This window comes from Marinitoga sp. 1137, assembly GCF_001941525.1.
GTDB classification, from domain to species: Bacteria; Thermotogota; Thermotogae; order Petrotogales; family Petrotogaceae; genus Marinitoga; species Marinitoga piezophila.
The window spans coordinates 1,325,056-1,555,741 of sequence record NZ_CP009471.1 but is presented as its reverse complement, the minus strand read 5'-3'; the positions used below and the strand labels follow the sequence as shown (position 1 = coordinate 1,555,741).

The following is a 230,686-nucleotide window of genomic DNA, read 5'->3' as shown; positions in this document are numbered from 1 at the left end:
TAATGCTGAAAAGTAATAATCCATTGTAACTCCCAATTCAAGACCTGGAATCCATTGCAATCCAAAAATCTTAAATCCCAAAATAGGTGTTCCAAAAAATGCAGATGTTTTTCCGGTTAATAAGAAGGATCCATATGTTTCATCCTCTAATCCCAGAACACTTGCATCAAATTCTGCATAATTTAATCCGCCACCAACATATACACTTGCATCTAAGACTTCTGAATTTTCTTTTCCCAAAATAGGTTTTAAATCATAGATCTTTGAGGTATCAAAATCATATCTTACTCCACCATATACCCCATATCCACTAAAACCAATAAAAATATCCGTCCATCCATAAGCCCCTACAATTGTTGTAGGTGAAGAAAATACAACCATGCTTAAAACTAACACACTAATAAATAACAATGCTTTTTTCATACTCTCCCCCCTCTTCCGGAATAATTTATCTAATAGTAATTATAACATATTTTTATTCTAAATTCAAAATAATATTAAAAATATAAATATTATAATAATTAGATGATATAATTAAAATACCAAACAAATTTAAAGGCGAAAGGAGAATTTCATGCAAACAAAAATTTTAGAAATAGATCCTTTAAATTTCCAGCTTGAAAAAATAAAAGAAGCAGCTGAATATATAAAAGCTGGAAAATTAGTGGTTTTCCCTACAGAAACCGTTTATGGGTTAGGCGCAAATGCTCTTGACGAAACTGCAGTAAAAAATATCTTTATAGCTAAAGGAAGACCTTCAGATAATCCTTTAATTGCTCATTTTAGTGATATAAAAGATATATTGGATTTTGTGGAAATAGATAAAAATTTATTTGAAAAAATAAAAATACTCACTCCAGGTCCAATAACCTTTGTTTTGAAAAAAAAGAAAAATATACCGGATATTGTAACAGCTGGGCGGGATACAGTTGCTGTAAGAATTCCTGCACATCCAATAGCTCGCGCTTTAATTAAAGAATCAAACACACCAATAGCCGCTCCAAGCGCTAATCTTTCAGGGAAACCCAGCCCTACCGATCCACAACATGTTATCGAGGACTTAAATGGCAGAGTAGATTTAATAATAAATGGAGGAAAGGTTGATTTTGGTCTTGAATCAACAGTTATAGATTTAACAGAGAAGATTCCAACATTATTAAGACCTGGACCAATTACTCCGGAAAAATTACGTGAAATATTTGGAAAAATAGAAATTCCTGAATTTATATATGGAAAAGCAAAAGTTGATGTTGCCAGAGCCCCTGGAATGAAATACCGACATTATGCTCCAGACAAAAAAACTATCCTCATAGAATATTCAGAGAATAGAATAGAAAAAATACATCAACTTGCTAAAAATTATAAAAATCCTTTAATTATTGCTTTTAAAGAAGATGAAAAATATTTTTCTGAGATAGATACATTAATTTCTGGAAGCATAGAAAATTACTTTGAAATAGCAACAAATCTATTTGCTTTTTTAAGAGAAGCTGATAAAACCAACAATGATGTTATAATTATAGAAGGAGTAGAAGATAAAGGATTGGGAATATCCATAATGAACAGATTGAGAAAAGCTGCAACAGAAATATGGAGGTAAAAAATGAGACTATTATTTGATGTAGGAAACACTCATATGGTAATAGGATTATTTGAAAATGACTTTTTAAAAACCTGGCGAATTGGAACAAAATCATTTGAAACAGAAGATGAATTATATTCGCATTTATACTCACTTTTATCAAGAGAAGGCATTTCTGAAAATGAAATAGACACAGTTATAATTTCTTCTGTTGTGCCTTCTGTAAATTATATACTTGAAAAGTATGCAAGCAAATATTTTAATGTAGAAGCAATATTTGTAAATGCTGCTCAATTAAAAGGAATGGAATTAAGGGTTGATTATCCTCGTGAAGTTGGTGCTGATAGAATAGTAAATGCATTGGCTCTAAAAAAATATTACGGAAATAACGCTATCTCCATAGACTTTGGAACTGCCATAACAATAGATGTAGTATATAATGGCGATTTTATAGGTGGCGCCATTATACCAGGAATAAACACCCAGATGATGGCATTATTCTCAAAAACTGCAAAATTACCACAGGTAGAATTTAAATTCCTTGACTACACCGTTGGAAAAAATACTATTGACAATATTCAAATAGGTATAATAAAAACGGTAGTATATGGTATACAAAAATTAATCTCAGAAATAAAAAAAGAATATAATACAGATTTTAAAGTTGTACTTACCGGTGGAATTGGCAGGAGTTTAAAAGGGGTAATAAAGGAATTCGAAGTATATGATCAGTATTTAACCTTAAAAGGATTAAATGTATACTATGACCTATTAAAAGGTGATAATAAATGAAGCATTTTTTGCTAATAAACCCCTGGATATACGATACAGCAGCATATGATTTCTGGTTAAAACCATTAGGGTTGTTATATGTAGGTGGAATATTAAAAAAAGAAGGATTTCAGGTAAGTTTATTGGACTTAATGAACAGATATGATAATTACTTTGTAAAAAACGACAAAATAAAAGATAGATATTACGGCACAGGAAAATTTCATTATGAAAAGGTTGAAAACCCACCTGTATTAAAGGATATACCAAGAAGATTCAAGCGTTATGGTCTTCCAAAAGAAGAGTTAAAAAAAAGACTGGAAAATTATTCAGATATAGATGGAATAATAGTTACCTCTGTAATGACATATTGGTATTATGGCGTATATGAAACAATAAAAGAAATAAGAAAAATATTTCCGGAAAAACCTATATTTCTCGGAGGAATATACGTTAACATAATGCCAGCACATGCCAAAAAGATTTTTGAAGAATTAAATGTACATATAATAAATGGAACAGGAACATTTGCAATTAACAAAATGCTGAAATATTATAATCTTCAAATAGATAATTTCAATTGGTTTGAAGAGATTGATCCAGCTTATGAATTATATAATTCCCAATTGCCACACGTGGTTATAACTTCATCAATAGGCTGTCCATTTAGATGTACATATTGTGTAACGCCAAGAATGTGGAAATATCAAACACGTAGCGTAAAGAAAATAATTTCCGGTTTAGAAACAATCTTATCAGAAAAACCTGTTAAAGATGTAGTTTTCTTTGATGACGCATTCTTGTTACATCCACAAAAAGAAGAATTACTAAATGAATTATCCAGATTCAATGTTAGATATCATTTGCCAAATGGCATTCATGCTAAACTTGTAACCCCAAAAATAGCTCGATTATTTGCTAAAGCTAATTTTAAAATAATTAAACTCGGTTATGAAACTTCAGATGAAGAATTACAGAAAAAAACAGGTGGAAAGGTTTCCAATGAAGATTTAAAAAATGCAGCAAATTATCTATTAAATGAAGGGCTTACAGATGTTTCTGCCTATATAATGGCCAATTTACCAGAACAAAAGGTAGACGATGTAAAAAAAGCTATAGATTTTTGTCTGGAAAATAATATAATACCTTCTGTAAATGAATTTACACCTATACCCAACACACCACAATATATGGAACTTGTTGAAAAAGGCTGGATTGATATAAATACTGATCCATTACTGCTTAACAATTCCATATTGCCATATTGGTGGAAATATGGTATGAGCGTTGAAGAAATAGAAGGAATTAAAAAATATCTACAAAAAAAGAAAGAAGAATACAATCTCCTTGGGAGGCATTAATATGAAAAATAACGAAAACTTAGAAGAAATAAAACTGTTAATTGACGAACTGGAAAAGATAGAGTCGTTAATAGATAGAATGATTAAAAATGAAGATTATGAAACAATGCCTAAAATCTTAGAACAAAGAAAAAAAATACTTGAAAAGATGTTACCATTTGCAGATAATGAAAAAATAAAAGAAAAAGCTCTGTCTATTATTGAAAAAGATAAAGAAAGAATAAATCATATAAAGCCTGAAATGGAAAAAATTAAAAAACTTTTAAAAACAACAAATAAAGGTAAAATCGCCATTAAAAATGGATATATGAAGGTAAACGAAGAAATTTTACGAAGAAAATTCAATTCTAACGGATAAACGAGATGTAACAGAATTATGGTATAATATGTTGAAAAATCATTGAAAAATGGGAGGGAAAAGTATGCCTTACGTAGATACTAAAGTTATACTTGAAAATGCAGATAAAAACGGTTATGGTGTTCCAGCATTAAATATTAACAACCTTGAGTTCTTACACTATATAATTGAAGCTGGAGTAAAAATGAATTCACCTGTTATTATTGAAACAAGTCAGGGTGCTATGAAATATGCAGGAAATGGCGATTTCAGAAAAGGTGCCGAATTATTTGTTAAAATGGTTAAAACATTTGCAGATGAAGTTGATATTCCTGTAGCTTTACATCTTGATCATGGTAAAGATTTCGAATATATAGTAACAGCAATAAAAGCTGGATACTCATCAGTAATGATCGACGCTTCAGAACATCCATTTGAAGAAAACATGAAAAGAACAAAAGAAATTGTAAGAATTGCACATGCTGCAGGTGTTTCAGTTGAAGCTGAACTTGGTCAATTAGCCGGTGTTGAAGATGAAGCTGTAGCAGCTGAAAATGTTCTTGTAAATCCTGAAGAAGCAAAAATATTCGTTGAAGAAACAGGTGTTGATTTCTTAGCACCAGCAGTAGGTACTTCACACGGAGCATTTAAATTTAAAGGAGAAGCAAAAATCGATTATGACAGAATTAAAAAGGTAAAAGAATATACAAAAATACCTTTGGTACTTCATGGCGCTTCATCAGTAGTTCCAGAATTTGTTGAAATTGCCGAAAAGCACGGTGCAGACTTTGGTGGAGCCAAAGGAGTTCCAGCAGATATCTTAAGAGAAGCTGTAAAATGTGGAATTAATAAAGTAAATACAGATACAGATTTAAGAATTGCTTTTGTTGCTGGTTTAAGAGAATTCTTAAACAACAACCCAAAAGAATTTGATCCAAGAAAATACTTCAAACTTGCCAAAGAATATACAATTAAGGTTATTTCAGATAGAATGGAAGTTCTTGGTTCAGCAGGAAAAGCAGAATTATTTAAATAATACATATATCATAAAAAAGGCCTGGATTTAAAAATCCGGGCCTTTTTTATGATATAATAATAATGTATTAACAAATATGTAAACCACAGAAAAGAGGTGAAGATATGGCAAACTTAAAAATACTTGTAGCTGATGATGAAGACTCTGTGAGATATAGTCTTAAACGACTTTTAAAAAAATGGGGATATGAAATCTATGAAGCTCAGGATGGTCAGGAAGTAATAAATATGATCTTACCTTCTGAGCCTGTACAATTAATGGAAAAGAAAATACACGTGAATTTTATAATTTTAGATTTAAAAATGCCTGGAATTGATGGATTTGAAGTGTTAGAAAAAATATCAAATACCTTTATTGAACGAAAACCATACATAATAGTTCTAAGTGGTATTGAAGATAAAGATAGTATTGTTAAGGCTTTGGAATTAGGTGCTGATGACTATATGACAAAACCATTTGAAATTCATGAATTAAAGGCACGTCTTAAAGCAGCAGAAAGACATCATGCACTGGAAATAAAAGATTCATTTATTTTAATGCTATCTAAAATGACGGAATTTAAATCCTTTGAAACTGGAAAACATATAGAAAGAGTTCAAAAATTTGCGGTATTACTTGCAAAAGAATACTTTCATCTTATAGGCAAAGAACCTGATATCTCATTTCTCTATGAATTACATCATGCAGCACCTTTACACGATATTGGAAAACTACTTATTCCTGAACAGATCTTATCAAAACCCGGGCCTCTATCAGCAAATGAATTTGAAATAATGAAAATGCATACTGTCTATGGCGCACGAATGTTAAGCGAAATCTCTGAAGAAACAATGTCATTTGAATACTTTAAAACCATCCATGAAGTGGTTCTTCATCACCATGAGCGCTGGGATGGAAAAGGCTATCCTGAAGGATTAAAAGAAGAGCAAATACCGCTTTCCGCACGAATTGTATCGTTATGTGACACATATGATGCCATAACTTCAAAAAGAGTTTATAAAGATGCTCAAAGTCATGAATTTGCAGTTAATGAAATATTGGCTGGAAAAGGAACACAATTTGATCCAGAAATAGTTGAAGCTTTTGAAAATATCCAACATCTCTTTAAACAGTTACGAGAAAAATTCACCGACTAATTTATTAAATTTTAGGGGGGATTTTATGAAAAAAATATTTATCTTTATCTTTATTATTCTATTAATTTCTGTATTTTTAATAATTTCATGTTCAAAAAATCCTGTTAAGGTTGGTGTAATTACAGCCTTATCTGGCAGAGCAATGCCCTCAGGAAAATCCTTAATTGAAGCTATTAATCTTTATATCAGGGAAAACAACCTTGAAAGCAATATAACCGTTATTCCTGCTGATGATAGCTGGGATCAGGAAAAGATAGAAAAAGAGTATAATCGTTTAAAAAAAGAAGGTGTCAGATTTATAATTTTTGGCACCACTTCAAGCTCATTAAATAGAGTATATAAAAAACTAAAAACTGACAACATTTTAGGTCTTGTTATCTCTGCTACTTCTCCTAAATTTAAGGGAATAGACGACAGAATTATTAGAACAATTCCCGATACAGAAAAAGAACAAAAAGAAATAGCTAATTTTCTTAATAAGAAAAACATAAAAGATATCTTTGTCATAGTAGATTCCTCAAACCCTGTATACACTGAGGCAGCATATGAATATTTTAAAACTTATTTTAAGGGACATATTGAACATTTGAAGGTTAATTTTAAAACAGATGGATATATTGACCTTATTACAAATGCATATAAAAACCAGAATAATGTATATATTATTGCCGGTTTAATTGGAGAAGTTGGAATGGTTATTCAGGAATTAAAATTAACAAATTCAAATGTAAATATTATAACCACTCCATGGGTACGAAGCAAAGGGCTTGAAATAGCTGCTGGAGATTATCTGAAAAACGTTATTGTCCCTTCACATTATCCATATGAATACACAGGAAAATTAAAGGATTTCTATGATTATTTTATAAATGATTTAAAAGAAGAACCTTCTTTACATGCATTTTTAGGTTATGAAATTATGCAAATTTTCTGGGAATCTTACAAATCAGGAAATAATACACCAGAAAAAATGGAAAAATTTATTACAGAACATGAATTTAAAACTATTTTTGGTAATGTAAAATTCGACAAATATGGCGAAAGCTCTAAAAATATGTATTTTGGAATTTATGATGGAAATAAATGGGTAGAAATAATCAATTAAATTAAGCGGTGATAACTATGCTTAATAAAAAAAGAAATTTCATTGAATACTTTAATTATATTATCATCTTCACATTTATAATATTCGCAATTATCTCCATTATTATAATAAAAACAACCACGTCAGCATTAAAAGAAAATGAGCTTGAAAAACAGGAAAAATTAATGGATTTAACAGAGTACAACGTAAAAACCTTAATAGATCAATGGATGAATGTAATAAAAGTTGATCTATACACAACACCTGATTATATTAATATAAAGTTATTTCACCTCGAATATATAAAAGGGGCTTATTCTTTTGATGAACATTATAAAATAAAAAATATTCTAAAACAAGGTTCAGAACATCTAAAAAAAGATTTTTCAGTAAAATATTATAAAAACACATGTCAAAATATGGTTGTTGGTGAATACAGGGTTTTGCCTTTTGTATTTTCACCTTTATCCTCTTCTCCGGAAATCTCAGCAATTGTAAAATACGATAATAATCTGTATTATATCTTTATCTTTGATAATGAATTTATAAAATCAGAAATATTAAAATTCGTTCCTGAAAAAACATACATTATATTCACAATGAATAAAAATGTTGTTTTCTTAAATAATTCTCCGTATGAAATTAGAATAATAAACAACAAAGAAGAGCTTAAACAAATTTTTGGTGCAAACGCCGTAATCTCTTCAAAAAAACTCGATTTTTTTAGCGGTAATATTTATTTTATAACTCCATTTGAAAAATTTTCAAATAGCCTTTTCTATTTAAAACTATCTTTTCTAATAATTTTATTAATGCTAATAATAATCTTTATAATAATCCATACACTTGAAAGAAGTTTTATTCATGAAATGAAGCAAATTACCCAATGGGGAAGAAATTGGAATCCAGGAGATATTATTCTGCAAAAAGAGACTCATTTTAATGAAAATCATCTTATAAATAATGCATTTATAGCTCTTATGAACAATGTAAATACAACACTTAAACAACTCAAAGAAACACAGTTTGAACTTATGCAAAGCCAGAAAATGGAAACAATGGGTTTAATGGCCGGTGGATTTGCTCATGATTTCAATAATATACTCACCGTTTTAAAAACAGAAGTAGAACTTATGAAATATACAGATGATCCCGAAGAAATAAATGAATCATTGGAAAATATTGAAGAATCAATAAAAAGGGCAAGTAATATAATAAAGCAAATGCTTGTTTTTTCAAAAAAAGGAGATGTTAACTTTGAAACATTTAATTTCAATGAATTTATAAATAATACATATAAGCTACTGAGAAAAGGAATTCCATTAAATATAAAATTATCCATAAACAATAACATAGATAATAATGTTAAAATATTCGGTGATCAAAATCAGCTAACTCAGGTATTACTAAATCTAATTACAAATGCCCGTGACGCTGTAAAAAATGTTGAAAAACCTGAAATTATAATAAATATATCAACAGAAATAATAGAAAATAATAATTTCATAAAGCTACAGATAATAGATAATGGCACAGGAATTCCAGAAGAAAATATTAAAAAAATATTTGATCCATTTTATACTACAAAAGGGAAAAAAGGCACCGGACTTGGTCTTGCAATAGTTAACAAAATAATATCAGATCATAATGGAAAAATAGAAGTTTCTTCTTCTCCAAATAAAGGAAGCATTTTTTCAATCTATCTACCAACAACCACCGATAAAATTATATTTAATGAAATGGATATAATATATGAAACCACAAATCTCAAAGGAAAAAATATATTAATTGTAGACGATGAAATTGGAATAAGAAAAAATTTAAAAAAACAATTTGAAAAAATGGGAGCAACAGTTTATACTGCCCATTGTGTAAAAAATGGAATTGAATTATATGAGAAATTTAAAGATATTATAGATATTGTTATTACAGATTATATGATGCCTGAAGAAACAGGGGATAAACTTGTAGAATATATTAGAAGATATAATCCAGATGTTAAAATTGTAGTAATCACAGGATATTTATCAGATGAAGTTAGAGAGAAGCTTGAAAAATTCAATGTTTTAATTCTAAATAAACCTTTTGAGTTTGCTGAATTAATAACTGCAATAACCAGATAAAAATAAAAAGCGAGCATAATGCTCGCTTTTTTATTTTATTTCAAATTTAAGAACTCCATCTTTGCTTTCTATTACAATAGTAACTTCTTTATCAATTTTTATTGTATCAGAATATGTTTTTTCATCTTTATCTAACTTGGCTTCGAATTTATAATCACCTTTATCTAGATCTTTTATTTCTACCTTTTTTCCGCTTTCTACATTTAATGATTTAACAGGTTTACTATCCTTATATAATTTTAAATTTATAGTTGTAGAGCTTCCATCTGTATAATATACACTATTAACAACTGCTATATTTACCTTACCTGAAAACATTGAAGTAACATCAAGATCCGTACATGATGAAACTGAAATTATTAATATACTTAGAAGTAAAAATATTCCTATTTTTTTCATTTCACACACCTCACTTTGCATTTTTAATTATTTCTTCATAGATCTGTGTAAACTTTTCAACGCTCATATTTAATGAAAGCTCTCCATCACCTGTATATAATTCATCTTTATATGTATCATATATAGCTACATTTTTATTTGATCCATATTTAATATATGCAAATCTTCCATATTGATCATAAAATTCTATATCCTGAATATTATTCAAACCTGCTAATCTTGTTGAATTTAAATCCAATACATTAAATTTGTATTTCTTTGCAAAATACTTAAACTTTGCATTATAGCTCAATTTTTCGTCTTCTGTTTGATAATTTACCACAAAATCAGATTCTATACTTGATCTTAAATCTATTTTATATAGATTATTACCTGTCTTTATTATTATATAATTCTCCGGTGAAATATAAATATCTGATTCATCGTTAATAATATCCTTATACTCTTCTGATAAATAATATATATTTACTTTTTTTGTTGCTGTTTGGGTTATATTACCTTCTTCTGGAAATTCCACTACAAACAATGGAATTGTGGTCTTTGCTATTACTACATTCGTTGCCCCTCTTGTTAAGTCTTCAATAACCATTGTAGATTCAAGTGTGAAATTTTTAAATACTGCATATGCAGAATTATCTTTTGAATATACATCATAAATACCTTCAAATGTTGCTGTTGAAACAGGTGATTCTGATATATCTGCATTACTTGCTCCAACAAGTTCTATATCTGTATCTTTTACTATATCCTCAGGAAATAAATCTATGGCACTTGTAGCTGTTGAGGTTAAATTATTTATAGATACAAGTGTTGCTATCTTTGAATTTGATAATTCACCATATAATAACTTATCCGTGTTTAATAAAAATGGTCCTTTTTTATTTGATAAATCAGGTATTAATGTTTTCTCTGATACAGAAACATTTGTTGCACCTGTAGATGGATTATATCCAACAACTTTAAGAACTATTTTATCTCCACTTTTTTCTTTCCATAATAATTTATTTCCAGGTAATACTTTAAAATACAATTTACCCTTATCCAATGTAATCTGCATTGATGTTGGTTGTTTTGAAATCTTTACATTGTTATCAAACATCAATAATTCATATTTATCTGTAGTAAATCCAAAAAGTTTTCCATTTGAATCAAATTGCAAAGGAGACCATGTTTTTCCGTTAGCCTCAACTCTTTCAGTATATAATTCTTCTGTAGAAATTGAATTTGGTAAATCTTTTCCTGCAGGATAAAGTAAAACTGTTCTTTTTTCATTATCTCCAAATTCAAAAGTTCCATTTACATAAACATTTCCATTTTCTTCATCCATTAAAACTGTATTTATATTCTGGGTGCTGAATTTTGTTAAAACTTCGCTATACCATAAAACCTTATCCAGGCCTGTTAATCTTAAATAGGATAAATTATTATCCTTATCTATTGTGATTAATCCAGAAACAACCTGATTCCCATCTTTATCATAACTTACATATAATCTGTTTTCATCTAAATTTATTAAATTTACATCTGGGTTTTCAATAAACGTTGGTTCTATAAATTCAACCTTTTCTTTTGTAACACAGCCAACAAACATTAACATAATCACTAATATAAAAATATAGATTAATTTTTTCATTCTTCACACCTCACTTTGTAATCATATTTTTTACTGCTTCTCTCTTTAACGATTCAACATCAACATTATTTAAAACCCTTATTACTTCCATCTTTTCATTATTTATTTTTGTTAAATCCAATATCCCATAAATAGGTTTATTTTCAAGGTCTGTACCTTCAAAATACATATATATTCCAAAGTCATCAGCAAATTTTGAATTTATTGTTTTAAACTTATATGGAATATTATTTCTTACAGCTAAATTCTTTAATTTTTCAAAATCAAGATTTACAGGTGTCATTAATCTAACTTGCATTTTATTACCTTTTATAATGAGATTAATATCTGCAGCATCTTTAACCTGTTCTTCCTGAACCTTTTTAAATTCTATTTTATATTCTGTTGAACTTGTTAAATCAAATCTTTTAATATATGATCCATCTTCAAGAGTTTTGTGTGGATCTGCTGGAACTATAGCAAAGAAATGTTTATTTAAAATCTTTTTTACTCCGTTATTTTCATTTTGTGGTTTTTCAAATAAATAAATTACCTTTTTGGTGAATAATGGATAATTATCCCTGTTATGAGGAACAACCAACACGGCATAATAACTTGCTTCGTTTTGATCATCCAGTGGAATTTGAACCTTATAATCTAAAATTATTTGAACCTTATACTTTATTGTTAAATCTGAAAATAAAATATATGTTTTCCCATCGCTATATATAGCACTTTCAATATTGTTTATTTTTATTGCCACATCTTTATTGGTTAATTTAACGCTTCCTCCAAGTTTTACATCAGAATTCTGTTCTATATCAGTAAAGAGCTTTAATTCTGTTGGTTTTGAACTACTTGCGTTTAAATTAAGATATTTTAGCTTGGATATATTTTCGGTATTATCAAGATAAACAATATATCCGGAATTTGACATAGCAATTGGATATGAAACCTTATTTGATAAATCATATAATTCTTTAACCCCTGTAACAGTTTTTATCTTCTGTCCTTCTTCAAGAGTTGCCGTAACCCCTAATTTACCAACATAAATTTTATTTCCTGATGAATATACAATAAAATTATTTATTATCTGATAATAATCATTTGCAGAAAATTTATCCAGTGTCTTATTTTCTTTATCAACCAATCTATAATAATCACCTGTTTCATAGTCAAATGCATATAATCCTGCATTAGCTGTATTTATGAAATACAACCATCCTGTATTATCCATTTGAATTGGTTGCCATGAACCAGGGAATTTTTCATTTCTTGAAGTTAAAACATTGATTTTTAAATTTATATTTTCTGCTTCTGCATCTGGAATTCTCAAAATAGGATTTGTATTGGCATTTTTTAATAATACTATTTTCCATATCTTTCCGCTGCTTTTACCAATAGATATGGAAAAATTACCTATTAAATAATAATTTCCTGCAGAGATTCTTAAAATATAATCAATGTTGAAATCTGTAAATACAGAAGGTATTTCTATCTCTACCCTTGGATTTTCTGAAATTGATTCATCATAAATTTCCAATATCTTCTTTCCTTCTGTACCCGGTATAACAGCTGCCTTTAAAAGGTAATTGGTGGAATTATCAACAAAAATCTTTTGCTGATCCCAGAAAGCTTCTGCTCTTGATAAATTCTTTGTTTGTGAAGTAGTGGACACATTATTTTTTTTACCTCCAAAAGGATTTAAAAACGCCAATGGACCACAACTGCTTAAAATCATCATCATTCCTACCAAAAGTATCAGTAATAACTTCTTCATTAATCCAGCCCCCTTCAAAGTTATTTATTATAATAATTTTTTATAATATAGTTTTCTGGAGTATTTTCACCTTCAATTTGAAGAGCATACATATATCCATCTTTACTTGAAATATACAATATACCATCCTTTACTATTGGACTTGAAGATATCCCATATCCGCTCTTAAATATCCAATCAATCTTATAATCTTTATTCAACGCATATACTTTAGAATCAAGGCTTGCAAAATATATATATCCTTTATCATCAAATGTCGGCGTTGAAATAATTGGTCCATCTGTTTTAAATCTGGTAATAAGCTTTCCTTCTTTGTTTATAATATATAGATAATGATCTAAACTTCCAAAATAAATATTTCCATTTGAATCAATACTTGCCTTTGTCTGAATAGAACTATTTGTTTTAAATTTAAATACCAGTATTCCATCCTTTGTCAGTTTATATAGATAATTATCATCGCTTCCAATATATATATTTCCTTCATTATCTATAGACGGCGACGATTTTACAGCACCACTTGTTCTAAACTTCCAGTTTAACTCTCCCTTTTCATTAATAGAATAAACATATGAATCGGAACTTCCAAAGATTATATTTCCATCATAATAAGAAGGCATAGACGCAATATAATCTCCTGTTTTAAATGTCCATAAAATTTCACCATTTTTATCTATTGCATATAATATTCCATTAGATGTTCCTATATATATTTTACCATTTTTTACAAGAGGTGTAGAGATAATATCACCATCTAATTTCAATGTCCAGATTAACGTTCCATCTCTGGTAATTGAATATAATCTTCCAGAAACATCTCCAAAATATATTATGTTATTATCCTCTGTATTCGGAGAAGCAATAATTTCTGAATTTGCAAGGAATTTCCATTTTAAATTACCATTTGTAGTTAATGCATAGAAATATTTATCATAACTACCAAAATATATGCTATTTCCCACTATCAAAGGTGTATTTTCAACCCAGCCCAGTGTTTTAAAATTCCATTTTATCTTTCCATATGGATTTATTGTTTTAAATGACCACACTGGCCCTTCCTTTACTCCATTTCTAACATCTTTTACAACAACCTTCCAGTAATATACCGTTTTTGGAGATAATATATGTTCAGGCGTATATTCAGATACCGGTGAATTTTCCACAATCTTTTTCAATTTATCCTTTTCTGTACCAAAATATAAATCATATACTATTTTATCTCCATCCATATCATAAGCCTGCCATTTTAACTTTGTATACAGCGAAACATCCTTTTGATTATCCTCTGGATAAGGATTATCAGGTCCCAACGGCAAAGAATTTCTTACAGTTACCAGCTTACCCATATTAAAGTTATCCCTTTTAAATGCAGGCCAATGTGCAAGAGAATCCAGATTTTTATCCTGAACATTTAAAACATAAAGAAATCCTTTTACATCTGCAAAAATAAGCTTATTATTAGAAAGTATGAGATTAGTTCCTATCATATCATTCATTTCACGTTTCCACTTCAAAGATCCTTCCTCATCAAAACAGTAAATAAAATGATCGTAACCTGCCATATATATATTTCCCAAATCACCTATTACCGGCGAAGACAACAATACATACTCTGTCTTATATTTCCATTTTAAAGAACCGTCAGGATTTATTGCATAAAAATAGTTATCCCAACCTCCAATATATACCACACCATTCCTATCAATAACAGGTGAAGATTTTATATAACTTTCTGTCTTAAACTTCCATTTTAATTCCCCTTCAAAGTTTAAAACATAAAGATTTCCATCTTCACTGCCAATATAGATATTTTCTTCCCTATCAAGTGCTGCTGTCTGGGATATTCTATTTTCTGTTTTAAATTTCCATTTTAAAGTACCATCTGGATTTATCGCATACAAAAATCCATCCCAGCTACCTATATATATTGTTCCATCTCTTCCCATTACAGGACTTCCGCTAATAGAATTATTAGTCTTAAACTTCCATTTTAAAGTTCCATCCGGGTTTATCGCATACAAAAATCCATCCCAGCTTCCCACATATATTGTCCCATCTATATCTATTAAAGGAGAAGAGGTTATTATATCCTGCGTTTTAAATTTCCAGATTAATTCACCTTTGCTATTTAATACATATAAATAACCATCATTGCTTCCAAAATAAACCAGGCCATTATAATAAGTTGGACTGGACCAGATTTTATCCTCTGTTTTAAATCTCCATAATAAAATGCCTTTAGAATTTATTTTATAGAAATAACCGCTATTATCTCCAACATAAATATTCCCTTCATTATCCAATGCAGGATTACCTTCAACTTTGTCATCCATAATAAATTTCCATTGTAAAATAGGAGAAAACTTTACCTTTATAATATATACCTTACTTTCCACATAATTTCCCTTACCATCTCTAACCCCTATTTTAAACCTATAACTTTTACCAGGAGATAAATATGAAATAACTATTTCATTCTTTTTATAATCTTCAATAATCTTTTTCATTTCACCATCATCATATCCCAAATATAAATCATAGGATAAATTATCGTTATCCTCATCTTTTGACTCCCATACAAATGTTGCATCATAGGAAATTTCCTGAGAAAGGTCAGGTTCCAATATAACAGGTGTAGATGGCGGATTTGAAGTAACAAATTCAAAAACATTACTAATATTCTTATTATTATTATCATCAATAACCTCTACCCTCCAATAATACTTAAAAGAAGGCTTTAATTTCTGTTTTAAATCAAATGTATTTAATGTGAGATTAGTTGCAACAGGAGAAAGATTATCTTTATCTTCGCCAAAATACAGATTATATTTTAATCTTGTACTATCTTTATCTCTGGCTTCCCATTTTAAAACAGGATTTAAAGATATATTTTTCTCTTCATTTAAAGGTTGAACAGCTACAGGTCTTTCAGGTTTATACAAAATTCTAAAGGCATAAACATCACTATCCACAGCATTAACACTATCAAATGCTGTAATTTTAACATAATATGTTCTTTTCCCTCTTAAATTTTTTAATTCGAAAGTAGGCTTAACAAGATTTTTTGCCGCTAAACTTAAAGAATTTTTATTTGTCCCATAATATACATTATAGGTTAAACCCTCATTATTTAAATCATATGATTTCCATATTAATTTAAGGGCTTTTTCAACAACAACAGAAGTATTGTTTTTAGGATAAACCAGCATAGGCTTCTGAGGAGGTAAATTCATATATCCTCTGTTTAAATATCCATAAGATTGTGTCCAGAATAAAGCATTATAATCAACATCTAATTTTGTATAAACTACTTTATCTTTTAAAGGAATAAAGATATTCTTTCCATCAAAGTAGATATAATCCAATAAAATATTCTCGGAAAGCTTATATCTATATACCTTTTTCTCCTTTAAATCCAACACATTTAACAATTTATCCTTTGTGCCAAACAATATTTTATCCTTAGCATATATTATCTGCGTAAAGATTTTTCCAATTTCATATTTTCCTATTTCTTCAAAATCCTTATTATATACATATATATTCTCATCTGTTGCAAGATAATAATTCAAATTATCATCAACCAATACGTTTAAAAGCACTTCATCATATTCGTTAGTCCATAAAATTTCACCATTATTATCAATAACATATAAATACTTATTACTGCTTAAAACATAAATCTTTCCTGTATTATCAGTGGCAAAATTTCCAACAGCACTACCACTTATCTTTGAAACCCCTAAACGGTTACCGTTGGAATCATATATATATATATTACCATTAGCATCGCCAAAAAATATTCTATTATTATAACTAATAATCAAATTAGATGTAATAGTTGCATTTAACCTCTTACTCCATTGAACTTCTTTATCCTTTAATTTAAATAATGTGCCAACATCTGACAAAACATATATTTCATTAAATGGGGTAATGGCTATAGATTTAATGCTCTCATTAAAATCATATTCAAAAAGTTTTTTCCCTTTAAAAGAATATTTATATAAAACAGAGCCATTGGAAAAAATTAAATTATTATCATGAGAAATAATAAAATTACTAAATAATGTAGAATTAAATCTTTCACTGTATATAATTTTTTTATCCTTTAAAGAGTAAATATATAACGTATCAATATCGTGATAATAAAAAAGATTATCATAAGATAAAAAAGATCCAAACAATTTATTATCAACGTCAATTGATAATAAATCTATAATCTGAGGAGCTAAAAATTCAACTTTATTCTTTTCATCTTCAGCAACCATAGCAGAATTATCAATATTATTAACAACAGGTCTATTATCAGGTTTTGTAAAAAAAGGCAAGGATAGATTACAACTAGAAAATAAAAACAAAGAAAAAATTAAAATTAAAAAAAAGAAATACCTCCTCATACACATCCCTCCGATTTTATCATTTTATCTTCATAATACTATTATAACAAATTTTTAGTTAAAAATACATATTCGAATAATAAATCGTCTAAAAAAATATATAATTTAACATAAACAAAAACCCCCAGTCTATGAGACTGGGGGAAAAATAAAAAGAGGGGCGCTACCTACTCTCGCATGGACAAGCCATACTACCATCGGCCCGGATATGCTTAACGGTCGGGTTCGGGATGGGTCCGCGTGTTCCCATATCCGGTATCTGCACCCCTCAATCTCTCATTCACATGTGCATAGTTACTCAATAAGGTCAAGGCCTCGGGCTATTAGTACCGGTCGGCTCAATACATCACTGTACTTACACCTCCGGCCTATCTACGTCCTAGTCTCGAACTGCCCTTACCTCCATATGGAGTGGGAAACCTCATCTCGGGGCCCGTTTCCCGCTTAGATGCTTTCAGCGGTTATCGGTCAGGTACGTGGCTACTCAGCTCCTGCTCCTGGCGGAACAGCTGATTTACCAGTGGTACCCTCACACCGGTCCTCTCGTACTAGGTGTGACCCCCCTCAAGTTTCCTACGCCCGCAGCAGATAGGGACCGAACTGTCTCACGACGTTCTGAACCCAACTCACGTACCGCTTTAATGGGCGAACAGCCCAACCCTTGGGACCTACTTCAGCCCCAGGATGCGATGAGTCGACATCGAGGTGCCAATCCGCGCCGTCGATATGAACTCTTGAGCGCGATAAGCCTGTTATCCCCGGGGTAACTTTTATCCGTTGATCGACGGCCCTTCCACTCGGATCCGCCGGGTCACTAAGACCGTGTTTCCACCCTGCTCGACCTGTCAGTCTCGCAGTCAGGCAGGCTTTTGCCTTTACACTCTCCTGTGGATTTCCAACCCACATGAGCCTACCTTCGCGCACCTCCGTTACTCTTTAGGAGGCGACCGCCCCAGTCAAACTGCCCACCTAACACTGTCCCATCAGTGCTCTTCACACTCAATGGTTAGTAACCCATCATGCTGAGGGTGGTATCCCACCGGCGGCTCCACCTACCCTGGCGAGCAGGTTTCTCTGCCTCCCACCTATCCTGTACACAACATGACAAGTTACAATGTCAGGCTACAGTAAAACTCCACGGGGTCTTTCCGTCTAACTGCGGGTACTGGGCATCTTCACCCAGTCTGTAATTTCACCAGGCCCTCCGCTGAGACAGTGCCCAAATCGTTACGCCATTCATGCAGGTCGGAACTTACCCGACAAGGAATTTCGCTACCTTAGGACCGTTATAGTTACGGCCGCCGTTTACCGGGGCTTCGGTTCGTTGCTCTCACAACTCCCCTTAACCTTCCGGCACTGGGCAGGCGTCAGACCCTATACTTCCTCTTTCCGAGTTCGCAGAGTCCTGTGTTTTTGGTAAACAGTCGCCTGGGCCTTGTCACTGCGACTCCCCGGTGCAGTTGCCCACACCAAGGAGCACCCCTTCTCCCGAAGTTACGGGGCTATTTTGCCGAGTTCCTTAGCGGAGGTTAGCCTGCTCCCCTTAGCCTTCTCAGCTCACCCACCTGTGTCGGTTTTCGGAACGGGCATGTATATACTCAACGATAAGCGAGGCTTTTCTTGGCAGCCGGGCTACCACCTCGTTGGACTTATGTCCTCCCCTTCACGCTTCAGACTCCAGTAGCGGATTTACCTACTACCTTCTCTGTCCTTTGCGCTTGGATGAGCGTGCCACTTGCTCACGAGGCTTCGCCTTCTGCGTCCCCCCTCTTATCTCGTATATACATGGCACTGGATTCTTTACCAGTTTCCCATCGGTTACTCCTTTCGGATTCACCTTAGGTCCCGGCTTACCCTGGGCGGACGACCCTTCCCCAGGTACCCTTGGGCTTTCGGGGGGAGGGATTCTCACCCTCCTCTCGTTACTCATGCCCACATCCGCTCTTGTGCTTCGTCCAGTAATCCTCACGAATTACCTTCTCCCTACTGCACAATGCTCCCCTACCAATCCGCAGATTCCGCAGCTTCGGCGTACGGCTTCAGCCTCCTTACATTTTCGGCGCAGTCCGCCTCAACCGGTGAGCTGTTACGCACTCTTTTAATGATGGCTGCTTCTAAGCCAACATCCCGGCTGTCTCTGGCAGTCCACTACCTTTCACACTTAGCCGTCTCTTCGAGACCTTAGCTGGCGGTCTGGGCTGTTTCCCTCTCGACCATGGAGCTTTTCCCCCACAGTCTGTCTCCCGTACATCAACTAACGGTATTCGGAGTTTGACAAGTTTCGGAGGTTACCCCCCTACGCCTATCAGTGCTCTACCCCCGTTAGTCTTGTACGAGGCCGTGCCTACACACGTTTCGGGGAGATCCAGCTATCACCAGGTTCGGTTGGCTTTTCACCCCTATCCACAGGTCATCCGAATGCGTTTCACTGCATACCGGTTCGGGCCTCCATTGCGTTTCACCGCAACTTCACCCTGCCCATGGATAGCTCACCTGGCTTCGGGTCTGCATATACTGACTATCCGCCCTCTTCAGGCTCGCTTTCACTTCGGCTTCGCCTCTCCCGGCTTAACCTCGCCAGTACATGCAATTCGTGGGCACATTAATCAAAAGGCACGCGGTCACTCCTATGAGCTCCCACTTCTTGTAGGCTTACGGTTTCAGGTTCTCTTTCACTCCCCTCCCGGGGTCCTTTTCACCTTTCCCTCACGGTACTTCTACGCTATCGGTCGACGGGTAGTATTTAGCCTTGGATGGTGGTCCACCCTGATTCACGCAGGATTCCTCGTGTCCCACGCTACTTGGGATCATAATCCAGCCACTCACATGTATTTCGCCTACGGGGCTTTCACCCTCTCCGGCATACCTTCCCAGGTATTTCGGCTATACATGCTTCGTGACCGAGCCTCGTGCTGTCGGCTCCGATTATGTCCCGCTACCCCATACTGGCAACGGCAGCACCCTTTTACACCAGTATGGTTTGGGCTCCTCCCCTTTCGCTCGCCACTACTCAGGGAATCTCTCTTGATTTCTTTTCCTCCGGGTACTAAGATGTTTCCCTTCCCCGGGTTCGCCTCCCTTTCGGGATCTTTTGGGTTCCCCCATTCGGACATCCACGGATCTACGCTCGCTTGCAGCTCCCCGTGGCTTTTCGCAGCTTGCCACGTCCTTCTTCGCCTCCCGTCGCCTAGGCATCCGCCGTAAGCCCTTTTTACCTTGACCTTATCTTTCACTATGCACTTGTCAATGAGCTGGTGGGCCCGGGTGGACTCGAACCACCGACCTCACGCTTATCAGGCGTGCGCTCTGACCACCTGAGCTACGAGCCCAAACTCCTTCACTACTGAACAGAGACACCCATTCCTTTTTTCTCCTTAGAAAGGAGGTGATCCAGGCGCACCTTCCGGTACACCTACCTTGTTACGACTTAGCCCCCCTCGCTGACTCCACCCTCGATAGCTGGCCTCCTTTCGGTTAGCCTCACCATCTTCGGGCGTTTCCAACTCGGGTGGCTTGACGGGCGGTGTGTACAAGACCCGGGAACGTATTCACCGCAGTGTGGCTGACCTGCGATTACTAGCGATTCCGGCTTCATGCAGTCGGGTTTCAGACTGCAATCTGAACTGGGGTAGGGTTTCTGGGATTCGCTCCACCTCTCGGCCTCGCTGCCCTCTGTCCCTACCATTGTAGCGCGTGTGTCGCCCAGGACATAAGGGGCACGATTACCTGACGTCATCCCCTCCTTCCTCCGCCTCGTCGGCGGCTGTCCCGTTAGCGTTCCCACCCTAAGTGCTGGCAACTAACGGCAAGGGTTGCGCTCGTTGCGGGACTTAACCCAACACCTCACGGCACGAGCTGACGACGGCCGTGCACCACCTGTATAGGCTCCCGGTACCGAAGTACCGGGTCCCCTGCATCTCTGCAGAGTACCACCTATATGTCAAGCCCTGGTAAGGTCCTTCGCTTAGCTTCGAATTAAACCACACGCTCCACCGCTTGTGCGGGTCCCCGTCAATTCCTTTGAGTTTCATCCTTGCGGACGTACTCCCCAGGCGGCCCACTTATCGCCTTAGCTTCAGCACGAACGGTACTACCGCTCACACCTAGTGGGCATCGTTTACGGCTAGGACTACCCGGGTATCTAATCCGGTTTGCTCCCCTAGCTTTCGGGCCTCAGCGTCAGGTTTGCCCCAGGAGACCGTCTTCACCACCGGCCTTCTTACCTGTATCTACGCATTTCACCGCTACACAGGTAATTCCGTCTCCCTCTAGCAACCTCAAGTCTAACAGTTTCAGACGCATTTCCCTGGTTGAGCCAGGGCCTTTTACATCTGACTTATTAGACCGCCTACACCCCCTTTACGCCCAGTGATTCCGGGCAACGCTCGCCCCCTACGTATTACCGCGGCTGCTGGCACGTAGTTAGCCGGGGCTTTTCCTTACCTACCCTCATCAGATGGCCATTCCCTACCATCCTTATTGTTCGGTAAGTTCAGGAGTTTACGTCCCGAAGGACTTCTTCCTCCACGCGGCGTCGCTGGATCAGGGTTCCCCCCATTGTCCAATATTCCCCACTGCTGCCTCCCGTAGGAGTGGGACCCGTGTCTCAGTGCCCCTGTGGCCGGCCACGCTCTCACGCCGGCTACCCGTCGTCGGCTTGGTAGGCCTTTACCCTACCAACTACCTGATGGGTCGCAGGCAGCTCCTCCAGCCAAGCCTTAGCTCGCTTTCCCCTCTCGGGCTCATCCGGTATTAGCCACCGTTTCCAGTGGTTGTCCCGGTCTGGAGGACACCTTCCTACGCGTTACTCACCCGTTCGCCACTAGTACTACAGCCCGAAGGCTGCCTCCTCGTTCGACTTGCATGTGTTAAGCACGCCGCCAGCGTTCGCCCTGAGCCAGGATCAAACCCTCCATCCAAGATTTCGAGTTCGATCTTAACTCTTTGAATCTACTTCCGCTGGGTGTCTCTGTTCACTTGTCAAGGAGCTTCTCTTCCTCTTCTCTTTTTCTTCCAGACGCTCTCACCCGCGTCCGAGTATATATATTACCACCTTTCTTCCCATTTGTCAACTTACAAATCTGTTAATTTCGTTAAGCGTTAGTGAATTGATTTCTTTTTTTCGTTGTTTGTTTTCTATAATAAGCTTTATTCCTGCATTATAACATAATGTTTTAATTTTTCTATTTTTTCCTTATCACCAATTACAACCAACGAATCACCTTTTTTTATAACTAACTCTGATTTCGGATTAAACTGTGTTTTCCTATTATTTCTTACTGCTATAACAACTAGATCTATTTTTTTAGGAATTTCCAATTCTCTTAATTTTTTTCCTATCATCCAGCTATTATCCGGTATTTTTACTTCTTCAAAATTGAAGTTTTCTCCAAAATCCATCTGAAAACTTTCGAAGAATGATAATACATTAGGTCTTAACACCATGGATGACATTCTTTTTCCTGTTATTTCAGGTGGCAATATTACATTATCTACACCGGCATATAATAATTTTCTTAATTCTTCTGCGTCATTTGCTCTTGAAACAACATATAATGCTGGATTTAATGTTTTCGCAGTAAGTGCAATATACAGGTTATCTATATCACTTGGTAATGTAAGCAATAATCCTTTTGCATCAAATATATTTGCCTTGATTAGCACATCTTCTTCTTTGGCATCTCCTATTATGTAATTTAGATCTTTATATTCATCACGAGACAATAGTTTTTCTATCTTTTTTTCATCATCTTCTATTACTACATGCGGAACACCGTTTTTCATAAAATCATCAATTATATATTCTCCAGTTTTTCCACCACCAACAACAATATAGTGATCAGAAATATTTTCCAATCTTTTCATCATTTTCAAAACCCCCAATATTTTTTTAAAGTCTCCTTCTACAAATAACGCTGTTAGAGAGGATATTAAATATAATACTACAGATATACCTGAAAATATTAACAACGCATCAAAAACCTTTGTTACATTGGATATTTTATACGGCATTTCATATCCCACTGTGGAGAGGGTTATTGCTGTTACATAAAAAGCATCAAAGAAACTCCACTTTTCAAGTATCATAAAACCTATTATCCCTATTACAAATATTATCATTATAATTGCTATTGATACTGTTATTTGCCTGAAAAATTTCTTATATTCTTCCATTTCCTCCCCTCCATGTTCATATATACGGAACTCTTTTTTTAAAATATTTTTTTTGATCTAAAAGTATTTTTTCGCTAATATATTCTTCTAAATCTTTAATTTTCGAATATTTTTTTAGTATTTCTTCTGTAATTCCAAGACTGTTGATTTTTTCTTTTATATATTCAATATTCCCTTTTTCTTTTATATATTCATGATTTATGGCAAGGAATATAAGCTCTCTTATATATTCTTTTTCTTTTAATATTAATTGATTATTAATATTATTATACACTATTAATGGATTTGTATTCAATACCCTCGAAAGTCTTTTTATTTTTCCTTCATTATTTTTTCTATTTTTAGAAAGATAAACTTCTTCAAATTCTTTTCTTTCTATTTTTTTATTTTTATCTTTTCTTGTTTTTAAGAATCTATTTATTTCTTTTTGAAGCATAAGTATATCCTGCTCTTTTATATTGAATTCATTTAAATACTTATTTTTTAAAATTGAAATATCAAAAGATATTTCATCTTCTATATGACCAATCCATATTTCAGGAATACCTTCTTGATTTAATATTTCTTCTATTGTTTTTTTCTTTATTCCATATATTTGAAAGATTGTTTTTTCTATAAACCCTTCAAGTATTGTAATATATAATTCCAGCAAATATTTTTGCTTTGTGTATTTTATTACTTTATTTTCAAAATTTTGCATTTCCTTTATTGAATGAAGAGGTGATTCTATATAATGAAGTTCAAGAGGAGATGTTTCAATTAATTGTTTTTTTATTGCTATTATTAATTTTACAGCTTTAATGAGCATTTTTTCTTTTTTTGAATTTTTATATAATCCTGGAGCAATAGGAATATTTTTCAGATCTCCAACTTCAAGATCTACACTTCCTGCTATAAATCTATATATATAAAAAGCTAATTTGCTATTTAAAAATCCCAGTAATGCAAATTTAAAATTTTCATTATCAGTAAATATGCTACTTCCTTTACAATCGAATAAAAAATTTTCAGGTAATAATCTGAATGTTGGCCCTTTTGATGTTGTCATAGAATAGGTTATTCCTGATTTAAAATAGTATTGTCTGTTAGGTAAATGATTTCCCATTTTTTTTAAAAGTTTATAATTCTCTTCATCAAAGGCTATTACCCACCATAAATTCCCATACCATTTATTATAAGGTCCTCCTTTTGCATACGGAACCCATTTTTTACCATCTTTTTTGTGGTTAAAACTTATCTCTTCACGAGGAACTTCCCAATGATATCTTAAAAATCTTTTATTGTCACCTGTTGCAATTCCCTGCCTAACATCAGCAAAATTTATTAATTTCTCATATTCAAAGATTTTTTTTACTTCTTCATTTATCCAATATACAAATGGATAGCCCGGTATTTTTTTAAATTCGTTTTGATTTTCATAATATATATATTTTCTTTCTTTTCCTTTTTTTATTATGTTATCTAATACTTCCTTCTTTTTGTTATAATCTATATCCCTTAAATCTATAAATAAACTTTTATTTTCTTTATTCCCTTTTTCTTTTCTAAGAATATACATGGCGGTATCAACAAGTGCATCTTCAAATACGCCTCCAAGACCAAAATGAACAAGAGATTCTATATGCATATTTTTTATTATAAACTTTCTTAAATCTTCATAACTGCTAATAAACATAAAGGTTTGTGGGGTTATCATACCAAGCAATCCGCCATCTCTTAAAAAATCATAATTTCTTTTTATAAAGCACGAATACAGGTTTTTTCTAAAATCAAAGTATCTTTCTCTTATAAGTTTTCTCAATTCTGGCGTATAATCATGAGAATCTGCATAAGGAGGATTGGATATAACTATATCATAGTTTAGAGATAATATTATCAAATATTTTTTCATTTTTTCTGCATAATGTTTTTCTAAAACTGTTTTTTCTGTAAATAATGAATATTTTTCATATTTTTTTATTATCTTTTCTCTATTTTCTTTTGAAAGAGTTATTAAACTCCCTAATTCTTTATATCCAGAAATTTCATTTTTTATAGATTTTAATATCTCCTTAAACTCTATATCTTCAATATCTTCTTCTTTTACAATATCAAAGTTTGTAGAAACTATATTAAAATTTATTGGTTTAATATATCCATCTTCCAGTGCTTTTATTTTCAGAATTGTCTTTGCTATTTCAACACCTTTTTCATCTATATCTATACCATAAATATTTTTTTCCAGTATAAACTTTATATATTCTTCTTTCTTATATCCCTGTTTTTCATAAAATTCTTTTAAGCGGTTATATACTTTTATTAAAAAATGTCCGCTTCCACAAGCGGGATCTATAATTTTTATATTTTCAAGTTTTATTTCTCTTTCTTGTTTCTTATATTGTATTTTGTATTTATTAGCTATTTCAGAATCATCATAGATTTCGCAATAATATTTTGTCAATGTATTGTCAACAAGATATTCTATTATCCACTCAGGTGTATAAAATTGAGATTGTTTATGTATCTTCGGAATATTTTCATCAAGATTGTAATATTGATATGCCCATCCCAGAATATCATCTTTATCCCAATCTTCTACACTACTAAAATTATTATGTATTTTTTTTAATAATTTTTCTTCAATTTTTATATTATATAATTCATCAAATAATTCTGGTATATATCGTTTTAATTCATTGTAATCATACGCATTTTTTAATATGCCTTTTTTATATAATAATTTTGAAGATATAATCTTACTTAATATGTTGAAGGTTATTTCATTTATAAATTTTTCTTTATTATTATCCTTTGCTAAAAATTCCCTGATTATTAAATTTTCCTTTTTAAAATTTTCTATGTTTTTAATAATAAACTCCTTTAGCGTTTTTTTTGATTCTAAAACGCTGTTTTTCAGGTTTTTATACATACTATTTCACCTTTTTTCCACTAAATATATCCTCAAAATATAGTTTTTATGTTCTATATTTATAATATAATATTCTTTGAAAAGCTCTGTTTCCTTTTCGAATAGGTATTTATAATCATCTATTTTATAGATGTTTTCAATATCTTCAATTACGAAATTGGTATACTTAGAACTGATATAAATTACATTTTCTTTTAAACCATTTTTTAACTCTTCAGGTAAATCATTTTCATTTATCTTTTTATATTGCCCAAGCAGAAACTTTGTAAAAAGTTCATCATAACAATCTATCAAATCAATAGGCACTTTATAAAATTCATATATTTTATTATTATAAAAATAGATATTTTTTATTCCTCTAATATAAAAAGCCGGAAAAGATAGTAATACTCCATTTTCTATATATCTAACATTAAAATATTTAAATCCTCTTTCTTCCAATTCCAGATTTTTATATTTTATTAAAAAAGTGGTATCGCCCCTTTTTATAATTTCAATATTACCATCATTGGTTTCTATATACCCCTCATCAAAATACATTTCATCCCAATCTTTTTTAGCCAATCTTAAATGAGGTAAAATTGTAAATTCATTAATTACATATTCAAATTCATCCCAGACAAACCATATAACAAAATATACAGCAAATAAAATCCCAAATATAAATAAAAATGATTTAAAATTCTTTTTCTTTTCATTGTTTGGTAATCTCATTCTATTACCACCATACCTTATATCCATTTGTTATTGGCATTCTTCTATCCTTTCCAAATGCTCTTTGAGTTACTTTTATACCAGGCGCTCCCTGACGTCTTTTATATTCATTAATATCAACTAATTTAACAACGTACTTTACAGTTTCAACATCAAACCCATCTTCTGTTATTTCATCTATACTCATTTCATATTCAATATACCTTTCAAGAATTGCATCTAATATCTCATATGGTGGTAATTTATCCTGATCTGTTTGATCAGGTCTCAATTCAGCTGATGGCGCTTTAATAAATACATTTTCAGGTATAACCCAACTTCCCTTTATTCTATTAAAATATTCCGCTAACTTATATACTTCGGTTTTATATACATCTTTTATTGGCGATAATCCACCAGCCATATCTCCATATAATGTTGCATAACCTGTTGCAACTTCACTTTTATTTCCAGTTGCAAGGGCAATATGGCCAAATTTATTTGAAAAAGCCATAACAATAGTTCCTCTAATCCTTGCCTGAATATTTTCCTCAGCTACATTCATTGGTAATCCACTAAAAGCTGCATCTAATTCTTTTAATAAACTTTCAAATGTTCTTCTAATTGGAATTGTATGCGTTTTTATACCGAGATTTTTTGCAAGATCATATGAATCCTTTATACTTCCTCTTGAAGAATACTGTGAAGGCATTAAAATGCCAAGAACATTCTCAGCGCCCAATGCATCTGCTGCCAATGCTGCAACAAATGCTGAATCCATACCTCCACTTAATCCTAAAACCACTTTGCTAAAACCATTTTTATGAATATAATCTTTTAATCCAAGTTTTAAAGCATTGTATATCTCTTCATATCTTTCAAGTAATAATACCTTTTTGTTTCCTTTATAAACGTTGTCCTTCTTTTCTATTGTTTTATTTATTTTAATAACTTCAACATTGTGATTTTCATATATTAAATGTCTTCTTTTAGCTTCTCTTAAATTAGCTCTTGTTGAAGAAATAGGATCAATATCAATAAACTCTATTTTTTCTTCAAATAATGGTAATGAATGCACAACTTCCCCAAATGGATTTATTACCACGCTACCGCCATCAAATACTATTTCATCCTGACCTCCAACAAGGTTTACATATACTAACCATGTAGATAATTCTGCTGCTCTTGTTTTAAGCATTTCCAATCTACTTTCTGGTTTTCCTTTGGTATATGGAGATGCTGAAATATTTACTATTACATGTGCCCCCATTTCAGCAAGATCAACAGCAGGACCATTTGGTACCCATATATCTTCACAAACAGTAACCCCTATTTTTAATTTATTTTCAAGTTCTATCATTAAAGGGCTATGCCCGGGTGAAAAATATCTTTTCTCATCGAAAACAGAATAATTTGGCAAATATATTTTATGATACTTTGCTGATTCTTTTCCATTATACACAACATATGCTGAATTATATGCATCCACATCAAAATCAAGATTACCAATTACAGAAATTGTTTCTTTACCTTTAGAATATGAAATAAAATCATTTAGTGATTTTTTTGTGTCGTCTAAAAATCCTGTTTTTAAAACAAGATCTTCAGGTGGATAACCAACAAGAAATAATTCTGGAAAAACAAGTATATCAGCCTTATTTTCCTGTGCGATATCAAGAGCATTCTTAGCCTTATCAAGATTCCCTTTTAAATTTCCCACATGGGCATTTAATTGTGCCAATCCTATTCTCAACCTCATAACATACACCTCTTTTATAATTATTTAATTTATTAATTTTATTATACCATTATAATACTCATGAGTAAAGACTTAAAAATCACAACTTCCACTTTTTCACAAACCAAATAAAAAAACAAAAATTCCTTAAAAATATTTATTGTAGAAAACTTCATAAAAAGATTCACTCATGCGACTCGATTGCTAATCCTCAAAAACTGCTCATATACGCTGGGGCGCTCAGATTCCCCATCCCTGGGGAAGCTTCGCTCAAAAAAACATCCTGTTTTTTTTGTCCCTCTTCATTTGCAGTTTTTTCGGGCAATCTTCGAGCATTCGTTCATCTTTTTATTCAATTTTCTTTTATGTTTTACTTATTTTAATATAATCTAATAAAGAAAATAGAAATAATAATATGAGTGAAGACTAAGAATTTCCCGAAGCGGGGATTACAGGATAGTTGGAAAAAATAAAAGCGAGTGAAGGCTCGCAGAGTGCCTGATTGTATAATAGAAAGTAGAAAAATAATATGAACGAAGACTAAGAATTTCCCGCAGCGGGGATTACAGAATAGTTGGAAAAAATAAAAGCGAGTGAAGGCTCGCAGAGTGCCTGAGAAAATTGTGAGTGGAAGGGGTCAAAATCACACGGATGTGATTTTGAGTGAAGACGAACATGGATGTGAGTCTGCAACGACCCCTGAGAACGAACAATTTTCGAAGATCAGCACTCAAGTCGCCTGAACAAGCTTTTATTTTTTCCAACACAAAGAATTTTCAAATGGAGCGAGGATTAGAAATTCTTGCCGTTTGAATGAACATTATTTTTATTTTTTTCAATCAAACACAAAAAGAACAATCATAACCGTGAGTTTGCAACGCTCGGTAGGAATATGCTATTATAATAGTAAAAAATAGCATTAAGGAGCTGATTATATATGTTATTAAAAGAAAAAGAAGGCCTTAAATTCCTTACATTCTCTCATTTCGAAAAATTCAACAACCTCTTTCATCTATTCACAACAAGAATATACAAAAACACCAATGATTTTAATCTCAACAAAAGACTATTAGATTCAGATATACAAATAAAAAACAACTATTCAACGCTGTGCAGAATATTCAATATCCCTCCAGAAAACTTAGTCTTTTCAGATCAGGTTCATGACAATAAAATAAAAATAATAACCCAAAATAGTGATTCCATAAAAGAAATAGATGGATTAATAACCAATGAAAAAAACATCTTCTTAGTTACATATTATGCAGATTGCACTCCAATATATTTCTACGATTATAAAAAAGAAATAATCGCATTGGCTCATTCTGGCTGGAAAGGAACCCTAAAAAGAATTGCACAAAAAACTATAAACACCATGGTAACTAATTTCAATTCCAACCCTTCAGATATATTAGTTGGTATTGGTCCCTCAATAGGACCAGAATCCTTTGAAGTAAAAGACGATGTAAAATCATTATTTGAAAAGGAATTTAACTATAACGACATTATAATAAGAAAATCCGGCAAAATATACATCGATATATGGAAGACTATAAAATACCAGCTTATTGAATCTGGGATTCCAGAAAATAATATTGAATCTTCTAATCTTGATACATATAAAAGAGCAGACTTGTTTTTCTCATATAGAAAAGAAAAAACCTCCGGAAGAATGGCTGCAATAATGGGATTAATTGACAAATAAAAATTATTCTGATATAATAGTTCGTAAGACTAACTGTTTGTCTGGAGGTTTTGAAATTGTCTAAAGCTACTATTAAAAAAAATCACAGGGTTGATATATTCTCGAGATCCATATTAAGTTCTTTATTTTTATTGTCATGGCCAATGATTGTTTCCAATTTAATGCAAACACTATATAACATAGTTGATGCATATTTTCTTGGCAAGTTAGGAAAAGTAGAATTTTCAGCAACCACCATCACATGGCCTCTGGTATTTGTATTTATTTCTTTTACAATAGGATTTTCAAATGCTACTGTAACCCTTGTTTCGCAATATACCGGCGCAAAAAATAAAAAGATGTCACAAAAAACTGCGGGACAGGCTTATGTTGTATCAATAATCCTTGGATTAATCCTGTCCACAATTGGGATTCTGTTTTCAAATCAAATAATACATGCAATAACAGGTGAAAAAAGTGCTGAAGTTATTCCATATGCCATAAGATATTTTAATATAATTATGATTGGTATGCCATTTGGATTTTTATTTAATATTTCTTCTTCTATATTAAGAGGTTGGGGCGATTCAAAATTTTCAATGCACATGATGTTCTACTCTACTATTATTAATATAATACTTGACCCTATATTTATATTTGGATTCTGGTTAATACCGGAAATGGGCGTTGCTGGTGCTGCATGGGCAACAACAATTTCAAGGTTTATTACAGGTGTTGTTTCATCCTACCTTGTATTCAAGGGAGAAAGAGGATTTAAAATTAATATAGAAGATTTAAAACCTGATATTGAGATTATAAAGAAAATATTATTTATAGGTTTCCCGGGTTCTTTAAGTTATACTATCACTTCAATTGGATTTGCTGTTATTATGAAATTTGTATCTTCATTTGGACCTGTTATAGTAAGCGCTTATGGAATAGGAAACAGAATAATAAATTTAATAACCATGATCTCCTTTGGTATTGGCTCCGCTGTTACCACAATGGTTGGTCAATTTTTAGGGGCTAATGAAATAGAAAATGCTGAAAAAACTGTAAAAACTGCTTTTATAACTAACTTTTTAATAATTACAGTATTGAGTACATTTACATTTTTCTTTGGCGGTCATTTAACAAAGTTCTTTATAAATGAACCTGAGGTTATAAAAATAGGGGACATATTCTTTAAGTATGTTTCTTTTTCACTTCCGTTTTTTGCATCTATGAGTGTTTTTGTAAATACCCTTGTAGGCGCTGGAAAAACAGGGCAGTCAATGATAATAAATATTACCAGATTATGGGGAATTAGAATACCGCTCATTGCTTTAATGTCTCAAAAATGGGGGTTTTTAGGTTTATTCTATGCTATGATTATAAGCAATATACTTGCCATGATATTAGCATGGCTTTTCGTTAAATTTGGAAACTGGCGAAAAAGCATTATATAAAACAAAATGCCCGAAAAAATCGGGCATTTTTTATATTATTCTTTATTCAATTGTGCAAAGTATAAAAGTTCTGCTTCTATAAATCCGTCAAGTTCTCCATCTAAAACCGCATCTGAATTTGATGTTTCATAATTAGTTCTATGATCCTTTACCATTTTATATGGATAAAGCACATAAGATCTAATTTGATTACCCCATGAAATATCCTTAACATCTCCCATTAATTTCATCTTTTCTTCCATTTTCTTCTGCATTTCCAATTCATATAATCTTGCCTTTAAAATCTGCATGGCTGTTGCCTTATTTTGATGCTGCGATCTTTCATTTTGACATGCAACAACAATACCTGTAGGTAAATGAGTAATTCTAACTGCAGAGTCTGTCTTGTTAACGTGCTGCCCACCAGCACCTCCAGCCCTATATGTATCTATTTTCAAATCATCTGGCCTTATTTCAATATCTATTTCTTCATCTATTTCAGGTGTCACAGAAACAGAAGCAAAAGATGTATGTCTCCTATTTGCCGCATCAAATGGCGAAACTCTTACCAACCTATGAACACCAGACTCATATTTTAATTTACCATATGCAAATGGACCGCTAATTTTTACAGTTACACTTTTTATACCTGCTTCATCACCAGGTAGATAGTCTATAATTTCCAATTTGTAATTGTTTTTTTCTGCCCATCTGGTATACATTCTAAGCAACATATCAGCCCAATCCTGAGATTCTGTTCCACCTGCACCAGGATGAATTGTAAGATAAACATTGTTTGAATCGTATTTGCCAGAAAGTAGCATTGCCAATTCAAAATCCTTAACCTTTTTTTCTATCTCTCCTAATATCTCCATTGCCTGTTCTTTCATTGAAGGATCCTCTTCGCCAAATTCTATAGCAACCGCTAAATCATCAAACAATGAAGATAAATTATTGAACTCTTCCATTTCATGTTTTAAATGTTGCAATTCACGAGAAATTTTTTCTGCCTTTTTTTGATCATTCCAGAAATCAGGATCTGTCATTTTATTCTCTAATTCAGATATTCTAGCAGTTGTTTTTTCAATATTAAAAAGATTCTTTAGATTTTCAAACTTCTCCTTAAGCTCGTCTATTTTCACTTTTACTTCATAATCGAGCATCGTCGTTTCACCTCTTCACTCTAATTCTTTTGTGGGATTTTTTATTTTGCTTTCTTTTTTCTTCTCTATTAATAACGCTACCATCATTATGCACAAAGTTTAATTGATGTATCTTCTTCTTTGTTTCTTCCTCTTCTTTTGAAGTATCTACCTTTACTATTCTTAATAGATACGATACTGTATCATCATATATATTGTTTATTAATTCCTCAAACATAATATACGATTCTTTCTTAAATTCCATTGTAGGATCTTTTTGACCATAGGCTCTTAAACTTACAGCCTCTTTTAAATGTTCTATAGCTTCTAAATGTTTTCTCCATCTTTCATCAATTATTCTTAACATTATAAATTTAGCTATTTTCTTAAAGTCTTCCCCAAATTCTTCTTTCTTGGACTTGTATTTATCCCATAATATTTTAAAGATTTTATCTTTGCATTCTTCAACTGTATCAAATTCTATATTTTCAACTATTCCATATGATAATAGTTTTTTCTTTAATTCTTCTTTATCTATAGTTTCTTCATCAGTTATTGAAGATTCAATTATTCTATCCACAACATCTTCAAATATTTCCTTTAGGTGATCATCATAATCACCCTGAGATAAAATCCAATCCCTATGAGCATATATAGAAGAACGCTGATAATCCATTATAGAATCCAATTCAAATAATCTTTTTCTTATGGAAAAATGTATTCCTTCTACCCTTTTTTGAGCATCTTTTATTATTTTACTAAGCAATCCATGCTCTATAGGCTCTCCATCCTGTATCTTTAAAGCACCCATTATACTCTTTAACTTTTCACCACCAAAGAGTCTTAATAGATCATCTTCAAATGAAAGGAAGAATCTTGATTCTCCAGGATCTCCCTGCCTTCCAGACCTACCTATGAGCTGATTATCAATCCTTCTACTTTCATGCCTTTCAGTACCAATTACATATAAACCACCAAGCTCTACAACACCTTCACCGAGTTTTATATCTGTACCCCTACCTGCCATATTTGTTGCAATGGTAATCATTCCTTTTTGACCGGCTTGTGCAACTATTTCTGCTTCTTTTTCGTGATACTTCGCATTTAATACATTATGTGGTATTCCTTCTTTTTTCAACATGCTACTGAGCAATTCACTTGTTTCAATTGACGTTGTACCAACGAGTATTGGTTGCCCTTTTTTATATCGTTCTTTTATTTCAGAAACAACTGCATTCCATTTTTCCTTTTGTGTTCTAAATATTAAATCATTTTGATCCTTTCTTATAACAGGTTTATTTGTTGGAATAACCACAACATCACAGTTGTATATCTGTTTAAATTCATCTTCTTCTGTTTTTGCAGTACCTGTCATACCAGCAAGTTTTTCATACATTCTAAAATAGTTCTGGAATGTAATTGTTGCATAGGTTAATGATTCTTCTTTAACCTTTACACCTTCTTTTGCTTCAATTGCCTGATGAAGCCCTTCACTATAACGTCTTCCATGCATAAGCCTTCCTGTAAATTCATCAACAATAATAACTTCTCCATCCTGAATTATATAATCTTTATCTCTTCTAAAGTAATATAAAGCTTTTAATGCATTTAATGTATGGAATAAAAAGTGTATATTTTTTGGATCATAAAGGTTATCAATTCCCAGCATCTTTTCAAGTTTTGATATACCTTCATCGGTTAATATTACCGCTTTACCCTTTTCATCTAAGGTAAAATCTTCGTCTTTTTTCAACTTTCTTGCAATTCCTGCAAATTTTGTATATAAATGTGAAGGTGTATCAGAAGGACCTGAAATAATAAGCGGTGTTCTGGCTTCATCAATTAAAATACTATCTGCTTCGTCAACTATTGCATAATGATGTCCTCTTTGAACTTTATCTTCAAGATCATATACAAGATTATCCCTCAAATAATCAAAACCAAATTCATTTGCTGTTCCATATGTAATATCGCATTGATAAGCTTTTTTTCTATCGGCTGTCTCCATTCCTGCCTGAATAAAACCTACGCTGAGACCAAGAAATTCATATATTGGCCCCATCCATTGAGCATCCCTTTTAGCAAGATAATCATTATGCGTGGCAAGATGTACTCCTTTTCCTGTTAATGCATTTAAATAAACAGCAAGCGTGGCAACAAGAGTCTTACCTTCACCTGTTTTCATTTCTGCTATATTTCCTTCGTGTAGAGCAATACCACCCATTAATTGCACATCAAAATGCCTCATATTTAATACTCTTTTAGACGTTTCCCTTACTGTAGCAAACGCTTCAACTAATAAATCATCAAGCGTTTCTCCATTTTCCAATCTCTTTTTAAATTCTTCAGTTTTTGCCTTTAACGCTTCATCTGATAATTTCTCATATTCCGGTTCTATTTTATTTATTTTTTCCACCGTTTTTCTATATCTGTTTAATGTTCTTTTATTTTTATCAAATATTTTTGATAAAATACTCATCCTTTCACCTACCTTAATATTATTAACTCTTTAAATCTATTATCCTCTTCAGAATTTAAAATTAAAACTTCACCGGGAACTGAATCGCCTATATACTCCTCGAAAAAAGAATTTATATTTATATACCAGAAATATAATACATTATTTTCCAGATTATCAATATTTTTAAATACTCCTAAATTTGATATCTTTTTAGAACTTACTATAATATATTTCATTAAAGATGGAGAATTTGAAGATATAATTAACTGTTTTTCGTTTAAATAAAGATATACCGGATCTCCAATATTTTTATAATAAATAGTATAATAAGTATAATTCCCCAATTTTTTACTTTTGATGTTCCAATGAGAAAATTTTTCTTCCAATTTTTCGACGTTAACTTCACCTGGTATAATTATGGATATCCCATCACCCTTTCTCGAAAAATATTCGCTTATATATACTGAATCTACATTTTTTACGCTTTCAAGAATATATCTTAATACATTAAGCGAATAATCGTCATCTGGTGTAAAAATTCTCTTTGCGATATTTAAAATATTTTCTTTTTTTTCTATATTTAAATATACAACAGAATCACCAAAAATTTTATAATCTTTTTTCAGCGAGGTACTTTTTAATACTTTGAAATTTGTATCAATATTAAATATGATATTTTTATTTTCATATTGAACTGTTACTGTTCCCTCAGAAGTATCCGGATATTTTTGAATATATTTTTCCTGCAAAGGTTCAACAAAAAAATTAAATTTGTGATTTTTAAAATGGATATATACATTTGTGGTTACCTGTAATTTTAACTCGTTAAAATAATCTAAAAGCCCAAAAATTTCTGTTAAGTCTATTGCTTTTCCATTATAAAATATTATATGATCTGCTATTAATTGGAATTTTAAATTTAACTGTTTTATATTATATTTTCCATTATTATATTCTACCTCATAACTAAAAAGATTTTTTATCAAATAAATTAATTTTTCTATATCATTATAATCTGTTATTATATATCCATTAAAATTAGATATAAATTTAATACTATCCTGTATAGGAATTATCCAGAACATATTCTCCAGAGATAATGTATCATTGGTTAAAAATAAAAAATCCGAATTAATAAACTTTAAAACATCATTTTTAAGACTTTTATCTATATTTTTTTCCAGAAAAGAATATAATTGTTCCTGTCCCGCACCTTCTTTAGAATACAAATATCTAAAAAATGGTATATTCTGATATACGCTGGAATAAAATCTTCCAGGAGATTTCCAGTAAAAAGATATATCAAACCCTATTGAAAATATGGTTATATTAATAAAAATCAATATAATTATCAGGATTTTCTTCAACACAATCACCTCTAAATTTTGATAAATCAATTATATCAAAAAAATTTTTGATATAAAAGTATAAAATAAAAACAAAGCCTGACGGCTTTGTTTTTATTTTATTTTATTTTTTATTCAACTGGGGTAAGGGGCAGGTTAAAGGTATATTCTATTGATCGCTTAAGTAATAAAATATACCATTCGCTATCCCCTGCTAAATTTCCAATATAATATTCCAGAGGAGAAGTCGAAGCGATTACCCTTCCATTTCCATATCTATATTCAATATATGTTGGATATTTTTCATTTGTAGAATATTCTTTTATAAATACCACAGGGTTAATTATATCTGCCGAACTTAAATTATCAAAACCTCCGTGACTTGCATAATTACCCACTAAAGATTCTTCAGGAAAGCCTGCCAATAATGGATGTGTTCTATTTGTTATTTCATTATAACTATCATAATAATCTCTCCAGGTTACACCGCCAGGAAGAGTTCCTGTAAAATCTCCTCCATTCCAGCCATTGTCGCAGGCAATCCAGAATAACGTTCCACCATTACTTACAAAAGTATTAAATTTATCCATATTGGTTTTATATATATCATAAAAATTACCTGTCTGATCACCCTCGATAATTATAGCCCAACTTGAATCAAATGAATTTAAATTATTAATATCTTCAGAACTTTTTATTTCATATTGTTTTATACCACTACCTTCAGAGAAACCTATATTATCTAAAATATCCGTAACAGCACTTGGTTCTGACCAGGCATCTACATCTTTAAAAATAACAACATGTTTTGCCGCTTTACGTAATATCAAATCCGGTGCCACTGTATTTTTTCCGTTTTCTATAACAATTGGTGCTGCATCTGCCGAATATTCAGAGTTTTCTTCGACATCTCTTGCATACACTATATAATTACCCACAGGAACAAAATCAAATGAATAGTTTCCATTTTTGTCTGAAAATGTGTACATCCCGGGCAAAGGTTCTCCTTCTGGCGTTCTAATTTCTAACAAAATACCTGTTTGGTCTGATTTATCAATATATTTAACTTTTCCATTTAAAGTACCATAATCTCCTAACGGATATAACACCAGAGATGCTCCTAAAGTCGTTTTTTCATTATTTTTTATATCTATAAATTTTTTTGTTGGAAAATACCCATCCTTTTCGGCCTTTATTATATATTTCCCTTCTGGAATATTCTCCAATGAAAAATAACCATCTTCAATTGTTTTAGTTTTATTTAAGGTACTTATAGTATCAACTGGACTAAATCCATTTCCTGTTGCCTCTAAACCTTCTATTGATACTTTAATATTGCTATTATCCACATTATCACTTAAATTTGCATATCCATCAACATCTCCATTTTCCATTATCGGATCAACTTTTTGACATGAAAAAAACAAAAATATGGTTATTAAACCTATTATAATAATTATTTTTCTTTTCATAATTTTTCCCTCCATTAATTTTAAAATCTTAGTCCAAATTCACCATATACTCCAAATATTCCAAATGTCTGTTGAAATGACAGGTCAAAAACTGTATTAACACCACCTGTAATAACAAAAGGCCCTAAATATATTGAAATTCCTGCTTTTGTAAGATACATTGTATAGGAATAAATTGAAAATTCTCCATTGTAATATTGAATAATTGGACTTATTCCCGAAAATACCTTTATTCTTTTAGTTGGAATCTGGACTAAAAAAAAGATAGTTGGTTGCAGATATGTTATTTCACCTGTATTTATAATATCCTCCGGGGAAAAAACACCTATTTCCAATCCAAATATATCCTTATCACCAATAGTTACACTTCCACCCACAAAAGCTCTTTCATATCCAGACAATTCTTTTAAATAACTTCCTGAGATTTCAAAACCTAACATAATCCCTGAAAAAACACCTATAACCAATAACATAAATACCATTTTTTTCATAAATACACCTCATTTCCTTTATTTTATTATGCGATGCCACTATATTTAAGTTAATAATATTTGAATATTTTTTTAATGTATGTATTATGATTATACTCTTATTCTTGAATTAAAGCAAATTAAATAAAAATAATTGATTTTATGTTATAATCTGAATGAAAAAATATTATATTTAAAGGAGTAGAATATGAGAATATTAGGAATAGATCCTGGATATGGAAGGATTGGTTTTGGAGTTATTGATAAGATTGGAAACACCTTTAAACTAATAGACTTTGGAGTAATAGAAACAGATAAAAATGCAGATTTAAACAAAAGATTACTGGAAATATATGAAAAAATGAATGAGTTAATAAATAAATATAATCCTGATGAAGCTGCTGTTGAAAGTCTTTTTTTCTTTAAAAATGTAAAAACTGCCATTCAGGTTGGCGAAGCACGCGGTGTAATACTGCTAACTCTGCAACAGGCTGGATTAGTTATTGCAGAATATACACCTTATCAGGTAAAACAGGCAATAACCGGTTATGGACGTGCTGAAAAAGGACAGATACAGAGAATGTTAAAAACAATATTTAACCTAAAAAAAACACCAACCCCTGATGATGCAGCAGATGCCATTGCAATTGCCTTTTGTCACGGAAATTATAGACGTTTTTAAGAAAATATGATATAATATTAAAAACATGAATTTCGGGAGGAAATAAAATGAGAGCTAATATAGGAATAGATTTAGGAACTGCAAATACATTGGTCTATGTAAAAGGAAAGGGAATTGTTGTTAACGAACCATCTGTTATTGCTATAGAAAAGGATACAAGGGAAATCTTAACTGTTGGAAAAGAAGCAAAAAAAATGATAGGAAAAACACCTGCAAATATTATTGCCATAAGGCCTTTGAAAGATGGTGTTATTGCTGATTACAATACAGCACTTGCAATGTTAAAATATTTCATAGATGCTTCTGTTGGTTCATTTACATTTTTAAAACCCATAGTTGTTGTTGGTATTCCAACAGATGCAACAGAGGTTGAAAGAAATGCTTTACATAAGGCTACACTGGACGCTGGTGCTGGAAAAGCTTTTCTTATAGAAGAAGCTATGGCAACTGCTATTGGTGTAGGATTAAATGTTGAAGAAGCTTCCGGTAATATGGTTGTAGATATAGGCGGTGGAACAACAGAAATTGCTGTAATTTCCCTTGGAAGTATTGTTCTATCAAAATCCGTTAGAATTGCTGGAGATGAATTAGATGAAGCAATAATAAATTATGTAAAAGAAAAAAGCGGACTTCTTATCGGAGAAAGAACCGCTGAAAGAATCAAGAAAAAAATTGGAAATACCTGGCCAAATGACGAATACGATAATGAAGAAGTTGAAATTATAGGAAGGGATATTTTATCAGGATTACCAAGAAATATTGTATTAAAAGGCTATGAAATCAGGGAAGCTATAAGCAATCCTGTATCAAAAATTGTAGAACAGATAAAATTAACTGTAGAAGAAACTCCACCTGAATTATTAACAGATATTGTTATGAAAGGTATTTACCTTTCAGGTGGTGGTGCTTTATTAAAAGGACTTAAAGAACTTATTGAGCATGAAACAAAAATTAATGTTGTTGTTGCTGAAGATCCGCTTACTGCTGTTGCCAGAGGTGCGGGAATGGTGTTGGATAAGGTTAAAATACTGGATAATCTTTCAAAACTTCATAAATAATTATGAATAGAAAGTTTTTGTATTACTTAATTTCTTTAATACTTTTATCTGTTATATCAACTATATACCCTCATATAAATTTTATTATATCCAGAGTAAATTACCCTCTGGATATTGTTTTTGTTGACCTGCGAAATAATTATCTTTTAACTATAAAAAATAGAGATTATTTAAATATTTTAGAAAATAAAATAGTAGAATCCACGAAAAGCTATTCCATAAAAACTAAAGAAACTAACATATCTTTATCTTTAACCCCTGGAATATATATAAATGAAGATGAACGATATATATATATAAAAAGTTCAAAAAACGTCAGAAAAAACAGTATATGTTTTTCAAAAGAAAATATTATTTCAGGATTTGTGGAAGAAAATTTAAGGGGTGAAATTGTTGTTCAAAAGCTCGGATGGGGAAAAAGAGAATTTTTCGGAAGATATGATGGATACGATATTTTAATAAAGGAAACAGGAAATGGAAATCTTATTATTCATATTCCAGAAGGCATAAAACTTTTTGAAAATGGCAAAAATTATAAGATTTTAATTTCATATAAAAACTGGCTTCAATCAAAAGTTTATATTAAAGGGACCGCATATATAAAATCAAATACTTCTTATTTCTTTAAAAATGACATTCCACAAGCGGATATATTCCTATTTTCAGAATTAGAGGTGGAATAATGGATATTTTATATATAACACTAATGACATTAATTTCCGTTTCCTGGGATAGATGGTTTGGAGACATACTTTTCTTTACCTTTGGTATAGTTTTTTTAATTGTTCAATATACAAAACCCGAAAAGCTGATATTCTTCTCATTTTTATACTCAATAATATACTTTTCCTCCAAATATGATATTGGAGGAATGACAATTGTATTCTTTTTAATCACAATTGCTTCTGGAAAACTCTTGGAATTTTTAGAAAAAAGTTTTTTTAGAAGTATAATAAGCACACTTCCTCCTCTATTTTTTCTGGCATTATTAAACAAAAATTTCTATACACTTATAATCTCTTATATACTAATAGCCATAGCCCATTTTATTATAACCGGAAGGGTTGGAAAAAATGAAAGAATCACGCTTTAGAAGTATAATCTATGTAATATTTATCTCCTTTGCTTTTTTAATAATGAGAAGTGGATATTTGCAAATAATAAACCATAAAAAATATGCCCGTGATGTTGATGAACTAAGTACAAGAATTATCACTCTCAACGCAATTAGAGGAAATATATACGATAAAAACGGAATCTTATTGGCCTGGAATGAAAAGGAGTATGTAATTGAAAATTTCAATGAATCATTTTCTGAAGAAACATATGAAAAATTAAGAAAAGTATTCTCAGAAATCAGTGATTCTCCTGAAACATATATTGATAAACTGCTATTTCAAAAAAAGATTACTGTAAAATTAACACCTGCTGGTATTAAAACACTAAATAATCTTAAAGGTTTTAGAATATCTGAAAAATACGTAAGGAAATATAAAGACAAATCTATATATCCTATTGTTGGTTATGTAAACTCAGATGGAAAACCATTATATGGAATAGAAAAAGTTTATAATGATATTCTTGAAGGAAAACCCGGATATCAAATAGCTAAAATAACCCCAGGCGGTCGTGTAAAAAAAGTTCTCGAAGAAGTATCGCCTATAAAAGGAAAAGATATATATCTTACAATTGATTATAGACTTCAAAAGTTTATATATGATGAAATAGAAAAATATAAAAAACCCGGCGCAGTAATAATGTCAAACCCAAATAATGGGGATATTCTGGCGTTGGTAAGTTATCCTTCTGTAGAACCCAATCTATTCTCTTCAGGACTAACAATAAGGGAATGGAAGAAAATTTTATACGACACAAAGCAACCATTGGTTAACAGGGCTATTTCTACCACTTATGCTCCGGGTTCTGTTATAAAACCTTTTTTTGCGCTGGTTGGATTGGAAGAGGGAATTTCTCCGGAATCCACAATAATGTGTGATGGAAAGTTTGAACTAAAAAATTCTTCAGGAAAAATTATAGCTGAATATTATGATTGGAATATATTTGGTCATGGTATAACAAACCTTGTAAAATCCTTACGTGTATCATGTAATTTATATTATTATGAACTTGGTCTAAAACTCGGTATTGATACAATGAGTTCATACGCCAGTGCATTTAAATTATCCAAAAAAACAAATATAGATTTAACAGGAGAAGTCAATTCAATATTTCCAAGTAGAACATGGAAACAGGAAAAATTCCATCAGGACTGGTATATTGGGGAAACTGTTTTAACTTCAATAGGTCAGGGATATATGCAATTTACTCCAATAAGTATTTTGCGATTATATAATATATTAAGCACACAGGGAAAATACTATAGATTTCATGTAATGGACAAATATATAACAAATATAACAGGAAATTTTAAAAATTTTGAAAAGCATCTTGATTTTTATCATCCAATAAATGAATTTAATTATTTTAATATATTAAAGGGATTAGTTGAAGTTACAACATATCCCGGTGATAGTTCAAACGGCGGAACGGCATATCATGTTTTTAAGGACTTCAAAGAATTAGTTGCTGGTAAAACTGGAACAGCAGAAGTAATGGGAGGAAAATCGCCTCATTCATGGTTTGCCGGATTTATGCCTGCAAACTCGCCAGAAGTATCCATTGTATCCTTTATTGAAAATGGTGGCTACGGTTCCGCAGTGGCTGCTCCAATAGCACGAAAAGCTTTAGAAAAATATCTTTATTTAAAGGGGGAAAACAAAAAATGAAAAAAATTTTAATTTTATCATTGTTAATTCTGTTTGCATTTTCAGTTTTTGGAGATAAATTACTGATATTTAGAAATACTGGAATTATAAGCAAAGAATTGCCATGGACAGAAAATTTTAAGTTTTCTCTGGAAAAAGACCAATCTGTAATCTTCATAGAAAATGCCGAATATTACAGTATATCCTTCCCGGCTCCTGAGGACGTAGCTTTTAGAATAATAGGAAACAATGAAAAACTTCATGAAGCTATAAATGGCAGGGTAAAAATATTAAACCAAAATCCTCTTATAATAGAAGATACATTTAATCCGGCATTTATCTATTACTTTGATAATAATCTAAAAATGTGGTGTAAAACAGAAAAAGAAAATCTCAATAAACTCTTTAATAATAAAATTCTAACTGCAAAAAAGATTAAAGGATTAATATTAATATCCACCCCTATGAAATGGGATATAGTATATGATATGAAAGATGACGGAACATTATATGCAACATATAAAATATCCGGAAGATTAAACCAGGAATACGATACAATACTAATAAATGAAAACTTTACACAAACTGCAAAACCACAAATTAAAGAAAATTATTACTCAAAATCACTTGCAATGGAAAGACCTGTAGAAAACTATGATATACCTCAATTAATTAATGAATCCACAATAATAAACATTGGAAAAATATTGCCTTTTAATGGAGATTTCAATAAAGTAGTTTCACTTGGTAAAATAAAGAAATACGAAGACATACAGTATCTCACATTTGATTTTTATTCTGGTTCAATAAAAAATAGATACCTCGATGTTTTAAGAAGGTTCTTAAATTCAAAAGAAAACGGTTTAGGTGTTCCTCTTATTTCAGGAGATTTTAGAATATACACAAAAAATGGAAAAACAGAATTTATAAACAAAGTTTCAAAGCTTACAAAAACTTCCATAAATGACTATGCTGAAATAAATCTTGGAAAAGGCTGGAATGTAAAAGCCGATATAATACTTTTAAATGAATACAGAACAAAAGATTACATTGAAAAAACATACAGGATAAATCTAACAAACAGCTCTACTACAACTAAAAAATTCAAAATCAAAATAACCGGATATTCTGTAAACCTTGAAAATATAAAATCCAATTTAAATAATATTGAGAAAAAGGTTTTTGGGGATTATATCGAATTATTTGGAGTGATTAAAGATAAAGGATTCATAGAATTAAAATTAAAAGAAAATATAATGAGTTACTAAAATGGCGGTGAAAAAGTGAATTTTATATTTGACCTCGATGGAACATTAATCAATACAGAAAACATTGCAATACCTGCAATAAGACAATTATTAAAAGATCTTGGATATAATCCTAACATTGAAAAAGAAGAAATCTTACAATACATAGGTTATACAATAGATGACATCTTTTATGGTCTTTTAAACACAAAAGACCCCGAAATTATAGAAAAAGCCATAAAATTGCTTGATAAATACGAAATTGAAATAATAGAAAAACTTCCTAAAAATGAAATCTTTTTTGACGGCGCAATCGAAGTACTAAAAACATTAAAAAACGAAAATCACACATTATATATACTTTCCAATTGCAACAAAAAATATTTAAACGCATTGTTGGAAAAAGAATTAAATAAATACATAGATTTCCCACATTGTTCTGAAATGTATAACTGGGCAGAAAAGGATTATGTATTAAAACTAATAACCAACGGGAAGAAAGATTTTGTTATGATTGGAGATAGACATAAAGACGTAGATGCAGCAAAGAAGAATGGAATATTATCTGTGGGTTGTACATATGGCTATGCACTGGAAGAAGTAAAAGATGCAGATTTTATAATATATGACATAAAAGAACTTTTAACAATAAAAAATAAAATAATAGAAAGTGCTTATAATACAATATAAAAAAAATAAAAAGGGCGTTAAGCCCTTTTTATTTTCTTGGTTGAACAACGAACTTTATAGCTGTTCTTTCTTCTGAATCGATTTTTACATCAACAAATGCTGGAATACATACAAGATCAATCCCGCTTGGTGCTACATAACCACGTGCAATAGCAACTGCTTTTACAGCCTGATTAACAGCACCTGCTCCAATAGCCTGGATTTCAGCTTTCCCCTTTTCCCTTATAATTGCAGCTAATGCGCCAGCGATAGCAATAGGTTTTGAGTTTGCAGCAACTTTTAATACTTCTACTTCTGCCATAAATCTTACCTCCCTTTTTTTAATACTATTTCTGCGATTATTGGCGTGTAATGGCGCACCTGGAGGGATTCGAACCCCCAACCTGCGGATCCGAAGTCCGACGCTCTATCCAATTGAGCTACAGGTGCAAGACTTCCTTATATATTATACTGTAAAAATCGAATTTAATCAAGTGATAAAAAGAAAATTTTTGCATACTGTATTCTATTTTCTCATTGAACAATAGAAATTTAATAAGAAGTTTATAAAAAATCTGGTATAATAAAAGTGGGTGATATATATGAAAAAAATACTCTTAATTTCAGATATTCATATTCCAACACGCAGCACGTATTTGCAATTGGAAAAAATTGATTATTCAAAATATGATTATATTATAGCCTCAGGTGATTTTATAGAAGAAGAGGTTATTTTTTATTTTAAAGCTCAGTCACCTGAGTTTATTGGCGTATATGGAAATGCAGATTATTATGATGTAAAATATTCATTACCTGAAAAACGTATTATAAATATTGAAGGCAAAAAAATTGGAATTATACACGGACATCAGGCAGGATGGGGAGACCCTGAGCGTCTTATAAAAAGATTCAGCAATATTGATATTATGATATACGGACATACGCACAGACCTGATGACAGAATAATAAATAATATTAGATGCATAAATCCAGGCGCATTTTGTGAAAACAGTTATGCAATATTGGAAATAGGGAGTGATGAAGTATCTTTGAAATTCCAGAAAATATAGAAAAAAAGGTTGAACAGATCAAAGCAGAAATAAAGGATTTAGTAAAAGACGACATATTATACGTAGCCTTTTCTGGCGGCATGGATAGCACAGTAACAGCATTTTTAGCAAAAGAAGCTTTGGGGAAAAACCGCGTAAAATTAGTAAACGTATTATTTGGTCCATTTGCTTATTCAAAAAGTATAGAATCTGTTTTAAGAACCGCTGAGGATTTGGATCTTGAAATTATATTTACTGACAAGCACATGGCACAATACAAAATAATGAAAAAAGGACCAAACTGTAATCAATGTACTAGAAAACTTAAAATGTCAGGAGTAAAGTCTGTTGCAGGAGATAAACTTGTTGCAACAGGTGCAAATCAATCGGACTCATGGGGAAAAACAGAAATAAAAGTAATGAACAATCTCTATTCACCCATTATTGGCTTAACAAAAGAAGAATTAAGGGAAATTATTAAAATATATAACATTAAAATCAGAAAAGTTGGAGAAAATGCCCATAGAGAAGGTTGTAAATTAAAACATCTCTTAAAATTATTAATAAACATGAATTATCACGGAAGAGCTGTTTCTTTTGCAAATGAAATAATACATGACATTTTAGACAAATATAACTACAAAAGAGAAATTGCTAATGTAAAAATAATAGGTCCTTTATCAAAAAATATTGCTTTAATAAACATAAAACCATATCCACCTGAGGAAATATACAATGAAATTATAGATATCTTAAATTCAGAAAAAAGCATTGATGAAGTCTATATTGTAAACAAGCCTATAAAATTAACAATAAGCGTAAATCCTGGTATATTTAACCATAAAGAATCAAAATATTGGGTAGACAAAGGAAGATTACAACCAGAATTTGCTGCACCAATAGAAATAGAATGGAAAAAAAGTAAAAACGAAAGACTTGCAACATTCCATGTAGTAGATTTTGAATACATGAAATAATTTCAGGAGGGATATTTTGAACTATATTTTGCCTTTGATTTCAGGAATTTTAACTGGATTATCAATGCCGGGAAATTTATCTTCATTTCTCGTCTGGTTTTCTGTTGCTCCATTTATATATTCATTTGTAAACTCAAAAAAAACATTAGAAAGACTGATAAAAGTCTTTTTATATAGTTATTCGTTAATGGTAACCACATTATGGTGGGAAGTACCTGTTTTAACCAAAAACATTCCCGAGGTAATAAAAACATTCCCGGGATATATAGGCTTTTTCTCATATCTGCTTATGATTCTAATACTTACAATTCCATATTATATTATATGGATTTTAGGAGAATTATATTTCAGAAAATCGCGCGTTATAAACAAAACATCTTTAATACTATTTTCTGTATTCTCATATGCAGCAGCTGAAATTTTAAAACAATTTGGAGACCTTGCATTTACAGGTGCAAACTTATCCGATGCGCTTTACATGCACACAGGATTTCTACAAATACTCCCTTTTACAGGTAGTATTGGACTTACCATATTAATATTATTCGTTAATGCATATATTGCATTTTCACCTGAACGCGAAAGACTTAAAATCGGTATTTTTATTATAGGCATACTATATATAATAAACTTTACAATCTCAGAAAAATTACCTATGATAAACACCTCAGAAAATTCCGTTAAAATCAGTGTATTCCAGACAAATGTTCCTCAGGAAGTAAAATACTCAAATGACATGTGGAAATCATATGTTGAAATATCAAAATACATAGAAAAAAGCAAGGATAATTCTGAACTATTAATCCTGCCAGAAGCTGTATTTATAAAAGACATAAGAAACGATGAAATATTCAAAGTCATTAAAGAAGCCATTAAGTTATCAGATAAAAACTGGCTCATGGGTTTTCCCACTGTTGATTATGAAAAACGTGAATATTATAACAGCGCTATATACATAAACAAAAATGGTGAAATAGAAAATATATATAACAAAATTAGATTAATGCCTTTTGCAGAGTTTCTACCATATAAAAGCGTCTTCAGCTTATTTTCTTTCTTTAAATTAGTAAGCTTTTACACACCAGGTGATGAATACTCTATACTCAACTTAAATGGCAAAAAATTCAGTGTTCAAATCTGTTTTGAAACATATTTTCCAGAACTTTCAAGAAACTTCACAAAAAACGGTGCTCAATTCTTAGTCGCCATAAGTAATGATGGATGGTTTTCTCATAAAACAGCTCTACTACAACATTTTTCCAAATCTGTTTTACGAGCGGCAGAAAACAGAAGAACATTTATACAGGTTTCAAATACCGGTATTACCGGAATAGTAGATAAATACGGAAGAATAATAAACACATTACCAACACATACATATAAAGGTGCTCAATTTTCAGTTCCATTAAATAACGAAATTACATTCTATACAAAATATGCAAATATCATAATTGTAATTATCCTTATTTTAGCAATAATCTTTAGTCTTATATAAATAAAATAAAAAGAGGTGAAAAATTTTGCTAAAAAAAGTATTTATAACCACAATGATACTCATTATTTTCCTTTTCTCATTAACCGGATGCGTTAAACCAAAACCTCAACCCTCAGAAGAATTAACCAAAATAATTGTTTATCTAACCGATGCACCAGATGAAAGCATTTCAGAAGCAACTTTAAAGGTCGCATCAATGAAATTAACCTCTGATTCCACCAATATTGAATTATTAAGCAATTATGAAAAAAATTTTCTTACACTTGCTGGAACTCTTGAAAAGATCAAAGAATTTAATATTAACGAAAAAAACTTAAAAAACGCTAAAATTTCTGTAATTCTTTCACCAACGGCAACAATTGTAGAAGAAGATAAAACAAAGAACATATCTATTTCATCAACTGAAATGGATATTACAGTTAATATTGATTCTATAAGTGCCGGAAGAACTTATAACCTAATCATTGATTTTGATATTGGAAATTCATATAATTCATCGCTTGAAGAGTTTTCGCCAATAATACGGGCATGGACTGTTGCAGATACCGAAGCAGATTATAGAACTATAGAAGGACATGTATATGACAATTCAGACTTAGGAGAACTGGCAACCCCAAAACCTGGAAGAGTTGTTTTAATACTTCCAACAGATAATTCAACTGTATTATATTCAACAATTACCAATAAAGATGGATATTTTAAGTTTAATAAAATAAAACTTGGACCAGGAATTTATAATATCGGTGTCGCAAAAAGTAATGCTACTTTTTATTACGAGAATGATCCTGATCTGGGATATTCTTACTATCTTGCAAGATATATTGAATTAGAACCTGCCACCGTTCAAATTAATATTTCAATAGGTGATCAATAAAAACTCTTATATAAAGGGGGAATTCAGGTTGAGAACTTTAAAAGATGTTATTGAAAAAGCAAAAACAGTAAACAAAAAAAGGGTTGTAGTAGTTGGTGCAGAAGATAAAGAGGCTTTAAAGGCTGTTTCTGCCGCATACGACGAAGGTTTTGTAGAACCTGTATTAGTTGGTAACAAAGAAATTATTGAAGAAAATTTAAAGGAATTAGGAAAAGAATTCGATATAATCGACGCAAAAACAGAAGAAGAAGCCGCAGAACAGGGAGTTAGATTAGTTTCTTCAGGTGCAGCAGATATTGTAATGAAAGGTTTAATAAAAACATCAAAATTATTAAAAGCTGTATTAAATAAAGAATGGGGTCTTAGAACAGGAAGCGTATTAAGCCATGTAGCAATAGTTGAAACAGATGCACTTGATTCATTAAAATTAGTAACAGACGGTGGAATGATAATAAAACCTACATTAGATCAAAAGGTTGCTATAATCAACAACGCTGTTGAATTAGCTCATTCAATGGGAATTGAAAATCCAAAGGTTGCATTATTAGCCGCTGTTGAAGTTGTAAATCCAGATATGCCAGAGACAATGGATGCAGCAATTATCACACAAATGAACAAAAGAGGTCAAATTAAAGGCTGTACAGTTGACGGACCTTTGGCATTGGACAATGCATTGAGCGAAATGGCAGCAAAAATCAAAAAGATTAAAAGCGATGTTGCTGGTCATGCAGATATCCTTGTTGTACCAGATATTCATGCTGGTAATGTTCTTGGAAAAGCTGCTGTTTACCTGGCAAACGGTAAAATAGCTGGTCTTGTTTTAGGTGCAAAAGCTCCTATAGTTATTGTATCAAGAGCTGACACAGCCGAGTCAAAACTTGCATCACTTGCACTTGCTGTATTAAAATCAGAAAAATAATTTATAAGTTTAATAAACAAAAAGCCTGATTCATTATGAATCAGGCTTTTTATTATTCTGTTTCAATTTTACTTTATTTAAAAAACACTAATATTGACAAATTCATATAATACGATAAAAAGTAAATTACAAGATTATTTTTAAATTTTTTTGTTAATTTTCAGTTAAATTTTATTTTTATGGTTGAAACCATAGAAAAAAATGATATAATATTATATCGAGAAAAAAGAATTTATTCACATTATGAAAGGAGTGGGATTGTGAAAAAGTTTTTTGTTATTTTACTTTTAATTGGTACCGTTATTGTTTATGCAGAAGGAATTAAAGATTATATCTCTTCTTTCAAAGAAAATAACGTGGATTATCTGTTAAATGAGTTAAGCAGGGAAAAACAACTTATGGAATATGAAAATGCCAGAATCACAGCAGATAGTACTATAGCATTAATAAAAAGTGAAATAATGCATTTAGATAAAACCGGGTATTATTTAAATACACAAAAGGATTTATACAAAAGATTTTTAAATTATCTATTCAATCTTGATGTAACTGCAAGAGATTTAAATATTAAAAAATTAAACTACGAAAATGCTAAATATAACTATGAAAAATCTCAAAAATTATACAATAAAAATCTCATAAGCAAAATAGAATTATTAAATGCTGAATATCAACTAAAAAACGCTAAGTACATATATGATACGATAAATGAAAAATATAACAATATAATAGATGAATTCAAAAAGTTTTGTGGAATTTCGCAAATAAATTTAAATAATATTGTTGTAAATGAGGATAAAATAACCAAAAAACACTTTGATATTAAATCATTAATGAATAATGATATTGATTTAAAAAGGCAAATGCTAAATTATGAAATTCTGGAAGAAGAATTTAATGCCACAAAAGATATTCTAAGCGGATTTGAACTAAAAAAGAAAGAAATAGAATTTAAAAAAGGGCAATATAATCTTTTAAAAGTTAAAAATTTAAAAGAAAAACAAATAAATGACTTAATAAACAGATTTAACAGTTTGCTGAATGAAATTAGAATAAATAAACTTCAACAGGAATATATCAAATTACAATTAAAAAATGCTGAAATGAAATTAAAAAATGGACTTATTGAAAAAACACAGTATAATCAATTAAAGATTGATTATCTTTCCACATTAAATCAAATAACCTTAAAATATAATGAAGTTGTTTCAGTTTATATAGATCTTATATCCTTAGAAGGAAGCGATTTTGAGAGTTGTATTGAAGAAATCATCTCTTTAAATTAATGAGGTGTAGATTATGAAAAAAAGCTTTTTAATTTTATTCTGGACATTATTGACCCTTACAATATTTGCAAATTTCGTTGATAAAATAGTTGAAAAAATAGAAAATGATACTCAATATTTAATGGCTTTAAATTCTTATAATAATGCTTTGAATAATCTAAAAATGGAAGAATCTATCTTAAAAAATATAGGTATCAATGAAGGTGTATTTACAAGCAGATTTTACGACAACAATAATTTTAAGCAACTTGAAATTCCTTTATCTTTAAATATGAAAATTTATGGTTTTGATATTATTGGAACCCTCAAATATACGTCTGATTTTAACAACAATAATAATTCTTACTCTGTTAGCATTTCTAAAAAATTATTTTCTTTTGATGATTTAAATAATATAGATAAAAAGATTTTATTATTATCCACAAAATGGGAATTAAAAAATTTAAAAAATTCTCTATTTATAAATACTTTAAAAAACGCTTATTATTATAATTATTATAGTAATTTATTAAATCTTCAAAAAGAAGCTTTTGAAATAAGGAAACAATTGTTCTATGAGGCTAAAAAGAAGTATGTAAAAGGCATTATTGGAAAAATAGAATATCTAACTCTTCAAAAAAATTATTTAAATGAAAAGATATCTATTAATAATCTGCAGATATCTATTAATAAAATTAAAGAATATAATATCCCCGATGTTATATTAATTGAACTCTCTATACCCTCAACAATAACGGAAATTCCATTAAATAGAGAAGATATAAGAGCTGCTCTTCTTGAAGTTGAAAAAAACAAAGCAAAGCTCAAAAGAAAATTTGTTTATGATCTTCCTGATATAAATATGGGAATTTTAATGAATTATAATAAAAACGATTTAACCAATAGCTATAAAACAGATACAACAATATTTTTAAATTTTTCATACAATATATTTGATAACAACTATCGACAAAATACGAAAAAAAGCATGGATATGGATTATATTATTTCATTAAAAAAATATAAGAACAAATTAAATGCTATTTTCACCGAAATAAAAAACATCCAGGAGAAAATAAATAACGACGAATTACAGCTTAAAAGTATTGATCTTGAAAAGCAGATTTCTGAAATCAATTATGAAACTGCAAAAAAACAATACGAGAAAGGATATTTGAGTTTAAATGAATTAAAACTTGAAAAAATAAATATGTTAAAAACACATTTTGAATATGAAAGAATAAAAGCTGAACTGTTATTTGATAAACTTACATTATATAATGTCCTTGGATATGATATTATAAGTATTTTTGAGGAGGAATTAAATAGATGAAAAGAAAAATAATTGTTATCTCTATTATTTTAGCTCTTATTATGATATTAATATCCTGTAATGCAAATAAAGCTTTTTCAAATATAAATAATGAAATAGAATATGTTGTAAAAAAAGGGGATTTAACGGAATTTATTAATGTAGACGGATATGTATATCCTGAAAATTTCTATATAATATACTCAAAAATAGGCGGAGAAGTAAAGGAAATATTTACTAAAAACGGGCAGTATCTAAGAAAAGGGGATAAAATTTTGAAAGTGGACGATCTTGACTATAAGATTTCCATGTTAAATGCTCAATTAGCTTATGAAGAAGTGAAGGGTACAAATACATTGGAAGAAAAAATTAAAAAATTATCTTATGAAAAAGCTAAACTAAATTATGAAAATACGCTTATAAAAGCTCCTATCAACGGTATAATATTTGGATTAAATGTAAGAAAAGGAGATATTTTGCCTTCTCAACAAAAATTATGCATAATAGCAGATGATTCAACATTAGAATTTATTGGATATATTGACATTTTTGACTATAATAAAATTAAATTAAATCAAAAAATAAAATTAAAAATCAATGGACTTTCCGGGGAATATTTTGAGGGAGTAATTTCCTATATTTCGCCAGGAACTGTTGAAAAAGGTTCATCTGATAAAGTGAAAATAAAAGCGAAAATCATTACTAAAAATAGCGATAAACACAAAAAGATTTACTTTGGAGCAACTGCAGAAGGTGAAATTACAACGTTAAATCTTACAGATATAATAAAAATTCCATCAGATGCTGTAATTTTTGAAAATGAAAAAACCTATGTAAAAATCAAAAATGGTGTTGATGAAAATGGAAATCCAAAAATTGAAAAGAAAGAAATAAAAATAGGATTAATTACTGATGATTTTATAGAAGTAAAAGAAGGATTAAAAGATGGTGATACAATAATGATTAAAGCTGCAGATAAAAATCTTTCCATTTTTTAGAAGGTGAAATAATGGAAAAGGTGATTTTTGAAGTAAAAGATGTTAAAAAGGTCTATAAAATGGGAGAAGTTAATGTAAATGCACTTGATGGGATTAATTTTAAGATAAAAGCTGGAGAGTTTGTTATAATTATGGGACCTTCTGGCTCTGGAAAATCTACAACTCTTCATATAATAGGGTGTCTTGATACTCCAACCTCTGGAAAAGTATATGTAGACAATATGGATGTAAGTAATCTTTCAGAAAAAAAATTAGCCCGTATCAGGCGAGAAAAAATAGGCTTTGTATTTCAACAATTTAATTTATTACCAAAACTTACTGCATTGGAAAATGTTGAATTACCAATGATTTATAAAGGACTTCCATCTTCTAAAAGACGAAAAAAAGCCAAAGAATTATTGGAAATGGTTGGATTAGGTGATAGAATTCATCATAAACCCTCGCAACTTTCTGGAGGACAAATGCAAAGAGTTGCAATTGCAAGAGCACTTGCAAATGACCCACAATATATACTGGCAGATGAACCCACAGGAAATCTGGATTCAAAAAGCGGTGAAGATATTATAAATATATTAAAAGATCTCAATAAATCTGGAATGACTGTAATTATTGTTACACACGATCCTGATTTAGAAAGTCTTGGAACACATAATATTTATTTGAAAGACGGATTAATACAAAAGGAGAGTTTCAAATGATTATAGAAATGATAAAAGAAGCTTTCAGATCATTATTTGGAAATAAAATGCGATCATTTTTATCAATGCTTGGAATAATAATAGGTGTAATGGCTGTTATAGTTGTATTATCTCTTGGAAATGGAGCTACATATTCAGTAAAAAAAGATATTGAATCCATTGGATCCAATATAATTATCGCATATGCTTATTCTCCTAAAGAAAAAATTACTATAAAAGAATTAGAGACTTTCAAAAAAAATTCTCAATATATTTCCGAAATAACTCCTAATATATCAAGTTTTGCAGAAGCATCATACAGAAAAAACAAATTTCCCGGTCAAACATTTGGAACAACAAATGATTTTATAAAATTATATAAATTGGAAATATTACAAGGGCGATTAATAAATGACGCCGATAATAAAGCACGTTTAATGGTTGCTATGATAGGAGAAAATATAGCTCAAAAATTGTTTAAACATGAATTCCCAATAGGAAAATATATAAAATTAAAAATTAAAGACAGAGTTATAAAATTAAAAGTTGTAGGCGTTTTAAAGAAAAAAGACATTAACATGTTCCTCAATGTCGCTAATAGTATCTTTATACCTTATACTACATTAATTGAACGAATTTTAAAAACCAATGCTATAAATGAATTTTTTGCCAAAGCCAAAAATGGAGCAGTTATTGAACAGGCAAAAGCAGAAATTCAATTTTTTCTAAAAAACAAGATAAAAGATAAAAAATACTTTGAAATATACAGTCAAACAGAGATGCTGGGAACTGTTAATGAAATAACAAATATGTTAAATCTTGTTTTTGGTATTGTGGCTGGAATTTCATTGCTTGTTGGCGGTATAGGTATTATGAATATAATGCTCGTTTCTGTTACTGAACGAACTCGTGAAATTGGTATAAAAAAAGCTATTGGTGCTACAAACGCTAATATACTTATGCAATTTTTAACAGAATCAATCTTTTTAACAACAGTGGCTGGAATAATTGGACTTATTATAGGATTATACGTATCAAAAGGTATTGGTATATTAATAAAGATTACTCCGTTCTTTGATATTAATCAGATAATAATGACTGTTCTTATTTCTATGAGTATAGGCCTATTTTTTGGAGTGTCTCCTGCTGTAAAAGCTTCTAAACTTAACCCGGTTGATTCTTTAAGATATGAATAATAAAAAACAACAAAAGCCATATAGGCTTTTGTTGTTTTTTATTATATTTACTAATATTTTTTTAATTCTTCAAATAATAATTTTATAAATTCTTCTCTATTTACCTTCAATGCCCATTTTGAATTTGGTTTTTCAAATTGCCAGTAATCAACTACTGTTTCTCCATATGTCAATTCGCCTTTTACCTCAACCTGAGCATAATATTCTTTGAATTCAAATAACTCCGGTTTTATTAAATAAGCTATTGTACATGGATCATGTAAAGGTGCTCCTTCTATTTTAAAAACATCATAATATGTCTGGTGAAAAAATTCCAATAAAATTCCCATCTTTGATACTATCTCAGAACTGAATTTTTGCATTTCTTTTATTTCATTCATATGTATCTTTGCCTGATGTGTAACATCAAGTGGAAATACTGTAAGGTTAAAACCAGCATTAAAAACTATTTGCGCTGCTTCTGGATCCGCATATATATTAAATTCCGCACGCGGTTTCACATTTCCAAATTCTATTCCTCCACCCATTATTACCAGTTCTTCTACCTGTGAAACTAATTCCGGATAATTCAGAGCAAATTTGGCGATATTTGTTAAAGGACCCACAGCAACAAAGGTTATTTTGCCAGGATTTTCCTTTACCTTTTCAGCCATAAATTCTAAGTAATTTTTCTCTTCAACCTTTTTTGTAGGTAAAGGAAGGTTTGCTCCTTCCAGACCACTTTCTCCATGAATATCCGGTGCCACTATTTGATCTCTTATTAAAGGTTTCGCAGAACCCTGAAAGACAGGAACATTTATTTTTCCCATTTCCGTAAGTATTAATGCATTTCGTGTAGTATTTTCTACATATGAATTACCTGCAACAGACACTATTCCCAATAAATCTATTTTTTCTGAAATACCTGCAAGTAATATTGCCACTGCATCATCGTGTCCAGGATCACAGTCAAGGATTATCTTTCTTTTCACATTTTCCCCCCCAGTCAAATATATATAATAAACAATTATTCTAAATCATCTTTTAATCCTATTGTGTTTAAGATTATCGAGTCTTTTTTTCTCCATTTTTCTTTTACTTTTACATATAAATCAAGATATACCTTATCGTCTAATAAAGCTTCTATGTCCTTCCTTGCAAGCATACCTATCTTCTTTATCATACGCCCATTTTGGCCTATTATAATACCTTTTTGAGACTTTCTTTCAACATATATTTCAGCTCTAATATATACCAGATCCTCTTTATCTGTAATTTCCTCAACAACAACAGCTGTTGAATGTGGAATTTCCTCTGAAGTTAAATGGAAGATTTTCTCCCTGATTAATTCAGAAATCATAAAAGCAAGAGGTCTGTCTGTTGCCATATCTTCTGGATAATATTGTGGACCTTCTGGTAAATTTTCTATTATCTTATCCATAAGGACTTCAAGATTTTCACCTGTTAATGCTGAAATTTTTATTATTTCTATTAAATTTTTTGCATCTTCAAAAGCTTCTTTTATTCTTGTTTCTGCTTCCTGAACCTGCTCTGGTGTTGCTGCATCAATTTTATTTATTACCAATATTGTTGGGATATTTGATTCTTTTATTATTTTAGCTATATTAATATCTGATTCCCTCACCTGATCAATAGGATCAACAAGGAATAAAACCATATCCTGGCTTTTTAAGGCATTAACCGCTATCTTTACCATATATTCTCCAAATTTATGCAAGGGTTTATGAATACCCGGAGTATCTACCAATACTATTTGTGCATTTTCAGTATTTAAGATACAGTTTACCCTATTTCTTGTAGTCTGTGGTTTATCAGAAACTATTACAACCTTTTTCTTCATTAATGCATTTATTAATGTCGATTTCCCAACATTAGGCTTTCCCGCTACAGCAACAAATCCGCTTTTCATTACATCAGCTCCTTTAAGCTTTTCATTATTTTTTCAGTAGCTCTGCAATCATCTTCATTATATGTAATTATTTTATCCAGACTTTCCTTATTTCCACGCAGAAAGTTTTTATACTCAATAAATATTGCATATCCATTGAGGTCTGTTCTCCATTTAAATCCAAAGAAACGACTGATATCCTTTAAAGAGTATGAAGTTACAGGTAATGCCACATTCTTTTGAATCTTTTCATATAAATCATATGACCTGTTTTCAATTTTATCGAGATATTTATATAAATGAGAACGATTCTTGGTAATTAATTGCAATCTTTTTATATCATATACATCATAATGCACAATTATCTCTTTTGTTCCTTTTAAAAATTTCAAAAATTTTTCAAGGTTATCATCTGTATTCTGAACATTTAAAAATGGTTTATATTTTCCCTGATATAATATTCCATGAAGAAAATCAAGTTCTTTATAAGTTTCCACATCATATACTATGTATTTCTCAGGAATATCAAATTTATTTATTATTATAGGTTTATTTTCCATTAATGATTTTAAGTTATATAATGGTTTCCTGAACTGCGGAGGAACCTGCTCAATTCTATTTTTTTCAACTGTTTTTAAAGGATTAATTCCCAGATCCTTTAAAAGATTCAGGTAACTTTTTGAAATACCAGGCACTATATTTAGATTGCCTTTTTCAAGCAATTCTTTGTGACATCTGCTTTTTAATTTACAGAATTTACAATAATTGCCGGGATTTTTTTCATTTAATCGTTTAAAGGTTTCTATTTCTTTTTCAAAAGTTGGAAGCTTTTTTATAATCCATCTTTCTGAAAAATAATGCATTTTGCTTTCTAAGGTTATTTCAACTCCGCGTACTTCTTTACCCTTTTTTTTAAAGTAAAGATATACGCTAATTATATGAAATATATGACTTAGTTTTAATTTTCTTGATTCTCTCGATATCCTTATTACCTTACGTCTTTTATCATAATCATCATAATTGGCTGTAATTTTTACTCCATTTAATTCTATATCAAAGTATTTCCCCGGCCTTTTATAACTTGAAACAAAATACGGACATTTTTTTATATTTTGATAATTTAACAAATCCATTTTTTCAGCTCCAACTTTTTATTTTATTAACTGTATAACTTGGATATATCTCCAAATTCAAGGAATAGATTGGCTATATTTTTCAAAAATCCCAATCTATTCATTCTAATACTCTCATCTTTATCCATAACAAATACATTATCAAAATAATTGTCAATACTATCTTTCATGGTTAATAATTCATCTATTGCTTCTTTGTAGCTTAATCTTTCTAATTTTTCTTCTATCTTTCCTTTGGTTTCAAGGTATTTTTCAAACAATTGCTTTTCTGCTTCTTCTTTAAATAATCTTCCTTCATATTTCAATGAATTATGCTTTTTAGATATATTCTGAACCCTCTGGAATGTTTTTATAAATACCTTAAATTCTTCGGAATTTACAACTTCATTTAAAGCTTCTGCTGCAAGATATGCTCTTAATGGTTTATTCCAATTTACCAAAACTGTATTTATAACCTCTGAAGAGATTTTCTTTCTTGATAAATAAGTTTCAAACCTATTTTTAAAGAATTCGGAAATTTCATTTTCCTTATATTCAACACCTATTAATTCTGAAATTTTTCTCATTAGTTCTTCAAGATCTATATCCCAGTTGTTTTCTATTATTATTCTTAATACACCATATGCCTTTCTTCTTAAAGCAAATGGGTCTTTTGAACCTGTTGGAATTTTATTTATTCCAAAGAATCCAACTATATCATAAAGTTTATCTGCCATAGAAACTATTAAAGAATTAAGTTCCAAAGGCAAAGTATCGGTTTCTTCAACTGGTTTATAATGTTCTTCAGCAACAATATATACATCTTCAGAATAATTATGATGTTTTAAATATATCCTTCCCATTGCTCCCTGTAATTCCGGGAATTCATAAACTATATGTGAAGGTATGTCTATTTTTGAAAGTTCTGTTGCTTTTATGAGATTTTCGTTTTTATAATCCAATGATTTTGCTATTAATTCTGAAATTTTCATCATTATATTTATTTTATTTAAATATGTTCCTAGACCAGCCTGATATGTAATTTGATTTAATTTCTTTAAATACACCTCAACAGGTGTATTTAAATCTTCATCATAATAGAATTTTGCATCGTCAAGTCTTGCGTTAATAACCCTCGAATAACCGTTTACAACATTTTTTTCTTCACTTAATCCATCCTGAAATGCTATATAATTATTTGAAATCTTACCATTTTTTCTTGCAACAAAACTTCTTTGATGATGTTTAACTGTTATTTTTATTACTTCCTCTGGAAGCATTAAATATTCTTCGTTAAATGTTCCCACAACAGCTGCCGGATATTCTGTTAATTGAGCAATTTCATTTATTAATTCTTCATCCATTTCTATTTCCAATTCATTATTTACAGCAACCTTTTCTAACTCTTCTTTAATTCTTTCTTTTCTTTCTGAGTAATTAGCAATTACAAAATTTTCTCTTAATATGTCAAAGTACTCATCAGGTCTGGAAATAAATACTTCGCCTTTACTCATAAATCTATGCCCGAAAGTTCTTCTTGAAGAGTTAATTCCGAACAATTCAAAATCTATTATATCATAATCTAATAACGCCATTATCCAATGCACCGGTCTAACAAATTCATATTCACCATTTGACCATCTCATTGGTTTTTTAAATCTCAATTTTTTTATTACAGCTGGATATATTTCTGCAAGGGATTCGGAAATAGGTCTACCTGCTTTTTTTATCTTTGCAAATAAATATATATTGCCTTTTAATTCTTTCTCTTCAATTTCATACTCTGTTCCTTCAAGAGATCTTAAAAAACCCTGATATGGTTTTGTTGGATTTCCGTCTTCATCAAATGAAACCTTTTTAGCAGGTCCTTTTCTTTCCATTATCATGTCTGGTTCTTTTTCTGGTAAACCTTCAAGATAAACACCAAATCTTCTTGGGGCAATGAAAACTTCCAGCTTTGTATAAGATATATTATGTTTTTTTAATTCTTCTTCCATATTTTGATATAACTGAGTAATTATATTTTCATATTCACTTGAAGGTAATTCTTCAACGCCTATTTCAAGTAATGACTTTTTATTCATCATTCTCTCCTCCAATTGCTTCGAGGTATGTTTGTGCTGTCTTTCTTGCCATGTCTCTAATTAAAAGTATATATTTCTGTCTTTCATTTACACTTATTGCATTTCTTGCATCAAGTAAATTAAACGCATGCGCTGCTTTTACAAGATAATCATATGCAGGTAAATATAATTTATTTTCAATAAGATACTCAAATTCGTTTTTATATGTTTCAAAAAGATTATACAACACTTCTATATTTGCTTTTTCAAAATTAAAGATTGAGAACTGTCTTTCATTTTCTTTGAACATTTCTCCATATTTCACATACTTATTCCACATTGTTTCATATACATTCTCTTTTCCCTGCAAATACATAGCAAGTCTTTCTATTCCATATGTAATTTCAAGTGAAATAGGTTTTAATGAAACTCCACCCATTTGTTGGAAATATGTGAATTGCGTAATTTCCATTCCATCTAACCATACTTCCCAACCTACTCCCCAGGCACCAAGTGTAGGTGATTCCCAGTTATCTTCTACAAAACGTATATCATGTTCATCTGGATTAATTCCTATCGCCTTTAAAGATTCTATATAAATTTCCTGGGATTCCTTTGGTGACGGTTTTAATATTACCTGATATTGATGAAACCTTTGCATTCTATTTGGATTTTCACCATATCTTCCATCTGTTGGTCTTCTACTCGGTTGAACAAATGCAACATTAAATGGTTTTTCACCTAATGTTCTAAAAAATGTTGATGGGTGATAAGTTCCTGCACCCATCTCCATATCGTAAGGTTGTTCTATTACACAACCATATTCAGACCAGAATTTATCTAATTTTAATATTAAATCCTGAATATACAATGTCAGTTCCTCCTTTATTCAAGTGAAATTAACAGCGGATAATGAGGTTGTCCGCCATTGTGTATTTCAACCTCTAAATCTGAAAATTCTTCCATTAATTCATTTGCTATTAATTCTGCTGTTTTTTGTTCTATATCCTGACCATAGAATATTGTCATTATTTCAAATCCTTCAGCCAATTTTTCTCTTAATACCTTTAAAACAGCTTCATTTAAATCAAATCCATGTGCTTTTAATTCTTTTCCCACAAATACCAGATATTCATCTTTTTTAATGCTTTCTCCTGCTATTTCAGAATCTCTAACTGCATATGTTACTTGAATAGGAACAACTGCTGAGATTTCAGACTCAATTGCCTCTTTTAATTCGTCCTTTTCCATTGTATCATCAAATGCAAGCATTGCAGCTACGCCTTCCTGAATATACTTTGTTTTTACAACCAATACTTCTTTATCTTCAACCATATCTGCAACTTTTTCTGCTGTAAGTATAATATTTGGATTATTTGGCAATATTAATATCTTCTTTTGTGGCAATTTTTCTATGGCTTCCATGAAATCCTTTACACTTGGATTCATTGTTTGGCCACCAAATATTACCATATCAACACCTAAACTCTTAAATATCTGAGTCAATCCGTCTCCCGGAGAAACGGTTATTATTCCCCAATTTTCATTATTTGTTTCAAAAACTTCATTTTGTTCTTCTGTATTATCTGTAGTATTTTCGGCAGTATATGTTTCAGTTACATGTTCATGTTGTACCTTCATATTATCAACTTTTACCTTATATAGTTCTCCATATAATAAAAATTCTTCAAAAACCTTTCCAGGATGATTTGTATGTACATGTGTTTTTAAGAAATCTCCCTGATGAACCAGCACTATAGAGTCACCTAATTCTTCAAGAAATGCTCTTATTTTATCCAATTCTTCCTTTGAAATATCCGGATCATTTAATTTCAAAACACATTCTGTACAATACTGGAATTTTATTTCTTCGTATGCAATTTCTTTAATCTCTTCAGCTGAAGCACTTTCTATATTCTTTAAATCTACTTCAGTATCTCCATTTATAGCATCTCTAAAACCTTTTATTATATAGCTAAGCCCTTTTGCACCAGCATCTACAACATTAGCTTCTCTTAATTTTTTTAAGTATTTTGGAGTTTCTTCTACTATTTCTTCTGAAATTTCATATAATCTGTTTATAAACTCTTCAAAATCTTCTATATCAGATAATTCTTCTTCTGCTCTTTCTGCGAGTTTTCTAATCAATGTTAGCATTGTACCTTCAACAGGCTTAATAACCGCATGATATGCAACCTCTTTCGCTTTTTTCAAAGCTTCTATAAAATCTTTTGTAGTTACAACTTCTTTATCTTCAAGGGTTTCTGTAAAACCTCTAAAGATTTGAGATAAGATAACTCCAGAGTTTCCTCTGGCTCCCATTAACAATCCATCTCTCATATTTTTCATTATATCTTTCATTTTATTTTTATTCTTAGTCTTATCAAGCCATTCACATGCTTCAAGCATACCCGATGACATATTTGAACCTGTATCCCCGTCCGGAACAGGAAATACATTTAATGCATTTATTTCATCTTTTTTCACTATAAGGGTTTCTGCTGCTTTTTTAAATGCTATATAAAAATCCTTTGCATGTAATTCCTTCATGTTTTCACCTCTTTAAATTTTTATTCCTACTACTTTTACATTTACTGTTACGTCTACATCCCCCAGAGCTTCCTTTATACGATGATAGACATTTTCCTGGGCATTAGCAGCAACCCTTTTTAAAGGAAGACCATATTCCATATAAATATAAAGATTTACAGTTACCTTATTATCCTCTTCAATTACTTCTACACCTTTTTCCTGTGGCTTTTGTAATACAGATGCCAATTTATTTAATAAACCACCTTTTCCAATATCTACAGTACCATATGATTCAAGTGCTGCTCTATATACTATTTCATTAAATACTTCCGGTTTTATGGTCACTGTTCCGAGATCTGTTTCTATAATCATAAATAACACCTCCGTTATTTTTATTTATTCGAGTATAGCCGAAAGATATCCAACGGTTCTTTCATAATCTCCAAATATTTCTCCACTTGTTGTATGATGTAATATTCTTACATTTTCAAATCCTGTATATAATAATGTATTTATTGCTCCAAATCCACATGCTGTTATATTATATTTTTTTATATACTCATATACCTTTTCAGGCGATTTTTCTTTTAAGGCTTCTATAATAAAATTTCCCTTTTCCAGGGTTACTTCATGATTTTCATAATGATTTAAATCACTTGATGCAATTATAACCACACCATCTTTAGCAAATTTTTTTATAACTTTACTTAACTTTTTCGACATTTCTAATGTTTGAACTCCCATTATTATAGGAACTATTTTAAAATCATTTCCATATAAATATTGCAAAAACGGCAATTGCACTTCTATAGAATGCTCATATTCATGAGCTATAATATCTCCTTTGATTCTCAATTCAGATAATATAAAATTAGAAATTTCCGTATCCACATCTATGGTTCCAAACGGGGTTAACCATGAACCTTCTGGATATACCGACAAAGATGGACCTACACCTGTATGATTAGGTCCAATAATTATTGCTGTTTTTACTTTTCCTTTTTTCATCAATTCATAATATCCATATGCCGCTGTTTGTCCTGAAAAAACATAACCAGCATGCGGAACAATTAATCCCGTTAAGTCAATTGATTTTTCAGGTATTTCAATCTCTTCAAATCTTTCAAAAAAAGATGAAATTTGTTTTTTTAATTCTTCATAATCAGCAGGATAAAATGTTCCAGCCACTACAGGATATCTCATTTTATTCGCCTCCATATCCTGTTAGTTTTGGCCAAATAAACAATGTCAAATTATATTCTCGATTTCTCTCTTCTGTTGTTTTAAACAATTCGCCCAAAAAAGGGATATCTTTTAAAAACGGGACTCCGGTATTTAATTTTTCCTTTTTTAATAATTTTAATCCACCAATAACTCCAACATAACCATTTTTTATTAACATCTTTGTTTTTAATTCGCGTGATGTTTCCGCATTATATTTAGATATTGAAGATTTTTCCGGTTCACTGACTTTTAAAGATAAATCTAAATCTATTAAATCCTGATATTTATTATATCTCGGTTCTATTTCAAGAAACAATCCACTTTCTATATACTGTATAGAAGACTCATTTACTATAGGTACTCTATAAACAGATTTAAACATAGCTTTACTTCCAGATTTTACTATTATTTTGGGTTTAGATAATAGTTGCGAATTTGATTTTGAGTTAATGTTTTTTACATCAAATACCGCCTCAATAATTTCAGCATATAACTGTGGTGTAATTATTCCATTATTTAAAGATGCCACTATATCTTTAGAATTAAACCTGTTCTCTATTTTCCTTATTGTTTCTTCTAAAATCGAAGAATCGATTATAGATATTTCTATTGATATAACCTCTGGGATTTTGCTTTTTATTATCAAAATCCCTTCTTTATCTTCCAATATATAATTATATTCATTTAAAAGATATTCAATATTTTTTTTATTTGAATAATCTACATTATAATTATACACCGAAATAGCTTTTAAATCATCATTATTTATCAAACTGTAATTTTTTTCTTTTGCAAATTTTTCAATAATTTTATACAGAGAAATTGTTTCATTTTTTTCTTTATTTTTATTAATTATACCCTGTTTCAGTAATGAAATATCTGCTTTTACATCTGTCGCTTCATCTGATTCATCGGAAATCTCTTCTTCATTTTCGAATTTTTCTATATAATCTTTTATAATGCCTATATCTTCTTCTTTCCCTCTTATTATATAATTTTTTTCTATCTTTTGAATTATAGTATCTTTAAAAATTTTATTAAAAGGTAATAAATCTAATTTTGACTCTATTATTTCAATTTTAATGTTATTTTTATTATTTATATTATTACTTTTTTTATTATTATAATTAATATTAATATTTTCTATTTTTTTCAGTATTTCTTTAAGTTTTTCTATTTTTTCCCCTTTAACCAGATATAATGTTGTTGCAATTTGCGAAATTTCCACATCAAAAAAAGCTTCTAATTTTCTCAAATCATAATTGCTTTTTATTATATCAACTTTATATATTTCGTCTGATTTCTGCATTTTTGCGGAGTTTTCTCCATTTTTTTCAACTTTTTTTAAATGTATCTCTCCATTCTTTTCAGGATATATCACTTCTATTGCATGATTTATTTTTTTTATCTGTTCTGTTTTTTCGTTTGTTGCGTATATAAGATATACATTTTCATTTACTTTAATTCCTTTTATTCCCATAAACCTGATTAATCCCAAAAAATCAGGTATGTTAGATTCTATTAAGCTATAAATATACTCTTCCTTTTTGGTATTCGCATTATTTTCGCGAACAATTATTGGAAAAGCTGTTTTTTCAATATTTAACTTTGAAAAAAGTATGTTATTTTCATCTATATAAAAATACTTTAATCCGCTTTTTTGAATTAATATTCTGAAAATATCTTCTGGATAAAACTTTTTCAGTGTTAAAGAAATATACTTTTCTGGAACTGGATCTATATAATACCTATTCAACTTTACTTCATCCAATACCATTTCAAGAATATCCTTTATCAATATCTTTTTAAAATAATAATCTTTATCTCCTATTTCACCAAATCCTTTTACAATTATTTCCAAATTTTTATTATCCAGTTTATTGATTTTTATATCTCCCTTATTAACAGGAAATATCGTTTCAAATTCAATAATATTATTATATGTATGAATTTTTTTTACAGGCCCACGATAAATCTCCATAGTTTTATCCTCAAATTTTATATTATCTGAAAATATGCATTTATATATATTTTCTCTGTTAAACATCTCAAGAGATGTTAAAATATTGGTAATTTTAATAATTGTTGTATTTTCCACTTGATCAATAATTATTTTATATGAAAATAAATTTATATACATCATCAAAAAAAGAATAAATGGTATGTATAATTTTTTCATCTCAACACCTCAAATCTTTTTTTGTTATTGTCATATAACAATATACCATCTTTAAATATTTTTATAACCCGTTTATCGTTTTTTATTTCTCCATTTTTCAATTTTATTAATTGATTTCCTATATATACATATCCTATCAAATTACCTTCATTTTCTACAACACCTGCAAATTTTAATATTTCAGATTCAGGTAAAAAATTTTTTTCTTTCCAGAGTTCATCTACATCAAAATCTATCCCTTGAAAGAAATTTTTATACTTATTTTGTTTCTCTAACTGAATATTTATAACTTTAACATTTTCAGGAATTTGTCTTTCAATATATATATCATAACTATTATCAAAAATATCTTTTTTTCTCAAAAATAATTTGTCTATTATTACTCCATTTTCATTTTCCAATTTAGATATTATACTGGATATTTCAATTGAGGATAGATTTTTTTTATTATCGGGTTTTCAGAACATGCTATCTTATACTGAGGAATTTCCACACTTTTTTTCGGGATATTTACCTGTGTTTTATTCATAATAAACAAAGAAATTATAATAATTATTATTGAAAGAGCGTATCTATATATCATTTTCTCAACTCCAGTATTTTATATTGCTTGTATACCAGATCTATATCTCCCTTTTCTTCAATTTCAAATGGTGCCACTATTTCAACCGAATCTTTAATAGATACTGCTATTGTCGCTTCCAGTGTTGTATTAGCAGAATATTTCAGAGATAATATACGAACTTCAGTTTCAAGTTTCTCAAGAAATTTTAAAAAATTAAAAAATTCTTCATTAGTCTTTCTGGCTAATTCTATTCTTTTTTTGTATTCCTGAAACATCTTTTCTCTATTATCAATATAATTGAGTTTAATTTCATAAATTTTATTATTGTAGTAATATATAGAAAATCCCATAAATATTATTGAAATTGATAATATCACATAGGAAAATATATTTAAATATTTTCTCAATCGAGATTCAAACCCCCACAACATTTTTAAAATCACCTTCTAATATTATTTTTTTTATTTTTTCACAATCCAGATTTACACAATAAATATCTTCTGACACATTATTTATATATATTCCATACTCAAAAAACTCTTTTTCTCTATAATAAAGAATTTTTCTTTCCTGAATTTCAAATACTATTGTTTTATATTTTGAAAAATCATTATTAGAAAGGTGTTTCCATAATAATAAATTTATTGGTATATAGTAATCATATTTAATTGAAAATCTGTATTTAAACATAGATTTTTTCAAATATAAATAATACATATTTTCTCCTAAATCTATAACACCAACCTTTTCCTTTGAACTCTCGTAATCTCTTGCATTATTTATAATATACATGTTTAATTCATCTTTATCACTGAATTTTTTTATAATTCCGTAATTATGAACAATATTTATTCTCTTTTCTCCAAAAAAAGATTTCTCTTTTATCTTTTCTTTAAAAAGATATTTATTGTTATAATAATACTTTTTTACCACTTTATCCCTCCCCATGAAAAGGCCGAAGTTACAGGAAGTATTGAAAATCTTAAATATACATTATCGTTTATATATATAGTTCCTCCAGGCCCCTGCATCATAAAATTAAAAAATTGATATACATGAGCATAATTTTTATACTGGGTGTATGGAAGCTGAAGAAATATATTACCAATAAAATATATTTTACCTGCTACTATAACCCTTGAATTCTTCTTTTTAAAATCTATAGAATGATACTTTGCCTGCACAAAAGTATCCATCATATACACAAAATCTATTCTCTTTTTTATGTCTTCAAAAAATGTATGTTTTATAATTATAGGAGCAACTAATATTAAAATACTTTCTATTAACAGTACAACAATCACTTCAAAAAGTATAAATCCTTTTTTTGACTTCATCTATATCCCCTCAAACATATTAATAGCATTAAACATCCCATTATAAAAGGTATATACAATTTCTAAAATTATAACGGACAATATTGATATTAAAATTGGTTCAAATATCTTTTTTAATTTTTGAACATAAGTACCTATTTCCAGATTAAGATGGGTTTCCATTATCTCCAATGGCTTTTTCATATTTCCAATATCATTTGATAAAGATAGTGCATATATTAATTCACCAAAAGAGCTGTCTTTAAATGCATCGGATAAATCTTTTCCATTTTTTATTTTCAAAAGCATCTCATTTATTTCTTCCGCTACTTTTTTAGATGTTGCAATTTCCGAGCTCTTTTCAAATGCTGAATATAAAGTATCCCCACTTTCTATAAAAATTAATGTATTCTCAATAAATTCCAGCAAATAAAACTTCATATATAAATTACCTAAAAAGGGGATTTTATATATTGTTTTATCAAATTTTCTTCTATACTTTAATAGAACAGCTACGGCTATAGCAATAATTGAAAACAATAATATTATCCCCCAGGAGAAAAGAAAATTAAATTTTACATTAAATGTTTTTGAAAAAATAGGGGATATATAAAATTGAAGAAAGAAAAGAAGGGATATTATTGCAGAAAACAATAACAAAGGGTAAGCAATTATATTTTTAAATTCTTTATAATTATTAATTCTATTTTGATATATATTCTCAAGCCTTTCAAGCATTTTAATCATTTCTTTTTCATCTGAAACACCAGAAAGCGATACCCTTAATTCATAATCAAAAAAATATGCGGAACGTAAACTTTCCACATATGTATTACCAGCTATTAAATTATTTACAATAAAATCAAGTGCAACCTTTAATTGATATGTAATCCCTGTATTTTTTCTCATTAAATCTACAGCATCAAAAAATGTAATATTGGTTGCCAGTAATGCTTTTAAAGATTTTATAAAGGTAAGATGTTCTTTTTGAGATAACTTCTTAAATTTTATTCTTTTCACAAATTCGAATTTCTTTATTAAAATACTTTTATTAACCCTTTTAAGTGCATCTGTTTCATTTTTTCCAAATACATATCCTTTTATTTCTCTGGAATATTCTTCGCCTTCGAAATAAAAGAGTTTCATAGACTATACCCCCTATCCCTTTAAACAATCCGAAAAAAATTATATCATAATCATGTACAATTTAAAAAGCTTTGACATAAAAGGATAAATATGGTAGAATTATTCTGTAAAGCCCCGATTTTTTTATACGATATATATAATGGACCCTGAAAACAAAGAAGGTGATAAAGATGATTAATGGTGTATCGGGAGTTGGCTCATATCAATATACACCTCAAATCAATACCAGAAATGCTGCATCATCTGCAGCTAATCAGCAAATGGCTCAAAAAACCAGCCAGGACTTTGATAATCTATTAAACGCTATAGTTTATCAACAGGATGGTTTAACCCGAAAATTAGTAAGGATAATCGGTGATATGTATCAGGGAAAAAATCTGGATATTTTAGCTTAAATGCGGGCTTTAATGCCCGCATTAGTTATTGGAGGGAAAAAATGCTTTTAGACTTACATTCACATTCAACATATTCAGACGGAACATACAAACCAGAAGATCTAATATTATTGGCTAAAGAAAAAAATTTAGAATTATATTCTATAACAGACCACGATAATATAGATGCACAAAAAGAAGCTATTGAATTTGCAAAAAAATATGATGTAAATTATATTACTGGCGTAGAAATCAGTTGCAAATTTAAAAATATGTTTGATCTTTTGGGATATGGCATTGACATAAATAACGAAAAATTAATATCCACACTTAATAGAATTCAGGATTATAGAAAAAATAGAAATAATTTAATGATAGAACGACTCAAAGAACTTGGTTTTGAAATAACCTTAGATGAAGTTGCCGAAGAAGCTCAGGGAGATGTTATTGGTCGACCACATTTTGCACGTGTTCTGTTAAAAAAAGGATATGTCAAAGATAGAGAAGAAGCTTTTGATAAATATCTTGGAGACGGAAAACTTGCATATATTCCAAAACAAAAATTACAACCAGAAGAAGCTGTTTCTTTAATAAAACAGGCTGGGGGTTATCCTGTAATTGCTCATCCAAAGTATTTAAAATTATCTCCATCGAAACTTATAGATTTAATATACTATTTAAAACCTTTTGGATTATGGGGTATTGAAGTTTATTATTCCAAACATACAAGAAAAGAAATTGAAATTTTCAAGGATATTGCTTTAAAAACAGGATTAATGATAACAGCAGGAAGTGATTTCCACGGAGAAAACAAACCTGAAATTGACCTTGGAATGAGCGTGGAAGATGAATACCTAAAAAAATCTATAGATGTATTAAAAGGGTGATGAATTTGAATTACAAAGAAAGAGAAAGATTATCAACCATATCATCTATAGTTTCCATAATTGCAAACGCATTACTTGCAATACTCAAAATAGGTATTGGATTCTTTACCAATAGTATGGCTATATTAGCCGATGGTCTTGACACAGCAACAGATATATTAACCTCTGTTATGACATTAATCGCAGGAAAAATCTCCAATAAACCACCGGATATTGAACATCCATATGGACATGAACGTGCGGAAACAATAGCCACAAAAATTGTATCTCTTATAATAATGTATGCGGGTATAGAAGTATTTACAAATTCCATAAAACGTTTAATAAATCATGATGCAAATATAGATAATCTGCTTTTTGTAGTTATTATTTCTGCTATTTCCGTAGTGGTAAAGTACTCCCTGTACAAATATAGATTATATATAGGAAAAAAAATAAATAGCAACGCAACAATTGCAGATGCTTTAAATATGAGAAATGATGTTTTTACTTCTTCTTCTGTTTTAATAGGAATATTAGTTCTATACTTCACAGGATTATGGTGGATTGATTCCGTATTAGCTATTTTTGTATCTTTAATGATTTTAAAAACAGGATTTGAACAGTTTATGGAATCATCAAGTGAATTAATGGAAAGTTCCCCTGAACTAAAAGAATTATATGAACTCGTCGCAAACTGTTCATGCAAAACAGCCAAAGCACAAAATCCTCATAAAATAAGGGCAAGAAAATTTGGTCATAGATATTTTGTTGATATGCATATTGAATTGCCACCGGAAATGACAGTAAAAGAAGCAAATGAAATATGTGCAGAATTGGAAAAAAGAATAAAAGAAAAAAATCCTGCTATTAAAGATATAATAATTCACGTAGAACCATATGGCAATGCCGAAAAGGAATGTTTTGGATTATCAATAGATAATATAAAACACATGAAGGGGGAATAATTGTGTATCCTGTAGTTCATATTTATCCTGAAAAAATAAAGGAAAATGCTCTAAACATCAAAAAAATTTTTGAAGAAAGAGGAATTTCATTTACTGCTGTTACAAAAGTTACCGCCGGAAATATTGATGTAGCAAATGCTTTAATAGAAGCTGGCGTTAAATCAATTGGGGATTCAAGAATACAAAATATAATTGATATGAAAAATGCCGGTATTGATGCAGAATATATGCTCTTAAGAATTCCTATGAAAGACGAAATAGAACTGTTGGTTAAATATGTTGACGTTACACTTGTTTCTGAAATAGAAACAGTAAAATGGATAAATGATGCAGCTGAAAAAACTGGAAAAATACAGGATATAATCTATATGGTTGATGTTGGTGATTTAAGAGAAGGCGTATGGTATGAAAATGCCGTAGAAGAAATATCTAAAGTCAAAGATTTTAAAAATATAAAACTCAAAGGTATAGGAACAAACCTTGGATGTTTTGGTGGAGTTTTACCTTCAAAAGAAAATATGACAACATTATTGAACATAAAAAAAGAGATTGAGGAAAAATTAAACATAAAAATTGAAATAGTGTCCGGTGGAAATACTGCAGCATTACCGCTTGTAGAGAAAAATCTATTGCCTGAAGGAATTAATCATTTCAGACTTGGCGAATCTATTATATGCGGAACCGATGTAACAAATAATAGAATTGTACCAGGAAACAATGTTGATACAATGATTTTAGAAGCACAAATTATAGAATTAAAGGATAAACCTTCAGTACCTGTTGGAGAAATAGGTTTTGATGCTTTTGGAAGAAAACCAGAATTTGAAGATAAAGGAATAAGAAAAAAAGCCATTCTGGCTATAGGTGAACAGGATATTATCGCAGATGGACTTATTCCTTTAGATGAAAAATTAGAAGTATTGCACGCAAGTAGCGACCATACCATCGTAGATGTAACTGATTCTGAAAAAGAATATAAGCTTGGAGACACTATAAAATTCAGAATGAGTTATGGATGTCTTTTAAAAGTAATGACAGGTAAATATGTTGAAAAAATAATCCATAAATAATTAACCCCCCGGGTATTTAGCCGGGGGGTTAATTAAAAAGAGTAGCTATATATTTTATTATCGCTTCCGTAAATAAATGTGGTATTAGAAATCCATTTTACAAAGGTTATATGTTCATAATCAGTAATATACTTCGCTATAGTTTCATTTGTATTTATATCCTTTATTAATATAAACTTTCCATCTGTAAATATTATCCTTCCATTATATATATCCAGCGAAATAATCTTTCTAAGTGAATGAGATATTATTTTCTCCATATTGCCTGTGAAAATATTATATATATATAAATTAGATTTTGTATCTTCAACAAGAAGTTTATCGCTGGAGTATGGAATTATTGTTTTTACTGGATAACGAATTACAATTGTTCTATCATATTCTGGTTTATCGTTATAATGAATTATAATCCTGTTTGATGGCGAGGTTGTGAATCTTTTAAATTTGTCTTTTGAATAATATGAAATCATGGTTTTATTGTCAGGTGTTCTTTTGATTTCCGAAATCAATCCCCAATTTCCATAGTATTTTTCAACTATTTTTTTATTTTTATAGTCATATTTTACTATTTCTCTGTTTTTATTTCCATAATAGATATAATCACCATCAAAGTCTGCAGATAATTGCAATTTCTGGTCTTCAAATAGTTCTTTGCCATTTTTTAAGTTATATAGTCTAACTTCACCGTCATTACATGAAATAAATAAAATATCCTTTATTATTTTTAAATTTGAAAGGTAATCAAATAATTCTATATTTAAGATTTCATTTCCATCTTTTTTTATTGATACTTCACAAAATTCATTTTCTATTATTTCATAATCTCCTATTTTCCAGTAATTATTTATATTATTTTCTGTTTTAAAAAGTAATTTTTCGTTTTCGATATAATCTGGATAGTCCTTTAAGCTACGAATTTTTCTGTATAATTCTTTATTTTCAGGTATTGTATAGTCCAGAGCATAAAACCTTAAATATCCATCGATATTTTTTGCAAATAGATTTTTTGTAAGGTATCCTATTTCAGGATATGCAACCCTTCCAACATGCATAATATTAACAGTTTTAAATGTATTTAAATCTATTTTCAGTATTTTACCGGAAAGATATAATACATACAGATAATTTTTGTTATTTGAAATCTGGCTGAGATAATCATTTTCTAAAAATAGTTCTTTTACTATTTTCAAAGTGTTTTTATCTAAAATGGTTATTTTATTAAATCCGGAGGTTACTATAATATAATTTTCTGCAGGAATTATATGCTTTATAAACCAGTCTGAGATTTTAATACTTTTTGTAATTTTATTGTTTTCAAAAATAGATACCGTTCCGTCTTCATTTCCAAGGAGTAATTTATTTCCAATTCTTTTTACAACATCGGTATTTATATTATCTATTATTTTCTGTAGTTTTCCTGTATTTAAGTTGTACTTATATATTTCATATCCAGTTGAAAACACAAATATATTATCTAAAATATCTCCTTTAATAAGCGCAGGTTTATCAACTTCTAAAGGTATTTTATGAATTAAAAGACCGGTGTTTTTATTATATATATTTATAATTATATAATCTGCCAAATAATTATAGGTTATAACATAATTATTATCAATATAGGATAAAAATCTTCCGTTATAAAGAGAATACCTTTTATTAAAAAGATCATATACTGCAATAGAATTATTTATTCTTCCAACTATTTGATTATTATAATTTAAACCAATTTCCCCCTTAAGATTATATATATTTTGAAGCTGAATATTTCCTATAATATAATTTTCATAATATAAATAATAAAAATAATTTGCGGCATATATACCATTAAATGAATTTCCAGAATAATTTTTAACCCATTTAAGCCAATCGCCTATTAATTCATCAAAGTTTTTTCCAGAAATATCTTCAATATTCGTAAAGTAATTTATGTAAAGATTTTTTATTTCATCAATTGTATAATGCTGCAACATATACTCAAAAAATGAAGAACCATATGCGTATATATTATCGTTTTTTGCCATTTCTTTTAGCATTTTATCTGGATTATCAAAATCAAGTTTTTTCCCGTATTTAAAAATAAATTTTAAATACGCAGTATTATATCCTGAGGTAAAATATTGAGGAATTGACTCAACAAGTATTTCAGAATGTATTTTATCCTTTTTATATTCATTTTGGTATTTTTCATATTCAAATTGTGCTTCAACAAAATGTATTAATTCATGACGTAAAGCCCAGCTGGTAGTATAAATTGTACTACCACCGGTATTTAATCCCCCAACATCTATGATATTATTCATTTCAAAATCCTTTAATATATACACATTTGCTTTATTTTTCACATTTTTGAGTTTAAAAAAATCAAATAATTTATCAAGATTTTGTTGTTCTCTTTCGGCTATTATTCTTGAATACCTGGCAAATTCGCTGTCCTTTTCAAAATGAAATATAATGTTTTTTGTTTCGATTTTACACCAGTGTTTATCAGCGTATTCTTTAATATTTCTTAAAACAAAACGATTTTGATCAATTTTCCCGTAATTAATAGAAAAGGATACAATAGCCAGAACTATTAAAAAAAATAAAAAAAAGAATCTTTTCAATATCCCCACCTCCATTGAAAATATCCACTAAGATTATAACAAAAATTTTCGAATAAAAAAAACTGTAACATTGTAAAAATTTCTTTATTTGTGAAACATCTTTTCCTGTAATGAAAAAATTATGTTATAATTAAATTTGAGAATAATTTTAGGAGGATTTTATGAGCAAAAAAATATATATTTTAACACTTGGCTGCCCCAAAAATGAGGCAGATATGGATGTTTTAAAGGGAGAATTTATAAAACGAGAATATGAAATAATAGATAATCCGCTAAAGGCGGATATAGCAATAATAGATACATGTGGATTTATAGAACCTGCAAAAGAAGAATCTATAAATGAAATATTTAATCTTGTTGCATTAAAAGAAGAAAATCCGGATTTAAAGGTCATTCCTATTGGCTGTCTTATTGAAAGATATTATGAAGACTTAAAAAAAGAATTAAAAGAAGTAGATGGTCTTATAGGTGTTGTTCCGCCTTCGTTAATTGCTGAAAATATAGATAAAGGTAATTTTTATTTTAAATTAGAACAGCCATATGATGTATATTCATGTGATTTTAGAGTTATTCCAGATAAACCATATGCATATATAAAAATAGCAGATGGATGTAATAGAAAATGCGCTTTTTGTTCTATACCATATTTTAAGGGGAATCCTTCAAGCAGGGAAATAGAAGATATCGTAAATGAAGCAAAATTCCTCATAAGTAAAGGAATAAAAGAAATAGTACTTGTATCCCAGGATAATACATTATATGGTGTGGATTTATATAAAAAACAGGCTTTACCAGAGCTTTTAAAAGCGCTTAACGAAATAGAAGGTGATTTCTGGATTAGGGTTATGTATTTACATCCAGATTTCATCAATGATGAAATTATAAATACTATACATCAACTGGATAAAGTTGTAAATTATTTTGATATTCCTTTGCAACATGGTTCAAATAATGTTTTAAAACGCATGGGAAGAATAAGAACGGTTGAACAATTAAAAGAAATTATACAAAAAATAAGAAAAAATTCAGATAGCATAATAAGAACAACATTTATAGTGGGTTTTCCTGGTGAAACGGATGAGGATTTTGAAAAATTAATTCAATTTGTTGATGAAATGGAATTTGATAGACTTGGAGCCTTTACATATTATGATGAAGAAGGGACACCTTCATATGCCTTTGATAAAAAAGTTAATGAAAAAACAAAAGAAATAAGACTTGAAGAACTTATGGAATTGCAAAAAGAAATCTCACTGGAAAAATTAGAACAATTTGAAGGAAAGAAATTAAAAGTGTTAATAGAAGAATTAGAGGATAATGTATATGTTGGAAGAACATATATGGATGCACCTGAAATTGATGGAAATATATTTGTATCCTCAAACAGAGAAATAAAAATTGGAGATTTTGTCGAAGTTGAAATAACCAATACATTTGAATATGATATGGAGGGCTTTACAGTATGAATCTCTGGACTGTTCCAAACATATTAACCTTTATACGAATAATAGCAACAATTCCAATGTTTATGATTACATATGACAAAAATCTCTATATAATAGCTTTTTTTGTGTATATATTAGTATCTTTAACAGATTTATTAGATGGATATATTGCGAGAAAATATAATCTTGTTAGTGATTTTGGAAAATTTATGGATCAGATAGCGGATAAAATATTAATAAATGCTTTGTTTATAGCCTTTCTGGATATTCATTTAATTCCAGGTTGGTTTGTGGCTATTATTATAGTTCGCGATATTTTCATTAGTGGATTGAGAATGTTTCTGGCAAATAAAAATATTGTAGTGGCTGCAGATATGTGGGGAAAATTAAAAACCTTTTCTCAGACTATCTTAATTGGTTCATTATACTTAAGCGTTCAGTTTTCATTTTTAAATAGTATAAATACATTTTTAATATGGATTACAGCTTTCTTTTCCATCTTTTCGGGATATAATTATCTGGTAAAAAACATAGCAGGATTTAAGGGGGAGGAAAATGGACAGAAATAAAAAAATCAGAACATTTATAGCAATAGAAGTAAATCAAAGTATTCAGGATATATTGAGAGATACAATTGTAAGATTGGAAAGAATGGGGTTTAAGGGAAACTGGACAAAACCCGAAAATATTCATTTAACCCTATATTTCCTTGGAGATACTCATATCACAAAAATAGCAGAAATCGCAAAAAGAATGGAAGAAAGAATAACCGGATTTCCAACATTTGCATTTGAAGTTAATAGGGTTGGATATTTTAAAAACAGGAATTTTCCACGTGTTGTATGGCTGGGAGTAGACGGTGGAAATACTCTAAAACAGTTACACAATGAGGTTATAAAATCCTTAAAATTATCAGGTATTCATGTTTCTGAAAGTGAAGAACAATTCCATCCACATCTTACAGTCGGTAGAATAAAAAAGGCACCAGAATTCTGGGAAAAGCTCATAGCGGTATTACCTGTAGAAAGAGTTCTGGTTCCAGTAAGTTCTGTTGGTATATATTCTTCAACATTAACCAAAAAGGGACCCATATATAAGAGGTTGTACACCATCGATTTTGAGGGAGGTTTGATTATTAATGGCTAAAAAGGCATCAAATAAAAAGAGCAGTGTCAGTTCAAACAAAGGCGTAAATAAAGAAGAAATGCTCGATAAACTCGTTAAAGAGTTAGAAAAAAATTATGGTCAGGGTTCTATAATGATCCTGGGAAAAGGTCTGGAAGATGAAAGAAAGCTGGATATAGTTCCAACAGGTGTATTATCTGTTGATATTGCTTTAGGTGTTGGTGGATATCCAAGAGGAAGAATTATCGAAATATACGGTAATGAATCAAGTGGTAAAACAACCCTTGCTCTTCATTCAATTGCTGAAGTTCAGAGAAGAGGCGGTATAGCAGCATTTATTGATGCTGAACACGCTCTTGATCTTGAATATGCAAAAAAGTTAGGAGTTGATCCTAACACTTTGATTCTTTCTCAACCAGATTTTGGAGAACAGGCACTTGAAATAGTAGATAGCATTGTTCGTTCAAATATCGTTGATCTTGTTGTTATAGACTCTGTTGCTGCTTTGGTTCCAAGGGCAGAAATAGAAGGTAATATGGGAGATTCACACGTCGGGCTTCAGGCAAGATTAATGTCTCAGGCATTGAGAAAACTTGCTGGAAGCGTTAATAAGTCAAAAACTATAGTTATTTTTATTAACCAGACACGTATGAAAATTGGTGTAGCCTATGGAAATCCGGAAACAACAGCAGGTGGTGTAGCTCTTAAATTCTATTCAACAATAAGAATGGAAGTAAGAAAAGGTACCACATTAAGAGAAGGTAAAGATGCATATGGTAACGAAGTAAACATCAAAGTTGTAAAAAACAAAGTGGCTCCGCCATTTAAAGAAGCAAAGGTTGATATGATCTATGGCCAGGGGTTAGCAAAAATCAATGATATTTTCAACATTGCTGTAAATCATGATATCGTAAAAAGAAGTGGAGCATGGTTCTCCTATACAGATTTAAATGGCAATGAAATTAGTCTGGGACAGGGTAAAATAAAATCTCTTGATTATTTAAAAGAAAATTCCTATTTACTTGATGAAATTGAATATCGAATAAGAAAAGAAATGGATTTACCAATTCCAGATGATTTAAAAGAAAAAGTGGAAAATCCATCTAACACCTTAGAAGAAGCAGAAGGAGAAGAAATTACAAATAATGAAGAAAAAGAAGATTGATCCTACAGATATTATGCAGGCAGAAAAAAAGGCCATTAGCTTATTAAAGTATCGAGCAAGATCAGAATATGAATTAAGAAAAAGACTGCTCGAAACAGGTTTTTATAAAGAAACCGTTGACGAGGTAATAGAAAAGCTCAAACGCTTTGATATGATTAATGATGAGCTATTTGCATATTATTATCTATATGATAAAATCACCTTTAATTACAAAGGACCATTTTTATTGAAAATGGAATTAATTTCAAAATATCATATAGAAGAAGAGATTATATATAAAGCTTTACAAAAAGTATTGGAAGAAATAAATTTGAAAGAAATAATTCGTGAGATAGTGAAAAAACAAAAAAGATTGGGAAAAGATTCAAGAAAGATAAAAGAGTATTTGTATAAAAGAGGATTTGAAATTTATCAAATAGAAGAAGTTTTGGCAGAAGATGGAGGTGAATAATATGGTAACGTTGTTATATACGTTAATCGTTATATTGGTAATTTTGGTATTTGTAGCATATAAAACAGGTATGACAAAAGGTTTAGAAAAAGGAAATAAAGAGTTTCTTGAAAAATTAAAATCTGAAAAAGAACAGTTAAAAATGGAAATTGAAATAGCTAAGAGAGAAAAAGATGAAATAATAAGAAATGCACAAAAAGAAGCAGACAACATAGTAAAATCAGCTCTCATTGAAAGTAAAGAAGAAATTCAAAAAATGAAAGAAGAATTCAACAGAGAAATAAAATTAGAAAAAGAAGAATTAAAATCAATGGAAGAGCGTTTAATCAGAAGAGAAGAAATGATTGACAGAAAAGAGCAAAACCTTGAAGAATTAAAAAATAGATTAGACTCAGAAAAAGAAGAAATCTCAAAGCTAAAGGAAGAACTTGAAACAAAATTATATGAAATAGCGAATTTAACAATGGAAGAAGCAAGAGAAAAGGTGCTTAATGAAGCAAAAGAAAAATATGAATTAGAACTTGCTCAAACATATAAGGCAATGAAAGAAGAATATGAAGAAGATGCAAAGAAACATGCTCAGTGGGTAGTTAGCATAGCAGTTCAAAGATACGCTTCCGATGTAACATCTGAAATTACAACATCTACAGTTTCATTACCAACCGATGATATGAAAGGTAGAATTATAGGTAGAGAAGGTAGAAATATAAGGGCATTTGAAAAAATGACAGGCTGTGATTTAATTATTGATGATACACCAGAAGTAGTTGTAATATCAGGATTTAATCCATTAAGAAGAGAAATAGCAAAAAGAACGCTTGAAGCACTTGTTGTAGATGGAAGAATTCATCCAGCAAGAATTGAAGAAGTATATGAAAAAACAAAGAAAGAATTGGAAGATATAATAAAAGAAGCTGGTAAAGAAGCTGTAATGAGAGTTGGCATTAAACCATTACATCCAGAATTGGTAAAACTTTTGGGAAGATTAAAATTCAGAACAAGTTATGGTCAGGATGTTCTTGAACACTCAATTGAAGTTGCAAACTTCGCAGGATTAATGGCAGCAGAATTGGGACTTAATGTTGAATTAGCTAAAAGAGCAGCATTGTTACACGATATTGGAAAGGCAATAGACCACGAAGTTGAAGGGTCACATGCTATAGTAGGTGGCCAGATTGCAAAAAGATATAATGAAAAATTAGAAGTAGTTAATGCAATACAATATCACCACAATGAAGTTGATCCTATGACACCTGAAGCTGTAATTGTTGGTGCTGCAGACGCTGTATCAGCTGCAAGACCAGGTGCAAGAAGAGAAACACTTGAAAACTATATTAGAAGAATTGAACAACTAGAAGAAATTGCAAAAGAATTTAGACATGTGGATAAAGCTTATGCTATTCAGGCTGGTAGAGAACTAAGAGTTATTGTTCAACCTGATAAAATTGATGATGCTCTTGCAGATAAACTTGCAAGGGATATTTCAGCTAAAATCGAAGAAACAATGGAATATCCTGGAGTTATAAAAGTTACTGTTATTCGAGAAAAAAGAAGCGTATCCTACGCATCATAAATTAAATGGCGGCAATTTTTGCCGCCATTTAATAGATTAGAGGTGTTAATTTTGAAATACAAACCCCAGATAACAAATATTCTTATATATATATTATTATTACTTACATTAAACTCATGCGTTTTTTTCCAGAAAGATTCTCCGCTAACAGAAAAAGAGTATATTGCTGGATATCCTTTAAGTCTCACTTTTACAAGAAAAATAGAAAAAATCTATATTTATGATTCAAATGGAAAATTAATATACAAATATGAAGGAAATCCAATCCTTTCTTTAAAGCTTCCATATATAGTCAATAGCAATATTAAAGTGGAATTCTATGAAAGTGAATCAAATAGACATTATATCAATAATATAAATGTGATAAAACCAAAAATAGTTTTTCTCCTTTACGGTGGAGCTGATAACAATCTTGACTATATAGGCAATTCAGAAGATTACAAAGATCCGCTAACAAATAATCTCGATTATTTCTTCAATTATGATATTAATGAAATTAGAAATTCCATAAAAAAATCTACAACTCCAATTGTAACCATAATATTAGCAGACAGACAAAATATAGATGATTATTTCCTTTTCATAACCAATTTTAATGGTTACAAAGAACTGAAATTTTCAACAGAAAATTTTGGATATGAAAAAGAATTATCTTCAGCATCAGAAGATACTCTATATAAATTTATAAATGATTTTACCATAAAAGATTCTAATATAATAAAAATACTTGACATATGGGATCACGGAAATGGATGGAAAGATGAATCAAAAACATTAAAAAATGAAGCAATAAAACCAAAATTAATTGTTGATGATAATGGTTCATATCTTAAAATCAAAAACATACAAAATGTACTAAAAAAATACAAAAACACCTATAATCAAAAAATAAACATGCTTCTTTTTGATGCATGTAATATGATGAGTCTGGAAATTATGTATGAATTTAGAGATTTAACCGATTATTTCGTGGGTTCTGTATATTCTATTGCAGCATTTGGATTTTATTATAATTTTTTTCATGATTTAGATTTAAATAATCTGGAATATTCACTATTATATAATTTAATAGAAAACTACAGATATTATTATTCCTCAATATATCCATTAAAATACATATCACTGAGCGCAGTAAATCTAAATGAATTTAAAAATATATGGGACAAATTGGAATATACAAACAACATATCCGATACACAATTCTTATATAAAAACTCCGACAGTGCATATGTTTCAGAACCAACAGACATGATTGATATTATTAAACTTAAAATAGATAATGAAACTTTATCAAATTATATAAATAATGCTATTATAAATTCTATTGTAAAAATAAATGGAAATATATTGAATAATTACAGTGGAATAGGAATGATGTTTGAAGATATATTTAATAAAAGCCTTTATGATGATTATAAAGCTCTGGATTTCTACACCAACTATAAAAACTGGATAGAAACAACATGGAAAGCTATTATTCTGGAAAACGCAGATTAACAATATAACCCTTTAAATATGATATAATATCATATGTGGAAAAAGAATATAATATAAGAAAAGATAAAAATGCAGGAGGAAAAAAACATGGCAAAACATGATTTAGGAATAGACCTTGGTACAGCAACATTTATAGTATACAAAAAAAATGAAGGAGTTATAATAAATGAACCTTCAGTAGTGGCTGTTGACAAATTAACAAATACCATTACTGGTTTTGGCAGTGAAGTAAAAGCAATGGTTGGTAAAACACCATATGGTATTGAAATAATAAGACCTATGCAGGATGGAGTAATTGCATATCCATCATTAATTGAACAGTTATTAAGATATTTTATAAAACAGGCTAAAACAGGTTTTTTCCCTTCTAAACCAAACCTCGTTATAGGTATTCCAGCACGTACTACAGACGTTGAAAGAAGAGCTGTAAAAGATGCTGCAGAAAAAGTTGGAGCAAACAAAGCTTATCTTGTTTTAGAACCTATTATTGCTGCAATTGGAATTGGATTGGATATTACCAAGCCAAATGGACATTTAATAGTTGATATTGGCGGCGGAACAACCGATATAGCAGTAATCAGTCTTAGCGGTAGCGTTGTTTCGGAATCAATAAAATTCGCAGGAGAAATAATGGATCAGGAAATAATAAAATATGTAAAAAGAAAATACAAATTCTTAATTGGCGAATCCACAGCAGAATATCTAAAAAAAGAAATAGGTAAAGCACACAGAGATATTGAAACACTTGAATTAGAAGTAAGAGGACAGGATCTGGCTACAGGTATGCCATCTTCAAGAGTTATAAACTCCGATGATATATATGAAGCCATAGAAGATGTTTTAAATGATATAATTCAAAAAACAAAAAATGTCTTAGAAATTACTCCTCCAGAATTATCAGCAGATATATTAAAAAATGGAATATATTTAGCAGGTGGTGTTGCCAAATTAAGAGGTTTAGCTCAATTATTTGAAGAAAAAACAGGTGTTACCACAAATGTAGCTGAAGAACCTCAACTATGTGTTGCAAGAGGGGCAGGTATACTACTTGAAAATCCGGAATTATTATCAAAGGTTGCTGTAATTTAATGAAAATATAAGGGGTGAGGATATGTGGTTGGTAGTCTCTGATACACATGATAACATGCATAAAATGAAAGAAATAGAAAAGATAATAGAAAGAGAAAATATAACCGCTGTATTTCATTGCGGAGATTTTGTAGCACCATTTATTCTGCCATATATAATAAAAGAAAATATAGAATTTTATGGCGTTTTTGGAAATAATGACGGTGAAAAATTATTACTTTCTGAACGTTCAAATGGCAGAATATTACCTGGACCAAGAATTATTGAAGTTGAAGGTAAAAAAATTATGATGATGCATGAACCTTTTGCTCTTGAAGCAGCTGAAAAAAGTGGGTTATATGACTTCATATTCTTTGGACATACGCATGAAATTGTTCATCGAGTAACTGGAAAAAGTGTAATCGTAAATCCAGGAGAAGCCTCAGGATGGCTTACAGGAAGGGCAACAGTGGCGCTTGTTGATCCAAAGGACGGAGAAGTAAATATAATGGAGATATAAAAAAATTGTGGCGATTATGCCACAATTTTTTATATCTTTAATTAATATCCTTAATATCATTTTCTTTTAATTAAATAGAATTGGTGTTGATTGAGAAAAATAAAAACTCCCTCAAACGACTTGGTTGCTGATCCTCGAAATTTATCTTTGAAAGTATTCATTCACTTTTATTTTTTCAATCGTTTGTAATTTTACCTTGGACACTCTGCGAGCCTTCACTCGCTTTTATTTTTTCCAACTATCCTGTCATCACCGCTGCGGGAAATTCTTCGTTTTCATTCACATTATTTTTCTTTTTTCTCATTACATCTAACAGAACACTCTTTAAGCATTCATTCATCTTTTTATTTATATAGAAGAAAATAGTTAGAATAATGTGAGCGAAAACTTGAAAATTCCCGAAAAGAAATAAAAAAGAAGAAATATTAGAAAATAAATAAGGTAATAACAAAAAAGCTCCCATCTGGGAGCTTTTTGTATGGAGCGGAAAACGGGATTCGAACCCGCGACCCCCTGCTTGGCAAGCAGGTGCTCTACCACTGAGCTATTTCCGCTTGAGTATATGTTTGGTGCGCGAGGTGGGACTTGAACCCACACGGGTAAATCCCACTGGATTCTAAGTCCAGCGCGTCTGCCAATTCCGCCACTCGCGCGTTGGCAGGTATAAAAAACTGGTGACCCGCCTGGGACTCGAACCCAGGGCCCCTTGATTAAAAGTCAAGTGCTCTACCGCCTGAGCTAGCGGGTCACGCTCAATCCGAGTATTATTATATATTATTTTTTTCAATTTGTCAAGTTAAGAAAAGTGTTTTTTGTTTAAGGTATGAAAAACATTGTGAAAATACCGTGTGAATTGATATATATTGACTTTTTTAAATTTTTATTCATACTGTCAAATTTGTGTAATCTAAAAGGTGTAGTATATAAATACCGACCGGTTGGTCTGATTTTTGCTGTAATTATTGTGAAATTATAAACATCAAAAATAAAATTATATTGGTTAAAAAGGGGGCATGAAGATGATTAAGGTCCATGGACTTAAAAAGTATTATGGAAAAAATAGAGGTATTGAAAAGGTTGATTTTGAAATTAAAGAAGGGGAAATATTGGGACTTATAGGGCCAAACGGTGCAGGTAAAACAACAACAATAAGAATTCTAACAGGATTTTTAACCCCGGACAGCGGAGAAGCTTTTATTGAAGATAAGAAAGTTCCCTTTGAGATTGATAAAATAAAAGAGAACTTAGGTTATATTCCTGGTGAGGTAAATTTTTATGGCGATATGAGGGTAAAGGAATTTCTTGAATTTAATAGATCATTTTATAAAAACATTGATATTAATTATGAAAAAGAAATAATAGAAACACTGAATATAGATGTAAACAAAAAAATTAAAAACCTTTCACTTGGTAATAAGAAAAAGATAGCGATTTTACAGGCTCTTGTGCATAAACCGAAATATTTAATTCTTGATGAACCAACCAGCGGATTGGACCCGCTTATCCAGCAGAGATTTTATTCTTTAATAAAAAAACATAAAGAAAATGGTGCTGTTATTCTCTTTTCATCTCATATTTTATCTGAAGTGGAAAAACTATGCGACAGATTTACAATGATAAAGGATGGAACGGTTATAAAATCGGGAACAATAGAAGGATTAAAGGATATTTCGAAGAAAATAATAACTGTTTGGGATATAAAATTAGATGATAATTTGAAAAGATTTAAATATGAAAAGCAAAACAGTGAAAAAATTAATTTTTATGTAAAAACAGTGGAGCTTAAGGACTTTTTAAAAGTGCTTTTAAATTATGATTTTAAAGATATGGAAATTAAGAATCCGGATCTTGAAGATATATTCCTTGATTTTTACGGGGAGTGATATTATGGGATTAATAAAAAAAGAATTTAAGGATACTTTTAAAGGGTTAATTATATGGAATATTATATTTATTTTATTTTCTGGATTATATATACCCTTTACTGATAAAATGACTGAAAAATCAGATGTTATAAGCAGATTTTTTAATTCCATACCCAGAACATTTTTAAAAGCTTTTAATATATCAGATATGGAAATGTTTTTGAAACCAGAAGGTTTTTTTGGTTCAGAAGGTATGGCCATAGTTTTTATTTTTGCTGCAGTTTATTCAATTATGCTTGTATCAAAAAGTTTTGCCGGTGAATTCGATAACGGTACAATTGAATATTTATTAATAAAACCATATTCAAGAATTAAGATTTTTTTTAGCAAATTATTGGTTATGTTTTTTAATATTACTGTTATAGCTGCAATCTTCACAGTAACGATAGTATGGATGTTTAAATTTTTTGTTGCTTCTAATTATAACGTTGAAATATTATATGGCTTTGGTTTTTATACATATGTTGTTGAAATATTCTTTATTTCTTTTACATTATTTCTTTCTTTCACAATAAAAAAAGGGTCTCTGGTAAATTCCATTGCAATGGGAATTTTATTCCTTATGTATTTTGGTTATACATTGCTTGAAGATATAAAAGGTTTATCTTTTTTAAGTTATATCAGTGTATTTAAATACATTCCGCTTGTTGCTACAGTAAAAAATAATACTGTTTATTATCAAAACGGGATATTTATTATTCTCTTAAGTATTGTTTTATTAATAGTTTCCGCTTTATGGTTCAATAAAGAAGATATTTCTTTAGCGTAGGAGATGAGAATATGATTATAAAAAAGGAAATACACTCTAACCTTAAAAGTTTAATAATATGGGCTATTGTATTAATTTCATTTGCGTGGATGATAGCACCTTTTATAGATTATGTATTAAATGATTCTCAGAGTTTAAAGGAATTTATAAATATGATGCCAAAATTTATGTTAAAAGCATTTACGGATAATATAGATTCTTTATTTACACCACAGGGATTTTTTAATGTAAAAATTATGATGATGGCAGAGATATTTACCGCAATATTTTCAATAATGACGGCCGCTTCAATATTTGCACATGAATTTGAAAAAAAGACTATTGAATATATATTAATAAAACCTATAAATAGAAAACAGTTGTATCAGAAAAAAGTTTATGCGCTATTCTTGATTTATCTGATTTTTGCCATGATTTTCTGGATAAGTATATTAATTCTCTTTAAAATTTATGTTCATTATCCATATGATGTTAAAATCCTTTCTTCTTTTGCATTATATCTCTTTGTAACAGAGGTTTTCTTTGGTTCTATTACAGCAATGCTTTCTGTAATATATCAGAGGAATTTTATGCCTATTTCAATTACCATGGGAATATTTGTATTTATGCTTATAGGCGATATGCTTGGAAATGTAATGGAATCAATTAATTGGATACGATACTTTAGCGTCTTTAAATATATCTCTTCTAATTCTACAGTGGCAACAGGAAAAATTTATTTATTCAATTCGCTAATTATAATAATAATTAGTATTGGCTTAATATTCACAGGGCAGTATATTTTTGAAAAAAAAGACATATCCATTTAAATGTTATTATAATAATAAAAAGTGGAAGGATGAATCCTTCCACTTTTTAATTAATTTATTCAATAGCTCTCATGGCTTCATTTGGAGATAGTTTCGATGCTGCCTTTGAAGGAGAATATACTGCTATTATTGAAATTAAATAGAATATCAGCGTTGTATAAAGTAATTTTGAATATGGCACAGCAAATGCAATTCCTGTATTTTCATAAAGTTTTAAGTATATAAGATAACTTGCAAATGTTCCTGAAAATATTCCAATTAAAAGCCCTAACATTATAGTTACTGTAGCTTCCACAAAAAAGGTCATAAATATCATATTTCTGGTAAATCCTATAGCTTTTAGCATACCTATAATCCTTTTTCTTTCATTTACCGCTTTCATCATGGTTATTGAAACACCAATAATTCCAACCATTAACCCAAAATACAAAAATGAATTAAATATATCTACCATACCCTGAGTTGCCTTTAATCCAAGATTCATTATATCATCAACAAATATATAAAATTGATTTTTCTTTTTTAAATATTGTTCCACAGAATCTTTATATGATGGATTGTCTAAAGAAAAGAAAAATCCATGTACAGCAGATTTTTTGAACTTTTCAAGATATGGATTTTTAATACTCAATATTGGTCCCATAGCCAATGATTCACTTATTTTAGAGGTAATTCCAATAACCTTATATGTTATTGTTGCACTTGATGTCTTTCCAAAACCAAATGTTGCACTTGTTATATGGCCGGTAAATTCTTTACCCAATTCAAAATCATAACCGCTTTTCGGATCAATTAATCTCTCAGGTAAAATTGCATAATCTGGATTATTATAAACTAAATTCCAGACCTCTTCATTTGATAATCCCTTAAATTCATCTATTGTTTCTTTTATTTTAAGTTTATTATTTAGAAAAAATTCCTTTGAACCAAATACAAGTGCATATTCCTGTTTTGAATTATTTAATGCGCGTATGAAGTAAAATTCACCTACATTTTTAACTCCAGGAAGTTCCTGTAAATCCTCTTTTGTTAATTTATTTATAACTATTGCTGTTGGCATTTCAACAACAACTCCATCAAAACCTGCAAATAATGCATCACGAGAGTTTCTAAGATTTTCAGAATGAATATAAGGAATTATTGTTAAAATTGTTATTATAAATATAACCATACTATATAATGCAATAATTGCACCTGTTCTTTTTGAATTTCTCATTGGATAGGAAAATGATATCTTTAATATTGGAACAAACTTACCCTTTAATTTTATAATGTTTAAAAGGAACTTTTCTATAAGCTTTAAATTAAAAGTGATAAACAATATTGAAGCTACAAGAATTGAAAATATCTTTATACCCAATGAAAGAAAATTTTCTATCTTTAAATAGAGAGCAAATATAAATAAAAGTAAAGCAAATATATTTCCTATTATACGTCTATATTTAAATATACCCTTTTCTTTTTTATTTTCTGGAATATCTTTAATCGCATTTACTATATTCAATCTTCCAACAGAATATGAATACAAATATGTTATTGTTAATGGGATTATTACACCCACAATAACACCAATGAATATAGAATACATCGAAATATAATAAGCATCTAATAATGGAACTTCACCTATTATATTCTCAAAATTAGAAAGCGATTTAAAAAGTGATGTAACCTTTGAAAAGGTAAATTCCGAAATAACTATTCCTGTAAAAATACCAAATGGAATTGACAAAAGCGTATAAAATAAACTTTCATAAAAAATTATTAAACGTATTTCCTTTCTTTTAAATCCAATTGCTCTTAACATTCCAAGTTCTTTCTTTCTCTCTGCAACAAGCATTGAATACATATTAATTATTAATATACCACCTGAAACAATAGCAAATAAACTTAAAGCAAGGAAAATATATGAAACTCCTCCTTGATCCACCGCTCTTATCTGGTTATCTTTTACAGGAATAAAATCAGCCTTTATATTCATTTCATTATATATTTTTTCTACTTGATTTGTTAATTTATTCCCCTGAATATAATCTCCTTTATTTGAAATAAGTATCTGGTGATACTTTCCTTCAGGTATCCCGGTAAAGGAACGTATAGTTTTAAGAGGAATAAAAATAGTACCTGCTCCATTATTTGCTTCAAGTCCTCTATAATTTAAAACTCCTCTGGAATCTATAATCTCAACAACTTTAAAAATTTTAGGAAACAGCAAATTAGCAGCTGTTGATCCGGTAATTATTTCTATTTCATCACCAACATTCACCTTCAGCTTTTGAGCAAGTTTTTTTGTTAGCACTGCATTATAACCCTTTAAATCTAATAATGACTCCGGAACATTTATTTTATCTGTTCCAAAATTTTTTAATAAGTTATAATCCATACCTATAACACTTGCCTGATATATATCTGACACCTTTAATCTACGAATAGACCCCTTTTTAGCAACAGAATACAATTTAAAAACTATGGGAATATTACCATCAATTAAATTTTTTTCTTCCAGCTCTAAAAGAAATGGCTTTATTTCAGAATACTCCATTGTACCTTTTGATACCAACACCTCATCTATTTCTCCAAAATATAATTCCACACTTTTATAAATATAATTTTTAAATGAATCATTAATTCCCAAAGACCCAATAATAAAAGCCATACCTATCATAGAACCTAAAATCATTAAAAAGGCCTCTTTTTTTACCCTAAAAATATTTCTAAATGAAATCTTTAGAATATGCTTCTTCATATATAAACACCACCTGTTTTAATCATTAGATGATTTTAATCTTAAAATTCCACTATCCATTTCAAATGTTTTCTGTGTATATTCTGTAATTCTTGGATCATGCGTAACAATAACAAAAGTTTGATTGTTTTTTTCATTTAATTCCTGTATTAAATTCATTATATTCATTCCTGTTTTAGTATCAAGAGCTCCTGTTGGTTCATCTGCCCAGACTATTTTGGGTTTTGTAACAAGAGCTCTTGCAATTGCAACCCTTTGGGCCTCACCGCCACTAAGCATATTTGGAAAATTCTTCATTCTATCCTTTAATCCAACCTCTATAAGCATTTCTTCTGCAGCTTCTCTTGCGTCTTTTTCACTATATCCCTGAATTAATAAAGGAAGCTCTACATTCTCAACAGCATTTAATACCGGTATTAAATTAAAAAACTGGAAAATAAAACCCATATATTTTGCCCTAAATTCTGTTAATCTATCATCGCTTAAAGTTGTTATATCAACTCCATCTATAATCACCTTACCTGATGTAGGCGAATCAATGCCAGATAAACAATTTAAGAGTGTAGATTTTCCAGAACCTGATGGACCTAAAATAGAAACCATTTCGCCCTCAGCAATTTCTAAATTAACTCCTTTAAGCGCGTGAACTTCTATACCCTCATTTTTATATACCTTTGTAAGATTTTCAGTTTTTATTAGCATATCTATCACCTCATAAGAATCTTTTATAATTTATAATTAAATTATAAAACTTTTTCAAAAAAATAACAAGAGGGATCTCTCCCTCTTGTTAATAAAGAAAATTCGTTATAATTTTAATTCATCTAATCCTTTTTCAATAATTTCTTTTGTATCTCTTGCAATCATTAATTCTTCATTTGTTGGAACAACCATAGCAACAACCTTTGAATCTGGAGTTGAAATAATCTTTTCTTCTCCTCTTATATTATTAGCTTCCTTATCTATAGTAATTCCAAGATAACCAAGATAATTCTCGATAATTTCTTCTCTCATAATAGGTGAATTTTCACCTACACCAGCTGTAAATACAATTGCGTCTACTCCATTCATTGCTGCAGCATATGCACCAATATACTTTGCAATTCTATATTCATAAACATCAAAAGCCAATCTACATACAGGATCTCCTTCAATTGCATTATCTTCAATATCTCTCATATCACTGCTAAATCCTTTTGTTAATCCTAAAACACCGCTCTTCTTATTTAAGATATTAACAACTTCTTTGGCACTTAAACCTTCTTCTTTTTCTAAAAATTCAACAATAGCTGGATCGATATCTCCACTTCTTGTTCCCATAACAAGACCTTCTAACGGAGTGAAACCCATTGATGTATCTACAGAAACACCCTTATTTACAGCTGCAACTGAAGCACCATTTCCAACGTGTACAGTTATAATCTTCAATTCATTATATGGCTTTCCAAGAATTTCTGCAGCTCTTTTGGATACATATCTATGACTTGTTCCATGGAAACCATATCTTCTAATTTTATATTTTTCATAATATTCATAAGGAATAGCGTATAAATAAGCTTTTGCTGGCATTTTTTGATGGAATGCTGTATCAAATACTCCTACCTGTGGAACTCCTGGTAATAATTTCATTGCAGATTTTATACCCATAATATTTGCTGGATTGTGTAAAGGAGCTAAGAAAGATAAAGCTTCTATAGTCTTTAAAACTTCATCTGTTATTTTTACTGAAGATGCAAATCTTTCTCCACCGTGAACTACCCTATGACCAACAGCATCTATTTCTTTTAAATCCTTTAAAACACCGTATTTTTCAGAAGTTAATAATTCTAAAACTCTTTTTAATCCAACTTCATGATCTGGAATTTCTTCTTCCAAAATGTGCTTTTCTCCATTGATCCTATGAACGATTCTTGACCCGTTTATACCTATTCTTTCTACTAAACCTTTTGATAATACTTCTTCTGTGTTCATGTCAAGAAGCTGATACTTAATAGATGAACTACCTGAGTTTATAACCAATACTTTCATTCTGGAATCCTCCTTTGTGGAATGGTATATTATGATTTCTTAATATACATAAAGATTATATCAAAAAAAACTATAAAAATAAAGATATGTAATGTATCATAATATAACGTTCTCCCTAATAATATATATTTATCAATGAATAAACTCTCAATTTTAACATATATATTAAAATACTAAGAATAAATACTGAGAAAAAAATTTCGTGAAAATTTTTTCATATTATATAATCAAACGAGATTTTTATATGTAATTAATAATAAATAGTAATATACGACTGGAAGTTAGTCTTATGGAGGTTGTTTTATTTGAGAAAAAAATTTAAAATTAAGATGTAAGTTATTTTATCTTCCGAGGAGGGTGCAGGCATGAGCTTATTTGATAATGCATTGAAACAATTTGATAAAGCATGTAAAGTAATGGATTTAGACCCAGATTTACAGGCAGTACTTTCAAAACCAAAAAGGGAATTAACAGTTAACTTCCCGGTTAAAATGGACGACGGTTCAATAAGAGTATTTACAGGACACAGGGTACAGCACAACATCGCAAGAGGACCTGCTAAAGGTGGAATTAGATATCACCAGGATGTAACTCTTGATGAAGTTAGAGCTTTAGCATTCTGGATGACATGGAAAGCTGCAGTTGTTGATATTCCTTACGGTGGAGGTAAAGGTGGAGTTACAGTAAATCCTAAGGAATTATCAGACGGTGAATTAGAAAGATTATCAAGAAGATTCTTCTCAGAAATTCAGGTTATAATTGGAGAAGACAGAGATATTCCAGCTCCAGACGTAAACACAAATCCACAAATAATGGCTTGGTACATGGACACATACTCAATGAATGTTGGCCATTCAGTTCTTGGTATTGTTACAGGAAAACCACTTGATATTGGTGGTTCAATGGGTAGAACTGAAGCAACAGGTAGAGGTGTTAGAGTATGTGTTGAAGAAGCTGTAGAATACATGAGAGAAAAAGGAAAAATCAACAAGAAAAATGATCAATTAACAGTTGCTATTCACGGTTTTGGTAATGTTGGTTCATACGCTGCATTATTAACAGCTGAAGAATTAGGAATGAAAGTTGTTGCATTTAGTGACTCTTCAACAGGTGTTTACAAAGAAGATGGATTCACACCTGCAGAAATAAAAGATATTATGGATTACATCTCAGCAAGAAAAGCAAGATTAGATGATTACGAAGGAGAAGTAAACTTCAAAAAGATATCAAATGACGAATTATTAACTTTAGATGTTGATATTTTAATCCCAGCTGCAATTGAAAATGTAATCACAGAAAAGAATGCAAAAGATGTAAAAGCAAAATTAATCGTTGAAGGTGCTAACGGACCTATCACACCAGAAGCAGATGAAATATTAAACGAAAAAGGCGTATTAATTGTTCCTGACTTCCTTGCAAACTCAGGAGGAGTTACAGTATCATACTTTGAATGGGTACAGGGATTACAACACTACTTCTGGGAATTAGAAGATGTTAGAGAAGCATTACACAAAAAGATGAAAAATGCATTCTGGTCAACAATTAGAACAATGGAAAAATACAATACAGATATGAGATCAGCTGCATATGTAATTGCTATTGAAAGAGTAGCTACAGCTACAAAATTAAGAGGAATTTATCCATGATCATAAATTAAATATAATAAAAAGGCTCTTCAAATTGAAGAGCCTTTTTTAATTACTTACTATCCGGTTGGGGACGAATTAAGATAATTGTTATTAATATTCCCAGAATTCCAAATATCCATAAGCTATTTAAAACAAAAGGGACATTATTACCAAAAAAGAAGGTATATACTGTAATTAATACATTTCCAACAGCTCTTGTAAACCCCATTAATGCACCAGAAGCAAAACTCTTGTTTTCTGGCAACAACTGTTGCGCATAATGCACATTAACAGACATTGTTAAAAACATAAAAGCATCTGCCAATATATAAGATATTGATAAAACCCATATATTTGTAGATGTTGAAAATAAAAATACCAGTATTGAAAACGCTGAAAAATATAATAAATTAACAAATCTTACATTGGTTTTTTCTTCTAATTTTGCTCCTAATAAATTGGAAAATGTTCCTGCAAGAAATCCAAGAGTTACAAGCAATCCTCCAACAGTTAAATCATAACCGAGCATTCTTGACTTTATAGGTACATATGACCTGAACATTATACTGATAAATGCCCTATGCACTGTTAATAACCATATTGGATAAATATATTTAAAACCTTTAAAACTCTCAAAAAATCGTGTTTTTTTATTTTTAGGCTTTAAATGATGATGAGATTTAAAATAATTATAAGCAAAATAAAAGAGTATTGTGTATAAAATAATCCCTATTAATCCTATATACAATGAATTTTTTAAATTATAATGAGTAACAAAATATGTTATAAACACAGGTCCAAGCGCATAGCCAAATGTTCCACCAACCATAAATATTGCAAGCGTAGTACTTTTCCCTTTACCAATTGTTCCACTTATACCTGCTCCTAAAGGTTCCTGTGCTGCACTTCCCATATACCCAAGGAAAAATATTAAAAATAATAGCCATATTGATTTGACATATCCCAAAAAGAAGATAGGTGTCATGGTTACTATAACCGATATATACAATAATATCAACTTTCTTTCAGATTTATCAGAAATATATCCAAAAAATATCTGGCTAAAAGAAGATGATAGCGTCAAAATTGACGCCATCATCACAAATATTTTTGGTTCATTTATATTAAAATACTCCATAAAAAATGGAATTAATGGTTTAAAATAGGACTTAAAAAAACTTACAAAAAAATTAGTAAACGTAATAAATATTGCTAACGGTTCCATTTATCCCTCCAATATATCCTTTTTATTTCTTCTGCATTGATTTATAATATCTTCAATTGATTCCTTACATTCTGAAGGTAATTTATCCCTTCCACCTTTTTCTGTTTCCCTTGAATTAATAAAATCTATTCTTCTCTGCATTGAAGATATAAAGTTTTCCACATATTCCTTATCTGTCATATCAGGGGTATACCCTTCAATTTCCATTATCTCTATTCCATTTGCCCATTCCTTGAATTCAGCCTTTCCATCAACAATATTTTCAATAATGGATAGGGTTACTTCCTTGGTTATCTTTTTATCAAGGAAATGTCCTGTATTGAGAATATAGCAATCTACTCCCTTTTCAAATAATTTTTTAAAGCTATAATAATCGTCGGATAATGGATATGTTCTAAATGGATTTGCATATGGTTCAAATACCAATGCATCTGGATCTACACCTTCAGCTAATTTCTCCGCAGATGTTCTCTTTGTTGCAAGAGTTGCTCCAAGCGTTGATGCAAGAACAGGATCTGTTACTTTCAAAATAGGTGGTAATACAGGATCCTTCATTAACCAGAAAATAGCATTTATAGGATCATCTATTTTATATACTCTATTGGGTGACCATAATTTTGATTTTAAAGCTCTTCCATTGCCATTTCTAATATCTTCCATAACAGGAATTACTCTACCCTGATTATCTATAGTTGCACCACAGTTCTGTATAGTTAAAAGATATTTATTATCTTCAGAACTTACAGGATAATCCGCTGTTTTATCAAAATATGAAGGTTCAAGTGATATCGATGATCCATCAGCCATTGAAATTACAAAAGCATCATCGTGTAATATTGTTATATCATATTTTCCATTGTGCTTTGCATGAGTTAATGTTGATTTTCCCGAACCTGAGAGTCCAAAAAATGCTGCAACATAACTTTCATTATCCTTTAAAGTATATTTTTTCAATCCGCCATGACAGGAAGCGTAACCATTTCTATTTGCAATGCCCCAACCCAATGTTAAAGTTCCTTTCTTAAATTCACCAAAGTATCTCATACCAAGTATTGCTGCACAATTATGTTCAGGATCAAAGAAGGATAATCCAAGAGGAAAATCTGGATGTTTCCAATCTGGATCTGAAAAGATATATACATCTCCTTCATTTAAAACAACGGAATTTTCATATATTTTTATGAATTCTACTGTAAATGGTTGGAAGTTTAATAACCAATTATATAATATATTTTCATGCCCCTCAGGAATTAAAAGATGATTTTTTATAATAAAATCTTCATGTAAACCTGTAAATGAAATTGCATGATACATTTTTCTAAATCTTGTATTATATACAGCCTCTCTAATTATTTCTGCATATTTTTCAACATCAACATCTGGCTCTCCAACAATTCTTCTACCAGCTGCATATCTACCTGTTACAGCTCCATCATTAAAAATTAAAATCTTGGCGCCTTCATCAAGAGCCAATAACTCAGGTTTATAAACATTTAAATCTGTTATAATTGTCCCGGGAGAATTTTTAGCAAGCTTATATGCTTCTTTTGGCGAATCTACCTTTACCACGTTGTTTCTAAAAAAAGCTGTTTCAATAGTTGTTCTGATCCTTGAAAATACTGGATTTTGTGGGTTAATTTCTTCTGGTGAAAAATAGTTTTTAGTTGCCACTTTCTAATTACCCCCTGTTTAAAATTTATTATTCAAATAAAATAAACCCTTACGGGTTTATTTTATTTGTTTTAGATTTCTTCCAAGATTTTTTAATACATCCTTATACCATTTTTTATACTCCATTATTTTGCCTTCTTCTGAATTTTTTAAATAATTATCCAGAATCTCTTCAACCGAAATATGCTTAAAATCATCTTTAAGCCTATCCTTCAATTCAACAATTGCCTCTATTCCATATATCAATATTAAACTCTTTAAGAGTTTTTCTTCTTTTTCTATTGGATTATTTACTTCTATTTTATTATTAAATATAGAATAACTTCTTTTTATTTCAGAATAAATTTCATCTATCTTTTCATCTCTATTTAATTTAGAATAATCAGCATTTCTCAATTGACTTTTTGTCTCTTCTGCTTCAAGTAAACTCTTTATTTCTTCTTCGATTTCTTCAATTATCTCCCATAAATTCTCATTCTCATCATCTTCATTGTCTATAAATATTTCAATATCAACATCATCATCTTCTTCATCTTCAACCTTTACCTTATCCTTTTTCATCTCAGCAATAAAATTAGAAAAAGCTCTTAGAGATTCATATGGCTCATTAAGCCCTATATAATCCTGAATATTTTTTATATTATAAAGCTGGAATGAATTATCTTCAATATTTTTTAACTCATTATATCCAATAACTTTAATTCTTTCAGAAATCTGTTTAAGAAAATTCTCCTGATTTATTATTTCAGGCAAAACATTTGTTCTAAATTTATTAAATTCATATATTAACGCTTTATAAAATCTCTTTATTTCTGTCATCGTTGCTTTTACTGAAATATCAAAAATACTTTGATAATCATATCTTGAAAAAATAAAGTGATGTTCATAATACTTTCCAACTTTATTTAAATATATTGCTGAAAAATCTATACTCTCATTTAATATATATATTAATAGTTCATGATTTATCACACTTTCAGTAAGCGTTAATGAATCTGTTGATACAAAAGATATCATATTTTTCATTTTATTTTTAAAGAATTTATTTAATCTGAACATTGTAAGAATCATGGGGATATACTCAATTTCAACATCAATGGTATCAGGAATTTCCACACTAAACTCCATGGGATTCCAATAATAATCCCCTGTTTTTGCATTTATTGAAAATATATACCTTTCTTCTACATCTTCATCTATTGAATCTGAAAACCAGAATTTTTTCATAATCCCCGGTTTTAATTCAAAATATGAACCGTCGATTCCATATAAAACAGCCATATTTTACCTCCATTAATCGTAGGAATATAACTTAAAGTATATTCCCAAAAATAGGTACTCCAAAAAGGCTAAACTTACGCCTAAATATGGATAGTCCCAGCTGATGATACCAATTATACCAAATAAAAATGAAAAAACATAGGTTATTATTGCTGTTGTTTTAACAGATATTTTATATCTCTTTTTTATTTTATCATATATATGATCCCTATCCCCGGAAAATGGAGAACGGTGATTGAGAATTCTCCTTAAAAAACTGAAAAACAAATCGGTATAAAACAATGCTGAAACAATCACAGAAATTGCAAATCCGCCAAATCCATGATTATTGGTCATAATTACCATCAAATAAAATATGGTATATGCAAGAAAATACGAACCTGCATCACCAAGAAATATCTTAGCTGGATAAAAATTAAAGATTAAAAATCCTGCTATTGCCGCAACTATAAATATATAATCGTATTGTTTGGAAATAATGCTTAAAAACAAAATAACAAATAATGTATTTCCTCCACATATTCCATCCATTCCATCAATCATATTAACTGCATTAATCAAGGCTACACCAAGTATTATAAGCAAGAAGAAATAAATAATGCCTATAGTAGAATAAAAGGGAATAAGTGTTGCGATAATTATTACAAATTCTACTAATAAACGAATTTTTGGTGATACATCTTTTATATCGTCTATTAATCCAAGAAACATCAGAAGAGAACTGAAAAATACAAATTTTAAATCATGTATAAAAAATATGCTGGAAAGATATATTGCCAATCCTCCAAGATATGGTGTTGCTTTCTCATGAATCTTCAAAGTTTCATCTGGTTTATCCACTATCCCCATGTTCTTTGCAACTGGAATCATTATATATGTAATTATAATTGATAAGAAAAAAACTCCTAAATAATGCATCTAAACACCCCTTAATATGCAACATCTATTATAACCTTTGCAGTTGCCTCTGGAATATATTCTTTTATTATACTATTCATAAGTTTAAAATCATTAGCTTTAAAGGTTCTTTCTATTTTTAAAATCAAATTATCTAATTCTTTCTCATTTAAAATCTTATTCTCTTTTAAAATATATATTCTATCATTTGGCGTTTTTAAAAACTCTTCAGAATCCAGAAATAATTCCTCATATAATTTTTCACCATTCCTTATTCCTGTATAGACAATTTTAATATCCTGATCTGGAATATACCCGGATAATCTTATCATCTCTCGTGCAAGATAATCTATGGATATAGGTTTTCCCATATCAAACACAAATACTTCTCCCTTATTTGCAAAAGCTCCTGCTTGCAATACCAATGCTACAGCTTCAGGTATAGTCATAAAATATCTTTTCATATCTGGATGTGTAACTGTCACAGGACCACCATTTTTTATTTGTTCTTTAAAAATCGGCACAACGCTGCCTCTACTTCCCAGAACATTTCCAAATCTAACAATTCCAAAATGTGTCTTTGACCTTCTGGAAATAGACCTGATTATTATTTCTCCAAGTCGTTTGGAACTTCCCATAATAGATGTTGGATTTATTGCCTTATCAGTTGAAATAAAAACAAAATGTGAAACATCATATTTATCTGACAACATGGCGAGTATATAAGTCCCATATGAATTAACCCTAAAAGCCTCAGAAGGGTTCTTTTCCATTAAGGGAACATGCTTATGTGCGGCAGCATGAAAAACAACATCTGGCGAAAATCTTTTAAATACCTCTTCCATTCTATCTTCATTGGTTACATCGCTGATAATTTCAACAACTTTTAAATTAGGGAACTTTTCTTTTAATTCCCTGTTTATTTTAAATATGCTATTTTCACCACGACCTAAAATCAATAATTTCTCAGGATTTAACGCTGCAACCTGACGACAAATTTCAGAACCAATACTACCGCCAGCACCTGTAACCAAAACAGTTTTATTGGTTATATAAAAACCTATTTCATCAAAATTAACCTTTATTTCCTTTCTACCAAGCAAATCCTCTATATTAACATCCCTTAAAAATCCCAACGATACTTTATTATTTAATATCTCAAACAAACCTGGTAATGTTTTTAATCTAACTCGTTTTGTATCAATATTACTAATAATCTTCTTTAATTCCTCTGATGTTGCGGAAGGAATAGCAATTATAACCTCATTTATTTTTAGCTTTTCAACATAATCCATTACTTCATTTGTTTTCCCTAAAACAGGAATCCCTCTTATTAATCTTCCAATCTTAATTTCATCATCATCCAAAAATCCTTTAACAACACCATTTTCTGGATTTCTTAAAAACTCATCCAGCAATTCAACCCCGGCTTCACCAGCACCAATAATAAGAATATTCTTTCTATTATCAGGATAATGATTTTCTATATGTTTATTCTTTGAAAACCACCATGTCCTGCTCCCAATAACCAGAATACTTCCTAAAAGGGCAGTTATAAACCCTACTGTAAGAGGCAATGAAAAAGATTTAAAAAATAGTCTTCTAATTGCCTCAACAACAAGAAAATTTAAAAGATATCCCGTAAATGCTGAATATACAATAGGCTTTATTTCCTTTAAAGTAGCAAATCTCCATATCTGGTCATATATTTTATTCACATACATAACCAGAATCATTATTGCCGGAAACAAAAATATCGGCAATATATACTTTTCCATTTCAACATAGTCAGTTTGAAATCTGAAAAATAGGGCTATTATATAACTTACAAAAAATATAATATAATCAAGAACCATCAAAAGTGCTTTTCTTTTCATACTCTCCACCTTTTTAATTTTTTATTTTCTGAAATTACAAACTATTTCAATTATTATACATCAGGTTTTCCAATAACCATACATAATTATTGGAAAATTAGTTAAGAAAACATTCATAAAAAAGTTCATTCAAGCAGGTGAAAATTCTCAAAGAGAAACAATCAACAACACAAAAAATTTTCAAAATGTATAAATCTCAATAATTATTAAGTATATTTCTAAAATTCTCCACAACATATTGCTGCTTTTCAAAATCAAGCTCAGTATAAAAAGGAATAGCTATCGTTAACGATGAAATTAATTCAGTTACAGGATAATCACCATATTCATAACCATATAAATCCCTATAAAACTTCTGTAAATGCACAGGAGAAAAATAGTTTTTTGCCTGAATTCCAACTGCATTTAATTGTTTTATTATATCATAAGTAATTTCCCTTATTTCCAAAATCTTGCTCTTCCATAATTCCCTTTCATTATCTGGAATATACAAAGGTAAATCAAAACTTTTCATATATTCTGGAATATCAATAAAATTTGAAATCCAATCCAGGGAAAGACGAACCACAAATACAAACCAGCTTGGCTTTGTTGTATATTCCTCAACATGAGGTAATATTACTCTATCCTCTTCCTTAAATAATTCATAATAATTCTTTGCTACATTTTCCCTTTTTTCCAGTATTTCATCAAGTCTCTTCATTTGAACATATCCCAAAGCTGCTGATAATTCATCCATTCTATAATTATACCCCAATCTAACATGTTCCAGCCATTCATATGAATCACCGCGACCCTGATTTGCCATAGACCTTGAAAGCTTCGCTATCTCTTCATTATTGGTAATAATCATACCACCTTCACCGGTAGTAATCTGCTTATTAGGATAAAAAGCAAACGTCCCCGCTTCACCAAGTGTTCCAACCATTCTATCCTTGTATTTTGCCCCTATAGCTTCACAAGAATCTTCAACAACCTTCCAATTATATTTTTTATTCAACTCAAAAAATCTATCCCAATCGAGAGGTTGACCAAAAATATCAACCCCCATAAAAAAAGTTATATCCTTTAAACCTTTAATCCTTTTCCATAATGGATGATCTATATCATTAAGGGTTAATTCTATCTTTTCAATATCAATATTATAATTTTCTGGATCAATATCAATAAACACAGGATGTGCTCTTTCAAACATGGCAACATTTGATGAAGCTATAAATGTAAACGGCGTAACTATCATTCCTTCATTTTCCTTTATTCCCAATGACCTTAAAATCAAATGTAAAGCAGATGTTCCGCTGTTTACAGCAACGGCATAATCAACATTAAAATACTCTTTCATCTTTTCCTCAAATTTATTTAAAAATGACCCCAAAGCCAATCTTTTTCTTCTAAAAACATTTAATAATATCTTTTTTTCTTCTTCTGTTAAACTTGCATCAGAAAGTGGAACATTCATAAACAATACCCCCTCATACTAAAAGAAGCTCGCATGAATGCGAGCTTATTTATTTCCAAATAGATTTATTTCTGTATTCAGTCCAAAAACTACTCTGAAATTTTCCAGAATATTTGGAGGAATTGATGGATTTACCACAGCCAATCCACCAAAAACATTTACCTTATTAAACAACCAGAACTTTTTAAATGACTGAATTCCATAAATATAACCAGCTATACCATATTCAGTTCCATTGCTTTTAAATCCTGTTGTTACTTCAATATTTAAAAACTTATCCGTCTTTTCGTCGCTACTTATTAAATAATTTAACCCTCCGAAAATATTGAAATATGAATCGATAATAGTTTTCGGCTCCTGTGTTGTTTCATTAAATTCTGTTTCCATTTTTTGTGTATAGTCTGTCCCCACAGATAGTTTTAACGAATCGCTTATATAAGAAATATTTCCTATTATGTGGGCACTTTCCACACCTTCAAAACCAAAAGAAACAGAACCTGCCAGAGGAAGATCTCCCATCTTATTACTTCCAACTTTAATATAGGCTCCTCCATTGCTTGTTGAAACACCAACTTCCATAATTCCAAATAACCCATATCTAATAGCTGCAACTCCGGGAGTGATTGTATCAATTTTCAAAATCCCTTCATCTAATACCTCTCCTGAAGGCAATAATGTTTCAAAACCAAAAAACATCACATTTACAAATAAAATTAGCGTTAAAAGAAGCTTTTTCATAAAATCACTTCCCTGCATTTATTAATTTTTTTATTCTTCTTCCTTTTTTCCAAATTCAAGTGTTCTTTCAACCTGAATAAATTTATAGAATTCCATTTCGTCTCCTTCGTTAATATCATCAAAATTAAGGATTTTTACACCACATTCCTTTGGAGCTTCTATTCTCTTTACTTCATCCTTATAATGTCTCAAAGATTCAAGCTTTCCATCATATACAAGCTTTCCGCCTCTATATAATCTTACTCCACCGTCTCTTTCAACATATCCTTCTTTTAATTGAATACCGGCGATGTTACCAACCTTTTTAATTCTAAATACCTGTTTAACTTCACCATAACCTGTAATCTCTTCTTTTTCTTCAGGTTCAAGCATACCCTGTAATGCCTTTTTAAGATCATCTATTAAATTAAAGATTATATCATATCTCTTTATCTGAATTCTTTCCTGTTCAGCAAACTTTACAGCGCTACTATCTGCTTTAACCCTGAATCCAAGAATAACAGCATCTGAAGCTGTTGCAAGCATAACATCACTCTTTGTTATAGCACCTATACCGCCATGAATCACCTGTAACTCAATTTCTGGATTTTGCAATTTAGCTATTGCATTCTTTAATGCTTCAAGAGATCCAAATGTATCTGCTTTTAAAATAATATTTAATATCTTCTGTTCTCCTTCTTCCTGCATCATTTTTAATGCATCTTCAAGACGTATATGTCTTTTCTGAACAGTTTTTTCTTCTAATTCCTTCTTCTTTTCAACATATTCTCTTGCTTCATGTAAAGTTTTCACACCATAAAGAATTGAATGCATATCAGGAACTTCTTCAAAACCCAAGATCTGCACAGGATCAGATGGCCCTGCAACCTTAACATTCTTTCCATTTGGGTCTATCATTCTTCTAACCTTACCAAATGTACTTCCAGCTACAAAATAATCTCCAACCTTTAATTTTCCATCTTTGATTATTGCAGTTGCAACAGGACCAAGAAATTTATCGAGTTTACTTTCAATAATAACTCCTCTTGCCAATCCCTCTGGATAACATTTAATTTCCTGCATTTCTGCAACCAGAAGAATCATTTCGAGCAATTCATCAATTCCCTGACCAGCCTTAGCTGAAATAGGAACTGTAATTGTATCTCCACCCCAGTCTTCTGGAATAAGATTTAATTTTGCAACCATTTGCTGTTTTGTTAATTCAATATTTGCATTTGGTTTATCTATCTTGTTTATTGCCACAATTATAGGAACATTGGCATTTTTGGCGTGATTATATGCTTCAATTGTTTGAGGCATAACACCGTCATCAGCAGCTATAATTAACACAACAATATCTGTAGCCTGAGCACCACGAGCTCTCATTTCTGTAAAAGCTTCGTGTCCTGGAGTGTCAATAAATGTAATTTTTCTTCCTTCATAATTTACCTGATAAGCACCTATAGACTGCGTAATTCCTCCAGCTTCTTTTTCAGCAACCCTTGTATTTCTAATATTATCAAGCAAAGTTGTCTTACCATGATCAACATGCCCCATAATAGTAACAACTGGAGCTCTTTCAACGAGTTTATCCTCTTTTTCTTCATATAACTTCTTCCAGAATTCCTTTAATTCTTCTTCTGGATCAACTTTACCTTCTTTATTTGCTGGAGTTGATTCTGATACTTCTGCTGTTTCTTCAACAATATCAAGCAATGTATTAAACATCATTGCAATCTCTTCTGCTTCAGATTCTGATAAAGCCTGCCCTGGTCTCAATATCTTTCCTTTCATAAAGAAAGCTTTTATAATATCATTTTGACCTTTCCCAAGTTTTTTTGCAAGAATATCTAACTTTAATTCTGATTTAGTTATCTTTACTTCTTTAATATCTTCTTCCTCGCTTTTCTCTTCATTTTTCTTTTCTTCTTTTACAAAATCAGGTTTATTATTTTTATTGAACTTCTTATTTTTATTCTTATTCTTTTTATCCTTTTTATGATCTTTTTTAAAATCCTTTTTCTCTTTAAAATGCTTTTTTTCTTTTGATTGCTGTGATTCCTGTTTCTTTTTCTCAGCTTTCTTCTTTTCTTCTGCTTCCTTTTTCTTCTCTTCAAAATATTCTTTTATGGCCTCAACCTCATTATTTTCAAGTGATGACATATGGCTTTTTAAATCATATCCCAATTCTCTTAATTCTTCTAGAAATTCTCTGGAATTCTTTCCAAATTCCTTGGCTAATTGATATACTCGTGTCTTAGACATTCGAATCACCTCCAACATTTGCTACATCGATTAATCCTTTTACTATATTCTCATCCAATACTCCAACAACACTGATTTCATCTCTTCCAAGAGACTTACCAAGTGTTTCCTTTGTAAAATCTTTTAAAAGAACATATGGAACTCTATGTGATTGACATCTTTTTATTGTATCTTCTTTTATAGACTCACCTGTATCAGATGCAATAACAATAAACTTATATCTTTTTCTTGGATTTCTTATATATTCTCTTATATTATCTTTTCCAAATATTATTTTTCGCATCCTTGCAGCAAATCCCAAAAGATTTACAATCTTTTGTTCATTCATTCTTTAATACCTCCGTTCTTCTTTCTACAATTATTATAACATATAAAATGTGAATAATAAAATCTTCACAGCAATATGCATATTAAATAACAGTCCCTTAACAAAAAAATAACCCCTGATGTTTCAGGGGTTAGAATTTATTTTGAAGTCTTTTCTATATAATGCTCATAATTTAAGTCTATATAATCAAAGGATTTTTGTATTTTTTTTGCCCATTTGAGGTTTAACGGATGCTCTATTCTTGAAGAAATAACTGTTTCAAGTCCTATATCTCTAATAACGTTTAAGTATTCTGCTGTTTTTAATAATCCCCCAAATTTTGTAATTTCAAAAACAAACCCTGTTGCATAATCCTTTAATTTAAATATATCCTGAAGCGTCTTAAATGATTCATCCCAGAATATATCGTAATTTCCTAATAAATCAACAACAGCACTTTCGTTTCCAACTGGCAACGGTTGTTCTAAAGCTACTATATTATCATTTTTAAATATTTTAAGTATCTGTTTAATTTCATAATGATTGTATAATCCTTTAAAGTCTAACCAGATTGGATATTTATCAACAAACTTCTTATATTTTTCAATTTCTTCAAAATTCATCTTTTCCAAAAACTCTATTTTTAAAATTTCTGGAAATTTTATTTCTCCAAAAACAGCATAACTCATATTTTTATGAAAGTATATTTTAAATATCTCTGTATTATTTTTATTTTTTGAGAACAGCACACTTGATAAATCTAATGATTTTGAATTTAATATATAATCAGCAATTGAAAGTTCCACTGCTGTTTTCGAGGACATATCAAATTTAACTATCTGATTCATTACCTTTTCAAAATCCGCATAATTATTTAAATCCTCCCATTCCTCGGTTAATTTTCTCATTTTTTCAATTATTGCCATTGTTGTTTTATATGTTTCACCAAAATCAGGATTAGGTGTTCCTGCTCCAATTCCTTCTACACCTTCAGATTCTATTTTAAATACTGCATGTTCTATCCATTCTTTGTTTAAGTATTTTAATATACTCCTTTCCTGCCAGTAATACACACTTCTTTTTCTATTCATTATTTCACCCCGTTTTAAAAATTTTTTGTGTATGCAACACTTATTGAAGGTTTTAATTTTTCAGATATATTAAATGAAAAATTAATTTTATTATACGTTTTTATGGCTTTTAATAGCGCTTTGTAATATTTCCCAAAATTATTATAATTAAAGATTATTTTACTGCTTTTTTCTATGTATTCAATGTATATAAATTCTGTTTTGTTTTTTTCACCATTGTCAATTATAATATTTTCATTCCCATATCCAAAATAGCTATATAATTTTGCATTTTTAATCTTTAAATCACCACTAAAATATAGAACCCATGTATCATCAAATAACCCTTTTTTAGATATATTGAAATTTATTTGAGGTATTTTTACTGAAAATAAACTTTCTTCTATTTGAGGTATATAATATTTTGTTGGAATTTTTAGGAAGATTATATAAATGCTTTCATTAAAAAACTGGATGTCTATATCGTTGTATTCATTTATAGATATTCTGGTATCAAATGAAATTTTCTGAAATGGATTAATATAGTTGTTCAGTTTTGTATATTTATCAGATATATTTTTTATTTTTAAATTGAGATATTTTAACTGTTTTAAATTAGCATTTATATTAAACTCTGGTAATTTTATATATTCAATTTTAAATCCCTGTATATTTATTGGGTAAATATATTCTTCAAAAAAAGAATATGATAAATCTTTAATTTCTATTTCTTTGACATACGAGAAAATATTAATTTGTAGTATTAGTATTATAAATATTAAAATCTTATTTCTCTTCATACTGTAATTATAACACATATAAAAATACTCCCTTTCTGAAACCAGAAAGGGAGTTTTATTATTTTATATTTTTATCTTTTTCTATTAATAACTCTACTGCTTTTATTGCTATTTGAATTGATTTTTCAAGACCATTTTCGTATTCTTCTCCTGCCTGTTTTTTATACTCTCCATCTTCACCCAGTTCTTCTCTAATTGTTATAATAGCACCTGTTCTTAAATTATAGATATTTCCAAGAACATATAATGCTGAAACTTCCATTTCTATAGCAAGAGTATTTGCTCTTACAAATAAATCCATATCTTCTGCTGCTTTTTTGGTATTAAAAAATCTTCCATAATACGAGTCTGTTGATAATACAACACCAAGATGATGTGGATTACCAATAATTCCAGCCGCCTCTTTAAGCGCTGAAATTACATCAAAATGCCCCACTGCTGGAAATGATTTTGGCAAATAATAATCCATAGTTCCATCGCCACGAATTGCTGCAGTTGGAATTATAGAGTCGCCTAATTTTAAATTTTTTTGTAAAGCACCTGTTGTGCCTATTCTAATAAATGTATGTACTCCCAGAGTTTTTAATTCTTCAACTCCTATTGAAATACATGGAGCACCCATTCCTGTAGACATTACAGATACCTTTTCGCCGTTTAAATATCCTGTCATTGTAAAATATTCTCTGTTATCTGCCACAACTTCTGCATTTTCAAGATATTTCGCAATTCTTTTTACCCTTCCTCTGTCTCCAGGAAGCAATACATATTTCCCTACCTTTTCCGGGTCATAAATTCTAATGTGATATCTAAGATCTTCTCCCATTTAATCAAGCCTCCTCAATGGTGTTTTCATTAACCTTTAATAATAATATAGCTCCAATTATAAATAATATAGCCACACTTAATACGCCAAACCTTGAACTTTTGGTAATTTGCGAAAAAAATCCTACAAGGAATGGTCCTATAATTGCTGCAAATTTCCCAAAAATATTATAAAATCCAAAGAATTCTGCAGATTTTTCCTTTGGAATTAATTTGCCATATAATGACCTACTAAGAGCCTGTATTCCTCCCTGAGATGTTGCAACAAGCATTGCAAGTACCCAGAAGTCAAAAGCTGAATCAAGAAAATATCCATAAACTGTGATAAATGTATATACTGCTATTCCAGTAAATAACATTGTTTTTACATTCCATTTTTGAGCTAATTTACCATATATCAATGCAAAAGGAAAGGCTACAACCTGTGTTGCAAATAATGCCATCAATAATTGTGTAGTATCAATTCCAACATCCTTACCATATACCGTCGCCATCTTTATAATTGTTCCAACACCGTCTATATAGAAGAAATATGCTAATAAGAACAAGAATATATTTCTATAGTTTTTAATTTCTTTAAATGTTTTTCCAAGTCTTTCAAAACTGTCTTTTATCGGTGTTGAGGATTTTTCGATATAATATTCCTGATGCACATTTTTTAATAATGGAATTGTGAAAATAGCCCACCATAATGCAGTAATAACAAAAGCCAATCTTGTTGCTGTCAATGTACTTGTAAGACCTATTAATCCAGGTTTCATTATTATTGCCATACTTATTATAAACGGTATTGTACTTCCTATATATCCCCATGCAAAACCACTGGAAGATACCCAATCCATTCTACCATCAGTTGTTACATCAATAAGCATTGAATCATAGAAGATATTAGCTCCTGCAAAACCTATAGCTGAAAATATATATATTATCAAACACTGCAACCAATCACCTTCACCAACAGTAGAAAGTAAAAATGTTGCTATTACACCTATGCTCCAGAAAAATACAAGAAAACGTTTCTTGAAATTTTTATAATCTGCAACGGTTCCAAGAATTGGAGCTAATAAAGCAATAATAATAGTTGCTATTGTATTTCCATACCCCCAATATGCAGTAGACAAATAGCCATCAAGATTTTTTGCCGCAACTTCTTTAAAAAATATCGGTAAAACTGCCGTTGTTACTATTAATGAATATGCAGAATTAGCCCAGTCATACATTACCCAGCTCTTCTCTTTTTTTGTCACACTATACTCCCCCTATCTTCCTTAATTAAAATAATTCCTCCATCTCTTTCTTTATTTTTTCATATTTTACCTGATTACCTTCTTCATATAATTCCAATAATTCATTATATATATTCTTTAATTTATCCATGTTTTTAAATCTATCCATTTCAAATAATTTCTTTCTTATAACCAATGCATCTTCAAAGAAATTAACAGCCTTTTCCTTTTCTCCAAGTTTTTTATAGAGCATACCAAGATTATATAATATCATACCTTTATCTTCTCTTGAGGTTTTAAATTCTTCTGTTAGCTGATATGCTTCTTCAAAATATTTTTTGGCATTTTCCAGATTTCCCGTTTCAAGCTCAAAGGCTCCAAGATTATTTAAAATTGAAAATAATGAAGGAATATATTTTTCTCTTGCTTTTTCTGTTAAAGCTCTTCTAATTTCCAGAGCTTTTTCAAAATGCTCTCTGGCTATATCAAATTTTCCAGAATCAACATACATATTTCCCAGACTATTATGCATTACAGATGCATTAAACTGCATATCTACAGATTTATTTTTTTCACAATAGTCAAGTGCTCTTAAATAATTCTTTTCAGCCTCGCTATATCTATGTATTTCCGCATATAAATTACCAATAATATAATATAATGCATAATGATTTTCTTCTCCAACCTTATCCATTAATTTTATTACAAGATTTGCGAGAGTGGTTATATTCCCTTCTGTTGGAGATATATACTTTTTAATTTCTAATATGGAATTTAATAAATCGTTAGTATCTCCAAAAGATAAAGATATTAGATTACTCAATAACAAAATAATTCCTTTTTCTGCATTTTCCAGTTTAATTTTTAATACATTTATTTCTTTCTTCAATATCTTATTCTGTTCTTCTAAAAACTCTATTTTTTCATCATATTTTTGAGCCTTTTCGTTTATTTTCATCTGAAGCTGCTCAAAATCTTTTTGCACATTCATTTGTTTGGGTGAAAATTCTGGCATTTCGAGTTTTTCATCCGTTTTTATTTCAACTTCACTTTCTTCACTTTCTTCACTTTCCTTTATTTCCTCTTTTTCATTTAATTCTTCTTCAATATGCTCAAGTTCTGTTATTTCATCAAGCGCATTATCTATTTCTTCTTTTTCACTCTCTTCAACTATCACATCGGCATTTTCTTCTGAACCTATTGTGTTTACATCTTCTTCATCAAGATCAAGTTCTGGCACAGATTCTTCTGATTCTACATTTTCAGTTATTTCCGCTTTTTCTTCTGTTTCCTCTTCAAGATTTAATTCTGGAATTTCTTCTTCAATTGTTTCATTTTCTTCGGTATTTTCCATTATACTTTCTTCATTTTCTGTTTCTACAATTTCTTCAGATTTATTTTCTTCAACTACTGTATCTTCATCTAAATCCAATTCTGGAATTTCTTCTTTCTCTTCGACATCTTCAACCTTCTTTTCTTCTGTAGCCTCTTCCATCATTACCTCTTCTGTTAAACTTTCTTCATTTTTTTCTTCTATATTTTCTTCAAGGTCTAATTCTGGAATATTTTCTTCAGGTTCAACTGATGGAATTTCTTCTTTTTCTTCTTCGAGATTTAATTCTGGCATCTCTTCAGGATTTTCTCCATCTGTTTTTTCTTCAGAAATAGTTTCCTGTACTTCTTCAACTACTTCTTCAGAATTCGGATTCTCTTCTATTAATTCTTCTGTTTCGTTTTCCAATTCATCGAGTTCAAGGTTAGGAATAACCTCTTCTAATTTAACTTCTTCCTCTTCAGGTTTTTGAGTGTCAAGATCATCTAAATTTAAATCATCTAAATTAATTTCTTCCTCTGTAATCTGTTTTTCCAATAATTCTTCTGATGAACTTTGCTCTGTTCCAATATCCATCAGTTTGTTAATTTCATCTGTGTTATCAAGTAATTCTGTCATTTCCTCCATGTTTCCCTGTTGGATTTCCTGATTTTCCTGAACTTCCTTTTTTTCTTCATTATTTTCTAACATAATGTATCCCCCCAATACTGTTTTATTGGATATCCCATTTTTTTAATTTTGAAAATAATGTCATCTTGGTAATTCCAAGAATCTTTGCTGCTCTGGATTTATTATTATTCACCCAGTTTAATGTTTTTAATGTATATCTTTTTTCAACTTCTTCAATGGTTAAACCAAGAGGCAATTCTATCTTTTCATCCACAAAACTCTCCAGCAATTTCTCTGGTAATAAACTTTTATTAAGAATATCCTCTGTAGCTATAGCAATCATTGAATATATTACGTTTTTTAACTCTCTAATATTCCCCGGCCAATAATATTTTTGAAAAATTTCTATTACATCTGGATTTACACCTTTAATATTAGTTCCAAATTCTTCATTTGCCATATCCACAAAATAATTAACCAATAGAGGTATATCCTCAATCCTTTCTCTTAAAGGTTTTGCTTCAATATTAAATACCGATAATCTAAAATATAAGTCTTCTCTAAATTGTCCTTCATTTACCAATGTTTTTAAATCTCGATTTGTGGCAGCAATTATTCTCACATCAACCTTTTTAGGTGTTGTACTGCCTATTCTTTCAACCTCTTTTGTCTCTAAAACCCTTAACAACTTTACCTGCATATTTTTAGGTAATTCGCCTATTTCATCCAAAAAAAGTGTTCCACCATCTGCAATTTCGAATTTCCCGGGTTTTCCTTTTTCCGCTCCAGTAAAGGCACCCTTTTCATATCCAAAAAGCTCACTTTCAAACAATTCCTGAGGAATAGCTCCACAATTAACTGCCACAAAATTTTTTCTATTACTTGCTTCATGAATAGCTCTTGCTATTACCTCTTTACCTGTTCCGCTTTCACCGGTAATTAATACAGGTATATTCTTTTCGGCAATCATCCCAATCTTTTCTTTTAATCTTTCTATAAATTTGGATTTTCCAATTAAAAGCCCGGATTTTTGTAATTGTTCTTTTAATTTTTTTATTTCTTTTTTTAAATTTACAGTTTCAAATGCTCTATTTAATTCACTTAATAATAATTTTAAATCAACAGGTTTTTCAAGAAAATTATATACTCCCAATTTTGTGGCCTTTACTGCATCAGATATATCTCCATGTGCTGTTATAATAATTATTTCTTCAACATATTTTTTTAATTCTTCAATTATTTCCATACCATTTGTATCAGGTAATCTTAAATCGAGAATAACTACATCCGGAAGTTTTTCTTTTGCAATATTTAAACCTTCACTTCCGGTATATGCACAAAAAATATTGTATTTAAAATTTTTCAAAAAATCGCACATTGTTTCATTTAATACTTTATCGTCTTCTATTATCAAAACTTCAGGCATTATTTACCTCTTTTTTCTTTTTTAAATTAGCAAAAATTCCTAAAATCAATCCGAGAACAAAACTCCATACTGCTGCTAAAGTAATCTGCCATTCTCCCGGCAATGAAAAGGTTATTGTATGTGCTGGTACCCAGAACCATAATAATGTCAGCATTGCACCTTTTAAGCCTTCTGTTGGAATCTTTAACTTTGGCAAATTATCAAGAAATCTATGAATTATAACCAACCATGGACCAAACATTGCATTGGTAAAAAATGATTTAAAAAATGCTTCGTATATTTTTCCAGATGGAAGATAATGATGATTAACCAATTCGTGCACAAAACCGTTAAATCCTATAAATGCATACTTTATTATTACTCCTAATATAGCCCAGGATATAGCCGAATGAATAATTTTAGTTATGGATATCTTACTCTTTGTAATAAGCTTTGCAACTACTTCACCTGCTGTACCAAGAATAGCAAATTTAACCATTGCTGCAACTAATGGATTCATATGTATAATTCCTCCTTTTTAAAAATTTATTAAATTCAACTATAATAATTATAACATAAACTCCCTATTTAATAAATACTACAGTATTCAAGATTTTAAAAAAATGAAAATCAGGAATTTCATTATAACTTTGTTTTTTGCTTTTTTTCATGTATAATATTATTAAGAAAAGGTAAAAATTATTTAGGAGGTTCCCATGAAAAAATATCTTTTAACAATGATGTTCCTGTTAACTTTTACTTTTTTATTTTCACAAATCCAATGGAATACATCACCTTCCAATTATGAAATAGTACCATATAACAAAACAATAACTTTAAATTTTAATCTTATAGAAAGAGATGTCCTTTTTTATATTGTGTATCTGGGTGAAAACAAAAATAACTTAAAAGATATATATAAAGGAAAAGAAAATTATGTTCATATTCAACTTACGCCAAATAAAAATTATTTCTGGAAGGTTATTGCATATACTAAAGACAAAATTTATTCCACAGAAACATTAAAATTCTTTTTAGAACTAAAATCACCGGTTATAACCAATTGTTCTCCTGCTAATTTATACAATGTTTTTCCAGAAAATATTGAATTTAAATGGAATGTAGATTTTAATGCGAATTACATACAAAACTTCATATTATATGAAAAAAACAAAAAAATACTTGAAAAAAGGGTGGAAAATAATTCATTAAAAATTACATATTTAAAACCTGGTTTACAATACAAATGGAAAATAATAATAACCGATGAGTTTGGAAAAAAATATTATTATGGACCATATATTTTCTATACAAAACCTTACGAATTCTATATTTCAAATGAATATTCAATATTTAAAGTTAAAACCTATGGAGAATTTTTAGAAAAAAAAGAAATTTTTAATTCAAAAGATCGTATAAAAAATTATATCCCTTTTCATCAATTTATTATAATAAATATAAAAAGCAAAATTGAAATTATACATAATCTTGGAAATAAAACCTCTGAAATTTTATTAAATAATGAAATAAGCGATTTTTATATTGAAGAATATAATAATCAGGTGCTATTATATATTACAACTGATAATCAATTATGTGTTTATGATATAACCAATCCCTATTATCCCTATATTTTGAAAAAATTAAAAGGCGACTATATCTCTGTGTCAACAAACTCAAAATATATATTTTTACTCTCAAAAAACACTATTACTGTTATGAATCATAATTTTAAAAAACTAAATATATCCAGAAACTTTAATAATGTAAAAATCATTTACAATGATAATGCTGGTTTGATTATATTAACAAATGATTCAATAAAAAAGATTTCATATAAAAACAATAAATTCAAAACAGAAAAAGAATTTTCCCTTAAACTTATAAACAATTATTTTATTTCAAAAAATATAATATCTTTCTCAACCAAAAATAAGGAATTATATATTTTTGACCACAATTTAAATTTGATAAATTATCTATATTTAAATGACGGAATAAAAAGTTATTCCATATATGGAAATGGCGTATATTATTTTAACAACAAAAATGAATTAAAGATTGCTTATTTGAAAGGAAGTGAGTAACGTTGATTGCTGTTATAGGGGGAGGAATTGTTGGCACATTAATTGCCAGAGAGTTAAACAAATATGAAAAAGATGTCTATCTATTTGAAGCAAAAACGAATTTTGGTATGGGGGTAACAAAATCAAATTCTGCAGTTTTACACGGCGGTTACGATGATCCGCCGGGAACAATGAGGGCTAAACTATGTTATATGGGAAATCAGCTTTATACAGAATTGCAAAAAGAATTAAACTTCGATATGAAAAGAGTTGGTTCACATGTTGTTGCTATTGAGGATGAAGAAACACATTATATATATGAACTGCTAAAAAAAGCTGAAAGAAATGGCGTAAAAGGCATTAGAATTGTTGAAAAACTTGAATTGCTGGAAATGGAGCCAAATATCAATCCACGAGCCAAACGTTCATTATATGCAGAATTTGCTGGAATATTTGATCCATGGATGGTTGCAATTCAGGCTGCCAAATCAGTAAGGGAAAATGGCGGTAAAACTTTTATAGGAAAAACATTAATCGATGTTGAAAAGAAAAATAACAAATTCCTTTTAAAATTTTCCGATAATACCACTTTTGAAGCAGATATTGTAATAAATGCCACAGGATTATATGCAGATGAAATTGCAAAGATGTTTGGCGATGAAGTTCCTGAAATATTTCCTGTAAAAGGTGAATATTTTTTATTATCAAAAGATTATAACTATGTCAATTCAATAATATTCCCTGTACCTACTGGAATATCAAAAGGTTGTCTCGTTTTACCTACTGTAGATGGTGGATTTTTAGTTGGACCAAATGCAAATAGAGTAATTTCCAAAAAGGATACAGCAACAACCAGAGAAGGATTAAATGAAGTAAAAGAAAAAGGTATGAAACTCGTTCCAAATCTTAATTTTAGAAGACATCTTGTGAAAACCTTTGCAGGATTACGTCCGGAAACTGAGAAAAAAGACTTTTATATAGACGTTGGAAAAAGTGGTGCTATCCACGTATCTGGAATTAGATCACCTGGTTTAACAGCAGCTCCTGCTATAGCAAAATATGTTGTTGATTATCTAATTCAGGAAAAATTGGGAATAAACCTTTCAAAAAGAAACGACTATAATCCTATCACTCAAAGAACACCTCATTTAGTTCACATTGATAGAAACGAATGGAATAAAATTATCCAGGAAGATCCAAATGCTGGAGAAATGATCTGTCATTGTAATAAAGTTACAAAAAAAGAAATCATCGATGCCATAAACAATGGTGCAAGAACCCTGGATGATATAAAATTTATGACACGTGCATCATTTGGAGAATGTCAGGGCGGATTCTGTACAGCAAAAATCCTTAAAATACTTGCTGAATATACAGGCCGAAAACCTGAAGAAATTACTCAAAATGAAAAAGGAACATGGATAGTGAATTCGAAGGTGAGAATATGAAATATAAAACAGATGTGGTAATTATAGGTGGCGGTGCTGCTGGAATGGCAGCTGCATATAGTGCAACAAGAGAAGGTGCAGATGTAATATTATTAGAACGAGATGAAGATACAGGTGGAGTATTAAATCAATGTATTCATAATGGTTTTGGTTTGCATTATTTCAAAAAAGACTTAACAGGTCCGGAATTTAAAGAGTTAGCTAAAGAAAGAATAAAAGACTTAAATATACTATATGGAACATATGTTCTGGAAGTTACAAAAGATAAAAGAATAATTTTTGTAGACAGAAGAGGTATACATGAAATTGAAACAAAAGCTCTTGTTATGGCAACAGGAGCAAGAGAACGACATTTCAATTCGTTACCAGTTCCAGGAAAGAGAATAACAGGAGTATTTACTGCAGGACTTGCACAAAGATTTATTAACTTAGAAAATTTAAAACCTGGAAATAAAGCTGTTATTCTTGGTTCTGGTGATATTGGTTTAATTATGGCAAGAAGGCTTACACTTGAAGGAATAAAGGTTGAAGCTGTACTTGAAATAATGCCTTATCCTGGTGGTCTTGAAAGAAATATCCAACAATGTTTAAGGGATTTTAATATTCCATTATATCTTTCGCACACAGTTACTGCTATAGAAGGTGAAAAAAGACTGGAAAAAGTAATAGCTTCACAGGTGGATTATAAATGGAATCCTATACCTGGAACAGAAAAAGTTTTTGATGTAGATATGTTAATTACATCTGTTGGATTAATTCCATCAACCAAACCTGTTGATTTTGTTGATGCTGATCCTGGATTTTTAGTATCAAATACTAACCAGACAAGTGAAGACTGGATATTTGCAGCAGGAAACTGTACTGTAATCTTTGATCTCGTAGATTTCGTTGCAAAAGAAGGAGAAAAAGCAGGTAAATATGCAGCATTATATGCTCAGGGAAAATATGAAAAAAAGAAATTAATTAAAGTTAGAAAAGGTGAAAACATTGGTATAGTGCATCCTGTTTATATAGATCCTACAGAAGAATCTACTTTATACATAAGGGTATCTACTGTATTTGAAAAGGCAAGTATAAAAATAAATCCTTTAGGAATTGAAAAAGTCGAAGAAGATGCTCGACCTCCAGAAATGATAGTTATTAAAATCAGACCATTTGATGGTGAAAATATTGATGAAATCGAGGTGACAGCTGATGAACTCATCTCAAAACTTGGCTAAGGATCTCGTATGTGTTAGATGTCCAATTGGTTGTAAAGTACATGTTGAATATACTCAAAATATGGAAATAATAAATATCTCAGGAAACAGGTGTCCTCGAGGTAAAGAATATGCTATTCAGGAAATAAAAGATCCTCATAGAATACTCGTAACAAGTATAAAAGTTAAAAATGGAAAATATCCTCTCGCTTCTGTAAAAACAACTGAAGCAATTCCTTTAAGATTATTTGAGGAGGCTATGAAAGAAATAAACAAAATTGAAGTTGAAGCTCCTGTAAAAAGAGGCGATATAGTAATAGAAGGCTTCATGAACACATCTGCAAATCTTATAATAACAAGAACTGTAGAAAAGGAGTAGGATATGGAACAAAAAGACTTAATTCTGGAAACATATTCCAAAATTTCTGATCTTGTAATGGAAATAAGTTCTCTAAAAGACCTTTCCCAAATTGAAAATTCCATTAATACACTGGTAAATAGAATATTAACAGTAAATAATGCATATTTCTTAAAACCGACAGAGAAAGGTTTTGAAGAAGTAAACAACAAAAACGTTCCGGAAGAAATTATGGATCTTGTATCCTGGGCTGCAAAATCATTAAAAATATCAGTATTCCCGCTTGAAGAAGGCGGGAGTGCTTTAATTATCCCATTTTCACGATCCCAAAAATTACTGCTGATATATGCATGTGAAACTGATACAGAAGAAATTTCAAATGAAGCAACTGTATTTTTAAATATAATGAGTTTCTTAACAGCAACAATAATTGAAAACCTTGAATTATATGAAGAAATACTAAAAACAAATGAAATAATTGAAAGCAATAGAAAATTCTTAAACCAAATCCTTGATTCAATGATTAGCGGTTTAGCAGTATATGATAATGAATACAAAGAATTATTTAGAAACAAAAATTTTGAAAAGTTTGAACAGGAATATGGAAAAAAGTTAATAGAATTCATAAAAGAAGAATTGGTAAAATTAGAAATATTTGGAGAAAAAATTACCAAAGAAAAAGAGTTTGATGAACACTTTCTTTCAATAGATTTGCTAAGAACCGAAGAAGATAATTATCTTGTTATTATATCGGATATAACTGGAACAAAGGAATTGGAACGTTTAAGAAAATTAGATCAGATGAAAACAGAATTCTTATCTACTGTATCTCACGAATTGCGAACACCTTTAGCAGCTATTAAAGCTTATTCTGAATCAATTGTAGAAAGTTTAGATTTCATGGATACAGAAACCTTGAAAGATTTTATGGAAACAATACTAAATGAGGCAAATCATCTACAAAACCTATTAGATGAAATCCTCGATTTCTCAAGACTTGAAATGAAGAGTATAAATATTAAAAAAGAAGAATTTTCATTAAATGAATTAATTGATGAAGTATATTCCTCAAATAAATCAAAAGCTGAAAGCAATGATGTTAAATTGTATAAAGTTTTACCAAAAGAAAATATAATTGTTAATCTCGATAGAACAAGAGTAAAACAAATACTGTCTAATTTAATAGATAACGCCATAAAATACAGTGATAAAAGAAAAGATTTAAAATTTGTAAAAATAACCCTACAGGACAGGGGAGATAAGGTATGGATACTCGTAGAAGATAATGGAATTGGAATTCCAAAAGAACATCACGAAAAAATCTTCGAAAAATTCTATAGAGTTGATTCATCATTGACATATGAAGTTTCTGGAACAGGAATAGGGTTATCTGTTGTAAAAGAACTTGTTGAAATGCAGGGCGGAAAAATCTGGCTAAAAAGCGTTGAAAATAAGGGAACCCGTTTTTATATAGAATTTGATAAAGGAAAGTGATAAAATGGCTAATCCTACAATGAAAGAAATTTTAAAAAAATTATCCGAACTCCCAACACCTGATTTTATAATTCAACGAATAATGGATATAGCTTCCAATCCAACCTCAAATACCAAAGAACTGGAAAAAGCTGTTTTACAATCGCCACCACTGGTGGCAAAAATTTTAAAATTATGTAATTCTGCGTATTATGCATTACCACGAAAAATTACCAAAATTTCTCAGGCTATAAATATTTTAGGATTCAAAACCGTTAGAAACCTTGCTATGGGAATATTTGTCGCTGATTCTTTTTTCAGACGCGACTTTGACTTTCTTGATTCAAAAAAATTCTGGCAGCACAGTATAGCAGTTGCCATAGCTTCTGAACAACTTGCTCAAATTGTAAATTATCCTGACAAAGAAGAAATATTTTTAAGTGGGATGTTACATGATCTTGGTAAAATAGCTATGGGTATAGTAACCCCTGAAACAGTAGAAATGATATTAAACGTATCTGAATACAAAAAAGTTTCTTTTTCAAGGGCAGAACAAATGTTAAACGTAATGTCTCATACTACCCTTGGAAAAACCTTATTTGAAAATTGGAATTTACCGGAAAATGTTGTATATACTGCAGAATTCCATAACGATCCAGAAAAACTTCAAATAGATTCATTTATTATGAACGTATATATTGTACATCTTGCCAATTCAACCATAAATACTATTTATTACGGATACTCTGGAAGTTACGACATACCTGTTCCATCAGATGTCGTCTGGAACAAATTCAACATGACAGCAACAAAATACCTTGAATTTCTAAAAAATCTCGAACAAAAACTTGAAGAATCAAATGACTTCATGAATCTTGATTCATTCCTTGAAAGCGATACAGAAACGGAGGAGGATAACAATGGCTAAAGAATTTAGAAGAGAAATGATAGAATCAGAAATAATGAAAATAATAAATACAAATGTTTCAAATTTACGAGACCCTAAAATACAGGGAAAATTAATTTCAGCCACAAGGGTGGAATTATCAAGAGACAAATCATATGCAGATATATATGTTTCTGTATTTGGTGGTGATGCCGATGAAATCATTGCTGTTCTTGAAAAAGCAAAAGGATTCTTTAAAAGCATAATTGGTAGAAACATTAGAATGTATAAAATTCCAGAATTAAGATTTCATAAAGACACCGGGATTGAAGAAAGCATAAAAATTCATAAATTACTAGATGAAATATCTCAAAATAAAGGTGAAGAAAATGAATAATGGATTTCTTTTGGTTGATAAACCAGAAGGAATAACATCACACGATGTTGTAAACGAAATACGAAAAATCTTTTCAACTAAAAAAGTTGGGCATTCTGGAACATTAGACCCTTTTGCAACTGGATTATTGATAATTGGAGTAAATAAAGGAACCAGACTTTTAGAATATTTACAACATCAGGACAAGGTTTATCATGTAAAAGCAAAATTAGGAATAATAACAGATACGTTTGATATCACCGGTAAAATCACAGAAAAAAATGAATTTACAAATTCTGAAATAGAAAAACTTGAGGATACAATAATATCATTTATTGGAAAATACAAACAGGTTCCACCAATGTATTCTGCACGAAAATACAAAGGAAAAAAATTATACGAATTAGCCAGAGAAGGTAAAATAATAAAAATGCCACCCAAAGAGGTGGAGATTTATGATATCTGGAACATATCCATAAAAGACCATGGAGAATTTGAATTTACCTGCAAAGTTTCATCAGGAACATATATCCGTTCATTAATAATGGATATAGGATATAAAATAGGATGTGGAGCAGTAACCACAGAGCTCAGAAGATTAAATGTGGGCAAATTCTCAATAGACAAAGCTGTTGAATTGGAAAAAATATCTTCAGAAAATTTAATTCCTTTATTAGATGTTTTAGATTTCCCAAAAGTTATTCTAAACAATGAGGGTATTGAAAACGTAAAACATGGTCGTCAAATTGTTGTAGATAATATTATAAAATTTGAAGATTTTAAAAAGGATACCCTTGTTTCGCTAATTGATAATAAAAATAATCTACTGGCCATAGCAAAAGCAGAAAGAAACTCTTCATTTATAAACACCCTTATTAATCAAAATAGAAATGAAAGGGTTTTCAAATTAAAAAAGGTATTTATTTAATAAATACCTAAATGGGGTGAAAACATGGAAGGAAAACATCCTTATGTAAAATGGGCTATAGAAGTTATTGAAAATTACATTAAATATGGGAAAAAAATCGAAATAAGAGATAACCTTCCAGATGACCTATTAAACAAAAGAGCTGCATGTTTTGTAACTCTTCATAAATTAAACGGAGATTTAAGGGGTTGTATAGGAACAATAGAACCAGTATATGACAATCTTGCAATAGAAATACGAGAAAATGCAATTGCTGCAGCTACAAGAGATTACAGGTTTAATCCTGTTACAGCTGATGAACTCGATGACATAATGGTAAGTGTTGACGTATTAAGCGAACCTGAATACGTTGAATCAGAAGAAGATTTAGACCCGGAAATATATGGTGTAATAGTTGTTAGCGGCTGGAAAAAAGGAGTTTTACTACCAGCACTTGATGGCGTAAACACTGTTGAAGAACAATTAAGAATTGCTAAATTAAAAGCTGGTATCTTCTCAGAGCCATACGAAATATATAGATTCACAGTGGAAAGATATTTCTAAAATGAAAGAAGCATTATATTATAAAACACTTGAAAATAATAAAGTTCAATGTACATTATGTCCTCACAATTGCATAATAAAAAACAGCTCTACAGGAATATGTAGAGTACGTAAGAATGTTGACGGAAAATTATACACATTAAACTATGGTGAAATAACAGCAATTGCAAACGATCCTATAGAAAAAAAACCCCTTTTTCATTTCCATCCAGGCGAAAACATAATATCAATAGGTACATGGGGATGTAATTTTAGATGTAAATTCTGTCAAAACTTTGAAATCTCCCAGGAACCCCCATGGAAAATCTATAAATTAACTCCACAGGATATTCTGAATCTTTTACTGGAAAACCATGCAAAAATGCTTGCATTTACATATTCAGAACCAAATATATGGTATGAATTTGTTCTCGATACTGCGAAATTAGTAAAAAAACACGGAATAAAAACCGTAATGGTAACCAACGGTTATATCTCAGAAAAACCTTTAATGGAATTATTACCCTATATAGATGCAATGAATATAGACTTAAAAGGATTCAATAATGAATTCTATGCCAAAATAATAGGCGGAAAAAAAGAACCTGTAATGAACACAATAAAATTAGCATATAATTTTATCTCAGATGTTGAAATAACAACACTTATAGTCACAGAAGGAAATGATGATGAAAGAGAATTCACAGAACTGGTAAAATGGATTTCCAGCATTTCAAAAAATATACCTTTACATATCAGCAGATATTATCCTGTGTATAAATACAACAAACCACCTACACCAATTGAAACACTTAAAAAATTCTATGAAATAGCCAGAAAACATTTAAATTTTGTATATCTTGGAAATGTCCGGGATAAACAATACGAATCAACATACTGTCCATATTGTAAAACCATGCTTATAAAACGCGAAGGATATAATATCGAAATACTAAATGTTGACGAAAAAGGAAGGTGCAAAAATTGCTTAAAAAAAATCCCTATAATTTTTTAAAAAACAAAGGTATATTATATTCCGTCATAGCAGGAATTGCAATTATCCTCACACTGTTTTTGATATTTCATAAACCTTTACCACAATATTATTCCAAAAAGGATTTTGCTCTGGGAACATGGGTTAATGTAAAGGTTGCAGGAAATAAGATTAATTCCGAAAAATTAGCCGATATCGCATTTGATGAAATGAAAAGAATAGAAAGAAAATTCAGCAAAAATATAAAAGGTAGTGTTATCTGGGAATTAAATGAAAAAAGAAGCATTATAGCAGATAAAGAAACATTATTTTTAATGAAAGCTGCTATAAATTATGCTGATTTAACAGGAGGGGCATTTGATCCAGCAATAGGTGCTCTTGTAAAATTATGGGGATTTGATGATATGAACAGTCCGAAAAGAGTTCCTTCAAAAGATGAAATAAACAATGCTTTAAAAGGTATCAGCTATAAATTTATAAAAATAGAAGGAAATAAAATTTCATTATTAAACGATGAAACAATGATTGATCTTGGCGGAATAGCAAAAGGATATGCTGTTGATATGGCAATAAACAAAATCAAAAGTCTCGATCCAAAAGCAACAGGTTTTATAGACGCCGGTGGAGACATTGGAATAATAGGTCCAAAATTTAACAGATTCCCATGGGTAATTGGAATAAGAGACCCTGATGGAAACCCTTACGATATAAAATTGCAGATATACTTAAAAGAAGGCGCAATAGTAACCTCAGGGAATTACGAACGATATTTTGAAAAAGATGGTGTAAGATATCATCATTTAATAGATCCAAAAACTGGATATCCCGCAAACTTCTATAAAAGCGTTTCAATAATATCCGACAGTGCAATGAAAGCTGATGCAATGTCAACTGCAATATTTATCCTTGGAGATAAATTACCCGATATAGACTCAATGATGCAATATGATATACAGATATACGGAATTACATCTGATAACAAAATAATTAAAACCACAGGTTTTGATTATTATTTAAAAAAGTAAATGAAATGGTGAAAAAATGAAAAAAGATATAATCTTTGTAGGAATTATAATACTAATATCAATAATCACAATATTTCTTCAAAACACATTAAAAAATACATTAAAAGGTGCCAAAGTATATATTTCCGGCAAAGAAGTAATGGAAATAACCAGACCGGGAACATATACAATTAAAGATGATAAAGGCGTCTATAAAATGAAAGTAATCTTTGATGGTTCAAAAATCAAAGCAATTGATTCAACCTGTGCCCTAAAAATTTGCGAACATACAGGGTGGGTTGACAACGCTTCACAGGAAATAATATGCATTCCAAATAAAATCGTGATAAAACCAATTGGAAAAGAAAAAAACACAGGAGTTGACGTAATTTCATGGTGAAAAACAACATACCAAAACAGGCTATACTAATTGCATTAGCATCCGCAGTATATTATGTTGAATCATTGGTTCCTTTTCCTATTCCTCTTCCTGGCGCTCGCTGGGGTTTTTCTAATTTTGCAGTATTATATTCAATAGTAGAAGATAAAAACTTAAAAAATGCTTTGTATATCGCCATTTTTAAATCCATACTTGGCTCATTGCTTTCTGGAAAATTCCTATCTCCAACATTCTTTATGGGATTTTCAGGAAGTGTTATTGCAACATTAATAATGTATTTAGCATTAAAAACAAAAAAATTTGGTATAATAGGAATAAGTGAAAGTGGTGCAATATTCAATAACATAACTCAGGTTACATTTGGATGGTTATTTATAATAAAATCTGCAGGAATATACTGGTATTTACCACAAATGATACTAATAGGAACATTCTCGGCAATTGCAAATGCAATAGTGGTAAAATCTGCACTTAGGAGTGTAAAACCGTGAAAAAAATAATATTAGGCTCTGCCTCTCCGAGAAGAAAGGAACTGCTTTCAAAACTTGGAATAGAATTTGAAATTAGAGTTTCAAATATAAAAGAAATAAGTCAAAAAAACACCCCTGTAGAATACGCAATAGATTTAAGCAAACAAAAAGCACAAAGTATTGAAATAAATGAAAATGAATTATTGATCACTGCAGACACAATTGTAGCATTTGAAAACAAAATCCTGGGAAAACCAAAAGATAAAAAAGATGCATTTAATATGCTAAGAATGCTTTCAGGAAAAAAACATGAAGTAATAACAGGTATTACATTCAAAGAAAATAATTCTATATACTCAATATATGATATAACCGAAGTATATTTTCACCATTTAAATGATAGCATTATACAATATTATATTGAAAACTACTCCCCGTTAGACAAAGCAGGAAGTTATGGTATTCAGGATTTTGCTGGTGTTTTTATAGAAAAAATAAATGGTGACTATTACAACGTTATGGGATTACCAATAAACAAAATTTTTTGGTACTTATATGAGAAAGGAGTTCTAAATGTCTGAACTACCAAGAGAAAAACTCTTAAAATATGGTCCAAAAAATTTGACTATTGACGAATTATTAGCTATAATAATAAGAAAGGGAACAAAAGATAAAAACGTATTTCAACTATCAAAAGAAATTACAGAAAAATATTCTTTAAAAGATTTATTTTATATGAATGTAAATCAATTGAGTCAAATAAAAGGAATTGGAAAAGTTACTGCAATTACCTTAAAAGCTGTTTTTGAGCTTGGAATAAGATTTCACAAAGAAGCCCTAAAAAAAGAAAATATAAAATTGGATTCTCCTGATAAAGTCTACGACTTAATATATGATAGATTTATATTTGAAGACAGGGAAAATGTACTATGCATATCATTAAATAGCAAACTAAATCCTATATCCATTGATACAATAAGTATAGGAACAGCAAATCATTCAATATTACATCCAAGGGATATATTTAAAACCGCAATAAAAAATAATGCAATTTCAATTATATTAATTCATAATCATCCTTCAGGAGATAGCACTCCAAGCATGCAGGATTATGATATTACTGAAAAAATAGAAAAAAGCGGTGAATTATTGGGAATAAAATTGTCGGATCATATAATTATAGGAAAATCAGAATACTACAGCTTCAAACTGGGAAGAAAGGTGATAAGAAATGGATAATATGCCTGATAACTTAAAAGCATTAATGCAATTAAAGAAAAAATTTGAAAAGGATTTAAAAAGAAAAGGAATAAACATTGAACAAAAAAAGAAAAAAACTGTTGAAAGAGCAAATATAGAGATAAAATACATCTCTATACCTATTGACGATGTTCAAACAATTGTTGATTTAAACTACTACGACTTTAAAAATAACAACCTTGAACTTGCAAAACATATAGAAAAACTATTAATAAACAAACCAAAAAGTTCATATGTCAACCAACAGGCAGTTGCACATATACTCAAAGGTGAATACGAGGAAGTAAAAGAACTTTTAGACAATCCTTCATTCCCGGAAGATTATTTCAATCTAGGAATGGCTAAATTTTTACTCAGGGAACCTGATGCATATGAATTTGCAGAAGATGCATTAAAAAGATTCCCAAACAACAAACACGTAAACCTTTTAATGGCAATGAACGCTGTATATAAAGGAGAATATTACAAAGCATATAAAGCTGTTGAAGAAGCTGCACGAAATTCAAATGATCCTTTATTATATTTCGTTGTAGCAATGTATGAAAAAGATTATGTAAAAGCCAAAGAGCATTTAAGTAGAGTATTCTTACAGGGAAAAGTAAAATACGTTGCCTCAATATACCAGGGATATCTTTACTATCTTTCTCAAGAAGGCGACAAATTATACCATATGAGAAAAAACTTTGAAAACAACATTCCATGCGCAAATTGTCTTTTAAGAAGATCAAAATTAAAAGCTGTAAATGTACCTCCAGATTATTGTAAATACTGGAAAATATTAGAAGCATTTGAATACGAAACCTCTGGAAGGTTTGAAACAGAAACAAATTTACCAGAACAGGCTATAATTTCATTCCTCGGATTCTACAATTACAACAATGAAGAAATGGCAAATAAAACATTTGATAAAATATTTGAAATGTTTGGAGAAGTTAGAGTAATATTCTTCCCAAATGACTCACATGTAAAAGGGTTAAAAACATTTACATTAGAACCTATAAAAAATGGAAAAGTTGCAAAATTATACGGACCTGGATATTATCAAAAAATAAAAAATATACTTCAAAGATTAGAAACAAAAGAAGGAGTAAGATACGATTTTGCAATTGATATTCCTTTCTATGAAGCAATAAGAATGCTGTTTGGCTGGAGAACATGTCAGATGTATTACGAGGGGGAAGAATAAATGACAAGAGATGAAGCCATACAGTTATTAAAAGAACAGGTAAAAAGCGATAATTTAATAAAGCACTGTTTAGCAGTTGGTGCAATAATGAAAGGTCTCGCAAAAGAATTAGAGGAAGATCCAGATCGATGGGAAATAATTGGTATATTACATGATCTTGATTATGAATTCACTAAAGATAATCCAGAAATACATGCAAAAAAAACAGTTGAAATGCTGGGAGACAAATTATCAGAAGAAGAAAAAAACGCTATACTCGCACACAATGATCATGCTCCATTAAACTCAAAAATGGATTTTGCATTATATGCAGCAGATCCAATTTCTGGACTGGTAACAGCTGCAGTTTTAGTAAGACCTGACAAAAAAATTGAAGGATTAAAAGTAAAATCTTTAAAGAAAAAATTTAAAGACAAATCATTTGCAGCTGGTGCCAATAGAGAAAATATCAGAAAAATCGAAGAAATAGGTATAGAATTAAACAGATTTTTTGAAATATCCATAGAATCTATGAAAGAAATAGCAGAAGAACTTGGATTATAACAAAAGTTGCGTTAAACGCAACTTTTGTTTTTAAAAATATACAGAAAGAGGTGGAAAAATGGACTTAAAAAATATCATACAAAAAGAAATTGAAAGGTATAACAAAGAATTCAAAATGCCTGAAAACGATATCTCATTAACTCCTGAGGATGTTGCTAAATATATAGACCATACAATACTAAAAGCAACAACTACACCAGAAGATATAAAAAGAATTTGTAAAGAAGCAAAAGATTATAATTTCTTCTCAGTTTGTGTAAATCCTGTATATGTTCCTTTAGCAAAAGAAGAACTAAAAGGTTCTGAGGTTAAAGTTGCAACTGTAATAGGATTCCCTTTAGGTGCAAATCCAATTGATGTAAAAGCATATGAAACAGATATTGCATTAAATGATGGTGCAGATGAATTCGACATGGTATTAAATGTTGGAATGCTTAAAGCCGGAGAATATGATTACATATATAATGAAATAAAAGCTGTTGTTGAAGCAGCACAGGGAAAAACTGTAAAAGTTATTATAGAAACATGCTACTTAACAACAGAAGAAAAAATTGCTGCATGTGTAATTTCCAAAGAAGCTGGAGCTCATTTTGTAAAAACATCTACAGGTTTTGGAACAGGTGGAGCAACAGCAGAAGATGTAGCTTTAATGAAATTTGTAGTTGGTGATGCATTAAAAGTAAAAGCATCTGGCGGAGTAAGAAGCTTTGAAGATGCATTAAAAATGATAAAAGCTGGTGCAGAAAGAATTGGAGCAAGTTCAGGAGTAAAAATAGTATCTGGCGAAAAAGCTGAAGGTACTGGATATTAATAATTAACAAAAATAACCTTCTCTTTATGAGAAGGTTATTTTTTATTATACCCAAAAGCAAGTTAATGTTAATTTTATAGTAATGAAAATACTTTAAAATAACAGGGATATTTTAAAATATTAGAGGAGGTATTAAAATGGAAAATAAAGTTACAACTGTATCTGAAAAATTGGCAAATCCTGCACCGCTCGGATTAATGGGTTTTGGTATGACAACTGTATTATTAAATCTTCACAACGCTGGTATATTTGAATTAAATGTTATGATAATGGCTATGGGAATATTCTACGGTGGATTAGCACAGGTTATTGCTGGTATATTTGAATTCAAGAAAAACAATACATTTGGTGCTACAGCATTCACATCTTACGGTCTTTTCTGGCTTTCACTTGTGGCAATATGGACAATGCCAAAAATGGGATTAGGTGAAGCTGCTTCAGCAACTGCAGTAGCATTCTATTTATTAATGTGGGGAATATTCACATTATATATGTTTGTAGGAACATTAAAAGGAAACAAATCACTTCAGGTTGTTTTTGGAACATTAACAATATTATTTTTCTTATTATCAATGGGAGATTTCCTGGGAAGTACAGCTATAAAACATTTAGCTGGTTGGGAAGGTATATTCTGTGGAGCTTCTGCAATTTATACAGCAATGGCTGAAGTATTAAATGAAGTATACGGCAAAAAAGTTTTACCTTTATAATATAATCGATAAATAAAAAAGCCCCTTAAAAGGGGCTATTGTTTTATTAGAGAGCTCTTACGTTTACAGCCTGTAAGCCTTTTTCATTTTCTTGAACTTCGTATTCTACTTCTTGACCTTCTTCTAAAGTCTTGAAGCCATCCATTGTGATAGCTGTGAAGTGTACAAATACGTCTTTTCCATCTTCACCAGAAATGAAACCATAACCTTTTTTTGCGTCAAACCATTTAACTTTACCTTTCATACTTTCCTCCATGTTCCTACCGTGTTACCCATTGCAACTACGGATGTGATTCTCAACCCTTAAGGGTCACACTAATTATATACCTTTTTTTATTAAAAGTCAACTAAAAAATAAAAAAGCCCCTTAAAAGGGGCTATTGATTGTTAGATAGCTCTTACGTTTACAGCCTGTAAACCTTTAGCGTTTTCTTGAATTTCGTATTCAACTTCCTGTTCTTCTTCTAAAGTTTTGAATCCGTCCATTGTAATAGCTGTGAAATGTACGAAAACGTCATTTCCATCTTCTCCAGAAATAAATCCGAATCCTTTTTTTGCATCAAACCATTTAACTTTTCCTCTCATGTTTTCCTCCATGTTTCTCCGTGTTACCCTTGTAACTACGTGTGATTTCTCTTATAGTATATACTTTTATTATTACATTCCACTACTTTATATATTACAATATCTGGATATATACAACAGATAAAATTTTTTACTGTTTTAATTCACTTTTGACGGACTTTCAAAGTTCGTTTTTATAAACCATACATTGATTTTTACTCCTTCTATTTCTTCTATTTCATGTTTGAAATCCTCTATTGCTTCTGAATATATCACAAGCCAACCTTCTTTTAAGCCACTTCTTTTTAAATATTCCATTAATTGCTTTTTTGATTTTTCATATTGATCTTCATCTATATTTGATTTTATTTCTATTAGATATTCTTTGTTATTTAAATTTATTAATAAATCAATTCTTCCTCCTCCTATTTGTGTTTCTGGATATACCTTTCCTTCTGCTGCCTCTACATATAAGCTTAAGAATTGGTCTAAGTTATATTGATATACTCCTTCATAATAATTCCTTCCTTTAAACATTATCGCTCCTCTATTTTTTATGTATCTTGTATATCTTTCGAGTAATTTATTTAAGTCTAAACTTCCATCTTTCCTCAAATATGTTTTTACACTTTCATTTAATGTTTTCATTTCACTTTTTTCTCCATTTACTTTTGGTCTGAATCTTGTATATAATGCTTTATAATATAATGGTACTTTTACACAACATTTTCCATCACAATTGTCTATTACTCCATTTAAATATAAATACTGTATGTTTTCATCGTATATGTTAAATTCTATTTTTTCCGGTTCAAATAGTATTTTCATTATTAACTCTTTTTCTTTTTTCGCTTTATTTATTATATTTGATATGTTTTTGTCTATATATACTCTCAGGTAATCATATAATGTTTTTTCAAAATGCTTTTCTGTTATTATCTTTTCTCCTTTTGCTTTTTTTGCTACTAAATCATATGCAAGACCATTGGTTAGTCCAGGTTGCCCTGCTGCGTTATGCCATATTAATTCTTTTACTTTTTCATCGAATATTTGCCCTGTTTCCTTTTCATGTTGTGAAAGTAAGTCATATACCTGTTCTTTTGTAAAGTATGGCACTTCCATATGTTCTGCTATATTAAATGGACTGGCGTTGTCTTCCAATATCCCGCTTAAATAACTTACGCTGATTAATATTACACTTCGAAGTTTGTACATCTCTTTTTTATGATATATTTTTCTTATTACATGCAATAATGTATTCATTATTTCTTCGTTATTTAATTTTTCAAATTCATCTATCATTAATACTACTTCTTTTCCGGTTTTTTTATATATCTCCTCAAATATACTTTTTATCATTCTTATTTTTTGAGGTTTTGTTTCAAGAGTTATATTGTATTTTTCTGCTTCTTCTATTATTTCTTCATAAAAGGTTTCTATAAACTCTTCTTCCGTTTTCATATTTTTATAATCTTCAAAGGATAAAAAAATGGTTATATATTTATCCTTTATTTTCTCAACTATATCATTTAATAACGTGGTTTTTCCACTCTGTCTTGGTGCAGATACTGTAAAGTATCTCCAGTTTTCTATATGATTAAGCGCTTCTTCCGTTATATCCGGTCTTTCCACATAATAACATGTTTTCTTATCAACTGGTCCTGATGTACAAAACATCCTCATCACTTCCACCTCCTACTCTTCAATTATACCATATCAAAACAAAATGATGCTTTCGCCTTATTTTGTAAATAGTAAAATAGGGGCGAAGACTAAGATTTTCCCGAAGCGGATACAATAAATATTATCAAGAAAACATGAATAAAAAGGTGAGTGAATGCTCGAAATTTGCCCGAAAAAATTGCGAATGAAGAGGTGTAAAAGAAAATAGAAATAATAATATGAGCGAAAACTTGAAAATTCCCAAGGAGAAACAATGATGATTGAAAAAAATAAAAGTGAATGAATACTCGCAGAGCACCCGAAAAAAACTGCGAATGAAGAGGACAAAAAAACAGGATGTTTTTTTGAGCGAAGCTTCCCCAGGGATGGGGAATCTGAGCGCCCCCACGTATATGAGCAGTTTTTGAGGATTAGTGCTCAAGTCGTATGAATGAACTTTTATTTTTTTCAATCTACAACAAAAAGGACGAACACGGACGTGAGTCTGCAACGACCGTATATACTACTAAAAAAAATCCCTCTGGCATAAAACCAGAGGGATACAATTAAAACTTATTATTTTTCAACAACTACTCTTGGTGCATTATCATAATTTTCTATTGTTCCTAAGTGCTGAATGTATTCTTTTACAACATCAGCAAGAACAAATCCTGTATCGAATCCTTTTAATCCTTTTAACATCTTATAACCGTCTCCACCACCAGCAATGTAGTTATTAGCTGCTACTTTATATGTAGCTTTTAAGTCTATTGGTTTTCCATTTACCATAACATCAACAGGTTTCTTATCTTTAATCTTGTATGTCATACCACCAACGTGCAACCATGCACCTTTACCAGCTGGTATTGTTGCTGCGTATTCTAATACTTTCATTAAATCTGCACCTGTCATTTCAAATACATATGTTGTATTTCCAAATGGTAATACAGTTAAAATATCTCTATATGTAATTGGTCCTGGTTGAATTGAAGCTCTAATTCCTCCACCATTCTGCAATGCAACATCTGCACCTGTTTTCCAGATTAATGCATCTGTAATTAAGTGGCCAAGATTTGTATCTCCACTTCTTACATGTGCCCTTTCACCATCTAATAATATCTTTGTTTCTCCAACAACTTTATTTAATTCTTCTGCACCTAATGAATAATAGTAATCAGCAATCATTTTGATAAATGGATCTTCTGGAATTGGTTCTGTTACGTATTCATATTTTGAATGTCCATTTTCGTCTTTTCCTAAATATTTCTTTAAGTTAATAGGAATTGCTGCCCATTCATAATCAACGATTTTTCCATTTTCTACCCATAAATCCAATCTTCCAAGATATTTACCCCATTCACCAGCCTGAACAACAATTGTTTTGTTGATATATGCTGCTTTATTCATTAATGTGTGTGAATGTCCGTCAATAATTATATCAATACCCTTAACATCTTTTGCTAATTGATCTGATGTTGTGTATTTTACACCAAGTGGTTGATCATCTTTACCATAACCAAGATGTCCTAATACAACAACAATATCAGCTTTTTTCTTTAATTCTGGTAAGTATTTCTTAACTGTTTCTTCTACATTTAAGAATTTTCCGCCATTTAAGTGAAGTGGTTCCAATACCTGTGTCTGTTCTGTTGTAACACCTAATATAGCAACCTTAACTCCACCAACATTTTTAATGATATATGGTTTGAATAACTGTCTTCCGTCTTTTGTAACAAAGTTAGCTGAAAGGAATGGGAATCCAGCATATCTCTGTTGCATAAATGTTGTGCTTAAAGGATTATCAAATTCGTGATTACCTAAAGCCATTGCATCTACACCCATATAATGTAATGCAACAAAGTCCGGAATTGCATCTAATTGATCTGATTCTGGAACACCTGTGTTTACGTCACCAGCATGTAAGAATAATACATTATCATTAACTGCTCTTTCCTGATTTACCAATGTTGCAATTCTTGCAAAACCACCAATGTCAGGATTGTGATACTCACCATATGGCCATACATGTCCATGTGTGTCGTTAATGTGGAAAATAACAAGATGTGTTGGTGCTGCAAAGATAGCAATAGACAACAATGCAACCAACAATACTAAAAGCTTCTTCATCATAATACCCCCTTAATATAAGATTTTAGGATTTATTTTACAAAAAGATTCTTTCTTGAAAAGATTATATCCCCAACATCTACCTTTAATTCTCGAGCAACAACAGGACATTTTGCCATTAATGCAAAGTATATCTTTTCAGATTCTCCATTAAGACCTTCAAAATTCCCCTGACCCTTTGAGATAATAATATCAGCCTGTTTATACGCAATTAAAAATTCCTGATTAACATCGCTTAATAATGTACCTGGAATCTTGCTTCCACTTTCAATTACCTCTGATGCCACTTCTTCTAATCCAACTTCCTTTGCATCTTCTAAAGTAACGTCATTTATTACAGGAGCACTTCTTACAGCAGAAATAATATGTACTTCAGGAAATTCTTCCTTTATCATTTTTATAAACAACTTATCAAGAACAATTTCTCCTGCATTATCATGAATATATAATAATATTTTTGCCTCCTGAAGCGTTTCATAAAAAGAATCAAAATCATCCAGAGAAAAATTCTTTAGTTTTAAACTATTTTCAAGTTCCCATTCTAACTCTCCAAAGGAATTTTTTATTCCATAATCTATAACATTTCCAAGAACAGATAACTTTGCTGCATTTTTCAACGGCTCATCAGAATCCTTTAAAAACTTATACAATTCATCATAAGCCTCTAAAAATAATGCATTTGACGCCTGTTTTTCTTCTCTATAAAAGTCATGTGTCTTAGTTTCAGACTTTTCTCCAAGCTTCTCATAAATAACCCTTGCCAATTCTATAGGTCTTTTTCCATATTCTGAATATTTTAAAAGATCCGTAGAAACAGACTTCATCAAATCAAATTTTTCCTTTTCATCGAGATAATCAAAGTTCTTTCCTATAATTGTTTTTATCTGAGAAACTATACAATCTATACACTCAAACTTCGCATACATATTATTACCCCCGTTTCTTTTATTTCTTTATTTAAATTATAGAAATAAAAGTTTACAGTTTTAAAGATTTAAATTGAATATACCTTTTAAATTTGATTAACCCTTTACAACTCCAACGGGGGTTAACTTTGCAATCTTTCTGGATATTCCAATTTTTTCTATAATATCAACAACAGAATCTACATCTTTATACACTTCTGGTGCTTCCTCAACAATGGTATTTTTTGATTTCGAAATTATCTTTATCTTTTTTTCTTTCATTGAATTTAAAACATTTTTATAATTTAATCTTCTTTTAGCCTGTCTTCTACCTAAAACTCTCCCTGCTCCATGAGCAGATGAGCCAAATGCAATACTCATAGATTTCTCTGTACCCAGCAAAATATATGAAGAACTTCCCATGCTTCCAGGAATCAACACTATTTGGTCCGGAAACGCTCTTGTAGCACCCTTTCTGTGAACAATTAACTCTTTCTCTTCACCATCAACATTATGCTTTTCCAATTTTGCTATATTATGCGTAATATCATATAACAATTTAGATTCAACATCAAATAAATCCTTAAAAATATTTCTTATTTTATGTCCCATTATCTGTCTATTAACAAAGGCAAAATTGGCAGCAGCATTCATTGCAGAAAAATATTCCTGACCATATTTGCTTTTAAAAGGAGCATTTATTAACTGTTTATCTGGAATTTTTTTATTCCAATCTTTTAAATTATCTCTGAAAATTTTTATATAATCTGTTGCAACCTGATGTCCAAGACCTCTTGAACCTGAATGAATCATATATACAATTTGACCTTCAAAAAGACCGTATCTTTCAGCGTTTTCTTTCTCGAAAACCTTTTCAACAATCTGGATTTCAATAAAATGATTTCCAGATCCAAGAGTCCCTAATTCATCTGCTCCTCTTTTTATCGCTTCATCACTAACAAAATCCGCATCTGCGTACTTAATTTTACCGCTATCTTCAATATTATACAAATCTTCTGCCAAACCGTAATTATTATTTATTGCCCAATATACACCATTGTTCAGGATTTTCTTCATTTCCTTTACAGACAATTTAAAATTCGTTCTGGAGCCGACGCCAACAGGAATTTCATTATAAACTCTGGTTAGTATCTCATCTATATAATCTTTTATCTCTGAAAATTCGAGAGAGGTAGTCATTATTCTAACACCACAATTAATATCAAATCCAACTCCGCCAGGAGAAATAATACCACTATCAGCATCAAATGCTGCGACACCACCTATTGGAAAACCATAACCCCAATGTATATCTGGCATACCAAAAGAACCTTTCACAATCCCTGGTAATGTAGCAACATTAACCAATTGCATAATAGCTTCATGATATTCCTGGCTACGAATAGTTTGGGAATCGGTTAAAACATAAACAGGAACTTTCATATTTTTAAATTTTTCAACTTTCCACATATATTTATTTTCTCTTATAATATCCATTATTTTCCCTCCATGATAATTATAACATAGCATTTTATTTTTATAAACATTTTTAGAAAAAAAATGGAGGAAGGTTATTTTAACCTTCCTCTATTTCTTCCAGCGCATTTTCAAGTGTATGCCAGGCAAGAGTAAAACACTTAACCCTTACCGGAAATTTTGATATCTCAGAATAAACTACAAGATTACCAACCAATTCTTCATCAAAATCCTCACCCTGTGCCATTTTTTCAACCTCTTCAAGGATTTTTTCAGCTTCATCTAAGCTTTTTCCGGTAATTGCTTCACACATTAAAGCAGCTGAAGATTGACTGACAATGCAACCATGTCCCTTAAATCTTGCCTCTTCTATTTTGCCATTTTTTACTTTTAAAAATAGCGTTATTTCATCACCACAGGATAAATTTTTTCCATCTTCAGAAATTGTTGCGTCATCAATTTCACCCTGAAATTGTGGATTTCTTGCATAATCAAGAATAATATCAGAATATAAATCCTCTAAACTCATCTCAACCACTCCCTGATATATTTTAATCCTTCTATTAACCTATCAACCTCTTCTTCTGTATTGTAAAAATAAAAGCTGGCTCTACACACAGATTTTGTTCCAAGCTGTTTTAATAAAGGCTGAGCACACAAATGACCACTTCTTACAGCTATACCAAACTTATCGCTTAAAATCTGTGCAACATCGTGTGGATGAATGTTATCCACGTTAAATGTAATAATTGATGTTTTATCTTCTGGACCATAAACAGTGACAAAATCCAATTCTTTAAATCGTTTATTAGCATACTCAGTTAATCTTTTATCATGTTCAATAATATTATCTATTCCAATTTTGTTTATATAATCAATAGCAGCCTTTAATCCAACAGCACCACCAACATTTGGTGTTCCAGCCTGAAACTTTTCTGGCAATTCAGCAAAATCTGTATTTTCAATACTAACCCAATTAATCATTTCTCCGCCATAATGAAAAGGTGGTAATTTCTTTAAAAGTTTTTTCTTGCCATAGAATATTCCAATTCCCATAGGTCCAAGCATCTTATGCCCTGAAAATGAAAGAAAATCAACATCGAGTTTCTTTACATCAATTCCAAAATGTGGAACCAATTGAGCACCGTCAACATGAACTAAGATTTCTTTCTCATGAGCAAATTTTATAATTTCCTCAATAGGAATTACCTGACCTGTGACATTTGATAATCCCGTTATTGAAATTAGTTTTGTGTTTTCATTCACATTTTTTAAAAATTCATCAAGGTTAAAGATTCCATTTTCTGGATTATAATATTGAACAGTAAAATCAAATGTATATGCTAACTGTTGCCATGGGACAAAATTAGAATGATGTTCTATAGTAGTAATAAGCACTTCTTTGGCTTTTAACCAACCGCTTTTGCCAATGGAATATGCAAAAAGGTTTATAGACTCTGTTGTTCCCCTTGTGAAAATCACTTCGCTTGTTTTAGCATTAATAAACTTTGCTACAGCTTTTCTTGAACTTTCATACATATCTGTGGCTTCATTTGAAAGCAAATGCGCACCACGGTGCACATTTGCGTTATGATAATCATAAAAACCCTTTATGGCATCAGTAACTTCAACAGGTGTCAAAGTTGTTGCACCATTATCAAAATATACCAATTTTTTTCCATTAATCTCTCTCTCAAGAATTGGAAAACTCCTTATCAAATCTTCTCTCAATAACATCTCTTAACGCCCCCGCATATTTAGAATTTATTTCTTCAATAACCTCTATTGCCGGTTCAAAATTCCCAAAGGCAATTTCCTTTTTAGCAGCATTTTTGGAGTATCCTCTTGTCATCATATAATAAAGCTTATCCTCTTCTATTGTTCCAACGCTTGCAGCATGTCCAGCATTAACTTCGTTTTCATCAACATATAATGAAGGAAAAGCCATTACTTTAGCCTTTTCAGATAAAACAAGATTAAAATCCTGTTCTTCAGCTTCAGCATTCTTTGCACCTTTTTTAATATCAAGATTCCCTCTAAATATAACCCTTGAAGAATCCATCAAAACGCCACGTCCTACAATATGACCAATGGTTTCTGGTGCATAATATCTTAAAAGATAGAACATATCTATTATTTCATTATCCTGTGTAAGATAATATGGATAAATATCAACCTTTCCATTTTCATTTGCTAACCGAGTTACAATATGTGGGGCAGTAACCTTTCCGCCAATGTTAATATCATAAACAGTTAATTGTGCATTTTTTCCTACATCAAAAAACATATTGTCTGTTGAAATGTCGTTATCAAAAAGATTTATATTTATTACAGTTAATTTTGAATTTTCTTCCAGCTTTCCTCTTAACGTTTTAATCTTTGTACCCTTTCCCTTTGATTCTATAAATCTAATTAAAGTAGCTTCACTATTTTCATCAATATATATTACTTCAAGACCATATAATGGAGATTTATCAATAACCTCTTTTATCCAATAAACCTCATTATTCTGGTTTTTGTTAGTTTTTAAATAGAAGCCTGTGTTAAAAAACACGTCGCTCATTAACAAAAATTTTCTGTGTGAACCATCAAAATCCATATTATTTAAGATTTCAATACCTTTATTATCTATATCATTAATTGATTTAAGATTATCTGACATTAAAGAATTAAACTTTGCAACATATGGCAAAGGATTAAAACCTTCCAATTTACTCCTTTTCCACTTTGGAAATCCTAAAGTTTTATATTCTTCAAATCTTTTTCTTCTAAAACTTTTTAATTCATTACTTGTGTAAAATTTCTCAGCTTCTTCTATTTCAATTATACCATAATCATTATCTGATTTTATCTCAGGAACCTTCCATTCTGTAGCCAAAAAATCATTATGATTTAAAACAAGCGCTTTTTCGTACATTTAAAAATTCACCTCCACTGAAGCTTATCCTATAGAGGATTCAACTTCAAGATTAATTAATTTATTTAATTCCAATGCGTATTCAAGTGGCAATTCCTTTACTAACGGTTCAATAAACCCTCTTACAATCATGCTCTTTGCGTCCGCTTCGCTAAGACCTCTTGACATTAAATAATATATCTGTTCTTCACTGATTCTTCCAATTTTAGCTTCATGTCCAACATCAGCATCATCTGTAAACACCTCAATTAAAGGTACAGTATCACTCTTTGATTTATTGTCAAGCATTAAAGCATTACATTCAACAGAAGATTTAGCTCCTTTTGCACTTTCGGCAATCTTCACCCAGCCTCTATAAAATGCCCAACCGCCACCAATACTAATACTTCTTGCATTAACAACAGAACTTGTATATGGTGCAAGGTGAAATACTTTTGAACCAGTATCAAGATGTTGATTTGGTCCGGCATATGTTAATGTAATACTGCTATTCTTTGCGCCTTTACCTTTTAAGATAGTCATAGGATAAAGCATAGTTTTAAAACTTCCAAGAGAACCGGAAACCCATTCCATAGAACCATCTTCGTCAACAATAGCCCTCTTGGTGTTGAGATTATATGTATTCTTACTCCAATTTTGAATAGTGGAATATTTCATCTTTGCGCCTTTTTTTACGTATATTTCAACCATACCAGCATGTAAATTGGTTACACTATAAAATGGTGCGGAACAACCTTCAATAAATTCAACTTCTGACCCTTCATCTGCAATAATCAAAGTATGTTCAAGCTGACTCATTCCAGGATTATTCATTCTAAAATATGCCTGTAATGGCAAAGGAACCTTTACACCTTTTGGAACATATAAAAACGAGCCGCCGCTCCATAATGCTCCATGTAAAGCTGCATATCTATGATTATATGAAGGCACGAGTTTCATAAAATATTCTTTTATTAAATCAGGATATTCCTTTACAGCAGTTTCCATATCAAGGAAAATAACCCCAAGTTCATCTAATTCCTTTTGAATATGCTGATAAACAACTTCCGAATCGTATTGTGCTCCAACTCCAGCTAAAGCCTTTTTTTCTGCTTCAGGAATTCCTAATTTTTCAAAAGTATCCTTAATTTCCTCAGGAACCTCTTCCCATGTTGCAGCCTTTTTGGCATCAGGTTTCATATATGCAACTATTTTACTTAAATCAAGATTTTTAATATCTACACCAAAATTCGGTTCATGGTAAGATTCGAAAATCTTAAAAGCTTCCAATCTATGTTCTAACATCCATTTAGGTTCATTCTTTGCTTCTGAAATCTCTCTAATAACCTTTTCATTTAACCCAGGAGGTGTTTTAAAAGCGTATTTAGCTTCATTTCTAAAATCGAACATCGATTGATTAACCATTATTTCATCATAGTTTATATCATTAATATCCTTCATATTACCACCCCTTTACAGTGTCAGCATCAACAAACTCATTTAAGATACTATAACCCTTTTCCTCAATTTCTTCAGCAAGTGATGCATCGCCTGTATGAACAATTCTTCCATTAACATATACATGAACAAAATCAGGATGCAAATATTTCAAAATTCTCTGATAATGTGTAATCATTAAAATACTCATATCCTCAGTCTTTAATTTATTAATAGCCTCAGCAACATCTCTTAATGCATCAACGTCTAATCCTGAATCTATTTCGTCAATAATTACGAGCTTAGGCTTTAAGAAAAACAATTGCAAAATTTCACTCTTTTTCTTTTCTCCACCGGAAAATCCAGAATTAACGTATCTTTCTAAAAATGATGGTGAAAGATTTATCTCTTCGCATAACTTATTCAATCTCTTGTTTAATTCAATAGGTGAAACCTTTTCATCAGGATGCATATGTCTGTATGCATTAATTAAAAACTGTCTCATTTTAACCCCCTCAATTTCCTGAGGGTGTTGAAAAGTCAGAAATATTCCTAACTTAGCCCTTTCATTTGTATCGAGGTTTAAAATATCCTTTCCTTCAAATAAAACTTCACCATCAGTTACTTCAAACTTTGGTGATCCCATAATAACATTTGAAAGTGTTGATTTACCAGAACCGTTTGGTCCCATTAATACATGTATTTCGCCAGGATTTATAGTTAAATTCACGCCTTTTAATATTTCTTTGTCATCTTCAATAACCTTAGCCTTTAAATTTCTGATAGATAATAACATTTTAATTCCTCCTTTTTTTGTCGTATTTTATTCTATTATCATTATACAAAATTAGACAAAAAAAGTCAAATTTAAAAATATAAATCATGTAAATAACTATTTAAAAATTTTTTTCTTTTACAATATATAAAAAAATAAAACGCCTGAAAATCAGGCGTTTTATTTCATTTCAAGAGAAAAATCTATATATTTTATTTCTGTGGTCAATTTTCCCATTGATATTATATCTATATTATCATCAACGTATTCCAGATAATTATCTTCACTTATTCCACCGGAAACTTCTATTATTATATGGGGATAATTTTCTTTTAATTTTCTTGCAGTTTCTTTGGCTTTTTCAGCAGAAAAATTATCAAGCATAATAATATCAACACCATTTTTTGCAGCAATAATAGCATCTTTTTCATTTTCAACTTCAATTTCCAATTTTTTTGTAAATGATTTATATTTCCTGGCTGTATTTATTGCATTTTCTATACCGCCATACATTTTTATATGATTATCCTTAAGCATTATACTTTCTGAAAGATTCCAGCGATGTGTATCGCCTCCACCATGCAATACAGCTAATTTTTCAAGATTTCCAAGACCTGGAAAAACCTTTCTCGTTGCTGCTAATCTGGTTTTACCATCTATTTTACTTACAAGATTATGAGTCTTAGTTGCAATTGCGCTCATCATAGAAAGAATATTCAACATTGTTCTTTCAACAATAAGAACATTATATGCATTTCCTTTAATTTCACCAATAATTCCTTTATCAACCTTTTCACCATCATTAAACTTAAAATTATAATCGATATTATATTCTTCAAATAATCTTTTTATAATCTCAATTCCAGACAACACAACTTCTGAATTTTTTAAAATTATTATCCCTGAAGCTTCTTTATCTCTCAATTCATATGAAGCTATATCAAAAAAAGAATTATCCCTTTCAATCCAATCCTTTAACAACTCAATCTCATATTTAAACATATTATCACTCCATAATTTTAAACATATTTAAAATAGGAATCTTTGCTTTTTCCATTATTTCTTCAGGAAGTTCTATTTCGTGTTCTTCATTTAATAAAGAGAGATATACATTCTTCAAATTATTCTTTTTCATATTATTACATATAGCAAGTTCTTTTAATGGATAAAACTTTTTATCTTTAAATGTATTTTCTAATTTATGAATCATTCCAACTTCAGTACCAATGATAAATTCTTTAGCATCATCTGTTTCAGGAAATTTCATCATCTGCCCTGTGCTTCCAATATAATCACATAAATCTCTTGCTTCCTTTGGTGATTCTGGATGTATTATAATCTTTGCATCTGGATGTTCTTCTCTTACTTTTTTAACATCCTCTGCTGAAAATCTATTGTGAACATAACAGTATCCGGTATCTCCTGGAATTGGAATAACCTTTTTACCTGTTTTTTCTGCAACATATGATCCCAAATTCTTATCTGGTCCAAATAATACTATATCTGAATCTATTTTACTAACTACATCAACAGCATTTGCTGAAGTACATGTATAATCTGCATATACCTTACATGCTGCAGTACTATTTACATACAACACAACAGGAGCTTCTGGATATTTTTCTTTAAATTCCTTTATTATTTCCGGAGTTAATGAGTTTGCCATAGGACATGTAGAACCCTTTGTTGGTACTATTATTTTCTTTGAAGGATTTAAAATCTTTAATGTTTCTGCCATAAAATCTACACCAAGAAAGAGTATCTTATCATTTTCAATTTCCGTTGCTAATCTGGCAAGCTGTAATGAATCACCTGTAATATCTGCTATATCCTGTAATTCTCCAATTTGATAATTATGAGCAAGAATTGTATAACCTTTCTCTTTCTTTAATTCTATAATTTTTTCAATAAAATCTCTTTCAATAGCTGTTTGGTTTATCATTTTCATCCTCCTATTTTGATTTTTGAATTTATATTTTTTAATAATCCAGCTACAGATAATGGGGCTAAATAACTCGTTTTAGGATTTTCAGAAGGGAAATTTTCAAATGTAAACTCGTAATTTCCCGCTATTGAATTAATTTTTATATTGTGAATATTTCTTTCAACCTTTGGATCGGCAATAATTCTAACCTTTACCTTATCAAAATCTCTTGCTGCAAGCGACAATGTCACAGCTACATTTACATTTTTAGGAAATCTCTTTATCGCTTCCGTTGAACTTCCTTCAAATATAACTTTTTCCTCATCAATTTCAAGTCCGAGGCTTCTTGGAGGTTTTCTTGTTGTTAATGTAATTGATTTTATCTTATCGTTTATTGCATTAATAAGGTCAATTCCACCAATAGCTCCAGAAACAACGTAAACTCTACTATTTGATTTTTTTAATGCTTCCTGAAAATCATTTAAAAAATCTCTATCAGCAAAAGCACCTGTGCTTAAAATAATAAAATTCTTATTATTTTCAATAACAAACTTTCCATATTCCACAACAGCCTTTGTTGATGCAACTTCTATAACATAATCTATATCTAAATTCGCAATATCCTTTATATCTGCATAAGAAATATTATAAAATTCCTTTAATTTTTCAATTTGGGATTTATCAACATCATACACATAAACCTTATCCAATTCTTCTTTTAATTCTTCCAAAATAATCTTTGCCGAATTCCCGGCACCAATCAAGAAAATTTTCATTACAATCCCTCCATTTTGAAAATAAAATCACAATATATTTTAAGACTTTTATGTTTAGAAATTTTGTCGATTTTATATAAAAGTAATTATAAAAGTGTTTTAAAATAATTTTAATTGCTCGCTTTTATTATTAATCCCTTCCATTTTTTCAATTTCATTCTTTACCTCTTTTATAATTTCACGATATTCAGAAAACTGTTTCAACGTAGATAAAACCTGCTTATCAAAAAGCGTATAATAATCTATCTCAAGCTCATTTGCCTTTACGAGTTTAACAAATTGTGGCAAATGTTCCCTTTCTATACACGCAGAAACAAGTGCAACATCCTTAAACTTCTTATTAAAAATCCTTTCAACAATTCTATAATTTCTCCTATTATTATATTTTATGTGAAAATATAACAACTTATCGTTTAATGTATATTTGAACTTATATATCTCTCTCATTAATTGAATTGCACGAACATGATTTGGAATTGTCTTATATTTATCAAAATCTATCTTTGTAACAGTCTTTGAAATGGCAATTTCTTCAAGAGGTGTTTGTTTTATAACATTATAATATCGAATTAAATCCTCTTTTTTCAACTCTCCATCTAAAGCTTTAATAAACAAATCCTTTAATATATCCTTTATTTTTCTTGGGGTATCAACCCTTACAATTTCAACTCCATGTGTAATAATATTTTTATCAAAATCATATCCAAAATAACGTTTCTTAACTCCAAAAAATCTAACAACCTTAAATATCTTATCAACTTCCACCTTTAAAGAATTTCTATTTATTATCTCTTCAGTATTGGAATATTTAACAACAAACTCTTTAGCAATATTATCATTTATATATGTTGCTATATATCTCCCAATTTGAACAACATCTTCCTTCGACAACTTTTCTTCACAATGTATCACATTAAATGAACTATCGGTATCAGAATATATAACCTCTGTTCTAAAAGATATCTTCCTGCCATTTATATCAACATCTTTAAATTCATGATTATTGAGTTTATTATTCATATATCTTAATGCACCGCGAGCACCACCAGTTATAGAAGCGGCCACACGTTTATCATGCAAAGGAAACCTTTCAGTACCTATTACACCATACATGGAATTCAACAGAATCTTATAATTACTCTGTTTAATATCATATTTTATATATTCAGGATTATCTGGAGGAGTAGATTTTTTTAATTGCTTAAATTTCAAACGTTCTTTTAAAAGATACCTAATTAAAGAAGGCAATACGCCTTCAATTTCAAGAGTATATTTTAACGGAATATAATCCTTTCCTTCATCCTGAATCATCAATCCAATATCAACATGTTTTCCGTTATAGTTAAAATCATATCTAAGGGTTTCTGGAGAAAGATTAAAAGTTTGAATTGCATTTGGATAAAGAGATGCATAATCAAGTACAATTACATTTTCATATTTTTTATCTGGTGGCTGTAAAACAATAGCTCCTTCAAAATCAACATTTTTTGAACTATATATATTATAATTTTCCTTAAATGATTTTTTCTCTGGCAATAAAAATTGTTGTAAGTAATGTTCTATTGATATAGAAGGTGCCAATAACATATTTATAGGTATTCTAATTACAGATTGTAACCCGCAAATCAAATTTAAAAGATTTAATTTATCTTCCAATTCAACCAATATCTCAACATCTCTAAAAATATATTCTACAAACTTTTCAAAATTTTTCTTATAATTCAAAAATCCCATGTATTCACTTTTTCCTTCAATATTATGAATTCTGGCAATCTCATCAAGCTTATATGATGGTGGTTTCTCAAAAATATACTTCTTGTATAACTCCATATAATCAAGCAAATTTACACCAGGAATAGAATTATTAAACCTATATCCAGAAGGTTGTTTCTTATATGAAGAATACGGCTTTAATCCATCAATAGCTGAAATGATTATGTGATATTTCTTTCCTCTATTTATAATATATGGAATATCATATCCATTTGAATACCATCCTGTAATAATATCAGGAACCTTTCTCTTCAAAAGATTATTAAACGTTTTTAATAACTCCTCTTCACTATCAACAAATCTTATTTTCTTATTAAACATATCAACTTTTTCTCTACTAACAATAATGGAATAATATTCTTTTTCATATGAATCATAATATGTAATAGAAATTATCATTCCTTTAGCTAAAATAGATGATGGAACTGAATCTTCAGTAATATCCTCATCGCCTTCAACCTCTATATCCAGAAACCAGATACGTTTATCCTCTATTCTTTCAGAAATATCATAAGGAAAAATATTTATAATATCCCTTCCATATATACCTATTCCTTTTTCTTTTAATTTTTTCAAAAAATTATTATATCTATAATACGAAATATTATTCTCAAAATTTACCTTTACTAAAGGTTTATTGAAAATATCCTTCCAATCTTCCTCAACATTTTTTATATCTGAATTTTTAAAATTATTCTCCCTTAACAACTGCACAATTTCTTTCTTCAAATGTCTTTCAAACAAAAAGGTTAGCGATTTATTTAATTTAATCCATTTTGAAAATGGCCTTTCTTTATAGTAAAATTGTTTATTATTCGGATTTTGCCATATAGCGGAAACATTCATAATATCAACTCCAATACTATTTTCATCAACTCCTATAATATTTATTATACTTTATTAAGAACTTTTTATCAACTTTTATTAACCAAATGAAAAAATAGATGAAAAGAAAATATTATATAAATAATTCTTGATTTTACAAATGATTAAAATAAATCTTTAAAAGGGGGGTAATTTGTGAAAATAAAAACAAAAATGTTATTATTAATGGTTGTTGGTGGGGTGATAGTTGGCATTGTTGGAGCACTTGTATTTTATGAAATATGCGTTTTACAATGTAAATGGAATGATTATATTGAATCAGTAACCATACGGCAAAAATTGGTCTCTGATATAAAAGAGGAATTTGGATATGGTGGAGCTATACATTCATTTAAAAATTATATCTTAAGAGGTGAAGAAAAATATCTTTCATTATTTGAAAAAAAGAAGAATGAAATTATGGAAAATATTGAAAAATATGAAAAACTACCTGATATATCTTCAGATGAATTAAAATCTTTAAATGTGATAAAAAACACATTACTAAAATACTATGAAAACATAAATCTTGTTAATTCTCTCAAAAGCAGAGGAAAATCAATAAATGAAATTGATACAATTATAAAAATAGACGATGAACCTGCTTTAAAAGCTTTTGACATACTTGATAAAATTATGGATAATTTAACAGAGGAAAAAACTAAAAAGTTTGAAGAAAATATTAAAAAACTAAAATACCTTGTAACTGCTGTTTCAATACTGGTAATTGCAATGATGGTTATAATTCAACTTTATCTGGTTAAAAGCATTAAACCGCTACATTTCGTAAAAGATAAATTAAAAGAACTCTCAAAAAGTGGTGGTGATCTGGTAACAAAATTAGAAGTAAAAACATATGATGAAGTTGGAGAAATATCGCGATTTTTTAATGATTTTACAGAAACATTTAGAAATTCATTATGTGGATTCTTTAACAGGTTTAGAAACAGTATCTCTAAATTCAATATAATAAACCATGAATTAAAAATATTTAAAGTAAATTTTGACGATATGGATAAATCGCTATTTAATACAAAAGAACTAATGGATAATATTACTTCATATATAGAGGAACAAAATATGAGCACTTTAGAAATCTCAAATAATATCCAAAAACTTGCAAACACATCTGTTGAACTCAGCAATATAGCTCACGAAATTAGTGAGGTTGCAGGTACAGGGAGAAAAAGTATTGGAATTGTAAATAAAACAATAAATAATATCTCTGATAATATGATACCAATAGTAGAAAAAGTAAAAAACGTCTCAAATAAAGCACAAATTATAAATGATGTTGTAGAAACAATTACAAGCATTTCAGAACAGACAAACCTTCTTGCATTAAATGCTGCAATTGAAGCTGCAAGAGCTGGAGAAGCTGGTAAAGGTTTCTCAATAGTAGCTGAAGAAATAAGAAAACTTGCTGAAGAAAGCAGAAGTGCTGCAGAAAGTATAAGAGAAAACCTTGGTGAAGTTATGCTTGGAGTTAAAGAAACCTCTGATATGGTTATTAACATGTCAGAAGATATAAAATCCGTAACCAAAATAAACGATAAAACATCTGATCAATTATATGAGCTTATAGATTCTGTAGAAAAAATTTCTATATCAGCTGATAATCTTGCAGCAAGTGTCCAGGAACAGGGTGCAGCTGTTGAAGAATTATCAGCTTCATCTCAAAGAATTACAGAACTAATAAATACCTTAAAAAATTACATGGAAAATATAGTTAAAGAAGAAAAATACATGAATACAAAAAACAAATATCTCTTTGATATAATAGAAAATGAAATTAAACAACTAACTAAAACTGTAGAAATCTTTTCCACCTTTAAAATGTTTAAAAAAGAAAATATTATTGCAGAACTGAAAAATGCAATAAAAAATCACGAAGAGTGGATATCAAAATTCGAAGATGCAATAAATAACAATACATATTTAATTGTAGAAGATGAATCTCAAAAATGTGAATTTGGTTTATTTATAAATGTAATTGGAAATAACATACCTGATGAAATAAACGATATATGGAAAGAAATTATAATCCTACATAACGAACTACACAATTATGCTAAAAAATACGAATATAAAAATCAGAATAAAAACGAAAAATTATTAAAAGATGCCAGGATAACATTATCAAAAATGAATGAATCTATAAATACCGCTATAAGAAAATTAAAAAATTAATTTATATACTCCAGGAGATTTTATTTTATAAACTCCTGGAGTATTTTTTTTGAAATATTTTATTTATTTTATGATATAATTATTAATAGAAAGAATTTCAATAATAAAATCAATACAAAACATATTCAAAGGGGTGATCCTATGAAGATTAAAACAAAGATGATGTTATTATTAGTTCTGGCAGTAGTTGTATTCACTATTATTGGATCATTTGTTTTTCTTGAAACAAGTAGTCTGGAAGATAAATGGATAGATTATATTGACTCGGTCACAACAAGACAGAAAATATTATCAGATATTAAAGCACAATTTGGATATGGTGGAGGTATCCATATATTCAAAAACTATGTTCTTAGAGGATATGACAAATACATTTCCGCCTTTGAAGAAAAAGAAAAGGCAATATTAAAAGATTTTGCTGAATACGAAAAATTACATGATGTAAGTCAGGAAGAATTAAAAAACCTTGAAATTATAAAAAATACATTTATGCAATATAGTCAAAATCTACAATTAGCAATAAAACTCAAAAAAGAAGGAAAATCAATAAGTGAAATAGATAAAATAATAAAAATAGATGATGGTCCAGCATTAAAAGCTTTTGGAGAACTTGAAAAAATAATGGACAAATTAACCAGAGAAAAAACAGACGAATTTGAAGGAAATATAAGACGTCTTCAATATCTAATAACAGCTGTATCAATAGCCTTAATCATTACTGTACTTGTAACCTTTATGTATATATTATACATGATGGTACCATTATATTCTGTAAGAAACAAACTTGAGGAACTTTCTAAAAGCGGTGGTGATCTGGTAAGCAAACTTGAAGTAAAAACATCAGATGAAATTGGAGAAATATCTAAATTCTTTAATCATTTTATAGATTCATTTAGAACATCTCTTCAGGGATTTTTCAATAGATTTAGAAACAACATCACACAATTTAATACAATTAATCATGAATTAAAAATATTCAAAACCAACTTTGATGATATAGATGATGCATTAACAAGAACAAAAAGTTCTCTGGATAATATTACCTCATATGTAGAAGAACAAAATGCAAGTACATTAGAAATATCTGACAACATTCAAAATCTTGCAAACACAGCTGTAGAATTAAGTAATATAGCTCATGAGATAAGTGATGTGGCAGAAAGTGGAAGAAAAAGTCTTAACAATGTAAACGAAACTATAAACAACATTTCTGAAAGTATGGTTCCAATAGTTGATAAAGTAAAAGCAGTATCCGATAAAGCCCAGATTATAAATGAAGTTGTGGAAACAATTACAAGTATTTCTGAACAAACAAATCTTCTTGCACTAAATGCTGCAATTGAAGCTGCAAGGGCTGGAGAAGCAGGAAAAGGATTTGCTGTAGTTGCTGATGAAATAAGAAAACTTGCAGAAGAAAGTAGAAATGCTGCAGAAAGTATAAGAGAAAATCTTGGTGAAGTTATGACAGGTGTCAACGAAGCATCGGATATGGTAATTGAAATGTCTGAAAATATAAAATCTGTATCTGAAATGAATGACAAAACATCAAATGAACTATATGAATTAATTGATTCAGTGGAAAAAATCTCAAATTATGCTGACAATTTAGCCGCAAGTGCTCAACAGCAAGGAGCAGCCGTTCAGGAATTATCAGCCTCATCTCAAAATATCACCGAACTTGTTAATAATCTAAAAGAAGAAATGGATGAAATTGTTGAAGAAGAAAAATACATGAACGATAGAAATATGGATTTATTAAAAATCGTTGAAGAAGAAGCAAATCAACTTATAAATACTGTGGAAACATTCTCAACATTTAAAATGTTTACACATAAGGATCTTATTAATGAACTAAATGGTGCCAAAGAAGCTCACAGAAGATGGGTAAAAAGATTTGAAGAATCTGTTCATAACAATACATGGCTGGCAGCAGAAGATAATCCTCACAGATGTGGATTTGGTGTATTTGTAAAAGTATTATCTAAAAATGTACCTGAAGAAATAAATGATATATGGTCTGAAATCTTAAAATATCATGAACAATTACACAATTACGCTAAAAACTTTGAATATAAAAATAGAGACAAAAATGAAAAATTATTATCAAATGTAAAAGAAACATCTACAAAACTCGAATCATTAATAGATCAGGCTATAAATAAACTAAGTTAAAAAAAATAACCCCAACCCTTTTTGGTTGGGGTTATTTTTATATTTCCTCAATTAACTCAGCAATTTTATAAACAGAAAACTTAACAGCTGGTGTTCTATACGGGATAGTTACAGAATCCAGTTTAACAAGCCATGAATTGGTCTTTTTATAAATAGCAACATAATACTGTTGAATAAAATCATCATCTGAAGAAACAACCTTTAACAAATATCTATCATTTATCATATCTTCATAAACATTATTTACAACAAACGTTTTATTACCTTCTTGAAACTTTTTATCCTTTAAATCCTTTAATTTATCAATATCTATAGAATTTATATTCTTATGAGGCATTTCACTCACTCCTTCCAGAATTCTCAAAACCTTATAATCTTTCACTTTCTTAGCAATAAATAAATACTTATTTCTTCCTTCTTTATCCCATTTTAACTCATACTTCGTTTTTATTGGTCTATTAAAATTCTCTATTATTTCCTGTGCCTCAAAAAATTCTGATTTACTAAAATTATCATAAACCTCCTGTGCATACCAGTCAACATCTGTAGCAAGTTCAATAGTTCCACCTTTTCTTAATACATCAGCAAGGGTTAAAATAAATGATTCAATAAAAATTCTTCTTTCCTTATGTCTTTTCTTTGGCCATGGACATGGAAAATTCACAATAAGCTTTGAAATAGAACCAGACGGAAACAATTCTCTGATTAACAACCTTGCATCACCTTGAATAACCCTGGCATTCTTAATATTATTCTTATAAAAATTAATTTGAGCCTTATATAAAGCTGTTAAAGAAGTTTCAAAGCCAACAAAATTAATATCTGGATTCTCTTTAGCAAGCGCTGCCATATACTCTCCACTTCCAAAACCTATTTCAACATATAATTTCTTCCTATTTCCAAAAATATCCTTCCAATTTACAGGATACTCATCAAAAGTCTGCGGTTTTAAAAAATATTTTAAAACTGCTATTTTATCATGCATATCAATTCCTCCCAATAATTAATCCTTAACGTATAAAACATTATACCATAACTGACTTAACATATATAAATTCTTCAAAATATATTAAATTATTCTTATAATAAAAAACCTCCGGAATAAATCCGGAGGCATTATTAAAATCAATATTTATTTAATACAAAGTGATCCAATATTACATTAACAGGGAAGAAACCGTCTTCTTTTTTCTTATCTGTTTGCTGTGCAACACCTTTTACAAGAACCTTAACCTGATTTCCATCAACAATAACTTCTACAAAATGATGAATTCCTGTTATATCCTTTGTTGTAAATGGATACTTTTCATTGTATGATCTTACTTTACTGTATAATGGAGCTCCTCCTCCACCAGTTACAATATATTCAATCTTATTATTTGTAAATCTTTCATACATATGATAATGACTGTTGAATACAATATCTACACCATATTTTTCAAATACAGGTTTCCAGTAGTCAATAGTTGGACTTACAGGGTCTTTACCATACTCTGTACAATTTGTCCAGAATGGTTCGTGGAAGAATACAAATTTCCATTTTGCATCTTTATGTTTTTCAAGATCGTTAATTAACCATTGTGTTTCTCTTTCCATTCCCTCTTTATCCTTCTGCATTAAAAGAATATCTGCATCAAGAACAACAAAATGTGCATTTCCATAATCAAACGAATAATACTGTTCATTATAATCTCCGCCACCCTGTGGGGTTACAAATGAACTGAAATAATATTTTGAATTATATTCATGGTTTCCAAGAACTGGATAGAATGGAGCTTTTGCAGCCATATTCTTAATTGCCCAGAAAAATCCATCCCAATCACTCATAATTCTTCCATCCATTACAAGGTCACCAACATGAATTACAAAATCTGGATTTTCTTCAGCAATTTTATCTGCAACCATTCTATGTCTCTTATTATATGTTCTTGTATCTGCATATACAACAAATTTGAACTTTTCTGGATGATCAGCAACTGTTCTAAATGTATAAGAATCTGTCGTAACTCCTTTTGCTGCTCCATCTTCTACAACAAGTGAATATGTATATTCTTCACCAGGTTTTAATCCTGTAATCTTGAAATGATGTAAATTAGATACTGTATTATCTTCTAAAATCTTTCCATTAATTAATATCTTTCCTTTTGCTGGAACTAAAGTTTTCCAGTTAATATATACGCTATCCTTTCCTAAATCTGAAAGATATGGTCCCCATAACACCTTATTTTCTTCTGCGTATTTACCAACAACAACATCGGCTTTTATTTCTTCTTCACCTTTAACAACAATTTCTGGTGCCTTTACTGTGTTTACACCCATAACATCAACTTTAGCTGTATATTTTCCAGGATTTGCCGGGAATTTATAATTACCGTTTTCATCTGTATAAGCTACAATATACAATATTCCTTTATCGTCAAAAATATTTACCTTTGAATTTGCTATTGGTTTTCCATTTGCAAATTCTGCTTTACCGCTCACCATTGTATAACCTTTACCTCTAATATCAAGAGATGTCTCCAATACTGAAGATAAATCCTTACCTACAACAAATATTCTCTGGAATGTAACCTTTTCTCCATTTTTAATAGCAACTGTTTTAATTTCTGGATCAGCAAAGATATAAGAAATATGAATATCTCTTAATTTTCCATTTTCATCTCTTTCTGTTGTAGTCACACCATAAGCAATTTTATCACCCTGAGCACCGATAAAATCTGTATCAATTCTGCTTACCTTATAACCTAAACCAAAAGTAAATGGTCTTGCATAACCAAAGAATGTAGCATCACCAAGAATCATCTTATCAATATCTTTTCCGCTATTATTTACAAGAGTAGTTTTAATAATAAGATAATTTGTTCCCGGGAATAATGTATAAGTTGTTGTAATTGCTATACCTGGAATATCTGAATGATGTCCTGTTAATTTTAATACTGCAGCTCCACCATTAGATCCATTCTTTTCAATATATATATTTTCATAAATAGCCTGTTTTGGCCAACCAAAATATGTGTGCATTTCATCAAACTGATCTTCTCCGCCACAATAAATAGCATCTAATATGTTTCCACCAGACTTCATATAACCATGATAATTATCCAATTGACCTATTAAGAAAGCAACCTTTTCATTCTTTAAAATATAGTCCCCAACCTTACCATCCGCTGCTGGACCTGGTAATAATTGTGATTTGTCAGTTACTTTAAATGCTTTTGCATTTGCAAATGCAAATACAGAAATCAACAATGAAAATGCCAATAACAATACCAGTGATTTCTTAAACATACTCTAACTCCCCCTTTTTTAAAGATAATATATTGCGATAATATATTGCAAACGTTTTCTCGCAAATATTAATGATACTCCTTTTGTTAAAAAAAGTCAAATATTATCACATCCCGTATAAATCCATTTTAGAATATTATCTTGAAATATTGATTAATATTAAAACTACATATAAAAAACATATTAAAAAATAATTACAAAAAAAAGGGCGAAAATGAACAGCCCTTTTTTATGAGAAATTATATATTATATATTTTCAACTTCCTGAAAATTTTTAAAATTAATTAAAAACACACTTGAAGCTAATGCCAAAACTGCAAGAACCATAGTAAACATATTTATTCCACCCATTGAAAAGAAAATAGAAAGATATGGTCCAAAAAAGTTTCCACTTAATCTAAATGCGGAAAAAACTGCCATACCCTTTTCTTCGAATCCAACAGAAAGAATTGAAGCATATTCGCTGCTCATTGTAATTGATAATCCAAGGAATATACCGGAAACTAAAACAAATATTAAAAATCCTACAAGTGAAAATGAATTTACAAACATTGCTATACTCAATGTTGCAAAAGTTCCAAGGGGAATCCATAGCTTTACACCATGAACCTTATGTTTAAACAAATTACCAAGCATCAATAACAAAGCAAATATAGAAGTATAAATTTTACCGTATAATGGATTATCTACAATGCCCTCAACAAATAAAGGCATAGTTACCTGGAATCCAACAACAATAGCTATAGTAATAATTCCAAAAAATGCTGCAAGGAAAATCCTTGGTGAAAACTTAGCAACCTGTTTCTTTGAATATTCTGAATGTATCTCAATAACAGGTAATTGCTTATAAATAATCAAAGTGAATATAAACAATAAAACACCTAAAGCAGTTAATGTGTGTTTTGGGATATAAATAAATCCAGAACCAATAACCAATGGCCCCATAACAGCACCAAAACTTGCCAAAAATTCTACCATACCAAAATACTTTGCTTTCTCCTGCTTTGAAAAATCACCTTTAGTTATAACTGTTAATGCATTTGCAAACAACGCAGAATCAGCAATTCCCTGAAAACCACGGAAAACGATTGCAAGAATTGGATAACTAAGAGATAATCCTGATAAATATAATGAAACACTCCAAATTACCATTGAAAACAAAAAGGTTTTACTTTCACCATGTTTTTCTAAAATCTTACCCCAAAATGAACCAAAAACTATAGATACAAGCGGTGTAATACCTATAAAAGTACTTGCCAACCATGCAGAACCAAACATCTCTGTTAATTGTGGAAATGATGATGCAATTCCAACCTGAACAAAAACCTGTAAAAATGGTAATGCAAGAATATATTTTAAATATCCTTTCAATCCAATCAACCTCCTTTTTTACCTTTGCCTTCAAGTTTATAATAAAAAATTTAAAATAACATGTGATACATTAAATGTGGATTAAAATAATGAAAATACTTCCAACTGTAAACCAAAAAATACCGATTATTAATTCATATGTAAACAAAAATCACTAATTGCAAAATAAAAAAATAGTTAGAATAATGTGAGCGAAGGCTTGAAATTTCCCGAAAAGAAATAAATATGATTGAGAAAAATAAAAACGAACGAAAACTCGCAGGTTGCCCGAGAAAATCATGAATGGAGGCTGTCAAAAAAACAGGATGTTTTTTTGAGCGCAGCTTCTGCAGGGATGCAGAATCTAAGCGACAGCCGAGAATGAGTGATTTTCGAGGATCAGCAACCAAGTCGTTTGAGGGAGTTTTTATTTTTCTCAATCAACAACACAAAAGGACAAACATGGATGTGAGTCTGCAACGACCGGCGGGAACGAGAATTTTTGAGGATTAGAATTTTCTACCTGTTTGAGCGATTATTATTATTTCTATTTTCCATAAAACTTTCTAAGATCAGCACTCAAGTCGTATGAATGAACTTTTATTTTTTCAATCTACAACAAAAAGGACGAACATGGACGTGAGTCTGCAACGACCCCTGAGAACGAACAATTTTCTAAGATCAGCACTCAAGTTGTATGAATGAACTTTTATTTTTTCCAACACAAAGAAACTTCAAATGGAGCAAGGATCAGAAATTCTTGCCGTCTGAGTGAATATTATTTTTCTACTTTCAAAAAAAATTTTCGAAGATTAGCACTCAAGTTGTCTGAAGGTGTTTTTATTTTTTTCAATCAACACCAAAAGGACGAATATGAACATAAATCTGCAACAATCATCAGATATGATATAATTAAATTAAATTTCCAACATAAATCTCCATTAAAAACTATTTTCGTTTATAATTTCCAACAAAGTTCAAAACATATAACTCGCTTAAAATATAAATTATAAAAGTTATCAACATAAAAAGTTGTTAACTCTAAATTTCGTTCATAACTTCTCAACCAATCTTCGTTCATAGAAAAAATTCACCAACATTAATATCAACAATCAACGTTCAAAGTTCAAAAATTATAAACCATCTAATAAAATTCAACATTTTTTATAGAACAAATATTCGCATGTACACTTATCAACATAAAAATTTTTTCATATCAACAAATATCAAAAAAATTATGAACAGTATAAAATTCTTTTATAATAATAATTACAATAACATATCAACAATAAACATCACTATACCACCAGCATCTATATAAATAATATAAGAGAGGGATAAAAATATGAAAAAAATAATGTTGTTAATTCCAATACTATTAGTTCTATTAATAATAATAGACATATCAATAATAAAAAACTCTTCAAAAACAACCATTGAAGTAAAAACAAAAAAAACTCAAGAAAGTTCCATAATAAAAGATATTATGAATTCAAAAAACTACTCACAAATCTACACAAAACAAAACACATGGCATAAATTTCTGGAAAACAACAACAACTTAATAATAAAAGACATCTTCAAATATAAAGAATATGTATATATAACTGCAGAATCAAAAGAAATAAAGAAAAAAATACATATATATAAAATAGACAAATATGGAAATATAAAAAAACACATAGAAATTACAGAAAGTATATACACAGAAATAAACTCATTTATACTTGCAGATAGCATATTTATATTATCAGGATACAAAAACTTTAAACCATATATTTTAGAAGTAGATATCAATGGAAACATATTAAGATCAAAAACACTCAATTTCTCTGGAAAAATAAAAAAAATAAAAATAGATAACTTTGACAGTATTTATATTGTAGGATATAAAATAGATAACAATAAAAAAATAGGATTCATGTATGAAATAAACCCATCACTAGAATTACTAAATGAATTTAACATTACATGGTATAATGATGAAATACTAGAAGATATAGAAACGGATAAAAATTATATATATCTTCTTGGAAATACAAATTCAACTGCAAACAACAATTGGGATATATTCATCATAAAACTAAACAAATTAAATTATAGTGATTACTCAATAAAAAAATTTGGTTCTGAAAATTTGGAAGATTATGCTTATTCATTTACAAAGGACAATAAATACTTTTATATTGCAGGATATAGTTCTCCATTAGAAAACTACCCATGGAAAACATTAATAATAAAGACAGATAACAATCTACAAAAAATATGGAGAACAGATTATTTAATGAAAAAATCATCCAGGGGATTATCCATAACTCAAACACTGGATAAAATTGCAGTTACCGGATATGCACTTGAAAAAAATAATGATTTTGACGGATACTCACTTTTTATAGAAAAACAAACTGGAATAGTATTATTTGAAAACTATTATGGAACATTATTAGATGAAAGACTAACAAAGGTGTATAATTATAATGATGGACTGATATTCTCTGGATACCAAAAAAACGGTGAAATAATAAAAGGACTTATAATATATACAGATATCAACGGAAAATCTAACTTTATAAAATAAAATTCTAAGAAACTTTTAAGCTTGAAAACATATAATAAAAATGCATTTCATATCAAGTGAGGTGATTAAATTGAGAAAAAGAGATAAGCAAATAACGCTTTATCATCTTATAATCAAAAATATAATGACTATAGTAATAATTGGAATAGGTTCAGTAATAATGATATTCAGCATGATTAGCCTATATAATCTTGGACGTGTAGAAAAAGAATTTGAAGCAAATGCAGTACAAATTGTTAATATGGCATTCACCTCATTATCAAATGCATTATATGATTTTGATGTTCGATATTATAAAGGGTTGGAGAGATTTATAGAAGCCTTAAAAACTTCTGAAAACAAAGAAGAAACAATAAAAAACATATCAAAATACGCGTTTTTTAATAGTGATACCAGTATAGAGAAAATTGATTACAACAAATTAAATTCAAAAATCAAAGAAAAATTAGATAAACTTGAAAATTACAAATACTATTTTGAACTTGAATTAACCTCAGAAAAACTATTAAAAGATATTTATTTAAAAATAGATAATGAATATTATCTAATAAGAGCATCATATTCCGTAGATAAAATAAAAAATACATTAGATAATTTTCATGCTCTTGAGGAAAAATACAATTTCATAGATGAAATTGATATATGCACGCATAATTTTGAAAATCTTTCAAGCAAAGAAAACGATTTAACAGACAAAGATGTTGAATATCTGAAAAAAGCATTTGACACTGGAAAAGAAATAATAATAAAAAAAGGAAACAAACTGATTTTTTATTATACCTGGAGCTATGAAGATGAAAAATCAACATTCAAACCAATTGGAATAGTATTAAAATTAGATGTTGGGATGCTCAGAAATGCTTTAATATACAACATAACAATATTTATATTAGCTTTAATTATAATAATGTATTTAGTTGCAATAAAAGCAAGAAAAGTTTCAAAACAAATTTCAAGACCATTTGAGTTAATGGTAGATAATATGAAAAAATTCAGAGAAACAAAATACTTAGAATTTGATAGAATGTTTGAAAAATGTGAAATAAAAGAAATAAACGAATTAATGGATGAATATCAAAAAATGGCAGAAGACATAATGTCATCATTTGAAGAAATCAACGCAATGAACGAAGAACTCGAACATTCATACAAAGAAATAGAAAAAGTCAATAATGAATTAGAAGAATCATACTTAAACTTTAGTACTCAACTTTCAATAATCGCTGAAGGTTATGATGAAAATACCGGAAATCATGTTAATAGAGTTGGAGAGCTTTCGGCATTTATAGCTGAAAAAATGGGTTTAGATCATCATACAGTGTATCAAATGAAGTATTATGCGCCATTACACGATATTGGAAAATTAATGATTCCAAAAGACATATTAATGAAAAAAGGAAAATTAACAAATGAAGAATGGAAAATAATGGAAAAACACACAATTTACGGTGGATTATTAATAGGTGACGCACCTATGTTTAAACTTGCTAAAAACATTGCATTATATCATCATGAAAAATATGACGGAAGCGGTTATCCATTTGGATTAGAAGGGGATAAAATCCCAATTGAAGCTGCTATAGTTTCTGTTGTAGATGTATATGATGCATTAAGGTCAGAAAGGCCATATAAACCAGCATTTTCACACGAAAAGGCGTTAAAAATAATTCTTGAAGGAGACGATAGAACACAACCAACACATTTCCATCCAGAAGTATTGAAAATATTCAAAGAGTATTCCGAAGACCTGAGAAAATTATGGGAAGAAGTAGACAAACAAAGCTCCAAATTATATGAACTAATGAAAAATATACAGGAAGATGATATAAAATAAAATAGAAATAATAATATGAGCGAAGACTAAGAATTTCCCGAAACGGAGATTATAGGGCAATTGAAAAAATAAAGACAATATATGAAGAAAATAGTACGAATAATGTTCGCTCAAATGGTAGAAAATTCTAATCCTCAAAAATTCTCGTTCCCGCCGGCCGTTGCAGACTCACATCCATGTTCGTCCTTTTATGTTGTTGATTGAGAAAAATAAAAACTCCCTCAAACGACTTGGTTGCTGATCCTCGAAAATCACTCATTCCCGGCTGTCGCTTAGATTCTGCATCCCTGCAGAAGCTGCGCTCAAAAAAACATCCTGTTTTTTTGACAGCCTCCATTCATGATTTTCTCGGGCAACCTGCGAGTTTTCGTTCGTTTTTATTTTTCTCAATCATAATTGTTTCTCTTCGGGAATTTTCAAGTTTTCGCTCACATTATTCTAGCTATTTTCTTAAATATAAATGAAAAGATGAAAGTAGAAAAATAATATGAATGAAGACTAAGAATTTCCCGAAACGGAGATATTGCGTGAGCCGGAACAACAAAAATATTGTGAAAAATAAAAACGAATGAAGACTCGAAGAACGCCCGAAAAAAACTGCGAATGGAGAGGGTCAAAAAAACAGGATGTTTTTTTGAGCGCAGCTTCTGCAGGGATGCAGAATCTAAGCGACCCCGCGAATATGAGCAGTTTTTAAGGATCAGCGTTCGAGTCGTCTGAATGAGTTTTTATTTTTCACAATTATAAGAAATTTCACCGCATGAAGGAATATTATTATTTCTATTTTCGAAAAGGAGAGACAAAGATGGAAATATCCAAATTACTCATCGTTGATCCTATTGATGGAGAATACACCGGAAAAATAATAATCAACAATGGAAAAATAGAAAAAATAATAAAAACAGAAGATTCATATTATGATTACATATTAATGCCCGGATTTATAGACACGCATACTCACGGTTATGGCGGAATAGACACAATGACCGCAACAGAAAAAGATTTCAAACAATGGGCAGAAATGAACTTCAAACACGGAGTTACCACATTCTTTCCAACAACAGTTTCAGCATCTAAAGAGCAAATAAAAAACGTTATTAAAAACACACCAATAGAAAAATCAATAAAAGGAATACACCTTGAAGGACCATATATAAACATAAATAAAAAAGGAGCACAAAATCCTGAATACATTAGAAATCCAGAAAAAAATGAAATAAAAGAAATACTAAATGAAAAAATAAAATTAATAACAATGGCACCTGAAATAAAAGGATTTTATGACGTAATAAATATAATTCATAAAAATAACACAGTAATATCCCTTGGTCACACAGAAGCAGATTATCAGGAATTCAAAAAAGCGTATGAGAAAGGAATAAACAGAATAACTCACTTTCCAAATGCAATAAAAGGACTACATCACCGTGAATTAGGTGGAGTTGGTGCAGGAATGCTTGAAGATTTTAAAATAGAAATGATAGTTGATGGAGTACACACATCACCGGATTTTGTTAAACTAATATATAAAATAAAAAATATCGATGATATTATACTAATAACAGACTCAATGAGCGCTGCGGGATTAAATGATGGAAAATATGATCTTGGCGGTCTTGAAGTTACAGTAAAAAATGGAAAAGCAACATTAAAAGACGGAACAATAGCAGGAAGTACATTAGTATTCGACAAAGCAATTAAAAACTTCAAAAAGTTTACCAATTGTACATTAACAGAACTTGCAAAAGTATCCTCATACAACGCAGCACAAAATCTGAAACTTCAAAACTTAGGAAGAATAAAAGAGGGCTACATCGCCAATCTTGTATTATTGGATAAAAATTTAAACCTCAAAAAAACAATATTTGAAGGGAATTACACCTAAAAAATTCGACAGGAAATCCTGTCGAATTTTTAATTTTTCTCGATTAACAAAACTTCATCAAATCATCATTGATTTTTAACCTACTATCATAGTATAATAGTACAGAGGTGATATAAATGTGGTTTTCCATAGACTTTCATTCGCACACTCCTGTTTACGAACAAATAAAAAACAAAATAAAAGAAAAAATCCTTACCAATGAACTCAAAAAAGATGAATTTATTCCTTCAATAAGAGTTCTTGCAAAAGAGCTTGGTGTAAATTTAAATACTGTATCAAGAGCATATAAAGAACTCGAATTTGAAGGAGTAATAAAATCAGTAAGAGGTTCAGGATATATAGTATTAGGAATTGATGAAAATCAGTTTATAGAAAAAAAATTAGAAAATTTTCAAAAAAGTGTTTTAGAATGTAAAAACGCAAAAATTCAAAAAGAAAAATTGATATCAATAATTAATAAGTTATATGATGATTGATAAAATCTGGAGGTGAATCCATGATATTAAAAGTTGATAACCTTGTAAAAAAATACGGAACTCTTACAGCAGTCAATAACGTTTCATTTGAAATTGAAAAAGGTGAAATCTTTGGACTTATTGGACCAAATGGTGCAGGAAAAACATCAATAATAAAATGTATTCTTGATTTAAGATGGCCAGATAGCGGAAAAATATATTTAAATGGAAAAGTTGCATATTTACCTGAAAAAAAGAATCTCTACAAATCATTAACAGTTAAAAAAATGATAGAAATCAACAACGAGCTTACAGAAAATTTTTCTATTGAAAAAGCATACGAATTGCTGGATAAATTTCAAATAGCTAAAAACACAAAAATCTCAAATCTATCCCATGGTATGCTTACTCAGGTGTATGTAATATTAACCTTTTCACAGGATGCTGATTTATATATTCTCGATGAACCAACATGGGGATTGGATCCATTAATGAGAAACACAGTACTTGAAATAATACGTGAAAGTTCATATCAGGAAAAAAGCATATTATATACCAGCCACATACTTTCTGAAGTTGAAAAAATTGCAGATAGAGTTGCAATAATGTCAAAAGGAAAGATTTTAGAATTGGATTATCTTGATAACATAAAAACAAAATATACAGCAATATCATTACCAAAAAATGAAAAAACAAAAGGATATTTATGGAAAAAATTGGAAAATGAAAATATCTGGATAGTAAAAAATCAAGATGGAGAACCTGTTACTATAGATGAAATCTTTGAAGCAGTGGTAAAGGGGGAATGGTAATGAAAAAAGAACTTTATGAAATGAAAACACGAACAATAATTTCAATAGTAATATTAATTTTATTATTTTTCAGCATAGCCCCTTTTCAAAAATTTTATGTTGATATGATAAAAGAAAATATGGCGGCAATAAAGCCATATGCAGAAAAATTTGGATTTTCAAATATATTGGATAACTTAAATGATTGGAATTATTATATGTATACGCAATGGTTCGGTAAAAACTTTGGTCAATTAATTCCAATTTTTGCAATTATTTTTGCCTTTCCGTTATTTTCCAGAGAATATGAAAATGGAACAATGGAATATTTATTGGTAAGAAAATCAAGAGATTATGTATTTATCACAAAAGTATATATCGGTTTGACAATGTTTATTATATGGATAACAATAGGAATAGTTCTACCAGCTGCATATTCATTAATTTCAGGGAAAGATTTGGCATATAGTCTATTATTCAAATATTTTATTCATATGTTTTTTGGTGGATTGTTCTGGTATGAAATAACAGTATTATTTTCTGTAATATTCAATGATCAGGTAAAACCAATATTAGTTTCAGTTGGGACATTGATTATCACCACAGCTGCAGGATTCATTAAACCTTTATCTTTCTTAAATACATATCCATATATATTAGGCTCAAAAATTATTTCAGAAGGAAAAATAGATTTATTATACACGCTTTCATTATTCTTAATAGGAGAAACGATAGTTAGTATAGCCTATTATCAATTTAGAAAAAAAGAAATTTAATAAGGAGGGGATTTCCATGATAGTAACTACATCTGAATTTGTTCCTGGAAGAGAAATAGAAGAAGTTTTAGGAATAGTTATAGGTAATGTTGTTCATTCAAAACATTTAGGAAGGGACATAGCAGCAGCATTTAAAACACTTGCAGGAGGAGAAATAAAAGGTTATACAGAAATGCTTACAGAAGCAAGAAATATAGCCTATAATCGTATGATAGACGAGGCAGAAAAATTAGGAGCAGATGCAGTAATTGGTTTGAGGTTTTCAAGTTCTGCAGTTATGGCTGGAGCAGCAGAAATGGTAGCTTATGGAACAGCAGTAAAATTAAAATAATAAAGAGGGCTTAAGCCCTCTTATTATTTTGTATGCAATTCAATATAATCCTTAATATCAGACATTGATAAATTGTATTTTTGAACAATATCCTTTAATTCCATTAAAGAACTTTCTTTTTCAGAAATTCCAAATTCTTTCAAAAATGCATTATAATCATCGATATTTTCTTTAATTTCCTTCAAAGTAGTTTTTCCTCTTATAATAAATTCTGAAGTATCATGTTCTTCTTTTTCAACAGTAGAATTACTAATATTTGCTTCTTGATTTTCTGAAACTTCACCAGGCAAATATCCACTAATTACATATGCAATAAATCCAGGTTTAGTCTTTTTTATAATATCCCTTACACTCATATTTTCAATACCTTCAATACTTTTTAATTCATCAAAATCATTTATAGTTTTTCCATATTCAGCAAGAAAATCAGAAACATTCATATCAATATACTCTACAAAACTTCTAATACCTTCCGGTGAAACTATTTCAAGTTCTTCATCAAATCCCATTAATTCAGATAAATCCTTTAACTTAGCAGTTGTTACAATATTTCGAGGAATATTAAATGCTCTATACAACTCTTCTTTTGAAACAGGATAATTATCTATTATTTCCTGTAAAGTAGAAGAACCTCTTATATCATTTATTGAATTGTATGTTCGTATTTTTTCTGTATTAAAATTACCTGAAACATTAGCTATTAAAATTACACCAAGAAATAAAGCAAGGGCTATAAATGCATAATTCCATAGACTTACAGTTTTTTTACTTTTTTCTGGTTTAGTTAAAATAGGTCTAATCTGAAGAGTTAATTTACTCGAATCATTTACCGGACATGCTTCAACACATTTCATACATCTAATACATTGAGGACTGTTTATAGCATTCTTTTCTGAAACAACAATTCCTACAGGACATGCTCTATCACACAATTTACAATTTATACATGTATCCTTTTTCCTTTTAATAGTTAAAAAACTAAAAGAATTAAACAAACCATTTATAGCCCCTAAAGGACATGCATATCTACAAAATGGTCTTTCTACAAATAACGACAATCCTAAAACGAGCAATACAGAAATATATCCAGTAATTGCAATTTCATCTGTCCATATATTAAACAGATTATAATACGGATCATATGGTTCAAAAACTAACTTACTTGTTCGTGCTGTTTGAATAATAATAATTGCAAGAACAATATACTTTAAATATCTTAGAACTCTATCAACCTTTACAGGAACTCTATTATATTTATCTTTAAAAATCTTTTTTCCAAGTTTTCCAACCCATTCCTGAACAGAACCTAAAGGACATATCCAACCACAAAAACTTGCACCGGTAAATAGCAAAAGTGCAAACAATGCAAATAGCATAATAAACACCGATTGATGTAGTTTACTTACATAATTTCCAGTGGTAAAAAATGTATAAAGATTTACAACTCCACCATATGGACATAATGTATGCAAACTTGCAACACCAAATAACTCAACACCAGGATTATTTTCTACAATATAATGTCCAATACTCACATACAACACAAACGCAACAAAAACAATCTGTACCGCCAGTCGAAACTTTTGTAAAGAACTACTTTTCTTCATATCACTCACCCCCACAATGATCTTTTTCATTTTTTTGCAAATATATATTAACATATTAACCTTAGAAAAAACTTAGAAATAAAAAAAGAGATGGAAAATTCCATCTCTTTCAATTGTGACTGTGTGACAACTGTAGAATCTCTGTAGACAACTGTGACAAATTATAAATTTTCTACATAATATTTTACTTTTGCTGGTAAAGATAATATTCCATCATCATTTTCTAAAATTAATCCTTCATTTTTCCAGCGGGTAATATAAGTATATATTGTTTGCCGTTTTATATTTTTTTTCTGTAATTTTTTAACTAATGATGTTCTATCTATGTTTTCTTTAATAATTTCCTTTAAGATAATTTTTTGTATTTCGGTAAAGGATTTTGTTTTAGAAAAAGTTCGTAAAAAAATACTTTTTATAGTTTCTTTGGCAGTTGTTTCATCAATTTTCTTTTTATCTGTATTATATAAAGCAATTTGTTGAGCAATCCATAAAGCATCTCTTGGATTCCCATCACTAAAAGAAGCAATTTCTTCAAGAGCATTAATATGAAAATAATCAGGATAATCTTTAATACGTTTTAATATTAATTTTTTTATATCTTCTTTTGTAAGTGGATCCAGAAAAATCATATCTTTAAAAATATTTTCTAAATTTCCACTCTCATTCCATCGCATTCTATCATTAGAGTATTCCCTATAAATTGAAAAAGGTAAAGAAACAATTGTAATAACATTTTCTTTTAAAAGTATATTTTTCAAAGAATCAAGAATATTCAGAACTTCATCTTTTTTTTCTTTATCTAATTCATCTATTACAATTAAAATTTTTCCATATTCTCTTATCAATAATTCAAGCAATTTTTCAATATACTCCTTAATAGTATATATATTAAATCTTTTTTTATTTGACAATCCTTTTTCATACGTTGCACTTGCAAAAGCATTTATTCCCCCGCTATAATTTGAGTTAAAACTTTTTTCTGTTAAAATAAAATCTTTTGCTTCCAGCGCTATTTTTTCTATATTTTTATTTTTTAAAGATAATGATAATTTTGATAATTTATAAAGAAAATCAGCTATAATAACCTCTTTAGAATCTTTTTCAGTAATTAATATATTGAATTTTGTGGAATCTGCTGTTTCTATAAAATTCAAAACAGTAGTTTTTCCTACACCAGTTTCACCACATACTCCAAAAATTCCCATGGGTTGAAAATATGCAAGATTATTTAAATGTTTTAATTCTTTTTCCCTATCTACAAGCAAATCTTTATTGCTAATGGGGACATCAAATAGCGAAGAAATTATATATTTCAATTTATCATTATCCATAATCATCACCCCCTATTAATTATTATAACATACAATTGTGACTGTGTGACAACTGTAGAATCCTTGTAGACGATTGTGACAATTCTTGTTATGGGCGAAGATTAAGAATTTCCCGCAGCAGGGATTACAGGATAGTTGGAAAAAATAAAAGCGAGTGAAGGCTCGCAGAGTGTCCAAGGTAAAATTACAAACGATTGAAAAAATAAAAGTGAATGAATACTCGCAGAGCACCCGAAAAAAACTGCGAATGGAGAGGGTCAAAAAAACAGGATGTTTTTTTGAGCGCAGCTTCTGCAGGGATGCAGAATCTAAGCGACCCCGCGAATATGAGCAGTTTTTGAGGATTAGTGCTCAAGTCGTATGAATGAACTTTTATTTTTTCAATCTACAACAAAAAGGACGAACATGGATGTGAGTCTGCAACGACCGGCGGGAACGAGAATTTTTGAGGATTAGAATTTTCTACCTGTTTGAGCGATTATTATTATTTCTATTTTTCATAAAACTTTCTAAGATCAGCTCTCAAGTCGTATGAATGAACTTTTATTTTTTTCAATCTACAACAAAAAGAACTAACATGAACATGAATTTTCACTAAAAAAAGACTTTCAGGAAAAATCCTGAAAGTCTTTTTTTTTAGATATTTACATATTTATTGATTATTGCAATAAGCTCATTATATTCAACATCAAGCGTATTTTCACCGCTAATATACTCAATATTCCTCTCAGGGAACCACTCTTTTAACTTCAAAAACCCTTCCCTTGCCTTTTCAAAAAATTCTCTTCCTTCACTTTCAATTCTATCCTTATTTTTATTCTTCATCCTTTCAAAAGATGTTTCAACATTCACATCAACAACAATCGTCAAATCTGGCATTATTCCATCTAACGCATGTTTATTAATCTCAAAAACCTCTTTCCAACCAAGCTCTCTTGCATATCCCTGATAAACAATTGAAGAGTCAACAAATCTATCAAGAATAATAATCTTATCTTTATTAGGTTTTATAATTTCCTCTATTAATTGAGCCCTACTGGCAGCAAATAATAAAGCTTCACTTACGTGACATATTTTATAATCACCCAGCAATAATTCCCTTATCTTCTCACCAAGTTCTGTTCCACCTGGTTCTCTATTCCAGATAACATCTTTATTCTTAATTTTAAAATATTCAACTAATTTTTTTGAAAGAGTAGATTTACCAGAACTTTCAATTCCTTCAAAAGTTATAAGCATATAATATATTTCCTCCTTTAGCACATTATAATCCAGAATTCTTAAAAAATACAGGTGGATGAATCTTTAGATTTTCGCCACCATTTTTTCGTAAAATTCCACCTATTAATTGACATTCACCGTTCTTTTTCCCATATCCTAAAAACATTTCCTGCAGTGAAAATTTATATTTCCAGGCAAGTTTCAAAAAACTTTCAAAATGAACAGGATGATAAACAAAAATCATTCTTTTCTTATTCTTTAATAAATAATTGGCTGCATAAAAAAACTTTTCAAGGTCGTTTATATCAAATGTTCTTGCAGTTTTTCTATCCTCATATGGGCTTATCAAAGATTTATCAGAATAATGTGGTGGATTTGTTATAACGCAATCTATTGATTCCCTTTTAAAGTATTTCTCTATATTTTTTATATCATCGTTAATAAAATCAACTCTATTTAAAAGATTATTTGATTTAATGTTTTCTAATGAACATTCAAAAGGTTCTTTTTGAATTTCAATTCCGGTAATTTTTATATCTTCATATATCTTTGCAAGAGCAATTGAAACATTACCAATTCCAGAACCAAGCTCAACTATATTTTTTTCATTTTTTAACAAATCTGAAATTTGAGCAAGAAAAGTGGAACCATGTGTTGGTAAATGATATTTTCCTGGTGAGCATAATTTCAAATTTCTAAAAATGTCTTCTATTATATCAAAATTTATCATTTTATCACCGTACTACCTTTATTTATAATATTTAAAATCTTTGAATTATCAATTACACTTCTTGAATAATTTTCAACATTCAAATCATTAATATTTGAATTTACAATTTTTGACCAGGAAAAATTCTTTTGAATCATTGTATTAATGCTCGAATTATCAATATATGCTTTACTAAGATTTTCTATTTCCACATTAGCAAAAACAGATTTAATACTTTCTAGCATATTTACATTATTCATAACTATATTTTTAAACGTACTTTCTTTTATAAAAATCTCCTCTGAATTGAATAAATTAATTTGGGTTTTATATCCTATAGTATTATATAAACAAATTCTAAAATCATTTGAAGATATTAAATCTGAGTTTTCCAGAAATTCAGAATCTTCAAGATATATGAGCTTTGCATTTTTACCTATAATTTTAACCTTATCAAAAATAGTTTTAGAAGCAATAAAAATTCCACCATCAACTATTATTTCTCCATTACCGTTTATTAAGGATTTTCCAGGTCCCGGCATAATAAAGAAAACACCTTTTATAACTAATTTAGAATTAGAGACAAATTTTAAAATACTTCCAGACTCAACCATAACAACACTATCTTTACCTAAAACAGTTTCTCCACCAATTAAAAATTCTGAATTAATCTGTGGCAAATAAAGGTTTTCATTTGAAGATTCAAGAATATTTCTCACCAGATGAACAAAAGTTCCAGAAAAACGAATTGTAGGTTGTGAAGGAAAACTTAAAGTTCCAAATTTACTTTTTTTCCTGATCATTGCAACATTTGCTTTTTCAAGTCTGGCATATGCCGCCTTTGTTTCCACTTCTTTTTTCCAACCATATTCATAAGGTGTTTCCACAATATATGATTCAATATCAGTTTCATAATCCCAGCCAAATGTATCAACAGAATAATCAATTAACTTTGGGTTTCCTGAAGGCATAGATGGAATAGAATATTCCACTTCTATTTTTATTTTCTTTGTGGTGATATTATTTCCATTATCAATAACAAGCAATGTTCCATCGTCGGTAGTATCATCCAGTATTTCGCTCATTGTATATGTTGAATAAATACCATCTTTTGTTTTTAAAAATACTTTTAAATCCTCATCTTTTGTCCAATCATCAAAAAGTTTAATATTTGTATCTCCAAATACAGAAATTTTAAGTGTATCGTTTAGAATTTTAGGTGGTTTATCTTCACCGGTATTAATGGTTATTATCTTTTCTTTAGAAATATTTCCATATTTATCAACTGCGTAAAGTTCAAAATTTTTAGTTCCAATATCCTTTTTTAGAGGAATTTTTATATTTATATTAAAATTGTAAGTATTGCTTGCATCTTTTAAAATAAATCTTGAAAGATCAGTAGCTGGAGAAGCAGCGGTAACATTTAATTCTCCAGATTTCAAATAAATATTTAAAAATCCAATTTCTGGCGCTGTTGTATCATAATAAAATGTAAAAGTTCTTTCTGAAACCTTATTTTTATTTTTGTAAATTTCCATTCTTAATGTATGTTTTCCTTCTTTTAAATCTTTAAAATAATATTCGCTTCCATTTTTTTCATATTTAATTTCATTTTCTCCTTCGAAGAATTTTACTTCATAATCTAAACTTTGAGGAATTTGAATTTTAATAGGGAAAGAAGGTGACGCAATGTCACCTTCGATTGTAATATTTATTTTGCTTTGTTGATCACATGAAATGAATATAAACAATATTAAAAACAAAAAAGGTATTAACAATTTTTTCATCAATATTACTTCTCCTCATATAAGAACTTTAAAATAGGTGAATCTGGTGATAGTAATAATATATTATTTTCCATAGAAGAATTATATATATCAGCTAATCTTCTTAATTCAAAGAATTCTGGACTTTGATTATATGCATCAGCATATATTGTAATTACACTTGCATCTGCAGTACCTTTTATAACCTCGGCATTTTTCTTGGCTTCGGAAATAATAATCTTAACTTTCTTATCAGCTTCAGCTTTTATAATTTCTGATTCTCTTTGACCTTCAGCCCTTATTTGGGCAGCAATACTATATCTTTCTGCCATCATTCTATTATATACAGCTTTTGAAATATCTGGTGGCAAATCAGTTCTTTTAACCCTAACATCTACAATTTCAATACCAAAATCCTTAAGGTTATGACTGCTTCTTTCAGTAATTTCTTTTAACATTTCTTCTCTTTTTTTAGATAAAACCTCTTCAAAAGTATATTTTGCAACTAAATCCCTGACATTTGAATATACAACATCATCAATTCTTGTCAAAGCAAGCTGTACAGAACGCATACTTTCCATAAATGTTTTTGGATCATTAATTCTCCAGATTGCGTATGTATCAACAACTATAGTCTTTTTATCTGCAGTTATTATTCTTTCTGGTTCAATATCATATAACATTAACCTTTTTTCAAATTTTACCACATTATCAACAAATGGTGTTTTAAAATTAATTCCCGGTTTCGTTACAACTTTTCGTATTTGACCAAATCTTAAAACTACTGCCTGTTGTTCCTGGTTAACAATGAACATAGAAGATAAAATCAACCAACCAACTAAAATTAATAATACAATTATAATTATTTTATTTTTGGTGAGCTTCATTTTGTACCACCACCTATTTCTGGCAAATTAAGCAATTTTAAAGTTTCAGAACTATCAACAATAATCTTTTCCTTTGAATTTTTAAGCAAACCTTCAATAGCTTCAAAAATAATACGTTTCTTTGTAATATCCTTTGTCATCTCATATTCTTTTAGCATAGCCTTAAACCTTTTAGCTTCACCTGTAGCAAGCGCAACCTTTTCATATGCATAAGCTTCAGCTTCTCTCATAATCTTTTGAGCTTCACCCTGAGCTTTTGGAATAACGTCATTTGCATATCTATTTGCTTCATTTATGAATTTTTCCTTATCCTGTTTGGCGCTATTAACATCATCAAAAGCCTTTACAACTTCAGCTGGTGGACTGACTTCCTGAAGATAAACATTTTCAATTTTTATACCTGCACCATAGCTATCAAGAATTTTCTGTACCTTTGCTGCAGTTTCCATAGCAATTCTATCCCTTTCAGTGGTCAAAACATTATCAATTGGATTAATAGCAACCATTTCTCTTAAAACACTTTCTGTAGCAAATTTTACCATTTCAAATCCATTGAGTATCCTGAATTCAAATTTTACAGGATCAGCAATTCTGTATTGTACAACAGCTTCGAGATTTACAATATTTTCATCACCTGTAATCATTAATGATTCTTCATCTACAGGTTGATACTCAATCTTTCCACGATAATTTACAGTCCTAAAACCAATTTCAATCTTTTTCAAAGTTCTTACATCCACAATTCTATGTGTTTGAAATGGATATGGCAAATGCCAGTGAATCCCTGGCCCTGTACTTGAAGTATACTTACCAAAAGTAAGTACCAATCCCATTTCAGATGGTCCAACCTGATATACGCTTGTTCCTGCGTAGGCTAAAACCAATAAAATTACAACAGCCCAGATAATCTTTCTAAAAATATGCTTATTTTTTCTGGGTTTTTCTTCTTCAACATCAAAAATTTCAAAGTTTTCTGACATCCTTCCACTCCCCTCGTTATAGGTTTTCCAGAATTTTTCTAACAGTGATTATATCCTCAGCATGTTCCTGATCATCGCCAGGTGTTTCTAAATGCATAGGAATTTTTAAAATTTCCTCAAAAGAGAAAAACGTTTTAAATCCTTCTATACCAATTTCGCCTTTTCCAATAAATTCATGTCTATCCTTTCCAGCTCCTAAAGGAAATTTTGAATCATTTAAATGAATCATTTTTAGTTTATCTAAACCTAAATATTTTTCAATTTCATCTAACAAAGCTCTTACTCCATCTTTACTTCTAATATCATAATTAGAATCAAAACCATGGCATGTATCATAAGTCATACCAATTCTATCTTTAAAGGATGTTCTATTAATAATTTCTCCCAATTGTTCTATCTTCCAGCCAATATTTCCGCCTTTTTTTGCAACATTTTCTAAAAGTATATAAATATCAAGATCCTTTACTTCATTGAAAATTATATCTAAAGCCTTTGCAATTCTATCATAACCATATTCATCACCTTTACCAAGATGAGAACCAGGATGAACATTAAAATATTTAATTCCTAATTTTGCTGTAACCTTTATTTCTTCAATCATAAGATTAATAGATTTTTGCCAATTTTCATCCTTATGAGAAGCAAGATTGATTAAATATCCAGAATGAACCAAAACATCTTCAAATGCTATGTTATTTTTAATCATTTCATATTTAAATTTTTCAACATCTTTTTCATCAGGTTGTTTAACCTTCCATGTTCTTGGACTGTGTGAAAAAATTTGAAATGTATTTCCGCCAATATTTATTGTATCTCCTGGTACTTTTCTAAATCCTTTTGAAGTACTCATATGAGCTCCAATTTTAACCATTAATTATACCTTCTTTCAATAACCATTTTGCAAATTTAATATCAAATTCAGTTGTTATTTTTATGTTATATTCCTCACCAGGAATTATTCTTACAGTATTTCCAGCTTTGTGGAATATACTTGCATCATCAGTAAAAGCCTTTAATTCATTCTCAAAATTTGTATATGCCTTATATAATTTCTTAAAATCAAAAGTTTGAGGTGTTTGATGAATATATATTTCATTTCTATCGAGAATTTTTTCCACATTATTGTCTAACACATATGAAACAGAGTTTTTTTCAGGTAATCCCAAAACAGCAGAACCACATTTTTCAGCGATTCTAATACTTTCATTTATTTTTTCTGTACTTACAAATGGTCTTGCTGCATCATGTATAGAGACGATTTTAGCATCATATTCAAATTCATTGTATATAAACTTTAAAGCATTAAAAACAGATTCCTGCCTTGACTCGCCACCATTAATTATACTATAAATTTTGTTAATTTCATAACATTCTTTTTTTGTTTCTTCAAGAAAATCTTTATTTGCGACAACGATAATTTTGTCTATTAATTCCGAATATTCATATTTTTCTAATGCAATTCTTAACAAACTTTTACCTAAAATCTGGTAAAATTGTTTAGGAAAGGTTAAATTTGTTCGAGAACCTTTTCCTGCAGCGACAATAATGCCGATATTCATAAAATCACCTCTTATCGAATCAATTTTATCCACTTTATTATATAATTATACTATAATATTATTAATATACAATATCAGTAGAATTTTGAATCAAAAAATTTTGAAAGGGGAGAGAAAATATGTATATAGTTGGAGTGGATTTAGGGGGAACAGAAATAAAAACAGGACTTGTTTCAAAAGATAAAGGAATAATAAAAAAAGTTGCATTACCAACAGAAGCACATCTTGGACAGGAAAAGGTTGTTGAAAATATAGTTGAAACAATAAAAATGGTAAGTGAAGGTGTAGAAAATAAAATAGAGGCAATAGGAATTGGTTCACCAGGTTCAATTGATAGGGATCACGGAATAGTTAGATATTCACCAAATCTTCCGTTCAACAATTTTGAACTTGCACATCATATTTCTGAGAAAGTGAAAGTTCCAACATTCGTGGAAAATGATGCAAATGCATTTACTCTTGGTGAATGGTATTTTGGTTCTGCTCAGGGGATGAAACATTTTGTAGCATTAACTCTTGGTACAGGTATTGGTGGCGGTGTAGTTTCTCATGGAATATTAATAACAGGAAGAGATGGTATAGGAGCAGAATTGGGACATGTAATAGTTGATCCAGATGGACCATTATGTGGTTGTGGTTCAAGAGGATGTATAGAAGCAATAGCTTCAGCGAGAAATACTGCAAGATGGGCAAAAGAATTCTCTGTAAAAATACCTGAAAACAAAGTAGTTGAACTTGCCGGTGGAATAGATAAAATAGAATCAAAACATGTTTTTGAAGCATTAAAAAGCGGTGATTACGTAGCAAAATTGGTAGTTGAAAAAGTAACAGATGCTTTGGCAAGAGCAATTGCAAATTATGTTCACATATTCAATCCAGAATTAATAGTAATAGGTGGTGGAATGAGCAAAGCAGGAAATGCATTAATAAAACCAATAGAAGAAAAAATAAGTCTATATATAATGCCATCATTTAGAGGAACATTTAAAATATTACCTTCAGCATTAGTTGAAGATGCGGGGATTCTTGGTGCATCTGCAGCTGCAATGTATCATACAAGATAGAAAGGAGTAAAAAATGGATTATATAAAAAGGATTTTCAGATTTAAAGATGTAACACAAAAGATTTTTACATTCAATATTGTAGTATTTGTCTTAATGTTTGTATTTGGAGGAGGATTTGGCGCGTTTTCAAATTCATACACTTTAATAGTTGCTGGAGCACAATATGGAAAATTAATAACCATATATCATCAATACTTTAGATTTATAACAGCTTTATTTGTTCATGGTGGAATATTACATATATCCTTCAACCTATACGCATTATATTATCTTGGAAATATAGTAGAAAGAGTATATGGTCCATATAAGTTTCTAACAATATATCTTGCATCAGGAATAGGTGGAGGAATACTTACACAAATATTCATTCCAAATTCATTTTCTGTAGGTGCAAGTGGAGCGATTTTTGGTTTAATTGGGTTATTATTTGGCGCAGGATTTAGAGATGATACACCACCAATGCTTAAACCAATGACAGGAACAGCATTATTACCGGTAATTTTAATAAACCTTTTTCTTGGATTTACATCATCTGGAATAAACAATTTTGCGCATATTGGAGGATTGCTTGTAGGATTTACATTTGGTTGGTTAACATCGGTAAGAGATACATATACATCATATAAAATATGGAAAATAGCAGGGTATATAAGTCTTGCATTAATATTAATATCATTTGCATGGCTTATATTCTTTGATATACAATTAATATTGGGGTGATAAAAAATGGAAAAATTATATTTTAAAGTTTCAAGAGATCCAATATATTCAGAAATATTCTTATATCCACTTGAAATTGTAATAGCTGATACACCTTTAGTACAGAGATTAAGATATTTAAGTCAATTAGCAGGAGCTGAATATGTATATCCAAGCGCAACACATACAAGATTTTCTCACTCGTTAGGAGTAATGCATATAGCAGGATTATATGCAAATAAATTATTTGAAGATAATCACCAGAAAATAAGAATAATAAGACTTGCAGGTCTTGTACATGACCTTGGTCACGGACCATACAGTCATCAATTTGATGACGTAATTTACAAAAGAATGGGATTAGATGATGGTCATGATGAATACAGAAAAAAGATATTAAACACAAAATTAATAGAGCAGGCATATAATGTATATAAAAAGCTCAACGATTCAAGAACCAAAAAAGATTTTCTAAAAGACTTATCTTTAACTGTAAAAAGAGAAATTTTAGATAATGAAAAAGAAATAAAAGAAGCATTAAAAGAAGTAATGAATATGATAAACGAATTATTTGAAGCAGAAAATACAGGTGGAAGTCCAGAATTTAACATTGTTCAGGGACCTTTAGGAGCAGATAGACTGGATTTTGTTTTAAGAGATTCATATTATGCAGGAACAAGAGATTTTGGAACTGGAGACCTTGACAGAATAATAAGAAATGCATCAATAAAAACTTCAAATGGAAAAGAAAAATTGTGTTATAACATAAAAATAATAGACAACATCTACACAGTTCTTTTTGCAAGGTTTATGATGTACAAAAATGTATATTTCCATAAAACCTCAAGAGCAGCAGATCAAATGATACAGGAAATATTACGATTAGCTGATGATATACTTGATATAAAATCAAGAGTAGAAGACCTTGATAAATTTGTATCGCTCACAGACCAGAGGATAATAAATGAAATAGAAATGGTATATGAAGAATTATACGAAAAGAAAAACAATGAATTGTTCAGCATAAGCCCTGAATTAATGCAAAAATCAGATAAAGTTGCCAAAGCATATGAACTGGTAAAAAGATTAAAATCAAGGGATTTATGGAAGTTATTAATAGAAATTCCATTTTCAACAACAGGATTAGATCCTTCAGTAATAAGCGTAAGCGTTGCAGAAAATGTGCTAAAACAATTAAAAACCAATATAGAAAAAACAATAAAAACAGATATTCCAAAAGAAGACAAACAGGAATTATCGTATATACTCGATAACTTTGAAAATCTATTTATAATCGATACGCCATATAAATTATCATTAATGCATCCAAAAGAATTCCTTTCAAGCGATGTATCAATTCTTGATTATAACGGTGATATACTTAGATTTGATGAAGTATTCGAAAGATATCCTGCATACAAGTTTATGGAAAGCAATTTAATACAGATATCAAGAATATATTTAACAGAAGATAAAAGGGAAATATTAAGAAAATACGATTTAGTACCAAAAATTGGAGGTATTAACCTAACCACAAGGTGGTGAGATTAAGTTATAAAGTAAGGGGGATGCAAATGGGATATTATGATCAACTATTTAAGGAGATATTTTCCGATAAAGAGATGTTAGTTGAATTTATAAACCTATTTGTAAAAAAGCTAAAAAATTACGACATACAACCTGAAAACATAACAATAGAAAAAACAAAATTCACAGATTTAAAGTATGGAGATAGAGAAAGCGATTTATTATTTAAAATAAAATATGAAGAAAATGAATTATTTCTATATTTAATAATAGAACATCAATCAAGTGTAGATTATTTAATGCAATTTAGAATACTTGAATATATGGTAAGAATATGGAAAAAATATATAAACGAAAATAAAGAACAATCTAAAAGGAAAAGTTTCAAGTTACCGCCAATAATACCAGTAGTATTCTATAACGGAAAAAGGCGATGGACAGCAGAAAATTGGTTTATGAGAAAAATAATTAACTGGGAAGAATTTAGCGTATATGTACCTCAATTTAAATATGAAATAATAGATTTAAGTCAAATAGAAGAAAAAGACTTATTAAAAGCAAAAAATGCATTAAGTTTATTATTAGCTGTAGAAAAATTGGATAAAGAGGAAATATCAAAATCCTTAAAAGAAATAAAAGAAGTACTTGAAAAACTACCAGAAAATGAAAAAGAGAAATTCGGTGAATACATAAACGGAATAATAAAAGTATTGGTAAAACGAGAAAAGATAATAGACACGGATATAGAATTTGAGGAAATTAAGGAGGTGAATTATATGTTTGAAAATTTTGTAAGAACTGTTGAGGAAGCAATAAAAGAAAGTAAAGAAAAAGCTAAAATAGAAGGTTTAGAAGAAGGTAGAAAAGAGGGATTACAGCAAGGATTACAACAAGGATTGCAGCGTGGAAAAGAAGAAGAAAGAAGAGAAATAGCTAAAAAATTATTATTGAAAAAATTCGGTAATAAAACGGAACCAATATTACCAAAAATCGAAAAATCAGATTCTAAAACAATAGAAAATATAATAGAAAATATATTCGAGCTTGATCTAAAGGATATAGAAAAAATTATCCAGAAAAAGCTTAATTAAAAGAGATGTAAAAGGAGGATTTCGATGAAAGAATTTAAATATGATGCAGAAAAAGCAAAAAAAATAAATGAAAAAATAAATGCAGTGTTAGAGTTTACAGAAATAGAAGGCAACAAAGAAGGAAAATATCACAACACACCGTTTATGGTAAAAGACAATATACAAGTATTAGGAACAAAAATGACCTCAGCATCAAAAATACTTGAAAACTATAATTCAACATATACCGCAACAGCAATACAAAAACTCTTAAATGAAGGTTTCAAAATCGTTGGAAAAACAAATCTCGATGAATTTGCAATGGGGGGTTCAAATGAAAATTCAGCATTTGGACCTGTAAAAAATCCATGGGATCTTGAAAGAATTCCTGGAGGTTCAAGTGGAGGTTCTGCAGCAGTTGTTGCTGCGGGAATAGTACCATTTGCAATAGGATCAGACACAGGAGGTTCAGTAAGACAACCAGCATCATTCTGTGGAATTGTTGGATATAAACCAACCTATGGTGCAATATCAAGATATGGCCTTTCAGCATTTGCTTCATCTCTTGATCAAATTGGAGTACTTGCAACAAACGTAAAAGATGCAGCAACAGTAGTAGAAGTAATGTCAGGAAAAGATGAAAAAGATTCAACAACACTGGATATAAATTGGGATTTAACCTCAGAAATAGAAAAAGAACCTGAAAAAATAAAAATAGCAATACCAAAAGAAGTATTTGAAGTTGAAGGAATAGACCCAAAAGTACTTGAAAAATTCAAAGAAAACATAGAAAGATTAAAAGAAAATGGTATCGAAATAGAAGAAGTGGAAATTCCACATTTAAAATACACCGTTTCAATATATTACATAATAGCACCATCAGAAGCAAGTTCAAACCTTTCAAGATATGATGGAATGAGATTTGCATTAAGAGAAGAAAAAGAATCATTAAAAGACACATACATGGAAACAAGAGATAAAGGTTTTGGAATAGAAGTAAAAAGACGTATATTCATGGGTGCATTTACATTAAGCTCAGCATATTATGATGCATACTTCTCAAAAGCAGCAAAAATAAGAAAACTATTAAACGATGACTTTGAAAAAGTATTTGAAAAATACGATGCAGTATTAACCCCAACAACAACGATGCTACCACCAAAAATTGGAGAATTAAAATCCCCACTTGAATACTATTTAATGGATTTATTTACAATATCAGCAAACATGATAGGAGCACCTGCAATTAGCATTCCTTCAGGATTAATAGACAATTTACCATTTGGAATACATCTAATATCAAAACCATTAGAAGATGCCAAAATGCTAAAAATAGCAAATAAATTTGAAAAAATATTCGGCAGGCTTGAATTACCGGAGGTGCAATTATGAGCAAATACAAAACCACAATAGGACTTGAAATACACGTACAATTACTAACAAAAACAAAAGCATTCTGTTCATGTTCCGCCAATGCATTTGAAAGCGAACCAAACACAAACATATGTCCGGTATGTACAGGACAACCAGGTGCTCTTCCTGTATTCAACGAAGAAGCATTAAAATTAGGAATAAAAGCAGCAATAGCATTAAATGCAAAAATAAATGAATACTCAAGATTTGATAGAAAAAATTATTTCTATCCAGACCTTCCTAAAGGTTATCAGATTACACAATATTTCTATCCATTGGCAAACGATGGATATATAGAAATAGAAGGCAAAAAAATCAGAATAGAAAGAATGCATCTTGAAGAAGATTCAGGAAAAATGTTCCATGAAGGTGAAAAACTTGAATCAGCATCATACAGTCTCGTTGATTACAACAGAAGCGGAATTCCTCTTATAGAAATAGTAACAAAACCAGATATAGAATCTCCAAAAGAAGCAAGACTATTCATGGAAAAACTCAGAAATATATTGAGATATGCAGAAATCTCAACAGGAGACATGGAAAAAGGTGCTTTAAGATGTGACGCAAACATATCAATAACAAATACAGAAACAGGATTCCAGAGTAATCGTGTTGAAGTAAAAAATATCAACTCATTTAAATTCGTTGAAAAAGCGCTTGAATATGAAAGAGAAAGAATAATTCAGCATTTAGAAGAAGGAAAAAACGTACCAATGGAAACCAGAGGTTGGAACTTTGCAACACGTTCCACATTCTCAATGAGATCAAAAGAAGAAGAAGCAGATTACAGATACTTTCCTGAACCGGATATTCCACCTGTAATAGTTACAGAAAAAGATATCGAAGAAGTTAAAAAAACAATGCCAGAAATGATAGACGAAAAGAAAGAAAGATTTATAAAAGAATATACAATAAAAGAATACGATGCAGAAATTCTCGCATCAGACAAAGAACTTGCAGATTACTTTGAAAAATGTGCTAAACTCGTTAAAAATCCACAATTTGTAAGTAATTTCATAATCACAGACCTTCTAAGAGAAATGAACAAAAACAACATAGAATTAAAAGACATAAAAGTATCGCCAGAACACTTCAAAGAATTAGAAGAATTAATAGATAGCGGAAAAATATCAACCAAAATAGCAAAAGAAATATTCATAGACGTATTTGAAACAGGAAAATCACCAGCAGATATAGTAAAAGAAAAGGGACTTGAACAAATAGATGATGACGAAACATTAAAAGAAATAATCAAAAAAATCATCGAAAACAACCCAAAACAGGTTCAACAATACAAAAATGGAAAAACAAAATTATTAGGTTTCTTCGTTGGACAATTAATGAAAGAAACAAAAGGAAAAGCAAACCCACAAAAAGCAAATAAACTTGTAAAAGAAATGTTGGAAGAATAACTTTTAATCATCACCACAGCAAATGCTGTGGTGATTTTATTTTAAATATTATATAACAAAAAAGTCCAGCTTTCGCTGGACTTTTGGTTATGGCTCCGGCGGAGGGATTCGAACCCCCAGCCTAGTGGTTAACAGCCACCCGCTCTACCGTTGAGCTACGCCGGAACAACTTCCGAGAATTATTATAACACAAAATATGCTACTTTGCAAGAAAAAATTTCGAGAATAAAATGTTAATTTTTATCGAACTCATCCCTGGTAATAGGCGTTCCACCAACTAATTCAAAATTAATAAGGCGATATGCACCATCAAATTCTGCATGCAAATAAATTCTTTCACTGCATTTAGAGCCAATATACTCCTTATTAATTTCATATCTTGCTCTACCTTCAAAAGCATTTGAAAAATCATATCCTTTTCTCAAATAGCTTCTAAAGGTCTCTCCACAATTATTGCATTTAAAATAAATAACAAGGGATTCTCCTTCATCATAAAAAGGATTTTTGGAAATATCCTTCACTTTATTCCTTTTCCTGAACCAGAACATTTAAATCACCTTCTAATTTCAATCCATTTTCAAGATAATGGGACAATTCAATAAGAAAATTATTAATATCTAAAATAGATTGATGGAATAAATATTCAATACCAATAAAATGAGAAATACCCATAAGCGTTAAAGCTATTGTTTCCTTATCCTCAAGTTTAACACTTGATAGATTTTTTAAATAACCCTTTCTAAAAGCATCATAATACTTAATAACCTCTTCCTTTGCCACAAATTCCGATTCTCTAACAATTTCATAATAATTTTTATTTCTTTCAAAAAATTTCAAAAATAAATAAGTTCCCTGTAATTCCTGTTCCAATCTATTCAAAGAAACAGAAAGATTTCTACTAATAAACTTTCTTGTCTCATGACTGATGTTTCTAACAATCTCTCGTAAAAAAGTTTCCTTGCTATCAAAATAAATATAAAAAGTACCAACTGCAAAACCAGCGAGTTTAGTAATATCATAAACATTTACATTGTGAAAACCATAAGTTCCAAATAATTCTATTCCAGCTTCAACAATTCTTTCCTTTGAGTCCAGTTTTTTCGAACGTTCATTTATAAACTTAACATTAAAAATTCTTTCCTTTCTATTAATTCGTTCATCAAAAATCCCATTAAAAACAATATCTTTAAATGACTCCTTATTAATATTAAACCAGTTATAAGCAGCCATAACGCTTAAAAATCTTAATCCACCAACAATAAAAATATATTCAACATCAGAAATATCCCTTTCCAAAATATTAGAAAGAGTATTAATATAAATATTCTTTAATTTTTTTTCATACTCAGGAAATTTATACTGTCCCTCACGGAAAATAGTAACCAATTCTGTATCCTTTGCAGAAAGTTTGAAAACGATGTCTATAAAAGAAGAAATCTTATCTTTTTTGGAATTACCACTAATCTGAGAAAGTTCAACCTCCATTTTTTCAATAAGCTCATTTAAAAAAAACTCAAAAAGTGTTTTCTTATCTCTAAAATAATTATAATATACCCCATTTGAAACCCGGGCATTTCTACAAATTTCAGCAACAGAGACAGTATCATACCATTTTTCAGAAAAAAGCTTCCTTGCAGATTTTATAATCTTTTCCTTTGTACTGGTTTTTCGTCGTCTTCTCAAAATTATTCAACTCCATTTCATTATTAAAAAGCCATTCTTAATACAGGAATTCTGGAATTATTATCCGGTTCTTCATTTAAAGAAGAAAAATACTCTGTATTCGAATTCCAATTTAAAGTTGTATCCAGTTTTTCGAGATTATCTGGATTTGAAATTTGTTCAGTATAATAAACAAAAACAACATTATTTAAAGTTTTAAAAGAAACATTTTCAGGCGAAGATTCAATATAATCATTATCAACCAGCGTATCTATATTATCAGGAAAAGAATCATTATCATAATAATATTGAATAATTGAGTTCTGAATCACCTTCATATCATTAATAATTTTAGTAAATTTTGCTTTGTTAATAATATTATTAACCATTGGAACAGAAAAAGCGCCAATAATAGCAATAACAGCAAGTACAATTAAAACCTCATAAAGACTAAAACCATCATGCTTCTTAAACGCCAAATCCATCTCCCCCTTTGTTACAAATTCAATTATAATTATACCATAATTTACCCGGGAAAAATAAAATTATGATATAATATATTGAAAAATTAAAAAGGAGAGTGAAAAAATGTCAATACTCATAACAGGCGGAACTGGATATATAGGAAGTCATGCATGTGTTGAATTCTTAAATGCCGGATATGAAATAATTGTACTGGATAATTTTTCAAATAGCAAACCTGCAGTTTTAAAAAGAATAAAAGAAATAACAGGAAAAGATTTCAAATTCTATGAAGCAGATTTATTGGACAAAAATAAAATAAAAGAAATTTTCGACGAAAATGAAATAGAAGCGGTTATACATTTTGCAGGTTTAAAAGCAGTTGGCGAATCAGTGGAAAAACCATTATTATATTATCACAATAACATCACAGGCACTCTTAATCTCTTAGAAGTAATGAAAGAAAAAAATGTAAAAAAAATAGTATTCAGCTCATCAGCAACAGTATATGGAAACCCGCATAAAGTTCCAATAACAGAAGATTTTCCAACTGGAGCAACAAATCCATATGGAAGAACAAAATTATTCATAGAAGAAATATTAAAAGATTTATATATCTCAGACAAAAATTGGAGCATATCATTATTAAGATACTTCAACCCAATAGGTGCACATGAAAGCGGAATGATTGGTGAAGATCCAAACGGAATACCAAACAATTTAATGCCATATATCACTCAAGTTGCCGTTGGAAAAAGAGAAAAATTATATGTATTTGGAAATGATTACGATACACATGACGGTACAGGCGTAAGAGATTATATCCATGTTGTGGATTTAGTAAAAGGACATATAAAAGCACTTGAAAAAATAATGGAAACCACAGGAGTAAAAATATATAACCTCGGAACAGGAACAGGATATAGCGTTTTAGATGTAGTAAAAGCATTTGAAAAAGCAAGTGGGGTTAAAATTCCATATGAAATAGTTGATAGAAGACCTGGAGATGTAGATAAAATATATGCAGACCCAACAAAAGCATTAAAAGAATTAGGCTGGAAAGCAGAAAAAGATTTATACGACATGTGTAAAGACTCATGGAATTGGCAAAAGAAAAATCCAAATGGATATGAAGATTAAAACAAAAGCTCCCAAAAAGGGAGCTTTTTTCATAATATAATAAATAATCCATATAATGAACCTAAACCATATGAAACATGTAAAGTCCAGAAAGAAAATAACGTTGGGAAAAACAACTTAAAATCCTTATTCTTTCTCGAAATATCAAAAGAAAAATACAAACTCAAAATCAAATAAAGCCCTAAAATTGAAAAATAAGGAATTCTCACAATAGGATAAAAAATAGAAAAAACACCACCTAAAACCAAAAATAACACAAAAAACAAAGGCACAAGATGTCTTAAAGAAAAAGCCTTTCTTGCATAATGAGTACTTAAAATTACCCATAACCCATTATTAAAATTATTCTTCCACAAATCCTTAAAATTATCTCTAGCATAATAATAAGCTTCTGCTTCAGGAATCAGCATTATCCTGAATCCTGCATTTTTAATTCTTAAATTCATCTCAATATCCTGATTTCTTCTGAGCTTTTCAACAAAACCTCCCAATTTTTCAAAAACTTCTCGCTTATAAACACCGTATGCAACAGTATCAACATATTCTTCTTTATCGCTTTCCAATCTATACTTTGCCCCTCCAATTCCAAACGGATGAGATAAAACTATAGAAATAGCTTTCGCTACAGGTGTATCTTTTCCCTGAATAGTTACCATCTTTCCTCCAGCAACATCACATTTATCTTCATCAAGTCGTCTAACACAGGCTGAAATATAATTTTTAGAATAAGTGGTATGTGCTCCGGCAATCATTATATAATCACCAGTTGCATTTTTCAAACCAATATTTAAAGCAATAGGAGTTGTCTTATCAGGATTATCAATAATCCTGATATTCTCATATTTTCTTAAAATATCACGAGTTCTATCCTCACTCATTCCATCAACAACAATAATTTCCTTATTTTCATAATCATTATTAATCAATGAATCAATACATTTTTCTATATGTTTTTCTTCGTTTAAAACAGGAATTATAATTGAAACTTTTTTTTCTTCCATAATTTCCCCCCCAATTAAGAAACCACAAAATCAATAAATGTTTTTTCCTTTTCCATATTCCATACAAATCCACTTTTATGTTTTTTGATATTTTCTATTAATTGATCGTATTTTTCATATGCAGATATTATTTTTTCAGTAGATTCTCTTAAATTATCTGGATTAATTACAATACCAACACCGAATTTATCCACAAAATTTTTCATTTCTAAAAATTCTTCCCGTATTATAACTGGAGTATTGGCTGCTATAGAATCGAAAAATTTATTTGGCATGGAATATACATAATTTTTTAATAGATTTCCTTTTTGATCATAAGGACTATAAGATACAATTGAAAATGCACTTTCAGAAAGTTTTTTTAACATATCTTCATATTGTAAAAATGGAATATAATTTATAAACTTCTCATTTAAATTAACTCCAATACTCTCAATTTCAAAACCTTGATTATTTAATTCTTTCAAAATTTCTAATTCTTTTTTCATTCTCTTAGCGTTACCACCAACAAAAACAATCTTTTTTTGTTTTTGAGAAAATGTATTTACACTATTTGTTGCATAATTTGGAATAATCTGTATTTTTAAATTTGATTTTATATTCTTTGCATGTTCAGCAATTCCGTTGCTTACGAAAATACCTTTATCTGAATATTCAATTATCTTTTTATCAATAAATTTACCGATAAGGGGTATAATCGGCAATTTATTCCTCAAGCTAAACATATATTCTTCAGCGACATATTCATGAAAATCTGTAATTACTTTTATATTCTTTGCTTTTGCGATTTTATATAGACAAAAAGGTTTAAAATATCCAAAATGATGTATATACAAATATTTTATATTATTCTTAGTGAAAATTCTCTTAACCGTTTTACAAATATTTTTTTCATATTCAATTCTATTAAAAATATCCTTTATTTGATTATTTTTATCATAATTATATTTTAGTGGATATAATTTAACATTTTTTATCTCTTCATATTTAAAAGGTTTATCCTCCCAAAAAACATAATGAACAAAAAATTCTTTAGACAATATTTCTACAGTTTTCCATACTCTTTTATCTTTAAACTTATGCATATATCCAACAACAATTATCTGATTCATTTCTTTTTCACCCATTTCCATAACATTGTACCAATTTTTGAATTAATAAATCTTCCTATTAATTTTAGCATATTTTCCTTAAAAAAATCCGTTATAGGATTCTCATAATTAGGATAATGTTTTTTTCTTCGATTATTATTAAAAAAAGTAATATAATCTTTTTTATCAATATTATCCAGATATGTCAGATCCTTTTTTTCAGATAATTTTATTAGATTTTCATTATATTGAGTATTTACATAATCAATTTTATTATCTTCGAATAATACAAGAATACTATCTCTTGTAAAATCAGGATAATAATACGTAATATTATTAAAAGGCATATAAAAATTACCAATAGAAAAAAAAGAATATTTGTTTCTATATTTCAAAACAGGATGTAGTACATGTGAATGATGACCAATAATAATTCCATTATATTTTTTGTGGAAACTCAAAGCAAATTCATATTGCCATGGTAAAGGAAGATTTTCAAGATCAATGCCCCAATGTGGAAAGAAAATAACAAATTTGTCCTCAGGAAAGGTTAAATTTAAAAATTCATTTTTTTTCAAGACATTTAAATGTTTATTATTTACACCTGTTTTCTCCCAAACAGCAGAATAAATAAAAACATCGTCTAATTCAATAAAAGGAGTTTCCTTTGTACCAAAAATCTTTACTTCACAATCATTTAAAACCTTAATTGTATATTTAAATCCTTCTTCTCCATTATCCATAGAGTGATTATTAGCTAAAGAAACATATTTTATATTCAATTTTTCTATTAACTCTTTTATTACTTCTTCCGGGATACAAAGAGTATTTTTTGTATCACAATTCTTTGAAATATAACCTTCAAGATTAATAACCATTCCATCGGAATTATTAGTCATTTCTATTATATTTCTATCAATATTAATTATATTTTGTGGGCAAAAATCTCCGCCAAAAACTAAATTCATATTTATTCTTCCCTTCTTAAAGAATTAATCAATAATTCTGTTATATGCCCAACTATTTCAATATATCTATTTTCACTATTTTCAATTTTTCCAAAATCAAAATTTCCGTATAAATTATGTTTATTCCCTTTATTCTTTAAAATGGCTTCAATTCTTTTTGCAAAAATAATCATTTCCGGGGAAACAAATTTTTTTAGTGTCTCTCTACTTTTTGACGTTCCTGTATCACTTGTTTTAATATCAATATCATATTTTGTGAAAAGCAAATTTAAAGATTCGCGATATAACTTTTCATGAAAGCGTTGTGAATTATCAAGAGAAGAAAAAAAATCAAATAAAGATTTTTCCCATAAAGGCAAAAACCAGTTTAAATCAAAAAATTCATAATTTCTAACAGAATTAGCAATATACTTTGATTGACGTTCTTGCCAGTCAAAAATCTCAAAAATATCTGAATAACCCATATCGAAATTTTTATGAATTTCATCAATTCGATTTTCCAGATGAATCTTTACATCTTTCTTTATTCTAAAAATCTGTACATGATAACCTAAAATCGCCTTTTTCAAAGAAGATAAACTATTAATATTCTTTGTATATACCAATCTACTTCCAGCTAAAAAATCTCCAGAATGTCCTGGAATAACTACATCACCGCTATTTAATAATCCATTATCTTTTAACCAGACAAGAGAGAAAAGATCCTGAATATGCGGAGTTACTCCAAAAGCTTTATAAAAGTCTATATATTTATTGAAAAGATCACTAAATATAATATCATTTATAAACTGTTCATTATATTCAATAAAATACCAGTCTAATCCCAATCTTTTTGCTACATTTTTACTTACATTAACCTCTTCAGCATTTTTTTGACCATAACAAAAAGCAAAAGCTCTATTTTCAAATCCAAATTCTTTTATCATAAAAGCAATTATTCTTGAATCAAAACCGCCACTGAGAGGAATCAGTATTTTCTTATCAGATTCAATTCTGTTAAAAAAACTTTCAAAGATTTTATATAATATCTCTATTAATTCTTTCGGAGTTTTTTTGACCTTATTTTCATTTCTAAAAACATAATCAGTAAATAATTCGTATTCACCTGATTTCCAGACTTTTAATACCTGACCTGGCAATAATTGATAAACATTATTCCAGATAGTATCATTTCCGAGAATATATTTAAAATGCCTTAATTCATCTAAAAAATCATTATTTAAAGAAACTTTATAATTTTTATTTATCCTATCAGTAAGTATAATCTTATCTGGCAAAACAATAAAAAATAACGGAACGCTTCTCACAGCATTCCCTTTAAAAATAATATAATCATCATATATCTCAACAATTGGTTCATCAAAAAAACCGTAATTATAAAATATTTTATTTTGAAGTCTGGAAAAAGATTTAGAAAACCTAAAACTAATATCTTTCATTTTCCACCATCCAGTTTTGTTAATTAAATTTTATTGCTATTTATATTTAATTATCAATAACACTTTTAATTTTAGCCGGAACACCAAAAGCCTTAGTATTATCAGGGATATTATTAACAACCACAGAACCAGCACCAATAAGAACATTTTTACCGATTTCAATATTTTGAATAATAGAAGTTCCAGTTCCTATATGGCTATTTTCTCCTATTTTAACTCCACCACTTAACGTAACACCAGGTGCAATATGAACATTATCTTCTATTATACAGTCGTGTTCAATTATTGCTCCTGTATTAATAATACAATTTCTTTCAATTTTAACTCCAGGATTTACAATAACTCCAGGCATAATTACAGTTCCCTCTCCTATACTTACATCTTTACTAATTATTGTATGTTTTGAAATAATAACAGGAAGATTAAAACCTATATCTTTCAATTTTTTGAATAATTTTATTCGCAAATCAGGATTTCCAACACTACCAACAGTAACAAATGCATTTTTAATTCCAGTTTTATACAGTTCTTCTAATTGTTCATCAATATAATTAATTTTTATTCCCATTATTTCTTTTCCAATTTCAGTTTTTAAATCTGAAATTCCTATTATTTCATATTCATTTTTTTCAAATATTATAGAAGCAACTACTTTACAATGACCTCCACCGCCAACAAGAATAATTTTTTCTTTAGATGACATTTTTCAATTCCTCCGCTACAAATTTTATCGAATCATAATCATTAACAGTAGAACTTGGTAAATTTAAACCTCTTTCATATATTTCATATGCATTTTTATAATTAGAAGTCTTAAATTTTTGATATGGTGGAAATTCAACAATAGGAACAAATATTCTTCTTGTTGGAATACCTTTTTCTTTTAATTCGCTTTGAATTTCAGATATAGATTTATCTGAATTTATTTTAATTGAAGTTAACCACCATGAACTTTCTGCATTTTCATATTCTTTTTGAAATTTTATTTCTTTTACATCTTGAAGATTTTCCATATAAATTTTAGCGAACCTTCTTTTTTTATTTAAGAATTCTTCTAATCTCTCTAATTGAGCTAAACCTAACGAAGCTTCTAAATTAGTCATTCTATAGTTAAATCCTATCTCTGGATGGTAATATCCTCTGCTCGCATCTCTTGCCTGATTTATTAAAAATTTTATATGTTCTGCTTTTTCTTCATCGTTTGTAGTTATCATTCCTCCACCACCGGTGGTCATTATTTTATTTCCATTAAAACTAAATGCATTTAATATTCCAAAGGTTCCTGTCATTTTTCCATTATATGTTGCACCTAAACTTTCTGTTGCATCTTCAATTATAGGAATTCCATATTTTTTTGATATATACATTAACCCATCCATATCACAAGGATTTCCATATAAATGAACAGGTATTATAGCTTTTGTATTTTTTGTTATAGCTTTTTCAACTTCTTTTGGATCTATATTCCAGGTTTCTGGATCAACGTCGACAAAAACAGGTGTTGCCCCTAAATACATTATTGGATTTACAGAGGCTATGAATGTAATTACAGGTACTATTACTTCATCTCCTGGACCAATACCAAGTTCATATAATGCCATATATAATGCGGCTGTTCCTGATTGAACAGAAACAGCTCTTTTTGTACCAACATATTTAGCAAACTTTTCTTCAAATTCTGGAATAAAAGGTCCTGCAGTTGAAACAAAGGTGCTATCTATACATTTTATCAAATATTCCTTTTCCAATTCTCCCAAATTAGGTGCATCTAATAATATTTCATTTTTCATTTTTTCGCCTCACACATTATATATATTAACTTTAAAATATTGAAGATTTTCTTTTATCCATTCTATGGTTTCTTTTAATCCTTCATCTAATGAATATTGTGGTTTCCAACCAGTTAATTTCATAGCTTTTTCCGGATTGGATAATAATCTTTCAACTTCTGATTTTTTTGGTCTTAATCTTTGTTTATCTGTTACTATTTCAACATCTTTTCCAGTTAATTCTATTATTTTTTTTGCTAAATCACCTATAGATATTTCCTTTCCTGTTCCGAGATTATATACATCACCAATTGTCTTTTCGTGCAATCCTACGGTTATAAAACCATTGGCTGTGTCTTTTACATAATTTAAATCTCTGGTAGGTGTAAGATTTCCTAATTTTATTTGTTTTTTACCTGCTAATATTTGAGATATTATTGTGGGTATTATAGCTCTTGCTGATTGCCTTGGACCATACGTATTAAATGGTCTTATTATAGTTATCGGTAATTCAAATGATCTATAATAACTTAAAGCTAAATGATCAGCTCCAGCTTTAGAAGCTGCATAAGGCGATTGTGGATTATATGGATGTTTTTCATCAATTGGTACATATTGCGCAGTTCCATATATTTCACTTGTTGATGTATGAATAACTCTTTGAATATCCAGTTTTCTTGCAGCTTCCAATACATTATATGTACCTTCTGTATTGGTTTTAATATATGCAAGAGGTGAAATATATGAATATGGAATTCCAATTAATGCCGCAAGATGAAATACAACATCAACATCCTTCATTGAATCATATACACTATCATAATCCCTTATGTCTCCTGTATATATTTCAATATCTTTTAAATATTTAGATTTTTCAAGCCAGCCCCATTCATTTTGAAAGTTATATCTTACAAAAGCCTTTACATTATATCCTTTTTCAACTAACATTTCTGTTAAATGCGATCCTATAAACCCTTCTGCTCCTGTTACCAATACTTTCATTTTTTCACCTCATAAATAACATTAATTATTTTTCATATTTTCATACAATTCTTTTGCTTTAGAATAATCTTCTACAACACCAATATCAATCCAATAATCATTGATTATATATTTGGTAACCTGAATATTTTTAGACAACAATTTTTTTATTAAAAGATCAATTCCAAAATATTCATTGTATGGAATATATTCAAAAATTTTTGGTTTCATTATATAAATACCTGCTAAAATTTCAAATTTTAATTCCGGTTTTTCTTCAATATCCTTTACAATATCTCCTTCAGAATAAATTTTTCCAAATCTAAAAGGTGTTGTTATGATTTTTGTTCCAAGAGTAAGTGGTGATTCTGGATAATTTAAGGAAAATTCATAAATTTTTCTTAAATCAAAATTTGTTAATATATCACCATTTATAACCAAAAATGGATCTAATAATTTTTTTTCTAATAATTTTAAAGGCCCTGCTGTTCCTAATGGTTTTTCTTCTTCACTATAATATATATTAACTCCATATTTTGATCCATCTCCAAAAAAAGCTTTTATATAGTCAGATTTATAATTTACAGCAATATATATATTATTAAATCCGCATTTTTTTAAATGTTCAATTTGAATTTCCATTAATGATTTTTCCCCAAGAGGTAATAAAGGTTTTGGTATAATATCTGTAAAAGGTTTAAGTCTTGTTCCAAGTCCTCCTGCTAAAATAACCGCATCCATATTTTCACCACCCCATATTATTGAACAATAAAATTATTTATTAAATAATTTATTATACATATATATCCAGTCTTTTATAGTATATTCCCATGAAGAAATTTTATAAATTTTTTCATTATCTTTTTCATACAAACTTTTTAAGCTATCAAAATTTTCAACGGCATAAATAAGTGCATCATTTATTTCATCTATATTTTTAATGTTTATAGTTTTAATACCATTTTCCCATAAAATATTATATGGTAACCATTCTCCTGTAATTACAATATTTCCAGCATATATATATTCCTGCATACTTCCGCTTAATTGATCTGTAATAGGAAGATTTATCATTATATCTGAAACCAACCGTAATTTAGCAATTTCATCGTAGTCCATAAAATCTTTAAAAATTCTAAAATTTAAATTTGAATTTAAAAGTATCTTTTCGATTTCGGATCTATATTGTGTATCTCCATATGTCATTGGAAAGATAAAGAAAAACTTATCTAAAAAATTGGGATCTAGCTTTTTCAAATTATTTAAAATCTTCAAATGTTGATGATTATTAGAAGAAGAATATCCAATAGTTAAAACAATTTTTTCTTTTGGAATATTAAAAAATTCTTTAAAAAAATCCTTTTTTAAAGAATTATGTTTATAACCTTTTATAATATCCAATACATATAATCCAAATTTATTTATATAAATTTTATCCAGAAAATTTTTTCCATAATAATTAATAAAATCATTCGCTACAATTGGGTTTGCAAAAGTTAAAGCATCACATTCATATATTATCTTTTTTAAAGAATTTCTTTCCTTATTATTTATTTTATAAAAATCGCTTCCCCAGATTGAAATAACAATTTTTTTCCCTGTATTTTTGATATCATTCCAGTAAAATTTTATAATCTTATCCAGATAATGAATATTTACAATATCATACTTATGAATATTTCTGAATAACCTTTTAAAATATATAAATTTTTGAAATCTATAAAAATAACCATTCACATCATTAAAAAAATATATATTATCAAAAGGAGTATCCTGGATTTTATTAATTTTATTAAAAGATAATACATCAACTTTTTCAAAAGCCTGTTTAGATTTTAATTTTTCAGCTAATTGATTTGTAAAAACAGAAGTTGTACTTCCGATAATTAATAAATCTTTCATAAAATATATCCCCTTGTAAATTTAAAAATTATTTATAATTTCCACAATCTTCTCTCCGCAATATCCATCGCCATAAACATTTTCAGGATATGCTGTGTTTATTACTTCAAAAGTCTTTTCGTAAAGATTATTTTCATCAGCTAAAATATTCCATTTTAATTTTATTAACTCTCTCCATCCTGTATCAGGCATTACCACGATAGCCTGTTTCTTTGCAAAATATGCTTCTTTTTGTAGTCCGCCGCTATCTGTTATCACTTTCCATGATTTTTTTACCAATCCCATTAAATTTAAATAATCTATTGGTTCAAGCAATATAACATTCTTTAGATACTTTTCAAAATTAAATTCTTTTACTCTTTTTCTTGTTCTTGGATGTATTGGAAAAACAATAGTTTTTTCATTTGATATTTTCTCTATCTGCATTAATATCTTTTCCAATTTTTCTTTCTTATCAACATTAAAATCTCTGTGCATTGTCATAAGAATATAATCATTCTCTTTCAATTTTAACTCTTTAAATATTTCATATTTAAAATCCTTTTCCATTATCTTATATAAATCATACATTATATCTCCTACAAAATAAACACCTGAAGTTATATTTTCCTTCTTTAAATTCTCAACAGCTAATTCACTTGGACAGAATAGATAATTTGAAATTCTATCTGTTAATACCCTGTTTATCTCTTCTGGCATATCCTTTGGTTCCTGCCTTATTCCAGCTTCTACATGAGCTACAGGTATCTTTAATTTACTTGCAACCAATGCGCCTGCAAGAGTTGTATTTGTATCTCCATATACTAAAATTATATCAGGCTTTTCTTTCAAAACAATCTTTTCAAATTCTATCATTATTTTTCCAGTCATTTCACCATGATTACCAGAACCAACATTTAAATAATAATCAGGATCTTTAATATTCAATGTTTGAAAAAATATATCAGACATATTCTTATCATAATGCTGTCCAGAATGAACAAGTATTTCATCAATTCCCCTTTTTTTCAATTCCTTATGCAAAACAGCTTCTTTTATAAACTGTGGTCTTGCTCCTATTAAGCTTATTATTTTCATTTTTTAAAATACCTCCATAGATATAATTCAGAAAGAAGTGAAGAAATAACAAATACTCCAACTGTAGCAACAGCGGCACCTGTGGAACCATAATAATAAATTAATATAATATCCAATATAATATTAGCACTTCCGGAAATTATGGAAACAATTAGATTAACTTTAAGCTTTTTTATTGCAGCAATAAAATTACCATTTGGAATTCTAAAACTTCCAGCTATGAAATATCCAAAAGATAATATCTGAAACGGTAAAACAGAATCTGTATAATCACTTCTAAACATTATTTTTATAATAAATGGTGCAAATAATATCAAAAATAAACTTATTAGTGAATTAAGTAAAAGCAGATATTTTTTTAATTTAAAATAATATTTCTTTAAATATGCTTTATCTTTATTATTTTGAACAATATAAGGATATGCAAATGTCATTACAGAAAGTGGAATAAAATTTAAAGCAAAAGGAATCAATGTTGCCGCTTTATATGAGGCAGTAATTTCAGCATTTTTAATAATTAATCCAACAAGAAAAGTATCTATTAAATATAATATAGAGGATATAGAATTCGTTAAAGAAGAAACAAAAGAGTATTTAAAAAAATCAACTCTTAAATTTTTTTGTGGATATTTAATATAAAAAATATCTCTTATCTCATCTTTTAAATACCATATAGAAAATAATATTGCAATAATATAAGCAAAATATCTCCCAAGAATAATACCATTAATCTTTAGATAATATGCTCCAATTATAGAAAGAATAAAATATAAAAATGTATTTAAAGAATATGTATAAGAATATATTTTATTTCTTAAGTTCACCCTATAATATGTTTGTATCAATTCATATATTATAGTTATTATTGGTATGAGAGACATGTATTTTAAAACAACAATACTGCCTTTAATTGGTAATGAAAAAAATTGTGAATATATAAAAATAGCAAAAGAGATAAGAAAATTAAAAAGTATTCCTACAGTTAAAGCATATTTAAAATATGATTTCTGCAAATTTTTATCTTTATACGATTCACTTCCAAATTGCAAAAAACCTGAAGTTACCCCTAAACCATTTAAAATTAAAAACAAGCTTAAAATATTCATCGCATATGAAAAAATACCATATTCTTCTTTGGTTAAAAACTTTACTATTACAATTGAAGTGAGAAACTGAATAATCTTATTAAAAACATTTGAGAAAAAAATATGAAAAAAACCTTTTTTAGAAAGTTTATTTATAAATGCTTTATTCATTTTGATATTCTCCCCAAAAATAATCATAAGCTTCTAATAAAGTTAATACCTGAGTTTTCTCAATAACTTTTCCACTTTCAAACATATTTTGAACATCTGTTTTTAATTCTTTTGAAATATCGAAGTTTTTAATTTTTTCATTAAATGTTTTTTCAAAAAAACTTTTTAACATATGATTATTTTTATACCAGTATTCCAGAGGATTCATATGATGTCTTGTCATTATAGTTTTTTTATTTAAGATTTTCCTTATAATTTTATGAGGAATTTGTGTAATAGCGATTTGTCTACCTAAAACCTTTATTTGAGGTATATTTATTTTTGCTCCAATAGCTTCCCACTTATATTTTGCAGCTTGTGGATGCTTTTTTAGTATCCATTTAAAATAAATTTTATGATTAACTCTTAAATCAAGAGGGATTTTTAAACAATAATCAATGAATTCTTTATATAAAAATGGAGAAATTACTTCAGTATATTCTTGAAAAGGAAGATTTCCCAGAAGGATACCATTAAAACCTCTATTATATAATTTAAAAATTTCTTCATTTGGATAATCAAATTTCAATTTTATATTTTTAATCTTTTCGCTTAATTTTTCAGAATAGGCACCGGTTACTATATTAAATTCTTTATTATAAACAGCTTTTTTCATATAACTTCCAATTATTACATCACCTAATTGCCCGGTATGAACAACACCAAAGTTAGAAAAATTAAAAATATCAGCAAATGATTTAGCATGAGCATTTCCAGCATACAACACATTTCCAGAATTAATTTCGATTTGTTTTCTTATTATATTATCTTTTATAAGATATAATCCGTTATCGAGAGATTTAAACAAAAACTCATTTTTTAAATCTCTTGCTATTTCCTTTGAAATAGTTTCATCTAGATAATCAGATTCCGAGAAAGTATAATTAAGCATATTATATCCCATTTTTGTTCCAATCCAGACTGTCATTCGCGAATCCAGACCACCACTTAAACTTGCAATGTGATTATAATTATATTCTTTATCCTTTTCAAATTCATATCTTATTGCAGTTTTGAATAAAGAGTCTATATTTTCTATTATCTCATTTTCTGATAAAGTTTTATCAGGAGTATTATCCAATTTATAATACTGTTTTATTTCAAAAATTCCATTCTCAATTTTAATATAATGTCCGGCAATTAATTTTTTTATTTCATTAATAAGAGTATGATCCTCTATCATAAAGCCATAAGTCAAAAGCATATATGCAGACTCAATGTCGGGATTATAGGAATAGTTTTTTTGTCTTAAATAATCAACAATATAATTAATCTCAGAACCTATAATAAATTCATTTTCATGTGTATAATAAAATATCTGTTTATCTCCAAAATGATTTGTAAAAATTAGATATCTATTATTCTTTTTATCATAAAAAAATCCGGAGAAACTACCGCGAAAATCATTAAAAAAAGTTTCTCCTAACCTTTTATACATTTCTATAATAGTTTTTTCAAAATTCTCTAAGTTATATTTATTAATTAACTCAACCTTATTTAAAATTACTCCTTCAATCAAAAAAGCATAATCTTCACCTTTATAAAAAGGTTTATCTCTTAAAAACTTATTTATAGTTTGTCTCTCAATATATAAATTTTCATTTTTATATATTTCTTTGAGAAAATCATTTCTTCTTTGCGTTATATTAATTTTATCTATAATTCTATTATTTGATATTAAACCAAAAAAACCAGGCATTTTAAAAAACCTCTTTTCAATTTAATGATATTTTTTATTATTAAGTAATTTTAAAATTCTTTTTGAAAAATCCTCATAATTTTTAAGAGCATTGACTTTTTCGTTCCATCTTTTTAATGCATTTTCTCGTTTGAAAAGTTTATCTTTTTCTGAAAGGTTTATAAATTGTTCGATATGGTCAGCTAATATATTAGCAGTTAAATCAGAGGGAAGTAATTTTCCAATATTTTCATCGACCAATTCTCTTGTTCCTCCAACATTTGTTGCCATAACCGGAATACCAAAACTCAAAGCTTCCATAATTGATACAGGCAATCCTTCAGATTCGCTAACATTGATAAATAAATCTATAGGATTATTAGCATAAAAGTTTAATACATCTTTATTTTTTAGATAACCTAAAAATTTATATTCGATATTGGTTTTAGATAATAATTTATTTGCAAGTTCTTCTATTTCTTCTTTTAAGGGACCTTTACCAATATGAGACCATAAAATCCTCTTATTAACTTTTTTACCAAGAATGCTTAATGCTTCAACAACAAGATGAACTCTTTTAAAAGGGACCAGATCAGAACAGGTAACTATTCTGAACATATCGTCTTTACTGCCTTTATTTAAATTAGTTTGAGGTAATACTCCTAAACGTGAAACTTCAAATTTATCTGAATATTCTGGATATTTTTTTGTTAAATAATTTTTTCCATCATCAGAAATACAAAAAACTTTATCAATATCTTTTAAAATTTCCTTTCTTAATGGCAAATAATGGTATATATTTGCGTCTTCATATAAGTCCCATCGATGAGTTCTGGAAATTACAATATGTTTATAATTTGAATTTTTATTTAATTGAGTTAAACCATATGCTTGAGAAGCCAGCCAATATGAGTAAAAAATAACAGTTGAATCGATAGAGTATTTTTTATACCATTTTTTTAATAAAAATTCCATTCCAAAATATTCTAAGCTTTTATATGAAATAATTTTTTTAGAATTGATGAATTCCTTTATAAACTTATGAAATCTGGTCAATCCTAATATGGAAATTTTTCGATTACTCAAATAGTCTATAAAAAAATTATCAATTTCAACATTTTCAGGAATAGGACGAATATTTCCAAGTGGATATCTTGGAACAATAATTATATCAAAATAATTGGCCAGAATAGGGATTTCTGTTTCTAAAAATTCCTCATCTTTATCATATGGAAATTTATTGGTAAATAAAAAAAGTTTTCTGCGATTCATTAAAATCCTCCTGTTTTATAATTTTGTAAAAATTTTAAGCAATTTATTATTGGTAGCAAATATTAAAAAATACCTCTTTTGAACAGCCCCAAAACTTCTAAAATATTTTTCTATAGGTTCTACCATACTTCCCTCAAAATCAAAATTCAAATTATTTTCAATAGCAAATTTTATTCCTTCATATATTACCAAATTCATTGCTCCAGAATCCTTTTTTTCGGGATTTATACCTCCTAATAAATAATAAACACTATCTTTATCATATACAAAAAAGCCAGCAGCATATATTTCATCATATTGATCAACAGCAAAGTAAAGTTTTAAAGAATTATGTTTTTTAGCCGCAAAAAAGATTTTTTCAACTAAATCTAATGAATGCTGAATTCTTTGATTTTTTCGCTCAAAAGTTCTTTTATTTATATCATAAAATGACTTATAATCATCACTTTCTATAACTTTCAAATTTAACTTTTCAGCTTTTTTCAATCTACGTTTTACTGAAGAATGAAAATTATTATAAATATCATCTATAGACTTTCCTTTTTTTATTACATAAGTATATAGTGTTGTTTGTTTAAATCCTTTCCAATAAAAAGGTAACCAATTTTGATATTTATAATCCCACTTTTGATAAAACTTATCAAATTTTGGTAATTTTGAAATTAATTCATTCATAATCTCTTTTTCCCATGAAAGTTTTTTATAATATCCCTGGTTTTTTGGGTATCTTATATAAGGACCTAATTTTTGTGTTAAAGGTGGCATAGAAAGAAGCGAAAAAAACAATTTTTTCTTTTTAAAAAAAGGCATACTTGCCCATATTTCTCCACCTTTTTCTACCAGAATAACATCCCAATTATTTTCTCCACAAACAGCATCTAACCACCAATATTGGCTAAATACAGGAATAGGTTCTTTTTCACAAAAAATTTTATATAAATCTTTATTACTCATCATTTTCACTCCATATATTTAAAATATCCTGAGCGTTAACGCTTAAAAAGCCTTTATTTAGTGCGTATTTAACGCTTTCTACATATATCCATTCCCAGTCTTTCCAATCAATGGTATAAAAAGACGAATTATGCCATAAAAAAGTAAAAATTCCGTTGTATTTTTCAATTTTATCAATCATCTTTTTTATTTTATTAAATCCATCATCGGGAGTTAAATTCATATAATTTTTATTTTGCAAAGTTCCTTCCATAACAATTAAAGGAACTTCGATTAAATTATATTCTCGTTTTTCATTAAAATTATAAGGTTTAAAAGGTTTCGATGTCCCAAATCTAAAACCAATATTTTCTGCATAACCACCTGTTGTATCTAATATAATTCCAGATTTTTCTAAAATATCAAAAGTTTTTGTTATATCAAAAATCAAATAATGTGCTCTTCCAGAAAAAATATTTACATTAAAAATACTTTTTATATCAGATATATCTTTTTTCATGTCTTTATTCATTAGATATTTAGCATCATAGTGTATACCGATATTTCCATTACTCTTAATTATTTCATTAAATATTCTTTTTAAGTATTCCTGATTTTTCAATAAATTATAGCCACCATCAATATTTTTTTCTTGCTTTTTAGGAAGAAAAAAAAAGGTACCTTTAGTATTTAATTTTTTATGTGTAAATAATAGATATTTTAAATCGTAAGGATCATTATTTTTAATTTTTCTTAAAATTTTATCCAGAGCATCTTTGAAATTTCTTCGTTTTATAATATCTCCAAATAACTTTCTATAAAAAATCTTTTGTTTTAAAAAAGATAAATGATCTACATCATGTGTCAAAAAAAGTAAAGATTTATTTGCTTTATATTCCAGGTTTAATTCTTCTTTTATGTTATCAACAAGAATATCAACAATAGGTACTTCGATAATATTCTTTTTATATTGAAAGCTTTCATTATAAATAAATCTTCCATATTGATCCTTTTTATCATTATGAATATATTCCCAATATCCAGATAAAAAGAAAAATATTGTTCCAATATAATCATTCTTAAAGGAACAATCTTCAAAGTCATTTAATAGTTCTTCATCGGATTTTTCCCAGAATTTATAAATTCTAAAATCTAATATATTATTTAATACATAATAATCGTTTACAACATTTATTTTTATTTCTCCTTTGAAAATGCTGTTTAAAAATCTTTCTACATAAATTTTAATATCCTGAATATTTAAATTCATAAAAAATCACCTATAGATAATTTTTCTATGATAGGTTTTAACTTCACTGCCCAGCTCAAATTCTTTTCTGCATATTTTCGTATCTCATTTATGTAATCTCTATCTTTAAATTTTTCGTAAAAATCAATAATCTCATTGATATGTATAATAGAACTATTATTTGGAACTTTAAATGCATATTTAAAACTATCAAAATCTGAATCATCATATCCATAAATAAAAGGCAAACCTCTTGAACAATATTCTCTTAATTTTAAAATAGCCCCTTTTTTTAATCCTATTCTATACATTCCTAGACTCCCAATTCCAACATCAGCTAAATTAAATAATTCATCTAAATCTTTTCCGGTTTTAAAACCGTGGAAAATAACAAATTTATCTAATTTTAAATTTTGAGTTAATAATTTTAGATTTTCCAATTCAGGCCCTTCACCAACGATATGAAAATAAACCTCTTTTTCATATTTGTTTTTATAATATTCTTCTAATCCTTTAATTAATCTATCGTAGCCATGCCATTTGCTAACATTTGCCACACCGATTAAATCAATTCTATTTTTATTTTTAGGTAGCGGGCTTCTAACGGGAATTTTATCAACATCTATTCCATTAACAATTTTTATAGTTTTTATTCCCAAAATTTCATCGTGTTCTGAATAAGTAACAATATAATCAACAAATTTCTTGAGGAAATTTCTATAAATTTTATCATTATATAATTTTAATTTTTGTTTAAAATTATGGATTTCATCATCATATGGAAAAGTTGGGATTTCAACAAAAACCTTTAAATTATAGCTTTTTATTTTTTTTAAAAAAGAGATGAAATCTTTAGTAGAAAAAGGATATCGTATATATAAAAAATCATAATTTGTTATATCTGTAAACTTTAATATATCAGAGAACATAGATAAATTCCTTTTGAATTTAGAAGAATAAGATTTTTTTGAATCATTGTTTATAACCATTTTACTACCTTTAAAATAAACAAAATCAATATTAATTTCTGATTTTTTAAATGCAGAAATTTGACCATAGATTTTTCTAAATACACCATTCATTTCAGGATTTAAAATATCCTCTTTAGTAATATAAAGTCCTTTCATTTTAATATACCTTTCTTAAAAAAGATAATAGAGTTTTCTGCAATATCAGTATTTTTAATAACAGAATATTTCTCTGAAACAATAGTAATAACAAAATCAATTTTGTTACTTAAAATAGCAAGATCATTCTTATCAAATTCTTTTAAGAAAACAATATTATTTTCGGAATTTATCTTTTTTTCTAATTCTTTAATTTTTGAAATATCAAGATTAGAAATAGAAATAAAATTATAGTCTAAAATTTTAAGTTCTTCATTCAACATATTTTCAATTTTTTCAAGTATATCTTTTTTAGTTATCGTATTTAAAATTAAAATATTATTTTTATTTAATCCATAAATATACTTAGAAATATCATGTATATCTTTTTGGCTATTTATTACAACTTCAGGACTTTTAAAATTATATTCAAAATCCTTTAGTGAATGAATTTTATTATCCTTCAATTCAAATCTTAAAGCAACAATGGACCCAATAAAAAATGCAAATAAAAATCCACCAACAAAAAACATTTTAAAAGATGGAAAAATGGCTCTTGTTGGAGTAAATGATGCATTTATGATTTTAATTTTTTCTGTATTTAAAAGGTTGTTAATAGTAATTTGTTCAATAGTATTTTTTATAATTTCATATTTTTCCTCTAAAATCTTTTGTTCTTTTTTTAATTTTAAATATTCATACATAACAGGAGATTGATCTATAATTTTTTTGCTCAAGTCTTTTTCAAGGTTTTTAAGCATCTGATATCTTGTATCCAATACCTCATATGAATACTTTAATTCCTTATACTGACTTAATAAATCGGGCGATATAGAACTAAGATAAATATCTTTATTATTAATAATCACATTTAATTTCTTTTCTAATTGTGCTTTTAACACATCTATCTTTGTTTTTAATTCAATAGCTTTTGGCGAATTTGGAGATAAAATTTTAACAGTTTCATATTCGTATTGTGTATTTTCTAATTCTAATTTTATGTTTTTAATTTGCTGATTTTTTTCTGTAAGATAAATTTCTTTCATTTGAGGATCGATATTCAAATACACATTTTCAAAGTTTTTAACTTTAATATCTAAAGTATTTTTTTCTTCTTCATACTGATATAATTCTTTCACTATTTCATAATACTTATCCATTAAAGGATTATTTTCTGTAATTTTATTTTTTAATTCAAAATCTAAAACCTTTTTGGAAATTTCATCTAAATCATTTTCAACTTTTTTCAGAATAGGATTTAAATATTCAAGTTTTTCAGCATTAACCTTTTTTTGATAATTTTCTCTATATAATTTATAATATTTAAACCATGAATCAATAAACCTTTTTGCATAGTCAGGAGAAGATTTTTGGATAGAGATTTTCAAAATATTTGTTCCTTCAACAGGCTCTATTTTCAATTGATCTTTAAGAATTTCTATTAAATCTCTTTCATAGTATATCTTGCCTCTTAACCTATCTATAATATGACGCGATTTGTTTTTTGATTCAACTAAATTAAAATCTCTAACAATATTTCTTAAAATTTCATCTGTTTTCATTTTTTCAATTTCGGCTTTTAATTCAGTATTAGAACCTCCTAAATTAAAAAGAGATTCAATCTGACTTGAAGAATTATTTTGATTTAAATTTAATTCAATTTCCATATATGATTCATATGATTTTGGGAGAATATTATAAATATACATAACTCCCCAAAAAACTAAAATAAAAACTATAATTAAAATATAAAATCGTCTTTTTAATGTATTAATAATATCTCGTAAAGTAATTTCAGTTCTCATCTATTTCATCCTCCGCATAAATTTGATTATAATATATATAAATGATTATCTCTAAAATAATGGTAAAAGGCATAACCTGAGCAGGAGTATATATTCTATGTTCAGTAAGTCCGGCTATCATTATAGCAAATATTGAATAATAAACATATTGAGAAAAGAATTTATCAGGTATTTTTTTTGCAATAAAAAACAGCTCTTTTAATAATAAGATTAAAAAAATAAAACCTATTATTCCTGTTTCAGCTAGTATATGTAAAAAAGAATTATGTGCATGTGCATCAGAGAAAAAGACTTTTGATGTATTAATCATAAAAATATGTTCAATACCGATAAAACGATAAGGCAAATCATTATAACGTGTAAATCCAATACCAAATAAAGGACTTCTTAAAAAATCATCTATAGCTCTTGGCCAGAGTACAAAAAGTCTGTCTGAAATATTAGCAGTTCGGTTAGGATTATTTAAATCAAAAACTTCAGCATTAGTAGGTTGTAAATTATAAACTCCATGTTCTTTTGACAAATAATAAGCTCCACTTATAATCAAAATAGAACCAATTATTGTTAAAATATAATAAGCTTTTTTAAGCTTTTTATTTTTAAATAAAAAGTCAATTATTAATAGTCCCATTACCCACAAAAAGGCCAATAATGAACCACGAGATTTGGTAAAATATAAAGCTACAGCATTAGAAACAAAAAGAAAACCATAAAAAAACGATTTTTTTTCAAAAAACAAAAACAAACCAAATAAAGAAATCATTAAATAATATCCACCAGCTGCATTATGTGCTTTAAATAGATAATGATATATTCCATCTGCGGAAATCCCTATAGGATGATTTAATAAAAAAGATAGAGTCAATAATAAAGTAATAAAACTAATAAAAACGTATATTTTTATTAGTAATTGTTTATAATTTATTTTTGATCTAAAATAACCATGTAAAAAAGGTAAAAAAAGCGGCATATAAGTAATATAAAAATTTCCATCATGTCTAAAATTATTATAAGAAAAAAATTCTGAAAGTTTAACACCTGAAATCAAAGCGCTAGAAAAGTAAAAAAATCCTATAATATAAAATAGTTTATTTGTTCTTGAAAAAACTAACTTTTCTGGGATGTATACATATAATATTAAAAAAACTATTCCTAGTACAATAAAAATAGGATATGCAGGAACAATATTAAAAAATGAAAAAAGAAATCCAAAATGAAAACTTAAAAGTACAATATCTTTTAGATTAAATATCATTTTTCCAAAAGCTCCTCTATTCCTTTTATATAATTATCATAAGAGAATTTTTTTTCAAAATCTTCCATATCTACGTTTAATTTATATTTTTCAGGATATTTATATATATTAAAAATAATATCTTTTGCTTCTTCAATTGAATCAACAAGATATCCATTTTTATTATTTAAAATTTCAGGAATTCCGCTAATGTTTCTTGCAACCACAGTTTTTCCGGATATAATACCTTCAATTAATACTGTTGGAAGAGAATCGGTTTCAGGAAAATGAATTAAAGTATCCATAATAGAATAATGACCGGAAATATCTTTAGTATGTCCCGTTAAAATAACATTGTTTTCCAGGTTATTTGAATTAATATAATTTTTAATACTCATATAATAATTTTTATTTGGTGGGGTATATCCCCCTACAATCATTAATTTTATATTATCTTTTAAAATTTCATGTAACCCTTGTAAAATCAGTAATTGATTCTTATTTGGATGGATCCATCCAACAGTTCCAATAATAAAATCATCTTCAGATATTTTATATAAATTTTTGTAAAAATCCATGCTTTTAAGAGATGGATTAAGTGTAATTCCGTTATATAAAACAGATAATTTATTTTTATTTATTCCAATTTCAATAAGGGAATTTTTCACAGCATTTGAAACACATGAAATATGATAAAAATCATTATTAAAAGTATTTTTTAAAAGTAGTTTTAAAGGTTTTATGAACTCATCATTTATATGATCATGTACTCTTGCAACAGCTTTAATACCTAGTTTTCTTGAAAGTTGCCCTCCATAAATATGAGCTTTCATAGAATTCGTAAAAATTAAATCTATTTTTTCTTTTTTTATGAATTTTTCTATAGATTTTATCATTTTTTTGTATTCAATATATTTTGGAAGTAATTTAGCAGATAATTTTGATCTGCTCATTTCAAGTACATCTCTACTTAGTGGAAAAACTTCATATTTAACGTTTGTTTCGTTTAATTTTTCTGTAAATTCACTTTCACATGTCACACCAACAGTTATATCATATTTATTTCTATTGTATCCTTTTAGAAATTCAACAAGAACTTTTTCTGCTCCACCATACCAATAAGCATGATCTAAGATCAGAATTTTTTTCATTATTACACCTCTAATATTTTTTTAATTTTTCTTTGAAACACTTTAATATCAAAATCTTTAGCTCTATTAATTATTATATCATTTTTTTTATTTTTCCAGTCCTGTGAAACAATTGTATTTACAGCGTTTGCAATTTCTTTTGAATTTTTTGGAGGAACATGAATACCTGTTTCTCCGTTTATATTATGATATGTAGTTCCTGTACCTAATTCTGTAGTTATTACAGGTATTCCACATGCCATTGCTTCAAGTGCGACTAATCCAAAAGCTTCACCTCTATCAATAGAAGGTAAAACAAAAACATCAGCCGCAGAATAATAAAACGGTAAATCCTGATACTTAACATGATTTAGAAAAATAACTCTATTATTAAAATTATACTTTTTTACTAAATCCTTTAATTCTTTTTCTTTCTTACCTTTACCAACTAAAAGTAATTTATAATTTTCAGGTAAAAATCTTAAAGATTCAATTAAATATTCAAGCCCTTTATATCTACCAAACCTTCCAACATACAAAATCAATTTTTCATCATTATTAATAAATTTATTTCTAACATTATCTTTTCTAGGATAAAAATGATTTGTATCAACAAATAAAGGAACAACTTCTATCTTGTCTTTAAAATCCCTTAAAACTGGAGAAGTCTTAATTATATTTGGAGAAGTTACTATTATTTTATCCATATTTTTAAGAAAAGTTTTGACTATTATATGATTATATAGATTTCCAAAAGTTCCTCTTCCTGCAATATCCATATGATAAAAACATATATTTGGTTTATTTTGGATTTTACCATTTATAAAAATATCTAATTCAGGCTGTCCTGAGGCAAAATGATATAGAATCATATCAACATCTTTTGATAATTTATCAAGAGCCTTTCTATAATTTAGAGAAATTCTTACAGAACCTTTCTCAAAAAAAATGGGAACTCTATACACGATCGTTCCCTCAATGTTGTCTACTTTATATATTTTTTCATTAGTATAGTTATATGTTAAAGCGATAGAATCAAAACATTTGTTTATTTCTTTTGCGACAATTTGAATTCCGCCAATTTCTGGAAAATAATTTCTGGATATAGATAATAATTTCAATTAATATGCTCCTTTCTTATCAATCACTATTTTTATAGTCTTCAAGAGAATTATAAAATCTAATTCCAGAGACCAATTTCTTAAATAATATAAATCAAGAGCAATTCTTTCACTGTAATCTTCGACATCACTTCTTCCGTTTGCCTGCCACATTCCAGTAATTCCAGGTTTTATAGAAAAAACTTCTTTGGCAACCTCTTCTCCATAATACAGTTCAACTTCTTTTCTTACTACAGGTCTTGGTCCAACTAAACTCATATCACCTTTCAAAACATTAAACAATTGAGGTAACTCATCAAGAGAAGTTTTTCTTAAAAATTTTCCTATTTTTGTAATTCTTGGATCATTCTTTAATTTAAAATGTTTAAACCATTCTTCTCTAATTTTTTCATCACTGGCTAATAATTCTTGAAGTCTTTTTTCAGCATCAGGATACATAGAACGGAATTTATACATTTCAAATTCTTTTAAATCCTTACCAATTCTTTTATGTTTAAAAAATATTGGCCCACCATCTTCTTTTTTAATCAAAAAAGCGATAATTAAAAAAATCGGAGAGGTTAATATAATGCCAATTATTGATAAAACAATATCAAAAATTCTTTTAATCATTAAATTTAAAGGATTTAATAATTCCTGAACTGCAGTAATTGCAAGAATTCCATCCAAATCTTGAATATGTGTTGAAAAACTCATTAAACCATATAAGTCAGGAATATATTTTATTTTTCTAACATTTCTCTCTAATTTGGCAACAATATTAGAAAGTTCTTTCTTTGATAAATTTGGAATAGCTATAAGTATTTCTTCAACTTCATTATTAAAAATTAAAGTATTTATTTCATCGATATAACCTAAAACTTTATTTTCATTTACAATGTTATTTTTATCAAAATCTGTTTTTAAGAATCCTAAAAAATTATACATGGTAAAAGGATGTTCTTTTATTTTGTCGTATACAATTTGAGCTAATTCTCCAGTACCTAAAATAATCACATTAGTTTTTAAAAGATTAAATTTTTTGAGAATTTTTCTATATATATATCTAATAACTGAATCTACAAGTACAAAAAATATTGAAATAGTAAATAAACTAAACAAGTCCATATAACTATTTTTTGCTATTGCTAATAGCAACATAATAAAAAAATATATAGTTACAGAATGGATAATATTAACAAGTTCATCCCAGAATAAATAACTCTCAAAATAATACATCTTTTTAAATATATATATTACAATCAATATTCCTGAAGAAATAAAAATAAGATAAGGATCTGTTCTGTCAAATATTGAAATTTTAGGAATAAAATGTAAAGAAGTTAGGATTAAAAAATCAATAACCATCAATATTAAACCATATATTGATTTTTTGAAGCCTCTTCTTACAGTTCTTTTTTGAATTATATTTATATTATCCATAAAGCCTCCTTTATATTAAGCGCTATTAACCAATTATTATCAAGTATAAACATTGCATTATAATTATAGCATAAAACCATTCTCCCAAAATTAAAATTAGCAATCAATATTTTGAAATTAAATGAAAAATTTCTTTTTTTACGCCGGATAATGTTACGCGTTAGTAACGAAATTTGCCAATAAATTGTTGAATATTCCCCTGCAAAAACAATGGGATATACTACAATCGTCAGCGCTGACAGAGAAAAAATAAAAACAAAAAAATGAAAGGAGATGAAAGTATGGCAACAAAATTAAGTGCAGGGGAAAAAGTTAGAATAGGGTTTGACTATGGATTAGACGCAAACGGAAAAAAGATTATTAAAAGAAATCATTTACCATAATGCCAGGAGCAACAGATGATCAGGTTTACACAGCATCAAACAACTTTGCATCATTATGTGAAAAACCATTACTTAAAATTGAAAAAATAGAAAATTACGAATTACAGGCTTAATGGAGGTGATGTGGCATGGCAAAAAAATTAAGAATGTCATTTGTAAATAGCACAGACGGAAAAAGAAAAACAATTTATCTCAATGATCCAAAAGCAGACTTAACAGATACAGAAGTACAAAATGCAATGGACTCATTTGTTGGAGTATTTATTCCTTCAGGATACGAAAAAGACAGCGCAACAATAGTTGATACAACAACCAATGAACTCTTTGATTTAATTCAATAACATACAACCGGGCATTAAAAGCCCGGTTGTTTTAAAAAATACCATGAAAGGGGATATGTTATGTGGGATTTTTTAAAAATATTACTCCTGAACATAATGGATCAATTTTTTAAAATGCTAACAGAAATATCAAAAGAAAAGGATAAAGAAAAAATTCAGGAATTAAAAGAATTACAGAAAAATTTCAACAAAGAGCTCGATAAACAGCTAAAATTACTATCTGCAGAACTTGACGAAAAATTAGAAGAAATAAAAGATGAAATAGAAGAAATTGAAAATTAAAATCATAAAAATTAAAAATAACATTCAAAAAATTGACTCAAAAAATTAAAAAAAACCTCTTTACATCAGCTCTATTTTGTAGTAAAATATATCTGTAAAAAAACAAAAAAGTAGAAAAAGGAGGATGGGGATAATGATAACCATACCCTATTTTTGTCAAAAATATAATTTTGATCCTGATCTACTTAGAAAGCTTGTAAAATACCTTAATGTTCAACCTATAACAGGAGACCTTCAAACACGCGGCATGCGCTTTTACAATGAAAAAGACCTATTCCATATTTACAACACATTTATAAACACATTCCCCAAAAACTCACAACAATAATCAAACAAATACAGGATGGGGATTAAAAAACCGTGGATTAGTTTCTAATTCTTATTAGAACAATCCACGGTGATTTTTTTATTTATTCAACAAAAACAATATAATTATTCTTCAAATAATCCTTATATTTTTCAATATTTTCTAAAGTTGATTTTTCTCTATAAATAAACACAAATGTATAATCAACATCATCTTCGTGAAGTATAAAATCTGGATTATCAATATCAGGTAAAATATTAATTCTTAAATCTCTTTTATTAACAAGTTGAGAAAGATCCAGTTTAACATCTTCAACTATATCAAGAAATTCATTATAATCAACAGCAGTAAATCCCAAAGTTTTATTATGATACCCTTTTACATAAATATAATTAGCGAGTTTTTTAATTTCATTTCGTCTATTTTTTCTGGTAATAATAAACTCAGGGCTTTTTAAAATACGTGAAAGTTCAGAACAATCCTTAATTCTCTTATCGTTATAATCCTTAATAAACACACCAAGTATTCCAAGGAAAAATCCCAGAACAATACCTATAGCCAGAGTTAATTTCTTATTAGGAGCAACAGGTTTATAAGGAATATAAACATCATTTATAATACTCAAACTTGGTTTATAAAAGCTTCTTTTTAATTCTTCAGTTTCTATTGAAGTTTTAAGCATTTCATATTTTTCCTGCAAAATCTTTGAATCCTTTTTCAACTGAAAGTATTCATATAATAATGGAGATTTTGCTTTAATATCAGCATCAATTTTATTAAGAACAGCAACAGTTGAAGCCTTCATTACATCAAGCAACTCAAGTTGAATTTTATTTGAAACATATTGCTTATATGCATCTGGATCAGTTGAAACCAGAAATTTCAGATTATTATTTAAAATATCATTCATCTGAGCCTTTAAATTTTCTTCAATAACCTTTATTTTTGATTCCAATTCCAATAATTTTGGATTTTGTGAAGAAGTGAGTTTTAAAGTTTCATATTCAATCTTTAAAGAAACAAGCTGATTTTTCAAGCTACCAATATTTCCATTATTTTCAAGAAAGAATTTTTTCATATCAGGATTTAAAGCGGAAATAGAATCCTCCACAGATTTTATAGAAGCTTCCAATTCCTTCTTTTTTGATTCAATATCAATTAAAGAAAAATACAATTTTGAATATTGCGAAACATAAGGATCTAAAGCCTGTTCATTAAAGATTTTGTTATCAACCTGGAAATCAAGCAATTTTTTCTGTATTTCCATATATTTTTTTTCAACAGGGCCAAATAATTTTTTTAAGTTAGAAAGGTAATATTCAGAATCATTGAGATATTCCTCTTTATCGTATTTAAGATATTCTGTATATATAGATTTTACAATAGATGCAGCGAGAGTTGGCTTTGTTGATTTATAAGAGATTTTAATAAAAGACGTATCCTTTTGTTGAGTAATAGAAACATTTTCTCTTAAATTATTAATAATATCTCTTAACTTAACTTCTCCACCTCTATTTAACAATTTATCAATAAAAGATGGATTTCTATTAGAATTATACAACTCCACCAGATTATTTTTTTCAATAACAGCTGTTAGGATCTTATCAGACTTCATCTTTTCAATGGTATTACTAATTGAATTTCCCTTACTTCCACCAAGGTTAATTCCAACCATTGAAGCCAGACTTCCATATTGTGAAAGTAAAGAGGAAGTTGAAGAAACATCCTTCATTTCAAAAGTAAGAGAAGCTTCATATGTTGCAGGTGTTTTTAACAAATATAAACCTGTTAATAAGATAGTCAGAATTAAAATTACAAAAAAAGTTATTTTTCTTCGTTTGAAAATCCTTAGAATATCAGATAACGTCAATTCATCTTCATACATTTCTGGTTCCATTTTCTTCCTCCATTCATATGTTTATTTTTTGTTATTATATAACAAAAAATGCCATACCAAAATGGCATACGCATTTTATATTTTACTATAATTTCATAAAATGTCAATACATTAAAAATGAAATATAACAACACTTAGTTTAATTTTTAGTAACAGAGTTATATATATTTCACAAGATTTTCCAGCTTTCTGGGATCAATTTTAGTAATTCCATTTTTCAATTTTTCAAGAATCTGCATATCAAACTTTAAAACAAAATGATCTCTTAATTTATAATCATAACTTCTATTATTTTCAGGTTTATACAATTTCAAAACAGATTGATCAACAGACAAAAGATATGAAGATATAACAGTAGATAAAGAATTTAGCTCAATATCTGGTATTTTAGCATTAAAATTATCAACAATAATAAATTCTGGATTTTCAATTCGAGAATCTAAAATCTGGAATAAAAATTCACTTGATTGATTAAAAAAATAAAACTTAAAGTTCTTAATTCTAAAAGTGCTTCCATTATCAAGCGGAGTAATAGTATTTTCTTTAAAATAATAACAATTTCCTTCATAACGCATAATCAATGGTATTCCAAAAATCTCTGCAATTTCAGAAATATATCGAATTCCGGTTTTTGAAATATTATTAACAGAAACAATCCCAATCTTATTATTAAACTTTTGAACATCTTTAAACTGTTCCATTAAATGAATATATCCGCCCAGTTTAAAAAAACCAAAATGAACAAACCCAAAGTTTATAACATAAAACTTCTTATTATCTGCATATCCTTTTTTTGAAGGAATAGAATAAAAAATACGTTTTAAACTTTCAAACAAAATCTTCTTTGAAATAAAGTCAAGAATCTTTTTCATTTAAAATCACCAACTTTTTTCAAAAAAGAAACCAGCTTATTCTTTACTTTATCTCTGTATTTTCCATGAAGCATAATAACATGCTCGTTTTTCTCAACCACATTAAAATACGCATAAGGTGAACCCTTGAAAATAACGTAATCCTTTTTATCAGGATAAAAATACGAAATCTCATGTGAATCATTATAAACCTTAAAAAATAACACGGGAATTTTCACCAGAAACATATTAGATAAAATGATATTTAATAAATAATCATAGGAAGATTTATTCAACAAATCAACTCGCAAAACAATTAAATCACTCTTTTGAATTTTGGCATAAAAATAATTTTCAAATTTAAAACCTTCCTGTTGAAGCATAAACATAATTCTGCTCTTATCTTCAATATTTATCATTCTTCTTTCAAAAGAAACAACAGTATCTTCCACCAGCCCATTATACATCGTTAAACTATCCTTATTCAAAATAACAGAAAAACCACTCTGGCCCAAAAAGGACCATGAGTGGGTTGTAATATTAATATTTATATTATCATTTTCAAATTCCATTAAATGTATAGGGCTACCGGCAAAAACCTTCAAATTTTCACTCCCTACATTTTATTCAAATACACCTTGTAAGCATAATATGTTTCATATAAATCGCCTTTTGAAGCAATTTCATATGGTGAATGCATTCCATATAATGCAACTCCGGCATCAATAACATTTAAACCTTTTTCGGCGAAGAACTTAGCAATAGTTCCTCCACCACCCTGGTCAACCTTACCCAATTCACCAGATTGCCAGATAACACCATTTTCATTAAATACCTTTCTTAATTTTCCAAAGAATTCAGCATTTGCATCATTTGTTGCAGCCTTACCTCTTGCACCAGTATATTTAGAAATAGCCACGCCATAACCTAATCTTGGAGCATTTGCTGGATCATGAACATCCTTAAAGTTTGGATCATATGCAGCTGAAACATCTGCTGACAATAATGTGGAATTTAATAATAAATCGTCTATATCAAGTTCAATATTAGTGCTTCCCTGTAATTTTAATAACTTCTTCATTACAGTAATCCAGAAATGATGTTTTGCGCCGGTATTTCCGTCACTACCGATCTCTTCCTTATCTGTTAATAACAAAGCAGCACTCTTATTTTCTGGTTCAGCTTCAATTAATGCAGTTAAACCTGTATATGAACAAATTCTATCATCATGGCCATATGCTGCTATCAATGATCTATCAAGACCAACATCTCTTGCTGGTAATGAAGGAACAACCTCAAGTTCAGCAGAAATAAAATCTTCTTCCACAATACCGTATTTTTCATATAATATATTAAGTACATTTAATTTTATAGAATCCTTTATTTCTTCATCATATGAAATAGAAATTGTTCCTAATAATAAGTTTAAAGCTTCTCCTTTAAATACTTCTGCAACATCACCTTTTCTCCTATCTAAGTGAGGTAAAAGGTCTGAAATAACAAAAACAGGATCATCTTCTGAATCTCCAATAGAAACATTAACTTTAGTTCCATCATTTTTAATAACAACACCATGTAATTCAAGAGGAATATTCAACCATTGGTATTTTTTAACTCCGCCATAGTAATGAGTTTTAGCCATAGCAACGCCGCTGTCTTCAACAATTGGCTCAGGTTTTAAATCCAATCTTGGAGCATCAACATGCGCTCCTACAATATTTATACCATTAGTCAAATCTCCTTTAATCTTTATGGCAAACAATGATTTAAAATTATTAACATAATAAACCTTATCGCCATCTTCTATTTTACCTTTTTCAAGATAATAAGAAAGAGGTTTAAATCCTTCTTTTTCAAGTTCCTTAACAGCATATTCAACAGCTCTTCTTTCTGTCTTTGCATAGTCTATAAACTTCTTATAACCCTTTGAATACTCATCTATAACCTTTCTATCCCTTTTTTCCCACACAGAAACCTTTTTTCTGGTTAATTTTTCCTTTAAATCCTTTAATTCCATCGCCGTCCACACCTCCGATATTATATTTTCTATTTAAATTTTATCATACCTATTGCAAAAAAGCAAAACCCAAACCAAATAGTTAGCAATGCTCATCAATTTTCCCGGGGGAATAACCCCAAAAATTATGAATAATTGTTTAGAATGGAAAAAATAAAAGAAAATAGAAATAATAATGTGAGCGAAGGCTTGAAAATTTCCAAGGAGAAACAATGATGATTGAAAAAATAAAAACTCATAAATTATCTGTTGTATAGAAGAAAGTAGAAAAATAATATGAACGAAGACTAAGAATTTCCCGCAGCGGAATGCAGAAAATTCGGGTTGGAGAAACAGGATGTTTCGAAAAGCGAAGCTTCCCCAGGGAAGGGGAATCTGAGTGTGCCCGAATTTTCAAATGGAGCAAGGATCAGAAATTCTTGCTGTCTGAGAGAATATTATTTTTCTACTTTCAAAGAAAATTTTTGAGGATTAGAATTTTCTACCTGTTGAGCGAATATTATTATTTCTATTTTCTAAGATAAAATTTAAATATCTTCGTATTGTATTACCTCACTGAATATACTCTCTTTTAATCAGTTTCACAATCGCTAAAAACAATTATTCAACAAATACAACAAATATTCAAAGTTTTAAAATTTTGCAAAATTTAGTATAATTAAAATAACAAAGAGAAAAGGGGGAATTGCGTTGCCAGAAAACAATTTCGACAGAGAAATAACACTAGACCTCGTAAGAGTAACAGAAGCAGCAGCATTAACCAGCAGTTTATACCTCGGTAGAGGAGACAAAAACGCCGTAGACCAGGCTGCAGTTGACGCAATGAGAGGAATGCTCGATTACATAGAAATAAAAGGAACCGTTATAATCGGAGAAGGTGAAAAAGACGAAGCTCCTATGCTTTACATTGGCGAAAAAGTTGGAACATGGAATGAAGACGATGAAGAATTTGATATAGCAGTAGACCCAATAGACGGAACACGACTTGTAGCATACGGTCTTCCAAATGCAATAAGTGTAATGCTTCTTGCTGAAAAGGGAAAATTAGCATATCTCCCAACATTCTATTCATACAAATTAGCAGTAGGGCCAGAATTAAAAGGAATTTTGGATATAAGAAGCTCAATAAGGGAAAACTTAAGAGTAGCAGCAGCAGCATTAAAAGTGCCTGTAAGCGAAATAACAGTAGTAGTCTTAAACAGAGACAGGCACAAAAAAATAATTGAAGAAATAAGGGAAGTTGGGGCAAGAATAAAATTAATAGGCGATGGCGATATTGCAGCAGCAATAGCAACAGCAATGCCAGAAAGCGGCGTTGATATCTATATCGGTATAGGTGGTTCCCCAGAAGCAGTACTTGCAGCAGGTGCATTAAGAACATTAGGCGGTGAATTGCAGGTACAACTCTGGCCACAAACAGAAGAAGAAAAAGAAAAATTAATAGAAGAAGGCTGGGATCTTGAAAAAGTCTACTTCACCGAAGACCTTGCAGGTGGAGAAAATGTAATATTCTCAGCAACAGGTGTTACAAATGGCGAATTCCTGAAAGGAGTAAAATTCCACAAAGGAAAAGCCATAACAGAAAGTATAGTAATGAGAACAAAAACAAGGACAATAAGAAGAATCACAACATTCCACGATTTACAACACAAAACAATAAGACTTAAATCAACAGAAGGGGATTCAAAATTATTAAGCATTGGAAATAGAAGGGAGTTTGGCTTAGGGGGAGGAATCTAATTATGATAGCCTTTTTTACAGATTGGGGGAACGACAGTTATTACGTAGGAGTATGCAAAGGCGTAATAAAAACAATAAACAGGAAAGCGGAAATAATAGATGTTTTGCACGATACAAAAAAGTTCGATCCAAAAGTAAATGCTCATATCTTACATAGATTTGCCGGAGATTTTCCTGAAGGAACAATATTTCTCTGTGTAATAGATGCTGGTGTTGGCGGCAGCAGAAAACCGGTAATCATGAAAACCAAAGAAAGAAATTATTATTTTGTAGCACCGGACAATGGATTACTCACATTAGTAGCTCAGGAATATGGAATAGACAAACTTGTGGAAATTAGCAACAAAAAATATTTCTTTAGAAAAAACTATTCCACAACATTCCACGGAAGAGACATATTCTCACCAGCAGCTGCATATCTATCAAAAGGTGTGCCAATAGAAGAATTTGGTCCAGAACTTGAAGACATCAATCTATTTAGATACAAAAAGCCAGAAATAAAAAATGATTATCTTGAAGGCGAAATAGTATTCTGGGACACATTTGGAAACGTTCAAACAAATATTCCAGCAGAAATGGGCGATACATTATTCAAAAAAGACGATAAAATAATAATACAGATAGAAGATCAGAAATTCGAAGCATATTATGAAAGAGTATTCTCAGATGTATTGCCAGGGGAATTATTAATACACCCGGAAAGCTCAGGTCATCTCGAAATAGCAATAAATCAGGGAAATGCTAAAGAATACATGAAACTTGACACAGAAGGGGTAGAAATAACATTAAAAAGAAAAGAAGAATAAAATACCGTAAACTGCTTGGCTGGGATATAGCCGAAAAAATCTCTGTTATTCATACAGTAATATTAATAATATTCATGTATATATTTAAATTAATGGCTTATTGGTATTTAATACCAATAAGCTTTTTTGCGTTATATGTGCTTATCGCAATATTCGTTGAAAAACGCCTGTTAAGAATACTTCACAAAGGAAATGCATATAATTACAAAAATTATAATCTCCAGTATTCAGGAATATTCAGAGAGCTTGATGAAATGGTTAGAACATATTCAATACTATTAACCAAAGAAAGAGAAGGGTTAAAAGAGTATTATGACAAATTCAATGCCATATTCGACACAATGGGGGCAGGAATTCTCGTATTTGATAACGAAGCAATTCTTCAAAAAACAAATCTAAAAGCCAGGGAAATATTTCATAGTGTAACCCTAAAATATGGAATGCCATTATCAAAAATATTAATAAAATCAGGAATAAAAATTCCAGCAATAACAGGAATATATGACGTATATTCAAAAAAGCTAAAGAAAAACCTTCAAATTATCGTCAGCAAAAAAAACAATTTTATAATCCTTGTAATTAATGACATAACAGATTACAAAAAAATGAAAAAAACCCTTGAAGACTCCAGACACTTTGCGAGACTTGGTGAAATATTAGCAGATGCTTCGCACGGCTTAAAAACACCTATAGCCAGACTAAAAATGGTCTTTCAAATGTATGAAATTACAAAAGACGAAAAATATCTAAAAAAACTCGAAAACGAAATAAACAACATACAAAACATCATAAAAGAAACGCTGGAATTATTTAAAATGGAAGAAGTTATAGAAGAAATAAACATAAACAAAATAATAAAAGATACCTTAAAAATCTTTCAGAATACCTATCCAGAAATAACTTTTACCATTAAAGAAAAAGCTGATATATATATACAGAGCGATATAGCCTTATTTAAATCAGCAGTAGCGAATATAATTCAAAACTCTGTTGATGCTGTTCTCATGAAAAAAAGCAAAAAAAATATAACCGTCGGCATTTACGAAAAAAAAGACGGTTATAAATTGTTGTTCTGTGATAATGGAATTGGCATGACAGAAGAAGAAAAAGCCAGATTCTTAAAACCATTCTTTACCACAAAAGAAAACGGCACAGGACTTGGAAGCATCTTCCTCGAAAGATTCATCATCTTCCAAAACGCCCAGCTCTCAGTCAACTCCATCAAAGGTCGCGGCACCATCATAAAGCTTTTTTTTCTAAAAAAATAAATTTTTATTAATATATCTCATCATGAGAACCTATATTTATTAAAATTATTTTTTCATTATCAATAATTAATTCAATGATTATTCTATAATTCATATTTATAGAAACTGAGTAAAAATGGGATAATTTACCTTCTAATTTGTGGAGTCTTAATGAAGGATGAAAAGGATTATACTCCATTAATCTTAGCACTTTTTCATATCGAGATATTAAATCCGAATGTTTTTTGAAAAATTTTTTTGCTCGTTTCACGTATGAATCTGTAAATACTATTTCATACATTTTCATCGTCCTCATGAAGAGCATTTTTAATTTCTTCAATGTGCTTATCTATTGATGTATGATATTTCTTGTTTTTTATATCATTATTTACTTCTAACAAAGCAGCTTCTAACTCACATTCTCTTAAATAATTATATGTTTCTATTGGCAGAACAACATACTTTCCTTTTCCTCTGACACTTATTACAGCTTCACCTGTTTTTTTTATTATCTTAGCTAAAATAGAAACTCCACTCTTTTTTATTTCTGTTGCACTAACCAGGTTATTATACATTAAAATCACCTCTTTTTAGTACTAATAATAGTACTTTTTGTTGTACCATTATTAGTATATCATGATAATAATTTAATGTCAATTAAACCGGGCTCACAACATTAATGCAACAACAGAGAAAAAAAAGCCCACCAATATAAACCTGAAAGTAATATTCTCCTCCGGCCACTTCTTCAACTCAAAATGATGATGAATCGGCGACATCAAAAACACCCTTTTTCCTCTCAATTTAAATGAGGAAACCTGAATAATAACACTCAACGTCTCAACAATAAACACAATTCCAGTAAAAATCAAAAACAACTCAATATGATAATAAGTTGCAATAGCACTTAAAATCCCTCCAAGCGCTAAAGAACCAGTATCTCCCATAAACACCTGCGCCGGTTTTGCATTAAAAAACAAAAAAACAACAACAGGCAAAACAACAGCAAAAATCAAATAAACAGGCGCATTAAACTTCAAAACAGCAATTAAAATAGTAAAAGCTGCAGAAACAATAAAATTCCCACCAGCAAGCCCATCAAGTCCATCGGTTAAATTAGTTGCATTTGAAAATCCTGTAAAAAGAAAAACATATACAAAAAAATAAAAATATCTATTAAATCTTAAAATAAAATCACTTCCCGGAACATACCAGAAAAAATTGCCATTAACAGCATTCTCAAAAAACAAAAGCAAAACCACAGAAAGCAACAACTGTAGCATAAACTTCCTCTTTGCAGTTAATCCCATAGCCTCCTTCTTCAAAATAGAGCTAAAATCATCAAAAAAACCTATTAAGCCAAAAAGCAAAGCAGCTATGGCAACATAAACAAAAACAAAATCCCTTAAAAACAGAAATCCCACTAAATTCAAAACAGCAATAGTGGGAACAAAAATAATACCCCCTGCAGTAGGGGTTCCTTGCTTATAACCATGCAAATCAGGACCTTCTGGTCTGATATACTGACCAAATTGTTTCCTTCTTGCCCAGCCTATAAAAATTGGAAATAAGAAAAACTCAATTCCAAGTATTAAAATTCCATAAAAAATCTCCATAACAACCTCCATTACTGCTTATTATTCTTTTCATTTAAAATCTTTTCCACAATAGCTCCTAAACCTGTGCCATTAGATGCTTTTACATAAATCAAACCGCTTTCTGCATTTAAAACATTTAACACATCATCGCTATTTCTCAAATATTCAATACCCTCAAAATCAAAAAACTCTTCAGGATCATAAAAATAAATCTTATCAAAAACCTTTTTAGCCTCATTAATAATTTCCATGTGATACTCAATTTCATCAGTAATTTCTAAAACCCTACCCATAATCAAAACCTTCCTATCAACATCCATCTTTTCAATACTCTCAAAAGCACTGAAAAAAGATTCCTTTGAAGCATTATAAGCATCATTAATAACAATTTTTCCATTATATTCCTTCAACTCAAATCGTTTTTCAGGTAATTTAAAAGAAAAAATATAAAATGGATCTAAAGGAATCTCAAAATAAAGGGAAACCAGTAAAGCTGCAAGTGCGTCAATTAATTGCCCTTTACTCCAGATGCCCTGTAATGTGAGCATCACATCTTCATTATAAATATTATAAAAAACGCGTGTATTACCGTTTAAATAATCAAAATCAATTAAAACACCATCATTATTTTCATTTTCCCCAAACCTAAAAACCTTTACATCTTCAGGATAATCAATATCAAGTAACTCCTCATCACCATTAATAAATACAATGCCAGGTTTCTCCATCTCAAAAACAATTTTCAACTTTTCAGAAGCAATTTTTTCTCGCTTTTCAAAAAATTGAAGATGTGCAGTGCCTATATTCAACAAAATAGAAACATTGGGCTTATACAATCTCGTCAAAAAGCCTATATCGTCTTCTTTTCTCAACCCCATCTCAACAATGGAAACAGGTTCGCCTGAGTAATTATTCAAAATACTTAAAGGAATTCCAATCTCTGTATTATAATTCTTCTCTGTTTTAAAAACCTTAAATCCATAGGCCAGCAAATGAGCAAGAAAATTCTTTGTGGTAGTCTTTCCATTTGAACCGGTAATACCTATACGAATCTTTGAATTATCAACGAGAATCTTAGAAGCCTCTCTATTTAAAAAATCAATTACATTATCAACAAGCAAAACCTCGCCATTATAATCCCTTTCTTCCTCAACAATAGCCTTAACGGCACCTTTTTTAAAAGCTTCATTAACAAAATCATGGCCATTATTCCTTTCGCCTTTAATAGCCACAAAAATATCCCCATCTTCAACCTGGCGAGAATCAAAAACAAATTTGCTCATCGCTTCATCACCTTTCTAAACTTTTGCACAATCTCATAAGCCACCTCATAATCGTTAAAAGGTATCTTTTTTCCATTTTCATACAACTGGAACTTCTCATGCCCTCTTCCGGCAATAATCACAATATCATCCCTTGAAGCAAAACTAACAGCAGCCTTAATAGCAGTGCGTCTATTCCTTATCACAATATACGGCTTACTCTTATCAATTCCTTCAAGAATATGTTCAATAATCTCATCAGGATCATCATTCTTGGGATCATCATCTGTAATAACAATTAAATCACTATATTTAGAGGCAATTTCACCCATAATCTTTCGTTTTCCAATATCCGCAGCGCCACCTGCACCAAATACCAGAATAATTCTTCCCTTTGTAATCTTCCTGGCACTTGTCAAAACCTTTTCAAGAGCATCAGGAGTGTGAGCAAAATCAATATAAACCTTATACTCCACATCGCGGGTATTCTCAACAAGCTGAAACCTTCCTGGAACACCGGGAAATTCAAGAAAACCATGACGAATTATTTCTCTATCTATTCCCATATTTCTCAAAGCAACAAAAGCTGCTGTAAGATTCTGAGCATTATATTCTCCTATTAAATGTGTGTGTATCTTATTCTCAGTTCCATCAGGCTCCTTAATGGTGAACACCATTTGCGAATTATTATATTCCACATCAGAAATAACATAATCTGCAACATTAGTAAACCCATATGTAACAATTCTGTCTCTTTCCAATGGAACTTCATCTACATTATTGCAGTCTAAATTAATGATTCCAATACCATCATCCTTAAGATGTCTGAATAAAGACATCTTAATTTCTTTGTACTCTTCAAAATCCTTATGATAATCCAGATGGTCCCTGGTAATATTGGTTAAAATAGCAATAGAAAACGGAATCTTATAAACCCTATTCTGTGCAAGAGCATGAGAAGAAACCTCAAGACAGATATTTTCAATATTCCGTTCCTTTGAAAGATTTAAGATTCTGGCAATCTCATCAACTCCTGGTGTAGTATTATACGGTTCATACAATAATTCATTATTCAATTTAATACCCACAGTGCTAATAAGAGAACTATTTTTTTCAGCTTGCGTCAGAACATAATGGATTAAAGAAATAACAGTAGTTTTTCCATTAGTTCCGGTAACGCCAATAAAGTTAAAATCATTAAAGTCTATGTTATAATATGCATAATTAAGCAGAGCATAAGCCTGTTTAGTATCGCTTACAAGAATATAAGGAAAATCAAATTGTGTTTTCTTAGCATCCTCAGAAATAATTAAAGATGCATTAAATTCAATAGCGGTCTTGATAAAATCATGCCCATCAAAAAAAGTACCTTTAATACAAACGAAAACCGATCCAGGCTTAATCTTGTTTGTATTGTTGGTAAAAAACGTATAGTTCTTATCAAGCGGAAAATTATACTCAATAATCAGGTCGTCTAAAATCTCAACAATCTCATGTCCCAGCATTTAACCACACCCCTTATATTATTTCATTTCTTAACTAATTTTACACTAATATTTAATTTTTTACAACCCTTTTTTTATGTTATCATATAATTAGCACTCAAAAAAAAGGAGTGATAAAATGCCCAGAGAACTGAGCAATAGGCAAAAAAAAGTACTTTTCTCAATCATAGAAAATTTTATAAAAGAAAAAAAACCGGTAAGTTCATCGGAAATTTTAAAAAAATCAAACCTGAATGTTAGCTCAGCAACCATTAGAAACGACATGCAAAAATTACAGCACCTAAAACTCATCTTCCAGCCACATTCCAGCGCCGGAAGAATTCCAACTGATATGGCTTTAAGATTATATTTTGAAGCCATAAAAGAAAGCTTTTCAGTAAAAAGCAAAAACATAGAATTACCTCATGAATATAAATTCTATGACATAAACATAATGTTCGACAAATTCTCAAAAATGCTCTCAGAAACAACAAACAGCCTTGTAATTCTGGAGCTCCCGGACTCAAAATACATATACATAACCAGGGCAGTTGTATCCGACCTGACAAATGATTTCTATCAAATCACATTAATGACAAATCTGGGATTATCAATAACAAGAACCGTTGAAAATTATGGATTTCCGTCCCCCAAAGAACTGGAAAAAATCCTGGAAACAGGACTTGTTGGAAAATCCATGCATGAAATAATAAACATCATAAAAACAAATAAAATCGAACAGGAAAGAGACATAAGGCTCATAAACCTATATAAACTCGTATATCTCCTGGTTGAAGAATTCTTTAGAAACAAATTCATAATCAGTGGTCTGGCAAAAATAATATCAACAGGATATCACACACCAGAAGAAATACTATATCTGTCAAAAATCGTAGAAGAAGACAAATTAAAAGTAGAATTGCTCTCAAAAAAACCATTCACATCAGAAATAAAAGCAACAATAGGAAGTGACTTTGAAATTCCAGAACTCAAAAATTTCATAATGTTCGAAACAGCATATAGCTACAACTCAAACCCACTTGGCAAAGTGGCATTGCTAACATTCAAATATTCGGATTACAAGCAAATCTACTCAATCCTCGGTGAATACACCTCCCGATTATCAGAAATTATATCCAAGAACTTATAAAAAAATAGTACGAATAATGTTCGCTCAAACGGTAGAAAATTCTAATCCTCAAAAATTCTCGTTCCCGCCGGTCGTTGCAGACTCACGTCCATGTTCGTCTTCACTCAAAATCACATCCGTGTGATTTTGACCGGCTCCACATCGAATTTTTTCGGGAATTTTCAAGTTTTCGCTCACATTATTCTAACTATTTTCTTCATAAATAAAAAGTTGAAAATAGAAAGTAAAAAAATAATAGGAGCGAAGACTAAGAATATAATATTAATCAAGAAAACATGAATAAAAAGGTGAGTGAATGCTCGAAGATTGCCCGAAAAAACTGCGAATGGAGAGGGTCAAAAAAACAGGATGTTTTTTTGAGCGCAGCTTCTGCAGGGATGCAGAATCTAAGCGACCCCGCGGATATGAGCAGTTTTTGAGGATTAGCAATCGAGCCGCATGAACGAACCTTTTTATGAATGTTTTCTCAATCAACAACAATAACAACAACAATAGCCTCAAGGAGGGATTAGCATGGCAGAAAAAAACACAAAAAAAACAACAACATCCAAGAAAAAAGAACAAAAAATCACCAAAGAAATGGAACAATTAAAAAATGAAATAGAACAACTCAAAAAAGACCTCGAAACCAAAGAATCCGAAAACAAAAAACTCATGGAAGAATACGACAAAATCAAATCCTACGCAATAAACCTCAAAGTCGATTTCGAAAACTACAAAGACTTAGTCCAAAAAGAAAAAAACAGAATCAAAAAAGAAGCAAAAGAAAGCGTCATCAAACAACTAATTCCATTATACAAAAACTTCTCAATAGTCATGGCAAATCAACAAAACCTTGAAAGCTTTGCCAAAGGAGTTGAAATGATATACAAATCATTCGTCTCAACAATAGAAAACGTAGGAGTAGAATTCATAAAACCAGAAAAAAATCAAAAATTCGACCCGTTTGAACACGACGCAATAGAAAGAGTAGAAACAGACGAAGTAGAAGAATATCACGTATACGAACTCGTATCACCAGGAATAAAACTCGAAGGAAAAATAATAGAACCCGCAAAAGTAAAAGTTGCAATAAAACCGGTAAAACAGGAAAAACCAGAAACAAAACAGGAAGACAAAACAGAAAACGAAGAAACAAATGGAGGTGAATAAACATGAACCAGAAAAAAGACTATTACGGCATACTAGGTGTCAGCAAAAACGCAACACCAGAAGAAATAAAAAAAGCATATAGAAAATTAGTAAAACAATGGCATCCAGATAGACATCAGGAAAACAAACAATACGCAGAAGAAAAATTCAAAGAAATCCAGGAAGCATATGAAGTGCTTAGCGATCCACAGAAAAAAGCACTTTACGATAAATTCGGCTTTGTTCCCGAAGGAGGAATGCCACCAAACGGCGGCCAGAGAGCAGGTGGAGGTTTCGAAGATTTATTTGAAGACCTCTTTGGCAACATAGGAGACTTTGGCGGAACATTCTCTGACATCTTTGACATGTTCATGGGTGGCGGAACAACATCAAGAAAAAAAACCAGAACATCAAGACCTCCTGTAAAAGGAGAAGACAAATACTTTGCAATAACAGTTGACCTCAAAGACATATTAAAAGACGTAAAAAAGCGAATAGAATACGATAGATATGTAACCTGTTATGCTTGTAACGGAACAGGAGCAAAAAATGGAACTAGCTTCACAACATGTCCTCGTTGTAACGGAACAGGAAAAGTTCAGGAAGAAGAAAGAACATTCTTTGGTGTATTCGTAAGAACATATCCATGTCCAACATGTAATGGCGAAGGAAGGATAATAAACGAAAGATGTGATGTTTGTCATGGCTCAGGAAAACAACTAAAAAGAGAAAGCATTGAAATCACAATTCCAGCTGGCGTTGAAGATGGCTACACATTTAAAATTCCTGGAAAAGGTAACGACGGTAAAAATGGCGGCCCGGCAGGAGACTTAATCATAAAAGTAAATGTAAGACCACACCCTAATTTTAAACGAAAAGGTAATCATCTTGAAACAACAGTAAAAATCGATTATATCCAGGCATTACTCGGCACAACAATAAACCTCGAACTCTTAAACGGTAGTACAACCCTGAAAATCCCAGAAGGAACAAACCCAGGCGCAATAATCGTCTTAAAAGGCCACGGACTTCCAGATTTCAGAACTGGAAAATATGGCGACCTATATGTTAAAATAGACGTAGAATTAAAAAAACCTGGACTCAGAGAAAAAAGATTGCTAAAACAAATAGCAAAACTTAAGGGATTGGAGGTATAGGGTTGAAAACAAAAATCGACATCAAAAAAGAAACAGTGAATTACATCATCATCACAGCAGGGACAACATTAACAGCATTGGGAATAGTATTATTCCTTGACCCATTTGCAATAGTTGCTGGTGGAGTTAGCGGTCTTGCCATTGTTCTCAAAAACCTATTTGGCTGGTGGCTCGGTCTTCAAATGTTCATTTACAACATATTCCTCTTTGCGCTTGGATTCTGGCTACTTGGAATTGGCTTTGGTTTCAAAAGCATATATGCAGCAACACTATTATCGTTTCAAATAGACTTCTTTGAACAGGCATTGCATTTAGACTCAATGATGAAAGAAATAATGCTCAATTCACAAATGGCAATAGATCCATACCTATTGAGTGCAATATACGGTGGGGTCCTATCAGGAATAGGATTGGGGCTTGTAATCTGGCGAAACGCATCAACAGGAGGAACAGATATACTTGCATTAATAATAAACAAATACTTCCATATATCAACAGGAAAAGGGCTATTAATAGTGGATACAATGGTTACCGCTTCAGCATTTTTAATAAACCCATTGGTTCCAATGTATGGTATAATCACCATCTTTGTAACCTCAAAAATGATAGATACAGTGGTAGAAGGTTTCGAATCAACCAGAACAGTATTTGTAATCAGCGAAAAATATGATAAAATAAAAGAAAGAGTATTAAAAGAACTCGACCGTGGAGTAACAATACTTCAGGGAAAAGGCGGATACACATATCAGGACAAAAACGTATTAATGATAGTTCTTTCACGTCGTGAAATTGGAGATTTCAGAAGAATAATCAGAGAAGAAGACAGCAATGCATTCATTTCCATACTCCAGAACTCCGAGGCATTAGGGTATGGATTCAAAAAAATAAGATAACAGAGGAGGAAAAAGCAAAGTGGACGACCCTACCAGTTATAAGAGCATCATAATAATGTTACTCGAGATTGTGGGATTATTATCACTGTCAGCGTTCTTTTCAGCATCAGAAACAGCATTAACATCCATGAGCAGGCTTAAAGTAAAAGACATGATAGAAAACGAAGAAGATGAACATGCAAGAGACAAATTACATCATTTCTTACAACATCCAAACCAATTGCTCACCACAATCCTTGTAATGAACAATCTGGTAAACATACTCGTATCATCTATTACCACTGCATTTGTAATTGAAATGATTCCAGGAAACACCGGAAAAGTTGTTGGAATAGTAACAGGAATACTCACATTGGCAATACTCATATTTGGTGAAATCACACCAAAAGTATACGCCAGAGAAAACACCGAAAAATTCTTTAATTTTGTATTTCCTGTGATTTCATTTCTCACATATATATTAAAACCAATAATATGGTTGCTTGTAAGCATTTCAAACTTTTTCATAAGACTTTTTGGTGGAGAAAAAATAAGCGAGGCTCCGTTTATCACCGAAGATGAACTCATAAATTACCTTGATATAGGGCATGAAGAAGGGGTAATAGAAAAAGACGAAAAATTCATAATGAAAAGAGGACTCGAACTAAAAGAAATATCAGTAAAAGAAATAATGACACCAAGAGTTGATATAATTGCAATATCAGAAGAAGAATCAATAAGAGACTTAATCACAATAATCAACGAAGAAGGATACTCAAGAATTCCCGTTTACAAAGACTCAATAGACAACATAATAGGCGTATGTTATGCCAAAGACGTATTTAAAATCATAGAAAAAGAAGGACTCAACGAAGAAACATTAGAACTAAACATAAAACACATAATGCATAAAGTGGAATTCATTCCATTGACAATGAAACTCAGAGACGTAATGAAACTATTCCTTGAAAAAAGAACACATCTTGCCGTGGTTGTGGACGAATACGGTGGAACAGCAGGAATAGTAACCCTCGAAGACGTACTTGAAGAATTAACAGGTGAAATACTCGATGAATACGATGTTGTTTCCGAAGAAATAAACATAGTAAAACTCGGCAAAAATAATTATCTCGTAAACGGAACAACACCAATAAACGACATAGAAAGAGAGCTCGACTTAGAACTTCCAGAAACAGATTTCGAAACAATAGGCGGGCTTTTACTCGAAGAATTCGAAAGATTCCCAAGAGCAGGTGAAAAATTAACCCTCGATGGAGTTACATTTGAAATAGTCTCAGTCTCGAAAAACAAAATAGACAAAGTAAAAATAACAGTTAAGGAGGATTTTAATGAAATTAGACCAAAAGAAGATTGACCTGTTATACCAAAAAGCAAAAGATGCAATGCAAAACTCATATTCACCATACTCAAACTTCAAAGTTGGTGCTGCATTGCTCACAAAAGACGGAAAAATATATACCGGTACAAACATTGAAAATGCGTCATATGGCCTTTCAATGTGTGCAGAAAGAACAGCAATATTCAAAGCTGTATCAGAAGGCGAAAAAAACTTTGAAGCATTAGTAGTAATAGGAGAAACCGATGAACCAATTAGCCCTTGTGGTGCATGCAGACAGGTAATTGCGGAATTTGGTGTTGAAAACATAATACTCACAAACCTCAAAAAAGACCTGAAAATAATGACAGTAGAGGAATTACTTCCATACGGTTTTTCAGGGAAAGATTTAAATGATCAAAATTCTGATAATCGATGACAATC

Annotated in this window: 201 protein-coding genes, 6 tRNA genes and 3 rRNA genes (2 of these 210 running past the window's edge); 91 read left to right on the top strand and 119 right to left on the bottom strand. The window is 29.6% G+C overall.

What is annotated here, in order from left to right:
• On the bottom strand, positions 1 to 423 hold the 5' portion of the coding sequence (locus tag LN42_RS07425) for a hypothetical protein (protein WP_014296900.1). The gene continues 171 nt to the left of window position 1, outside the view; 423 of the gene's 594 nt are visible here — the first part of the coding sequence; it begins with the start codon at positions 421 to 423; its stop codon lies beyond the left edge, outside the window.
• 151 nt (positions 424 to 574) lie between these two features.
• Between LN42_RS07425 and LN42_RS07420 the strand changes: the two genes are divergently transcribed.
• The 8 genes from LN42_RS07420 to LN42_RS07385 all read left to right on the top strand — a co-directional run bounded on the left by LN42_RS07420 (position 575) and on the right by LN42_RS07385 (position 9,430).
• The gene (locus tag LN42_RS07420) at positions 575 to 1,600 is read left to right on the top strand and encodes an L-threonylcarbamoyladenylate synthase (protein ID WP_075780650.1); all 1,026 of its coding nucleotides are present in this window, start codon (positions 575 to 577) and stop codon (positions 1,598 to 1,600) included.
• A gap of 3 nt (positions 1,601 to 1,603) precedes the next feature.
• A complete protein-coding gene (locus tag LN42_RS07415) occupies positions 1,604 to 2,374 on the top strand; it encodes a type III pantothenate kinase (protein ID WP_075780649.1) in 771 nt (256 codons plus the stop codon).
• Positions 2,371 to 3,714, top strand: a complete 1,344-nt coding sequence (locus LN42_RS07410) for a radical SAM protein (protein ID WP_014296897.1) — start codon at positions 2,371 to 2,373, stop codon at positions 3,712 to 3,714. Before LN42_RS07415 ends, LN42_RS07410 begins: the two co-directional genes overlap by 4 nt.
• Before the next feature lies 1 nt (position 3,715).
• Positions 3,716 to 4,072 (top strand): hypothetical protein, encoded by a 357-nt coding sequence (locus tag LN42_RS07405; protein WP_075780648.1) that lies wholly within the window; start codon positions 3,716 to 3,718, stop codon positions 4,070 to 4,072.
• 64 nt (positions 4,073 to 4,136) lie between these two features.
• On the top strand, positions 4,137 to 5,087 hold the full coding sequence (gene fba, locus LN42_RS07400) for a class II fructose-1,6-bisphosphate aldolase (protein ID WP_014296895.1): 951 nt from the start codon (positions 4,137 to 4,139) through the stop codon (positions 5,085 to 5,087).
• 104 nt (positions 5,088 to 5,191) lie between these two features.
• On the top strand, positions 5,192 to 6,223 hold the full coding sequence (locus tag LN42_RS07395) for an HD domain-containing phosphohydrolase (protein WP_014296894.1): 1,032 nt from the start codon (positions 5,192 to 5,194) through the stop codon (positions 6,221 to 6,223).
• Positions 6,224 to 6,248: 25 nt separating this feature from the next.
• Complete coding sequence (locus LN42_RS07390) at positions 6,249 to 7,328, top strand: ABC transporter substrate-binding protein (RefSeq protein WP_014296893.1); 1,080 nt, start codon at positions 6,249 to 6,251, stop codon at positions 7,326 to 7,328.
• 17 nt (positions 7,329 to 7,345) lie between these two features.
• Positions 7,346 to 9,430 (top strand): hybrid sensor histidine kinase/response regulator, encoded by a 2,085-nt coding sequence (locus LN42_RS07385; RefSeq protein WP_075780647.1) that lies wholly within the window; start codon positions 7,346 to 7,348, stop codon positions 9,428 to 9,430.
• 30 nt (positions 9,431 to 9,460) lie between these two features.
• On the opposite strand, the gene LN42_RS07380 is transcribed toward LN42_RS07385, so the two are convergent.
• The 12 genes from LN42_RS07380 to LN42_RS07325 all read right to left on the bottom strand — a co-directional run bounded on the left by LN42_RS07380 (position 9,461) and on the right by LN42_RS07325 (position 29,155).
• Positions 9,461 to 9,829, bottom strand: coding sequence for a hypothetical protein (locus LN42_RS07380; RefSeq protein WP_014296891.1), 369 nt, complete (start codon positions 9,827 to 9,829; stop codon positions 9,461 to 9,463).
• A 10-nt stretch (positions 9,830 to 9,839) separates the two neighbouring features.
• The gene (locus LN42_RS07375) at positions 9,840 to 11,462 is read right to left on the bottom strand and encodes a hypothetical protein (RefSeq protein ID WP_075780646.1); all 1,623 of its coding nucleotides are present in this window, start codon (positions 11,460 to 11,462) and stop codon (positions 9,840 to 9,842) included.
• 10 nt (positions 11,463 to 11,472) lie between these two features.
• Positions 11,473 to 13,221, bottom strand: coding sequence for a hypothetical protein (locus tag LN42_RS07370; protein ID WP_014296889.1), 1,749 nt, complete (start codon positions 13,219 to 13,221; stop codon positions 11,473 to 11,475).
• 20 nt (positions 13,222 to 13,241) lie between these two features.
• On the bottom strand, positions 13,242 to 17,621 hold the full coding sequence (locus LN42_RS07365; protein WP_075780645.1) for a PQQ-binding-like beta-propeller repeat protein: 4,380 nt from the start codon (positions 17,619 to 17,621) through the stop codon (positions 13,242 to 13,244).
• A 155-nt stretch (positions 17,622 to 17,776) separates the two neighbouring features.
• Positions 17,777 to 17,890 (bottom strand): 5S ribosomal RNA (gene rrf, locus LN42_RS07360).
• Between the two features lie 34 nt (positions 17,891 to 17,924).
• Positions 17,925 to 20,843: ribosomal RNA gene (locus LN42_RS07355) — 23S ribosomal RNA — on the bottom strand.
• A gap of 30 nt (positions 20,844 to 20,873) precedes the next feature.
• A tRNA-Ile gene (locus LN42_RS07350) sits at positions 20,874 to 20,950 on the bottom strand.
• 49 nt (positions 20,951 to 20,999) lie between these two features.
• Positions 21,000 to 22,540: ribosomal RNA gene (locus LN42_RS07345) — 16S ribosomal RNA — on the bottom strand.
• Together the 16S, 23S and 5S rRNA genes with 1 tRNA gene alongside form the textbook arrangement of a ribosomal RNA operon.
• Positions 22,541 to 22,769: 229 nt before the next feature.
• Positions 22,770 to 23,795, bottom strand: a complete 1,026-nt coding sequence (locus tag LN42_RS07340) for a TrkA family potassium uptake protein (RefSeq protein ID WP_014296887.1) — start codon at positions 23,793 to 23,795, stop codon at positions 22,770 to 22,772.
• Positions 23,796 to 23,811: 16 nt separating this feature from the next.
• The gene (locus tag LN42_RS07335; RefSeq protein ID WP_014296886.1) at positions 23,812 to 26,703 is read right to left on the bottom strand and encodes an N-6 DNA methylase; all 2,892 of its coding nucleotides are present in this window, start codon (positions 26,701 to 26,703) and stop codon (positions 23,812 to 23,814) included.
• 6 nt (positions 26,704 to 26,709) lie between these two features.
• Complete coding sequence (locus LN42_RS07330) at positions 26,710 to 27,417, bottom strand: hypothetical protein (RefSeq protein WP_075780644.1); 708 nt, start codon at positions 27,415 to 27,417, stop codon at positions 26,710 to 26,712.
• Between the two features lie 4 nt (positions 27,418 to 27,421).
• Positions 27,422 to 29,155 (bottom strand): NAD+ synthase, encoded by a 1,734-nt coding sequence (locus LN42_RS07325; RefSeq protein ID WP_014296884.1) that lies wholly within the window; start codon positions 29,153 to 29,155, stop codon positions 27,422 to 27,424.
• A gap of 916 nt (positions 29,156 to 30,071) precedes the next feature.
• Here LN42_RS07325 and pgeF point away from each other — a divergent pair.
• Both pgeF and LN42_RS07315 read left to right on the top strand, forming a co-directional pair.
• The gene (gene pgeF / locus LN42_RS07320) at positions 30,072 to 30,839 is read left to right on the top strand and encodes a peptidoglycan editing factor PgeF (protein ID WP_014296883.1); all 768 of its coding nucleotides are present in this window, start codon (positions 30,072 to 30,074) and stop codon (positions 30,837 to 30,839) included.
• A 56-nt stretch (positions 30,840 to 30,895) separates the two neighbouring features.
• Entirely contained in the window at positions 30,896 to 32,266 is a 1,371-nt protein-coding gene (locus LN42_RS07315; protein ID WP_014296882.1) for an MATE family efflux transporter, read from the top strand.
• 35 nt (positions 32,267 to 32,301) lie between these two features.
• Here LN42_RS07315 and prfB read toward each other — a convergent pair whose 3' ends face one another.
• From prfB to LN42_RS07290, 5 genes are all read right to left on the bottom strand, one after another.
• Positions 32,302 to 33,408: a peptide chain release factor 2 gene (gene prfB / locus LN42_RS07310; RefSeq protein ID WP_014296881.1), complete on the bottom strand. Its 1,107-nt coding sequence runs from the start codon at positions 33,406 to 33,408 to the stop codon at positions 32,302 to 32,304.
• 7 nt (positions 33,409 to 33,415) lie between these two features.
• Positions 33,416 to 35,866, bottom strand: coding sequence for a preprotein translocase subunit SecA (gene secA, locus LN42_RS07305; protein WP_075780643.1), 2,451 nt, complete (start codon positions 35,864 to 35,866; stop codon positions 33,416 to 33,418).
• 8 nt (positions 35,867 to 35,874) lie between these two features.
• Positions 35,875 to 37,215: a hypothetical protein gene (locus LN42_RS07300; RefSeq protein ID WP_041638554.1), complete on the bottom strand. Its 1,341-nt coding sequence runs from the start codon at positions 37,213 to 37,215 to the stop codon at positions 35,875 to 35,877.
• Between the two features lie 110 nt (positions 37,216 to 37,325).
• A complete protein-coding gene (locus LN42_RS07295) occupies positions 37,326 to 38,666 on the bottom strand; it encodes a hypothetical protein (RefSeq protein ID WP_014296878.1) in 1,341 nt (446 codons plus the stop codon).
• A 20-nt stretch (positions 38,667 to 38,686) separates the two neighbouring features.
• A complete protein-coding gene (locus LN42_RS07290; RefSeq protein WP_014296877.1) occupies positions 38,687 to 39,157 on the bottom strand; it encodes a hypothetical protein in 471 nt (156 codons plus the stop codon).
• 187 nt (positions 39,158 to 39,344) lie between these two features.
• On the opposite strand from LN42_RS07290, the gene ruvC reads away from it, so the two are divergent.
• The 7 genes from ruvC to LN42_RS07255 are packed head-to-tail and all read left to right on the top strand — an operon-like array spanning position 39,345 to position 45,578.
• On the top strand, positions 39,345 to 39,818 hold the full coding sequence (gene ruvC, locus LN42_RS07285) for a crossover junction endodeoxyribonuclease RuvC (RefSeq protein ID WP_014296876.1): 474 nt from the start codon (positions 39,345 to 39,347) through the stop codon (positions 39,816 to 39,818).
• Positions 39,819 to 39,865: 47 nt separating this feature from the next.
• The gene (locus LN42_RS07280) at positions 39,866 to 40,876 is read left to right on the top strand and encodes a rod shape-determining protein (protein WP_014296875.1); all 1,011 of its coding nucleotides are present in this window, start codon (positions 39,866 to 39,868) and stop codon (positions 40,874 to 40,876) included.
• A gap of 17 nt (positions 40,877 to 40,893) precedes the next feature.
• Entirely contained in the window at positions 40,894 to 41,559 is a 666-nt protein-coding gene (locus LN42_RS07275) for a hypothetical protein (protein ID WP_171814212.1), read from the top strand.
• Positions 41,559 to 41,969, top strand: coding sequence for a hypothetical protein (locus LN42_RS07270; RefSeq protein WP_075780642.1), 411 nt, complete (start codon positions 41,559 to 41,561; stop codon positions 41,967 to 41,969). Before LN42_RS07275 ends, LN42_RS07270 begins: the two co-directional genes overlap by 1 nt.
• Positions 41,950 to 43,662 (top strand): penicillin-binding transpeptidase domain-containing protein, encoded by a 1,713-nt coding sequence (locus tag LN42_RS07265; protein WP_014296872.1) that lies wholly within the window; start codon positions 41,950 to 41,952, stop codon positions 43,660 to 43,662. Before LN42_RS07270 ends, LN42_RS07265 begins: the two co-directional genes overlap by 20 nt.
• Positions 43,659 to 44,909, top strand: coding sequence for a hypothetical protein (locus tag LN42_RS07260; protein WP_014296871.1), 1,251 nt, complete (start codon positions 43,659 to 43,661; stop codon positions 44,907 to 44,909). The genes LN42_RS07265 and LN42_RS07260 overlap by 4 nt, the downstream gene beginning before the upstream one ends.
• 15 nt (positions 44,910 to 44,924) lie before the next feature.
• Positions 44,925 to 45,578, top strand: a complete 654-nt coding sequence (locus LN42_RS07255) for an HAD family hydrolase (RefSeq protein ID WP_014296870.1) — start codon at positions 44,925 to 44,927, stop codon at positions 45,576 to 45,578.
• Between the two features lie 28 nt (positions 45,579 to 45,606).
• Here LN42_RS07255 and LN42_RS07250 read toward each other — a convergent pair whose 3' ends face one another.
• Both LN42_RS07250 and LN42_RS07245 read right to left on the bottom strand, forming a co-directional pair.
• On the bottom strand, positions 45,607 to 45,879 hold the full coding sequence (locus tag LN42_RS07250) for a stage V sporulation protein S (protein WP_014296869.1): 273 nt from the start codon (positions 45,877 to 45,879) through the stop codon (positions 45,607 to 45,609).
• 51 nt (positions 45,880 to 45,930) lie between these two features.
• Positions 45,931 to 46,007, bottom strand: a tRNA-Arg gene (locus LN42_RS07245).
• A gap of 152 nt (positions 46,008 to 46,159) precedes the next feature.
• On the opposite strand from LN42_RS07245, the gene LN42_RS07240 reads away from it, so the two are divergent.
• The 10 genes from LN42_RS07240 (at position 46,160) to LN42_RS07195 (ending at position 56,319) form a co-directional block, all read left to right on the top strand.
• The gene (locus LN42_RS07240; RefSeq protein WP_014296868.1) at positions 46,160 to 46,627 is read left to right on the top strand and encodes a metallophosphoesterase; all 468 of its coding nucleotides are present in this window, start codon (positions 46,160 to 46,162) and stop codon (positions 46,625 to 46,627) included.
• The gene (locus LN42_RS07235) at positions 46,612 to 47,583 is read left to right on the top strand and encodes an ExsB family protein (RefSeq protein WP_148265158.1); all 972 of its coding nucleotides are present in this window, start codon (positions 46,612 to 46,614) and stop codon (positions 47,581 to 47,583) included. Before LN42_RS07240 ends, LN42_RS07235 begins: the two co-directional genes overlap by 16 nt.
• Before the next feature lie 16 nt (positions 47,584 to 47,599).
• On the top strand, positions 47,600 to 49,078 hold the full coding sequence (lnt, locus tag LN42_RS07230) for an apolipoprotein N-acyltransferase (protein WP_014296866.1): 1,479 nt from the start codon (positions 47,600 to 47,602) through the stop codon (positions 49,076 to 49,078).
• Between the two features lie 25 nt (positions 49,079 to 49,103).
• Complete coding sequence (locus LN42_RS07225; RefSeq protein WP_075780640.1) at positions 49,104 to 49,952, top strand: carboxypeptidase-like regulatory domain-containing protein; 849 nt, start codon at positions 49,104 to 49,106, stop codon at positions 49,950 to 49,952.
• A gap of 28 nt (positions 49,953 to 49,980) precedes the next feature.
• Positions 49,981 to 50,871 (top strand): bifunctional enoyl-CoA hydratase/phosphate acetyltransferase, encoded by an 891-nt coding sequence (locus LN42_RS07220; protein ID WP_014296864.1) that lies wholly within the window; start codon positions 49,981 to 49,983, stop codon positions 50,869 to 50,871.
• A gap of 260 nt (positions 50,872 to 51,131) precedes the next feature.
• Entirely contained in the window at positions 51,132 to 52,157 is a 1,026-nt protein-coding gene (locus LN42_RS07215; protein ID WP_075780639.1) for a hypothetical protein, read from the top strand.
• Positions 52,158 to 52,170: 13 nt separating this feature from the next.
• A complete protein-coding gene (locus LN42_RS07210) occupies positions 52,171 to 53,469 on the top strand; it encodes a TolC family protein (RefSeq protein ID WP_075780638.1) in 1,299 nt (432 codons plus the stop codon).
• The gene (locus LN42_RS07205) at positions 53,466 to 54,446 is read left to right on the top strand and encodes an efflux RND transporter periplasmic adaptor subunit (RefSeq protein ID WP_014296861.1); all 981 of its coding nucleotides are present in this window, start codon (positions 53,466 to 53,468) and stop codon (positions 54,444 to 54,446) included. The genes LN42_RS07210 and LN42_RS07205 overlap by 4 nt, the downstream gene beginning before the upstream one ends.
• Before the next feature lie 11 nt (positions 54,447 to 54,457).
• Entirely contained in the window at positions 54,458 to 55,144 is a 687-nt protein-coding gene (locus tag LN42_RS07200) for an ABC transporter ATP-binding protein (protein ID WP_014296860.1), read from the top strand.
• A complete protein-coding gene (locus tag LN42_RS07195; RefSeq protein ID WP_014296859.1) occupies positions 55,141 to 56,319 on the top strand; it encodes an ABC transporter permease in 1,179 nt (392 codons plus the stop codon). The genes LN42_RS07200 and LN42_RS07195 overlap by 4 nt, the downstream gene beginning before the upstream one ends.
• A gap of 50 nt (positions 56,320 to 56,369) precedes the next feature.
• Here the strand turns inward: LN42_RS07195 and LN42_RS07190 are convergent, their stop codons facing one another.
• The 15 genes from LN42_RS07190 to LN42_RS07125 are packed head-to-tail and all read right to left on the bottom strand — an operon-like array spanning position 56,370 to position 70,344.
• On the bottom strand, positions 56,370 to 57,290 hold the full coding sequence (locus LN42_RS07190; protein WP_014296858.1) for a nucleoside hydrolase: 921 nt from the start codon (positions 57,288 to 57,290) through the stop codon (positions 56,370 to 56,372).
• Between the two features lie 35 nt (positions 57,291 to 57,325).
• Positions 57,326 to 58,228 (bottom strand): GTPase Era, encoded by a 903-nt coding sequence (gene era, locus LN42_RS07185; protein ID WP_075780637.1) that lies wholly within the window; start codon positions 58,226 to 58,228, stop codon positions 57,326 to 57,328.
• Positions 58,228 to 59,340 (bottom strand): TM0106 family RecB-like putative nuclease, encoded by a 1,113-nt coding sequence (locus LN42_RS07180; RefSeq protein WP_014296856.1) that lies wholly within the window; start codon positions 59,338 to 59,340, stop codon positions 58,228 to 58,230. Before LN42_RS07180 ends, era begins: the two co-directional genes overlap by 1 nt.
• 26 nt (positions 59,341 to 59,366) lie before the next feature.
• Positions 59,367 to 61,403 carry a glycine--tRNA ligase subunit beta gene (glyS, locus tag LN42_RS07175; RefSeq protein ID WP_232223893.1) on the bottom strand — a complete coding sequence of 679 codons (2,037 nt, stop codon included), beginning with the start codon at positions 61,401 to 61,403 and terminating at the stop codon, positions 59,367 to 59,369.
• A complete protein-coding gene (locus LN42_RS07170) occupies positions 61,396 to 62,253 on the bottom strand; it encodes a glycine--tRNA ligase subunit alpha (RefSeq protein WP_014296854.1) in 858 nt (285 codons plus the stop codon). Before LN42_RS07170 ends, glyS begins: the two co-directional genes overlap by 8 nt.
• 14 nt (positions 62,254 to 62,267) lie before the next feature.
• Entirely contained in the window at positions 62,268 to 63,932 is a 1,665-nt protein-coding gene (locus LN42_RS07165) for a DAK2 domain-containing protein (protein ID WP_014296853.1), read from the bottom strand.
• Between the two features lie 12 nt (positions 63,933 to 63,944).
• On the bottom strand, positions 63,945 to 64,286 hold the full coding sequence (locus tag LN42_RS07160; RefSeq protein WP_014296852.1) for an Asp23/Gls24 family envelope stress response protein: 342 nt from the start codon (positions 64,284 to 64,286) through the stop codon (positions 63,945 to 63,947).
• A 24-nt stretch (positions 64,287 to 64,310) separates the two neighbouring features.
• Positions 64,311 to 65,117, bottom strand: a complete 807-nt coding sequence (amrB, locus tag LN42_RS07155; RefSeq protein WP_014296851.1) for an AmmeMemoRadiSam system protein B — start codon at positions 65,115 to 65,117, stop codon at positions 64,311 to 64,313.
• 1 nt (position 65,118) lies between these two features.
• Entirely contained in the window at positions 65,119 to 67,317 is a 2,199-nt protein-coding gene (locus tag LN42_RS07150; protein ID WP_014296850.1) for a type II secretion system protein GspD, read from the bottom strand.
• Positions 67,314 to 67,718: a hypothetical protein gene (locus LN42_RS07145; RefSeq protein WP_198029608.1), complete on the bottom strand. Its 405-nt coding sequence runs from the start codon at positions 67,716 to 67,718 to the stop codon at positions 67,314 to 67,316. The genes LN42_RS07150 and LN42_RS07145 overlap by 4 nt, the downstream gene beginning before the upstream one ends.
• Positions 67,719 to 67,726: 8 nt before the next feature.
• Entirely contained in the window at positions 67,727 to 67,900 is a 174-nt protein-coding gene (locus LN42_RS10970) for a hypothetical protein (RefSeq protein ID WP_156865416.1), read from the bottom strand.
• A complete protein-coding gene (locus tag LN42_RS07140) occupies positions 67,897 to 68,289 on the bottom strand; it encodes a hypothetical protein (protein ID WP_041638548.1) in 393 nt (130 codons plus the stop codon). The genes LN42_RS10970 and LN42_RS07140 overlap by 4 nt, the downstream gene beginning before the upstream one ends.
• Before the next feature lie 7 nt (positions 68,290 to 68,296).
• Positions 68,297 to 68,815 carry a hypothetical protein gene (locus LN42_RS07135; protein ID WP_014296847.1) on the bottom strand — a complete coding sequence of 173 codons (519 nt, stop codon included), beginning with the start codon at positions 68,813 to 68,815 and terminating at the stop codon, positions 68,297 to 68,299.
• A complete protein-coding gene (locus LN42_RS07130) occupies positions 68,809 to 69,219 on the bottom strand; it encodes a hypothetical protein (protein WP_014296846.1) in 411 nt (136 codons plus the stop codon). Before LN42_RS07130 ends, LN42_RS07135 begins: the two co-directional genes overlap by 7 nt.
• Positions 69,220 to 70,344, bottom strand: coding sequence for a type II secretion system F family protein (locus LN42_RS07125; protein ID WP_014296845.1), 1,125 nt, complete (start codon positions 70,342 to 70,344; stop codon positions 69,220 to 69,222).
• Positions 70,345 to 70,514: 170 nt separating this feature from the next.
• Between LN42_RS07125 and LN42_RS07120 the strand changes: the two genes are divergently transcribed.
• From LN42_RS07120 to LN42_RS07105, 4 genes are read left to right on the top strand one after another with little or no spacing between them, the layout of a single operon-like run.
• The gene (locus tag LN42_RS07120) at positions 70,515 to 70,739 is read left to right on the top strand and encodes a hypothetical protein (RefSeq protein WP_014296844.1); all 225 of its coding nucleotides are present in this window, start codon (positions 70,515 to 70,517) and stop codon (positions 70,737 to 70,739) included.
• 41 nt (positions 70,740 to 70,780) lie between these two features.
• Positions 70,781 to 71,605, top strand: coding sequence for a PHP domain-containing protein (locus LN42_RS07115; RefSeq protein WP_014296843.1), 825 nt, complete (start codon positions 70,781 to 70,783; stop codon positions 71,603 to 71,605).
• The gene (locus LN42_RS07110) at positions 71,605 to 72,552 is read left to right on the top strand and encodes a cation diffusion facilitator family transporter (protein ID WP_014296842.1); all 948 of its coding nucleotides are present in this window, start codon (positions 71,605 to 71,607) and stop codon (positions 72,550 to 72,552) included. Before LN42_RS07115 ends, LN42_RS07110 begins: the two co-directional genes overlap by 1 nt.
• Positions 72,553 to 72,554: 2 nt before the next feature.
• Positions 72,555 to 73,622 carry an alanine racemase gene (locus LN42_RS07105; RefSeq protein WP_014296841.1) on the top strand — a complete coding sequence of 356 codons (1,068 nt, stop codon included), beginning with the start codon at positions 72,555 to 72,557 and terminating at the stop codon, positions 73,620 to 73,622.
• A gap of 32 nt (positions 73,623 to 73,654) precedes the next feature.
• Here the strand turns inward: LN42_RS07105 and LN42_RS07100 are convergent, their stop codons facing one another.
• Positions 73,655 to 76,225 (bottom strand): hypothetical protein, encoded by a 2,571-nt coding sequence (locus tag LN42_RS07100; RefSeq protein ID WP_075780634.1) that lies wholly within the window; start codon positions 76,223 to 76,225, stop codon positions 73,655 to 73,657.
• Positions 76,226 to 76,386: 161 nt separating this feature from the next.
• Here LN42_RS07100 and rimO point away from each other — a divergent pair, with 161 nt between their 5' ends.
• The 9 genes from rimO (at position 76,387) to LN42_RS07055 (ending at position 85,069) form a co-directional block, all read left to right on the top strand.
• The gene (gene rimO / locus LN42_RS07095) at positions 76,387 to 77,691 is read left to right on the top strand and encodes a 30S ribosomal protein S12 methylthiotransferase RimO (RefSeq protein WP_075780633.1); all 1,305 of its coding nucleotides are present in this window, start codon (positions 76,387 to 76,389) and stop codon (positions 77,689 to 77,691) included.
• Positions 77,688 to 78,239, top strand: a complete 552-nt coding sequence (gene pgsA, locus LN42_RS07090) for a CDP-diacylglycerol--glycerol-3-phosphate 3-phosphatidyltransferase (RefSeq protein WP_014296838.1) — start codon at positions 77,688 to 77,690, stop codon at positions 78,237 to 78,239. Before rimO ends, pgsA begins: the two co-directional genes overlap by 4 nt.
• Entirely contained in the window at positions 78,226 to 78,816 is a 591-nt protein-coding gene (thpR, locus tag LN42_RS07085) for an RNA 2',3'-cyclic phosphodiesterase (RefSeq protein WP_014296837.1), read from the top strand. The genes pgsA and thpR overlap by 14 nt, the downstream gene beginning before the upstream one ends.
• Complete coding sequence (gene recA / locus LN42_RS07080) at positions 78,809 to 79,960, top strand: recombinase RecA (protein WP_014296836.1); 1,152 nt, start codon at positions 78,809 to 78,811, stop codon at positions 79,958 to 79,960. The genes thpR and recA overlap by 8 nt, the downstream gene beginning before the upstream one ends.
• Complete coding sequence (locus LN42_RS07075; RefSeq protein ID WP_014296835.1) at positions 79,941 to 80,411, top strand: regulatory protein RecX; 471 nt, start codon at positions 79,941 to 79,943, stop codon at positions 80,409 to 80,411. Before recA ends, LN42_RS07075 begins: the two co-directional genes overlap by 20 nt.
• Position 80,412: 1 nt before the next feature.
• Complete coding sequence (gene rny, locus LN42_RS07070) at positions 80,413 to 81,984, top strand: ribonuclease Y (RefSeq protein ID WP_014296834.1); 1,572 nt, start codon at positions 80,413 to 80,415, stop codon at positions 81,982 to 81,984.
• Between the two features lie 51 nt (positions 81,985 to 82,035).
• On the top strand, positions 82,036 to 83,481 hold the full coding sequence (locus LN42_RS07065; protein ID WP_041638546.1) for a clostripain-related cysteine peptidase: 1,446 nt from the start codon (positions 82,036 to 82,038) through the stop codon (positions 83,479 to 83,481).
• An 87-nt stretch (positions 83,482 to 83,568) separates the two neighbouring features.
• A complete protein-coding gene (locus LN42_RS07060) occupies positions 83,569 to 84,570 on the top strand; it encodes a rod shape-determining protein (protein ID WP_014296832.1) in 1,002 nt (333 codons plus the stop codon).
• 22 nt (positions 84,571 to 84,592) lie between these two features.
• Positions 84,593 to 85,069 (top strand): metallophosphoesterase, encoded by a 477-nt coding sequence (locus tag LN42_RS07055; protein ID WP_014296831.1) that lies wholly within the window; start codon positions 84,593 to 84,595, stop codon positions 85,067 to 85,069.
• 479 nt (positions 85,070 to 85,548) lie between these two features.
• On the opposite strand, the gene LN42_RS07045 is transcribed toward LN42_RS07055, so the two are convergent.
• From LN42_RS07045 to LN42_RS07035, 3 genes are all read right to left on the bottom strand, one after another.
• Positions 85,549 to 85,623, bottom strand: a tRNA-Gly gene (locus LN42_RS07045).
• A 13-nt stretch (positions 85,624 to 85,636) separates the two neighbouring features.
• Positions 85,637 to 85,722, bottom strand: a tRNA-Leu gene (locus LN42_RS07040).
• Between the two features lie 19 nt (positions 85,723 to 85,741).
• Positions 85,742 to 85,817: transfer RNA gene (locus LN42_RS07035), tRNA-Lys, on the bottom strand.
• Positions 85,818 to 86,088: 271 nt separating this feature from the next.
• On the opposite strand from LN42_RS07035, the gene LN42_RS07030 reads away from it, so the two are divergent.
• Genes LN42_RS07030 through LN42_RS07020 form a run of 3 tightly spaced genes read left to right on the top strand, consistent with a single transcriptional unit; the run spans position 86,089 to position 88,572 of the window.
• Positions 86,089 to 86,952, top strand: a complete 864-nt coding sequence (locus LN42_RS07030; RefSeq protein WP_014296830.1) for an ABC transporter ATP-binding protein — start codon at positions 86,089 to 86,091, stop codon at positions 86,950 to 86,952.
• Between the two features lie 4 nt (positions 86,953 to 86,956).
• The gene (locus LN42_RS07025) at positions 86,957 to 87,763 is read left to right on the top strand and encodes an ABC transporter permease subunit (protein WP_075780631.1); all 807 of its coding nucleotides are present in this window, start codon (positions 86,957 to 86,959) and stop codon (positions 87,761 to 87,763) included.
• Positions 87,764 to 87,774: 11 nt separating this feature from the next.
• Entirely contained in the window at positions 87,775 to 88,572 is a 798-nt protein-coding gene (locus LN42_RS07020) for an ABC transporter permease subunit (RefSeq protein ID WP_075780630.1), read from the top strand.
• Between the two features lie 55 nt (positions 88,573 to 88,627).
• Here the strand turns inward: LN42_RS07020 and LN42_RS07015 are convergent, their stop codons facing one another.
• From LN42_RS07015 to ackA, 3 genes are all read right to left on the bottom strand, one after another.
• Positions 88,628 to 91,315, bottom strand: coding sequence for an FtsX-like permease family protein (locus tag LN42_RS07015; protein WP_014296827.1), 2,688 nt, complete (start codon positions 91,313 to 91,315; stop codon positions 88,628 to 88,630).
• A gap of 18 nt (positions 91,316 to 91,333) precedes the next feature.
• A complete protein-coding gene (locus tag LN42_RS07010) occupies positions 91,334 to 92,017 on the bottom strand; it encodes an ABC transporter ATP-binding protein (protein ID WP_014296826.1) in 684 nt (227 codons plus the stop codon).
• A gap of 105 nt (positions 92,018 to 92,122) precedes the next feature.
• Entirely contained in the window at positions 92,123 to 93,343 is a 1,221-nt protein-coding gene (gene ackA, locus LN42_RS07005) for an acetate kinase (protein ID WP_014296825.1), read from the bottom strand.
• A 365-nt stretch (positions 93,344 to 93,708) separates the two neighbouring features.
• On the opposite strand from ackA, the gene LN42_RS07000 reads away from it, so the two are divergent.
• The gene (locus LN42_RS07000) at positions 93,709 to 94,989 is read left to right on the top strand and encodes a Glu/Leu/Phe/Val dehydrogenase (protein WP_014296824.1); all 1,281 of its coding nucleotides are present in this window, start codon (positions 93,709 to 93,711) and stop codon (positions 94,987 to 94,989) included.
• Positions 94,990 to 95,041: 52 nt separating this feature from the next.
• Here LN42_RS07000 and LN42_RS06995 read toward each other — a convergent pair whose 3' ends face one another.
• The 16 genes from LN42_RS06995 to LN42_RS06920 all read right to left on the bottom strand — a co-directional run bounded on the left by LN42_RS06995 (position 95,042) and on the right by LN42_RS06920 (position 114,455).
• Positions 95,042 to 96,196, bottom strand: coding sequence for an MFS transporter (locus LN42_RS06995; RefSeq protein WP_075780629.1), 1,155 nt, complete (start codon positions 96,194 to 96,196; stop codon positions 95,042 to 95,044).
• Positions 96,197 to 97,867 carry a phosphoenolpyruvate carboxykinase (ATP) gene (locus LN42_RS06990; protein ID WP_075780628.1) on the bottom strand — a complete coding sequence of 557 codons (1,671 nt, stop codon included), beginning with the start codon at positions 97,865 to 97,867 and terminating at the stop codon, positions 96,197 to 96,199. It abuts the gene before it with no gap.
• Between the two features lie 57 nt (positions 97,868 to 97,924).
• Positions 97,925 to 99,148 carry a hypothetical protein gene (locus tag LN42_RS06985; RefSeq protein ID WP_014296821.1) on the bottom strand — a complete coding sequence of 408 codons (1,224 nt, stop codon included), beginning with the start codon at positions 99,146 to 99,148 and terminating at the stop codon, positions 97,925 to 97,927.
• Between the two features lie 12 nt (positions 99,149 to 99,160).
• The gene (locus LN42_RS06980; protein ID WP_014296820.1) at positions 99,161 to 100,066 is read right to left on the bottom strand and encodes a glycosyltransferase family 4 protein; all 906 of its coding nucleotides are present in this window, start codon (positions 100,064 to 100,066) and stop codon (positions 99,161 to 99,163) included.
• An 11-nt stretch (positions 100,067 to 100,077) separates the two neighbouring features.
• Positions 100,078 to 101,922, bottom strand: coding sequence for a nucleoside-diphosphate sugar epimerase/dehydratase (locus tag LN42_RS06975; protein WP_075780627.1), 1,845 nt, complete (start codon positions 101,920 to 101,922; stop codon positions 100,078 to 100,080).
• A gap of 196 nt (positions 101,923 to 102,118) precedes the next feature.
• Positions 102,119 to 103,381: a DegT/DnrJ/EryC1/StrS aminotransferase family protein gene (locus LN42_RS06970; protein ID WP_075780626.1), complete on the bottom strand. Its 1,263-nt coding sequence runs from the start codon at positions 103,379 to 103,381 to the stop codon at positions 102,119 to 102,121.
• Between the two features lie 45 nt (positions 103,382 to 103,426).
• Positions 103,427 to 104,119: a hypothetical protein gene (locus LN42_RS06965; protein ID WP_014296817.1), complete on the bottom strand. Its 693-nt coding sequence runs from the start codon at positions 104,117 to 104,119 to the stop codon at positions 103,427 to 103,429.
• Positions 104,120 to 104,149: 30 nt separating this feature from the next.
• A complete protein-coding gene (gene infB / locus LN42_RS06960; RefSeq protein ID WP_014296816.1) occupies positions 104,150 to 106,363 on the bottom strand; it encodes a translation initiation factor IF-2 in 2,214 nt (737 codons plus the stop codon).
• Positions 106,356 to 106,691 carry a ribosomal L7Ae/L30e/S12e/Gadd45 family protein gene (locus LN42_RS06955; protein ID WP_014296815.1) on the bottom strand — a complete coding sequence of 112 codons (336 nt, stop codon included), beginning with the start codon at positions 106,689 to 106,691 and terminating at the stop codon, positions 106,356 to 106,358. The genes infB and LN42_RS06955 overlap by 8 nt, the downstream gene beginning before the upstream one ends.
• Positions 106,692 to 106,828: 137 nt before the next feature.
• A complete protein-coding gene (locus LN42_RS06950; RefSeq protein WP_014296809.1) occupies positions 106,829 to 107,761 on the bottom strand; it encodes a hypothetical protein in 933 nt (310 codons plus the stop codon).
• Positions 107,762 to 107,775: 14 nt separating this feature from the next.
• Positions 107,776 to 108,558 carry a hypothetical protein gene (locus LN42_RS06945; protein ID WP_075780625.1) on the bottom strand — a complete coding sequence of 261 codons (783 nt, stop codon included), beginning with the start codon at positions 108,556 to 108,558 and terminating at the stop codon, positions 107,776 to 107,778.
• A 40-nt stretch (positions 108,559 to 108,598) separates the two neighbouring features.
• Entirely contained in the window at positions 108,599 to 109,363 is a 765-nt protein-coding gene (locus tag LN42_RS06940) for a nucleoside phosphorylase (RefSeq protein ID WP_014296807.1), read from the bottom strand.
• Positions 109,364 to 109,367: 4 nt separating this feature from the next.
• Positions 109,368 to 110,582 (bottom strand): MFS transporter, encoded by a 1,215-nt coding sequence (locus LN42_RS06935; RefSeq protein ID WP_075780813.1) that lies wholly within the window; start codon positions 110,580 to 110,582, stop codon positions 109,368 to 109,370.
• 52 nt (positions 110,583 to 110,634) lie between these two features.
• Positions 110,635 to 112,611: a tetratricopeptide repeat protein gene (locus tag LN42_RS06930; protein ID WP_075780624.1), complete on the bottom strand. Its 1,977-nt coding sequence runs from the start codon at positions 112,609 to 112,611 to the stop codon at positions 110,635 to 110,637.
• Positions 112,612 to 112,633: 22 nt separating this feature from the next.
• Positions 112,634 to 113,956, bottom strand: a complete 1,323-nt coding sequence (locus LN42_RS06925) for a sigma-54 dependent transcriptional regulator (RefSeq protein WP_014296804.1) — start codon at positions 113,954 to 113,956, stop codon at positions 112,634 to 112,636.
• The gene (locus tag LN42_RS06920) at positions 113,949 to 114,455 is read right to left on the bottom strand and encodes a hypothetical protein (RefSeq protein ID WP_014296803.1); all 507 of its coding nucleotides are present in this window, start codon (positions 114,453 to 114,455) and stop codon (positions 113,949 to 113,951) included. The genes LN42_RS06925 and LN42_RS06920 overlap by 8 nt, the downstream gene beginning before the upstream one ends.
• 196 nt (positions 114,456 to 114,651) lie before the next feature.
• Between LN42_RS06920 and LN42_RS06915 the strand changes: the two genes are divergently transcribed.
• The 19 genes from LN42_RS06915 (at position 114,652) to LN42_RS06825 (ending at position 130,569) form a co-directional block, all read left to right on the top strand.
• The gene (locus LN42_RS06915) at positions 114,652 to 116,022 is read left to right on the top strand and encodes a hypothetical protein (RefSeq protein WP_014296802.1); all 1,371 of its coding nucleotides are present in this window, start codon (positions 114,652 to 114,654) and stop codon (positions 116,020 to 116,022) included.
• Positions 116,023 to 116,024: 2 nt separating this feature from the next.
• Positions 116,025 to 117,449, top strand: coding sequence for an NAD(P)/FAD-dependent oxidoreductase (locus tag LN42_RS06910; protein ID WP_075780623.1), 1,425 nt, complete (start codon positions 116,025 to 116,027; stop codon positions 117,447 to 117,449).
• Entirely contained in the window at positions 117,446 to 118,669 is a 1,224-nt protein-coding gene (locus LN42_RS06905) for an NAD(P)/FAD-dependent oxidoreductase (protein ID WP_075780622.1), read from the top strand. The genes LN42_RS06910 and LN42_RS06905 overlap by 4 nt, the downstream gene beginning before the upstream one ends.
• On the top strand, positions 118,644 to 119,027 hold the full coding sequence (locus LN42_RS06900; protein WP_014296799.1) for a DUF1667 domain-containing protein: 384 nt from the start codon (positions 118,644 to 118,646) through the stop codon (positions 119,025 to 119,027). Before LN42_RS06905 ends, LN42_RS06900 begins: the two co-directional genes overlap by 26 nt.
• Before the next feature lie 3 nt (positions 119,028 to 119,030).
• Positions 119,031 to 120,500, top strand: a complete 1,470-nt coding sequence (locus tag LN42_RS06895; protein ID WP_014296798.1) for a cell wall metabolism sensor histidine kinase WalK — start codon at positions 119,031 to 119,033, stop codon at positions 120,498 to 120,500.
• A 4-nt stretch (positions 120,501 to 120,504) separates the two neighbouring features.
• On the top strand, positions 120,505 to 121,407 hold the full coding sequence (locus LN42_RS06890) for an HDOD domain-containing protein (RefSeq protein ID WP_014296797.1): 903 nt from the start codon (positions 120,505 to 120,507) through the stop codon (positions 121,405 to 121,407).
• Entirely contained in the window at positions 121,400 to 121,762 is a 363-nt protein-coding gene (rbfA, locus tag LN42_RS06885) for a 30S ribosome-binding factor RbfA (RefSeq protein ID WP_014296796.1), read from the top strand. The genes LN42_RS06890 and rbfA overlap by 8 nt, the downstream gene beginning before the upstream one ends.
• Complete coding sequence (truB, locus tag LN42_RS06880) at positions 121,755 to 122,669, top strand: tRNA pseudouridine(55) synthase TruB (protein ID WP_075780621.1); 915 nt, start codon at positions 121,755 to 121,757, stop codon at positions 122,667 to 122,669. The genes rbfA and truB overlap by 8 nt, the downstream gene beginning before the upstream one ends.
• Positions 122,670 to 122,693: 24 nt before the next feature.
• Positions 122,694 to 123,212 carry an AmmeMemoRadiSam system protein A gene (gene amrA / locus LN42_RS06875; RefSeq protein WP_014296794.1) on the top strand — a complete coding sequence of 173 codons (519 nt, stop codon included), beginning with the start codon at positions 122,694 to 122,696 and terminating at the stop codon, positions 123,210 to 123,212.
• Between the two features lies 1 nt (position 123,213).
• Positions 123,214 to 124,206, top strand: coding sequence for an AmmeMemoRadiSam system radical SAM enzyme (amrS, locus tag LN42_RS06870; protein ID WP_075780620.1), 993 nt, complete (start codon positions 123,214 to 123,216; stop codon positions 124,204 to 124,206).
• Positions 124,176 to 125,210 carry an FAD:protein FMN transferase gene (locus tag LN42_RS06865; RefSeq protein ID WP_014296792.1) on the top strand — a complete coding sequence of 345 codons (1,035 nt, stop codon included), beginning with the start codon at positions 124,176 to 124,178 and terminating at the stop codon, positions 125,208 to 125,210. Before amrS ends, LN42_RS06865 begins: the two co-directional genes overlap by 31 nt.
• Before the next feature lie 16 nt (positions 125,211 to 125,226).
• Positions 125,227 to 125,589, top strand: a complete 363-nt coding sequence (locus LN42_RS06860) for a NusG domain II-containing protein (protein ID WP_014296791.1) — start codon at positions 125,227 to 125,229, stop codon at positions 125,587 to 125,589.
• Positions 125,583 to 126,080 (top strand): Gx transporter family protein, encoded by a 498-nt coding sequence (locus LN42_RS06855; RefSeq protein WP_014296790.1) that lies wholly within the window; start codon positions 125,583 to 125,585, stop codon positions 126,078 to 126,080. The genes LN42_RS06860 and LN42_RS06855 overlap by 7 nt, the downstream gene beginning before the upstream one ends.
• A complete protein-coding gene (locus LN42_RS06850; protein WP_014296789.1) occupies positions 126,077 to 126,640 on the top strand; it encodes a nucleoside triphosphate pyrophosphatase in 564 nt (187 codons plus the stop codon). The genes LN42_RS06855 and LN42_RS06850 overlap by 4 nt, the downstream gene beginning before the upstream one ends.
• Positions 126,633 to 127,298, top strand: coding sequence for a DNA repair protein RadC (gene radC, locus LN42_RS06845; RefSeq protein WP_014296788.1), 666 nt, complete (start codon positions 126,633 to 126,635; stop codon positions 127,296 to 127,298). Before LN42_RS06850 ends, radC begins: the two co-directional genes overlap by 8 nt.
• The gene (locus LN42_RS06840) at positions 127,291 to 128,505 is read left to right on the top strand and encodes a hypothetical protein (protein WP_075780619.1); all 1,215 of its coding nucleotides are present in this window, start codon (positions 127,291 to 127,293) and stop codon (positions 128,503 to 128,505) included. The genes radC and LN42_RS06840 overlap by 8 nt, the downstream gene beginning before the upstream one ends.
• Positions 128,506 to 129,048: an HD domain-containing protein gene (locus LN42_RS06835; protein ID WP_075780618.1), complete on the top strand. Its 543-nt coding sequence runs from the start codon at positions 128,506 to 128,508 to the stop codon at positions 129,046 to 129,048.
• Between the two features lie 58 nt (positions 129,049 to 129,106).
• The gene (deoC, locus tag LN42_RS06830) at positions 129,107 to 129,859 is read left to right on the top strand and encodes a deoxyribose-phosphate aldolase (RefSeq protein WP_014296785.1); all 753 of its coding nucleotides are present in this window, start codon (positions 129,107 to 129,109) and stop codon (positions 129,857 to 129,859) included.
• Between the two features lie 137 nt (positions 129,860 to 129,996).
• On the top strand, positions 129,997 to 130,569 hold the full coding sequence (locus LN42_RS06825) for a GPR1/FUN34/YaaH family transporter (protein WP_014296784.1): 573 nt from the start codon (positions 129,997 to 129,999) through the stop codon (positions 130,567 to 130,569).
• 46 nt (positions 130,570 to 130,615) lie between these two features.
• Here the strand turns inward: LN42_RS06825 and LN42_RS06820 are convergent, their stop codons facing one another.
• The 15 genes from LN42_RS06820 to LN42_RS06750 form a co-directional block, all read right to left on the bottom strand.
• Positions 130,616 to 130,813 carry a cold-shock protein gene (locus tag LN42_RS06820; RefSeq protein ID WP_014296783.1) on the bottom strand — a complete coding sequence of 66 codons (198 nt, stop codon included), beginning with the start codon at positions 130,811 to 130,813 and terminating at the stop codon, positions 130,616 to 130,618.
• 143 nt (positions 130,814 to 130,956) lie between these two features.
• A complete protein-coding gene (locus LN42_RS06815; RefSeq protein ID WP_014296782.1) occupies positions 130,957 to 131,154 on the bottom strand; it encodes a cold shock domain-containing protein in 198 nt (65 codons plus the stop codon).
• Between the two features lie 138 nt (positions 131,155 to 131,292).
• Positions 131,293 to 132,816, bottom strand: a complete 1,524-nt coding sequence (locus LN42_RS06810; protein ID WP_075780617.1) for an AAA-like domain-containing protein — start codon at positions 132,814 to 132,816, stop codon at positions 131,293 to 131,295.
• A gap of 555 nt (positions 132,817 to 133,371) precedes the next feature.
• On the bottom strand, positions 133,372 to 134,922 hold the full coding sequence (locus tag LN42_RS06805; RefSeq protein WP_014296780.1) for a 5'-nucleotidase C-terminal domain-containing protein: 1,551 nt from the start codon (positions 134,920 to 134,922) through the stop codon (positions 133,372 to 133,374).
• Positions 134,923 to 134,954: 32 nt separating this feature from the next.
• Positions 134,955 to 135,848 carry a DUF89 domain-containing protein gene (locus LN42_RS06800; RefSeq protein ID WP_014296779.1) on the bottom strand — a complete coding sequence of 298 codons (894 nt, stop codon included), beginning with the start codon at positions 135,846 to 135,848 and terminating at the stop codon, positions 134,955 to 134,957.
• A gap of 96 nt (positions 135,849 to 135,944) precedes the next feature.
• Complete coding sequence (locus tag LN42_RS06795) at positions 135,945 to 137,324, bottom strand: RtcB family protein (protein ID WP_075780616.1); 1,380 nt, start codon at positions 137,322 to 137,324, stop codon at positions 135,945 to 135,947.
• 79 nt (positions 137,325 to 137,403) lie between these two features.
• Complete coding sequence (sufU, locus tag LN42_RS06790) at positions 137,404 to 137,832, bottom strand: Fe-S cluster assembly sulfur transfer protein SufU (RefSeq protein ID WP_075780615.1); 429 nt, start codon at positions 137,830 to 137,832, stop codon at positions 137,404 to 137,406.
• Positions 137,829 to 139,040, bottom strand: coding sequence for a SufS family cysteine desulfurase (locus tag LN42_RS06785; RefSeq protein WP_075780614.1), 1,212 nt, complete (start codon positions 139,038 to 139,040; stop codon positions 137,829 to 137,831). The genes sufU and LN42_RS06785 overlap by 4 nt, the downstream gene beginning before the upstream one ends.
• Positions 138,997 to 140,220 (bottom strand): SufD family Fe-S cluster assembly protein, encoded by a 1,224-nt coding sequence (locus LN42_RS06780; protein WP_014296775.1) that lies wholly within the window; start codon positions 140,218 to 140,220, stop codon positions 138,997 to 138,999. The genes LN42_RS06785 and LN42_RS06780 overlap by 44 nt, the downstream gene beginning before the upstream one ends.
• A 24-nt stretch (positions 140,221 to 140,244) precedes the next feature.
• The gene (sufB, locus tag LN42_RS06775; protein WP_198029650.1) at positions 140,245 to 141,624 is read right to left on the bottom strand and encodes a Fe-S cluster assembly protein SufB; all 1,380 of its coding nucleotides are present in this window, start codon (positions 141,622 to 141,624) and stop codon (positions 140,245 to 140,247) included.
• Between the two features lie 37 nt (positions 141,625 to 141,661).
• Positions 141,662 to 142,432 carry a Fe-S cluster assembly ATPase SufC gene (gene sufC / locus LN42_RS06770; protein ID WP_075780612.1) on the bottom strand — a complete coding sequence of 257 codons (771 nt, stop codon included), beginning with the start codon at positions 142,430 to 142,432 and terminating at the stop codon, positions 141,662 to 141,664.
• A 159-nt stretch (positions 142,433 to 142,591) separates the two neighbouring features.
• Positions 142,592 to 143,413 (bottom strand): carboxylating nicotinate-nucleotide diphosphorylase, encoded by an 822-nt coding sequence (gene nadC / locus LN42_RS06765; RefSeq protein ID WP_075780611.1) that lies wholly within the window; start codon positions 143,411 to 143,413, stop codon positions 142,592 to 142,594.
• Between the two features lie 4 nt (positions 143,414 to 143,417).
• Complete coding sequence (gene nadA, locus LN42_RS06760) at positions 143,418 to 144,353, bottom strand: quinolinate synthase NadA (protein WP_014296771.1); 936 nt, start codon at positions 144,351 to 144,353, stop codon at positions 143,418 to 143,420.
• A 2-nt stretch (positions 144,354 to 144,355) separates the two neighbouring features.
• On the bottom strand, positions 144,356 to 145,111 hold the full coding sequence (gene nadX / locus LN42_RS06755) for an aspartate dehydrogenase (protein WP_075780610.1): 756 nt from the start codon (positions 145,109 to 145,111) through the stop codon (positions 144,356 to 144,358).
• 99 nt (positions 145,112 to 145,210) lie between these two features.
• A complete protein-coding gene (locus LN42_RS06750; protein WP_075780609.1) occupies positions 145,211 to 147,730 on the bottom strand; it encodes a DNA polymerase domain-containing protein in 2,520 nt (839 codons plus the stop codon).
• A 174-nt stretch (positions 147,731 to 147,904) separates the two neighbouring features.
• Between LN42_RS06750 and LN42_RS06745 the strand changes: the two genes are divergently transcribed.
• Together LN42_RS06745 and LN42_RS06740 are read left to right on the top strand one after the other, a co-directional pair.
• The gene (locus tag LN42_RS06745; protein ID WP_075780608.1) at positions 147,905 to 149,938 is read left to right on the top strand and encodes a methyl-accepting chemotaxis protein; all 2,034 of its coding nucleotides are present in this window, start codon (positions 147,905 to 147,907) and stop codon (positions 149,936 to 149,938) included.
• A gap of 141 nt (positions 149,939 to 150,079) precedes the next feature.
• On the top strand, positions 150,080 to 152,110 hold the full coding sequence (locus LN42_RS06740) for a methyl-accepting chemotaxis protein (protein WP_014296767.1): 2,031 nt from the start codon (positions 150,080 to 150,082) through the stop codon (positions 152,108 to 152,110).
• Positions 152,111 to 152,147: 37 nt separating this feature from the next.
• On the opposite strand, the gene trmB is transcribed toward LN42_RS06740, so the two are convergent.
• From trmB to LN42_RS06725, 3 genes are all read right to left on the bottom strand, one after another.
• On the bottom strand, positions 152,148 to 153,095 hold the full coding sequence (gene trmB, locus LN42_RS06735; protein ID WP_014296766.1) for a tRNA (guanosine(46)-N7)-methyltransferase TrmB: 948 nt from the start codon (positions 153,093 to 153,095) through the stop codon (positions 152,148 to 152,150).
• Between the two features lie 140 nt (positions 153,096 to 153,235).
• Entirely contained in the window at positions 153,236 to 155,398 is a 2,163-nt protein-coding gene (locus tag LN42_RS06730; protein ID WP_014296765.1) for a metallophosphoesterase, read from the bottom strand.
• 246 nt (positions 155,399 to 155,644) lie between these two features.
• Positions 155,645 to 156,769, bottom strand: coding sequence for an MFS transporter (locus tag LN42_RS06725; RefSeq protein WP_014296764.1), 1,125 nt, complete (start codon positions 156,767 to 156,769; stop codon positions 155,645 to 155,647).
• Positions 156,770 to 158,093: 1,324 nt separating this feature from the next.
• On the opposite strand from LN42_RS06725, the gene LN42_RS06715 reads away from it, so the two are divergent.
• The 7 genes from LN42_RS06715 to LN42_RS06680 all read left to right on the top strand — a co-directional run bounded on the left by LN42_RS06715 (position 158,094) and on the right by LN42_RS06680 (position 165,398).
• Positions 158,094 to 159,326, top strand: a complete 1,233-nt coding sequence (locus LN42_RS06715; RefSeq protein WP_014296763.1) for a hypothetical protein — start codon at positions 158,094 to 158,096, stop codon at positions 159,324 to 159,326.
• 70 nt (positions 159,327 to 159,396) lie between these two features.
• The gene (locus LN42_RS11060; protein WP_075780607.1) at positions 159,397 to 161,160 is read left to right on the top strand and encodes an HD-GYP domain-containing protein; all 1,764 of its coding nucleotides are present in this window, start codon (positions 159,397 to 159,399) and stop codon (positions 161,158 to 161,160) included.
• 805 nt (positions 161,161 to 161,965) lie between these two features.
• The gene (nagA, locus tag LN42_RS06700) at positions 161,966 to 163,045 is read left to right on the top strand and encodes an N-acetylglucosamine-6-phosphate deacetylase (protein WP_075780605.1); all 1,080 of its coding nucleotides are present in this window, start codon (positions 161,966 to 161,968) and stop codon (positions 163,043 to 163,045) included.
• A 116-nt stretch (positions 163,046 to 163,161) separates the two neighbouring features.
• Complete coding sequence (locus LN42_RS06695) at positions 163,162 to 163,521, top strand: GntR family transcriptional regulator (protein WP_014296760.1); 360 nt, start codon at positions 163,162 to 163,164, stop codon at positions 163,519 to 163,521.
• A gap of 20 nt (positions 163,522 to 163,541) precedes the next feature.
• Positions 163,542 to 164,312: an ABC transporter ATP-binding protein gene (locus LN42_RS06690; protein ID WP_075780604.1), complete on the top strand. Its 771-nt coding sequence runs from the start codon at positions 163,542 to 163,544 to the stop codon at positions 164,310 to 164,312.
• Positions 164,312 to 165,067, top strand: a complete 756-nt coding sequence (locus LN42_RS06685; protein ID WP_014296758.1) for an ABC transporter permease — start codon at positions 164,312 to 164,314, stop codon at positions 165,065 to 165,067. The genes LN42_RS06690 and LN42_RS06685 overlap by 1 nt, the downstream gene beginning before the upstream one ends.
• Before the next feature lie 16 nt (positions 165,068 to 165,083).
• Entirely contained in the window at positions 165,084 to 165,398 is a 315-nt protein-coding gene (locus LN42_RS06680; RefSeq protein ID WP_014296757.1) for a heavy metal-binding domain-containing protein, read from the top strand.
• A 23-nt stretch (positions 165,399 to 165,421) separates the two neighbouring features.
• Here LN42_RS06680 and LN42_RS06675 read toward each other — a convergent pair whose 3' ends face one another.
• The 9 genes from LN42_RS06675 to ispD all read right to left on the bottom strand — a co-directional run bounded on the left by LN42_RS06675 (position 165,422) and on the right by ispD (position 175,458).
• Entirely contained in the window at positions 165,422 to 167,005 is a 1,584-nt protein-coding gene (locus tag LN42_RS06675) for a 4Fe-4S binding protein (RefSeq protein WP_075780603.1), read from the bottom strand.
• A gap of 161 nt (positions 167,006 to 167,166) precedes the next feature.
• Positions 167,167 to 168,336, bottom strand: a complete 1,170-nt coding sequence (locus LN42_RS06670; protein WP_075780602.1) for an ATP-binding protein — start codon at positions 168,334 to 168,336, stop codon at positions 167,167 to 167,169.
• Positions 168,337 to 168,972: 636 nt separating this feature from the next.
• Positions 168,973 to 169,575, bottom strand: a complete 603-nt coding sequence (gene tmk / locus LN42_RS06665) for a dTMP kinase (protein ID WP_075780601.1) — start codon at positions 169,573 to 169,575, stop codon at positions 168,973 to 168,975.
• Positions 169,576 to 169,600: 25 nt separating this feature from the next.
• Positions 169,601 to 170,287: a tRNA1(Val) (adenine(37)-N6)-methyltransferase gene (locus LN42_RS06660; protein ID WP_014296753.1), complete on the bottom strand. Its 687-nt coding sequence runs from the start codon at positions 170,285 to 170,287 to the stop codon at positions 169,601 to 169,603.
• Entirely contained in the window at positions 170,284 to 172,053 is a 1,770-nt protein-coding gene (locus tag LN42_RS06655) for a hypothetical protein (protein WP_156865410.1), read from the bottom strand. The genes LN42_RS06660 and LN42_RS06655 overlap by 4 nt, the downstream gene beginning before the upstream one ends.
• Positions 172,054 to 172,058: 5 nt before the next feature.
• Positions 172,059 to 172,919 (bottom strand): protease modulator HflC, encoded by an 861-nt coding sequence (gene hflC / locus LN42_RS06650; protein WP_075780599.1) that lies wholly within the window; start codon positions 172,917 to 172,919, stop codon positions 172,059 to 172,061.
• A complete protein-coding gene (hflK, locus tag LN42_RS06645) occupies positions 172,916 to 173,899 on the bottom strand; it encodes an FtsH protease activity modulator HflK (RefSeq protein WP_014296750.1) in 984 nt (327 codons plus the stop codon). Before hflK ends, hflC begins: the two co-directional genes overlap by 4 nt.
• A 16-nt stretch (positions 173,900 to 173,915) precedes the next feature.
• Positions 173,916 to 174,770 carry a deoxyribonuclease IV gene (locus LN42_RS06640; protein ID WP_075780598.1) on the bottom strand — a complete coding sequence of 285 codons (855 nt, stop codon included), beginning with the start codon at positions 174,768 to 174,770 and terminating at the stop codon, positions 173,916 to 173,918.
• Positions 174,763 to 175,458 carry a 2-C-methyl-D-erythritol 4-phosphate cytidylyltransferase gene (ispD, locus tag LN42_RS06635; RefSeq protein WP_014296748.1) on the bottom strand — a complete coding sequence of 232 codons (696 nt, stop codon included), beginning with the start codon at positions 175,456 to 175,458 and terminating at the stop codon, positions 174,763 to 174,765. Before ispD ends, LN42_RS06640 begins: the two co-directional genes overlap by 8 nt.
• 119 nt (positions 175,459 to 175,577) lie before the next feature.
• Between ispD and LN42_RS06630 the strand changes: the two genes are divergently transcribed.
• Genes LN42_RS06630 through gatB form a run of 6 tightly spaced genes read left to right on the top strand, consistent with a single transcriptional unit; the run spans position 175,578 to position 182,644 of the window.
• Complete coding sequence (locus LN42_RS06630) at positions 175,578 to 176,522, top strand: ROK family protein (protein ID WP_014296747.1); 945 nt, start codon at positions 175,578 to 175,580, stop codon at positions 176,520 to 176,522.
• Between the two features lie 13 nt (positions 176,523 to 176,535).
• On the top strand, positions 176,536 to 177,243 hold the full coding sequence (locus LN42_RS06625; RefSeq protein ID WP_075780597.1) for a rhomboid family intramembrane serine protease: 708 nt from the start codon (positions 176,536 to 176,538) through the stop codon (positions 177,241 to 177,243).
• A gap of 6 nt (positions 177,244 to 177,249) precedes the next feature.
• Entirely contained in the window at positions 177,250 to 178,767 is a 1,518-nt protein-coding gene (locus LN42_RS06620; RefSeq protein WP_075780596.1) for an HD domain-containing protein, read from the top strand.
• 29 nt (positions 178,768 to 178,796) lie between these two features.
• Positions 178,797 to 179,840: an Rpn family recombination-promoting nuclease/putative transposase gene (locus LN42_RS06615; protein WP_075780595.1), complete on the top strand. Its 1,044-nt coding sequence runs from the start codon at positions 178,797 to 178,799 to the stop codon at positions 179,838 to 179,840.
• A 24-nt stretch (positions 179,841 to 179,864) separates the two neighbouring features.
• Entirely contained in the window at positions 179,865 to 181,211 is a 1,347-nt protein-coding gene (gatA, locus tag LN42_RS06610) for an Asp-tRNA(Asn)/Glu-tRNA(Gln) amidotransferase subunit GatA (RefSeq protein ID WP_075780594.1), read from the top strand.
• Positions 181,208 to 182,644 (top strand): Asp-tRNA(Asn)/Glu-tRNA(Gln) amidotransferase subunit GatB, encoded by a 1,437-nt coding sequence (gatB, locus tag LN42_RS06605; RefSeq protein ID WP_014296742.1) that lies wholly within the window; start codon positions 181,208 to 181,210, stop codon positions 182,642 to 182,644. The genes gatA and gatB overlap by 4 nt, the downstream gene beginning before the upstream one ends.
• A gap of 90 nt (positions 182,645 to 182,734) precedes the next feature.
• Here the strand turns inward: gatB and LN42_RS06600 are convergent.
• The 4 genes from LN42_RS06600 to LN42_RS06585 form a co-directional block, all read right to left on the bottom strand.
• Positions 182,735 to 182,809 (bottom strand) — tRNA-Asn (locus LN42_RS06600).
• A gap of 68 nt (positions 182,810 to 182,877) precedes the next feature.
• Positions 182,878 to 183,192, bottom strand: a complete 315-nt coding sequence (locus LN42_RS06595; RefSeq protein ID WP_075780593.1) for a hypothetical protein — start codon at positions 183,190 to 183,192, stop codon at positions 182,878 to 182,880.
• Entirely contained in the window at positions 183,167 to 184,327 is a 1,161-nt protein-coding gene (locus LN42_RS06590) for a TetR/AcrR family transcriptional regulator (RefSeq protein ID WP_075780592.1), read from the bottom strand. Before LN42_RS06590 ends, LN42_RS06595 begins: the two co-directional genes overlap by 26 nt.
• A gap of 23 nt (positions 184,328 to 184,350) precedes the next feature.
• Entirely contained in the window at positions 184,351 to 184,785 is a 435-nt protein-coding gene (locus LN42_RS06585; protein WP_075780591.1) for a type II secretion system protein, read from the bottom strand.
• A gap of 109 nt (positions 184,786 to 184,894) precedes the next feature.
• Between LN42_RS06585 and galE the strand changes: the two genes are divergently transcribed.
• Positions 184,895 to 185,908, top strand: coding sequence for a UDP-glucose 4-epimerase GalE (gene galE, locus LN42_RS06580; RefSeq protein WP_075780590.1), 1,014 nt, complete (start codon positions 184,895 to 184,897; stop codon positions 185,906 to 185,908).
• Positions 185,909 to 185,937: 29 nt separating this feature from the next.
• On the opposite strand, the gene LN42_RS06575 is transcribed toward galE, so the two are convergent.
• The 21 genes from LN42_RS06575 to LN42_RS06475 are packed head-to-tail and all read right to left on the bottom strand — an operon-like array spanning position 185,938 to position 210,381.
• On the bottom strand, positions 185,938 to 186,909 hold the full coding sequence (locus tag LN42_RS06575; RefSeq protein WP_075780589.1) for a glycosyltransferase family 2 protein: 972 nt from the start codon (positions 186,907 to 186,909) through the stop codon (positions 185,938 to 185,940).
• 14 nt (positions 186,910 to 186,923) lie between these two features.
• Positions 186,924 to 188,021 (bottom strand): hypothetical protein, encoded by a 1,098-nt coding sequence (locus tag LN42_RS06570; protein ID WP_041638950.1) that lies wholly within the window; start codon positions 188,019 to 188,021, stop codon positions 186,924 to 186,926.
• The gene (locus LN42_RS06565; protein ID WP_075780588.1) at positions 188,018 to 188,968 is read right to left on the bottom strand and encodes a CapA family protein; all 951 of its coding nucleotides are present in this window, start codon (positions 188,966 to 188,968) and stop codon (positions 188,018 to 188,020) included. The genes LN42_RS06570 and LN42_RS06565 overlap by 4 nt, the downstream gene beginning before the upstream one ends.
• 2 nt (positions 188,969 to 188,970) lie before the next feature.
• Positions 188,971 to 190,407 (bottom strand): asparagine synthase C-terminal domain-containing protein, encoded by a 1,437-nt coding sequence (locus LN42_RS06560; protein ID WP_075780587.1) that lies wholly within the window; start codon positions 190,405 to 190,407, stop codon positions 188,971 to 188,973.
• 46 nt (positions 190,408 to 190,453) lie between these two features.
• The gene (locus tag LN42_RS06555; RefSeq protein WP_014296733.1) at positions 190,454 to 191,110 is read right to left on the bottom strand and encodes an acetyltransferase; all 657 of its coding nucleotides are present in this window, start codon (positions 191,108 to 191,110) and stop codon (positions 190,454 to 190,456) included.
• Positions 191,100 to 192,197, bottom strand: coding sequence for a LegC family aminotransferase (locus tag LN42_RS06550; RefSeq protein ID WP_075780586.1), 1,098 nt, complete (start codon positions 192,195 to 192,197; stop codon positions 191,100 to 191,102). Before LN42_RS06550 ends, LN42_RS06555 begins: the two co-directional genes overlap by 11 nt.
• Positions 192,198 to 192,206: 9 nt before the next feature.
• On the bottom strand, positions 192,207 to 193,178 hold the full coding sequence (locus LN42_RS06545) for an NAD-dependent 4,6-dehydratase LegB (protein ID WP_075780585.1): 972 nt from the start codon (positions 193,176 to 193,178) through the stop codon (positions 192,207 to 192,209).
• Between the two features lie 21 nt (positions 193,179 to 193,199).
• Positions 193,200 to 193,898 (bottom strand): sugar phosphate nucleotidyltransferase, encoded by a 699-nt coding sequence (locus LN42_RS06540; protein ID WP_014296730.1) that lies wholly within the window; start codon positions 193,896 to 193,898, stop codon positions 193,200 to 193,202.
• A 33-nt stretch (positions 193,899 to 193,931) separates the two neighbouring features.
• Entirely contained in the window at positions 193,932 to 195,059 is a 1,128-nt protein-coding gene (locus tag LN42_RS06535) for a glycosyltransferase (RefSeq protein ID WP_075780584.1), read from the bottom strand.
• Positions 195,060 to 195,080: 21 nt separating this feature from the next.
• Positions 195,081 to 196,136, bottom strand: a complete 1,056-nt coding sequence (gene wecB / locus LN42_RS06530) for a non-hydrolyzing UDP-N-acetylglucosamine 2-epimerase (protein ID WP_075780583.1) — start codon at positions 196,134 to 196,136, stop codon at positions 195,081 to 195,083.
• Positions 196,133 to 197,392 (bottom strand): oligosaccharide flippase family protein, encoded by a 1,260-nt coding sequence (locus LN42_RS06525; RefSeq protein ID WP_075780582.1) that lies wholly within the window; start codon positions 197,390 to 197,392, stop codon positions 196,133 to 196,135. Before LN42_RS06525 ends, wecB begins: the two co-directional genes overlap by 4 nt.
• A complete protein-coding gene (locus LN42_RS06520) occupies positions 197,385 to 199,130 on the bottom strand; it encodes an asparagine synthase (protein ID WP_075780581.1) in 1,746 nt (581 codons plus the stop codon). The genes LN42_RS06525 and LN42_RS06520 overlap by 8 nt, the downstream gene beginning before the upstream one ends.
• A gap of 21 nt (positions 199,131 to 199,151) precedes the next feature.
• Positions 199,152 to 200,381, bottom strand: coding sequence for a glycosyltransferase (locus LN42_RS06515; RefSeq protein WP_075780580.1), 1,230 nt, complete (start codon positions 200,379 to 200,381; stop codon positions 199,152 to 199,154).
• Between the two features lie 15 nt (positions 200,382 to 200,396).
• On the bottom strand, positions 200,397 to 201,335 hold the full coding sequence (locus tag LN42_RS06510) for a GNAT family N-acetyltransferase (protein ID WP_232223891.1): 939 nt from the start codon (positions 201,333 to 201,335) through the stop codon (positions 200,397 to 200,399).
• Positions 201,328 to 202,584 (bottom strand): hypothetical protein, encoded by a 1,257-nt coding sequence (locus tag LN42_RS06505; protein WP_075780578.1) that lies wholly within the window; start codon positions 202,582 to 202,584, stop codon positions 201,328 to 201,330. The genes LN42_RS06510 and LN42_RS06505 overlap by 8 nt, the downstream gene beginning before the upstream one ends.
• Positions 202,581 to 203,690, bottom strand: coding sequence for a glycosyltransferase (locus LN42_RS06500; protein ID WP_014296722.1), 1,110 nt, complete (start codon positions 203,688 to 203,690; stop codon positions 202,581 to 202,583). Before LN42_RS06500 ends, LN42_RS06505 begins: the two co-directional genes overlap by 4 nt.
• Positions 203,687 to 205,474 (bottom strand): Wzz/FepE/Etk N-terminal domain-containing protein, encoded by a 1,788-nt coding sequence (locus tag LN42_RS06495; RefSeq protein ID WP_014296721.1) that lies wholly within the window; start codon positions 205,472 to 205,474, stop codon positions 203,687 to 203,689. Before LN42_RS06495 ends, LN42_RS06500 begins: the two co-directional genes overlap by 4 nt.
• Positions 205,464 to 206,729: an O-antigen ligase gene (locus LN42_RS06490; protein ID WP_075780577.1), complete on the bottom strand. Its 1,266-nt coding sequence runs from the start codon at positions 206,727 to 206,729 to the stop codon at positions 205,464 to 205,466. Before LN42_RS06490 ends, LN42_RS06495 begins: the two co-directional genes overlap by 11 nt.
• On the bottom strand, positions 206,726 to 207,859 hold the full coding sequence (locus LN42_RS06485; protein WP_014296719.1) for a glycosyltransferase: 1,134 nt from the start codon (positions 207,857 to 207,859) through the stop codon (positions 206,726 to 206,728). The genes LN42_RS06490 and LN42_RS06485 overlap by 4 nt, the downstream gene beginning before the upstream one ends.
• A 2-nt stretch (positions 207,860 to 207,861) precedes the next feature.
• Entirely contained in the window at positions 207,862 to 208,959 is a 1,098-nt protein-coding gene (locus tag LN42_RS06480) for a glycosyltransferase (protein WP_075780576.1), read from the bottom strand.
• Positions 208,960 to 210,381 (bottom strand): sugar transferase, encoded by a 1,422-nt coding sequence (locus LN42_RS06475; protein WP_014296717.1) that lies wholly within the window; start codon positions 210,379 to 210,381, stop codon positions 208,960 to 208,962.
• A gap of 511 nt (positions 210,382 to 210,892) precedes the next feature.
• Between LN42_RS06475 and LN42_RS06470 the strand changes: the two genes are divergently transcribed.
• A complete protein-coding gene (locus LN42_RS06470) occupies positions 210,893 to 211,105 on the top strand; it encodes a DUF2922 domain-containing protein (protein WP_014296715.1) in 213 nt (70 codons plus the stop codon).
• A 60-nt stretch (positions 211,106 to 211,165) separates the two neighbouring features.
• Positions 211,166 to 211,387, top strand: a complete 222-nt coding sequence (locus LN42_RS06465) for a hypothetical protein (RefSeq protein WP_014296714.1) — start codon at positions 211,166 to 211,168, stop codon at positions 211,385 to 211,387.
• A 410-nt stretch (positions 211,388 to 211,797) separates the two neighbouring features.
• Here LN42_RS06465 and LN42_RS06455 read toward each other — a convergent pair whose 3' ends face one another.
• From LN42_RS06455 to LN42_RS06440, 4 genes are all read right to left on the bottom strand, one after another.
• Entirely contained in the window at positions 211,798 to 213,591 is a 1,794-nt protein-coding gene (locus LN42_RS06455; RefSeq protein WP_075780574.1) for a GNVR domain-containing protein, read from the bottom strand.
• Positions 213,592 to 213,749: 158 nt separating this feature from the next.
• Positions 213,750 to 214,463 carry a hypothetical protein gene (locus tag LN42_RS06450; RefSeq protein WP_075780573.1) on the bottom strand — a complete coding sequence of 238 codons (714 nt, stop codon included), beginning with the start codon at positions 214,461 to 214,463 and terminating at the stop codon, positions 213,750 to 213,752.
• A complete protein-coding gene (locus LN42_RS06445; RefSeq protein WP_075780572.1) occupies positions 214,460 to 215,047 on the bottom strand; it encodes a hypothetical protein in 588 nt (195 codons plus the stop codon). Before LN42_RS06445 ends, LN42_RS06450 begins: the two co-directional genes overlap by 4 nt.
• 11 nt (positions 215,048 to 215,058) lie before the next feature.
• Positions 215,059 to 216,459 (bottom strand): aminopeptidase, encoded by a 1,401-nt coding sequence (locus tag LN42_RS06440; RefSeq protein ID WP_075780571.1) that lies wholly within the window; start codon positions 216,457 to 216,459, stop codon positions 215,059 to 215,061.
• A 690-nt stretch (positions 216,460 to 217,149) separates the two neighbouring features.
• Between LN42_RS06440 and glpX the strand changes: the two genes are divergently transcribed.
• From glpX to LN42_RS06425, 3 genes are all read left to right on the top strand, one after another.
• Positions 217,150 to 218,199 (top strand): class II fructose-bisphosphatase, encoded by a 1,050-nt coding sequence (gene glpX / locus LN42_RS06435; RefSeq protein WP_014296692.1) that lies wholly within the window; start codon positions 217,150 to 217,152, stop codon positions 218,197 to 218,199.
• A gap of 2 nt (positions 218,200 to 218,201) precedes the next feature.
• Positions 218,202 to 219,005, top strand: coding sequence for an S-adenosyl-l-methionine hydroxide adenosyltransferase family protein (locus tag LN42_RS06430; protein ID WP_075780570.1), 804 nt, complete (start codon positions 218,202 to 218,204; stop codon positions 219,003 to 219,005).
• A 92-nt stretch (positions 219,006 to 219,097) separates the two neighbouring features.
• Positions 219,098 to 220,273 (top strand): HAMP domain-containing sensor histidine kinase, encoded by a 1,176-nt coding sequence (locus tag LN42_RS06425; RefSeq protein WP_175421269.1) that lies wholly within the window; start codon positions 219,098 to 219,100, stop codon positions 220,271 to 220,273.
• 7 nt (positions 220,274 to 220,280) lie between these two features.
• Here LN42_RS06425 and LN42_RS06420 read toward each other — a convergent pair whose 3' ends face one another.
• From LN42_RS06420 to LN42_RS06400, 5 genes are all read right to left on the bottom strand, one after another.
• Positions 220,281 to 220,553, bottom strand: a complete 273-nt coding sequence (locus tag LN42_RS06420) for a type II toxin-antitoxin system mRNA interferase toxin, RelE/StbE family (RefSeq protein WP_014296689.1) — start codon at positions 220,551 to 220,553, stop codon at positions 220,281 to 220,283.
• Positions 220,546 to 220,827, bottom strand: a complete 282-nt coding sequence (locus LN42_RS06415) for a hypothetical protein (RefSeq protein WP_014296688.1) — start codon at positions 220,825 to 220,827, stop codon at positions 220,546 to 220,548. Before LN42_RS06415 ends, LN42_RS06420 begins: the two co-directional genes overlap by 8 nt.
• Positions 220,828 to 220,920: 93 nt before the next feature.
• Entirely contained in the window at positions 220,921 to 221,868 is a 948-nt protein-coding gene (mraY, locus tag LN42_RS06410; RefSeq protein ID WP_075780568.1) for a phospho-N-acetylmuramoyl-pentapeptide-transferase, read from the bottom strand.
• A gap of 11 nt (positions 221,869 to 221,879) precedes the next feature.
• Entirely contained in the window at positions 221,880 to 223,133 is a 1,254-nt protein-coding gene (gene murF / locus LN42_RS06405) for a UDP-N-acetylmuramoyl-tripeptide--D-alanyl-D-alanine ligase (RefSeq protein ID WP_075780567.1), read from the bottom strand.
• On the bottom strand, positions 223,130 to 224,617 hold the full coding sequence (locus LN42_RS06400) for a UDP-N-acetylmuramoyl-L-alanyl-D-glutamate--2,6-diaminopimelate ligase (RefSeq protein ID WP_014296685.1): 1,488 nt from the start codon (positions 224,615 to 224,617) through the stop codon (positions 223,130 to 223,132). Before LN42_RS06400 ends, murF begins: the two co-directional genes overlap by 4 nt.
• A gap of 118 nt (positions 224,618 to 224,735) precedes the next feature.
• Here LN42_RS06400 and LN42_RS06395 point away from each other — a divergent pair, with 118 nt between their 5' ends.
• The 7 genes from LN42_RS06395 to LN42_RS06365 form a co-directional block, all read left to right on the top strand.
• Positions 224,736 to 225,746, top strand: a complete 1,011-nt coding sequence (locus LN42_RS06395; protein ID WP_014296684.1) for a heat-inducible transcriptional repressor HrcA — start codon at positions 224,736 to 224,738, stop codon at positions 225,744 to 225,746.
• A 513-nt stretch (positions 225,747 to 226,259) separates the two neighbouring features.
• Positions 226,260 to 226,898 (top strand): nucleotide exchange factor GrpE, encoded by a 639-nt coding sequence (locus LN42_RS06390; RefSeq protein WP_014296683.1) that lies wholly within the window; start codon positions 226,260 to 226,262, stop codon positions 226,896 to 226,898.
• A 2-nt stretch (positions 226,899 to 226,900) separates the two neighbouring features.
• Positions 226,901 to 228,034, top strand: a complete 1,134-nt coding sequence (gene dnaJ / locus LN42_RS06385) for a molecular chaperone DnaJ (RefSeq protein WP_075780566.1) — start codon at positions 226,901 to 226,903, stop codon at positions 228,032 to 228,034.
• 2 nt (positions 228,035 to 228,036) lie between these two features.
• Entirely contained in the window at positions 228,037 to 228,927 is an 891-nt protein-coding gene (locus LN42_RS06380; protein ID WP_014296681.1) for a YitT family protein, read from the top strand.
• 19 nt (positions 228,928 to 228,946) lie between these two features.
• Positions 228,947 to 230,281, top strand: a complete 1,335-nt coding sequence (locus tag LN42_RS06375; protein WP_014296680.1) for a hemolysin family protein — start codon at positions 228,947 to 228,949, stop codon at positions 230,279 to 230,281.
• A complete protein-coding gene (locus tag LN42_RS06370; RefSeq protein ID WP_014296679.1) occupies positions 230,256 to 230,681 on the top strand; it encodes a cytidine deaminase in 426 nt (141 codons plus the stop codon). Before LN42_RS06375 ends, LN42_RS06370 begins: the two co-directional genes overlap by 26 nt.
• Positions 230,656 to 230,686: the 5' portion of a SpoIIE family protein phosphatase gene (locus LN42_RS06365; RefSeq protein ID WP_075780565.1), read on the top strand. 1,124 nt of this gene lie beyond the right edge of the window; 31 of the gene's 1,155 nt are visible here — the first part of the coding sequence; the start codon lies at positions 230,656 to 230,658; its stop codon lies beyond the right edge, outside the window. Before LN42_RS06370 ends, LN42_RS06365 begins: the two co-directional genes overlap by 26 nt.

What these genes read in the sequence shown, in the direction of transcription:
- LN42_RS07420 (WP_075780650.1), top strand. Translation starts at nt 575, where the DNA reads ATGCAAACAAAAATTTTAGAAATAGATCCTTTAAATTTCCAGCTTGAA.
- LN42_RS07415 (WP_075780649.1), top strand. Translation starts at nt 1,604, where the DNA reads ATGAGACTATTATTTGATGTAGGAAACACTCATATGGTAATAGGATTA.
- LN42_RS07410 (WP_014296897.1), top strand. Translation starts at nt 2,371, where the DNA reads ATGAAGCATTTTTTGCTAATAAACCCCTGGATATACGATACAGCAGCA.
- LN42_RS07405 (WP_075780648.1), top strand. Translation starts at nt 3,716, where the DNA reads ATGAAAAATAACGAAAACTTAGAAGAAATAAAACTGTTAATTGACGAA.
- fba (WP_014296895.1), top strand. Translation starts at nt 4,137, where the DNA reads ATGCCTTACGTAGATACTAAAGTTATACTTGAAAATGCAGATAAAAAC.
- LN42_RS07395 (WP_014296894.1), top strand. Translation starts at nt 5,192, where the DNA reads ATGGCAAACTTAAAAATACTTGTAGCTGATGATGAAGACTCTGTGAGA.
- LN42_RS07390 (WP_014296893.1), top strand. Translation starts at nt 6,249, where the DNA reads ATGAAAAAAATATTTATCTTTATCTTTATTATTCTATTAATTTCTGTA.
- LN42_RS07385 (WP_075780647.1), top strand. Translation starts at nt 7,346, where the DNA reads ATGCTTAATAAAAAAAGAAATTTCATTGAATACTTTAATTATATTATC.
- LN42_RS07380 (WP_014296891.1), bottom strand. Translation starts at nt 9,829, where the DNA reads ATGAAAAAAATAGGAATATTTTTACTTCTAAGTATATTAATAATTTCA.
- LN42_RS07375 (WP_075780646.1), bottom strand. Translation starts at nt 11,462, where the DNA reads ATGAAAAAATTAATCTATATTTTTATATTAGTGATTATGTTAATGTTT.
- LN42_RS07370 (WP_014296889.1), bottom strand. Translation starts at nt 13,221, where the DNA reads ATGAAGAAGTTATTACTGATACTTTTGGTAGGAATGATGATGATTTTA.
- LN42_RS07365 (WP_075780645.1), bottom strand. Translation starts at nt 17,621, where the DNA reads ATGAGGAGGTATTTCTTTTTTTTAATTTTAATTTTTTCTTTGTTTTTA.
- LN42_RS07340 (WP_014296887.1), bottom strand. Translation starts at nt 23,795, where the DNA reads ATGGAAGAATATAAGAAATTTTTCAGGCAAATAACAGTATCAATAGCA.
- LN42_RS07335 (WP_014296886.1), bottom strand. Translation starts at nt 26,703, where the DNA reads ATGTATAAAAACCTGAAAAACAGCGTTTTAGAATCAAAAAAAACGCTA.
- LN42_RS07330 (WP_075780644.1), bottom strand. Translation starts at nt 27,417, where the DNA reads ATGAGATTACCAAACAATGAAAAGAAAAAGAATTTTAAATCATTTTTA.
- LN42_RS07325 (WP_014296884.1), bottom strand. Translation starts at nt 29,155, where the DNA reads ATGAGGTTGAGAATAGGATTGGCACAATTAAATGCCCATGTGGGAAAT.
- pgeF (WP_014296883.1), top strand. Translation starts at nt 30,072, where the DNA reads ATGTTATTAAAAGAAAAAGAAGGCCTTAAATTCCTTACATTCTCTCAT.
- prfB (WP_014296881.1), bottom strand. Translation starts at nt 33,408, where the DNA reads ATGCTCGATTATGAAGTAAAAGTGAAAATAGACGAGCTTAAGGAGAAG.
- secA (WP_075780643.1), bottom strand. Translation starts at nt 35,866, where the DNA reads ATGAGTATTTTATCAAAAATATTTGATAAAAATAAAAGAACATTAAAC.
- LN42_RS07295 (WP_014296878.1), bottom strand. Translation starts at nt 38,666, where the DNA reads ATGAAAAGAAAAATAATTATTATAATAGGTTTAATAACCATATTTTTG.
- LN42_RS07290 (WP_014296877.1), bottom strand. Translation starts at nt 39,157, where the DNA reads ATGAAAAAAATGGTATTTATGTTATTGGTTATAGGTGTTTTTTCAGGG.
- ruvC (WP_014296876.1), top strand. Translation starts at nt 39,345, where the DNA reads ATGAGAATATTAGGAATAGATCCTGGATATGGAAGGATTGGTTTTGGA.
- LN42_RS07280 (WP_014296875.1), top strand. Translation starts at nt 39,866, where the DNA reads ATGAGAGCTAATATAGGAATAGATTTAGGAACTGCAAATACATTGGTC.
- LN42_RS07270 (WP_075780642.1), top strand. Translation starts at nt 41,559, where the DNA reads ATGGATATTTTATATATAACACTAATGACATTAATTTCCGTTTCCTGG.
- LN42_RS07265 (WP_014296872.1), top strand. Translation starts at nt 41,950, where the DNA reads ATGAAAGAATCACGCTTTAGAAGTATAATCTATGTAATATTTATCTCC.
- LN42_RS07260 (WP_014296871.1), top strand. Translation starts at nt 43,659, where the DNA reads ATGAAAAAAATTTTAATTTTATCATTGTTAATTCTGTTTGCATTTTCA.
- LN42_RS07250 (WP_014296869.1), bottom strand. Translation starts at nt 45,879, where the DNA reads ATGGCAGAAGTAGAAGTATTAAAAGTTGCTGCAAACTCAAAACCTATT.
- LN42_RS07240 (WP_014296868.1), top strand. Translation starts at nt 46,160, where the DNA reads ATGAAAAAAATACTCTTAATTTCAGATATTCATATTCCAACACGCAGC.
- LN42_RS07210 (WP_075780638.1), top strand. Translation starts at nt 52,171, where the DNA reads ATGAAAAAAAGCTTTTTAATTTTATTCTGGACATTATTGACCCTTACA.
- LN42_RS07205 (WP_014296861.1), top strand. Translation starts at nt 53,466, where the DNA reads ATGAAAAGAAAAATAATTGTTATCTCTATTATTTTAGCTCTTATTATG.
- LN42_RS07200 (WP_014296860.1), top strand. Translation starts at nt 54,458, where the DNA reads ATGGAAAAGGTGATTTTTGAAGTAAAAGATGTTAAAAAGGTCTATAAA.
- LN42_RS07195 (WP_014296859.1), top strand. Translation starts at nt 55,141, where the DNA reads ATGATTATAGAAATGATAAAAGAAGCTTTCAGATCATTATTTGGAAAT.
- era (WP_075780637.1), bottom strand. Translation starts at nt 58,228, where the DNA reads ATGAAAAGCGGATTTGTTGCTGTAGCGGGAAAGCCTAATGTTGGGAAA.
- LN42_RS07180 (WP_014296856.1), bottom strand. Translation starts at nt 59,340, where the DNA reads ATGGATTTGTTAAATTATCAAAATATAAAAAAATGTCCGTATTTTGTT.
- glyS (WP_232223893.1), bottom strand. Translation starts at nt 61,403, where the DNA reads ATGAATAAAAAGTCATTACTTGAAATAGGCGTTGAAGAATTACCTTCA.
- LN42_RS07165 (WP_014296853.1), bottom strand. Translation starts at nt 63,932, where the DNA reads ATGAAGGAATTACATGCAAAGGATTTTTATATAGCATTTAAAAAAGCA.
- LN42_RS07160 (WP_014296852.1), bottom strand. Translation starts at nt 64,286, where the DNA reads ATGATTATAGAAACAGATCTCGGAACAGTGACCATAAAACCGGAAGTA.
- amrB (WP_014296851.1), bottom strand. Translation starts at nt 65,117, where the DNA reads ATGAGATATCCTGTAGTGGCTGGAACATTTTATCCTGCTGATTATGAA.
- LN42_RS07150 (WP_014296850.1), bottom strand. Translation starts at nt 67,317, where the DNA reads ATGAAAAAATTATACATACCATTTATTCTTTTTTTGATGATGTATATA.
- LN42_RS10970 (WP_156865416.1), bottom strand. Translation starts at nt 67,900, where the DNA reads ATGATATATAGATACGCTCTTTCAATAATAATTATTATAATTTCTTTG.
- LN42_RS07130 (WP_014296846.1), bottom strand. Translation starts at nt 69,219, where the DNA reads ATGAAGTCAAAAAAAGGATTTATACTTTTTGAAGTGATTGTTGTACTG.
- LN42_RS07125 (WP_014296845.1), bottom strand. Translation starts at nt 70,344, where the DNA reads ATGAAACTCTTTTATTTCGAAGGCGAAGAATATTCCAGAGAAATAAAA.
- LN42_RS07120 (WP_014296844.1), top strand. Translation starts at nt 70,515, where the DNA reads ATGATTAATGGTGTATCGGGAGTTGGCTCATATCAATATACACCTCAA.
- LN42_RS07115 (WP_014296843.1), top strand. Translation starts at nt 70,781, where the DNA reads ATGCTTTTAGACTTACATTCACATTCAACATATTCAGACGGAACATAC.
- LN42_RS07110 (WP_014296842.1), top strand. Translation starts at nt 71,605, where the DNA reads ATGAATTTGAATTACAAAGAAAGAGAAAGATTATCAACCATATCATCT.
- rimO (WP_075780633.1), top strand. Translation starts at nt 76,387, where the DNA reads ATGAGCAAAAAAATATATATTTTAACACTTGGCTGCCCCAAAAATGAG.
- pgsA (WP_014296838.1), top strand. Translation starts at nt 77,688, where the DNA reads ATGAATCTCTGGACTGTTCCAAACATATTAACCTTTATACGAATAATA.
- thpR (WP_014296837.1), top strand. Translation starts at nt 78,226, where the DNA reads ATGGACAGAAATAAAAAAATCAGAACATTTATAGCAATAGAAGTAAAT.
- recA (WP_014296836.1), top strand. Translation starts at nt 78,809, where the DNA reads ATGGCTAAAAAGGCATCAAATAAAAAGAGCAGTGTCAGTTCAAACAAA.
- LN42_RS07075 (WP_014296835.1), top strand. Translation starts at nt 79,941, where the DNA reads ATGAAGAAAAAGAAGATTGATCCTACAGATATTATGCAGGCAGAAAAA.
- rny (WP_014296834.1), top strand. Translation starts at nt 80,413, where the DNA reads ATGGTAACGTTGTTATATACGTTAATCGTTATATTGGTAATTTTGGTA.
- LN42_RS07060 (WP_014296832.1), top strand. Translation starts at nt 83,569, where the DNA reads ATGGCAAAACATGATTTAGGAATAGACCTTGGTACAGCAACATTTATA.
- LN42_RS07055 (WP_014296831.1), top strand. Translation starts at nt 84,593, where the DNA reads ATGTGGTTGGTAGTCTCTGATACACATGATAACATGCATAAAATGAAA.
- LN42_RS07030 (WP_014296830.1), top strand. Translation starts at nt 86,089, where the DNA reads ATGATTAAGGTCCATGGACTTAAAAAGTATTATGGAAAAAATAGAGGT.
- LN42_RS07025 (WP_075780631.1), top strand. Translation starts at nt 86,957, where the DNA reads ATGGGATTAATAAAAAAAGAATTTAAGGATACTTTTAAAGGGTTAATT.
- LN42_RS07020 (WP_075780630.1), top strand. Translation starts at nt 87,775, where the DNA reads ATGATTATAAAAAAGGAAATACACTCTAACCTTAAAAGTTTAATAATA.
- LN42_RS07015 (WP_014296827.1), bottom strand. Translation starts at nt 91,315, where the DNA reads ATGAAGAAGCATATTCTAAAGATTTCATTTAGAAATATTTTTAGGGTA.
- LN42_RS07010 (WP_014296826.1), bottom strand. Translation starts at nt 92,017, where the DNA reads ATGCTAATAAAAACTGAAAATCTTACAAAGGTATATAAAAATGAGGGT.
- ackA (WP_014296825.1), bottom strand. Translation starts at nt 93,343, where the DNA reads ATGAAAGTATTGGTTATAAACTCAGGTAGTTCATCTATTAAGTATCAG.
- LN42_RS07000 (WP_014296824.1), top strand. Translation starts at nt 93,709, where the DNA reads ATGAGCTTATTTGATAATGCATTGAAACAATTTGATAAAGCATGTAAA.
- LN42_RS06995 (WP_075780629.1), bottom strand. Translation starts at nt 96,196, where the DNA reads ATGGAACCGTTAGCAATATTTATTACGTTTACTAATTTTTTTGTAAGT.
- LN42_RS06985 (WP_014296821.1), bottom strand. Translation starts at nt 99,148, where the DNA reads ATGGCTGTTTTATATGGAATCGACGGTTCATATTTTGAATTAAAACCG.
- LN42_RS06980 (WP_014296820.1), bottom strand. Translation starts at nt 100,066, where the DNA reads ATGCATTATTTAGGAGTTTTTTTCTTATCAATTATAATTACATATATA.
- LN42_RS06975 (WP_075780627.1), bottom strand. Translation starts at nt 101,922, where the DNA reads ATGAAAAGAAAAGCACTTTTGATGGTTCTTGATTATATTATATTTTTT.
- LN42_RS06970 (WP_075780626.1), bottom strand. Translation starts at nt 103,381, where the DNA reads ATGAATGTTCCACTTTCTGATGCAAGTTTAACAGAAGAAGAAAAAAAG.
- LN42_RS06965 (WP_014296817.1), bottom strand. Translation starts at nt 104,119, where the DNA reads ATGAAAAAGCTTCTTTTAACGCTAATTTTATTTGTAAATGTGATGTTT.
- infB (WP_014296816.1), bottom strand. Translation starts at nt 106,363, where the DNA reads ATGTCTAAGACACGAGTATATCAATTAGCCAAGGAATTTGGAAAGAAT.
- LN42_RS06955 (WP_014296815.1), bottom strand. Translation starts at nt 106,691, where the DNA reads ATGAATGAACAAAAGATTGTAAATCTTTTGGGATTTGCTGCAAGGATG.
- LN42_RS06950 (WP_014296809.1), bottom strand. Translation starts at nt 107,761, where the DNA reads ATGAATAGAAAAAGAAGTGTGTATTACTGGCAGGAAAGGAGTATATTA.
- LN42_RS06945 (WP_075780625.1), bottom strand. Translation starts at nt 108,558, where the DNA reads ATGTGTTATAATTACAGTATGAAGAGAAATAAGATTTTAATATTTATA.
- LN42_RS06940 (WP_014296807.1), bottom strand. Translation starts at nt 109,363, where the DNA reads ATGGGAGAAGATCTTAGATATCACATTAGAATTTATGACCCGGAAAAG.
- LN42_RS06935 (WP_075780813.1), bottom strand. Translation starts at nt 110,582, where the DNA reads ATGTATGACTGGGCTAATTCTGCATATTCATTAATAGTAACAACGGCA.
- LN42_RS06930 (WP_075780624.1), bottom strand. Translation starts at nt 112,611, where the DNA reads ATGTTAGAAAATAATGAAGAAAAAAAGGAAGTTCAGGAAAATCAGGAA.
- LN42_RS06925 (WP_014296804.1), bottom strand. Translation starts at nt 113,956, where the DNA reads ATGCCTGAAGTTTTGATAATAGAAGACGATAAAGTATTAAATGAAACA.
- LN42_RS06920 (WP_014296803.1), bottom strand. Translation starts at nt 114,455, where the DNA reads ATGAATCCATTAGTTGCAGCAATGGTTAAATTTGCTATTCTTGGTACA.
- LN42_RS06915 (WP_014296802.1), top strand. Translation starts at nt 114,652, where the DNA reads ATGAAAAAATATCTTTTAACAATGATGTTCCTGTTAACTTTTACTTTT.
- LN42_RS06905 (WP_075780622.1), top strand. Translation starts at nt 117,446, where the DNA reads ATGAAATATAAAACAGATGTGGTAATTATAGGTGGCGGTGCTGCTGGA.
- LN42_RS06900 (WP_014296799.1), top strand. Translation starts at nt 118,644, where the DNA reads ATGAACTCATCTCAAAACTTGGCTAAGGATCTCGTATGTGTTAGATGT.
- LN42_RS06895 (WP_014296798.1), top strand. Translation starts at nt 119,031, where the DNA reads ATGGAACAAAAAGACTTAATTCTGGAAACATATTCCAAAATTTCTGAT.
- LN42_RS06890 (WP_014296797.1), top strand. Translation starts at nt 120,505, where the DNA reads ATGGCTAATCCTACAATGAAAGAAATTTTAAAAAAATTATCCGAACTC.
- rbfA (WP_014296796.1), top strand. Translation starts at nt 121,400, where the DNA reads ATGGCTAAAGAATTTAGAAGAGAAATGATAGAATCAGAAATAATGAAA.
- truB (WP_075780621.1), top strand. Translation starts at nt 121,755, where the DNA reads ATGAATAATGGATTTCTTTTGGTTGATAAACCAGAAGGAATAACATCA.
- amrA (WP_014296794.1), top strand. Translation starts at nt 122,694, where the DNA reads ATGGAAGGAAAACATCCTTATGTAAAATGGGCTATAGAAGTTATTGAA.
- amrS (WP_075780620.1), top strand. Translation starts at nt 123,214, where the DNA reads ATGAAAGAAGCATTATATTATAAAACACTTGAAAATAATAAAGTTCAA.
- LN42_RS06860 (WP_014296791.1), top strand. Translation starts at nt 125,227, where the DNA reads ATGAAAAAAGATATAATCTTTGTAGGAATTATAATACTAATATCAATA.
- LN42_RS06855 (WP_014296790.1), top strand. Translation starts at nt 125,583, where the DNA reads ATGGTGAAAAACAACATACCAAAACAGGCTATACTAATTGCATTAGCA.
- radC (WP_014296788.1), top strand. Translation starts at nt 126,633, where the DNA reads ATGTCTGAACTACCAAGAGAAAAACTCTTAAAATATGGTCCAAAAAAT.
- LN42_RS06840 (WP_075780619.1), top strand. Translation starts at nt 127,291, where the DNA reads ATGGATAATATGCCTGATAACTTAAAAGCATTAATGCAATTAAAGAAA.
- LN42_RS06835 (WP_075780618.1), top strand. Translation starts at nt 128,506, where the DNA reads ATGACAAGAGATGAAGCCATACAGTTATTAAAAGAACAGGTAAAAAGC.
- deoC (WP_014296785.1), top strand. Translation starts at nt 129,107, where the DNA reads ATGGACTTAAAAAATATCATACAAAAAGAAATTGAAAGGTATAACAAA.
- LN42_RS06825 (WP_014296784.1), top strand. Translation starts at nt 129,997, where the DNA reads ATGGAAAATAAAGTTACAACTGTATCTGAAAAATTGGCAAATCCTGCA.
- LN42_RS06820 (WP_014296783.1), bottom strand. Translation starts at nt 130,813, where the DNA reads ATGAAAGGTAAAGTTAAATGGTTTGACGCAAAAAAAGGTTATGGTTTC.
- LN42_RS06815 (WP_014296782.1), bottom strand. Translation starts at nt 131,154, where the DNA reads ATGAGAGGAAAAGTTAAATGGTTTGATGCAAAAAAAGGATTCGGATTT.
- LN42_RS06810 (WP_075780617.1), bottom strand. Translation starts at nt 132,816, where the DNA reads ATGAGGATGTTTTGTACATCAGGACCAGTTGATAAGAAAACATGTTAT.
- LN42_RS06805 (WP_014296780.1), bottom strand. Translation starts at nt 134,922, where the DNA reads ATGAAGAAGCTTTTAGTATTGTTGGTTGCATTGTTGTCTATTGCTATC.
- LN42_RS06800 (WP_014296779.1), bottom strand. Translation starts at nt 135,848, where the DNA reads ATGTATGCGAAGTTTGAGTGTATAGATTGTATAGTTTCTCAGATAAAA.
- LN42_RS06795 (WP_075780616.1), bottom strand. Translation starts at nt 137,324, where the DNA reads ATGGATATTATAAGAGAAAATAAATATATGTGGAAAGTTGAAAAATTT.
- sufU (WP_075780615.1), bottom strand. Translation starts at nt 137,832, where the DNA reads ATGAGTTTAGAGGATTTATATTCTGATATTATTCTTGATTATGCAAGA.
- LN42_RS06785 (WP_075780614.1), bottom strand. Translation starts at nt 139,040, where the DNA reads ATGTTATTGAGAGAAGATTTGATAAGGAGTTTTCCAATTCTTGAGAGA.
- LN42_RS06780 (WP_014296775.1), bottom strand. Translation starts at nt 140,220, where the DNA reads ATGTACGAAAAAGCGCTTGTTTTAAATCATAATGATTTTTTGGCTACA.
- sufB (WP_198029650.1), bottom strand. Translation starts at nt 141,624, where the DNA reads ATGGTTAATCAATCGATGTTCGATTTTAGAAATGAAGCTAAATACGCT.
- sufC (WP_075780612.1), bottom strand. Translation starts at nt 142,432, where the DNA reads ATGTTATTATCTATCAGAAATTTAAAGGCTAAGGTTATTGAAGATGAC.
- nadC (WP_075780611.1), bottom strand. Translation starts at nt 143,413, where the DNA reads ATGTTTAAATATGAGATTGAGTTGTTAAAGGATTGGATTGAAAGGGAT.
- nadA (WP_014296771.1), bottom strand. Translation starts at nt 144,353, where the DNA reads ATGATAAACCAAACAGCTATTGAAAGAGATTTTATTGAAAAAATTATA.
- nadX (WP_075780610.1), bottom strand. Translation starts at nt 145,111, where the DNA reads ATGAAAATTTTCTTGATTGGTGCCGGGAATTCGGCAAAGATTATTTTG.
- LN42_RS06750 (WP_075780609.1), bottom strand. Translation starts at nt 147,730, where the DNA reads ATGAATGTTTCCGCTATATGGCAAAATCCGAATAATAAACAATTTTAC.
- LN42_RS06740 (WP_014296767.1), top strand. Translation starts at nt 150,080, where the DNA reads ATGAAGATTAAAACAAAGATGATGTTATTATTAGTTCTGGCAGTAGTT.
- trmB (WP_014296766.1), bottom strand. Translation starts at nt 153,095, where the DNA reads ATGCATGATAAAATAGCAGTTTTAAAATATTTTTTAAAACCGCAGACT.
- LN42_RS06730 (WP_014296765.1), bottom strand. Translation starts at nt 155,398, where the DNA reads ATGTTTAAGAAATCACTGGTATTGTTATTGGCATTTTCATTGTTGATT.
- LN42_RS06715 (WP_014296763.1), top strand. Translation starts at nt 158,094, where the DNA reads ATGAAAAAAATAATGTTGTTAATTCCAATACTATTAGTTCTATTAATA.
- nagA (WP_075780605.1), top strand. Translation starts at nt 161,966, where the DNA reads ATGGAAATATCCAAATTACTCATCGTTGATCCTATTGATGGAGAATAC.
- LN42_RS06695 (WP_014296760.1), top strand. Translation starts at nt 163,162, where the DNA reads ATGTGGTTTTCCATAGACTTTCATTCGCACACTCCTGTTTACGAACAA.
- LN42_RS06690 (WP_075780604.1), top strand. Translation starts at nt 163,542, where the DNA reads ATGATATTAAAAGTTGATAACCTTGTAAAAAAATACGGAACTCTTACA.
- LN42_RS06685 (WP_014296758.1), top strand. Translation starts at nt 164,312, where the DNA reads ATGAAAAAAGAACTTTATGAAATGAAAACACGAACAATAATTTCAATA.
- LN42_RS06680 (WP_014296757.1), top strand. Translation starts at nt 165,084, where the DNA reads ATGATAGTAACTACATCTGAATTTGTTCCTGGAAGAGAAATAGAAGAA.
- LN42_RS06675 (WP_075780603.1), bottom strand. Translation starts at nt 167,005, where the DNA reads ATGAAGAAAAGTAGTTCTTTACAAAAGTTTCGACTGGCGGTACAGATT.
- LN42_RS06670 (WP_075780602.1), bottom strand. Translation starts at nt 168,336, where the DNA reads ATGGATAATGATAAATTGAAATATATAATTTCTTCGCTATTTGATGTC.
- tmk (WP_075780601.1), bottom strand. Translation starts at nt 169,575, where the DNA reads ATGCTTATAACTTTTGAAGGAATTGAAAGTTCTGGTAAATCTACTCTT.
- LN42_RS06660 (WP_014296753.1), bottom strand. Translation starts at nt 170,287, where the DNA reads ATGATAAATTTTGATATAATAGAAGACATTTTTAGAAATTTGAAATTA.
- LN42_RS06655 (WP_156865410.1), bottom strand. Translation starts at nt 172,053, where the DNA reads ATGAAAAAATTGTTAATACCTTTTTTGTTTTTAATATTGTTTATATTC.
- hflC (WP_075780599.1), bottom strand. Translation starts at nt 172,919, where the DNA reads ATGAAGCTCACCAAAAATAAAATAATTATAATTGTATTATTAATTTTA.
- hflK (WP_014296750.1), bottom strand. Translation starts at nt 173,899, where the DNA reads ATGTCAGAAAACTTTGAAATTTTTGATGTTGAAGAAGAAAAACCCAGA.
- LN42_RS06640 (WP_075780598.1), bottom strand. Translation starts at nt 174,770, where the DNA reads ATGGTTAAAATTGGAGCTCATATGAGTACTTCAAAAGGATTTAGAAAA.
- ispD (WP_014296748.1), bottom strand. Translation starts at nt 175,458, where the DNA reads ATGAATATCGGCATTATTGTCGCTGCAGGAAAAGGTTCTCGAACAAAT.
- LN42_RS06630 (WP_014296747.1), top strand. Translation starts at nt 175,578, where the DNA reads ATGTATATAGTTGGAGTGGATTTAGGGGGAACAGAAATAAAAACAGGA.
- LN42_RS06625 (WP_075780597.1), top strand. Translation starts at nt 176,536, where the DNA reads ATGGATTATATAAAAAGGATTTTCAGATTTAAAGATGTAACACAAAAG.
- LN42_RS06620 (WP_075780596.1), top strand. Translation starts at nt 177,250, where the DNA reads ATGGAAAAATTATATTTTAAAGTTTCAAGAGATCCAATATATTCAGAA.
- LN42_RS06615 (WP_075780595.1), top strand. Translation starts at nt 178,797, where the DNA reads ATGGGATATTATGATCAACTATTTAAGGAGATATTTTCCGATAAAGAG.
- gatA (WP_075780594.1), top strand. Translation starts at nt 179,865, where the DNA reads ATGAAAGAATTTAAATATGATGCAGAAAAAGCAAAAAAAATAAATGAA.
- gatB (WP_014296742.1), top strand. Translation starts at nt 181,208, where the DNA reads ATGAGCAAATACAAAACCACAATAGGACTTGAAATACACGTACAATTA.
- LN42_RS06595 (WP_075780593.1), bottom strand. Translation starts at nt 183,192, where the DNA reads ATGTTCTGGTTCAGGAAAAGGAATAAAGTGAAGGATATTTCCAAAAAT.
- galE (WP_075780590.1), top strand. Translation starts at nt 184,895, where the DNA reads ATGTCAATACTCATAACAGGCGGAACTGGATATATAGGAAGTCATGCA.
- LN42_RS06575 (WP_075780589.1), bottom strand. Translation starts at nt 186,909, where the DNA reads ATGGAAGAAAAAAAAGTTTCAATTATAATTCCTGTTTTAAACGAAGAA.
- LN42_RS06570 (WP_041638950.1), bottom strand. Translation starts at nt 188,021, where the DNA reads ATGAATCAGATAATTGTTGTTGGATATATGCATAAGTTTAAAGATAAA.
- LN42_RS06565 (WP_075780588.1), bottom strand. Translation starts at nt 188,968, where the DNA reads ATGAATTTAGTTTTTGGCGGAGATTTTTGCCCACAAAATATAATTAAT.
- LN42_RS06560 (WP_075780587.1), bottom strand. Translation starts at nt 190,407, where the DNA reads ATGAAAGATATTAGTTTTAGGTTTTCTAAATCTTTTTCCAGACTTCAA.
- LN42_RS06555 (WP_014296733.1), bottom strand. Translation starts at nt 191,110, where the DNA reads ATGTCATCTAAAGAAAAAATTATTCTTGTTGGCGGTGGAGGTCATTGT.
- LN42_RS06550 (WP_075780586.1), bottom strand. Translation starts at nt 192,197, where the DNA reads ATGAAAAATGAAATATTATTAGATGCACCTAATTTGGGAGAATTGGAA.
- LN42_RS06545 (WP_075780585.1), bottom strand. Translation starts at nt 193,178, where the DNA reads ATGAAAGTATTGGTAACAGGAGCAGAAGGGTTTATAGGATCGCATTTA.
- LN42_RS06540 (WP_014296730.1), bottom strand. Translation starts at nt 193,898, where the DNA reads ATGGATGCGGTTATTTTAGCAGGAGGACTTGGAACAAGACTTAAACCT.
- LN42_RS06535 (WP_075780584.1), bottom strand. Translation starts at nt 195,059, where the DNA reads ATGAAAGATTTATTAATTATCGGAAGTACAACTTCTGTTTTTACAAAT.
- wecB (WP_075780583.1), bottom strand. Translation starts at nt 196,136, where the DNA reads ATGAAAATAATAAGCTTAATAGGAGCAAGACCACAGTTTATAAAAGAA.
- LN42_RS06525 (WP_075780582.1), bottom strand. Translation starts at nt 197,392, where the DNA reads ATGAATAAAGCATTTATAAATAAACTTTCTAAAAAAGGTTTTTTTCAT.
- LN42_RS06520 (WP_075780581.1), bottom strand. Translation starts at nt 199,130, where the DNA reads ATGCCTGGTTTTTTTGGTTTAATATCAAATAATAGAATTATAGATAAA.
- LN42_RS06515 (WP_075780580.1), bottom strand. Translation starts at nt 200,381, where the DNA reads ATGAATCGCAGAAAACTTTTTTTATTTACCAATAAATTTCCATATGAT.
- LN42_RS06510 (WP_232223891.1), bottom strand. Translation starts at nt 201,335, where the DNA reads ATGAGTAATAAAGATTTATATAAAATTTTTTGTGAAAAAGAACCTATT.
- LN42_RS06505 (WP_075780578.1), bottom strand. Translation starts at nt 202,584, where the DNA reads ATGAATTTAAATATTCAGGATATTAAAATTTATGTAGAAAGATTTTTA.
- LN42_RS06500 (WP_014296722.1), bottom strand. Translation starts at nt 203,690, where the DNA reads ATGAAAGGACTTTATATTACTAAAGAGGATATTTTAAATCCTGAAATG.
- LN42_RS06495 (WP_014296721.1), bottom strand. Translation starts at nt 205,474, where the DNA reads ATGAGAACTGAAATTACTTTACGAGATATTATTAATACATTAAAAAGA.
- LN42_RS06490 (WP_075780577.1), bottom strand. Translation starts at nt 206,729, where the DNA reads ATGATATTTAATCTAAAAGATATTGTACTTTTAAGTTTTCATTTTGGA.
- LN42_RS06485 (WP_014296719.1), bottom strand. Translation starts at nt 207,859, where the DNA reads ATGAAAAAAATTCTGATCTTAGATCATGCTTATTGGTATGGTGGAGCA.
- LN42_RS06475 (WP_014296717.1), bottom strand. Translation starts at nt 210,381, where the DNA reads ATGGATAATATAAATATAATTCAAAAAAGAACTGTAAGAAGAGGCTTC.
- LN42_RS06470 (WP_014296715.1), top strand. Translation starts at nt 210,893, where the DNA reads ATGGCAAAAAAATTAAGAATGTCATTTGTAAATAGCACAGACGGAAAA.
- LN42_RS06465 (WP_014296714.1), top strand. Translation starts at nt 211,166, where the DNA reads ATGTGGGATTTTTTAAAAATATTACTCCTGAACATAATGGATCAATTT.
- LN42_RS06455 (WP_075780574.1), bottom strand. Translation starts at nt 213,591, where the DNA reads ATGGAACCAGAAATGTATGAAGATGAATTGACGTTATCTGATATTCTA.
- LN42_RS06450 (WP_075780573.1), bottom strand. Translation starts at nt 214,463, where the DNA reads ATGAAAAAGATTCTTGACTTTATTTCAAAGAAGATTTTGTTTGAAAGT.
- LN42_RS06440 (WP_075780571.1), bottom strand. Translation starts at nt 216,459, where the DNA reads ATGGAATTAAAGGATTTAAAGGAAAAATTAACCAGAAAAAAGGTTTCT.
- LN42_RS06430 (WP_075780570.1), top strand. Translation starts at nt 218,202, where the DNA reads ATGATAGCCTTTTTTACAGATTGGGGGAACGACAGTTATTACGTAGGA.
- LN42_RS06425 (WP_175421269.1), top strand. Translation starts at nt 219,098, where the DNA reads ATGGCTTATTGGTATTTAATACCAATAAGCTTTTTTGCGTTATATGTG.
- LN42_RS06420 (WP_014296689.1), bottom strand. Translation starts at nt 220,553, where the DNA reads ATGTATGAAATAGTATTTACAGATTCATACGTGAAACGAGCAAAAAAA.
- LN42_RS06415 (WP_014296688.1), bottom strand. Translation starts at nt 220,827, where the DNA reads ATGTATAATAACCTGGTTAGTGCAACAGAAATAAAAAAGAGTGGAGTT.
- mraY (WP_075780568.1), bottom strand. Translation starts at nt 221,868, where the DNA reads ATGGAGATTTTTTATGGAATTTTAATACTTGGAATTGAGTTTTTCTTA.
- murF (WP_075780567.1), bottom strand. Translation starts at nt 223,133, where the DNA reads ATGAGCAAATTTGTTTTTGATTCTCGCCAGGTTGAAGATGGGGATATT.
- LN42_RS06400 (WP_014296685.1), bottom strand. Translation starts at nt 224,617, where the DNA reads ATGCTGGGACATGAGATTGTTGAGATTTTAGACGACCTGATTATTGAG.
- LN42_RS06395 (WP_014296684.1), top strand. Translation starts at nt 224,736, where the DNA reads ATGCCCAGAGAACTGAGCAATAGGCAAAAAAAAGTACTTTTCTCAATC.
- LN42_RS06390 (WP_014296683.1), top strand. Translation starts at nt 226,260, where the DNA reads ATGGCAGAAAAAAACACAAAAAAAACAACAACATCCAAGAAAAAAGAA.
- dnaJ (WP_075780566.1), top strand. Translation starts at nt 226,901, where the DNA reads ATGAACCAGAAAAAAGACTATTACGGCATACTAGGTGTCAGCAAAAAC.
- LN42_RS06370 (WP_014296679.1), top strand. Translation starts at nt 230,256, where the DNA reads ATGAAATTAGACCAAAAGAAGATTGACCTGTTATACCAAAAAGCAAAA.